Source organism: Mesorhizobium sp. RCC_202, from assembly GCF_041355295.1.
Taxonomy (GTDB): domain Bacteria; phylum Pseudomonadota; class Alphaproteobacteria; order Rhizobiales; family Rhizobiaceae; genus Mesorhizobium.
The window spans coordinates 283,675-501,926 of record NZ_JBFUPO010000003.1 but is presented as its reverse complement, the minus strand read 5'-3'; the positions used below and the strand labels follow the sequence as shown (position 1 = coordinate 501,926).

The 218,252-nt window shown below is 63.5% G+C and carries 237 protein-coding genes and 1 pseudogene (2 of these 238 only partly in view); 98 read left to right on the top strand and 140 right to left on the bottom strand.

Features of this window, described 5'->3' with window-relative positions; all coding sequences use genetic code 11:
- A protein-coding gene (locus AB6802_RS09900) for a DoxX family protein (RefSeq protein WP_371009889.1) crosses the window boundary here: on the top strand, positions 1–181 show its 3' portion. The gene continues 221 nt to the left of window position 1, outside the view; only the last 181 of its 402 coding nucleotides appear in the window; its start codon lies off the left edge, out of view; the stop codon is at positions 179–181.
- Between the two features lie 5 nt (positions 182–186).
- Here the strand turns inward: AB6802_RS09900 and AB6802_RS09895 are convergent, their stop codons facing one another.
- The 3 genes from AB6802_RS09895 to AB6802_RS09885 are packed head-to-tail and all read right to left on the bottom strand — an operon-like array spanning position 187 to position 5,020.
- A complete protein-coding gene (locus tag AB6802_RS09895; protein WP_371009888.1) occupies positions 187–1,239 on the bottom strand; it encodes a serine hydrolase domain-containing protein in 1,053 nt (350 codons plus the stop codon).
- A gap of 53 nt (positions 1,240–1,292) precedes the next feature.
- The gene (ppx, locus tag AB6802_RS09890) at positions 1,293–2,828 is read right to left on the bottom strand and encodes an exopolyphosphatase (RefSeq protein WP_371009887.1); all 1,536 of its coding nucleotides are present in this window, start codon (positions 2,826–2,828) and stop codon (positions 1,293–1,295) included.
- The gene (locus AB6802_RS09885) at positions 2,825–5,020 is read right to left on the bottom strand and encodes an RNA degradosome polyphosphate kinase (RefSeq protein ID WP_371009886.1); all 2,196 of its coding nucleotides are present in this window, start codon (positions 5,018–5,020) and stop codon (positions 2,825–2,827) included. Before AB6802_RS09885 ends, ppx begins: the two co-directional genes overlap by 4 nt.
- Before the next feature lie 264 nt (positions 5,021–5,284).
- Between AB6802_RS09885 and AB6802_RS09880 the strand changes: the two genes are divergently transcribed.
- The 4 genes from AB6802_RS09880 to AB6802_RS09865 all read left to right on the top strand — a co-directional run bounded on the left by AB6802_RS09880 (position 5,285) and on the right by AB6802_RS09865 (position 7,449).
- Positions 5,285–5,530 carry a zinc-finger domain-containing protein gene (locus AB6802_RS09880; protein ID WP_371009885.1) on the top strand — a complete coding sequence of 82 codons (246 nt, stop codon included), beginning with the start codon at positions 5,285–5,287 and terminating at the stop codon, positions 5,528–5,530.
- A 21-nt stretch (positions 5,531–5,551) separates the two neighbouring features.
- Positions 5,552–6,787 (top strand): FAD-dependent monooxygenase, encoded by a 1,236-nt coding sequence (locus tag AB6802_RS09875; protein WP_371009884.1) that lies wholly within the window; start codon positions 5,552–5,554, stop codon positions 6,785–6,787.
- A 61-nt stretch (positions 6,788–6,848) separates the two neighbouring features.
- On the top strand, positions 6,849–7,148 hold the full coding sequence (locus AB6802_RS09870; protein WP_371009883.1) for a BrnT family toxin: 300 nt from the start codon (positions 6,849–6,851) through the stop codon (positions 7,146–7,148).
- Positions 7,126–7,449: a BrnA antitoxin family protein gene (locus tag AB6802_RS09865; RefSeq protein ID WP_371009882.1), complete on the top strand. Its 324-nt coding sequence runs from the start codon at positions 7,126–7,128 to the stop codon at positions 7,447–7,449. Before AB6802_RS09870 ends, AB6802_RS09865 begins: the two co-directional genes overlap by 23 nt.
- Here AB6802_RS09865 and AB6802_RS09860 read toward each other — a convergent pair.
- The 5 genes from AB6802_RS09860 to AB6802_RS09840 form a co-directional block, all read right to left on the bottom strand.
- Positions 7,446–8,120, bottom strand: coding sequence for a TIGR02117 family protein (locus tag AB6802_RS09860; RefSeq protein ID WP_371009881.1), 675 nt, complete (start codon positions 8,118–8,120; stop codon positions 7,446–7,448). The two genes, AB6802_RS09865 and AB6802_RS09860, sit on opposite strands and share 4 nt — an antisense overlap.
- A gap of 234 nt (positions 8,121–8,354) precedes the next feature.
- Positions 8,355–9,104 (bottom strand): amino acid ABC transporter ATP-binding protein, encoded by a 750-nt coding sequence (locus AB6802_RS09855; protein WP_371009974.1) that lies wholly within the window; start codon positions 9,102–9,104, stop codon positions 8,355–8,357.
- 128 nt (positions 9,105–9,232) lie between these two features.
- Positions 9,233–10,390 carry an amino acid ABC transporter permease gene (locus AB6802_RS09850; protein WP_371009880.1) on the bottom strand — a complete coding sequence of 386 codons (1,158 nt, stop codon included), beginning with the start codon at positions 10,388–10,390 and terminating at the stop codon, positions 9,233–9,235.
- 3 nt (positions 10,391–10,393) lie between these two features.
- Positions 10,394–11,581 carry an amino acid ABC transporter permease gene (locus AB6802_RS09845; RefSeq protein ID WP_371009879.1) on the bottom strand — a complete coding sequence of 396 codons (1,188 nt, stop codon included), beginning with the start codon at positions 11,579–11,581 and terminating at the stop codon, positions 10,394–10,396.
- Positions 11,582–11,642: 61 nt separating this feature from the next.
- Entirely contained in the window at positions 11,643–12,671 is a 1,029-nt protein-coding gene (locus tag AB6802_RS09840; protein WP_371009878.1) for an amino acid ABC transporter substrate-binding protein, read from the bottom strand.
- Positions 12,672–13,150: 479 nt separating this feature from the next.
- Between AB6802_RS09840 and AB6802_RS09835 the strand changes: the two genes are divergently transcribed.
- The 4 genes from AB6802_RS09835 to AB6802_RS09820 all read left to right on the top strand — a co-directional run bounded on the left by AB6802_RS09835 (position 13,151) and on the right by AB6802_RS09820 (position 16,081).
- Positions 13,151–14,326, top strand: coding sequence for a cystathionine beta-lyase (locus AB6802_RS09835; protein ID WP_371009877.1), 1,176 nt, complete (start codon positions 13,151–13,153; stop codon positions 14,324–14,326).
- Positions 14,327–14,477: 151 nt separating this feature from the next.
- Complete coding sequence (locus AB6802_RS09830) at positions 14,478–15,167, top strand: RNA polymerase sigma factor (protein ID WP_371009876.1); 690 nt, start codon at positions 14,478–14,480, stop codon at positions 15,165–15,167.
- 90 nt (positions 15,168–15,257) lie between these two features.
- Positions 15,258–15,782: a DUF4142 domain-containing protein gene (locus AB6802_RS09825; RefSeq protein ID WP_371009875.1), complete on the top strand. Its 525-nt coding sequence runs from the start codon at positions 15,258–15,260 to the stop codon at positions 15,780–15,782.
- On the top strand, positions 15,779–16,081 hold the full coding sequence (locus tag AB6802_RS09820; RefSeq protein WP_371009874.1) for a cupredoxin family copper-binding protein: 303 nt from the start codon (positions 15,779–15,781) through the stop codon (positions 16,079–16,081). The genes AB6802_RS09825 and AB6802_RS09820 overlap by 4 nt, the downstream gene beginning before the upstream one ends.
- A 44-nt stretch (positions 16,082–16,125) precedes the next feature.
- Here the strand turns inward: AB6802_RS09820 and AB6802_RS09815 are convergent, their stop codons facing one another.
- Positions 16,126–16,740 (bottom strand): ABATE domain-containing protein, encoded by a 615-nt coding sequence (locus AB6802_RS09815; RefSeq protein WP_371009873.1) that lies wholly within the window; start codon positions 16,738–16,740, stop codon positions 16,126–16,128.
- 237 nt (positions 16,741–16,977) lie between these two features.
- Between AB6802_RS09815 and AB6802_RS09810 the strand changes: the two genes are divergently transcribed.
- From AB6802_RS09810 to AB6802_RS09800, 3 genes are all read left to right on the top strand, one after another.
- A complete protein-coding gene (locus AB6802_RS09810) occupies positions 16,978–17,820 on the top strand; it encodes an alpha/beta fold hydrolase (RefSeq protein WP_371009872.1) in 843 nt (280 codons plus the stop codon).
- A 334-nt stretch (positions 17,821–18,154) separates the two neighbouring features.
- Entirely contained in the window at positions 18,155–19,234 is a 1,080-nt protein-coding gene (locus AB6802_RS09805) for an HPP family protein (RefSeq protein WP_371009871.1), read from the top strand.
- Positions 19,235–19,446: 212 nt separating this feature from the next.
- Complete coding sequence (locus tag AB6802_RS09800) at positions 19,447–20,421, top strand: nucleoside hydrolase (RefSeq protein WP_371009870.1); 975 nt, start codon at positions 19,447–19,449, stop codon at positions 20,419–20,421.
- 60 nt (positions 20,422–20,481) lie between these two features.
- Here AB6802_RS09800 and AB6802_RS09795 read toward each other — a convergent pair whose 3' ends face one another.
- Together AB6802_RS09795 and AB6802_RS09790 are read right to left on the bottom strand one after the other, a co-directional pair.
- Complete coding sequence (locus AB6802_RS09795; RefSeq protein ID WP_371009869.1) at positions 20,482–21,828, bottom strand: tetratricopeptide repeat protein; 1,347 nt, start codon at positions 21,826–21,828, stop codon at positions 20,482–20,484.
- A gap of 11 nt (positions 21,829–21,839) precedes the next feature.
- Positions 21,840–22,031, bottom strand: a complete 192-nt coding sequence (locus tag AB6802_RS09790; RefSeq protein ID WP_371009868.1) for a hypothetical protein — start codon at positions 22,029–22,031, stop codon at positions 21,840–21,842.
- 304 nt (positions 22,032–22,335) lie between these two features.
- On the opposite strand from AB6802_RS09790, the gene greA reads away from it, so the two are divergent.
- Complete coding sequence (gene greA, locus AB6802_RS09785; RefSeq protein ID WP_371009867.1) at positions 22,336–22,818, top strand: transcription elongation factor GreA; 483 nt, start codon at positions 22,336–22,338, stop codon at positions 22,816–22,818.
- 65 nt (positions 22,819–22,883) lie between these two features.
- Here greA and AB6802_RS09780 read toward each other — a convergent pair whose 3' ends face one another.
- Together AB6802_RS09780 and AB6802_RS09775 are read right to left on the bottom strand one after the other, a co-directional pair.
- Positions 22,884–24,053: an NAD(P)/FAD-dependent oxidoreductase gene (locus tag AB6802_RS09780; protein WP_371009866.1), complete on the bottom strand. Its 1,170-nt coding sequence runs from the start codon at positions 24,051–24,053 to the stop codon at positions 22,884–22,886.
- Positions 24,053–24,757 (bottom strand): trans-aconitate 2-methyltransferase, encoded by a 705-nt coding sequence (locus AB6802_RS09775; RefSeq protein ID WP_371009865.1) that lies wholly within the window; start codon positions 24,755–24,757, stop codon positions 24,053–24,055. Before AB6802_RS09775 ends, AB6802_RS09780 begins: the two co-directional genes overlap by 1 nt.
- A 346-nt stretch (positions 24,758–25,103) precedes the next feature.
- Between AB6802_RS09775 and AB6802_RS09770 the strand changes: the two genes are divergently transcribed.
- Genes AB6802_RS09770 through AB6802_RS09750 form a run of 5 tightly spaced genes read left to right on the top strand, consistent with a single transcriptional unit; the run spans position 25,104 to position 29,794 of the window.
- Complete coding sequence (locus AB6802_RS09770) at positions 25,104–26,120, top strand: type III polyketide synthase (protein ID WP_371009864.1); 1,017 nt, start codon at positions 25,104–25,106, stop codon at positions 26,118–26,120.
- On the top strand, positions 26,120–27,328 hold the full coding sequence (locus tag AB6802_RS09765) for a sulfotransferase (RefSeq protein WP_371009863.1): 1,209 nt from the start codon (positions 26,120–26,122) through the stop codon (positions 27,326–27,328). Before AB6802_RS09770 ends, AB6802_RS09765 begins: the two co-directional genes overlap by 1 nt.
- 9 nt (positions 27,329–27,337) lie before the next feature.
- Complete coding sequence (locus AB6802_RS09760) at positions 27,338–27,952, top strand: ABC transporter substrate-binding protein (RefSeq protein ID WP_371009862.1); 615 nt, start codon at positions 27,338–27,340, stop codon at positions 27,950–27,952.
- A gap of 16 nt (positions 27,953–27,968) precedes the next feature.
- The gene (locus AB6802_RS09755; protein WP_371009861.1) at positions 27,969–28,676 is read left to right on the top strand and encodes an ABC transporter ATP-binding protein; all 708 of its coding nucleotides are present in this window, start codon (positions 27,969–27,971) and stop codon (positions 28,674–28,676) included.
- Positions 28,673–29,794 carry an ABC transporter permease gene (locus AB6802_RS09750; protein WP_371009860.1) on the top strand — a complete coding sequence of 374 codons (1,122 nt, stop codon included), beginning with the start codon at positions 28,673–28,675 and terminating at the stop codon, positions 29,792–29,794. Before AB6802_RS09755 ends, AB6802_RS09750 begins: the two co-directional genes overlap by 4 nt.
- 116 nt (positions 29,795–29,910) lie before the next feature.
- On the opposite strand, the gene AB6802_RS09745 is transcribed toward AB6802_RS09750, so the two are convergent.
- From AB6802_RS09745 to hsdR, 4 genes are read right to left on the bottom strand one after another with little or no spacing between them, the layout of a single operon-like run.
- Complete coding sequence (locus AB6802_RS09745; RefSeq protein WP_371009859.1) at positions 29,911–30,831, bottom strand: restriction endonuclease; 921 nt, start codon at positions 30,829–30,831, stop codon at positions 29,911–29,913.
- 10 nt (positions 30,832–30,841) lie between these two features.
- Positions 30,842–32,311 (bottom strand): restriction endonuclease subunit S, encoded by a 1,470-nt coding sequence (locus tag AB6802_RS09740; RefSeq protein WP_371009858.1) that lies wholly within the window; start codon positions 32,309–32,311, stop codon positions 30,842–30,844.
- Entirely contained in the window at positions 32,308–33,789 is a 1,482-nt protein-coding gene (locus AB6802_RS09735; RefSeq protein ID WP_371009857.1) for an N-6 DNA methylase, read from the bottom strand. Before AB6802_RS09735 ends, AB6802_RS09740 begins: the two co-directional genes overlap by 4 nt.
- Positions 33,790–33,802: 13 nt before the next feature.
- Positions 33,803–37,192 carry a type I restriction-modification system endonuclease gene (gene hsdR / locus AB6802_RS09730; protein ID WP_371009856.1) on the bottom strand — a complete coding sequence of 1,130 codons (3,390 nt, stop codon included), beginning with the start codon at positions 37,190–37,192 and terminating at the stop codon, positions 33,803–33,805.
- A gap of 226 nt (positions 37,193–37,418) precedes the next feature.
- Between hsdR and AB6802_RS09725 the strand changes: the two genes are divergently transcribed.
- A complete protein-coding gene (locus AB6802_RS09725) occupies positions 37,419–38,477 on the top strand; it encodes an aminopeptidase (protein ID WP_371009855.1) in 1,059 nt (352 codons plus the stop codon).
- Between the two features lie 313 nt (positions 38,478–38,790).
- Here AB6802_RS09725 and AB6802_RS09720 read toward each other — a convergent pair whose 3' ends face one another.
- The 5 genes from AB6802_RS09720 to AB6802_RS09700 all read right to left on the bottom strand — a co-directional run bounded on the left by AB6802_RS09720 (position 38,791) and on the right by AB6802_RS09700 (position 44,800).
- Complete coding sequence (locus AB6802_RS09720) at positions 38,791–39,774, bottom strand: substrate-binding domain-containing protein (protein ID WP_371009854.1); 984 nt, start codon at positions 39,772–39,774, stop codon at positions 38,791–38,793.
- Between the two features lie 72 nt (positions 39,775–39,846).
- A complete protein-coding gene (locus AB6802_RS09715) occupies positions 39,847–40,902 on the bottom strand; it encodes an ABC transporter permease (RefSeq protein WP_371009853.1) in 1,056 nt (351 codons plus the stop codon).
- Positions 40,902–42,416, bottom strand: coding sequence for a sugar ABC transporter ATP-binding protein (locus tag AB6802_RS09710; RefSeq protein ID WP_371009852.1), 1,515 nt, complete (start codon positions 42,414–42,416; stop codon positions 40,902–40,904). Before AB6802_RS09710 ends, AB6802_RS09715 begins: the two co-directional genes overlap by 1 nt.
- A complete protein-coding gene (locus tag AB6802_RS09705; protein ID WP_371009851.1) occupies positions 42,413–43,411 on the bottom strand; it encodes a LacI family DNA-binding transcriptional regulator in 999 nt (332 codons plus the stop codon). Before AB6802_RS09705 ends, AB6802_RS09710 begins: the two co-directional genes overlap by 4 nt.
- Before the next feature lie 162 nt (positions 43,412–43,573).
- Positions 43,574–44,800, bottom strand: coding sequence for an anion transporter (locus AB6802_RS09700; RefSeq protein WP_371009850.1), 1,227 nt, complete (start codon positions 44,798–44,800; stop codon positions 43,574–43,576).
- Positions 44,801–45,366: 566 nt separating this feature from the next.
- Between AB6802_RS09700 and AB6802_RS09695 the strand changes: the two genes are divergently transcribed.
- Positions 45,367–47,229 carry a CHASE3 domain-containing protein gene (locus tag AB6802_RS09695; RefSeq protein WP_371009849.1) on the top strand — a complete coding sequence of 621 codons (1,863 nt, stop codon included), beginning with the start codon at positions 45,367–45,369 and terminating at the stop codon, positions 47,227–47,229.
- A gap of 85 nt (positions 47,230–47,314) precedes the next feature.
- On the opposite strand, the gene AB6802_RS09690 is transcribed toward AB6802_RS09695, so the two are convergent.
- Positions 47,315–47,479, bottom strand: a complete 165-nt coding sequence (locus tag AB6802_RS09690) for a DUF3309 family protein (protein WP_082048942.1) — start codon at positions 47,477–47,479, stop codon at positions 47,315–47,317.
- Between the two features lie 395 nt (positions 47,480–47,874).
- Between AB6802_RS09690 and AB6802_RS09685 the strand changes: the two genes are divergently transcribed.
- The 4 genes from AB6802_RS09685 to AB6802_RS09670 all read left to right on the top strand — a co-directional run bounded on the left by AB6802_RS09685 (position 47,875) and on the right by AB6802_RS09670 (position 49,990).
- A complete protein-coding gene (locus AB6802_RS09685; protein WP_371009848.1) occupies positions 47,875–48,042 on the top strand; it encodes a Thivi_2564 family membrane protein in 168 nt (55 codons plus the stop codon).
- Positions 48,043–48,089: 47 nt separating this feature from the next.
- Positions 48,090–48,386 carry a hypothetical protein gene (locus tag AB6802_RS09680; protein ID WP_371009847.1) on the top strand — a complete coding sequence of 99 codons (297 nt, stop codon included), beginning with the start codon at positions 48,090–48,092 and terminating at the stop codon, positions 48,384–48,386.
- 69 nt (positions 48,387–48,455) lie between these two features.
- Positions 48,456–48,899, top strand: coding sequence for a GFA family protein (locus AB6802_RS09675; protein ID WP_371009846.1), 444 nt, complete (start codon positions 48,456–48,458; stop codon positions 48,897–48,899).
- 581 nt (positions 48,900–49,480) lie between these two features.
- Positions 49,481–49,990 carry a hypothetical protein gene (locus AB6802_RS09670; protein ID WP_371009845.1) on the top strand — a complete coding sequence of 170 codons (510 nt, stop codon included), beginning with the start codon at positions 49,481–49,483 and terminating at the stop codon, positions 49,988–49,990.
- A 38-nt stretch (positions 49,991–50,028) separates the two neighbouring features.
- On the opposite strand, the gene AB6802_RS09665 is transcribed toward AB6802_RS09670, so the two are convergent.
- Entirely contained in the window at positions 50,029–50,256 is a 228-nt protein-coding gene (locus AB6802_RS09665) for a hypothetical protein (protein ID WP_371009844.1), read from the bottom strand.
- 228 nt (positions 50,257–50,484) lie between these two features.
- On the opposite strand from AB6802_RS09665, the gene AB6802_RS09660 reads away from it, so the two are divergent.
- Positions 50,485–50,661 (top strand): hypothetical protein, encoded by a 177-nt coding sequence (locus AB6802_RS09660; RefSeq protein WP_371009843.1) that lies wholly within the window; start codon positions 50,485–50,487, stop codon positions 50,659–50,661.
- A 111-nt stretch (positions 50,662–50,772) separates the two neighbouring features.
- On the opposite strand, the gene msrA is transcribed toward AB6802_RS09660, so the two are convergent.
- Positions 50,773–51,294, bottom strand: coding sequence for a peptide-methionine (S)-S-oxide reductase MsrA (gene msrA / locus AB6802_RS09655; protein WP_371009842.1), 522 nt, complete (start codon positions 51,292–51,294; stop codon positions 50,773–50,775).
- Between the two features lie 194 nt (positions 51,295–51,488).
- Between msrA and AB6802_RS09650 the strand changes: the two genes are divergently transcribed.
- Positions 51,489–52,235 carry a glycosyltransferase family 25 protein gene (locus AB6802_RS09650; RefSeq protein WP_371009841.1) on the top strand — a complete coding sequence of 249 codons (747 nt, stop codon included), beginning with the start codon at positions 51,489–51,491 and terminating at the stop codon, positions 52,233–52,235.
- Positions 52,236–52,246: 11 nt separating this feature from the next.
- Here AB6802_RS09650 and AB6802_RS09645 read toward each other — a convergent pair whose 3' ends face one another.
- The 19 genes from AB6802_RS09645 to AB6802_RS09555 form a co-directional block, all read right to left on the bottom strand.
- On the bottom strand, positions 52,247–52,567 hold the full coding sequence (locus AB6802_RS09645; RefSeq protein ID WP_371009840.1) for a hypothetical protein: 321 nt from the start codon (positions 52,565–52,567) through the stop codon (positions 52,247–52,249).
- Positions 52,567–52,761, bottom strand: a complete 195-nt coding sequence (locus tag AB6802_RS09640; protein WP_371009839.1) for a hypothetical protein — start codon at positions 52,759–52,761, stop codon at positions 52,567–52,569. Before AB6802_RS09640 ends, AB6802_RS09645 begins: the two co-directional genes overlap by 1 nt.
- Complete coding sequence (locus tag AB6802_RS09635) at positions 52,746–52,985, bottom strand: ABC transporter permease (RefSeq protein WP_371009838.1); 240 nt, start codon at positions 52,983–52,985, stop codon at positions 52,746–52,748. The genes AB6802_RS09640 and AB6802_RS09635 overlap by 16 nt, the downstream gene beginning before the upstream one ends.
- Positions 52,986–53,094: 109 nt before the next feature.
- Positions 53,095–53,298 (bottom strand): hypothetical protein, encoded by a 204-nt coding sequence (locus AB6802_RS09630; protein ID WP_371009837.1) that lies wholly within the window; start codon positions 53,296–53,298, stop codon positions 53,095–53,097.
- Positions 53,295–54,065: a glycoside hydrolase family 108 protein gene (locus AB6802_RS09625; protein ID WP_371009836.1), complete on the bottom strand. Its 771-nt coding sequence runs from the start codon at positions 54,063–54,065 to the stop codon at positions 53,295–53,297. The genes AB6802_RS09630 and AB6802_RS09625 overlap by 4 nt, the downstream gene beginning before the upstream one ends.
- Positions 54,066–54,391: 326 nt before the next feature.
- Positions 54,392–55,192: a hypothetical protein gene (locus tag AB6802_RS09620; RefSeq protein ID WP_371009835.1), complete on the bottom strand. Its 801-nt coding sequence runs from the start codon at positions 55,190–55,192 to the stop codon at positions 54,392–54,394.
- Positions 55,192–55,632: a hypothetical protein gene (locus AB6802_RS09615; protein ID WP_371009834.1), complete on the bottom strand. Its 441-nt coding sequence runs from the start codon at positions 55,630–55,632 to the stop codon at positions 55,192–55,194. Before AB6802_RS09615 ends, AB6802_RS09620 begins: the two co-directional genes overlap by 1 nt.
- Positions 55,633–55,645: 13 nt before the next feature.
- The gene (locus AB6802_RS09610; protein ID WP_371009833.1) at positions 55,646–57,664 is read right to left on the bottom strand and encodes a hypothetical protein; all 2,019 of its coding nucleotides are present in this window, start codon (positions 57,662–57,664) and stop codon (positions 55,646–55,648) included.
- A gap of 167 nt (positions 57,665–57,831) precedes the next feature.
- On the bottom strand, positions 57,832–58,305 hold the full coding sequence (locus AB6802_RS09605; protein WP_371009832.1) for a hypothetical protein: 474 nt from the start codon (positions 58,303–58,305) through the stop codon (positions 57,832–57,834).
- Positions 58,306–58,351: 46 nt separating this feature from the next.
- Entirely contained in the window at positions 58,352–58,636 is a 285-nt protein-coding gene (locus AB6802_RS09600; protein WP_371009831.1) for a hypothetical protein, read from the bottom strand.
- Between the two features lie 267 nt (positions 58,637–58,903).
- Positions 58,904–59,515, bottom strand: coding sequence for a T6SS immunity protein Tdi1 domain-containing protein (locus AB6802_RS09595; protein ID WP_371009830.1), 612 nt, complete (start codon positions 59,513–59,515; stop codon positions 58,904–58,906).
- A 331-nt stretch (positions 59,516–59,846) separates the two neighbouring features.
- On the bottom strand, positions 59,847–60,143 hold the full coding sequence (locus AB6802_RS09590; protein ID WP_371009829.1) for a hypothetical protein: 297 nt from the start codon (positions 60,141–60,143) through the stop codon (positions 59,847–59,849).
- A gap of 11 nt (positions 60,144–60,154) precedes the next feature.
- Positions 60,155–62,758, bottom strand: a complete 2,604-nt coding sequence (locus tag AB6802_RS09585) for a hypothetical protein (protein ID WP_371009828.1) — start codon at positions 62,756–62,758, stop codon at positions 60,155–60,157.
- A 1-nt stretch (position 62,759) separates the two neighbouring features.
- The gene (locus AB6802_RS09580) at positions 62,760–63,281 is read right to left on the bottom strand and encodes a hypothetical protein (RefSeq protein ID WP_371009827.1); all 522 of its coding nucleotides are present in this window, start codon (positions 63,279–63,281) and stop codon (positions 62,760–62,762) included.
- A 3-nt stretch (positions 63,282–63,284) separates the two neighbouring features.
- On the bottom strand, positions 63,285–63,926 hold the full coding sequence (locus tag AB6802_RS09575; RefSeq protein ID WP_371009826.1) for a hypothetical protein: 642 nt from the start codon (positions 63,924–63,926) through the stop codon (positions 63,285–63,287).
- Positions 63,927–64,037: 111 nt separating this feature from the next.
- Positions 64,038–66,503, bottom strand: coding sequence for a hypothetical protein (locus tag AB6802_RS09570; protein ID WP_371009825.1), 2,466 nt, complete (start codon positions 66,501–66,503; stop codon positions 64,038–64,040).
- Positions 66,504–67,103 (bottom strand): hypothetical protein, encoded by a 600-nt coding sequence (locus AB6802_RS09565; RefSeq protein ID WP_371009824.1) that lies wholly within the window; start codon positions 67,101–67,103, stop codon positions 66,504–66,506.
- 176 nt (positions 67,104–67,279) lie between these two features.
- Positions 67,280–68,269: a Coat protein gene (locus AB6802_RS09560; RefSeq protein WP_371009823.1), complete on the bottom strand. Its 990-nt coding sequence runs from the start codon at positions 68,267–68,269 to the stop codon at positions 67,280–67,282.
- 117 nt (positions 68,270–68,386) lie between these two features.
- Positions 68,387–69,292 carry a hypothetical protein gene (locus AB6802_RS09555; RefSeq protein ID WP_371009822.1) on the bottom strand — a complete coding sequence of 302 codons (906 nt, stop codon included), beginning with the start codon at positions 69,290–69,292 and terminating at the stop codon, positions 68,387–68,389.
- Positions 69,293–69,404: 112 nt separating this feature from the next.
- Here AB6802_RS09555 and AB6802_RS09550 point away from each other — a divergent pair, with 112 nt between their 5' ends.
- The gene (locus tag AB6802_RS09550; protein ID WP_371009821.1) at positions 69,405–69,779 is read left to right on the top strand and encodes a hypothetical protein; all 375 of its coding nucleotides are present in this window, start codon (positions 69,405–69,407) and stop codon (positions 69,777–69,779) included.
- A 41-nt stretch (positions 69,780–69,820) separates the two neighbouring features.
- Here the strand turns inward: AB6802_RS09550 and AB6802_RS09545 are convergent, their stop codons facing one another.
- The gene (locus AB6802_RS09545) at positions 69,821–70,393 is read right to left on the bottom strand and encodes a hypothetical protein (RefSeq protein WP_371009820.1); all 573 of its coding nucleotides are present in this window, start codon (positions 70,391–70,393) and stop codon (positions 69,821–69,823) included.
- Positions 70,394–70,673: 280 nt separating this feature from the next.
- On the opposite strand from AB6802_RS09545, the gene AB6802_RS09540 reads away from it, so the two are divergent.
- Together AB6802_RS09540 and AB6802_RS09535 are read left to right on the top strand one after the other, a co-directional pair.
- The gene (locus AB6802_RS09540) at positions 70,674–70,991 is read left to right on the top strand and encodes a YMGG-like glycine zipper-containing protein (protein ID WP_371009819.1); all 318 of its coding nucleotides are present in this window, start codon (positions 70,674–70,676) and stop codon (positions 70,989–70,991) included.
- A gap of 135 nt (positions 70,992–71,126) precedes the next feature.
- The gene (locus tag AB6802_RS09535) at positions 71,127–71,438 is read left to right on the top strand and encodes a hypothetical protein (protein ID WP_371009818.1); all 312 of its coding nucleotides are present in this window, start codon (positions 71,127–71,129) and stop codon (positions 71,436–71,438) included.
- A 58-nt stretch (positions 71,439–71,496) separates the two neighbouring features.
- Here AB6802_RS09535 and AB6802_RS09530 read toward each other — a convergent pair whose 3' ends face one another.
- The gene (locus tag AB6802_RS09530; RefSeq protein ID WP_371009817.1) at positions 71,497–71,796 is read right to left on the bottom strand and encodes a hypothetical protein; all 300 of its coding nucleotides are present in this window, start codon (positions 71,794–71,796) and stop codon (positions 71,497–71,499) included.
- 11 nt (positions 71,797–71,807) lie between these two features.
- Here AB6802_RS09530 and AB6802_RS09525 point away from each other — a divergent pair, with 11 nt between their 5' ends.
- Positions 71,808–72,227: a hypothetical protein gene (locus AB6802_RS09525; RefSeq protein WP_371009816.1), complete on the top strand. Its 420-nt coding sequence runs from the start codon at positions 71,808–71,810 to the stop codon at positions 72,225–72,227.
- 21 nt (positions 72,228–72,248) lie between these two features.
- The gene (locus AB6802_RS09520) at positions 72,249–72,671 is read left to right on the top strand and encodes a hypothetical protein (protein WP_371009815.1); all 423 of its coding nucleotides are present in this window, start codon (positions 72,249–72,251) and stop codon (positions 72,669–72,671) included.
- Positions 72,672–73,629: 958 nt separating this feature from the next.
- Here AB6802_RS09520 and AB6802_RS09515 read toward each other — a convergent pair.
- The 3 genes from AB6802_RS09515 to AB6802_RS09505 all read right to left on the bottom strand — a co-directional run bounded on the left by AB6802_RS09515 (position 73,630) and on the right by AB6802_RS09505 (position 78,259).
- Entirely contained in the window at positions 73,630–75,840 is a 2,211-nt protein-coding gene (locus AB6802_RS09515; protein WP_371009814.1) for a hypothetical protein, read from the bottom strand.
- A gap of 302 nt (positions 75,841–76,142) precedes the next feature.
- Positions 76,143–76,466, bottom strand: a complete 324-nt coding sequence (locus AB6802_RS09510) for a hypothetical protein (RefSeq protein ID WP_371009813.1) — start codon at positions 76,464–76,466, stop codon at positions 76,143–76,145.
- Positions 76,463–78,259, bottom strand: a complete 1,797-nt coding sequence (locus tag AB6802_RS09505) for a portal protein (protein ID WP_371009812.1) — start codon at positions 78,257–78,259, stop codon at positions 76,463–76,465. Before AB6802_RS09505 ends, AB6802_RS09510 begins: the two co-directional genes overlap by 4 nt.
- Positions 78,260–78,391: 132 nt before the next feature.
- Here AB6802_RS09505 and AB6802_RS09500 point away from each other — a divergent pair, with 132 nt between their 5' ends.
- Complete coding sequence (locus AB6802_RS09500; protein WP_371009811.1) at positions 78,392–79,015, top strand: class I SAM-dependent methyltransferase; 624 nt, start codon at positions 78,392–78,394, stop codon at positions 79,013–79,015.
- A gap of 82 nt (positions 79,016–79,097) precedes the next feature.
- On the opposite strand, the gene AB6802_RS09495 is transcribed toward AB6802_RS09500, so the two are convergent.
- From AB6802_RS09495 to AB6802_RS09475, 5 genes are all read right to left on the bottom strand, one after another.
- A complete protein-coding gene (locus AB6802_RS09495; protein WP_371009810.1) occupies positions 79,098–79,667 on the bottom strand; it encodes a hypothetical protein in 570 nt (189 codons plus the stop codon).
- On the bottom strand, positions 79,648–80,271 hold the full coding sequence (locus tag AB6802_RS09490) for a hypothetical protein (RefSeq protein WP_371009809.1): 624 nt from the start codon (positions 80,269–80,271) through the stop codon (positions 79,648–79,650). Before AB6802_RS09490 ends, AB6802_RS09495 begins: the two co-directional genes overlap by 20 nt.
- Positions 80,272–80,274: 3 nt before the next feature.
- Complete coding sequence (locus tag AB6802_RS09485; protein ID WP_371009808.1) at positions 80,275–81,045, bottom strand: hypothetical protein; 771 nt, start codon at positions 81,043–81,045, stop codon at positions 80,275–80,277.
- Between the two features lie 459 nt (positions 81,046–81,504).
- Positions 81,505–81,630 (bottom strand): hypothetical protein, encoded by a 126-nt coding sequence (locus tag AB6802_RS09480; RefSeq protein ID WP_371009807.1) that lies wholly within the window; start codon positions 81,628–81,630, stop codon positions 81,505–81,507.
- A gap of 7 nt (positions 81,631–81,637) precedes the next feature.
- Positions 81,638–82,168 carry a hypothetical protein gene (locus AB6802_RS09475; protein ID WP_371009806.1) on the bottom strand — a complete coding sequence of 177 codons (531 nt, stop codon included), beginning with the start codon at positions 82,166–82,168 and terminating at the stop codon, positions 81,638–81,640.
- Between the two features lie 748 nt (positions 82,169–82,916).
- On the opposite strand from AB6802_RS09475, the gene AB6802_RS09470 reads away from it, so the two are divergent.
- Positions 82,917–83,405 carry a hypothetical protein gene (locus AB6802_RS09470; protein WP_371009805.1) on the top strand — a complete coding sequence of 163 codons (489 nt, stop codon included), beginning with the start codon at positions 82,917–82,919 and terminating at the stop codon, positions 83,403–83,405.
- Between the two features lie 207 nt (positions 83,406–83,612).
- On the top strand, positions 83,613–84,017 hold the full coding sequence (locus tag AB6802_RS09465) for a hypothetical protein (protein ID WP_371009804.1): 405 nt from the start codon (positions 83,613–83,615) through the stop codon (positions 84,015–84,017).
- A gap of 67 nt (positions 84,018–84,084) precedes the next feature.
- Here the strand turns inward: AB6802_RS09465 and AB6802_RS09460 are convergent, their stop codons facing one another.
- From AB6802_RS09460 to AB6802_RS09410, 11 genes are all read right to left on the bottom strand, one after another.
- Positions 84,085–84,942: a hypothetical protein gene (locus AB6802_RS09460; protein WP_371009803.1), complete on the bottom strand. Its 858-nt coding sequence runs from the start codon at positions 84,940–84,942 to the stop codon at positions 84,085–84,087.
- Positions 84,943–85,215: 273 nt separating this feature from the next.
- Positions 85,216–85,659, bottom strand: coding sequence for a hypothetical protein (locus AB6802_RS09455; protein WP_371009802.1), 444 nt, complete (start codon positions 85,657–85,659; stop codon positions 85,216–85,218).
- Positions 85,656–85,970, bottom strand: a complete 315-nt coding sequence (locus AB6802_RS09450) for a hypothetical protein (RefSeq protein WP_371009801.1) — start codon at positions 85,968–85,970, stop codon at positions 85,656–85,658. The genes AB6802_RS09455 and AB6802_RS09450 overlap by 4 nt, the downstream gene beginning before the upstream one ends.
- A 7-nt stretch (positions 85,971–85,977) precedes the next feature.
- Positions 85,978–86,262, bottom strand: coding sequence for a hypothetical protein (locus AB6802_RS09445; protein WP_371009800.1), 285 nt, complete (start codon positions 86,260–86,262; stop codon positions 85,978–85,980).
- Positions 86,259–88,256, bottom strand: a complete 1,998-nt coding sequence (locus AB6802_RS09440; protein WP_371009799.1) for an HNH endonuclease — start codon at positions 88,254–88,256, stop codon at positions 86,259–86,261. The genes AB6802_RS09445 and AB6802_RS09440 overlap by 4 nt, the downstream gene beginning before the upstream one ends.
- Complete coding sequence (locus AB6802_RS09435; protein WP_371009798.1) at positions 88,256–89,002, bottom strand: hypothetical protein; 747 nt, start codon at positions 89,000–89,002, stop codon at positions 88,256–88,258. Before AB6802_RS09435 ends, AB6802_RS09440 begins: the two co-directional genes overlap by 1 nt.
- Positions 89,003–89,346: 344 nt before the next feature.
- On the bottom strand, positions 89,347–90,102 hold the full coding sequence (locus tag AB6802_RS09430; RefSeq protein ID WP_371009797.1) for a terminase large subunit domain-containing protein: 756 nt from the start codon (positions 90,100–90,102) through the stop codon (positions 89,347–89,349).
- 563 nt (positions 90,103–90,665) lie between these two features.
- The gene (locus tag AB6802_RS09425) at positions 90,666–91,019 is read right to left on the bottom strand and encodes a hypothetical protein (protein ID WP_371009796.1); all 354 of its coding nucleotides are present in this window, start codon (positions 91,017–91,019) and stop codon (positions 90,666–90,668) included.
- Positions 91,020–91,319: 300 nt separating this feature from the next.
- Positions 91,320–91,877 (bottom strand): terminase large subunit domain-containing protein, encoded by a 558-nt coding sequence (locus AB6802_RS09420; protein WP_371009795.1) that lies wholly within the window; start codon positions 91,875–91,877, stop codon positions 91,320–91,322.
- Positions 91,878–91,983: 106 nt separating this feature from the next.
- The gene (locus AB6802_RS09415; protein WP_371009794.1) at positions 91,984–92,349 is read right to left on the bottom strand and encodes a hypothetical protein; all 366 of its coding nucleotides are present in this window, start codon (positions 92,347–92,349) and stop codon (positions 91,984–91,986) included.
- Positions 92,342–92,722: a hypothetical protein gene (locus AB6802_RS09410; RefSeq protein WP_371009793.1), complete on the bottom strand. Its 381-nt coding sequence runs from the start codon at positions 92,720–92,722 to the stop codon at positions 92,342–92,344. Before AB6802_RS09410 ends, AB6802_RS09415 begins: the two co-directional genes overlap by 8 nt.
- A 408-nt stretch (positions 92,723–93,130) precedes the next feature.
- Between AB6802_RS09410 and AB6802_RS09405 the strand changes: the two are divergent.
- Positions 93,131–94,099: pseudogene (locus AB6802_RS09405) on the top strand (IS1595 family transposase); the annotation flags it as partial.
- A gap of 1,139 nt (positions 94,100–95,238) precedes the next feature.
- Here the strand turns inward: AB6802_RS09405 and AB6802_RS09400 are convergent.
- Positions 95,239–95,445 carry a hypothetical protein gene (locus tag AB6802_RS09400; protein ID WP_371009792.1) on the bottom strand — a complete coding sequence of 69 codons (207 nt, stop codon included), beginning with the start codon at positions 95,443–95,445 and terminating at the stop codon, positions 95,239–95,241.
- Positions 95,446–95,731: 286 nt separating this feature from the next.
- On the opposite strand from AB6802_RS09400, the gene AB6802_RS09395 reads away from it, so the two are divergent.
- The 6 genes from AB6802_RS09395 (at position 95,732) to AB6802_RS09370 (ending at position 98,881) form a co-directional block, all read left to right on the top strand.
- A complete protein-coding gene (locus AB6802_RS09395; RefSeq protein WP_371009791.1) occupies positions 95,732–96,058 on the top strand; it encodes a hypothetical protein in 327 nt (108 codons plus the stop codon).
- 135 nt (positions 96,059–96,193) lie between these two features.
- The gene (locus AB6802_RS09390) at positions 96,194–96,724 is read left to right on the top strand and encodes a hypothetical protein (RefSeq protein WP_371009790.1); all 531 of its coding nucleotides are present in this window, start codon (positions 96,194–96,196) and stop codon (positions 96,722–96,724) included.
- Between the two features lie 204 nt (positions 96,725–96,928).
- The gene (locus tag AB6802_RS09385) at positions 96,929–97,198 is read left to right on the top strand and encodes a hypothetical protein (protein ID WP_371009789.1); all 270 of its coding nucleotides are present in this window, start codon (positions 96,929–96,931) and stop codon (positions 97,196–97,198) included.
- Positions 97,199–97,255: 57 nt separating this feature from the next.
- The gene (locus AB6802_RS09380) at positions 97,256–97,993 is read left to right on the top strand and encodes a hypothetical protein (RefSeq protein ID WP_371009788.1); all 738 of its coding nucleotides are present in this window, start codon (positions 97,256–97,258) and stop codon (positions 97,991–97,993) included.
- A gap of 86 nt (positions 97,994–98,079) precedes the next feature.
- Positions 98,080–98,349, top strand: coding sequence for a hypothetical protein (locus AB6802_RS09375; RefSeq protein ID WP_371009787.1), 270 nt, complete (start codon positions 98,080–98,082; stop codon positions 98,347–98,349).
- A gap of 226 nt (positions 98,350–98,575) precedes the next feature.
- Positions 98,576–98,881 carry a hypothetical protein gene (locus tag AB6802_RS09370; RefSeq protein ID WP_371009786.1) on the top strand — a complete coding sequence of 102 codons (306 nt, stop codon included), beginning with the start codon at positions 98,576–98,578 and terminating at the stop codon, positions 98,879–98,881.
- A gap of 90 nt (positions 98,882–98,971) precedes the next feature.
- Here AB6802_RS09370 and AB6802_RS09365 read toward each other — a convergent pair whose 3' ends face one another.
- Together AB6802_RS09365 and AB6802_RS09360 are read right to left on the bottom strand one after the other, a co-directional pair.
- Positions 98,972–99,391 (bottom strand): DoxX family protein, encoded by a 420-nt coding sequence (locus AB6802_RS09365; protein WP_371009785.1) that lies wholly within the window; start codon positions 99,389–99,391, stop codon positions 98,972–98,974.
- Between the two features lie 259 nt (positions 99,392–99,650).
- Positions 99,651–100,415 (bottom strand): tryptophan 2,3-dioxygenase family protein, encoded by a 765-nt coding sequence (locus AB6802_RS09360; RefSeq protein ID WP_371009784.1) that lies wholly within the window; start codon positions 100,413–100,415, stop codon positions 99,651–99,653.
- 135 nt (positions 100,416–100,550) lie between these two features.
- On the opposite strand from AB6802_RS09360, the gene AB6802_RS09355 reads away from it, so the two are divergent.
- Positions 100,551–101,021: an Lrp/AsnC family transcriptional regulator gene (locus AB6802_RS09355; RefSeq protein ID WP_371009783.1), complete on the top strand. Its 471-nt coding sequence runs from the start codon at positions 100,551–100,553 to the stop codon at positions 101,019–101,021.
- Positions 101,022–101,164: 143 nt separating this feature from the next.
- Here the strand turns inward: AB6802_RS09355 and AB6802_RS09350 are convergent, their stop codons facing one another.
- The 4 genes from AB6802_RS09350 to AB6802_RS09335 form a co-directional block, all read right to left on the bottom strand.
- Entirely contained in the window at positions 101,165–101,884 is a 720-nt protein-coding gene (locus tag AB6802_RS09350) for a hypothetical protein (protein ID WP_371009782.1), read from the bottom strand.
- Positions 101,885–102,119: 235 nt separating this feature from the next.
- Positions 102,120–103,289, bottom strand: coding sequence for a hypothetical protein (locus AB6802_RS09345; RefSeq protein WP_371009781.1), 1,170 nt, complete (start codon positions 103,287–103,289; stop codon positions 102,120–102,122).
- Positions 103,286–104,161: an HTTM domain-containing protein gene (locus AB6802_RS09340; protein WP_371009780.1), complete on the bottom strand. Its 876-nt coding sequence runs from the start codon at positions 104,159–104,161 to the stop codon at positions 103,286–103,288. The genes AB6802_RS09345 and AB6802_RS09340 overlap by 4 nt, the downstream gene beginning before the upstream one ends.
- Positions 104,145–104,585 (bottom strand): hypothetical protein, encoded by a 441-nt coding sequence (locus AB6802_RS09335; protein WP_371009779.1) that lies wholly within the window; start codon positions 104,583–104,585, stop codon positions 104,145–104,147. Before AB6802_RS09335 ends, AB6802_RS09340 begins: the two co-directional genes overlap by 17 nt.
- A gap of 196 nt (positions 104,586–104,781) precedes the next feature.
- On the opposite strand from AB6802_RS09335, the gene AB6802_RS09330 reads away from it, so the two are divergent.
- Together AB6802_RS09330 and AB6802_RS09325 are read left to right on the top strand one after the other, a co-directional pair.
- On the top strand, positions 104,782–105,129 hold the full coding sequence (locus AB6802_RS09330; RefSeq protein WP_371009778.1) for a BrnT family toxin: 348 nt from the start codon (positions 104,782–104,784) through the stop codon (positions 105,127–105,129).
- On the top strand, positions 105,030–105,299 hold the full coding sequence (locus AB6802_RS09325; RefSeq protein WP_371009777.1) for a BrnA antitoxin family protein: 270 nt from the start codon (positions 105,030–105,032) through the stop codon (positions 105,297–105,299). Before AB6802_RS09330 ends, AB6802_RS09325 begins: the two co-directional genes overlap by 100 nt.
- A 350-nt stretch (positions 105,300–105,649) precedes the next feature.
- On the opposite strand, the gene AB6802_RS09320 is transcribed toward AB6802_RS09325, so the two are convergent.
- The gene (locus AB6802_RS09320) at positions 105,650–106,705 is read right to left on the bottom strand and encodes a sensor histidine kinase (protein WP_371009776.1); all 1,056 of its coding nucleotides are present in this window, start codon (positions 106,703–106,705) and stop codon (positions 105,650–105,652) included.
- A 37-nt stretch (positions 106,706–106,742) separates the two neighbouring features.
- Positions 106,743–106,982 carry a hypothetical protein gene (locus AB6802_RS09315; protein WP_371009775.1) on the bottom strand — a complete coding sequence of 80 codons (240 nt, stop codon included), beginning with the start codon at positions 106,980–106,982 and terminating at the stop codon, positions 106,743–106,745.
- 270 nt (positions 106,983–107,252) lie between these two features.
- Between AB6802_RS09315 and AB6802_RS09310 the strand changes: the two genes are divergently transcribed.
- On the top strand, positions 107,253–107,591 hold the full coding sequence (locus AB6802_RS09310; RefSeq protein WP_371009774.1) for a hypothetical protein: 339 nt from the start codon (positions 107,253–107,255) through the stop codon (positions 107,589–107,591).
- 50 nt (positions 107,592–107,641) lie between these two features.
- Here AB6802_RS09310 and AB6802_RS09305 read toward each other — a convergent pair whose 3' ends face one another.
- The 3 genes from AB6802_RS09305 to AB6802_RS09295 all read right to left on the bottom strand — a co-directional run bounded on the left by AB6802_RS09305 (position 107,642) and on the right by AB6802_RS09295 (position 108,911).
- Positions 107,642–107,866 (bottom strand): hypothetical protein, encoded by a 225-nt coding sequence (locus tag AB6802_RS09305; protein ID WP_371009773.1) that lies wholly within the window; start codon positions 107,864–107,866, stop codon positions 107,642–107,644.
- A 163-nt stretch (positions 107,867–108,029) separates the two neighbouring features.
- The gene (locus tag AB6802_RS09300; protein ID WP_371009772.1) at positions 108,030–108,239 is read right to left on the bottom strand and encodes a cold-shock protein; all 210 of its coding nucleotides are present in this window, start codon (positions 108,237–108,239) and stop codon (positions 108,030–108,032) included.
- Between the two features lie 261 nt (positions 108,240–108,500).
- The gene (locus AB6802_RS09295) at positions 108,501–108,911 is read right to left on the bottom strand and encodes an HD domain-containing protein (RefSeq protein WP_371009771.1); all 411 of its coding nucleotides are present in this window, start codon (positions 108,909–108,911) and stop codon (positions 108,501–108,503) included.
- A 280-nt stretch (positions 108,912–109,191) separates the two neighbouring features.
- Here AB6802_RS09295 and AB6802_RS09290 point away from each other — a divergent pair, with 280 nt between their 5' ends.
- Together AB6802_RS09290 and AB6802_RS09285 are read left to right on the top strand one after the other, a co-directional pair.
- Positions 109,192–109,755: a type 1 glutamine amidotransferase domain-containing protein gene (locus AB6802_RS09290; RefSeq protein ID WP_371009770.1), complete on the top strand. Its 564-nt coding sequence runs from the start codon at positions 109,192–109,194 to the stop codon at positions 109,753–109,755.
- An 81-nt stretch (positions 109,756–109,836) separates the two neighbouring features.
- Positions 109,837–110,040 (top strand): CsbD family protein, encoded by a 204-nt coding sequence (locus tag AB6802_RS09285; RefSeq protein ID WP_371009769.1) that lies wholly within the window; start codon positions 109,837–109,839, stop codon positions 110,038–110,040.
- A gap of 122 nt (positions 110,041–110,162) precedes the next feature.
- Here the strand turns inward: AB6802_RS09285 and AB6802_RS09280 are convergent, their stop codons facing one another.
- Complete coding sequence (locus AB6802_RS09280; RefSeq protein ID WP_371009768.1) at positions 110,163–110,456, bottom strand: hypothetical protein; 294 nt, start codon at positions 110,454–110,456, stop codon at positions 110,163–110,165.
- A 348-nt stretch (positions 110,457–110,804) separates the two neighbouring features.
- On the opposite strand from AB6802_RS09280, the gene AB6802_RS09275 reads away from it, so the two are divergent.
- On the top strand, positions 110,805–111,053 hold the full coding sequence (locus AB6802_RS09275; protein ID WP_371009767.1) for a hypothetical protein: 249 nt from the start codon (positions 110,805–110,807) through the stop codon (positions 111,051–111,053).
- Here AB6802_RS09275 and AB6802_RS09270 read toward each other — a convergent pair.
- Positions 111,037–111,201 (bottom strand): hypothetical protein, encoded by a 165-nt coding sequence (locus AB6802_RS09270; RefSeq protein WP_371009766.1) that lies wholly within the window; start codon positions 111,199–111,201, stop codon positions 111,037–111,039. The genes AB6802_RS09275 and AB6802_RS09270 overlap by 17 nt on opposite strands.
- A gap of 335 nt (positions 111,202–111,536) precedes the next feature.
- Between AB6802_RS09270 and AB6802_RS09265 the strand changes: the two genes are divergently transcribed.
- The 3 genes from AB6802_RS09265 to AB6802_RS09255 all read left to right on the top strand — a co-directional run bounded on the left by AB6802_RS09265 (position 111,537) and on the right by AB6802_RS09255 (position 113,979).
- Entirely contained in the window at positions 111,537–112,847 is a 1,311-nt protein-coding gene (locus AB6802_RS09265) for an NRAMP family divalent metal transporter (protein ID WP_371009765.1), read from the top strand.
- 165 nt (positions 112,848–113,012) lie between these two features.
- Entirely contained in the window at positions 113,013–113,525 is a 513-nt protein-coding gene (locus AB6802_RS09260) for a ferritin-like domain-containing protein (RefSeq protein WP_371009764.1), read from the top strand.
- A 241-nt stretch (positions 113,526–113,766) separates the two neighbouring features.
- Entirely contained in the window at positions 113,767–113,979 is a 213-nt protein-coding gene (locus AB6802_RS09255) for a hypothetical protein (RefSeq protein ID WP_371009763.1), read from the top strand.
- A 23-nt stretch (positions 113,980–114,002) separates the two neighbouring features.
- Here AB6802_RS09255 and AB6802_RS09250 read toward each other — a convergent pair whose 3' ends face one another.
- From AB6802_RS09250 to AB6802_RS09240, 3 genes are all read right to left on the bottom strand, one after another.
- Entirely contained in the window at positions 114,003–115,016 is a 1,014-nt protein-coding gene (locus AB6802_RS09250) for a YihY/virulence factor BrkB family protein (protein ID WP_371009762.1), read from the bottom strand.
- Positions 115,017–115,245: 229 nt separating this feature from the next.
- On the bottom strand, positions 115,246–115,551 hold the full coding sequence (locus AB6802_RS09245; protein WP_371009761.1) for a hypothetical protein: 306 nt from the start codon (positions 115,549–115,551) through the stop codon (positions 115,246–115,248).
- Positions 115,552–115,560: 9 nt separating this feature from the next.
- Entirely contained in the window at positions 115,561–116,544 is a 984-nt protein-coding gene (locus tag AB6802_RS09240) for an SDR family oxidoreductase (protein WP_371009760.1), read from the bottom strand.
- Positions 116,545–116,697: 153 nt separating this feature from the next.
- Here AB6802_RS09240 and AB6802_RS09235 point away from each other — a divergent pair, with 153 nt between their 5' ends.
- The gene (locus tag AB6802_RS09235) at positions 116,698–116,874 is read left to right on the top strand and encodes a hypothetical protein (RefSeq protein WP_371009759.1); all 177 of its coding nucleotides are present in this window, start codon (positions 116,698–116,700) and stop codon (positions 116,872–116,874) included.
- A 192-nt stretch (positions 116,875–117,066) separates the two neighbouring features.
- On the top strand, positions 117,067–117,369 hold the full coding sequence (locus AB6802_RS09230) for a DUF982 domain-containing protein (RefSeq protein ID WP_371009758.1): 303 nt from the start codon (positions 117,067–117,069) through the stop codon (positions 117,367–117,369).
- A gap of 40 nt (positions 117,370–117,409) precedes the next feature.
- Here AB6802_RS09230 and AB6802_RS09225 read toward each other — a convergent pair whose 3' ends face one another.
- Positions 117,410–118,129 carry a Crp/Fnr family transcriptional regulator gene (locus AB6802_RS09225; RefSeq protein ID WP_371009757.1) on the bottom strand — a complete coding sequence of 240 codons (720 nt, stop codon included), beginning with the start codon at positions 118,127–118,129 and terminating at the stop codon, positions 117,410–117,412.
- Between the two features lie 170 nt (positions 118,130–118,299).
- On the opposite strand from AB6802_RS09225, the gene AB6802_RS09220 reads away from it, so the two are divergent.
- Positions 118,300–118,530, top strand: a complete 231-nt coding sequence (locus AB6802_RS09220; protein ID WP_371009756.1) for a hypothetical protein — start codon at positions 118,300–118,302, stop codon at positions 118,528–118,530.
- A 60-nt stretch (positions 118,531–118,590) separates the two neighbouring features.
- On the top strand, positions 118,591–119,484 hold the full coding sequence (locus AB6802_RS09215; protein ID WP_371009755.1) for an alpha/beta fold hydrolase: 894 nt from the start codon (positions 118,591–118,593) through the stop codon (positions 119,482–119,484).
- Between the two features lies 1 nt (position 119,485).
- Here AB6802_RS09215 and AB6802_RS09210 read toward each other — a convergent pair whose 3' ends face one another.
- On the bottom strand, positions 119,486–119,716 hold the full coding sequence (locus AB6802_RS09210; RefSeq protein WP_371009754.1) for a hypothetical protein: 231 nt from the start codon (positions 119,714–119,716) through the stop codon (positions 119,486–119,488).
- Positions 119,717–120,051: 335 nt separating this feature from the next.
- Here AB6802_RS09210 and AB6802_RS09205 point away from each other — a divergent pair, with 335 nt between their 5' ends.
- Together AB6802_RS09205 and AB6802_RS09200 are read left to right on the top strand one after the other, a co-directional pair.
- The gene (locus AB6802_RS09205; RefSeq protein ID WP_371009753.1) at positions 120,052–120,537 is read left to right on the top strand and encodes a hypothetical protein; all 486 of its coding nucleotides are present in this window, start codon (positions 120,052–120,054) and stop codon (positions 120,535–120,537) included.
- A 29-nt stretch (positions 120,538–120,566) separates the two neighbouring features.
- Positions 120,567–120,884, top strand: a complete 318-nt coding sequence (locus AB6802_RS09200) for a plasmid stabilization protein (protein WP_371009752.1) — start codon at positions 120,567–120,569, stop codon at positions 120,882–120,884.
- Between the two features lie 34 nt (positions 120,885–120,918).
- On the opposite strand, the gene AB6802_RS09195 is transcribed toward AB6802_RS09200, so the two are convergent.
- The 5 genes from AB6802_RS09195 to AB6802_RS09175 form a co-directional block, all read right to left on the bottom strand.
- The gene (locus AB6802_RS09195) at positions 120,919–123,015 is read right to left on the bottom strand and encodes an EAL domain-containing protein (RefSeq protein WP_371009751.1); all 2,097 of its coding nucleotides are present in this window, start codon (positions 123,013–123,015) and stop codon (positions 120,919–120,921) included.
- 274 nt (positions 123,016–123,289) lie between these two features.
- The gene (locus AB6802_RS09190) at positions 123,290–124,468 is read right to left on the bottom strand and encodes a M20 aminoacylase family protein (protein WP_371009750.1); all 1,179 of its coding nucleotides are present in this window, start codon (positions 124,466–124,468) and stop codon (positions 123,290–123,292) included.
- 30 nt (positions 124,469–124,498) lie between these two features.
- Positions 124,499–125,695: a diaminopropionate ammonia-lyase gene (locus tag AB6802_RS09185; protein ID WP_371009749.1), complete on the bottom strand. Its 1,197-nt coding sequence runs from the start codon at positions 125,693–125,695 to the stop codon at positions 124,499–124,501.
- A 200-nt stretch (positions 125,696–125,895) separates the two neighbouring features.
- A complete protein-coding gene (locus tag AB6802_RS09180; protein WP_371009748.1) occupies positions 125,896–127,131 on the bottom strand; it encodes a Zn-dependent hydrolase in 1,236 nt (411 codons plus the stop codon).
- Positions 127,128–128,330, bottom strand: coding sequence for a diaminopropionate ammonia-lyase (locus AB6802_RS09175; RefSeq protein ID WP_371009747.1), 1,203 nt, complete (start codon positions 128,328–128,330; stop codon positions 127,128–127,130). Before AB6802_RS09175 ends, AB6802_RS09180 begins: the two co-directional genes overlap by 4 nt.
- Before the next feature lie 103 nt (positions 128,331–128,433).
- On the opposite strand from AB6802_RS09175, the gene AB6802_RS09170 reads away from it, so the two are divergent.
- Together AB6802_RS09170 and AB6802_RS09165 are read left to right on the top strand one after the other, a co-directional pair.
- On the top strand, positions 128,434–128,916 hold the full coding sequence (locus AB6802_RS09170) for an Lrp/AsnC family transcriptional regulator (RefSeq protein WP_371009746.1): 483 nt from the start codon (positions 128,434–128,436) through the stop codon (positions 128,914–128,916).
- 153 nt (positions 128,917–129,069) lie between these two features.
- Positions 129,070–129,369, top strand: coding sequence for a HigA family addiction module antitoxin (locus AB6802_RS09165; RefSeq protein WP_371009745.1), 300 nt, complete (start codon positions 129,070–129,072; stop codon positions 129,367–129,369).
- Here the strand turns inward: AB6802_RS09165 and AB6802_RS09160 are convergent.
- The 5 genes from AB6802_RS09160 to AB6802_RS09140 form a co-directional block, all read right to left on the bottom strand.
- Positions 129,366–130,343 (bottom strand): branched-chain amino acid ABC transporter permease, encoded by a 978-nt coding sequence (locus AB6802_RS09160; protein ID WP_371009744.1) that lies wholly within the window; start codon positions 130,341–130,343, stop codon positions 129,366–129,368. The two genes, AB6802_RS09165 and AB6802_RS09160, sit on opposite strands and share 4 nt — an antisense overlap.
- A gap of 1 nt (position 130,344) precedes the next feature.
- Complete coding sequence (locus AB6802_RS09155) at positions 130,345–131,232, bottom strand: branched-chain amino acid ABC transporter permease (protein ID WP_371009743.1); 888 nt, start codon at positions 131,230–131,232, stop codon at positions 130,345–130,347.
- A 271-nt stretch (positions 131,233–131,503) separates the two neighbouring features.
- Positions 131,504–132,208: an ABC transporter ATP-binding protein gene (locus tag AB6802_RS09150; RefSeq protein ID WP_371009973.1), complete on the bottom strand. Its 705-nt coding sequence runs from the start codon at positions 132,206–132,208 to the stop codon at positions 131,504–131,506.
- Positions 132,209–132,219: 11 nt separating this feature from the next.
- The gene (locus tag AB6802_RS09145; protein WP_371009972.1) at positions 132,220–132,984 is read right to left on the bottom strand and encodes an ABC transporter ATP-binding protein; all 765 of its coding nucleotides are present in this window, start codon (positions 132,982–132,984) and stop codon (positions 132,220–132,222) included.
- Between the two features lie 44 nt (positions 132,985–133,028).
- Entirely contained in the window at positions 133,029–134,237 is a 1,209-nt protein-coding gene (locus tag AB6802_RS09140; protein ID WP_371009742.1) for an ABC transporter substrate-binding protein, read from the bottom strand.
- Between the two features lie 241 nt (positions 134,238–134,478).
- Between AB6802_RS09140 and AB6802_RS09135 the strand changes: the two genes are divergently transcribed.
- Positions 134,479–135,168 (top strand): GntR family transcriptional regulator, encoded by a 690-nt coding sequence (locus AB6802_RS09135; protein ID WP_371009741.1) that lies wholly within the window; start codon positions 134,479–134,481, stop codon positions 135,166–135,168.
- Positions 135,169–135,339: 171 nt separating this feature from the next.
- Here the strand turns inward: AB6802_RS09135 and AB6802_RS09130 are convergent, their stop codons facing one another.
- Positions 135,340–136,047, bottom strand: a complete 708-nt coding sequence (locus AB6802_RS09130; RefSeq protein WP_371009740.1) for an SDR family NAD(P)-dependent oxidoreductase — start codon at positions 136,045–136,047, stop codon at positions 135,340–135,342.
- Between the two features lie 369 nt (positions 136,048–136,416).
- Here AB6802_RS09130 and AB6802_RS09125 point away from each other — a divergent pair, with 369 nt between their 5' ends.
- The gene (locus AB6802_RS09125) at positions 136,417–136,752 is read left to right on the top strand and encodes a hypothetical protein (protein ID WP_371009739.1); all 336 of its coding nucleotides are present in this window, start codon (positions 136,417–136,419) and stop codon (positions 136,750–136,752) included.
- Positions 136,753–137,056: 304 nt separating this feature from the next.
- Here AB6802_RS09125 and AB6802_RS09120 read toward each other — a convergent pair whose 3' ends face one another.
- Complete coding sequence (locus AB6802_RS09120) at positions 137,057–137,653, bottom strand: YdeI family protein (RefSeq protein ID WP_371009738.1); 597 nt, start codon at positions 137,651–137,653, stop codon at positions 137,057–137,059.
- 175 nt (positions 137,654–137,828) lie between these two features.
- Between AB6802_RS09120 and AB6802_RS09115 the strand changes: the two genes are divergently transcribed.
- Positions 137,829–138,173, top strand: coding sequence for a VOC family protein (locus AB6802_RS09115; RefSeq protein WP_371009737.1), 345 nt, complete (start codon positions 137,829–137,831; stop codon positions 138,171–138,173).
- A 28-nt stretch (positions 138,174–138,201) separates the two neighbouring features.
- On the opposite strand, the gene AB6802_RS09110 is transcribed toward AB6802_RS09115, so the two are convergent.
- The 3 genes from AB6802_RS09110 to AB6802_RS09100 all read right to left on the bottom strand — a co-directional run bounded on the left by AB6802_RS09110 (position 138,202) and on the right by AB6802_RS09100 (position 140,483).
- Positions 138,202–138,924: an amino acid ABC transporter ATP-binding protein gene (locus AB6802_RS09110; RefSeq protein WP_371009736.1), complete on the bottom strand. Its 723-nt coding sequence runs from the start codon at positions 138,922–138,924 to the stop codon at positions 138,202–138,204.
- Positions 138,911–139,579: an amino acid ABC transporter permease gene (locus AB6802_RS09105; protein ID WP_371009735.1), complete on the bottom strand. Its 669-nt coding sequence runs from the start codon at positions 139,577–139,579 to the stop codon at positions 138,911–138,913. Before AB6802_RS09105 ends, AB6802_RS09110 begins: the two co-directional genes overlap by 14 nt.
- A 91-nt stretch (positions 139,580–139,670) precedes the next feature.
- A complete protein-coding gene (locus AB6802_RS09100; RefSeq protein WP_371009734.1) occupies positions 139,671–140,483 on the bottom strand; it encodes a transporter substrate-binding domain-containing protein in 813 nt (270 codons plus the stop codon).
- 322 nt (positions 140,484–140,805) lie between these two features.
- Here AB6802_RS09100 and AB6802_RS09095 point away from each other — a divergent pair, with 322 nt between their 5' ends.
- Complete coding sequence (locus AB6802_RS09095; RefSeq protein WP_371009733.1) at positions 140,806–141,534, top strand: SDR family oxidoreductase; 729 nt, start codon at positions 140,806–140,808, stop codon at positions 141,532–141,534.
- On the opposite strand, the gene AB6802_RS09090 is transcribed toward AB6802_RS09095, so the two are convergent.
- Positions 141,485–142,417, bottom strand: coding sequence for a LysR family transcriptional regulator (locus AB6802_RS09090; RefSeq protein ID WP_371009732.1), 933 nt, complete (start codon positions 142,415–142,417; stop codon positions 141,485–141,487). The two genes, AB6802_RS09095 and AB6802_RS09090, sit on opposite strands and share 50 nt — an antisense overlap.
- 6 nt (positions 142,418–142,423) lie before the next feature.
- Positions 142,424–143,326, bottom strand: coding sequence for a S1C family serine protease (locus tag AB6802_RS09085; RefSeq protein WP_371009731.1), 903 nt, complete (start codon positions 143,324–143,326; stop codon positions 142,424–142,426).
- A 218-nt stretch (positions 143,327–143,544) separates the two neighbouring features.
- Here AB6802_RS09085 and yghU point away from each other — a divergent pair, with 218 nt between their 5' ends.
- On the top strand, positions 143,545–144,414 hold the full coding sequence (gene yghU, locus AB6802_RS09080) for a glutathione-dependent disulfide-bond oxidoreductase (protein WP_371009730.1): 870 nt from the start codon (positions 143,545–143,547) through the stop codon (positions 144,412–144,414).
- Positions 144,415–144,617: 203 nt separating this feature from the next.
- Here the strand turns inward: yghU and AB6802_RS09075 are convergent, their stop codons facing one another.
- Both AB6802_RS09075 and AB6802_RS09070 read right to left on the bottom strand, forming a co-directional pair.
- Positions 144,618–145,163 (bottom strand): YbhB/YbcL family Raf kinase inhibitor-like protein, encoded by a 546-nt coding sequence (locus AB6802_RS09075; protein ID WP_371009729.1) that lies wholly within the window; start codon positions 145,161–145,163, stop codon positions 144,618–144,620.
- Positions 145,164–145,664: 501 nt separating this feature from the next.
- Positions 145,665–146,852 (bottom strand): PLP-dependent aminotransferase family protein, encoded by a 1,188-nt coding sequence (locus tag AB6802_RS09070; protein WP_371009971.1) that lies wholly within the window; start codon positions 146,850–146,852, stop codon positions 145,665–145,667.
- A gap of 281 nt (positions 146,853–147,133) precedes the next feature.
- Between AB6802_RS09070 and AB6802_RS09065 the strand changes: the two genes are divergently transcribed.
- The 4 genes from AB6802_RS09065 to AB6802_RS09050 all read left to right on the top strand — a co-directional run bounded on the left by AB6802_RS09065 (position 147,134) and on the right by AB6802_RS09050 (position 149,197).
- Positions 147,134–147,409, top strand: coding sequence for a hypothetical protein (locus tag AB6802_RS09065; protein ID WP_371009728.1), 276 nt, complete (start codon positions 147,134–147,136; stop codon positions 147,407–147,409).
- A 168-nt stretch (positions 147,410–147,577) separates the two neighbouring features.
- The gene (locus AB6802_RS09060; protein WP_371009727.1) at positions 147,578–148,318 is read left to right on the top strand and encodes a sulfotransferase family protein; all 741 of its coding nucleotides are present in this window, start codon (positions 147,578–147,580) and stop codon (positions 148,316–148,318) included.
- Positions 148,319–148,561: 243 nt separating this feature from the next.
- Positions 148,562–148,876: a GYD domain-containing protein gene (locus tag AB6802_RS09055; RefSeq protein WP_371009726.1), complete on the top strand. Its 315-nt coding sequence runs from the start codon at positions 148,562–148,564 to the stop codon at positions 148,874–148,876.
- A 24-nt stretch (positions 148,877–148,900) separates the two neighbouring features.
- Entirely contained in the window at positions 148,901–149,197 is a 297-nt protein-coding gene (locus AB6802_RS09050; RefSeq protein ID WP_371009725.1) for a DUF718 domain-containing protein, read from the top strand.
- A 50-nt stretch (positions 149,198–149,247) separates the two neighbouring features.
- On the opposite strand, the gene AB6802_RS09045 is transcribed toward AB6802_RS09050, so the two are convergent.
- The 7 genes from AB6802_RS09045 to AB6802_RS09015 all read right to left on the bottom strand — a co-directional run bounded on the left by AB6802_RS09045 (position 149,248) and on the right by AB6802_RS09015 (position 154,899).
- The gene (locus AB6802_RS09045) at positions 149,248–149,403 is read right to left on the bottom strand and encodes a DUF1127 domain-containing protein (RefSeq protein ID WP_371009724.1); all 156 of its coding nucleotides are present in this window, start codon (positions 149,401–149,403) and stop codon (positions 149,248–149,250) included.
- 278 nt (positions 149,404–149,681) lie between these two features.
- The gene (locus AB6802_RS09040) at positions 149,682–150,353 is read right to left on the bottom strand and encodes a hypothetical protein (RefSeq protein WP_371009723.1); all 672 of its coding nucleotides are present in this window, start codon (positions 150,351–150,353) and stop codon (positions 149,682–149,684) included.
- A 384-nt stretch (positions 150,354–150,737) separates the two neighbouring features.
- Positions 150,738–150,839, bottom strand: coding sequence for a putative RiPP precursor (locus tag AB6802_RS09035; RefSeq protein WP_371009722.1), 102 nt, complete (start codon positions 150,837–150,839; stop codon positions 150,738–150,740).
- A 16-nt stretch (positions 150,840–150,855) separates the two neighbouring features.
- Positions 150,856–152,103 (bottom strand): amidohydrolase family protein, encoded by a 1,248-nt coding sequence (locus AB6802_RS09030; RefSeq protein WP_371009970.1) that lies wholly within the window; start codon positions 152,101–152,103, stop codon positions 150,856–150,858.
- Between the two features lie 401 nt (positions 152,104–152,504).
- The gene (locus AB6802_RS09025; RefSeq protein WP_371009721.1) at positions 152,505–152,954 is read right to left on the bottom strand and encodes a GFA family protein; all 450 of its coding nucleotides are present in this window, start codon (positions 152,952–152,954) and stop codon (positions 152,505–152,507) included.
- 237 nt (positions 152,955–153,191) lie between these two features.
- Positions 153,192–153,743 carry an isochorismatase family protein gene (locus tag AB6802_RS09020; protein ID WP_371009720.1) on the bottom strand — a complete coding sequence of 184 codons (552 nt, stop codon included), beginning with the start codon at positions 153,741–153,743 and terminating at the stop codon, positions 153,192–153,194.
- 247 nt (positions 153,744–153,990) lie between these two features.
- Positions 153,991–154,899 (bottom strand): LysR family transcriptional regulator, encoded by a 909-nt coding sequence (locus AB6802_RS09015; protein ID WP_371009719.1) that lies wholly within the window; start codon positions 154,897–154,899, stop codon positions 153,991–153,993.
- Between the two features lie 136 nt (positions 154,900–155,035).
- Between AB6802_RS09015 and AB6802_RS09010 the strand changes: the two genes are divergently transcribed.
- Complete coding sequence (locus AB6802_RS09010; protein ID WP_371009718.1) at positions 155,036–156,232, top strand: MFS transporter; 1,197 nt, start codon at positions 155,036–155,038, stop codon at positions 156,230–156,232.
- Positions 156,233–156,441: 209 nt separating this feature from the next.
- On the opposite strand, the gene AB6802_RS09005 is transcribed toward AB6802_RS09010, so the two are convergent.
- Together AB6802_RS09005 and AB6802_RS09000 are read right to left on the bottom strand one after the other, a co-directional pair.
- Positions 156,442–158,457 (bottom strand): amidase, encoded by a 2,016-nt coding sequence (locus AB6802_RS09005; protein ID WP_371009716.1) that lies wholly within the window; start codon positions 158,455–158,457, stop codon positions 156,442–156,444.
- 338 nt (positions 158,458–158,795) lie between these two features.
- Positions 158,796–160,355, bottom strand: coding sequence for a WD40 repeat domain-containing protein (locus AB6802_RS09000; RefSeq protein WP_371009715.1), 1,560 nt, complete (start codon positions 160,353–160,355; stop codon positions 158,796–158,798).
- A 291-nt stretch (positions 160,356–160,646) separates the two neighbouring features.
- On the opposite strand from AB6802_RS09000, the gene AB6802_RS08995 reads away from it, so the two are divergent.
- The 3 genes from AB6802_RS08995 (at position 160,647) to AB6802_RS08985 (ending at position 161,400) form a co-directional block, all read left to right on the top strand.
- On the top strand, positions 160,647–160,742 hold the full coding sequence (locus AB6802_RS08995) for a putative RiPP precursor (protein WP_371009713.1): 96 nt from the start codon (positions 160,647–160,649) through the stop codon (positions 160,740–160,742).
- Between the two features lie 410 nt (positions 160,743–161,152).
- A complete protein-coding gene (locus AB6802_RS08990) occupies positions 161,153–161,245 on the top strand; it encodes a lasso RiPP family leader peptide-containing protein (protein WP_371009711.1) in 93 nt (30 codons plus the stop codon).
- A gap of 53 nt (positions 161,246–161,298) precedes the next feature.
- Positions 161,299–161,400, top strand: coding sequence for a putative RiPP precursor (locus AB6802_RS08985; protein WP_371009709.1), 102 nt, complete (start codon positions 161,299–161,301; stop codon positions 161,398–161,400).
- A 114-nt stretch (positions 161,401–161,514) separates the two neighbouring features.
- On the opposite strand, the gene AB6802_RS08980 is transcribed toward AB6802_RS08985, so the two are convergent.
- From AB6802_RS08980 to AB6802_RS08950, 7 genes are all read right to left on the bottom strand, one after another.
- Complete coding sequence (locus tag AB6802_RS08980) at positions 161,515–162,696, bottom strand: hypothetical protein (protein ID WP_371009708.1); 1,182 nt, start codon at positions 162,694–162,696, stop codon at positions 161,515–161,517.
- A 213-nt stretch (positions 162,697–162,909) separates the two neighbouring features.
- Entirely contained in the window at positions 162,910–163,686 is a 777-nt protein-coding gene (xth, locus tag AB6802_RS08975; protein WP_371009707.1) for an exodeoxyribonuclease III, read from the bottom strand.
- Positions 163,687–163,946: 260 nt separating this feature from the next.
- Entirely contained in the window at positions 163,947–164,585 is a 639-nt protein-coding gene (locus AB6802_RS08970) for an alpha/beta family hydrolase (protein WP_371009706.1), read from the bottom strand.
- 210 nt (positions 164,586–164,795) lie between these two features.
- The gene (locus tag AB6802_RS08965; protein ID WP_371009704.1) at positions 164,796–165,920 is read right to left on the bottom strand and encodes a tetratricopeptide repeat protein; all 1,125 of its coding nucleotides are present in this window, start codon (positions 165,918–165,920) and stop codon (positions 164,796–164,798) included.
- A gap of 10 nt (positions 165,921–165,930) precedes the next feature.
- Entirely contained in the window at positions 165,931–166,839 is a 909-nt protein-coding gene (locus AB6802_RS08960; protein ID WP_371009703.1) for a Ku protein, read from the bottom strand.
- A 267-nt stretch (positions 166,840–167,106) separates the two neighbouring features.
- Complete coding sequence (gene zapE, locus AB6802_RS08955) at positions 167,107–168,303, bottom strand: cell division protein ZapE (RefSeq protein WP_371009969.1); 1,197 nt, start codon at positions 168,301–168,303, stop codon at positions 167,107–167,109.
- Positions 168,304–168,401: 98 nt separating this feature from the next.
- Positions 168,402–168,947 carry a protease inhibitor Inh/omp19 family protein gene (locus tag AB6802_RS08950; protein ID WP_371009968.1) on the bottom strand — a complete coding sequence of 182 codons (546 nt, stop codon included), beginning with the start codon at positions 168,945–168,947 and terminating at the stop codon, positions 168,402–168,404.
- Between AB6802_RS08950 and AB6802_RS08945 the strand changes: the two genes are divergently transcribed.
- Positions 168,946–169,086 (top strand): hypothetical protein, encoded by a 141-nt coding sequence (locus AB6802_RS08945; RefSeq protein WP_371009978.1) that lies wholly within the window; start codon positions 168,946–168,948, stop codon positions 169,084–169,086. The two genes, AB6802_RS08950 and AB6802_RS08945, sit on opposite strands and share 2 nt — an antisense overlap.
- A 72-nt stretch (positions 169,087–169,158) precedes the next feature.
- Here AB6802_RS08945 and AB6802_RS08940 read toward each other — a convergent pair whose 3' ends face one another.
- Positions 169,159–169,596: a VOC family protein gene (locus tag AB6802_RS08940; protein WP_371009702.1), complete on the bottom strand. Its 438-nt coding sequence runs from the start codon at positions 169,594–169,596 to the stop codon at positions 169,159–169,161.
- Positions 169,597–169,754: 158 nt separating this feature from the next.
- Here AB6802_RS08940 and AB6802_RS08935 point away from each other — a divergent pair, with 158 nt between their 5' ends.
- The 10 genes from AB6802_RS08935 to AB6802_RS08890 all read left to right on the top strand — a co-directional run bounded on the left by AB6802_RS08935 (position 169,755) and on the right by AB6802_RS08890 (position 178,048).
- Positions 169,755–170,000, top strand: a complete 246-nt coding sequence (locus AB6802_RS08935; protein WP_371009701.1) for a hypothetical protein — start codon at positions 169,755–169,757, stop codon at positions 169,998–170,000.
- 74 nt (positions 170,001–170,074) lie between these two features.
- Positions 170,075–171,088 carry an MBL fold metallo-hydrolase gene (locus AB6802_RS08930; RefSeq protein WP_371009699.1) on the top strand — a complete coding sequence of 338 codons (1,014 nt, stop codon included), beginning with the start codon at positions 170,075–170,077 and terminating at the stop codon, positions 171,086–171,088.
- A gap of 75 nt (positions 171,089–171,163) precedes the next feature.
- Positions 171,164–171,733, top strand: a complete 570-nt coding sequence (locus AB6802_RS08925) for a hypothetical protein (RefSeq protein ID WP_371009698.1) — start codon at positions 171,164–171,166, stop codon at positions 171,731–171,733.
- 93 nt (positions 171,734–171,826) lie between these two features.
- On the top strand, positions 171,827–171,988 hold the full coding sequence (locus AB6802_RS08920; RefSeq protein WP_371009696.1) for a DUF1328 domain-containing protein: 162 nt from the start codon (positions 171,827–171,829) through the stop codon (positions 171,986–171,988).
- A 155-nt stretch (positions 171,989–172,143) separates the two neighbouring features.
- Positions 172,144–173,028: a diaminopimelate epimerase gene (gene dapF, locus AB6802_RS08915; protein WP_371009694.1), complete on the top strand. Its 885-nt coding sequence runs from the start codon at positions 172,144–172,146 to the stop codon at positions 173,026–173,028.
- A complete protein-coding gene (mtaB, locus tag AB6802_RS08910; RefSeq protein WP_371009692.1) occupies positions 173,028–174,353 on the top strand; it encodes a tRNA (N(6)-L-threonylcarbamoyladenosine(37)-C(2))-methylthiotransferase MtaB in 1,326 nt (441 codons plus the stop codon). Before dapF ends, mtaB begins: the two co-directional genes overlap by 1 nt.
- A gap of 13 nt (positions 174,354–174,366) precedes the next feature.
- Positions 174,367–176,061 carry a signal recognition particle-docking protein FtsY gene (ftsY, locus tag AB6802_RS08905; protein WP_371009691.1) on the top strand — a complete coding sequence of 565 codons (1,695 nt, stop codon included), beginning with the start codon at positions 174,367–174,369 and terminating at the stop codon, positions 176,059–176,061.
- 63 nt (positions 176,062–176,124) lie between these two features.
- Positions 176,125–176,784: a septation protein A gene (locus tag AB6802_RS08900; protein WP_371009690.1), complete on the top strand. Its 660-nt coding sequence runs from the start codon at positions 176,125–176,127 to the stop codon at positions 176,782–176,784.
- Between the two features lie 76 nt (positions 176,785–176,860).
- On the top strand, positions 176,861–177,481 hold the full coding sequence (locus AB6802_RS08895) for a pyridoxamine 5'-phosphate oxidase family protein (protein ID WP_371009689.1): 621 nt from the start codon (positions 176,861–176,863) through the stop codon (positions 177,479–177,481).
- Between the two features lie 36 nt (positions 177,482–177,517).
- Positions 177,518–178,048 carry an NADPH-dependent FMN reductase gene (locus tag AB6802_RS08890; RefSeq protein WP_371009688.1) on the top strand — a complete coding sequence of 177 codons (531 nt, stop codon included), beginning with the start codon at positions 177,518–177,520 and terminating at the stop codon, positions 178,046–178,048.
- Between the two features lie 232 nt (positions 178,049–178,280).
- On the opposite strand, the gene AB6802_RS08885 is transcribed toward AB6802_RS08890, so the two are convergent.
- Both AB6802_RS08885 and AB6802_RS08880 read right to left on the bottom strand, forming a co-directional pair.
- Positions 178,281–178,487: a 4-oxalocrotonate tautomerase family protein gene (locus AB6802_RS08885; protein ID WP_127280266.1), complete on the bottom strand. Its 207-nt coding sequence runs from the start codon at positions 178,485–178,487 to the stop codon at positions 178,281–178,283.
- 162 nt (positions 178,488–178,649) lie between these two features.
- Entirely contained in the window at positions 178,650–179,570 is a 921-nt protein-coding gene (locus tag AB6802_RS08880) for an SMP-30/gluconolactonase/LRE family protein (RefSeq protein WP_371009687.1), read from the bottom strand.
- A gap of 312 nt (positions 179,571–179,882) precedes the next feature.
- Here AB6802_RS08880 and AB6802_RS08875 point away from each other — a divergent pair, with 312 nt between their 5' ends.
- Positions 179,883–180,047 (top strand): hypothetical protein, encoded by a 165-nt coding sequence (locus AB6802_RS08875; protein WP_371009686.1) that lies wholly within the window; start codon positions 179,883–179,885, stop codon positions 180,045–180,047.
- A gap of 201 nt (positions 180,048–180,248) precedes the next feature.
- Here the strand turns inward: AB6802_RS08875 and ligD are convergent, their stop codons facing one another.
- The 5 genes from ligD to AB6802_RS08850 form a co-directional block, all read right to left on the bottom strand.
- Complete coding sequence (gene ligD, locus AB6802_RS08870) at positions 180,249–182,750, bottom strand: DNA ligase D (RefSeq protein WP_371009685.1); 2,502 nt, start codon at positions 182,748–182,750, stop codon at positions 180,249–180,251.
- 75 nt (positions 182,751–182,825) lie between these two features.
- A complete protein-coding gene (locus tag AB6802_RS08865) occupies positions 182,826–183,050 on the bottom strand; it encodes a hypothetical protein (protein ID WP_371009684.1) in 225 nt (74 codons plus the stop codon).
- A gap of 93 nt (positions 183,051–183,143) precedes the next feature.
- Entirely contained in the window at positions 183,144–184,370 is a 1,227-nt protein-coding gene (locus tag AB6802_RS08860; RefSeq protein ID WP_371009683.1) for a GNAT family N-acetyltransferase, read from the bottom strand.
- Positions 184,371–184,380: 10 nt separating this feature from the next.
- Positions 184,381–185,688 carry a hypothetical protein gene (locus tag AB6802_RS08855; protein WP_371009682.1) on the bottom strand — a complete coding sequence of 436 codons (1,308 nt, stop codon included), beginning with the start codon at positions 185,686–185,688 and terminating at the stop codon, positions 184,381–184,383.
- Positions 185,685–186,869: a glycosyltransferase family 4 protein gene (locus AB6802_RS08850; RefSeq protein ID WP_371009681.1), complete on the bottom strand. Its 1,185-nt coding sequence runs from the start codon at positions 186,867–186,869 to the stop codon at positions 185,685–185,687. Before AB6802_RS08850 ends, AB6802_RS08855 begins: the two co-directional genes overlap by 4 nt.
- A gap of 396 nt (positions 186,870–187,265) precedes the next feature.
- On the opposite strand from AB6802_RS08850, the gene AB6802_RS08845 reads away from it, so the two are divergent.
- Complete coding sequence (locus AB6802_RS08845) at positions 187,266–188,459, top strand: DUF1972 domain-containing protein (RefSeq protein WP_371009967.1); 1,194 nt, start codon at positions 187,266–187,268, stop codon at positions 188,457–188,459.
- Positions 188,456–189,721 (top strand): glycoside hydrolase family 5 protein, encoded by a 1,266-nt coding sequence (locus tag AB6802_RS08840; RefSeq protein ID WP_371009680.1) that lies wholly within the window; start codon positions 188,456–188,458, stop codon positions 189,719–189,721. Before AB6802_RS08845 ends, AB6802_RS08840 begins: the two co-directional genes overlap by 4 nt.
- A gap of 79 nt (positions 189,722–189,800) precedes the next feature.
- On the opposite strand, the gene AB6802_RS08835 is transcribed toward AB6802_RS08840, so the two are convergent.
- Positions 189,801–190,448: a TetR/AcrR family transcriptional regulator gene (locus AB6802_RS08835; RefSeq protein WP_371009678.1), complete on the bottom strand. Its 648-nt coding sequence runs from the start codon at positions 190,446–190,448 to the stop codon at positions 189,801–189,803.
- A 187-nt stretch (positions 190,449–190,635) separates the two neighbouring features.
- Between AB6802_RS08835 and AB6802_RS08830 the strand changes: the two genes are divergently transcribed.
- Entirely contained in the window at positions 190,636–191,835 is a 1,200-nt protein-coding gene (locus tag AB6802_RS08830; RefSeq protein ID WP_371009677.1) for a TCR/Tet family MFS transporter, read from the top strand.
- Here AB6802_RS08830 and AB6802_RS08825 read toward each other — a convergent pair.
- Complete coding sequence (locus tag AB6802_RS08825) at positions 191,759–193,204, bottom strand: VpsF family polysaccharide biosynthesis protein (RefSeq protein ID WP_371009676.1); 1,446 nt, start codon at positions 193,202–193,204, stop codon at positions 191,759–191,761. The genes AB6802_RS08830 and AB6802_RS08825 overlap by 77 nt on opposite strands.
- 1 nt (position 193,205) lies before the next feature.
- Positions 193,206–195,257: a GumC family protein gene (locus tag AB6802_RS08820; protein ID WP_371009675.1), complete on the bottom strand. Its 2,052-nt coding sequence runs from the start codon at positions 195,255–195,257 to the stop codon at positions 193,206–193,208.
- A 303-nt stretch (positions 195,258–195,560) separates the two neighbouring features.
- Between AB6802_RS08820 and AB6802_RS08815 the strand changes: the two genes are divergently transcribed.
- The 3 genes from AB6802_RS08815 to AB6802_RS08805 all read left to right on the top strand — a co-directional run bounded on the left by AB6802_RS08815 (position 195,561) and on the right by AB6802_RS08805 (position 199,281).
- Positions 195,561–197,069, top strand: a complete 1,509-nt coding sequence (locus tag AB6802_RS08815) for a formyl transferase (RefSeq protein WP_371009674.1) — start codon at positions 195,561–195,563, stop codon at positions 197,067–197,069.
- Positions 197,070–197,159: 90 nt separating this feature from the next.
- The gene (locus tag AB6802_RS08810) at positions 197,160–198,368 is read left to right on the top strand and encodes an FAD-dependent monooxygenase (protein WP_371009673.1); all 1,209 of its coding nucleotides are present in this window, start codon (positions 197,160–197,162) and stop codon (positions 198,366–198,368) included.
- A gap of 415 nt (positions 198,369–198,783) precedes the next feature.
- Entirely contained in the window at positions 198,784–199,281 is a 498-nt protein-coding gene (locus AB6802_RS08805; protein ID WP_371009672.1) for an N-acetyltransferase family protein, read from the top strand.
- Between the two features lie 97 nt (positions 199,282–199,378).
- Here the strand turns inward: AB6802_RS08805 and AB6802_RS08800 are convergent, their stop codons facing one another.
- From AB6802_RS08800 to AB6802_RS08785, 4 genes are all read right to left on the bottom strand, one after another.
- Positions 199,379–200,389, bottom strand: a complete 1,011-nt coding sequence (locus AB6802_RS08800; RefSeq protein WP_371009966.1) for a LacI family DNA-binding transcriptional regulator — start codon at positions 200,387–200,389, stop codon at positions 199,379–199,381.
- Between the two features lie 104 nt (positions 200,390–200,493).
- Complete coding sequence (locus tag AB6802_RS08795; protein ID WP_371009671.1) at positions 200,494–201,501, bottom strand: zinc-dependent alcohol dehydrogenase family protein; 1,008 nt, start codon at positions 201,499–201,501, stop codon at positions 200,494–200,496.
- Positions 201,502–201,534: 33 nt separating this feature from the next.
- Positions 201,535–202,305 carry an L-iditol 2-dehydrogenase gene (locus AB6802_RS08790; RefSeq protein WP_371009669.1) on the bottom strand — a complete coding sequence of 257 codons (771 nt, stop codon included), beginning with the start codon at positions 202,303–202,305 and terminating at the stop codon, positions 201,535–201,537.
- A 173-nt stretch (positions 202,306–202,478) separates the two neighbouring features.
- A complete protein-coding gene (locus tag AB6802_RS08785) occupies positions 202,479–203,792 on the bottom strand; it encodes a sugar ABC transporter substrate-binding protein (protein ID WP_371009668.1) in 1,314 nt (437 codons plus the stop codon).
- Between the two features lie 302 nt (positions 203,793–204,094).
- On the opposite strand from AB6802_RS08785, the gene AB6802_RS08780 reads away from it, so the two are divergent.
- The 3 genes from AB6802_RS08780 to AB6802_RS08770 all read left to right on the top strand — a co-directional run bounded on the left by AB6802_RS08780 (position 204,095) and on the right by AB6802_RS08770 (position 207,428).
- On the top strand, positions 204,095–205,087 hold the full coding sequence (locus tag AB6802_RS08780; RefSeq protein ID WP_371009667.1) for a sugar kinase: 993 nt from the start codon (positions 204,095–204,097) through the stop codon (positions 205,085–205,087).
- 2 nt (positions 205,088–205,089) lie between these two features.
- Positions 205,090–206,361: a D-tagatose-bisphosphate aldolase, class II, non-catalytic subunit gene (locus AB6802_RS08775; protein WP_371009965.1), complete on the top strand. Its 1,272-nt coding sequence runs from the start codon at positions 205,090–205,092 to the stop codon at positions 206,359–206,361.
- A gap of 65 nt (positions 206,362–206,426) precedes the next feature.
- A complete protein-coding gene (locus AB6802_RS08770; protein WP_371009666.1) occupies positions 206,427–207,428 on the top strand; it encodes an aldo/keto reductase in 1,002 nt (333 codons plus the stop codon).
- A 233-nt stretch (positions 207,429–207,661) separates the two neighbouring features.
- On the opposite strand, the gene AB6802_RS08765 is transcribed toward AB6802_RS08770, so the two are convergent.
- From AB6802_RS08765 to AB6802_RS08755, 3 genes are all read right to left on the bottom strand, one after another.
- Positions 207,662–208,291: a glutathione S-transferase family protein gene (locus AB6802_RS08765; RefSeq protein ID WP_371009665.1), complete on the bottom strand. Its 630-nt coding sequence runs from the start codon at positions 208,289–208,291 to the stop codon at positions 207,662–207,664.
- 298 nt (positions 208,292–208,589) lie between these two features.
- Entirely contained in the window at positions 208,590–209,687 is a 1,098-nt protein-coding gene (locus tag AB6802_RS08760) for a flavin-containing monooxygenase (protein ID WP_371009664.1), read from the bottom strand.
- A 121-nt stretch (positions 209,688–209,808) separates the two neighbouring features.
- Complete coding sequence (locus AB6802_RS08755) at positions 209,809–210,042, bottom strand: hypothetical protein (RefSeq protein WP_371009663.1); 234 nt, start codon at positions 210,040–210,042, stop codon at positions 209,809–209,811.
- 118 nt (positions 210,043–210,160) lie between these two features.
- Between AB6802_RS08755 and AB6802_RS08750 the strand changes: the two genes are divergently transcribed.
- Positions 210,161–210,760 (top strand): DUF922 domain-containing Zn-dependent protease, encoded by a 600-nt coding sequence (locus tag AB6802_RS08750; protein WP_371009662.1) that lies wholly within the window; start codon positions 210,161–210,163, stop codon positions 210,758–210,760.
- Here the strand turns inward: AB6802_RS08750 and AB6802_RS08745 are convergent.
- Positions 210,757–212,181, bottom strand: a complete 1,425-nt coding sequence (locus AB6802_RS08745; RefSeq protein WP_371009661.1) for a LuxR C-terminal-related transcriptional regulator — start codon at positions 212,179–212,181, stop codon at positions 210,757–210,759. The genes AB6802_RS08750 and AB6802_RS08745 overlap by 4 nt on opposite strands.
- Positions 212,182–212,335: 154 nt before the next feature.
- Here AB6802_RS08745 and AB6802_RS08740 point away from each other — a divergent pair, with 154 nt between their 5' ends.
- Positions 212,336–212,638 (top strand): hypothetical protein, encoded by a 303-nt coding sequence (locus AB6802_RS08740; RefSeq protein ID WP_371009660.1) that lies wholly within the window; start codon positions 212,336–212,338, stop codon positions 212,636–212,638.
- Positions 212,639–212,799: 161 nt separating this feature from the next.
- Here the strand turns inward: AB6802_RS08740 and AB6802_RS08735 are convergent, their stop codons facing one another.
- Positions 212,800–213,219 carry a VOC family protein gene (locus AB6802_RS08735; protein WP_371009659.1) on the bottom strand — a complete coding sequence of 140 codons (420 nt, stop codon included), beginning with the start codon at positions 213,217–213,219 and terminating at the stop codon, positions 212,800–212,802.
- A gap of 261 nt (positions 213,220–213,480) precedes the next feature.
- Between AB6802_RS08735 and AB6802_RS08730 the strand changes: the two genes are divergently transcribed.
- Genes AB6802_RS08730 through AB6802_RS08720 form a run of 3 tightly spaced genes read left to right on the top strand, consistent with a single transcriptional unit; the run spans position 213,481 to position 216,239 of the window.
- Positions 213,481–214,689, top strand: coding sequence for an MFS transporter (locus AB6802_RS08730; RefSeq protein WP_371009658.1), 1,209 nt, complete (start codon positions 213,481–213,483; stop codon positions 214,687–214,689).
- A 29-nt stretch (positions 214,690–214,718) separates the two neighbouring features.
- A complete protein-coding gene (locus AB6802_RS08725) occupies positions 214,719–215,465 on the top strand; it encodes an ankyrin repeat domain-containing protein (RefSeq protein WP_371009657.1) in 747 nt (248 codons plus the stop codon).
- Between the two features lie 60 nt (positions 215,466–215,525).
- Positions 215,526–216,239: a hypothetical protein gene (locus AB6802_RS08720; RefSeq protein WP_371009656.1), complete on the top strand. Its 714-nt coding sequence runs from the start codon at positions 215,526–215,528 to the stop codon at positions 216,237–216,239.
- Between the two features lie 51 nt (positions 216,240–216,290).
- Here AB6802_RS08720 and AB6802_RS08715 read toward each other — a convergent pair whose 3' ends face one another.
- Positions 216,291–218,252, bottom strand: partial view of a cation:proton antiporter gene (locus AB6802_RS08715; protein ID WP_371009964.1) — the 3' portion only. The gene runs 270 nt beyond the window's last position; only the last 1,962 of its 2,232 coding nucleotides appear in the window; its start codon lies off the right edge, out of view; its stop codon occupies positions 216,291–216,293.

Here is a 218,252-nt window from a genome sequence, read left to right as displayed (position 1 = left end):
TCTGGCTGCCTTCTGCATCGCCGCCGGCTTCATCGGCCACTATCATCAGGGCGACGATCCGACACTGTCCTTCCTGCACCAGCAGATGCTGATGAAGGACATTGCCATTGCCGGCGGCTTCCTGGCGCACGCCATGGCCGGCGCCGGCGCCTGGTCGCTCGACGGGCGTAACCGAACCTGAGGGCGTCAGGCGCGCAGGAAATTGGCGAGGATGATCTCGCGCCAGATACGGGTCGGCGTCACCCAGGCGTCCCAGGCATTATATTTCCCGGCATAGATGACGGCGGCGATATCGGCGTCCGGCATCAGCCAGAGCCGCTGGCCGCCGTTGCCGAAGCCGGCATGCCACGGCTTCGGTGCGCCGAAGGCCGGCGCCGGCGCGTCGCCGATGAACCACAGCCGGCCATAGCCGAGGCCGTCAGGCGTCGAGACCGCCGGCGCGAACGAAGCCTCGATCCAGTCTTGCGAGACGATCCGCTGCCCGTCCCACAGACCCTTGCGCAAAAGCAGTTGGCCGATCTTCAAAAGATCCGGCGCGGTCAACCTGAGGCCGGAAGCGGCTGATGCGACACCGTCCTTGCCGGCCGACCAGTAGAAACGCTCGATGCCGAGCGGCGCGAAAAGGACCTCGCGCGCGAAATCCGGCAGAGATTTGCCTGTGCCTCTGGCAATGATGGCGCCGACGAGCGCGACGCTGCCGCCGGAATAGATCCAGCGGCTGCCGGGCTCAGCGATGATCGGCCGGTCGAGCACGAAGCGATAGCGGTCAGCAGCAAGCTCCATCGCGATCTCGCTGTTTAGCGGATCGCTGTAGGGCCGGTTCTCGTCCCACTCCATGCCGAGCGTCATGGTCAGCGCGTGGCCGACGGTGATTTTGGCACGGGCGGGGTCGGCGGCAAGATCGGGGTATTCGGGAAACTGGGCGACAAGCGGCGCCTCAGGCGGCGGCACAAGGCCCCTGTCCAGAGCGATGCCATACAGCAGGCTGACGACGCTCTTGGTCACCGAGCGCAGATCATGCAACGTATCGGCGTCGAAGGCGACCTTCCCCAGCGGCCGGCCCCACGCCTCGTCGATGCCCTCGGCATAATGTTCGAGAATGACATCGCCGGAACGCGCCGCAAGCACGACATGCAGATCGCGCAGCAGGCCGGATTCGATGCCCGCGACGAGCTTTCGGTGGATCGCCGGATCGAAGCCCTGTGTCTTTGTTGCGGTCGATGGCGCTGCGCTGGTCATCAATTTTCGCTCCGCTTTGCCCCACCGTTACGAATCCGGCTGTTTCGCCGCGCCTACTTCACCGAAACGCTCGGCCCGCCCTCGACCGCCAGCACCAGGCGGCGGTTGGTGATGCGGGCGAGTTGCGCCAGCCGGCCGGCCGGGCGCTCGCCGTAGAGATCGGAGAGCGAGGCCGGCAGCACCAGCGCCAGCGCGCCATTGCCGCGGCTTTCCCATTTCAGCCTCGGCATGACGCCCGGCATCGCCGCCGTCAGAAGGTAGACGACGCGCATCATCGCCGCCAGCAGGCGGGCGCGCTCGAGCAGGCGCGGCGGCGCCAGCGCCTTGATCTCGGGCGCGATGCCGTCGTTGAAGATACCGTCATGGCGATAGGCGCTGGCCAAAGCCAGATAGGCGCGTCCAGGATGATCGACGCCGATGAAGGAGGCGTGCGCGATGATGTTGAGCGACTGCCTGCCGCGATATTCGGGATGCGCGCGCCAGCCGATATCGGCAAGCAGGCAGGCGGCGTGGCGGTAGCGCGCCTCGTCTTCCGTCTCGTCGATGCCGAACGCCTTGAAGGCCTTGCCGGTCCATTCGACGAGGTCATGCGCATGGTGCACCGAGCGCGAACGCAACAACGCCAGTTCCTCGGCGGCGGAGATCAGCGGGTCAGCCTTCTGTTCGGCGGCGTCGAGCAGCGAATAGAGAAAGCCCTCGCGCACGCCTTGCGCCGAGACGATGATCTTCGACGGCTGCATCGCCGTCATGATTTCCTGCAGGACGACGGCGCCGTAAGGCAAGAGTGAGCGGCGGTTTTTTGAGACGCCTTCGATGCCCCGCACCTTCTCGACCTCGCCGCGTGCGACCTGTTTCAGGAAGTTTTGTGCGCTCTCGTTGGAGATCTCGTAGTGGTGCATGACGCCGAGCGCGTAATTGTTCATCTCCATATGCAGCCTGGCGAGATTTCGCCAGGTGCCGCCGACGGCGTAGAAGACCCTGCCTTGGCCGCCTTTGAGCAGCTTGGCCCGCGCCAGTTCCTGGCGCGCGATCTTCTGCGCCTGGACCAGCGAGTTCTTGGCCATGTCCTGCAGGCGCAAGCCGCCGAGCGGCAGCGTGATGCCGTCGCCGATCGCCTCGCGGTTGATGTCGATCAGCTCCAGGCTGCCGCCGCCAAGGTCGCCGGCAATGCCGTTGGCCGGATGGAAGCCAGAGATGACACCAAGCGCCGAATAATGCGCCTCCTGGCGGCCGGAGAGCACGCGGATATCGGTCTTCAGCACGTCCTCGGCACGATGGATGAAATCCGGGCCGTTGATGGCTTCGCGCGCCGCCGCGGTTGCCAGCACATACATGTGCTCGGCGCCGGCCTGGTCCGACAGCGCGCGGAAACGACGGAATTCCTCCATCGAGCGCGTCACCGCCTCGGGGTCTAGTTTTCCCGTCGAAACGATGCCGCGGCCGAGGCCGGCCAGCATCTTTTCGTTGAACAGAAGCGTCGGCGAGCGCGCCAGCCCCTCATAGACGACAAGACGGATCGAGTTCGATCCGATGTCGATGATCGACAGCGGCCGCCGGTCCTGGAGCCGGCCCTGGGAAACAGAAATCACGCGGCGCCGTTCTTCTTGCGACGCTTGAACTGGGCGATGCGCCTGGGCGCATGCGATTTCAGCGCGTCACCCCGCCCGGAAAGGCTCGGATTGGTCATGAAATATTCCTGCGCGTTGAACGGCTCTTCGCCCTCTTCCAGCACAACGCGCCGGGAGGTGCCGTCAGCCAATACGTCGAAACTTTGCTGATTGTCCATGATATTGCCCAGCATGATCTGGCCAAGCACCTGTTCATGCACAGTTGGATTGGTGATCGGCACCAGCGTCTCGACGCGACGGTCGAGATTGCGCGGCATCATGTCGGCCGAGGAGATGTAGACGATCGCCTCGTCCGACGGCAGGCCGTGGCCGTGGCCGAAGCAGAAGATGCGGCTGTGTTCCAGAAAACGGCCGACGATCGACTTTACCCGGATGTTTTCCGACAGGCCTGGCACCTGCGGCCGCAGGCAGCAGATGCCGCGCACGACGAGATCGATCTCGACGCCGGCGCGGCTGGCATCATAGAGCGCGTCGATGGTGGTCGGGTCGACCAGCGCGTTCATCTTCATCCAGATGCGCGCCGGACGGCCTTCGCGGGCATGCACCACCTCTTCGGCGATGTGCTTCAGGATGCGGTTGCGCAGCGTGAAAGGCGATACGGCGAGACGCATCTCTTCGGCAGGTTCGGCATAGCCGGTGATGAAGTTGAACAGTTGCGCGACGTCGCGCGCGATCGTCGGGTCGGTGGTGAAGAAGGACAGGTCGGTGTAGATGCGCGCGGTGACCGGGTGGTAGTTGCCGGTGCCGAGATGCACATAGTTGCGCAGCTTGCCGTCCTCGCGGCGCACCACCAGCGACATCTTGGCGTGCGTCTTCAACTCGAGGAAGCCGAACACGACCTGGACACCGGCGCGTTCGAGGTCGCGCGCCCAGCGGATGTTGGCCTCCTCGTCGAAGCGCGCCTTGAGCTCGACCAGCGCCGTCACCGACTTGCCGGCCTCGGCAGCATCGACCAGGGCGCGCACGATCGGGCTGTCGTTGGACGTGCGGTAGAGCGTCTGCTTGATCGCCACCACTTCCTGATCGGCCGCTGCCTGGCGCAGGAACTGCACCACCACGTCGAAGGATTCGTAAGGGTGGTGGACGACGATATCCTTCTCGCGGATGGCGGCAAAACAGTCGCCGCCATGCTCGCGGATGCGTTCGGGGAAGCGCGGATTGTAGGGCGTGAATTTGAGATCGTCACGCGGGATGGCGACAATCTCGGAAATCTGGTTGAGCGCCAGCGGGCCGGTGAGCACGCTGATGCGGCTCGACGAGACACCGAGCTCGCCGGCGACGAAGTCACGCAACGGGGCCGGCATCAGTGTGTCGAATTCGATGCGGATCACCGAGCCGCGGCGGCGGCGCTTGAGCGCCGTCTCGAACAGGCGCACCAGGTCTTCGGACTCTTCCTCGACCTCGATATCGCTGTCGCGGATGATGCGGAACGTGCCGGAACCCTTGACCTCGTAGCCGGGGAAAAGCTTGCCGATATAGATGGCGACCACCTCCTCCAGCGGAATGAAGCGGATGTGGTGCTTGCGGTCGGGCAGCCGGATGAAGCGGCGCAGCGCCACCGGCAGGCGCAAAAGCGCGCTCATTTCCTCGCCGTTCTTGCGGTGACGCAGTTGCAACGCGATCGAGAAGCCGAGATTGGGGATGAATGGGAACGGATGCGCCGGGTCGATCGACAGCGGGGTGAGCACCGGGAAAACCTGTTCCTGGAAATGCTCTTCCAGCCAGGTCTTCTCGTCCTTGGTGAGCGCATCGCGGGTGATGCTCTCGATGCCTTCCTTGTTGAGCAGCACCATCAGCGCCGACAGGCTTTTCTGCTGGTCCTCCTGCAGGCGCTCGACCTCGCGCAGCAGTTGCTCGAGCTGCTGTTCGGGCGTGCGTCCGTCCGGGCTCTTCAGCGTGATGCCCTCGCGCACCTGGCCGGCGAGGCCGGCGACGCGGACCATGAAGAATTCGTCGAGATTGGCGGCCGAGATCGACAGGAAGCGCACCCGCTCGAGCAGCGGGTGGTGCTCGTTGAGCGATTCCTCCAGCACCCGGCGGTTGAATTGCAGCCAGGAAAACTCGCGGTTGACGAAACGATCGGGATTGCCGCCATCGGGGCTTGCCGCCTCGACGGTTATGAACTCGCTCTGCACAGGCTTCAGTTCGTTCATGGTTCCCGCTCTTGCCCCCGCAACCGTCCTTAGGCAGCGCCGCCTGTTGCCGTACCGGACGCTCTAGCACGTTTCTATGACGCATGATCGTCACGGAATCGGTCCGATTCCAGCCCAATGCGCTTAACCGGCTCAACTTATCCTCTGCCACGCTTTTGCGACAGTTTGATTTCATCGATCTTGCAAACGGGCCTGTTATGATCCAGATGCAGGCTGGTCAAACCACTAATCACACCCACTGGCCGAACCCGACGGGAGACGACGATGGCAGGCGGTAGCATTCCCCATTTCCAGAACGATGCGGGCCACCCGGCGATCGAGATCGGCGTCAAGGAATTCATGTGCACCGGCGCCAACCCACCCAACGACCATCCGCATGTGTTCCTCGACATGGGCGACGACAATGAAAAGGTCTGCCCTTATTGCTCGACGCTCTACCGCTATTCGGCGTCGCTGAAGGCGACGGAAACGCAGCCGGCGGGCTGCCTTTATATCGACCAGGCCGCTTGATCCGCAGATGATCGCTGGATCATGAGCGAAGAACGGTCCCGGCAAATAGTCATCGCCGGGGCCGGCATAGCCGGGCTGACGGCAGCACTTGCCTTTTCGGCGCGCAGCACCCCGGTAAAAATCTTCGAACAGACTAAACAGCTCGAAGCAGCCGGCGCCGGCATCCAGCTTTCCCCCAACGCGACGCGCATCCTGCGCGAACTCGGCGTGCTCGACCGCTTGCTGCCCAACGCCGTGCGGCCAGAAGCAGTGGTGCTGAAGCATGCCAAAAGCCTGCGCGAGCTGGCCCGCGTGCCGCTCGGCGCGGCTGGCGAAAAGCGTTGGGGCGCGCCTTATCTCGCGGCGCATCGCGGCGACCTGCAGGCAGCGCTGATGGCCGCCGTGGCGCGGCGACCCGATATCGAGTTGGTCACGGGCGCACAGGTGACGGGCATCGCGGTCGAAGCGCCGACAATCGCCTTGGCGGTCGAGATCGAGGGCAAGGTCAGGGACATTCCGGGCGATTTTTTGGTTGGCGCTGACGGCGTCTGGTCTTCGGTGCGCTCCCGACTCGCCGGCAAGACTGCCGGCTTCGCGCAGAGCCGCTTTTCCGGCGAGCTGGCCTGGCGCGCCACGATCCCCGCCGAGAGCCCGTCAGGCCAGGCCTTTGCCGCGATCGGCGCCGCCGACTGCGTCACGACGTTCCTGCATCCGGGCTTCCACATGGTCGCCTACCCGGTGAGCCGGGGCAGCGCCTTCAACCTTGCGGCCTTCACCAGGGGCGAACGCATCGCGGACGGCTGGTCCGGCCACGCCGACCCTGCCATCCTCACCAGCGCCGTGCGCGGCACGGCGCCGGCGCTGGCAAAGCTCGTGGGGCTCGCAGGCCCATGGACGGCATTTCCGATCCACACCGTCGAGCAACGGCGCTGGACGATGCCTGAGGGCGTCGCGCTGATCGGCGATGCCGCGCATGCCATGACGCCGTTCGCCGCCCAGGGCGCGGCGATGGCGATAGAGGACGCCGCGATGCTGGCCAATCTCGTCGCCGATTTCCCCGGAGATCCGCGGCAGAGCCTGACCATCTGGGATAATCTGCGGCGACCGCGCGTGGAAAAAGTGCTGAAGCGCGGTGCGCTCAACCGCATGGCCTGGCATGCCTGGGGGCCGGTGGCGATTGCGCGCAACCTGGTGCTGGCGACGCGCCCGGCGGGGAAGCTCGCGGCGGATCTGGACTGGCTCTATGGCTGGGAGGAGCCGAAGGTGGTGCGGCGGTAGGACATCGTGTCAGGCCTTGATGTAGTGACTATTTGTAGTTACACTTCTGTGGTTACCCTATATGGAAAAACTTCGATTTGAATGGGATATGGAGAAGGCCAGGTCAAATCTGCGCAAACACGGGGTGACTTTCGAGACTGCCGTTCGCGTTTTCGCCGATCCCTTCGCGTTGATGGAACAGGACAGGGTCGAGAGCGGTGAATACCGCTGGCAAACCACAGGCGTAGTTGATGGCACACTCGTATTGTTGGTTGCCCACGCCGACCGGGAAGAAGATGGGATAGAAGTGGTCCGGCTGATTTCGGCGAGACGGGCGACGAAAGCTGAAAGAAGACGTTATGAGCAAAACCGTTCGATATAAATTCGATCCGACAAATCCACCGCCGCTGACGGAAGCTCAGAAGGCTGAAATCGCAGCTCTGAAGGAGCGACCGGAGGAGGATGTCGATACCAGCGATATCCCGGAATTGACGGAAGAGTTCTGGCGAAAAGCTGTTCGAAATCGATATTTCAAACCGATCAAGCAGCAGCTGACCTTGCGTCTCGATTCTGATGTCGTTGCGTGGTTCAAAGAGCACACGCCAGACGGTCGTGGCTATCAAAGTGCGATCAATAAGGCATTGCGTGAGTATGTAACGAAGTACGACCGCAAAGTGAGCTAGATAGTGTAGTCATACAACCTCATCGACCACCACAGCGACACCGGCAGCGGGTTCCACCAGCCTGTCCGCAGTCCCGCAGCGCGCAGGCCACCCGCCGTCCACGTATTACAGCCCACCAGCGCGTTGAAATGGCCGTTGGCCTCGTAGAAGCGGTCGTAGGTCGAATAGCCCGCATCCTCGATTGCCAAAGGCCCCGCCGGGCCGCGCTGAAAACTCGCCGCGATATAGTCCAGCAGCGCTGCAAAATGCGCTTCGTCGATGTCGAAGCCGGCGACGTCGCGATGCGGCTCCTTGATTGCGCCGGTGATATCGACATGCATCACCGAGACGTCGAGCGTCAGCGCCTTGAGCACCGGCACTGCCTTCAGCTGCGACCAGGTCGGCGTCTCCAGGTAGAAGGCGCGGCCGCCCCAGCCGAAGACGATGTAGCGCGCATCCGGCGCGTCGGTGGGCAATCCGGCATCGGCGAGGAAAGCAAAGCGCCCTCGCACGCCGTCATCGATGGGGATGGCGATGTCGGTGTGGATCGCGTTCTTCAGCACCAATATGTGACGCGTCGCCTCGCCTGCTATGGCGGCTCGCCAGAGCGGGCGCGGCACCAGCGTGCCCAGCGCGGCGGCGAGCAGCACCGCGAAAACCAGGGTCGCCAGGCATCTCAGGAATTTTCGCATCGATGCGCGGCGCCGAAGCCGTCCGTAACTTCGTCGTCCTCGGGCTTGACCCGAGGATCCATGCCGTGACTTCGACCCAAAGCGCAGCGGCGCAGAATTCTGCAACCGTTGCAACGCCTTAGCGTCAGGGCATGGATTCCAGGGTCTGCGCGCGTCGCTCCGCTCCTTGCTCCGCCCTAGAATGACGAACGCGTGGTCGCTCCGAGCCCCTGAAACCGTCGCTCGGCGCCTGCCTCAGTGCAGTATCTGGCTGAGGAACAGTTTTGTGCGCTCGTGGCGCGGATGGTCGAAGAACTCGGCCGGCGTGTTCTGCTCGACGATCTGGCCTTGATCCATGAAGATCACCCGGTTGGCGACCTTGCGCGCAAAGCCCATCTCGTGGGTGACGCACAGCATCGTCATGCCTTCCTCGGCAAGACCCACCATCGTCTCCAACACTTCCTTGATCATCTCGGGATCGAGCGCCGAGGTCGGCTCGTCGAACAGCATGATGCGCGGGTTCATGCACAGCGAACGCGCTATCGCCACGCGCTGCTGCTGACCGCCCGACAGCTGCCCTGGATATTTGTTGGCCTGCTCCGGGATCTTCACGCGCTTCAGGAAATGCATGGCGACCTCTTCGGCCTGCTTCTTCGGCATCTTGCGCACCCAGATCGGCGCCAGAGTGCAGTTCTCCAGGATGGTCAGGTGCGGGAACAGATTGAAGTGCTGGAACACCATGCCGACCTCGCGGCGCACCTCGTCGATCTTCTTCAGATCATTGGTGAGCTCCTTGCCGTCGACGATGATCTTGCCCTTCTGGTGCTCCTCCAGCCGGTTGATGCAGCGGATCATGGTCGATTTGCCCGAGCCGGACGGACCGCAAATGACGATGCGCTCGCCGCGCATCACCTTGAGGTTGATGTCCTTCAGGACGTGGAACTCGCCATACCATTTGTGCATGCCGACGATGTCGATGGCGACATCCGTGGTCGAGATGTGCATCTTCTTGACATCGACCTTGATTTCTTCGGCGCTGACGGCGTTCTCGATGGCCATGGCCAATTCCCCTTATCGTTGTTTTCGATGCATGTCGTTGCCCCAAAACCGCATACACTCTTGGGCGACATGCATCAGCGTTTGTAGCCGGTGTCGAGCCGGCGTTCGGTGTACATTGAATAGCGCGACATGCCGAAGCAGAACAGCCAGAACACGAAGGCGGCAAAGATCAGGCCGGATTTCGGGGTCTGCGGCGAAGCCCAGTTGGGATCGGCGAAATTCTGCTTTACCACGCCCAGCAGGTCGAACATCGAGATGATCAGCACAAGGCTGGTGTCCTTGAACATGCCTATGAAAGTGTTGACGATGCCGGGGATGACCAGCTTCAGCGCCTGCGGCAAGACGATCAGGCCCATTTTCTGCCAATAGCCGAGGCCGAGCGAATCGGCACCCTCATATTGCCCTTTAGGGATCGCTTGCAGCCCGCCGCGGATCACCTCCGCCATGTAGGCGGCGGCAAACAGTGACACGCCGATCAGCGCGCGCAGATATTTGTCGAAGCTGACGCCCTCGGGAAGGAACAGCGGCAGCATCACGCTGGCGAAGAACAGCACGACAATCAGCGGAATGCCGCGCACCGTCTCGATAAATATGATGCTCAGCGTCTTGATGATCGGCATCTTCGAGCGCCGGCCAAGCGCCAGCACCACGCCGAGCGGCAGCGACACGGCAATGCCGACGAAGGAGAGGCTGAGCGTGACGAGGAGTCCACCCCAGCGGGGCGTCTCGACATGCGGCAGGCCGAATGCGCCACCAACGAGCAGGAAGAAGGCGACGATCGGCAGCGCCGCAAACAACAGGATAGCATTCAGCCCCTTGCGCGGCACGCGCGGGACCAGCATCGGCACCAGCAACGCCACGAACAGGATGGCGACAAGAATCGGCCGCCAACGCTCTTCGATCGGATACGTGCCGAACATGAACTGGCCGAACTTGGCATTGACGAAAGCCCAGCAGGCGCCGGTCCAGCCGTCAGGCTGGACGCCACCTTGCGCGGCGGTTGTGCACACCGTGCGATCCGGCCCCGTCCACTGCGCATTGATGAACGCCCAGTTGACAACCTGCGGGACAATCCAGGCAACGATGGCAATGCCGAGGACGGTAAGGATGATATCCCCCACCGAACCGATTAGGTTCTTGCGCACCCAGGCATAGGCGCCGCGTTCGCTGGGCGGTGCCGCCTGGGCGAGAGCCATCTCGGTGCGCACCCAAGCCATGTCGTGTTCCTGCATGGCCTATCTCTCCACCAGTGCCATTTTGGCGTTGACCACGTTCATGACCGCCGAGGTCACGAGACTCAGCACCAGATAGGCGATCATCATGATGAACACGCCCTCGACCGCTTGCCCCGTCTGGTTGAGCACCGTGCCGGCGGTGGCGGTGAGATCGGGATAGCCGATGGCGATCGCGAGCGACGAGTTCTTGGTCAGGTTCAGATACTGGCTGGTGAGCGGCGGAATGACGATGCGCATCGCCTGCGGCACCACGACCAGGCGCAGGATCGGGCCGGAACGCAGGCCGAGTGCGCCGGCCGCCTCGGTCTGGCCTTTGCTGACGCCCCTGATGCCGGCGCGCACGATCTCGGCGATGAAGGCCGCCGTGTAGAAGGAGAGCGCCAAAAGCAGCGACAGGAATTCCGGCTTGATCCAGAAGCCGCCGGTCAGATTGAAGGTCGACTGCTTCGGAAAATCGAAGGTGAGCGGCATACCGCTGAACAGGAAGGCAAGCAGCGGCAGGCCGACGATCAGGCCGACCGACGTCCAGAACACCGGGAACTGCTGGCCCGTCGCCAATTGCCGCTGGCGCGCTTTGCGGGCGACGAACCAGGCCATGGCGAGCGCGAGCAGGAAAGCAACGCCGATCAGCCAGGAGCCGTCACCCCACACGGCGCGTGGCAAATAGAAACCACGCTGGTTGAGAAAAGAACCGAAAGGCAGATGGATGCTGTCGCGCGGCGCCGGCAGTACAGCCAGCACGCCTGAATACCAGAAGAAAATGACCAGGAGCGGCGGGATGTTGCGGAAGATCTCGACATAGACAGTGCAGATCTTGCGGATCAGCCAGTTCTGCGACAGCCGACCGATGCCCACGGCGAAGCCGACGATGGTGGCAAGGACAATGCCGGCGACCGCTACGATGATCGTGTTGAGCAGGCCGACGACGAGCGCACGGAAATAGGTCGAGTCCGAAGTGTAGGCGATAGGCGTGTCGGAAATGTCGAAGCCGGCCCTGCTCCTGAGAAACTGGAAGCCTGAGGCAATGTGCAGGCGCTGGAGATTCTCGATGACGTTGTTGACGATCCACCAGATCGAGCCAAAGAGAAGGATTACGACCAGGGTCTGAAAGAACAGGCCGCGTATTCTCGGGTCGTTGATGAAGGAGCTACGACTCGGCTCCTCGCGAAGGATTTCCTGCGAAGCCATGGACCGTCCCCTGGAAAGAGAAACCGGGAGCCAGACGATCTGGCCCCCGGATCAGGTTCGATCAGCGAACCGGCGGACCATATTGCAGGCCGCCCTTGGTCCACAGCGCGTTGATGCCGCGTGCGATCTTGAGCGGGCTGCCCGAGCCGACATTGCGCTCGAACATTTCGCCGTAGTTGCCGACAGCTTTGACGATGTTGACCACCCAGTCGTTGGAGAGGCCGAGATCGGCGCCGTACTTGCCATCCGGCTCAGTACCGAGAAGGCGCTGGATGTTCGGGTCGTTCGAGGTCTTCATCTCGTCGACATTGGCCTGCGTGATGCCGGCTTCCTCGGCGTTGAGCAGCGCGAAATACGTCCAGCGCGCGATATGCGCCCACTGGTCGTCGCCCTGGCGCACGGCCGGCCCGAGCGGCTCTTTGGAGATGATCTCGGGCAGCACGACATGGTCGGCCGGCGAGGACAGCGTCAGGCGGATGCCGTAGAGGCCGGACTGGTCGGTGGTGTAGGCGTCGCAGCGGCCGGAATCATAGGCGGCGTTGACCTCTTCCAGCTTCTCGAAGACGACGGGGTTGTACTCCATCTTGTTCTTCTTGAAGTAGTCGGCGAGGTTGAGTTCGGTCGTGGTGCCGCTCTGCACGCAGACGGCGGCGCCCGAAAGCTGCAGCGCCGAATTCACGCCCGGCAGCTTCTTGGCGTTGATCATGAAGCCCTGGCCGTCATAGTAGGTGACGCCGACGAAATCGAGGCCAAGCGCGCTGTCGCGGTTGCTGGTCCAGGTGGTGTTGCGCGACAGGATGTCGATCTCGCCCGACTGCAGCGCGGTGAACCGCTCTTTGGCGCTGAGCGGCGTGAACTTGACCTTGGTGGCGTCGCCGAAGACGGCGGCCGCGACGGCGCGGCAGAAATCGGCGTCAATGCCCTTCCAGTCGCCCTTGTCGTCCGGCGCCGAGAAGCCAGCCAGACCTGTCGAGACGCCGCACTGGATGAAGCCTTTCGCCTTGACGGTGTCGAGCGTGCTGGCCGACGCGGCCGACGCCGTGAAGCCGAGCGCCGCGACGCCAAGAATGCCCAATGCAATGTGTTTCATGACCCACAGACCCTTTTCTGTTACAGGCGCTCCTGCTCCCAGGTGACGCTTGATCTTTTTTCGTGTGTGAATGCAGCTCCCACTTCAAGGCCCACTCCCGGACCCGCATCGTTTACGATGCACTGCCTCCCATTCACGCAACGCATCGAAGGCGATTATTCCCGTGAGGTCAAGGGAAATGACCGTTTCGCGACAGGTTTGAAAAGCAATTGCCGCAAATGCCTGAATTGCAGACAAGGGCACCAGGAAACCGGCAAGCGGTGCAAACAAATCGGTCAAATGCGGCAGGCCAAACCGGGGACCGATGCCAGAATTCGCTTGCCCGACAGCAAGCCGTTATTGAGCGGGCCAGCGGTTGGATTGGCCCAGCGTAAGAGCCGCTTTTGGCGGGGCCGCGGCGGTTGCGCGGCCTTTGCCGGCGCTCTATGGCTCTCCTCCTGACATCATTTGACCCCTGACATTATTTGTGGCGACGAACCATGGCAAAAGACGGCATCGAAATGGGCATCAACACGCTGCTTGCCCATTCCGGCAACAACCCGCGCGACTATTTCGGCTTCGTCAACCCGCCTGTCGTGCACGCCTCGACCGTGCTTTATCCCGACGCCGCCTCGATGGCCGGGCGCAGCCAGAAATACACCTATGGCACGCGCGGCACGCCGACCATGGATGCGCTCACGCTCGCCGTCGACACGCTCGAAGGGTCCGCCGGCACGATCGCAGTGCCTTCGGGGCTGGCGGCGGTGACGGTGCCGCTGATCGCTTTCCTCGGCGCCGGCGATCACCTGTTGATCGTCGACAGCGTCTACCATCCGACGCGCCACTTCGCCGACACGATGCTGAAGCGGCTGGGTGTCGAGGTCGAGTATTACGAGCCGCGCATCGGCGCCGGCATCGCCGCGCTGATCAGGCCGAACACCAAGGTCGTGTTCACTGAATCGCCGGGGTCGAACACCTATGAGGTGCAGGACATTCCGGCCATCGCCAAGGCCGCGCATGCGGCGGGCGCCATCGTCATGATGGACAACACCTGGGCGACGCCGCTCTATTTCAAGCCGCTCGATCATGGCGTCGACATTTCGATCCACGCGGCGACGAAATATCCGGCCGGGCATTCCGACGTGCTTCTCGGCCTGGTCTCGGCCAACGAGGCTTGCTGGAAGCAGCTTTTTGACAGCTTCTGCACCCTGGGCTGCTGTTCCGGCCCGGACGACATCTACCAGGTGCTGCGCGGCCTGCGCACCATGGGGGTGCGGCTCGAGCATCACCGCAAGAGCACGCTCGAGATCGCGCGCTGGCTGGAAGGGCAGCCGGGGGTGGCGCAAGTGCTGTACCCGGCGCTGGAAAGCCATCCCGACCATGCGCTCTGGAAGCGCGATTTTTGCGGCTCGACCGGTGTGTTCTCGATCGTCCTCGACGGCGGCGGACAGAAGGCGCAGCATGCCTTCCTCGACGCGCTGAAGATTTTTGGTCTCGGCTATTCCTGGGGCGGCTATGAGAGCCTCGCCGTGCCGGTCTTCCTCGGCGACCGCACCGTCGCCAAGGGCTCCTATGCCGGATCGCTGGTGCGCCTGCAGGTCGGGCTCGAAGATGTCGAGGACCTCAAGGCCGACATTTCGCGCGGGCTCGCCGCCGCTGCGGCGGCCGTGGGGTGACAAATCGATCGGCGGGGGGGCCGGCGGCCGGCTACAGCAGCAGACAGGCATTGGCCGAAGCTATAGCATGGCCGGATAACCAACTCGGGAACCTTTAGCCCGCAGGCGCATCCAATCGCGGATGCAATAGCTGCCGGGAGATCGGGACGAGATGAGGAAGACCGCAACGCAAGTCCTTGCGATCGAGGCCAGCGACATGGCGCTGGTGGGCCGGGCCCTTGCACGCGAGCCGGACGCCTTCCGCGCCATCATCAAGACGTACAACCAGCGGCTCTATCGCATCGCTCGCGGCGTAGTGCGCAACGATGCCGAGGCCGAGGACATCGTGCAGGAGGCCTATATGCGCGCCTTCGCCAGCCTCGACACCTTTCGCGGCGAAGCCTCCTTGTCCACGTGGCTGTCGCGCATCGTCATCAACGAGGCGCTTGGCCGGCTGCGCAAGCGAAAGCGCAATGTGCCGATGCCGGAAAACCCGGAGGCGCGGATCATCCGGTTTCCCTTGAACTCAATCGACTTCAATCCAGGCGATGATCCGGAGCGGACGATGGCGCAGCGGCAGATCCTCGAGCTTGTCGAACGGGCGACCGACAGCCTGCCCGACGCCTATCGCACCGTCTTCGTCGCCCGCGTCATCGAGGGGCTCAGCATCGAGGAAACCGCCGACCTTCTGGGCGTGCGCCCCGAGACCGTGAAGACCAGGCTGCACCGGGCGCGAACGCTGGTAAGAAAGGCGCTGGACGACGCGATCGGCCCGGTGCTGCTCGACGCCTTCCCCTTCGCCGGCCGGCGCTGCGAACGGCTGACCCAGACTGTGATGAAACGCCTGGGTTTCGAGGAGTAATTTTCCCGGGAACGTTTCGCCGCTGCCCGCATCCAATGGTCGTCAACCCCAAGAAGCCCGAGGCCATGCGCGCCGGGCGAAGGAGATGTTATGTTCATGCGACCGACCGCCGCCCTCGCCGCCCTGCTTCTCGTGAGTGCCGCACCCCTTGCACGAGCCGCCGACAAACCCACCGACCCGCAGATCGCCCACATCGCCTATACGGCCGGCACGATCGACATCGAGGCGGCAAAGCAGGCGATCAAGAAATCTAGAAACAAGGAGATCATCGCCTTCGCCAAGGACATGGAGCGCGACCATGCCGCGGTGAACAAGCAGGCGCTCGACCTGGTGAAGAAGCTGAAGGTCACGCCTGAGGACAACGACACCAGCAAGGCGCTGACCAAGGCCGCTACGGAAGAGCGCGCCAAGCTGGCGAAGCTCAAAGGCGCGGCCTTCGACAAGGCCTATATCGACAACGAGGTTGCCTATCACAAGCAGGTCGACAGCGCGCTCGAAACACTGCTCATCCCGTCGGCCAGCAATGCCGAGTTGAAAAGCCTGCTCGAAACCGGCCTCAAGATCTTCCAAGGGCATGAGCAGCATGCCGAACATGTCGCCGGCATGATGAAATGAGGCGGCTGCTTTTCTCGCTGGCACTGGCGATCGTCGCCTCGCCGGCGCTTTCGGCCACGATCGAGGTGACGATCGACAAGCTGGTCTTCTCGCCGGCAATCATTCAGGCCAAGGTCGGTGACACGATCGAATGGACGAACAAGGATGTGATCGCCCACACCGCAACGGTGAAAGGCGGCTGGGACGTGATGATCCCGGCAAAGTCGAAAGGCAAGGTCACACTGAAGGCGGCGGGAGCAGTCGACTATTTCTGCCGCTTCCATCCCAACATGAAAGGCCATGTCGAGGTGGCCCCTTGATCCGCCACCAGGCCGAGGGAGGCGCGCCCAGCGCCTCGCTCGGGCTAGGGATTATCCTTGTGACGGTGCCGGTGCGCGGCCTGCTTGGCCCGGTTGCCGCAGGCCGCCATGCTGCACCAGCGGCGCCGGTGCCCGCGTGTGCGGTCGACAAAAAGCAGCGTGCAGGCCGGGCCTTCGCAAGCCTTCACATGTGAAAAATCCTCGGTGCAGACGAAGCCGGCCAGCGCTTCGCCGACCGGCAGCAACAGCGCTTCCGGCGTGCGCCATTTGCGGCTCGCCTGAAGCGCGAACGGCGCGCCCTCGCCGGCCGCCGCGATCCGGCTGAACCTTTCGTCGCGCTCCAGCAGGCGGTTGAGCGGGTCGAGTTCCCTGAGATCCTTGATGGTCAGCGCCCGCCCCTTGCGCGCCTGCACAAAGTCCCTGAACCATTCGCGCAGATGCCGGGCCTGGTCGGCGACGTTGTCGAGCTCGCCGGGCAGCGCCTGGCTTCGCATGCTGGCCAGCACATCCGCCGGCACCAGCCGCGCCTGTCCCAACCAGTCCAGCAAGCCCTCGCCGTCGTTGATCCAATCGACGGGCGTGTCGAGCGGCGTCGCGACCGAGTTCAGGAAATCAAGGCCGGGCGCGTCGCCGATGAAAAGCGCGGGTGAGTGGTCCATTCGCAACTCCATTCCACCCCGGCAGCGGCAGGCCGTGGGCGAGCACGATCTGGTGATAACCGGTTTGAAGCCGCTTGACAAGTTATCTTCTACAGCTGTAACCGTTTCAACCATTCCAAATAGGTTACTAAACAACCCAAAGGAAACGATCAGGTCGAGGCCGGGGGAGCCGTACAGGCCAGATGCGCAATAACCTTTTTGGACCTGACAGCTCAGTTACACCAACGGAGAGAAAACATGACGTCCTACAACACCGCGAACGTCGACGGCTTCAACATCTTCTATCGAGAAGCAGGCCAGCCCGGCGCGCCAAAACTGCTGCTGCTGCATGGCTTTCCGAGCTCGAGCCACATGTTTCGCGATCTCATTCCGCTGCTTGCCGATCACTTCCACATCATTGCGCCCGACCTGCCGGGCTTCGGCCGCTCCGACATGCCGCAGGCGAACGCATTCACCTATACGTTCGACCGCATGGCCGACATCATCGACCGTTTCACCGAAGTGGTCGGCTTCGACCGCTTTGGCGTCTATGTCTTCGACTATGGCGCGCCGATCGGCTTCCGGCTGGCGGTGAAGCATCCCGAGCGCATCGCGGCGATCGTTTCGCAAAACGGCAACGCCTATGAGGAGGGTCTGGGCGAGGACTGGAAGCCGATCCAGGCCTATTGGCGCGACCCCTCGCCGGCAAACCGCGAGGCGTTGCGCCCCGCCTTCAAGCCGGAGGCGGTGGCCTGGCAGTATACGCATGGCGCGCAGGCGGAGCTGGTCTCGCCCGACGGCTATTCGCTGGACAGTTTCTACCTCAGCCGTCCCGGAGCGGAAGAGATCCAGCTCGACCTGTTCGGCAACTATAAGAGCAATGTCGCCCTCTACCCGGCCTTCCAGGCCTATTTCCGCACCCACAAGCCACCTTTTCTCGCCATCTGGGGCAAGAACGATCCGTTCTTCATCCCGCCCGGCGCCGAAGCCTTCAAGCGCGACATGCCGGATGCGGTGGTGCGCTTCCTCGACACCGGCCATTTCGCGCTCGAAACCCATGCCGCGGAGATCGCGGCCGCCATCCTCGGCTTGCACCGCTGATCGCAAACGAGGAGAACCGCCATGTCGAAATCCGATGCCGTCATCACCGGCGCCAGCCCAATGGGATGAGCGGCGCGGTCAAAGTGCTGGGGGCTCGGCTTCACCGTAGGCCCCAACTGAGCGGCTTATGGGCTGCGCTCCAGCGGACCGATTCCACAAGCCGCTAACGCCTTGGCGCGATTGGCAAAGCCGGGGACGTTGGCGGCACGCCATGGGTGCGGCGCGGCGCAATAATATTCCCCGAAGCGGCGGCGATGGGGATTGGTTTGGCTTTCCAATTGCCGCCTTTGGCGGCATTGCCGGCAGCACGAAATTCCGTTCCACAGGACCCGCCATGGCGTTGCGCCTCTTCGTTCCGATCCTTGCCGGCGCCACGCTGCGCGAGCGGCTGATCGCCTGCATCGGCGCGGTGATCGCCATCGCGCTGACCGGCGTGATCAGCGGGCTGACGATGGGTAAAGGCGAGTATGTCGCAATGCTGGTGGCGCCGGTGGGGGCGTCTGCCGTGTTGCTGTTTGCCGTGCCGTCGAGCCCGCTGGCACAGCCCTGGTCGATCATCGGCGGCAACACGATTTCGGCGCTGGTCGGCGTGACGGTGGCGCGTTTCGTGCATGATCCGGTGATCGCCTCGGGCCTCGCCGTGGCGCTGGCGATCGCCGCCATGTCGTTCACACGCTGTCTGCATCCGCCGGGGGGCGCCGCCGCGCTGACCGGCGTCATCGGCGGACCGGCCGTGGCCGCCGCCGGCTTCCTGTTCCCCTTCGTGCCGGTGGCGCTGAACTCGATCGTCCTGGTGGCGCTCGGCTTGCTCTTCCACAGACTGTCACGGCGCAGCTATCCGCATGTGCATCAGCCAACGGCCGCCGGCCACGGGACGATGGATCGGCCGCCGGCGGAACGCGTCGGCTTCCGGCCGGAGGATGTCGATGCGGCCCTCGCCGCGCTCGACGAGAGCTTCGACATCGACCGCGAGGACCTCGAGCGGCTGCTGCGCCAGGTCGAACTGCAGGCAATGGTGCGCTCGCAGCACACACTTCTGTGCAGCGATATCATGTCGCGCGACGTGATCTCGGTGCCGGAGACGGCCAGCGCCGACGACGCGCGCAAGCTTCTGCTCGATCACAACATCCGCACCTTGCCGGTCGTCGATGCCGACGGGCGGCTCACCGGCGCGGTCGGCCTGCGCGAGTTGACCAGAGCCACCGACACGGTGAAAAGCGTGATGGCAAAAGCCGGCACGGCCTCGCCCGACACGCCGGCGATGAGGCTGCTGCCGGTGCTGACCGACGGGCGCAGCCATGCCGTGGTGATCGTCGACGGCCAGAGGCATATTATCGGCCTGATCACCCAGACCGATCTTTTAGCGGCAGCCGCACGCTTGCAGCCAACGCCGCCGCTGAAAGCGGTGGCGTAGCAGCCGGCGAATAGCCGATGACGCGGCGGGCAAGGTCGAAGGCGGCTCGGCTGGGGTACCACATGGTTGACTAGGCCGAGCCGAAAAGGTCTCGCCGGTCAACAAAAGCTCCAGCGCGCGCTTGCGCCCGGCGATTGAGAATCAGAGCCTTGACGGTGCCAAGCGCCGCAGTCTGTAATCCCACCAAACCCGGCTAACGGAAGGGCGATCTCATGGAAAAGATCATCCTCGACTGCGATCCGGGGCACGACGACGCGATCGCCATCCTGCTTGCCGCCGGCAATCCCAACATCGACCTTCTCGGCATCACCACGGTTTCGGGCAACCACAATGTCGAGAACACCACGCGCAACGCGCTTTCGGTCTGCACCGCCTATGGCATCAAGGTGCCGGTGGCCAAGGGGTCGCCCGGGCCGCTGATCAGCGACCAGGTGCTGGCCGTCGAGATCCATGGCGAGACCGGGCTCGACGGCCCGGAGCTGCCGCCCGCCTCGTTCGAGCTCGACAAGCGCCATGCCGTCGATTTCATCATCGACACGGTGATGGCGCATGAGCCGAAGACGGTGACGCTGGTGCCGGTCGGCCCTTACACCAACATCGCATTGGCCGCGCGCAAGGACCCGCGCATCGTCAGCCGCGTGAAGAAGGTCGTGGCGATGGGCGGCGCCTACACGCGCGGCAACATCACGCCGGCGGCCGAGTTCAACATCTATGGCGACCCGGAGGCCGCCGACGTGGTGTTCCGCGCCGATTGGGACGTGACCATGGTGGGGCTCGACCTCACCCACCAGGCTTTGGCCACGCCGGAACTGCAGGACCGGGTCCGCGCCGTCGGCGGGCCGATCGCCAAATTCATCCTCGACATCTGGGAATTCATCGCCACCACGCATGGCGGCCTTTTGCAGATTGCCTATCCCGCCGTGCACGACGCATGCTGCGTGGCGGCGATGATCGACCCGACCGTTTTCACCACCGAGAAGGCCGACATCCGCGTCGAGATCGCCGGACGCTGGACCAAGGGCATGACCGTCTGCAATTTCGAAAAGATGGGCGGCATGCACCATTTCGGCGGCACCGCGAGCGAGCAGGTGAATTTTCGCCACAACGTGGCGATGCAGCTCGATCACGCGAAGTTCTGCGATCTAATCGTGGATGCGCTTGAGAGGTTGACGAGAGGGTTGAGGTAGGCGGCGCGGCGCCTTCTGGCCGAAGTGCGCGTGCAGTGTCCGGAACGACCACGGAGAGCTTTAATTCCCCCCGCCGGTCGCAATCAGCTCAGCAAGCCGACGCTCCATTTCACGCTTGAGATTGTAGTCGGGGCGGCCGAACGACCTGTTGCGCTCGGCGATGAAGTCGCGCTGCTGCGCGCGCAGCTTCCGCACCGCTTTCCGCTCGACCTTTGACAGCGCAGCCTTGTAGGCATCGTCCATCTGCCGGTCGATGCGCGACAGGTCGGGATCGGAACAGATCGCCTTCTCGACTGCGTTGTTTGCCGATTTGCAATTGAAGGTCGGCAAGAGCCGCTCGGAGCGCCCGGCGTCCTTGCGGTCGCGATCCTGGCGCAGATTCGCCAGTTGCCCGGCGTCCGAGCCGGCCTTCGGATCGATGCGCTGCGCCTGCTCGTAGTCGGCGATGGCGCTGTCGAGATCGCCCTTCTGCTGCCAGGTCGCGGCGCGGTTGTGATAGGCCAGGTAGAAGCCCGGATCGAGCGCAAGCGCGCGGTCGTAGTCGGCGATGGCGCGGTCCAACTCGCCCTTCAAATTGTAAGTGTTGGCGCGGTTGGTCAGGAAGTTCGCCTGCGGGCGCAGCCGGATCGCCTCGTTGTAGTCGGCGATGGCAAGGTCGTATTTTTTGTTGTCCTCATAGGAGAGGCCCCGGTTGTCGAAATATTCGGGCTTGGTGGGATCGAGCCGAATGGCATCGCTCTCGTCGGCGATGGCTTGCTCGGTGCGTCCCAACGCCTTGTAGGCCGCGCCGCGGTTGGTGAAGGCGCGGGCGCTGCTCGGATCGAGCCGGATCGCCTCATCGTAGTTCTTGATTGCCTCGTCGTAGTTTTGCTTGAAATAATAGTTGGCGCCGCGATCCTGCCACGCCTGCGCATATTTGGCATCCAGCCGGATTGCCTCGTTGTAGTCGTCTATGGCGCGATCGTACTGCTTGTTGTTGCTGAACACGTTGCCGCGATTGTCGAAGGCCTGCGGGTCGTTCGGATCGAGGCGTACCGCCTCGTCGGCGTCGGCCAGCGCCTTGTCGAGATTGCCGTTGCTGCGATAGATGGTCGAACGTTCGCGGTAGGCGCGTGCGCTCTTCGGGTCGAGCGCGATGGCGCGATTGAGATCGGCAAGCGCGAGCGGCATCTTGTCGAGATTCCAATAGGTTACGCCACGGTTGACCAGGGCCGCGACGAATTCCGGCGCCCGATCGTTCTTGCCGCCCTCGATCAGGGCGGTGCAGGCCGCGATACGTTGCTGGGCGGAATAGGCGGCGCTATCGTTCGAAGCACAGATGGCGGTATCGGCCGCCCCTTCGGCCTTCGCATGCGGCACGGCGGCAAACGTCAATGGAGCGATGGCAAGCAGCAACAAACGGCGCATGAAAACCTCCTTCAGCGAATCCGTCGCGGAGGCGCGGAAACGCCTGCCGTCAAGGATTGCATAGTCTTATGTCGCAACACCGCGACAAAAGGTTCAACCATCGCAAATGATAGGCCTGTGCCCAGGCTTGCTTCAATTTCGAAAAGATGGGCGGCATCAGCCATTTTGGCGGCACGGCCAGCGAGCAGGTCGACTTCCGTCATGTCGCTGGATCATGCGAAGTTTTGCGATTTGATCGTGGACGCGCTGGAGCGGTTGGCGAAGGCGTGAGGCGCGTGCCGGCGGCTACCTCGGACCCTTGTTGTAAAATACGCGGTGAGCCGACGAGACTCATGACCTCGCTTTCTGACCGACCGAAGACGTCCGGTTCAGGCATTGAAGGCAAGGGAGCAAACCTGCCGTCGATATTCCGCAGCTGCCGAAGCCAGCCGTCGAATTGTAGCAACTTTATTGTCGTCTATGGATTATCCGACTATCAACGATATTCGACACGGGAGTTGCGAGCAATTGAGCGTAGCATTTGCCAAGGAGGACAGCGCCGAGGCGGCATCGGAAACCATCCTGCCTGCTCGCCCTATCTCCGATCGGATCAACCTGGTCACGGAAGCAGGCCTCAAGATGCTGCAGGATGAATTGGCTCGCGCTCAGCAGGCTCTCGAGACTGCTAATGCGCTGGAAGATGTCAACGAAAGGCGACGGCAGTCGGCGGTTCCGGTTCGAGATGTGCGCTATTATACCGAGCGCGTCCGTACGGCTCAGCTTATGTCGGCGCCGACATCCAACGAAATGATCGCCTTTGGGCACACCGTTACCTTCGAGCGTGATGATGGCCGCACCCAGACCTTCCGCATCGTTGGTGAGGATGAGGCCAATCCGTCCGAAGCTTCCGTATCGTATGGTTCCCCGGTCGCCATCGCGCTGATTGGCAAAACCGTTGGCGAAATTGTCCAGTTGGGGCAGCGCGAGCTCGAGATCCTGTCCATCTCTTAAATTGGTGGATGATCGGTGTGGAACGCACGATCGAGTTGCGGGTCGCGCCCAGCGGGCACTTGACGTCAAAAACCCGGGACAGGCTGGGTCTTTCCACTCAATCGTGCGCCAAGCGTTAAAGCCGCCGGAAAACTTTTGATCACGGCGCGCATGGCCGTCGCGCCGCCAGGCCCAAGCGCTATTTTGGCAATCATGGCCGCGGCCCGCAGCCGAGCCGAGAATTGCCGACGCCACGCGCGTTCGTAGCGACGTCCGGCGGCGTCGTGGCCCTCGCGGCCTTTGCCCGATGCGACCAATTCTCTCGCAAGCAGCCAGCCGGATTGCAGCGCCATCGAAATGCCTTCCGCGATGACAGGGTGCGACTCGCCTGCGATGTTGCCGACGCGGAAGATGCCCTGTTCATAGCCCGCTCGAATACCGGGATGAATCGGTCCCGCGGCGAGCCATGGACCATCGAGTTCCGCACCGGCCAGCACGGTCCTTACGCCTCGGCACGATGCCAAGACATGGCGCCCTAGCGCATCGGCGGCCGCAACGTTTCCGAAGCGCTCGCGCAGCCCGGATAGAACATCCCTGCGGATGCAGCAGGAAATCGAAACCCGGCCGCGATCGGCCGTCACCATTCCCCCATAGCCGCCCGGGAATACCAGCAATGGCATCAGGTCGGGCGCAAGTGCTGCGCCGGTAAAATGCGCCTTGAATCCGAACAGGTCGGAGGGTTGGCTTGTTCTTTCAAGCTGGCTTGGCAGTTTCCCCGCTTCCCACGACCCGTGCGCGGCAATTATGACAGGCGCGCTCAAAACCTTTTGTTGCTGGCCCGCCTCCACGGTCACCAATTGCAAATCATCGCGCCGATCAATGGCGACGGCCTTGCAAGGCTGGAAAATTTCGACACCCGCACGCTCCGCGGCCTGCAACAGGATGGTATCCAGACGATCGCGGCCGAGCGCGCGGCCGAGACCCGTCCTGGCGATCGGCATCGGCGCCTGCGCCGAGACATCGCCTGAAAAGAACCCGACGCGACGTATTTCCGGACCGGCTTCGGCGCGCCAGATCTCGCCGACGCCCAGCTGGTCGAGCAAGGCAAGGCTGGTCCCCGACATGAATTCGCCGCAGACCTTCCGGCGCGGGAACACCGCCTTCTCCACCATCGCCACCGACCAGCCATGCTGGGCCAGCGCAATGGCGGTAGAGCTGCCGGCGGGGCCGGCACCGATGACAATTGCGTCGTGCATCATCTGGCGCCGGGCGCGCTGGCGCCGACAAAAGCTTGGGTGAACAGGCCCCGACGACCCTCGATCACAGGCGTTCCCCCTGACGCCCGCCACAATTGTGAAAGTTCTGTGCCGCGGAAACCGGCGCGGACACTTTGCGCCGCGTCGTTCAGTGTCACCGCGCAGGCGCCGATCAATGGGAGCAATCGTGTCGCGACGAGTGGCACCCTGCCCCTCAGCGGCTCCGTCGCAACGAGCACCTGGGCCATCGTCATGATCCGGGAAAACAGCTCCAGGAGGCGCGTGTCGTCGAAATGATGGAGGATGAGGTTGGCGCAGACAAGATCGAAGGGCCTGTCTCCTGTCCACTCGAATATATCGGCGGTTACGGGTTGCGCCCGCCAGCCGAATTTGGCGAAAGCGTCGCACACATCCTTTCCGATCAGGCCGATCCTGTCGACCATGACGATCTCGACATTGGGCCAGCGCCGCGCCATCAGCCGCGCCACCGTCAGCATGAACTTTCCGTCACCGGCGCCTATTTCGAGGATGCGCAGCGGCTGCGTTTGCACGTTCGCGCGCAAGAGCGATGCCATGAACCTGGCCTGGAACATCAACGCATTGATCCAAACGAGATCACGGCGCGATGCGATCGCACGAGGATCGTCGGGCGGAAGGCCGTCGAGGAGCTCTGTCTCCAGATGCCGGATGTTTATGTCGGTCATGCGATGGATCGGAAATCCGGGGCTTCAGCCGGCAATCCGGCAAATGGAATTCGGTCGCACCCTTATGGCCGCGCGCTGTTCATGGCGGAACCCGCATGTGGACTCAAACCGGGATAGCGAAGCCGAACGGCTGTCCCTTTCATACAAGATTGGAGGTTTGTATCACAGTCTGCTAATGAGAAATATCGGCGGCGCGCAATAAAACACCTTATGCCAACGTTTGCCTCAGGAAACGCTTCCCCAATTCCTAGACCTCTTGTGAGACCCGACTGGGCTCATTGTCGGAGCAATTTTGTCCCCTAACGCCTATCTGAATCGCATTGCCACGTCAGTACCGGAACACGACGTGCATCAGTTCTACCTCCGCTATGGAGCTTCACTGCTTGAAGACGATCCCCCGCGCCTCGCGCTCTTCGAGCGAATGGTCGCCCTCGCCGGCATAGAACATCGCTATTCCTGCTTTGCGCCCGCCGACGATCCGCGCGGTGGGGCAATCGACCGCGACGGCACCTCGGTCAGGGGCTCGTTCGCCAGCACCGCGATCCGTATGGAGATGTACGAGGCGGCTGCGCCGGAGCTTGCGCAAAAGGCCGTCGAGAAGCTGCTGGCCGACGACGACCGCTCGTTGATCACGCATTTGATCGTGACAAGCTGCACCGGCTTTTCGGCGCCTGGCATCGACCTCGACCTGGTGCAGCGATGCGGCCTGCCAACGTCGGTCGAGCGCACCATCGTCGGCTTCATGGGATGCTATGCCGCAATCAACGCCTTGAAGCTGTCACGCCATATCGTGCGCTCCGACCCGAAAGCCCGCGTGCTGATCGTCAATATCGAATTGTGCACGCTGCATTTCAGGGAAGCCACCGAGCTTGAGAAGCTGATCTCGTTCAGCCTGTGGGGCGACGGGTGCTCGGCCGCGCTGGTCACGGCCAAGCCGTACGGCATCCTGCTCGAAAGCTTCCACGCCATCGTGGCGGTGGAGCGCAAGGAGTTGATGAGCTGGCACATCCGCGACGACGGCTTTGACATGGTGCTGTCCGGCCAGGTTCCCGGCGCGGTGCGCGAGACACTGCGCAACGACCACCCGGCCATCCTCGGCGGCAGGCCTGCCAGGGAGATCGATTTGTGGGCGGTGCATCCCGGCGGCCGCTCCGTACTCGATGCGGTCGAGCGGGCGCTCAAACTCGAGCCGACCGCGCTCGCCGCATCGCGCGAAGTTCTGCGGCGATACGGCAACATGTCGTCGGCAACCGTCATGTTCGTGATGGCCGAAATGCTCAAGGAGCCGTCGGGCCTGCTCGGCTGCGGCATGGCGTTCGGGCCGGGATTGACCACCGAGACCATGATGTTCCGGACTGCCTGATGAAGGTCCTGCGCGAAAACATCTCGCTCGCAGCCCGTTGGCTGGTGCCGTATTTGCCGTATCCGCACTTCATGTGCGTGGCGCCTCTTGACGCCGTGCTGCGGGTCCTGCGGCGCGCGCAAGGCCAGATTCCTCCCGCCTATTGGCCGCGCCTGGTTCTTCTGCTCCTGCTTTCGGCGATCAACACGGTCGTCTCCCTGCCGGAGCGCGTAGTCGTTGGGGCATGGCTTTGGCTGCGCCCTCCCCGGATTGAACCGGATAACGCCCCTGTGTTCGTTCTCGGCTACTTCCGATCCGGGACGACGTTCTTGCAGAACCTGCTGGCGGCCGATCCCTGCCTGAGATCGCCGAGCTGGCCGCAGGTCCTGGCGCCGCAGACATTTGTCCTCGGCTGGGTTGTCCTGCGCTACCTTTTCGTACCCTTGCTGCCGTTGACGCGTCTCAACGCAGTGGTGCCGGTGGGCGCCGGGCTCCCGGCGGAGGACGACTTCGCGTTGAACAATATGGGTGGGATGTCCGTCCTCGCGGGACGCGCCCTGCTTCCCCGCAGGCAGGCCTTCTTCAATCGATATCACGATCTCGACGCGCTTTCAGCGGACGAGTTCAGCCGCTGGCGCTCACATCAATTGGCTTTCGTCCGGAAGCTTACGCTCGTTGCCGGCGGGCGGCGGCTTGTGCTCAAGTCGCCGAGCCATACGGCGCGCGTCCGCTACCTCCGCGAATTGTTTCCGGGCGCCAAGTTCGTCCACATCTCCCGTTCGCCGGAAGCCGTGTTCCGGTCCAACATCCTTTTGGCGCGCGAATTGCAACGTGCGTTCGCCCTGCAGCCGCCGCTGCCCGAGGACGAGCAGGAGGAGATCATCACCCGCGAATATCTCGCGACGGAGATGCACTATCTGGCCGATAGAGACCGCATTCCGGCTGCCGACCTCGCGGAAGTGCGGCTGCAGGATCTCACCGCCGATCCGGTGGGCGAGATGAAGCGTATCTACCGCGAACTGGGCCTGCCATTTCCCCCCGGCTGCGAGGAGCGGATGCAGCAGGTCGCCGCGGCGTTCGTCAAACAGGCGCGTAACCGCCATCCCGGCCTGACGGAAAGGCAGAAAGCGCGGGTAAAGCGCCTCGAACCGCTGGCTGTCGCTTTTGGGCATGCGCCTGCGCAGCCTTCCGAGAGGCCCGATGTTGACAGCCAACAGCGCATTGGATGACATAGGATCATGACAGCAGCCCTATGGTCGCGCGCAAGCTGGGCAGCGTTGGCCCGGCTGTTGTTCGTCTCCGTGCTACTCGCGATCTGCGCTCCATCGCTTTCGGCAGTTGCCGATGAGCAGAGTGACGCGGTCAAGTTGGTTGAGACTGTGCGCCAGGCGGCGATTGCGCTTGGCCACGGTGGCTCCGCCGAGGGACAGCTCCGCTCGATCTCCGCGGCGTTCGATGGCAGGGGAATCGCCCAAGCCGTGCTCGGGACGTATTGGCGCCGCGCGAGTGCGGACGACCGCGCCTCGGTGGTCGACGCGCTTCTTTATGCCATAGCGCACAGGCTGGCCGACAGGCTGGAGAGGACGCAGGACAAGACTTTCACCGTGCTCGGAACAAAGGCCCTGGCCAACGGCGACATCCTGGTGCGCAGCGAATTCCGCCGGCCGCTGCACGGCCCGACGTCCGTGGACTGGCGTGTGCGCCACTGCCGCGGACAATTGTGCATAGGCGACGTCTTTGTCGACGGCGGCTCCGTGACCGTGCAGCAGCGGGACCGCGTTGCCCAGCTGCTCGCCGGCAATGGCGGCTCGATCCCGGCACTTGTCGCCGATCTCAGGAAAGGCCGGGTATGACTTTTCGCTCGTGCTCATGTCCCTGCTCGTCGAATTGAACAATGTCGGCCGCGACTTCGACGGCGGCCGCATTGTCGCCGTCGACGACGTGTCGCTTGCGATCGAGGATGACGAGACCGTCGCCATTGTCGGCCGCAGCGGGAGCGGCAAGTCCACGATCCTGAACCTTATCTGCGGGCTCGACCGGCCGACGCGCGGCGACGTTCGGTTCGAAGGACGGGCCGTTAACGGCAGGGCCGCATGGGCGGCCGTGCGGGCCAGCAGGATCGGCATCGTCTTCCAGAACTTCTTCCTGCTCCAGTCCTTGTCGGCGCGCGAGAACATCGAGGTGGCGTTGTTGGGAAACCTCGGCGGAGCAAGCCAGCGTCGCGTTCGCGCGCTCGAACTTCTGGCGCATTTCGGCCTTGCCGAGCGCGCTACGCTCCGGCCGGCCGAGCTTTCGGGCGGCGAACGCCAGCGGCTTGCCATTGCCCGCGCGCTCGCCAACCGTCCGAAGCTTCTCGTTGCGGACGAGCCGACAGGAAGCCTCGACGTGCAGACGAGCCAATCGGTGATGAGCATCATCGGCAATTTGCACCGCGAGTTCGGCACCGCGGTGATCGTCGTGACGCATGACGAGGACGTGGCCGCATTGTGCGGGCGGCGCGTCGAGATTACCGACGGCCGCATCCGTTCGGACAGCCGAACGACGCCTGCGCCTGCGCCGCGATCCGCTAACCCATGACAGAGCTGACCCTTCCCTTGCGCGGTCTTATTGCACGCCCGCTTCGCACCCTGCTTACGATTCTCGGCATCGCACTGGCGGTCGCGGGGTTTGTCGCACTTACCGGCCTGACCGCTGGCGTCCAGCACTCGTTCGCATCGGGCATAGACGAGAACGGCGCCGACCTGGTGGTGAGCCAGCGCGGCGCGTTCAACCTGGTGAGCAGCACCGTGCCCAGGTCGCTGGCCTCCGGGCTTTCCGCGGTGCCAAATGTCGAGGCTGTGTCCGGCGTTCTCCTCAACATCACCACGGCTGACGACGCTGCGAATATCGTCATGGCCGGCTGGCCCGCCGCCAGCTTCCTGTGGAAAGACATGCGCCTCTTGTCGGGACGGATCCCTGCACCGGGGGACAAGTGGCCGGTGATCCTTGGCGAGTCGATGGCTACCGCATTGGACAAGCGCGTCGGCGATACTGTCGAGCTCCAGTTCCAGCCCTATCGGATTGTCGGCATCGCGTCGTTCTCGTCCGTGCTGAACCAGAACAGCGCGATCGTTCCGCTCGAAGGGCTGCAGCAACTCCTGTCGCGCGAGGACGTGTTTACCTTGTACGAGGTGAGGCTGAAGCGGCCGCTCGACAAGAACGACATCGCTGTTGCACGAAGCCGGCTCATCGCAGCCGCACCGGGGTTCGAGGTCGGCGACACCGAGCAGTTTGCCAGCAGCATCCGCATCTTCGATCTGCTTCAGGCGATTGCCCGGACAATTTCACTGGTTGTCATGGCGATGGCCTCTGTCTCCGTTGCCAACACGCTTCTGATGGCCGTGAACGAACGGACGTTCGAGATTGGCGTTCTCGCGGCGCTCGGCTGGTCTCCGAGACGGATTCTCCGGCTCATTCTCATCGAAGGCGTCATCATGAGCGCGGTGGGCGGGGTCATCGGGATCATTCTCGGCGCCCTGGCAATGGAAATGGCGGCGAAGACAAAGTTCGCGGCGGGTCTGATCGTGCCTTATTTGTCCGGCTGGTCGATCGCGCAGGCGCTGATCTTCGTCTTCATCGCCGGCCCCCTCGGCGCGCTCTATCCAGCCTGGCGCGCCACGCGCCTTCTCCCAGCTGAGGCGCTGCGCAGGATTTGACGGTGGGGCGGGTTTCCAAGCGTATGCGGGCGTAGGTTTTGGAGATTATGGTGGCCGGCGATATCTGCTTTCAGGAAACAGACGCTTCCCTGCCGCCCGCGCACTACCGAATCTGTTCAGTCGTCGACGAAAAAGTCTTCGTCGACGCGTTTCACTTCAACCGAGCGACTGATCCGCACACCCACTTCGTGCTCGATCATCAACTCGGCAAGTCGGTTTCCATCTATAAGGACGATGCGCTGTGGCAGATGCCGGACAAAATCTGCGGCGGGTGAGCTGAAACTCGATGTCGTCACAAAGACGCCCTTGGAAGCTCCAAGGCCGACAAGGCTGCCGACAAAACCCTGTATCTCTGGCCGGCCGACGCCGACATGAGGCGCGTAGCGCTTGGCTTGCACATAGATGCGGTCGAGTCCCAGGCGATCCTCATCGATCACGCCGTCAATGCCGCCGTCGCCGCTGCGCCCCAATCTTTGCGCGGCATCCTCGTGACTGCCGCCATACCCCATGGCGACAAGCAGATCGACGATGGCGCGTTCAAAGAAGGCCGGGCTTAACGCCAGGATGCGCTGCAAGAGCTCCGCTTTCAGCGCAGCGTGGAGCACGGCATGTGCGGCGTCGATCTGCTCCTCCGGAGTGGACGTCGCTTCCGCTGCGGCGCCAGTGGCAGGCGTCTCGGCTGACGAACCCTCGCTGCTCGCATTGTAAAACCGGACGAAATCCGGGTAGCGCTTGAGCGTCTCCACATCGATGGACGTCGGATTGGTATGGAGCAGTGCCCTGCCAGTCTCGCTCGCCACGAAGCGCCCGCGCGCCGGGCTGTCGATCAGGCCGGCTTTGCTCATATAGAATTTGGCCCAGTGGATGCGGTTGTGCAGCACGCGCTGGCGGCCGCTTGGCAGGAGTTCGTCGCGTTCTGTGTCGGTAAGGCCGAGTTGGTTGGCTACGGCGTCGGCGGCCTCAGGGACGCGCCGCTCGCCAGCGGCGGCGAGGCGCAGTACCGGCAGCATCAGAGCCTGATAGTCGGGGATGCTCATTGTTAAACCGTCACGATGCGTCCGTCGACGAAGCCCGTCGGCCACGCTTCGGCTTTGGCGCAGCAGCGCGTTGCGCGCGAATGCGCTCCAGAAGCGGGCTTGCCGGCTCGTCGTTGGGGTCTTGCGGCACGAGCTCGCCTCGGAATGCCTTGGCGAAGATTGCGGATTCGAGGCGGTCGAGTAAGGCCCGGACGTGCGTGGCTTCGGCTTCGAGACGATCGGTGGCGGAGAGAGCCAATTCTATTTTGCGAACGATTTCCTTTTGCTCGACAATTGGCGGCAGTGCGATGTGAAAAGCTCGCACTTCAGGGAAGTAGATCGTCGTATGCGTCGAGCCCATACCGAAATTCTTTATCTCCTCTCCCTCGGCCATGAGGGCGTACATAAGGTACTCGGGCAGTAGAGCCTCCGAGCAGGTCCATGTCGCGAAGTCCTGACTCGTGGTCATGGACCGGTCCATGATTGTGACATAACCCACTGAAGCAGTCCGGGAGAGGCAAACCGTACCAGCGGGTAGCAGGCGGGCCGACGAATTTGCCAAACCAGCCTCCGAGATCGTTTGCTGCGTCTCAGAAATGCGATGCCCGTGATGCGCTCCGGCATCCCTGATTCCAATCCATGGGACACCGCCATCCCAGTAGTCAGAGCGAGAGCGGCTCGGTGTGTGGCCTGTCTCCTGTCTTGCCAGCCGCAATAACGGCAACCAGCGCCAACCGGGTGGCAAGGAGGTTCCGGGATCGTTAACGGCCAGCCCTGCGACGCCCGAGATAACCTTTTCTGTTGCTTCACGTCCGCCGCGACTTTGAGGAGGCGCAGGCACCCTCACGAGGAGTTCATTGACCGTTTCGCCAGATAGCGACAGCTCACTTGTCAATGATCCGCTCATTCCTGCGCGCAAAATGGCAAGGCGCTGCCGATCAGCCAACGCGGGCACACGATCCAGTTCCGTCTTGGCCCTAGCGATGTGGGCGACTAGTGCATCCAGCTTCGCGACGATGCGGCGCTGCTCCTCGGCAGGAGGAAGCGGCACCTCGACGCTGCCGATGTCATCAAGCCCTAGCCCAGATCGCGTGATCCCTCGATCCCTCAAACCAAGTTGGGACTGCCCGTTTTCACAAGACAGGTATCTCGCGATATATGGCGCCAGGGATGGGTCATTCAATCGAACAAGAGCAATATGCTGATTTACATAAGCTTTGACGTCCTCGGAGAACAATGCGATTCGACCTAGATCGGCCGTTATCGTGACCAGGATATCTTGGCTCGAAAGTTTGGTCCTTTCTCCTTCTGATCCATACGGAGGTTTAACATGCTGAATATCTTTCAAGTCGAGTTCTAGGCCACCCCTCTTGATATTCTGAATGCGGATAAACGCATCACCTGTATCTGAATAGTATTTGGCCCAACCGCGCGAGCCGCTTGTGATGAAGTCGGCCATCTGGCCGACGGTAGCTTGAGCCCAGCCTTTAGGCAGCGTCATTCTGCGGCCTCGGCCACTGCCGCGCCTGCCGTGTTGCCTTCCAACACGGTCAATAGCGCTGCGATTTCCTCCAGCGCCGTCTTTAGGTGCCCCTCGATCGCCGCAGCGATGTCTTCCGGCGTCTGCAGCCCGTCCTCGGCATCCGCGCTGGTGTCCTTCAGCCAGGTAATGTCGAGGTTGTCCCCGCGCTTGGCGATCTCGGCGCGGTTGAAATGGCGGAAGCGGCCATTCTCGCCCTGGTCGGTTCGCGGCGCTCCGCCATTCGGGTCGTCACCGTAGGCGCGCATGAAATCATCGAGTTCGGCCACCTTGAAGGTGTTGGTCTTGCCGTAGGCAGGCGCGCCGGAGCGTGCGTCGTAGATCCATACGTCCTTCGTCGCGTCCTCCATCGGCGCTTCCTCGTCCGCGCGCGTGAAAAACAGCACGTTGGTTTTCACGCCCTGCGCATAGAAAATGCCGGTCGGCAGGCGCAGGATGGTGTGCAGGTTGCACCAGTTCATCAGGCGCTGGCGCAGCAGTTTGCCGCGCCCGTCGTCGAACAGAACATTGTCCGGCACGACCACCGCCGCCCTCCCGCCAAGCTTCAACGCGCGGATGCAATGCTCGACGAAGGGAAGCTGGTAGGACGAGACGCGGTCGGTGATGGTGAGGTCGTCGCGCGTCGGCGGCCCGCCTGCCGGACCAAAGGGCGGATTGGTGAGGATCAGGTCGGCGTTCTTGAATTGCGGCCGCTGGCCGGCGGGCGAGAGCGTGTCTGCAAGGTCGAGATTGTCCGGGTCGATCGCGTGCAGATGGAGGTTCATCAGCAGCAAACGGAACGTGTCCGGCACGTTCTCGATTCCCCTCAGAGCCTGCTGCAACTGGAACGCCTGCTGCTTGGGGCCCAGGACGAAATAGTCGTCGGTCGTATCTTTCATGAATGTGTTGGCGGCAATCAAGAAACCACCCGTGCCGGCTGCAGGGTCCTGGATAACCTCGCCAGGCTGCGGCTTCATGAGCCGCACCATGACCTCAATCAGAGCCCGTGGCGTGAAGTATTGCCCGGCCCCGCGCTTGGTCTCCTCCGCCATTTTCTGCAGCAGTCCTTCATAGGCATCGCCGAAGGCGTCGCGCTCGTGACTGAACCAGTGCAGGCCATCGATGGCGTCGATCAGCTTGCGCAGGTTGGCCGGCTCGCGAACGATGGTCGCGGCGTTCTGGAAGATAGCGACGACCGAGCGATCCTTCACCTTCTCGCCGTCGCCAAGATCGATCAGCGCCTGCCTGTAGCGCTGCAGCACTTCCGTTTCGCTGGCGCTCTTCAACGCACCCCAGCGGTATTGCTCGGGAATGCGGCTCTCGTCCTTCTGCTCCGACGCCATCTTCAGGAACAGCAGATAGGTCAGCTCGGTGACGTATTGCTGGTAGGTGACGCCGTCCTTGCGCAACAGCGCGCAGAGGCGCCACAGCTTGTTCACCAGATCTTGTGACGGGTTCATGGGCTGTCTTTCGCTATGCGGCGGTGTCGCCGCCCCAGATGGCAGTGTTCAGATCCTTGAGCACACCTTCCAGCCCGGATTCGAACTCGCGGTCAACCACTTCGAAGCCGCCGGCCTGTGCGAAGAGCGGATCGGAGAGGATTTCCGGATCGCCCACCGGCTGGGCTTTCAGCGCGCGGCCGATGCGCACCAGCCATTGCCGCTGTCTCGCGGTCCAGGCGCGGCTGGCCAAGATATGCTGCAGGCCGTTTTCCACGCGCGTCTCATAGGGAACCAGCGGGTCGCCGATCGCCGCCTGGCGTACGAAGCCGATAACATGCGCCGCAATGTCGGCATTGCGCACCGAACCATAGGCCCGACGCAGATTCGCCTCCGAGAAACCGTTGGCGTCGAGCAGCGTGGCGAGTTCCTTCAGCTCCTTGCGGGTCAAATCGCGCGGCCGCTGGGTGGCGGCGATCATTGCGGGGACGGCGTTCATGTTCGAGCGCACAAATGTCTCGAAGCTCTCGATATAATCGCTCGGACTCGCGTTGCGGCCATATTGGTCCTCAACCGAGATTAGTTCGTCCTCGTGAGGCGAAATGTAGATGCCTTCGCCTCGCCGTTTGCCGGTGCCGGCAAGGTCCAGCAATGTTGCGAGCGACGGATGCTGGCGGAACAGTTCGAGCGTCGTGCCCGGCGATGCCGTTTTCAGCTTGTCCGGCAACGCGTCGAGCGGTCCCAGCGCCGTCTCCAGCCCTTCGCGCAGTGCTTCATCAAGATGCTTCAGGCGTTGGCGCAGCTTCACAACAATCTGATCGCGCACGAACGCGCGGTCCTCGTCGGTCGTCGCACGCTGCAGATCGCCGGCCAGGGTGGCAAAGCTCAACGACGGATCGACCACGACAGGCCGCATGTCGGTGACTTCCTGCAAATTGGCGTAGATGTCGACAGCGTCGAAGATGCGGAAATATTCCTTGCCGATCTCGTCGCAACGCCGCGTCGCGCGGCCGATCATCTGATCATAGAGGATGCGGCTGTTGACGCGTCGCACGAAGACCAGGTTGACGATCGCCGGCACGTCGATGCCGGTGGTCAAAAGGTCGACCGTGACGACATATTTCGGGCGCGGGTCGTTCTTGAATGCTTTGATGCGGTCGAGCGGCTTGTCCACCGAACCGGTGATCTTCTCGACCAGGTCATGCGCCTGCGGCCCATATTCGGCGACCAGCGCGGCACGCAATTCATCGACAAGAATGTCCGCATGATCATCGCGCGCCGCGAACAGTAGCGTTTTGCCGGGCTGATCCGGCGGGCATTCGGCCGCCACGGCTTCCGCGACGGCGCGGTTGAAGGCCCGCGTGTAGACCTTCTTGTTGAATTCGGCGACCTCGAAGTCGACCTGATCCTCCAGATTGAACAGGTCGATCTGCCCGGTTCTCGGGTCGACGATGTTGACCTCTTCGCCTCTGTCGAAGCTGATGCCCGTCTGGCTGAGTGCTGTCGTGATGCGGCGCGGCGGCCGGTGGTCGATCAAGTAGCCGTCGATGACCGCCTGCCGATAGCCGTAGCGGAACACAGGCGCGCCAAAGATTTCGCGCGTATGCAGCGCCGGTGTCGCCGTCAGCGCGATCTTGGTGGCGTCGAAGTAATCGAGAACCCGCCTGTAGGCCGACAGATAGTCGTCGCGGTTGCGGAAGGAGAGATCCTCTTCGCGCAACTCGGCATCGAGCGTATAGCCGCGATGCGCTTCATCGACGATGATAAGGTCATATGTGCCCGGCGTCGGGCGCTCGGCGTTCGGATCATCGAAGATGCGGCGGATCATCGCCTGCACGGTCGCGACCTGCACGCGGTCCGTCGCCTCGGGAAACTTGCGGGCCATGTCCGCGATCGGGAACACCTGGTCGAATTTGAGAAAGCCGCTGGTGTCGGTCGTGCTCATGGCGTCGAGCGTTTGGCGTCCAAGCGCGTTGCGATCAACCAGGAACAGAATGCGCCGGAAGCGCTTGCTGCGCAGCACCTCATACATCAGCGCGATGGCAAGGCGCGTCTTGCCAGTGCCGGTCGCCATGGCGAGCAGAATGTTATCCTGGCCGTTTGCAACGGCTGCCTCGACCGCGAGGATCGCTTCTTGCTGATACGGCCGCAGCCCGGTGACGCCGATTTCGCGATCCGCGAGTTCGGCAACGCGCCCGATTTCCTGCTCCAACCGTTCCACAAGATCGCGCGGCGAAAACCATTCCGACAGCGGACGCGGCGGCGCCTGCAGACGGGCGTCCCAGAACCAGGTGCCGGACTTGGTCGCAAGTTGCTTTACATAGGGACGGCCATTCGTCGCCAGCACAAACGGCACTCGGAACCCGTCCAGGCCATCGATCCAAGGGGCATTTGGTAGTGTCTCTTCCGGCCGAAGCCGGATGTCGCGTGCATAACGCTTCGCTTGCCCTATTCTGCCCGGTACGTCGCGAACCTGCCGCTTCGCCTCGATAACCCCAACACAGCGGCCGTTGATGAACAGCGCGTAATCGACAGGTCCGCTCTCGGTCGGCCATTCGGCAATTGCGATTGCCTCGGTTTGCCCTGGTCGCGTGCCGTTCGCGTAGCGCAGCGTTTCGGTGTCGACCCGCCAGCCGGCAGCGCGTAACTCCTCATCGATCAGGACACGTGTGGTAGCCTCATCGATCTCAATGTGCTCGGCACTCTTGGCAGCTTGCTGTGCCAGAAGATCGAGCTGAAGCGCGGGAGTCGCGTTGGCGACAGACTGGAGTTCGGCCAGCGAGCGTTCGGCAGCGTGAAGGGCAGCTTCCGTATCGGCGGCATATTTTTCCCAGAAGGCCCGCTCTCCGGCCTGCGAAGTGACCCGGCCTTCAAGATCGAGGCGCGCGGATTCGGCGTCCTGCGCGGCAAGCTTTGCCTTAGCCTCCGCGTCGGCGCTGGCGGTCACAGCGTCGCGCAGCGTGTCGATCTCTTTCCGAAGGGCTGCTGTCACGTCGGCGCGCGGAACAGGAGGCACGAATGGTCCAGGCTTGAAAGAAGGCGCCTTGCCGTAAGTCTGATGAAACCAGACACCAATGGCGCGGGCGAGCTTTAATCCTGTCAGCGCGTCGCTCGCCGAACCCTTGTCTTCATGCGCAGCGAGATTGCCGGCGCTTTTAAGATGATAGAAAAACTGGGCCATCTCTCGCTGGAGAATGGAGCGGGAGCGCAAGGTCCGCAGTATGTCGTCAAACGACATGTGTGGACCGTTATAAAGGGCCTGTCGGGCTGCTACCTGCTTCGCCGTGATTTCAGCGAACTGTCGCAGTTTTACGAGGGCTGTGGGCGGGTCGTCGGCATAGTACCGCTCCGCCAGCCGGCCGAGCTTTGCCAACTGCGGACTATGTGGTTCAAGAAACTCGAAATTTCCGGCGACTTCCCCCATGGCGCGCTACACTATAGCTATTCTCGTGATGCTCAAGAGGTTGAACGTCTTCGATAACATCATCGATCTATAGGGGCTTCGCGTGTTGCAATAGCCGCATTGCCAATCTTGCTAAAGCCCGAGCTGCTGCCCCCTCCAGCTCTTGACGAAAATTCGCGCGCCTGTTTGAGACACGGGAGCAAACGGGCATTTGCTCCACGGGAGACGATCAAGCGGTGGCCAAGCTGTGAAGCGCGTTTTTCGATGGCTCGCCGCCTTCCTCCTGGCGTCCACCCTCACCGGCTGCACCGGCGTTTCCTATTACGCGCAGTCTGTCGCCGGCCATGTCGAGATCATGGCCGCACGGAAGAATGTTGCGGGCCTCATCCAAAATCCTTCAACGCCGGCACCGTTGCGCGCCAAGCTGACGAAGGCCAGCGCCATACGTCGCTTTGCCACGGACGAACTGGCGGAGCCCGATAACTCGAGCTACCGCTCTTATGTCGACATCGGCCGGGACAATGTGACCTATGCGGTTTTTGCCGCGCCGCAATTTTCGCTCGCGCCGGTGACGTGGTGCTTTCCGGTGTTCGGCTGCGTTCCTTACAAGGGCTACTTTTCCGCGAAATCGGCGGTGGAAAGTGCGGCCGACCTGAAGCGAAAGGGGCTCGACGTCTACATCTCGGGCGTCACCGCCTATTCGACGCTGGGCTGGTTCAGCGACCCGCTGCTCTCGACCATGCTGCGCCAGGACGATTCCTATATCGCCAGCCTCATCTTTCATGAGCTGGCGCATCAGAAAATCTATGTGAACAACGATTCGGCGTTCAACGAGGCTTTCGCGGTCTCGGTCGAAACCACCGGCACAAGGAAATGGCTGCGCGCCACGGGCAACAGCGCCGGGCTGCGGCGCTACGAAACGAACCGCCGGCGCAGCGCCGATTTCCTGCGGCTGATTGCTGAGACGCGGGTCGAGTTGGCGCAGGTCTACGGCAGCCCCCGTGCCCCGAAGCAGATGGCGGCGGCCAAGGCAGCCGCGATCGACAGGCTGCGGGTGCGCTACCGGCAGATGCGCGACACGCACTGGGGCGGATACCGGGGCTATGACGCCTGGTTCGCCGCGCCCATCAACAACGCAAAGCTTGCCGCGACGTCGGTCTATGGCGAACAAGTTCCGGCGTTTCTTCGGCTGTTCGATTTGTGCGGCGACGACTATCCGAGATTCTACGCCGCCGTACGGCGGATCGGGAATTTGCCGCAGACTTCGCGCGTGGAGGCGCTGAAGACCGTGGCGGCGTGTCATTGAGGTTGATGAGCGAGGTGGGCGGGTTGGGCGATAGGTCCAGGCCGTGGCGGTCCTGCCCCTGTGAGGCAGGATAATCGCATCTGGCAGCGCTGTCCCTCACCCAGCCTCCGCTTCGCTCGGCTGACCTCTCCCCAAGGGGCGAGGAGATTGCCAGCGCTGCCGCCGATCTCTTCTCCCCCTCGGGGAGAAGGTGGCCGCGAAGCGGCCGGATGAGGGGGCCGGCGCCGCCATCTGCGATTGGCCTCGGCCCATAAGCAAAAAAGGCCCCCTTTCGGGGGCCTTTTCGTAACATCTCCAATTGTAGAGCCCTGCCCTACTTCCCCGCCAGCGCCTTGGCGTTCTCGGCCGTGATCGCGGTGGTGTCCACCGTCACCGTCGCGTCCACCGAGGTCGCGCAGTCGAGCAGGATCTTCTTCGACATGTCGATCGCTTCCTTGGCGCCGGTCGGGTAGGTGAAGGTCGCCGCCCAGTCGCCCTTGGCCACCGCCTCGATGCCGCCGGCAGGTCCGGGCAGGCCGTCGGTGCCGATGATCTTGACGTCCTTGCCGGCGCCTTTGGCGGCAAGCAGCGCGCCGGCCGCCATCATGTCGTTGGAAGCGTAGAGCACCTTGATGTCGGGGTGCGCCTGCAGCATGGCGGCAAAGGCGGTCTGGGCTTTATCCGGAACCCAGTCGGCGGCCTGCTCGGCGACGATCTGGATCTTTGCATTGCCTTTCACGCCTTCCTTGAAGCCGTTCAGGCGCTCCACAGCCGGCGTCGAGCTCGGCAGGCCTTCCAGCACCGCCGCCTCGCCGCCATCGGGCAAGAGCTTCGTGGCCGTGAACTTGCCGGCTTCCTCGGCGATCTTGAAATTGTCGCCGCCGATGAAGGCGGTGTAGTCCTTGCCGGGGTCGCCGACGGTCTTGCGGTCGAGCTCGATCACCGGGATGCCGGCATCCATGGCGCGCTTCACGGCCGGCGTCAGCGGTGCGGCCTCGAAGGGCGAGATCAACAAGATGTCGACCTTCTGGGTGATGAAATTGTCGACCTGCGAGGTCTGCGTGTTGACGTTGCCGGCGCCGTCGGCGATCTGCAGCGTGAAGCCCGGCACTTCCTTGGCCGCCGCCGTCAGCTCGTCATTGACGTGCTGGCGATAGGGCTCGGCGTTGTTGGCCTGCGAAAAGCCGATGACGAACTGGCCGTCCTTCGAGCAGGCCTTTACCAGCGGGTCGGCGGCATAGGCGCTGCCCGCGATGCAAAGGCCCGCCCCTGCCAGAAGCGCGGCCTTCAGCACGCGCGATCCTGTTGTCGTTCTCATATCCATTCTCCTCCTCGTCCGGCGGGGATGCCGGACCTTTGGTTACAGTCTCTTCCCGGTGCCGCCGGCCTCCTATCGTCCCAAACCCTCGCGGCGGCGTACGAGGGATTGAAGCACTGCCGCCAAGACGATGATCGCGGCGGTCGCGAGCAGCTGCGTGGCGGGCGTGATGTTGTTGAGCTGAAGGATGTTGGCCAAGGCGCCGAGCATGATGGTGCCGGCCACCGTGCCGACCATCGAGCCGGCGCCGCCGAACAGGCTGGTGCCGCCGATGACGACTGCGGCAATCGCCGTCAGCTCATAGCCCATGCCGTCATTGGCGCTGCCGAAATTGAACTGGCCGGCGTGCACGATGCCGGCGAGCGCCGAGGCAAAGCCGGTGATGGCATAGACCGCTATTTTCACCATCGAGACGGGCACGCCTGAAATGCGCGCGGCGCGCTCGTTGCCGCCGACGGCATAGACGTAGCGGCCGAAGCGCGTGGTGTTGAGCACCAGGGTGGCGATGGCCGCGAAGATGATGAAGACGATGGTCGCCACCGGCACGGTGTTGTCGAACAGCCGCTCGCCCAGCACCGCGAACACCGGCGGCGCCAGGCCTGGCCCGTCGCCATAGGAGATGTTGATGTACTGGTTGCCGGAGACGATCAGCGCCAGGCCCCGAGCGGCCTGCAGGCCGGCGAGCGTCACGATGAAGGGCTCCAGCCGGAAGCGCGTCGAGATCGTGCCCTGGACAATGCCGAAGACGATGCCCATGACGAGCACGGCCAGAATCGTCGGGATCAGGCCGAAGCCGCCGGAAATCATCATCGATGCGGTGACGACACTGGAGAGGCCGAGCACCGCGCCGACCGACAGGTCGATGCCGGCGGTGATGATGACGAAGGTCATGCCGATGGCGATGATGCCGGTCTCGGACACGGCGCGCACGATGTTGGCGATGTTGTCGGGGTTGAGGAACAGGATCTCGCCGTGGCGCCTGGGCGAGAAGATGATGCCGCCGATCGCCACCAGCACCAGGCCGATCAGGCTCTGGAAGCGCACGACCAGCGACAGCGGGTCGACGCGACGCTTAGGCGCCGACGGCATCGCCGGATTGGCCGCCACCTCAATCTTCTGATCCGACATCAGGCCTCCTTGCCATTGGCCGCGGCAAGCACCGTGTGCTCGTCGACGCCGCCCAAAAATTCCGCCACATTGCGCCCCTGGCGCAGCACCACGATGCGGTCGCAAAGCCCGATCAGCTCCGGCATCTCGCTGGAAGCGACCAGTATGCCCAGCCCCTGGGCGGCGAGCGCCCGCAGCCTTGCGTAAATCTCGCCCTTGGCGCCGACATCGACGCCGCGCGTCGGCTCGTCGAGCAGCAGCAAACGCGGGTTGCCGAGGATCTCCTTGGCCAGCACCACCTTCTGCTGGTTGCCGCCCGACAGCGAGCCGACCGAAATCTCCGGGTTCTTCGGGCGGATGTCGAACTGGCCGAAGGATTGTTTGATCGCTTCGGCCTGGCGGCGCGGCGACATCAGGCCAGCCGGCGAGATGCGGCGGATCACCGACATCACCAGGTTGAGGCCGACCGCCATCCTGAGCATCAGGCCGCTGCCGCGCCGGTCGTCGGTGACGAAGGCGATGCCGGCCTTGCGCGCCGCGTGGATGGAGTGGAGCTTCACCGGCTTGCCGTCGACCGCCACCTCGCCCTGCCAGCGGCCGGCTAGGCCGGTGCCGTAGAGCGCGGACAAAAGCTCGGTGCGCCCTGCCCCCATGATGCCGGCAAGGCCAACGATTTCGCCTTGCCTGACCTCGAGCGAAACATCGTCCGGCGGCTGCCAGCCGGCGCTCTGGTTGGCCAGCTTGAAGCTGGCATGCTTGAGGCTGAGCAGCGTCTTGCCGGCGCTTTTTGCCCGCGCGGGATAAAGCTCGTCCAGCGGACGCCCGACCAGCAGCCGCACCAGCTCGGCCTGCGGCGCATGCGGCTCGGTGACGCCGGCGACGCGGCCGTCGCGCATCACCGTCACGCGGTCGGCGATCTCGGGCACTTCCTCCAGCCGGTGCGAGATGTAGACGATGCCGACGCCGGTGGCGGCGAGCTTGCGCATGATGTCGAACAGGCGCTCGACCTCGCCGACAGTGAGTGCTGCCGTCGGCTCGTCCATGATCAGCACGCGCGAGGCATAGGACAGCGCCTTGACGATCGCCACCACCTGGCGCTGGCCGATGGAGAGATCAGCGACAAGGCGCGCGGGGTCGATGGCAAGCTCGATCGCCTCAAGCCGCTTCTTCGCCTCGCGGCGCATCGCCGGCACGTCGAGCATGCCGCCGCGCATCAGCTCGCGGCCGAGGAAGAGGTTCGCCGCGACGTCGAGCGACGGCACGAGGTCGAGTTCCTGGAAAATGGTGGCGATGCCGGCTGCCTGGGCTTCGCGCGGATTGTTGAAGGTGACCTTATTGCCGTCGATGCGGATCTCGCCCTCATCCGGCGTGTGGACGCCCGAAAGGAGGTTCATCAGCGTCGACTTGCCGGCGCCGTTCTCGCCGAGCAGCGCGTGGATCTCCCCGGCCTTCAAGTCGAAGTCGACGCCGCGCAGCGCCTGGGCCCCGCCGAAGCTTTTGACCGCGCCGGTCATGGACAACAGCGGCGCGCTCATCTTGGCCTCGCGCAGGACTGGCGGGCCTGCAATGTCGCCTGCAGCCGCACGGCGCGCGGCGGGGCGTCGCTGGAAGCGATGCGGGCGCTGAGCAGCGCGGCGGCTTGCCTGCCGATGTCGGTGCAGGGCTGCTCGACCAGCGTCAGGCGCGGCTCGAAACAATCGGCCCATTCGAAATCGTCGAAGCCGACCAGCGACAGATCGCGGGGGATCGAAAGGCCCCTCTCGCGGACGGCGCGAACTGCTCCGATGGTGGTCATGTTGTTGCCGGTGACCAAAGCGGTGGGCGGCGTAGGCAGCGACAGGATCGCATGCGTCGATGCCGTGGCGCTCGCCGTGTCGACATTTTCAGGCGAGACATAGTGCTCGTCGCACTCAAGTCCATTGGCGGCGAGCGAAGCCTGGAACGCCTCGATGCGCTCGCGCGTGGTGGCCAGCCCCGGCTGTCCGGCAATGTAGCCGATGCGTCTATGGCCGAACGAGGCGACATGGTCGATCAGCGCCCGCATCGCGGTGTCGTTCTCGACGCCGATCTGGTCGAAGCGGTCGTCGGCGAAGCGGTCGATCAGAACGCAAGGCAGTTTCTTGTCGGCAAGATAGTCGATGGCACGCTGCGGCGAGCCGGACGGCGCCAGGATGACGCCGTCGACGCGCCGCTGATGGAAGGCGCGCACCACTTGCAGCTCGCGGTCGGGGTCCTCCTGCGTGTCGGAGAGAAAGACCATCAGGCCGAGCCGCGCGCACTCGGCCTCGACCGCGCAGATGATGTCGGTGAAATAGGGATTGGAAATCGCCGAGATGGCGAGGCCGACGCTGTTGGTCGAGGCCACTTTGAGCGAGCGCGCCAATTCGTTGGGCTGGTAGCCCATGGCTGCGATGGCGTCATTGATCAGCTGCGCCTTCTCCGGCGAGACGAAGCGCGTGCGGTTGACGACATGCGATACGGTCGAAATCGAGACGCCGGCGCGGCGCGCGACCTCAGCCATGGTCGGCATGGCGATACAAGCGCAGTGCTGGCAAGCGCTCCTCCCTAAGATTGCGTTTCCCATCCGCTCTGTGGCGGATTTTCACGAAACCATAGAGTCATCGAAACGTTTGCGCAATCGCTTCGATGACTAGGCGCAGAAGATTTTACCGAGGGTGAGAAAACTTGGAAATCAGGCGGTGAAAGCGAGCCAGGCGGTGCCGGCGGCAAGCGTCAGCAAGGTGAGCGGCACGCCGATCTTGAAGAAGGCGGAGAAGGAAAGTTCCTTGCCGGCAGCCTTGGCCTGCTCGGCGACGATAAGGTTGGCGACGGAACCCAGCAGCGTGAAATTGCCGGCCAGCGTCGAGCTCATCGCCACCACCAGCCAGGCACGCTCGGGGTTTTCGAGCCCTGGGATAAAGGGCGTGAGAGCCAGCACCGCCGGCACGTTGCTCATGATGTTGGACAGCACCGCGGTGAAGCCGGACAGACGCCAGACATCGTCGAGGCCGATGGTCTTTGCCGAGGCGATCATGTCCGGGGTGAGCAGCGTGCGTTCGGCGCCTGCGACCACGACGAACAGCCCGGCGAACATGAACAAGAGCGGCCCGTCGATCTCGCGGTAGATGCGCTGCGGCTTGATCGCGCGGGTGACGAGCAGAAGCGCTCCGGCAATCAACGCCGCCTTAGCGACCGGCACGCCGGCGAAGAAGGCGATTGCCAGCGCGATGCAGACAACGATGGCCTTGAGCACCTGCCCGGGCAACATGCGGCCGCGATAGACTTCCGGGCTGAGCTCGGCGTTGCGTGAGAATTCGGCGCGGTAGACAATGCGGATGATAACCACGACGGCGGCAAGGCCGAACAGCGCCACCGGCGCCAGGGCCAGCGCGAAGGCCGGATAGGAAATGCCCGACAGCGCGCCGATCACCATGTTCTGCGGGTTGCCGGTGATGGTGGCGACGCTGCCGCAGTTGGAAGCCGTGCAGGTGGCGATAAGATATGGCACCGGATTGCGGTTGATGACGCGGGTGACGTGGACGACGATCGGCGCCATCACCAGGCAGATCGCGTCATTGACCAGAAAGGCCGAGAGCACGCCGGTAAGCAGCGTCACCATCACCAGAAGCATGAACGGCGCATGCGCGTGCTCGATGGCGTAGCCGCCAAGCGCGCGGAATGCGCCCGAGACTTTCAGATGCGCGACCACGATCATCATGCCGAGCAAGAGCGTGATGGTGTCGAAATTGATCGCCTTGTAGGCATCCTCGATGCCGATCGCGCCGATCGCGATCATGGCGGCGCCCCCCAGCAGCGCGATACCGGCGCGGTCAAGCCTGAGGCCGGGGATGCGGCCGACCGCAACGCCGGCATAGGTCAGCACGAGGATGAGAAGCGCGCCCGCGCCTGTCCATGTCATTTAGGAGAAATCCCCGCTGGCTGCCGTGCCCGGCCAAGACTGCCGATGCTTCGCCGCATCACATTTAACGAGGGCGGCGAAAAGGGGAAGCGCCCGGCGGCCGAAACTTTTTTCGCGCCGCTTTCGTCACTTCAATATTCCAAAACCCTAATGTAAAGAATGCTGAAACATATCTGACCGATAATCCCAGGCGTTGGGGACGAAACGGATGAACACGGTCGTTGAGGCGGAGCGTCGTATCCCGCAAAGAGAGACGCATCCACAGGAATGCCCCCGCTGTCGCGGGGCAAAGCAGATTTTCGTGTGCGCGCGCTGGCTGAGTTCGAACGGCCATTGCTGCCCGGAAGGCACGCACCGGCTCAGTTGTCCGGGGCAAAGCATCGCGTGCCTGGATTGCGGCGGACAAGAAACCGGCTAGCGATCGAGGACCGTCGCGGTCCAAGAGCGGCCCCGCCGTCGGCGCCTGGCGCTCGTGCCGCACCGGCGCTGGACCTGACTATTGCCTTGCGCGTTGCCGGCGCTTACCACTTGCCGAACTTCACGATCTCCTCAGGCCCGGCAAGACAATGATCGCACGACTGCGACGCGCCCTGCGCTGGCAAGCGCTACCCCTGCTTGCCGGCTTTGCCATCGTCGCCGCGATCATCGGCGCGCGCGCCATTCTTGCCGAAGCCCAGATCACCGACCGCGACGCCAGCCGCGAGGCGATCGAGGCGCAGCAATTGCTTTCGGGTCTGCTTTCGCTCGTCCAGGATGCCGAAACCGGCCAGCGCGGCTATCTGCTGACCGGTGAGAAGAGCTACCTCCAGCCCTACCAGCACGCGCTTGAAGGGATGCCGGTCTTGCTTGCGCGCGTCGACGAGATGTTGCCGGCAGGCAGCGACCGGGCGCAGCAGGTGGTGGGCATCAAGGATGCGCTGGCCCGCAAGCAGGCCGAACTGGCCGAAACGATCCGGCTTTACGACAGCGGCAACATGGCGAAGGCGCTGGATGTCGTGCGCAGCGGCCGCGGCAAGCTGGACATGGATCAGATCCGCGCCAATATCGACGCGATCCGGCGCATCGACGGCGCCAGCCTCAACGCCCGCGCCTTGCGCATGGAAGAGATCGAGGGCTGGCTGCGCGTCGGCTCATTCGCGGCGCTGCTCGGCATCTTCCTGCTCGGCATCTACACAATCCGCCAGTCCAGCCGCCGCTTCAGCGCGGTGGTCGCCGCCCAAAATGAGCTGAGCGCCAAGAATGCGGCGCTGGTCAACGAGATCGAGACGCGCGAAAAGGCTGAAGCACAACTTCGCCAGGTGCAGAAGATGGAAGCCGTCGGCCAACTCACCGGCGGCATCGCCCATGATTTCAACAACATGCTGGCCGTCATCACCAGCGCCATGAACCTGGCGCAGCGCAAGCTTTCGCGTGGTGAGTACGACGTGCAGAGTTTTGTCGAAGCAGCCGCCGACGCCGCGGCCCGCGCCGCCAACCTGACGGCAAGGCTGCTTGCCTTTTCCAGGCAGCAGCCGCTGGCGCCGCAAATCGTCGACGCCAACCGCCTGGTCACCGGCATGTCGGACCTGCTGCGCCGCACGCTCGGCCAGGCGATCGAAATCGAGACGGTACTGGCCGGCGGACTGTGGAAAACGCACGCCGATCCGAGCCAGGTCGAAAACGCGGTCATCAACCTGGCGGTCAACGCGCGCGATGCCATGGACGAGAAAGGCAAGCTGACCATCGAGACGGCTAATTGCTATCTCGACGAGGCCTATGCGGCGGACCATCCGGAGGTGAAGGCCGGACAATATGTCATGATCGCGGTGACCGACACCGGCACCGGCATGCCGCCGGACGTGATCGCAAGAGCCTTCGAGCCGTTCTTCACGACCAAGCCGCTGACCAAGGGGACCGGGCTGGGACTGAGCCAGGTGTTCGGCTTCGTCAAGCAATCCGGCGGGCACGTCAAAATCTATTCGGAGCCGGCCGAAGGCACGACGATCAAGATCTACCTTCCCCGTTTCACCGGTTCGGAAGAAGCGGTGCCGGCAAAGGCAAGCGCCCGAAGCGATGTGCCGGCGACCGAAACCATCCTGCTTGTCGAGGACGATGCCCGCGTGCGGGCGTCGACGTCCGCGATATTGCTCGAACTCGGCTACACCGTCATCGAGGCGGCCGGCAGCGAGGAGGCGCTGGGCAAGCTGGCGGAGAACGCGGCGATCGCGCTGATGCTGACCGACATCGTCATGCCGGGCTTGAATGGCCGCCAGTTGGCGGAGGAAGCGAAAAAGCGCGGGCTTTCGGCGAAGGTGGTGTTCATGACCGGATTCACCCGCAACGCGGTCGTGCACAACGGCGTGCTCGACCACGATGTGCATTTCATCGCCAAACCCTTCACGCTGGAGCAACTGGCGACGAAACTGCGGGATGTACTTGCTGTGGCTTGAGAGATATCGGCGCCGGTCCTGGGACGGATCACGCCGCTCCGGGACGGCTCAAGCCGCCCCAGAGACGCCCTACACCGCTCTTAAACTAGATCCGTCCGAGCACGACCAGGATGATGACGATCACCAGGACGAGCCCGAGACCGCCGCCGCCATAGTAGCCCGTACCGTAGAACGGTCCGCCGCCAAGGCCGCTGAAGCCGCCAAGCAAGGCAAGAATAAGAATGATGATGAGAATTGTGCCGAGGCCCATGGTTTCTTCCTCTTTCTGACTGCGCGATCCCGCGCCTAGTTTTGCCCGATGTCCCGCCTTGTTCTTGAGGAGATGAACTCACGAGCGGCTTGCGAGTTCCGCCACTAGGAGTTGATGCTTAGTCGGCGTTCGTGAAGTGGAATGAAACGATCGGCGGCCCGCGATTGGATACAGGTCTCGCGGGAGCCAAAAACATCAGCGCAACAGCGACGGCAATCGACGCGCCGATCGTGGTCGTGTGGAATATGTCTTTCCTCCCTGAATATTCGAAGGTGCTAAACAACGCGCCCGCCTGCCTTCCGTTCCACAGCCCCTCGCCGGAACCATTTGGCGAGCCTCACGTTTGAAACAGCCCGCTTCGGGCAAGCTTGAGGACAAGAGGGAGACTGCAGGCTATGGGCGCGTCAATTCTTATCGGTATCCTGATCACTTTCCTGGTGATCATCCTCGTGCTCTATCTGGTCCAGCGCCTGCCGCTCGATGCCCGTGCGAAGCAGATCGCCCAGATCATCGTCATCATCATCGGCATCATTTCGCTGCTCAAATACCTTGCGGTGTTCTAGGCGTGATCCATATTCGATACCGGGACCAATTTGGAAGCCGGTGTGGCATGAAGAACAACCTGTCGATCCTGCTTGTTACCGGCATAGCCCTGTGCAGCGCGAGCGTTGCCTATGCGCGACCGGATACGCGCGCCATGACGTGCTCGCAAACGCGCGCGCTGATCCAGAGTAACCATGCCGTCGTGCTAACCACTGGTGCGAACACCTATGACCGCTTCGTGCGGCAGTTCGGCGTCGAGTGCGACTGGCCTGAAATACCGATCTCCATCAGCGTTCCGACGCGGGATGGCGGATGCTGGGTCTATCGTTGCGGGGAGCCGGCCTCCAACCTTTTCCCCAATTGAGTGGCGTTTCTTGCGCGGCGGTGCAAGAAACGCTGCAACCTTCCACGGCAGGCAGCAGGAGGAACGGTCATGTCCAACGACACCATACGCAGCGGCAGTTGCCTGTGCGGTGGCGTGCAGTTCCAGGTGAGCGGTGAGCCGCTACGGGTCGGCCTTTGCCATTGCAAGGACTGCCGCAAGACAAGCGGATCGGTCTTCCATGCCTATGCCGTGTGGCCACGACAGGCTTTCGAAACCACCGGCATCACCGGCACCTATGGCGCCAGAAGTTTTTGCCCGACCTGCGGCGGTCGCGTTCCGTTCGTCGGCGAGGACGAGGTTGAGGTGACGATCGGCAGCCTGGACGTGGCTCCGACGGAGGGGCTGGTGCCGGGCTACGAGCTCTGGATCGGCAGACGCGAGCCCTGGTTGCAAGCCGTGCCCGAGGCACGCCAATTCGAGCATGACCGGGTGTCTGATGATTCGGTTGTCGCCGGTTTTGAAATAGATGAGCGGCAGCGAAAGTCGGCCTAAATCCGCGACCTGTGTAAGACTTAGGTCTGAGCATGAATGATCTTCGGTCGAGAAACACCATCAGCGGGCTCGGAAATCGGCGGCCATTGTCGCGCCGTGCTGCACTTTTTCTCGCTATTTCGCATTTTCAACCAGCGGTCGGTTTGCCGTCTTGCGAAGCGCCATTAGCATCCATGGCAGATACTTGAAGGCCACCTCCGGCGCGGTCTCAGTCAACACCGCGCACTGGTTTTATTTGTTTTACAAATATAAGAATGTTAGCAGACGCCCCCTGTAGCCAGGAATAATGCAAGCTTCGGGGTCTTTCATCCTTTGGTAGATTTACTTATCGAGTGAACTACCAAGCTGCGGTTGCAATACCGCAGTGAAAATTCTTTCGGTTCAAGAAATTTTTCAAATACGGCTATTTCTGGATATATCAAATACGACATCCGAATATCCGGCGTGCGGTATGACTTTGGACCTTGTACAAAAGACCATCTTTGTTTCTTTCAATTTTCGCTACATAGTGTTTTCGAATCTTGAAACCGGACGGGGCGGTTTCCATGACGTCGGCGCCTTTACGTAGCTGCAACATACACATGCGGTATCCACCTATTGACGGGTTCTGGACCTGGGACATCAAGCGTGACCGGGTCTATGGCGATGCCAATCTTTCCGCCTATTTCGGGCTGACGCTCGACGAATTCTCGCATGGGGCGCCGCTTGAGCGCTGCATGCAAAGCATCGAGCGAGACGACCGCCCACGGGTTCGGCTGGCCATCCGCAAGGCGGTAGAGCGAAGGGCGGGCTTCAGGGAAGTCTACAAGGTTCGTTCCGAAAAGATGGGCCTGCGCAAGATTCTGGCTGTCGGCCAGTGCTATGTCGACGATTGCGGCGAGGCCGCGCTCTACCCTGGCTGGTTCGTCGACCTGACGCAGGATACCGCATGCGAGGCGCAGGCCTTGCGCGAGGTCCATAACCACGTCGAACAGGCCAAGGATATTGCGCAGTCGATCGGGCACGACATGTTGTCCTATCTGCTCGACAACGTCGAGGAAGAGGTCGAGCAACGGCTTGGGGTGAGATCGGGGAGGCGCAAATCGTCCTGAAGCAGCCCTTGCCACTGTCGCGTCCAGCCCCTTGCGGATCAGCTTTTGGGCGGCAGCTTGTCGCGCCGGCCGACTTCCGCCGTGACCATGCGCGCAAATTGCGATTGGGGCGACCGGCGCTCTATAAGCTTCGCCCTTTCCAGGGCTCCATCGCCGTAAAATTCGATCAGCACGCTGGCGGCCTTGGCGGCATCGGCTCGCAGCCTGCCGAAATCGGCCTCGCCGCTTTCGCTCGAAGGTTCGCTCCTGGCAATCACGTCAAGCATGGCTTGCAACTTGTCAGGAGTGCTGCCCTCGTCTTCGTGCATGGTCCCTACCCGATTGGGCACGTAAAATATCGACAATTTTGCGCGATGTCCAACAGGTTCGTTGATCGAGCGTTAGTGCAACCGAGTACAGCTTCACCGTGAGCGAGGCCACAACCTTCATACAAGCATAGTGGCCCAAACTTACCGCGCATACATTTGGGGGCACCCATGGACCAGCCTAGCAAAATGGAAAACCTGCAGTTCGCGCAGGGGATATTGCGGGAGCTTCGCCAGAAAGCGGAAGCTGACGGCGAGAAGCTTCTGACTTATCTGATCGATATGGCATATCTCGAAGCCAGCGATCGCATCCGGGCTCACTGGATCGGCAGCCACGACCACGAAGGTCGCCGAGCCAAGGGCTGACCGCCCGGGCTACTCGCCCGGAACGCAAAAAAAGCCCGCCATGCCTTGCGGCACGGCGGGCGGGAATTCCCAGGCGATGGCGGCTATGTCAAAGACAGCCTGCCCGCTGATTTATGACGCTGCGGCCTGTTGACGGACCGGAAGCTTCCAGCCCGGTCGGGCGAAGTGGCAGGTATAGCCGTTCGGATAGCGCTCCAGATAGTCCTGGTGCTCGGGCTCGGCCTCCCAGAAGGGGCCAACCGGAGCGAGTTCGGTGACGACCTTGCCGGGCCACAATCCAGACGCATCGACGTCGGCGATCGTGTCTATCGCGACCTGCTTCTGCTCATCGTTGGCATAGAAGATCGCCGAGCGATAGCTCAGGCCGACATCGTTACCCTGGCGGTTCTTCGTCGTCGGATCGTGGATCTGGAAGAAAAATTCGAGCAGCGCGCGGAAACTGGTCTTGGTCGGATCGAACATGATCTCGATCGCCTCGGCATGGGTGCCGTGGTTGCGGTAGGTGGCGTTGGGTACGTCGCCGCCGCTGTAGCCGACCCGGGTCGAGATCACGCCGGGAAGACGGCGGATCAGATCCTGCATGCCCCAGAAGCAGCCGCCGGCAAGGACCGCGCGTTCGGTGGAAGAAGCCATGTCATACCTCCTTTGGATTGCTCCATAGATAGGAATTGTGGCCTGCTTCTTCCAGCGGCTCAAGCGTCTGGCAGAGACAAGATGGCGTTGGCTTGCCTCACGCCCGCCGGCGCCGCAGCCGGCGAAAAGCGCCTGGGCTTGCTTCCCGGCGACGCTGTGCTATCCGCTCTCCCCATCGAACACGGGTGATCTTGGTGAAATACCTGGTAATTAACCTCGACCGATCGGCCGATAGGCTGGCGCATATGACGTCGCAATTTGCCCGTATCGGCGTTGCCTTTGAGCGCGTTTCGGGGCTGGACGCGGCCACCGCCGGCGTGGCGGCAACGCCTTCGCTCAGCGCCGCGGAAGTCTGCTGCTATCTCAGCCACCGCCGGTGCTGGCAGATCATCGCCGACGGCAATGACCGATACGGCGTCGTCTTTGAAGACGACGTCGTCTTCAGCGCCGATGCGGGGCTGCTGCTCTCCGACGATCAATGGGTGCCGCGCGACGCCGACGTCGTCAAACTGGAGAGCTTCTTCATCAAAGTCCGGTTGGCGCGCAAGCATGTTGCCGTCGGCAATGGCTATTCCGTCGCGCGCCTTGTGGGTGAGCATGTCGGCGCTGCCGGCTATCTTGTGTCCAGGGTGGCCGCGCAAAAGCTCATCCGGCGCACCGGGCCTGCGCGGCACGTTGTCGACCATGTGCTGTTCAGCCCGACCCTGCTCACCTGCTCGCTCAACACCACCTATCAGCTGACACCCGCGCTGTGCGCACAGAGCCAGTTCATCGTCGGCGGCGAGGTGCTTCCGACACTGATCCAGGTCGATCCGCCGCATCGGCGCAAACGAGTGATCGACAAGATCCGCAGCGAAGCCTCGCGCGGTCTGGCGCATGTTCGCAACCGCAGCTTTTGGGGAACGGAAGAGCTCCCTGCCGTCGCGTTCAAGGCCCCGTAAGGCAGCGCGACTTATTCTTCCCGCGCCGCCTTGAAGCGTCGCACCAAAACCTCGAAGACGATATCCGAAATCCACATCGCCGAAACGCCGATCAGAAAAGCGGCGGCAAGCGTGGTGGTGTCGTCCGGCGTGGGCATCGGCAGGCCGCTCGCCTCGAGCCAGGCGACCGTGGGCAGCGTCAGATAAGCGGCGGCCAAAGCGCCGCAGATCGGCGAGGCCACCATCTCGCGCAGTTTGTAGCGATGGCGCGACAGCGCCCTCAGCACGCCGCCGGCGAGGCCGGCCGCCACAACCTGGCCCTTGATGCCGAGCAGATCGAAGATGTCGTGCATCAGCGCCTCCAGCCGCAGAGTTTTTCGCCTTTGCGATTGTGAGCGAGTAGCGCGCTTGCCTCTTCGTCCGACAGCGCATCGACCGCCTTGGCGGAGAGACGCAACGGCGAGGAGACAGCGCAGAATCCGCCCTTGGCCGTCGTGCAGCCGGCAAGCGCGGCGACGAGGGCGACGGCGATCAATCCCTTGCCCATGACTTCAGCTCCTTTTTGATCGCTTGTGCCGACAGCGCGCCGATGTCGTCGTCGACCTGATCGGCAAGCGTGCGGGCGGCAGCCTCTGCCTGCGCTTGCTTGTCGCGCTCGGCCCTGGCGCCGGCGAGCCGCTGCTGAAAACCCCAGCCGAGCGCGCCGACGATGCCCGCGCCGATCGCAAGAATGGTCGGATTGCTGAGAAACCAGGCGACAAGCGCGCTCATAGCAACGCTCCGATGAAGAGGCCCGCGACAAAGCAGGCCGCGCCGACGATGGCATAGGGCTTGGCGGCTTCCAAATAGGCGACAAGCACCGATTTGAGATTTTCCATGGTCAATGCTCCCAGCCGAACTTGCGAGCGAGGTAGTGCCACCACTCGGTGCCGGCAGCGATGGCGAGGCCAATGCCAGCTTCGATGGCGGCCTGAATGTCCGGGTCTGTTGAAAATGCGGAGGCGTCGTCGGCGCCGAACAGGCCCCGAGCGACAAGCGCGGCAGCGACATAGCGCAGCGCGATTCTGATGATGACAGCGGTCATTGGCAAAACACTCCAAGCACGTTGCAGGGAAGATGCGCGGCCCAGGCGGCGGCCGCGCCGAGCGCCAGTGCGATCAGGGCAAGGACACCGGCCGTCTTGCCCGGCGTTGGGGATTCGCTCGAAGGCGGAGACTTGGCCGCAGGCGTGGCAGGGTCGCCGGCAGGCGCTCCGGCTGTTGTCGCGCCGGCGCTGGCCGCAGGCGCCGGCGTGCCGCCGGTGGATGCCGGTGCCTGCGAAGTGGCCTCCGCAGCCGGCGCCATCGACATCAGCAGCGCCTGCTGGCGCACCGAAGCCACGCGCACGCTCCAGCCCCGGCCAAAGCTCGGCCAGGTCGACAGCCGTTGGAGGAAGGCAAGCCGGGCATCGCAGAGCGCGTCGACAACGACGCCGGCCGGCTTTGCGCGGGCCGCGGCAAGCGTCGCCGGGCCGATGCGGCCATCCTGGGCAACACCAAGCACCGCCTGAAGATATTTCGCCGCCCTGCCCGGCCCGCTGTTCACCGCGAAGTCGAAGACGGCATAGTCGATGCCGTCCGGCAGTTCGGCGCCGGCCACCGCGTCCCAGTAGAAACGGCGATAAACGGTGGCGATCTGGGCGTCGCTGATCTTGCGAAGGTCGGCTTTGGTCGCATCGGCCTTCACATAGCGGCGGAAGTTGGCGAGCGTGACACCTTCCATGGTGGCGCCACCAGGATCAGCTGGATTGTCCGACCACCGGCCTTCGGATTTCAGGACGAGCGCAAGCGCCCGCGCGAAGTTGCGGTCCATGGGGGATTCCTTTCCAACCTTGAGGGCTGGTTCTTAAGTTCTGATTTTCGAGGCTGTTGGTCTGCACCCGGGCTTGACGCCCCTGAAGCGACACCCCACTATTTGCGCTGGGGGTCGAATACTGATGTCGAAATTTCTAGAGAGGATCAGGCTAGGCGTTCGGGCCACGACGCCCGGCTTTTGGTTCGTGACCCTGCCGCTATTCATTGCCCCCTGGAGTGCTTATTTCTGGTGGCGCGGATTCGATTTAGTCGGACCGGCGCTGGGCATTGTCACGACCGCTGTGTTATTCATCCTGTTTTACAGCGAAGACGAGCCCTGAACGGTCAAACGCCATAGCGACGACGCGTAGCGGCATAGATTGCTGCCAATGATGCGTCAGATATGACTGCACCCTCGAACGCGGCCAGCATTCCAAGTTTTGTCCCATTTGGAAACGGGGTCGTTGCTGCCCCCTGAGCGCCGATCTGCGCCGTAGAATTCGCATTCGATGCTGATGGACCCGAATAGTTGGGATTAAATGTTTCCGATGTGCCGTTGCAACGCCAGATGCCGGCTGATGCGCCACCATTCTCATTTATGGAAAGAGCGACGAACTGCCATATCCCGATGCTGTAGCTGAGCGTGCTGTTGAACTGAGTTTGCGACGAACCTGGGACCATGTTGAGCTTTCCGCTGACATTGCCTCTAAAGCGTATGCCGACGTTTGCTCCGCTGTTTCCCAATGTGCCGAAAATCAGATTGCTATCGTTGAGGGACGCAAACTGAAGCCAGGCGCACATTGCGAATTGGGCACCATCCTTGTGCAGGTTGTTGACCCATGTCGGGTTGGCCTGCCCAAGTGTGAAGTAGTCAGCTCCGTCAAAATTCCAGAACTCGTTGGCGCTCAGCCTGCCTGCGTTGCCGTTGAAGGTTGGGTCAGACGCCTCCGCCGAGTTGGTTGCGCCGAGGATAAAATGGTAGTTGTTACCACTTGTATCGTTCCACGATTGACCGCTGGCATAACTTGCGGCGTCACCGGCATCGAGGATTAGCTTTGCGTTAGCCAGCAGCCCCAAATTGGTGATGACAGTCTTTAGCGGATAATTTAGAGGAGCCGTAGCTGTTAGCGCAATACCGGGCAGCATCAGACGCCGAGCCCAAGTACGGATTTCAGTTCGCTGACGGATAGGTCGAAGCTCGCGAGCATCGAGCCTACCTTGTCTTCAGCGGTAGGAGGCTCCGGCGGCGGCGGAATGTTCTCCAATTCGAAGGTCTGCTGGATGACGTCGTCGGTCTCGACGTAAGACGGTGCACCGACTGTCTGGTTGCCTTCAGGCACTTCAAACGGCACCGCGATTTTGCCGCCGGCAGCTTCCACTTCTTCAAGGGTCCAGATGCCTTGATCGTAGAAGCCGCGCAGGCTGTCACCATTCATCTGAATTTCGACTGGATAAGGGTCGCAAGGAGTTTCGACCTGTCGGCCGTCGCCGTAAACAGCGGTGTAGCTACTGACCATCTGGGTGACGATCGAGGAGCCGTGCCACTCCTGCCAAACATCATTGATCCTGCGAACAAGAATAGACATCGAGTTCTCCTTTCTAGGTCCTCAAAATGCTGGTGATAACCAGGCGGCTCGTCGTGTCGACGAAGCCCACCAGGAAGACGATTTCCGTCGTCTGGACGGTAAGCGGGAAGCTCTCGACACCAGCCGCCGGCACGAGGTTCGCGCTCAGGCTCACAGTGCGCGCCGAGGTGACGGCAGTGATTTTCAGTACGAAACCAAACTGCGGTATCGCGTTGCTCGGATTGCCGATCGTAACGTTTGTGCCGGCGGCCAACGATGCGTTGTTGCCCAGCGACATATCCCATGAGACTGAAGCACCCGACGTGAGTGTCTGATAAGCCACCGTCGACTTCAGCGCCGCCGCAGTGAGCAACTTGCTGGCAGTACCGAGCTGGAATTCGCTATTCGAGGCGATAGCCGCCGAGGCGAGCGCCGCATAGGGAATCGCGCCCGATAGCCCCTCGTGGAAAATCCGATAGGCATTCGCGCCCATCGACCAGCCACCCCATTTTAGGGCGTTGTCTGTGTCCAGGCCGAGATTGCCGGCGTAATTTCCGCTGCGCTGAAGGGTGATGAATGCCGCGGCGCCCGCATTGTTCGGGGCATTGACCATGAGGCCATAGGTGCCTAGCGCAGGCCCGCCGCTGACCCCTATAGCTTGAGCGCCAGTCAGCGTGATCTGCTGGGACGTTGCGAAAGTGTTTGACGATGCCTTCAAGGCCACGTTGCTCACAGCAACGCCGCTGTCCTGCAGGACTTTGCCGCCCGTTCCATTGAAGCTCGGGAGATTCCCCGAAGTGGCCGACGCCGGCCCAGTCGCAACCGATCCGGCTGCAAGGCCGCTGTCTTTGCCAGTCTTGCCGGTTGTGCCTGCGAAGCTGACAAGGTTGTCCGTCACCGATGAAGCCGGCCCCGAAAAGTCACCCGTGCCCGCACCGTCGGCGCCCTTGTCTCCAGTTCGCGCGAATTCCAACCAGCAGGCTTCGGCGTTTGCCAGCGCTCCGGCACCGCCGACATAGGTCAGCGTCAGCTTGCGGTAGCCAGTTCCATCAACCACGGAGCCGGTGACATTGAACACGTGCTTGGTCGCCGCCGTCGTTTTCGACCGGATCGTCAGCTTGCCTTTGATCGTATTCGTGCTGTCATCGAACGTGTCCAGGTTTCCGGTCTGGCCTGTGCCATCGCTGTCCTGGTTGTCGATGTAAGCGATCGTTGCGGAGCCGATCGTCGCATTGTTCAAACGGAAGATGCCATTTCCAGGATCTGCATCGGCCGTGGTGGTCGAATAGACGTAGGGCATTGCCTGGGCCGCGTTGGCCGCAGCCGTGGCGCTTGCCGCGGCAGCGGTCGCCGAATTGCCGGCATTGGTCGCAGCGGCTGACGCCGTCGACGCAGAGCCAGATGCAGCGGTTGCGCTATTGCCCGCGTTTGTTGCCGACGTTGCCGCCGCGGTAGCGCTGTTCCCGGCAGTGGTTGCCGAGGTCGAAGCGCTCGTTGCCGAACTAGCCGCCGCCGTCGCGCTGTTGCCAGCATTCGTTTCGGAGGTCGCGGCATTGCTTTTCGAGGTATTGGCCGCAGTCGCCGAGTTCGCGGCGTTCGTTGCCGAAGTGCTCGCCGCCGTCGCAGAACCTGCCGCAGCCGTGGCGCTGGCCGCAGCATTGGTGGCGGCGGTCTGAGCATCGCCCAGCGTGTTCTCGGAAAGGTAAAGCGTGATCGAGATCGGTGAGGTATCGATAACCGGCTCGTCGGTCTGGAAGCAGAAGACCTTCGACCCCATCAACGCGCCAGACTGCACATGCACCGTCGTGCCCTTCTGCAGCGTGCGCGCGGTGCGGGCGTCGGCGGCGCGGGACCATTGGCCTTCGCTTGCGGTGTAGATGCCGTTTTGCGTCTGGTCGGCCTGGTTCTTGACCAGCACGCGGTCGCCGACTTCGGCGGCTACGGCATCGATGGTCTGCAAGCCGTAAAGGGTAATGTTTGCCGTGGTCGCCAGGCGCACGGGTTCGCGCTCGCCGGTCAACAGGCGAACGGCGGCAGTTGCAGGTCGGGCCATAAGGCTTGCTCCATGAAAAAAGCCCCGCGAAAGCGAGGCTTGAAAAGGATTTTTAGAGGGAGTGCGCGGATTGAGACCGGGCGGTCCCGGCCCTTCTCGGGGCGCTTGCGCAGATAGTCATGTGGCCGCCTAACTTGGCCGAGCGCCACTGCCACCGCACGGTTCAACTATGTTTTAAGCTCCGGAAGAATTCTCTCGTCGAGAAATTTGAGGCGGCTCGCCAGCATTTCGGCGTTTGCGGGGGTTGCATCGACATTGACCGGTATCAGTTTGGCCACCGACTTCCCCTCGCGCGCCGCCTCGACCCAATCTTCAAGGGCGCCGATGTAACCATCAAGAGCCTCGAAGGGTGTCCTGGCGTCGTCAGCCGGGATATAGGTTGGTGGCAAGTCGCCGACGATCACCCAAGTCCATTGGTTCACCTCCGGTCGTCCCGGCTCTATCTCAAACAGGAAAATGTAGATTATTCCATCGGCGCCATATCCAAAATATTCGCCTTTGATGGATACGACCCAGTTGTAGAATTGGAGATATTGACGAGCCTCAGTTCGTGCGGAATCGAGGTCGGCGTCTCCGGTGCTGACATCAACGGGTGGCAAGCGGATGACGCTGGCCAGGTCTAGCTTTGCAGGGTTGTCCATTGGATAAGACCGACGCGCCTGGGGTTTCCTATTGGTCTATGCGCTATCAGCTTGCAGGCTGGCTTTGTCGGCGACGCCCGCGAACGAAGTCGACAATCAGCCAGACCAACTGAGCGACGACATAGACTGGGCTGTGAGACCAGTCTGGCGCCCCGGTGTGTGAGTAGCCGTAGGCCGCGGCGACAACGGCGAGCGCCGCGCAAATGACATGCACCAGCAACAGGCGCGCCACGCCCCCGTTCCGGCGCTTTGTGATCCATAGCAACAAGCGGCTTAGCAAAAATGTCGGAACCAACGCCCCGAGCAGCATCGCGGCAGAACCTGCACCCATATAATTCCCCCTTGTCTACGCGTGAATACGTTCGAGATTCTGAAGCGGCTATCACCGAATGCCACCAAAGGCGAAAATGACCGCCTCCAGGCCCTTCGCTCCACGTTTTGCAACCTAAGATTTCATACATGCATTAAAAGTTGCATTCAAGCTCACCCCCGTTAAAAAGAATGCCGCCTGGATCTGCGTCCCATCACTCGCTCCGACCCGCGGCCCGTTGCACAGGATCGTGCTGAGATATTTGGGTCGTTTTCAGCTCTCTCGATGTCACCCGCCTTTGACGTTTATCCGCGTCCCTTGAGGCAACCCCCTCGTCTTCGCAATGAGCTGAGCCGTGATGTGCCAATAGACTTCCAGGTCCGTCAGTTCCAGATTTTCGCTATCATCTTTCCCGCCAAGAAAGAGCGGGACGTTGTAGCCGATGCATTGGTCATAGGCAGGTTCGGCGCCGCCATTCCCGCGCCATGTCGCGTAGAAATTCGAGGCCAACGCGGCGTCCTGATACTCGTCCAATTCGACTTCATGAAAAGTCCGGACATTGGCTGGTATCTGAAGCGCCTCGCCGGTCCCTGGCTCGAACATCACGACACCAGGCTCTCCACCCTCGGTTCGTTTGGTGTCGATGGCGAATGTACTGCCCAGCCAATCGTACCCAAAACAGGTGACCCGCCCGGCAAATGCAGGGAAGCCCAAGACTATTCTGCTGCTCCAGGCAGCCAAATCCTGAGCGCGGACGATACGGTAAAGCCCGTGGTTGAATGAGACGCCACTGAAGCTGGAAAACAGTTCGTTCAGGCTAGGTACGCCGGTGTCTATCCTGGCGAGTTCAGGCTTACCGCCTGCATCTGGAGAAAAGCTTCGCTGAAATTTTGGAAACATTACCGATCTCCGATCGTTACTTTGCCGATTCTCGTCCCAGAGGGCAGATGCTTTGTTTGGTGATATATCTGGGGACCTAGGCTTCGGTTGACACTTGAATCCAACGGGGCCATGTTATGCTGAAATCGTGAACCGGATACGGCTTTCGCGGGTGACGCTTCGGCAATTAGGTGCACTGTCACCGTAATCGTCGTGGTTCGCTAGACCGTTCGCTTTGAGCCATACGAATGGCGGAAGCCTCAGATCTGGCTGCAACTCCTTGAACATATCAGAAATAGTGCTTTGCAGTGTTGTTCATGACCTAGTCGGCTCCACCCTCTCAAAAGTACTTTTATGGCTCGCCAGCTCTCTTGGCTCGCTTCCATGGTGAAGATTTTGTCTCACGCCAAGCGTGCCAACCATAAGGTAAATCAGCCAACTCCATGACAGTCTCATCCTTATCGACTATTTTTCTTAAGGCCATAATCATTATGTCGTCATCATCAAATTCCTCTGAATCGTGCGCGTGAAATTGCCATGCTCCATCGTCATTGTCATGCACAACGCGAGCAATCCACCCGTTGCCGCGTATAGCCTTCCTGTTTACAAAAACAGCTACGTTTTCCGGATCTTCGAATTTCCAAATCATAATTTCTAGCTCTATTTGTTAGATTTCTTTCTATTTCTCGTGCCCGCCACAATCCTTGCATTACTATAGCTATTTGTTCCAGGAGTTTTTGACCTATCGGCAGGCGATACCGGATCAATATGGTCAAATTGAGCTTCATTTTTCGGTGGCGTTACGCCTTTTTTACTCTTCTTACCCGGAACCAATTCTAACCCATCTTCGTCATCTCTTAAAACTCCGTCGTTCCTTCTCATGTTCTCTTCAGCCATCTTCACCTTCTGTACTCTGGTGAAATCCTTGCCCGGCCCCACAGTTGGCGGATCCTTTAGGTGCGAATAAGGCCTCGCTATGACTTCATCGGTCGAGGCGCCTAACGGCATTTCTTCCGCTTTGGCGACCAATTTTGATGGGTCTACATCATCCGAAATGACCTTTGGCTTTGCAACGGTCGAACTAGCTGAAAATCTCGCCGCTATCCGGCTGCCAATCGCACCGAGTCCCTCGGCAAGAACATTGCCGCCAGCGCCCCCAAGCACGCCGCTGAGTACGCCCTCGGGAATGCTTTCATCGGTGTTGTAGGCGTACACCCCGCCGTAGGCGCCACCAGTCGCGGCACCCACGGCTGTGCGTGTGCCGAAGCCAGCCAAGCCGCCGCCTTCCGCCGCAGCGCCGGCTCCAGCTCGACCCAGTAAACCAAACAGCCCTTTCGCTGCGCCATAACCGGTCAAACCGGCGCCAAGAGCCTCGGCTACCCAACCGGCGTAGCCAGCCCTGTCCTGCGCATCCTCTGTCTCAGCCTGCTCGCGGGCCAGACGTTGCTCATAGCTCTCGCCCGGTTCCGAAGGTGCTAGCTTCGCGACAAGCGTGTCCGCGCCTCCGGCGGTCGCACCCTTGGCTATGGTTCGGCCGATGTCGCTAAATGCCACGCCAGGCTGCTGCAGCCACGACAAGGTGCTGTATTGAGCTTGGGCGGGATGCTCCCCGACCCAATCGAGACCCTTCTTGAGGACCGCGACCTGCGCTTCCAGCAACTCCGGCGTGATGCTCGGATCCTTAGCGGCCCTGGCTCGCCACCGGGCTTCCGCCAGCAGTGCGATTTGCTTCGAAATCGCCCTGCGGGCGCCCGGGTCGCGAACCGCCAGGACAAGAGAGCTCAACTCGGCAAGGCGCCCGTTGAACGGCTTGCTCGGGTCGATGTATTCCGCAGCCTGCCGGTCAGCGAAATCCCAAGGCAGCGGCAATTTTTTATTGAGACCCAACTGCTGCTGGGCAGCTCTTGCCCACGCAATGGCGGCCTGGAATTGCTCTGGCGTTTTGACCTTGCTCCAATCCGGAGCGTCGCCCCGAAACAGCTGACTGACATAGGCGACGGGATCGGCGTCGCGGGCGGCCATGATCAGTTGGGCGGCGCCGGTATTGATCTCGTGCTGTTCGTGCTCTTCCAGCGATCCGTCGGGTCCCGGTTCGGCATCGCGAAGCTCGGCATGGATCGCCTGGTTCGACGCCGCATGCATGTCGGAATAGGCCTTGGCGACACCGGTGGTGATCCGGAAATGCTTGAAACGGTTCGAGCCCTCCTCCGCGCCATAGACGTTGAAGAAGTCCTGCGCGGTCGGCTCTTCCTCTTCAGGATATTTGCCGGTGGCAGCGATGACCGCCGGCGCGTTCTGCTCGGCAAGCATGACTTTCGCATGCGCACCGATCATCTGAGCGGCGGTGGCGTTGTTCGCCTGCGCCTTCAGCGCGGCGATATCGCCGGGCTTCAGGTAGGTGACGACATCGGGAAGGATAGCCGTTTGGCTATCCGACGGCGGCAGTTCGCCAAACGCCTGCGCCACCATTTCGTCCGGGGTTTTTTTTGCGGCTGCTTCCCTCTGCGCCGCACCAAGCTGCGCGCGCACCGTCTCGCCCATGCCGTCGCCGGCCACCGCGCCACCGCTCAGCATCTCGGCGGCGCGGCGCGGGTCTTGCGCGATCAGCGCCTGCATGCGCGCCTTCGCCGTGCCGGCGCGCCAGGCGGCTTCGGCCTGAAGCCTGATGCCGGGGTCGAGGTCCATCTTGGCGAGGAGATCGAGGCCGGTCTGGCGGGAAGCATCGAAGGCGGCTTGGTCGTTCGGGTCGCTTTGCGCGATGTTGTTGAGCTCGGCGGTCTGAACCTCGGACACCTGGTCCTGCTCATATTGCTTGCGGCGCTGAAGTTGCTGTCCCGCCATGCGCCGTCCGCCGACAGCGCGCAGCGCTTCCTTGCGCGCGGCAAGGCCGGGGCGAAGGTCGTCCGGCACCTGATTCAGGAAATTGCCGAACAGCGTGTCGAACCAGCCGGTCCTCACCACCTGGCCGGTGCGCGGATCGACCTGGCCGTACATGGCGTCGTGCAGGCCGGCGCCGTCGGCGGGCGCGTTGGCCACGGCATCGGCTTCAGCCTTGGCGATCTCGCCATTCAGCCTTCGCGCGGCGATCTCGGTGTCGAAAGCCTGCTGCTGCGCCTTGCGCTGCTCGTAGCGCTCGGCGGCCGCCTGCCAGCGATCGCCGAACTGCGCCACCGCCTCGCCGACGGGCGAAGAGTCCGGATACTGCACCGGATTGCCGGTATCGAGCCGCCGCTCGCCGGTCAGAATGGGAATGACATGGACCATTTCAGTATAGGCCCGTGTAGCCGCCGATAATGGCCCCGCTGGCGCGCGGCGAGAGCGACGAGCCGCCGAACGTCACGGATCTGGCCGGATCGTAGAGGCCCGACAGCCCGTCGATGAGGCCGCTACCGGCCTTGAAGATCGAGGCCGTCATCGCCTGCTTGCCCTGGAAGCGCGAGATCGCAGCCTGCGCGTTCAAATTGTTTTGGCGCAGTTGCGAGCCGTACTGCATCGCGTCGAGGTCCGTCTGGCCCTGCCGGGCATTCGCCGCCAGCACTTCCGTCGGCGAGCCGGCAATGCCGACTCCGGATGCGCCGGCCTGGGCGCGCGCCTGGGCCTGGAGCAGATCCTGCTTGCGGCGCTCCTGGTTCTGGTCGAAGGCGGCGGCTTGAGCGTCCGCCTGCGCCTGTTGCTCGTAGGCCTTGGCCTGGTAGTTGGCCAATTGCTGCTGCTGGGCGCCTTGCATCAGGGCGCCGCCGACCGACACGGCCGTGCCTGCCAATCCGATAAGGGCTATTGTGCACATGGTTCAGCCTCGCTTGGGATTCTTGACCGCGCCGACGACGGGCGCGCGCAGTGAGGGGCGCGGGTCGAGCGCGCCGCCGGTGCCGAGCAGCGACAGAAGCTGCCGGTCGGCCGCCAAGCCGGCACGGCTGAGGCGCGCGGGGGCAGCCGCGCGTGACCCGGCCATGGCGGCGCGGCGGATGGCGGCAAGGCTCACCTTCAGGCGTGACAGGCCGGCGCCGTCGAACAGGCCGTTGGCGGTGGCGATGGCGCGCGACAGCGCGTCGGCCTCGAACAGTTCCTCGCGCAATTGCTCGACCAGCCGGCGCGCGGCGCGCCAGCGCGCGCCGAGCAAAGCGGCCTTGCCTTCGATCTCGTCGGCAAGCGCCTCGATATCGGCGCGCGCTTCGGCCTGAGCCGCAATCGCCTGACGGCTGCTGGCGGCGGCGATGACCTTTTCGAGCTGCGCGATCGTGTCGTCGCAATTGTCGAGCGAGGCGCGGGCGGCGGCGAGATCGCCGTCGCCGAAAATCGCGCGGTCTTCTGCGTGGCTGAGGCCTTCGCGGCTGGCGACGGCCTCGGCAAGGTCGGTGTCGAGCAAGGCGATGACGGCGGCAAAATCCGCAGCCGTCCGCGCCCTGCCGAGAGCTTCGGCATGGGAGGTCATGAGTGGGTTCCTTGGGTGGTGGAGCGGAGGAGAACCAATCTCCCCCAACAAGCAGGAGATCAGCAGCTTCTGCTTCTGCTCCTGCTTCTGCTTCTGCTTCTGCGTCGGCGCCTACGGCTCCGCGTCGAACACCGGCGTGAACGCCCTGATCGTGCACGGCGTCGGGTTGACGTGGCGCATCCGCACCTTGCCCTGCCCGGCCCAGCTGTCGTCGATCGGCACCTCGACATCGCCGGTGTAGAGTTTTGCCTTGCCGTCGGGCGCCACGATCGAGGGCATGCGCACGGCTTCCCAGCGGCCGCGCAGACAGGACTGCACTTCGAGGCCAGTCGTGTCGGTCTCGAGCAGCGACAGGATGAGTTTCGCCACCTTCTTGCGGCGCCCGATGAGCGAGCCGTCCTGGCCGCCGACATCGAGTTCCAGCGTGTCGGCCTCACTCTGGAACGGCAGCCCGACCTGCCATTTCGCGGCGGTGGCGCCGGCGGGCAAGGTGATTTGCCCCGACCCGACCGTCAGACCCTTGTAGACCTTGCTGTCGGCAAGGACATCCACGGTCTGGCCGTTGAGATGGGTCAGCCCTGACACGGTGCCGACGGCGGCGCCGGAATAAGCCAGGCCGCAGTCGACGGCGAAAGCATCGCCGAGGTCGCCATATTCGAATGGCGCCTGCATCATCTCGATATAGCGTCTGGTCACCCCACCAATGGTGCGCTTGACGATCAGCCAGACGGCATCGACGCCGGTCTGGCCCGGGGTAACGCATGCGCTTTCGACGATGGCAAAATCCGAACCGCCGAACGAGCCGGCGATACGGTGGCGGTGCAGGCCGCGAACCTCTTGAGACGGCTGGTGCGTATAGCCACCGAGTTCCCCGTTCTCCAGGGGAAACCAAAGGATCGGATCCGGGTCGGTCTGGTAGGCGAGTTCGACGACGCCTTTTTTCGGGATGTGCTCGGAGATCTGCCCGATGTCATCCGACTGGTAGCGTCCGGTCTGCACCTGGGTGAGCTCGGCAATGGCCTTGCGCGAGCGGGTCACGTAGAGGAACGACTGGCCGGCGTCGACCGGCCGGATGCTGGCACAGCCCAGGGTGCGCGAGCGCCTGTTCTTGAAGGATGACGGCGTCAGCGCCTCGTCGATGCCTGAGCCGGACAGAGCGCGCACGCCGCCGCTGGTGCCGATGAGCAAGGCCCCGTCGGAATCCGCGATCCAGACGATGTCGTTGGCCTGGCCGCCACCGGCCTGGACGAATTCCAGCGCATCATCGTCCTTTTCGCCCAAGGTGAAATTGTCGAAGTCGCCGGTCTTCGACGCATAGACCGAGAATTTGCGGCTGAAGGCCAGGCGCTCTTCAAAGAGGGAGCCGCTTTCCAGATACTTGCCGGGAACCAGCGTGCCAAGCCTCCAGCGAGTGACTGGTGAGGCGTCGGGCAGCGCGTGCCCATACATCCTGACCTTGACGACTGCCGCGCTGGTGCGGCTGGTGATCTTGCACCAGCGCCACACATTATCGGAGCCGAGCAGGCGGATGAGCCGGCCGACATCGCTCGTCTGAAAACCGGCGCCGTCGTTGATGCCGGTGATCGATGAAGCCGTGAGGTCGAACGGCGCCATTGCGTCGCCGCTTTCGGCCATGGCCAATTCAGCAATGCTGCTTCCGCTGGCATCCGGCCCGCCGCCGCCCGAAAACTCATACTTGTAGTACTCATAGGACGTTTGGTTCTGGAAGTCGTAGAACCTGGCTTCTGAGCCTGACCAACCGCGCTCGCCGCTGCGACTGTCGAGCGACACGTAATCGGTACCGTTGTTGGAGCCTTTCAGCGTCCACTGGGTCGGGGTATCGCCATACTGCGCTGCGTTGGCCGAAGCGGCTATCCAGTAGTGATTGACGACCTTCCCTTGCCCGGATGGAAATTGGTACTGAAGCCATCCCGCGCTGTCGGCCGACATCTTGACGCTTTCGCCGATGCTTCGATTAAACACCTGCCAAGCAACGGCGACGCTGGTGTCGGTCGTGACTGTGCCGCTTGGCGCGGTCAGTCCCGTCATCTTCGGCGTCGCATGTCCGGTGCTCGCCGGGGTCAGCGTTGTCGAGGTGTCGTTGATGTCGTCGAACGGGCCATCCTGAATTTCGAAGTCGTCAAGCGTCCACGTTGTGTTTGCGGTGCGGGTGAGCGTCTTTGACGGGTAGTTGCGGTGCGTGATCCACATCTGATCCGCGGACTGCACATATTGCAGATCGAACAGGTCCGCCTCCAGATAAGGCGATGCGATCTCGACCGTGCCGACACGCGCGCCGTAAGCGTAGACGCGGATGTAGAGGTCACCGAATTCCAGGCAATAGGCCTGGTCCGAAGAGAAGACGAAGGGGATTGCCCGCGTCTTCTTCGACGACGTCTTCACCTCGCCGACGAAATAGGTGCCGCCGCGGGCGCGGATGCCGCCATGCGGAAGGGTGATGAAGTTCTCGCATTTGGCGAGGGCTGCCCGATAGAGATCGAGCGAGGCGCGCGAGTGCAGCCTGGGCGAGATCTCGCCACGGGTGAAGACATCCTGGACCGGATAGAGCGCAGTCATCTAGCGAAAGCTCCTCAAATCACCGCGCGCTGTCGCCCAGGCGCTGGTGTAGAGCCGACCGCCGCGCTGGATAGCGTTGGCGGAAAAGGCGGTGTCGAGGGCGCGGTCGTAGGCGGCGCGCGCAATGTCGATCATGCCGGACTTGTGGGTCAGCGGATGCGCGATCTTGATGGCCAAGGCCGCCACCAGCACTTCGGTGAACAGCGCGTCCCAGTCGTTCGGATCGGTGAGGTTGGCGAGGTAGCGGATGGTCAGCGGACCGGGTTGGTCTGAGTAGATCAGCCCCGCCTCCTGGCGCCAGGAAATGGGCACGCCATCCGGCTCGCCATTTCGCGTCAACGGTAGCGGTCGGATGCAGTCGGCCGGCAATTCGTAGACATAGTTCAGCGTACAATCGCCACCGCCCGTCGCCGAACCTGGGACGGATGCCGACAGGATGGCGAACACCCAGGCATGCCTGGCCAGTTCGCCTTCGCGGGTGAGATCGAAATGCAGGTTCAAGAGCCGCGCCGCCTTGACGTCCTGATCGAGACTGTCGATCGGCGCCTCATCGAGAACGGCGAGCGCCATGTTGGCGATGTCGAGCGGGGTGATGGCCATGGGTCAGTGATCCGTGGGTGGGAGGTGAGTTGCGTCTTTCTCCCCGTTCACGGGAGAAATGCCCGGCAGGGCAATGAGGGGCAGCGCCGGCAGCGGCAACTTGAAGCGCCGGCGCTGCCCCGCCTGCCGGTGTCCTCTCCCTGTATAGAGACGGGGAGAGGAGCGCTTCGTCGGCCTTACGCTTCCGTCGTCTTCAGCGCGATGAAGCTCATGTTCTTCACGCTTGACGCCGTGCGGTCCCAGTTGACCGCCAGCGCCAGCTCGGCGTCGGTGGCGAATTCGCCGACGGTCGAAGCGTCGAGGAAGCGAGTGCCGGGGACATGCGCGACGAAGTGCCGGCGGCCGACCATTTCGGTGACGCCGCCGCCATGGCCCTGGCGTGGCTTGCGGTCGAACTCGAGCGGCCCGCCTTCGGAGCTGACCGGCAGTTCGTTCCACAGGATCGCCTTGTCCTTGAACATGAAGGCCGTGTAGACGCCGCCCGCCACCGGGATGTCGTCGTCGACCACGCAGCGCAGCCCCATGTAATAGGGGATGAGCGGCCCGCCCTGTTCGGAGGACGGCACGTAGTCGATGAGGTCGGCGAGTTTCAGCGCCTTCATCTGCTTGGAATGCATCCAGATGGTGCGGAACTTGTCGGCGCGGTCGCCCATCAGATAGGCCGCCTCGATGATGTCGGTGTCGACGATCGAGGCGCCGGTGGTGCGCACCAGGTCGCCGGCGTCATTGGCGACATTGTCGGCGAGCACGCCCTTGAGGATGCCGAGCAAGGTCAGCTTATTGGCGCGCTGCCAGTATTCCGTCTGGCGGCGCACGATAAGCTTCTGCGGGTCGTCGCCGGCAAGGATCGCGGTGAGGTCCGGAACGCCCCAGGCCTGGGCGCGCACGTTGCGGGCCGCGACCTCGCGGCGCGAGCCGATCTTCTTCATCTCGATCGAGTCGGCCGGATCGTCATTGACCGGCTCGGACGGATCGTTGCCGAGATCCTTCCATCCGGGCATGTCGACCGAGCGGCCGCCCATCGAAAGTTTCGAGGAGATCGAGGGGTCGGCAAACAGGATGCCGGCCTGGTAGATTTCGAGGGACTGGACGTGCTCCTCGAACGAGTACTGGGCATAGACGGACGGAACGATCGCGTCCGCGATGCGGGTATAGGCGTCTGCCATTCTTTTGTTCCTTTAGGGTTGAGGCGGCGAGGACGCAATTCCGGGAAATGTGTGAAACGGTGAGGCGCGGCAACTTCGCCGTCGCTTTCCGTGCGGAAATTGCGCCAAGCCAAAGAGTCAGAGCGGGTTGTTGGGCATCCAGAGATCGGGGTTTTCGCCCGCATCCCTGGCCAGCCGCCGGGCACGTTGAGGGTCGCTTTTGACAAGAGCCGAGATGGCCGAAATGTTGCGCTCGCCGGCGGCGTTGCGCCGGAAGGGATTTTGGCCCTGCAGCACTCCGTCGGCGTCGATCGTGTCTTCGCGGAACATCGCCTCGCCGATGGCATGGAAGGCCCGGGCGACCTGCGGATCGGTCAGCGCGCCGTCGGGCAGAAGGATGCCCCTCTGTTTGTAGGCGTTGACCAATCCCAGCTTCTTCATCGCCCGGTTGGCGACCTCGAGCTTCTGGCGAAAGCCATCGCTGTTGGTCGGCCCCCAGTCGCGCACCAGTTCGTCATGCGTGACTTCCACCGAGCGCGACAGCGCCGCCTGCTGCTGGGCTGCCTGCTCGGCCATGTAGCCGACGAAGCGGTCGTGATAGGCCTGCGCGGTTTTCGGGCTGGCGCCCGCTTCGACCGCCCAGGCCTTGGAGGCATTGGCGAGCTCGTCCGAATAGGCGAAGTTTTCCGGCAGGTTTTGCGGCCGCCGGTATTCGACTTTTTCGGCCGAGGTCAAAGGACGCATGGCCTCAGGCAATCTGGAATGGAACCTGTCCCATTCCTCCTTCGGCGCGTCCTTTGACGGAACGCGCAGGCTTTCGCCCTGCTGCCGTTCCAGTTCCGCATAGGATGTGAAAACCCGATCGAGGTTTTCGGCCCTGGTCCAGCCCTTGGCTTCAGCGAGCTTGCGGTTGCCTTCGGAAAGACCGTCAAACCAACTTCTACCGGCCGCCGGGGCGGACCCGTTGTCCCCGGAAGCCGGAGGCGGCGCCAGGTTGCCCGCCGGCCGCGAAGCCACGGACCCGGCCTCTGCCAGATCTGTCATGTGATTTGTCCTTTGTTTGAGAGAACTTTCTTGCAGGCGCGTCGAAGCCGGGCGAAAAGCGGCCATGCCCGGTAAAAATGACGCGCCCAGTTTTGCGTTGGACGCCTCGAACATGTTCGAGCCGCTCCTGCAGGCCGAACCGTCCTTTCGCGCGCAATGGGAGCGATTCCGGCAGGAATGGAGCGGTGAGGAGAGCCCGCCGCTTTACCTGGCGCTGTCCCAATTGGCCGAACACCTGATCGCAAGGCTAAGCGCCGGCGACACCGGTCGCTTCGACGGCGTTTTCGATGTCGTGGAACGCTGGATCGTCGAGGGCGACAACCATGTGCGGGAAGCCGCGGTCGTCGGGTTGCTCGAGGATCTGCAGAATTCCAACCTGCATCGAGCGACGCGCCCTGAGGATTTTCTGCCGTGGCTTCGGCCACAGTCGGCAATCTGGTGGGCGAAAGTGGATACCTTCTGGGCCGAGGGACGCCCCTTGGCGTGAGCGGGGCTCAGCGCCTTGTTGTGGGGAGATAGAGGGCTTGCCTACGCGTTGTCGCCCCAGTTCTCCCACAGCAGTGTGATCGTGCCGGTGACCGCGAGCGTGCCGTCGGCGTCGATATCCGTGCCGGTGGTGAAGGCCAGGTTGAGATAGAGGTCGACCGGCGTCGTTGTCCCATCGAGCGTCGAGGCGGCGGCGATGTCGGCCGTGGAGGCCGAGGAGAGTGCCGCGCCAACGCCGTCCAGCGTGCGGCCGGTCGAGGCCAGCACATTGACCATCGTGCCGGCGAGCGTGGCGCTGGACGCCGCGGCCGAACCCAGCGACCAGGTGAGCGCCGCATTGTCGTTGATGGTCGACGCTCGGGTGGTGAGCACGGCGAATTGCAGCCTGGCCGTGCCGCCCTTGATGCGTACCTTGCCGTCGGCAAAGTCGAAAATCTTCTGGGAGGCGTAAGCGAGCGCGTCGGTGACCGGCACCTGCATGCCGGCGAAGGTGAAGACGGTGCGGTAAGCGCCGCCCTGCCCGCTGCTCACGGCCTTGAGGCCAAGCTTGGGCGGCGAAAGGCCAGCCTCGCGGGCGGCGGCGCGCGCCAGGGTCCGGGGAAGTCCTCGGGTCATGTCATTTCTCCATTCTTGGGGGGAATTTTCGTCGGCCAACGCCCACTTACGACGACGCCAGCCGGCCAAAGCTATGAAATTGAGTCCGCAAGCAGCGCTAACCCGTTGTTCGCGCGCGTCCTTTCCGGTTTGGAAACCATGGTCTTCAACGACCGCGAAACCGTGATTCACTTCGTGAGCCGGCGCGCCGCCGTTTAGCCGCAATGCAACAGCACTTGGGCGAAATCGCCCCTGTTTTCAGTCTCTTGTCAGTTCCCGGGGCTTCAGAGGAGTTCTCGTGATGATCATCAAGAAGGCCATTCTGGCGGTGCTTATGACCGCAGCGCTTGCCGGCTGCGAGACGCAGACCGAAGGCCAGCAACGGGCCACCACCGGCGCGCTGGTCGGCGGCGCCGGCGGCGCGTTGCTCGGCCAGGCGATCGGCGGCAACACCAAGAGCACGGTCATCGGCGCAGCCAGCGGCGCGCTGCTCGGCGCCGTCGTCGGCTCAGCCACCACGCCGCAGCGCCGCGAAGACCAGCAATGCCGATATCAGGACCGCTACGGCCGCATCTACATCGCGCCCTGCGACGACCGCTACTACAACGGCAATTATTGATCGCGCCGGCTTTGCCTTCTCCCCGTTCCACGGGGAGAAGGTGCCCGAAGGGGCAGCGCCAGCTTCAGCGATGCTGGCGCCATGGGCAGGAATTAGGCATTGTCGCCGCGATCTACGGGGGGACCAATGCGCATAATGACGATATTGCTGCTGGTGCTGGTCGCGGCCATGCCGGCAAGCGCCAATGAGACAACGCACCTTGAAAATCGCATAGGCGATTGCCTGCGGCTTCCGGCGGCGGCGATCGACAACCGCGTCAAAGTTGTTTTCGAGGTGACATTGGACGAGAGCGGCAAGGTCAAGTCGGTCGCCGTTACATCCTACGAACCTCACTCAACGGCCGCTGCGCAAGCGGCCCAGCAACTCACCGGATCGGTACGCAAGTGCTGGCCGCCAGGTGTGAAGACCAGCCCGATGCGTCTTGTCGTGGATTTGCGCGGACTCTAGCCACGGATCGCCGCTGGAACCGGAAGGAAATTGGTGCACTGTCACCGTAATGCCGTCGTCAGCCGGCCTGTTCGATCTGCTCGATACGGATGTCAGAGCTTTCAACGCATTGCGCAAAGCCGAGAGCATCGGTCGCCAGTTGGGAGCGAGACATTTCTGGATCGGGTTGCAGGACAGACCGGCAAAGCCGTGAAACCCCGCAAACGAGGCCGCCGGCGACAAGAAATTGGTGCACTGTCACCGTAATACTGTCACCGTAATACTTCGCCAGACCTGCCAACAGGGATGAAATTCGGTTGGACATGTCGATAGAACCAGCTACAACCATTGTAAGTATTTTTTTCCAAATCACAACCATAGGAGGCATCGTTGCGCTCGCTCATTCTCGCCGCGATGGTGATGCTTGCGCTGCCGTGCGGCGCAGGGCGGACGGACGACCTGGATCAGCCGGAAGCTCTGTTCAAAAGCTGCCCGAAGGGCGTGCTTTTTAAGGCGGACGAGTCAGGTGTTGTCGTGACCGTGATCAGACAAGGCTCCGGCAAGGCATGCTTCTCGGACGATTGCAGCCAACTGGATCCGGCAACGGCGGCAGAGGTGGTGACAAAGGAAGGCGAGCATGGATTCATCGCCGGGCCTATGCTCTCCTACATGTTCGCGGTGGATCCGAAAGTCGTCAAGGACTTCCAATGGCGCCCCGCCGAAACCGCATCCACAACATTCTACACTGTTCGCACGGATGACGGCAGCGACGTGGACTTCACCCTTCAAGACATTGGGTGTGCCCGCTAGATGCAACCGCAGGAGATACAATTGCGATCATTTGTTATTGCCGCATTGGCTTTGCTTGCACTGCCATGCGGCACGGCCCGGTCAGATGACCTGGATCAGCCAGAAACTTTGTCGAAGAGCTGCCCAAAGGGCGTACTCTTCAAATCGCTTGAGTCGGGGGCGCTGACCACCGTAATCCGACAAGGTTTCGGCAAAGCCTTCTTCACGAAGGAGAAGGATCAGCTGCAACCAGCCACCGCAGCTGAGTTGAAAGGCGAAAATGAGGGCGAGCAAGCGTTCATCTATGGCCCTAGGCGGTCATATATGTTTCTAACCGATGCAGATGCCGTCAAGAATTTCACCTGGCGCCCCGCCGAAACAGATCCCAACGCGTTCTACACGGTTCGGACCGATGATGGCGACGAAACTCGATTTACACTCGTCGACCTTGGATGCGCGCCTTAGACTTGGATACCACTATCGACCTTGATGCCGCGACGCTGTCGGGTATCGCGCCCAGGCGATGACGCCGATATTGGTCGATCATTGCTCCGAGGGGTAGTAATCCTCCGGTAGATATATATTGAACGGTGCGGGGCGATACGGCTGAAGTGATTTTTCCGTTCCATGATGGTGTCTCCCCAATATAGGTCCATCAAATTTAGAAATATAGTCTTGATTGTTCTTTGTCGATTCTTCGGGATTGGCGTGTTGCAAGTGGCTTCCTACGACTGAAGGAGCACCGGCCATGCGCTCAGCTAGGTGTCTATCTACAAGCGCGGAAGCCCTGGCAAAGCGAGCATCATCGACCGGCACTTGATCAACGTTATCTCGATTGTGCTCCCACGACGTTGGACCGTTGACATCGGGAATTACGGTGACAGTGCACTTTTAGCTTTCAACCAGGCTATAAGCAAGGCCATGGAACCCGGCAAACGGAAATTGGTGCACTGTCACCGTAATTCCCGTAGTTCCGTAATTCCAGCAAGGTACCAATCAAGAGAAATAATGCACCGTAGTGCACCGTAATGGCGCTTCTCGCCTACTTCGGGCCGCAACCTGTCCCCAGGCACGTCATTCCATATTCCTTCATCAGTCGGCGGGTGACTAAGTCTCTGATGCGCTCCTTCTGTGCTTCATTCAGACCCTCAGTCGGACATTCGTCGATTGCATATCCGGCCGCGACGTCCGGGTTACCTTGATTGCGAGCCTTCTTCAGGACACAAGAGAATGCGCTCCACTCTTTCGCGGAAAGGGTGATTGCGGCAGACGGCGTTACATCGAGCCCCACGAGTAAAAAGGCGATCAAGACCAAACGCACCTTCGTGAACCTCTCGACCTGAGCCAATCCGACGTCATCATATTTAAGTCGCCTGCAAGCCGAGCACAACGACGCTCAGCCTTGTTACGAGGCTCTCGATGACTAGTTCGCCGATGGGTAATAATCCTTGGGCAGATTGATGCCGAACTCTCCAGGCCGGTACCGCTGATTTTCATCGGTCGTGCCGTGCCAGTGCTGTCCAAGCCTCGGGCCATCTAGCTTATTGATCCAGACGAGGTTCGCCGCATCCGAAACCTTCGGATTGGCATAGTTCAGATTGTCGCCAACCTTAGACGGCGTACCACTTGCCCGTTGTAACAGATACTCGTCGACCATTTTTGACGCCTTCGTAAAGCGAGGATCATTGGCCGACAGTTGGTCGACATTATTTCGGCCAAGAGGAATAGTGTTTTTGCTGTTAACGTCCGAGAATTGCGCCCAGGAATTGACGACTTCTGAAATATCGTGTCCCCAATGCTCTGACGCCAACCGATTTAGAACCGTGTCGATGATACCCTTGGCCTCGTCGTCCCCGTCCTTGACGAACCATTCGGTCATCAGCGTCTTCTTCAAACGAAGAATGTCCGCCGACGACAAATAAATAGATTTCGCGAATTTTGCGGGTCGCTCGGAATCGGCATTATCAGAGCGATCTGTGTTCGATTGCATGCTATGCGCGGTTGGCGCCTCGGACAGGGTCGCCTCGATATCGTCCAACTGCTTGGCCAGCGCCTTGCGCCACTTCGGGTCGACAATTGCCTCCAGCGCTTGCTGCCGCGCTTTCTCGGGATCAGGTGAATCGCCCCAGGCCTTGAGCAAGCCCTCGGCGTCGGACTGCGGCAGCGGTTGAGGCTTCGCGATTCCCAACTGACGCTGAGCCGCAAATGACTGGGTAAGGGCGGCCTGCAAATTCTCCGGCGTCGACAAATCCTTGAGGGCAGCATCGAGGCTCGGGGCGACTTTGCGGGCATAGCCCGCCGGATCGACCTGCCTTTGCTGGATGACCAACGCGGCGGCGTCCGCATTGAGCTCAAAGCGCTTCTCATCTCGTTCAAAGCGTGCCTGGTCCTGCTTGTACATTTCCGGATCTTGCTTCGGCGAGAACCGGTTCGGGACGGGTTTTGCAGCGAAGATCGACGCGTCTACCTCGCTGGTGGGCGTAACACGCATATTGGCAACATATGGGCTGACATCCGCCCTCCAATTGAAGTTCCTGGATCGGTTTCCACCCTCTTCCGCACCGAAGACTTGGGCGAACTCGGCATCGTCATGTCTTGAGCCGGAATAGGGCTCCATATTGTCTATGGCGGCCTTTGCCTTCTGCGCGTCGGTGTTGAGGCCGGCATGCATGGATATGAAGCTTGCAGCATCCGCGCTGCGGGCCTGGCGAACGAGATCGCCATACGAACCGGGCGACAGTTCGGCCAGCAGAACGTCGATCGGGACACGATCCAGAGATGCCTGTCCTACCCGTTCGCTTGGGTCCACCTTGCGGAGGCGATCCTCTTTCTCGTCAGACACAACTGAGCTGTCGGGTTGCCTGACAGAGCCGGTGGTGATGCCATCGATGCCCTGCTCAGGCGGGTTGATTCCGTTGCTGGGAGCATCTTTCAACCCAAGTAGATTGAGAGCAGTTCGCGGATTCCTGGCGATCAACGCCTCAACCCGTGTCTTTGCCGCGCTGTCGCGCCACGCCGCTTCGGCCTGCGCCTTGGCTTGCGGGTCCAGGCCCATCTTGGCGAGGAGATCGAGGCCGGCCTGCCGGGAGGCATCGAAGGCGGCGGTGTCGTTCGGGTCGCTTTGCGCGATGTTGTCGAGCTCGGCGGCCTGAACCTCGGACACCTGGTCCTGCTCGTATTGCTTGCGGCGCTGAAGTTGCTGTCCCGCCATGCGCCGGCCGCCGACCGCGCGCAGCGCTTCCTTGCGCGCGGCAAGGCCGGGGCGAAGGTCGTCCGGCACCTGATTCAGGAAATTGCCGAACAGCGTGTCGAACCAGCCGGTCTTCACCACCTGGCCGGTGCGCGGGTCGACCTGGCCGTACATGGCGTCGTGCAGGCCGGCGCCGTCGGCGGGCGCATTGGCCGCCGCGTCGGCTTCAGCTTTGGCGATCTCGCCATTCAGCCTGCGCGCGGCGATCTCGGTGTCGAAGGCCTGCTGCTGCGCCTTGCGCTGCTCGTAGCGCTCGGCGGCGGCCTGCCAGCGGTCGCCGAACTGCTCGACAGCCTCGCCGACCGGTGAAGAGTCCGGATATTGCACCGTATTGCCGGTATCGAGCCGGCGCTCGCCGGTCAGAATGGGGATGACATGGACCATTGGCGGTTTCCTGGCAGGCGGCTTTGAGAGGCGCGGGCGGTGGCGCAGGTGGGGACGGCTGGAGCGTTGCTCGTTAGGGCGCGGCGCCCGTGACAGCTGATCTCCCCCCTCGTGGGGGAGATGTCCGGCAGGACAGAGGGGGGCGCCGTAGAGCGCCTACGACGACCGAGACTGAAACGGACTTCAGCTAAAAATCCTGGCGAAGCGTCTGGAGAAAACACTACAAGGCCGGCGGGACAGCGCCCCCCTCTGCCCTACCGGGCATCTCCCCCACGAGGGGGGAGATTGGCAGTTTCGGCGCCTCACCTCTCCTCCGCTCGCGCCGCCTTCTCCAGCGCCGCGAGGTCGCCTTCTTCCAGCGTCAGGAACCCCATGATGTGCTGCACCACTTCGGCGCGCGCGTTGGAGAGCGCGCTGTGCAGCTCGAAACCTTCGGGCGTCCTGGTGCGCGCCAGCCAGTCGCCATAGGACGGGCGGCGGTAATAGCCTGTCGTGGCGGTGAGGTCGGCCAGCACCAGTTCGCCATCCTCGCCGGAGAAGACGCGGCGATAGGCTTTCGTCAGCGCCTCGCGCGCGGCCAAGGGGCCGCCGGCGTCGGAGGGACGGGCAAACCGTTTGCGGGTCATGCGCCGCCGCCTGCAGCAGGTGCAGCGCCCTGCCCGCCCGCGCCTGGCGCGCCGGTCGCGCCGCCGCCAGCCGCGCCACCTTGAGTGCCCTGCAACATCCCCTGCAGGCTGTCGAGCAGGCCGCTGTCGCGCGCCTGCACCGCGGCCGGCACGGCATCCTTGGCCACCTTGCCGGCGGCGGCGATCGCCGCCATGCCGGCCTGGGCTTGTTGCGCTTGCGCCCTGGCGCCACGCATACCCTCCACCTCGTCCTTGCGGCGGAAAATGCGCTGCGGGCTGCGGCCGGCGCTTTGGACGACGCGGATCGCCTCGTCGCCGTCGATATTGTCCATGATGCCGGGGTCGAACTGCGCCATCTGCATGGCGGTGGTCACCACCTGGATGGTGTCGCGGGCTTCGGCCGAGCGGCGCAGCACGTCGAGCGGACCGGTGAAGGTCGGCCGCACCGTCTTGCCCGGCAGGCTCTTCGGCGGCGCGAAGCGGCTGTCCTGGTCGTAGAGGCCCTTGTCCTCCAGGATCGACAGCTCGCGGTCGAGATTGGCGGCAAAGCCGGCCTGGATGATCGAGCCGGAGGGTCCGAGCAGCGCGCCTTTCTCCTCCTGGCGGATCAGCGCCTCGGTGGCGGTCATCTGCGGGTTCTGCACCAGGGTCTGGAACAGATTGACGAACATCATGTCGCGGATTTCCTCCGCCCGGCTCGCCGCATAGTCGAAGGCATAGCTCGGGTTCTGCCCGGTGGCGATCGGCTGGATCAGCGGCCGGCCATTGTCGTCGATGAGCCCCGGATAATTCTCGCCCGGATTGAGCACCGGCACATAATCGAGCCTGGCTTTCGAGGCCGTCGGCGGATCGGTGATCTGCTGCAGAGCGCGGAGCCCAGAGCGGCGCACGGCGTTTTCCTCGCGCACCGTGGTCAGCGCCTCGATCGCCGGCGAGATGCCATAGGCGTCTCCCTCATAGCGGCGCCAGTTGAAGGTCGAGACCGGAAAGGTGCGGAAACCGCTCTCGCGCACGATCTCTTCTTCGTCCTCGACGACGTGATAGGAGGCGAAGGCGGCGTCGAGATATTGATAGGAGCCGCCCTGGCGGTACATGCGGCGCTCGTCGCGCGGCTGGACGCACTGGATGAGCGAGATTTTCTCCTCGCATTTGGCCGGATCATCGACCAGCGCCTTGATGCGCGCCGGAAGCTTTTCGTAGCCCAGAAGCTGCGCCGCCTGGCGCGCCGTGCGCTCGTAGCGGCGGTGGAAAATGTCGACCTGGCCCCAGCGGTTGCGCGACAGATAGCCTTCGACCACGGGGATCGAGGCATAGCGGATCAGCGTGCCGCCGAAGCCTTCTTCGGCATAGAGATAGGCCGGGCCGTAGCGCACGACGTTCCTCAGGCAGGCCTGCGTGGCCGGCACGAAGTTGGAGTTGGCCGAATAGCGCAGAGCGAACAGGAAATCACGAAGCGCTTCGGCCCATTCCTTCTCCTCGTCGGTCTCCTCGTCATCCATCTCGGCCGTGGTCAGGCCGTGCCATTTCTCCGACTGCGGGATGATCAGGCTTTCGAGCCCGGCGGCCAGCCGGTTGGCGGCCGAGTTGATGGTGTTGGCGTAGACGCGCGAGCCGCGCCGCTCCTGCCGCTCGGCCTGGCTGTCGCCGCGGCTCGTGCGGCGACCCGACCAGATGTCGGGCGCATCCGGATCGCAGAACTCCGCCACCGCCTCCCAGACGGGCTCATAGGTGGCGCGTTCGGTCTCGAGTTCGGCCTGGCGCGACAGGATATCGCGGGCACGGGAATCGGTCATGGGGATCTCGCTTGTTTGGCGGGGGCGTCGAAGCCGCCAATCTCCCCCCAAGGGGAGATCGGCAGTTCTGTCATCTTTTGCGCACTTCTTGGTGCTACACACGCCATCGCGGCGGGCAGGAGGAGGTCGAGAATGACAAGCCTTGCCGGCGCCCTGAAAAATCGTGGCAAACATGCCATGAAGCGGCTGCTTCGTTACGACAGCCGCAACTGGCTGCGCATCCGCCAGATCGAGGCCTTCACGGTCTTTCTCGAAGCGGCCAATCGAAAGTCGCGCGACGTGATCGAGATCTCGCCGGGGTGGAACCGCTATTGGCGGGCGATGTGTCCCGACTACCGCTCGGTCGACTTCCCCGATTTCGATATCTGCAAGGATCGCACCGGGGAACAATATTCGATCGTCATTGCCGACCAGGTGCTGGAGCACGTGCAGCGCCCGCACGCCGCCGTCGCCAACATCCACGCCATGACCAGGCCGGGCGGCTGGGCGATGGTGGCGACGCCGTTCCTGTTCAGGGTGCATGCGCGCCCGCACGACTACAATCGCTGGACGCCCGCCGGCCTGAAGCAGCTGATGGTCGATGGCGGCTTCGCCGAGGACGACGTGCAAGCCTTCGGCTGGGGCAACAAGGCCTGCGCCAGGGCCCATATCGGCGGACCGGTACGGGCTTATGGCGTGTGGCGGGATTTGAGCAACGACGAGGAGTACCCGCTGATGGTGTGGGCGTTTGCGAAGAAGGGCGCGCCACAAAGCTGAATGAGGAGCGACCTTTAACCCCTAGTTGTCAGCCTCAACGCCGGACGGCTTAGGTCAATTCGATTCCACATCAGGCGACCGATCAAATCATTCCCAACTGCTCAAATGCAAACTCGGTCATCTCAATGGTCTCAAGATCCTGGCGGAATGCCTCGTCGCAAGCGCAAATGTGCCTGTAAGGCCCCGCCAGACATGTCGCCAGCAGTGCTCTCGCGGCAGCTCGTTCCGCTTTGCGCTGCCTCTCCGTGGAATCACCCGATTTTGGGTGAAGCTCGATTTGAAAATGGGCGTCCTCACCATTCTCAAACCGCCACCGGATCTGAATTTCGTAATAGTTGAGGCTAATGTCAGTTACAGCCCCGTAACGCATGTCGTAGAAGCCAAGGTAGTGAATGGCTTCGGCAACAGGTGCGGGAGGACGCTGATTCTTCTCTTCCAATCGTTTATTGCCGGCAACAGCCGCCCTACACCCATATTTATGCGCACCATCGACAGTCTCCAGGAGATACCTTGAGGCCACCGAAAGCGCATGAACGTTCTTGTCTACGGAATCCAACCGCAACAAAGCTTCGATATCAAAGACATCGTTAGGCCAAGATTTCGGAAAGAGTATGGATCGGCAGAGTAGGTCGTTAGGGAACATCTGCGGCACTGATGTCGCTCTTCGCCGAAGGCAACCCGCCGAGTTGCATAATCCAATTCTTTAAGTCATCGGGGCTCTTGAATGACAGCTCTTGTTCGCAACGAACTTTGGACTTTTTGTTCATTTCGAGCAAATCGAGATCCTCGTCCGCAATCGTCAACAGTCTCTTGAGAACGGTGGAGTCCCAGGTCAGCACTAATGAATCGCCCTCATGAGGGAACATCTTCGGCGCATCAAGTTCGAAATTGTTCCACAGAACCGCCACGATTGCTTCCGAATTAGCAGCCGTCTTGGCATCGATGTAGAAGTCATCGTGCTCCGGGAGCCTAGCCATTCGCCTAATTGTCTCAAGCAGCTTGGCGAAGCGGATTGAGCGATCGCCATTCGGGCGCTCCGGCATCGTGAAAGCATTGCTCTCAAGCCAATGGTATCTAAAATCAGTCGGCGTGCACTTCGTATCAGTAGTGTCCGATATTTCTTCTGCGGTCGTGAAAGACGGCCAAAACGCGCGCGTCGACGGAGTGACTGCACTATCGGAACGCTCTTGTGTGGAACGAGTGCCGCCGGAAAACGAGCCGACCTGGGATGGCATAAAAAAATTACGATGGCGCATAACTCAACCCCTTAGGCCGGATATAGAACCAGTGGCCGCAACCCGCAGGATCTCCTGCGCAATGCCACTAAATATGGGCTCGATGCGAGCCGGTTCAATGAGCTTCCCATCCGGGACAGTGTTAAAGTCGTAGTGTCTTCTGGCTACGTACCGCACAGAATTCTGCGACGTCTGAGCTCCTTGCGGACCCATTTGTAGCAACATAGCTTGAACTGCCCCCACCGATATTTGCATGATGCGATTAATCGGCACTTCGTCAATACGCTTTCGAGCGTTAATTTGAAACATCAGATCGGATACATTTTCAATCTTCGGGTCAAAGCCGGCTGACTTATAAAATTCAGCGGCTCCTTCCGAGTTCCCTTCAACCGGCTTCAGAAGTGTCAGAATAATAGAAAGACGAATAACTCCCGATTCGACAAACGCTGCACCGGAAGCAGCTTGAACTAAGTCACCAAGAGTTTTCTTGTAGTCGAACAAAATGCCGAGCGGTTCGCTCTCAGCCTCACCACTTGTAACAATCAAATCTAAGCGCCCAGGCAAAACCTGCGCTTGGAGGTTAAGGGCATCTTTGGACGCTGCCGCAACGCTGAGAAAAGGATTAGCCGGACCCGGCACCCGATTACGCTGTGTTTGATCTGGCTCTATGCCCCAGACGGACTTAAAAACCGCAGCAGCATCAATGTCGGCAACACTGGGCAAGAACCACGCCATTTGGACCACTTGTCCACGCCAATCAGGCATAAAACCCGTTCCCCCCAAGGCTTTTTTCATTTTCAATGCCTCACCCTGCGCTGAAATGCAACCTATGTGATGTCCAAATAGATGGGTCCAATGAGACCGTAAGATGTCGGCGGGCGACGAGCAACCAGGTCGGTTGCGACGATCGGCACCGTTGTGTAGTAAAATCAACCACTTGCAGTTAAAAGCGGGTTAAGTCAGTCAGGACGGCTTTTTCGCCAAGCCCAATATGAAATGAATGAGCCTGTCCAGATGCCTCGTCTTGCGGCCAATGCCTCGCCCTGCGCTTTCGCATAGAATGCGGCACTCTATCGTGGCCAGTCGAGCGTATGGGCAACCATCCATTCCCAGTGTCGATCCCGGCTGCCGGGCATCTCCCCCCGAGGGGGGAGATTGGCTAATCACCGCCTTTTCACCAGCCTCGCGTGCCGGCGCCAGTACCACCAGTCGAGCACGCGGCGGCGAAAGCTTCGTTTCATCGCGGTCATGGCGTCACACTCCCAAGAGCACGCGGCGCTGGCCGGTGAGGTCGCTTGGCGCAAGGTCGGTCTTGACCGTGGCGGTCGTGCCCTGGCGCTGCTCGAGCTCGGCGCGCAGCGCTGCCTCGCGGTCCTGCACGTCCTTGTCATTGATCGTCGGCGCCGGCGGCAGCGGTTTCAGTTCGGGGGGTTTTTGAAAGAGACACATGGTTCCAGCTTTCTCTTGTCCAGTCATAAAGGAAGAAGTCTTCGCCGTTGCGGCCATAGGCCGGCAGTCGGCAGCGTTGCGTGGCGCCGAGCCTGTCCAGCCAGCGCAAGGCAAGACCGTTGCCGGCCAGCGCCCGCGCCTCGACCCGCCAGGCACCCCTGGCCGCGACCTCAGGCCCGAGCACTTCATGGAAGAAGCGGCTGATCCCGGGCACGCAGCGCTTCATGCGGCGCGTGCCCCAGCTCCAGGCGATCCACAGCCCGCTCCGCTGCTCGGCGGCGCCGAAGCCGGCCTCCGGATTGCCGTCGAGCTCGGCGACATAGGCAAAGCCCTGAAGTGCTGTCAGCGCCAGAAGCGCCGGCGACCAATGGTCGAGCTGGCAGTCGATCTCGGCCCGGTCGTCGGAGCGCAGATTAGCGGCGATGTAGGAAAGGTCCCGCAGCGTGGCGGGGACGATGCGGATGGGCATGGAAGGGCCTGCGTCATCAATCCGAGCGTCAGATGCCTATCCGTCCGTCATCACCTCGGGAGAATGACAATTCCGGCAAATCACTGGCGCGGACGATTTCAGTTAGGTATCTGGAGAGTTGAGGACTTCGGCAATATGCAATTCGTAGAGGTAAGCCGATACCAAGAGGCACCCTCAGACGGATTGGCTTTGCATTGCTCGCTGTTGCAACCAGCGCAGCCGCACCGGGAGATAACGCTCTGGCGCAGGATAACGAAGCCGTATTCAACGGCCAGACGCGCCCCGACAAGGTACCAAGTGATTGGATTGGTTCGCCTACTCGATCCGCTCCCGGTTTCCGATGGGATGATCCCAATGGTAACAATTCCGTCCGGTTTTTCCGCGGCGCTCCCAACGACCCTGATCCTAGCAAACGCGAAGCTTTTGTCGTTGTGGTGCGAGACGGTGTAGCGCTGAACCGCAATGGCGACCCGCTACCGGGCATCGTCCCAGAAGAATAGAGACGCGGTGTAAGTAAACTATCTTTCGTTCATCGGCGTGAAAACGAGGGCGACTTCAGCGAATGGGACTGCGTCGTGGGAATTGGTGCGCTGTCCCCGTAATTTCTGGAGTCCCATGCAGCGACCTTCGAGCACCACCAGCTACGCAGAAATTGAACCTATCGCCGACACACGCTATGGGTGTGCAGGCATAATGCTCTGCGATAACGATGTCGATTACCGCAGAGAATGGAATGAGGTGACACGCCATGAGAGCAGCCGTCTTCGCACTTGGTCTTTTGGCGCTATCGGAACCACCGGCCGTCGCCGAGGAACTGGTCAAATGGATCGTTTCCACGACTGGCGGGAGCCAGATCGAGATTCCTTCGTTCTTTACCGATGGCAGGGTTGAGCACATGAATGTAACCGCGGACGGAACTCGGTTTCAACCAGAGAATTACCCTGACGTTCAATTTGAACAATACAAACCGAATAGCACGGCAAAACCATACGACGAAATTGAAGCAATGTTCATCGATGACGATGACGATTATCATATATATTACAAACTCAACAAACGTGAACTCGGCGTAATTTCTGGAACGCGCGTGAATAGCAACATAATTTTTTACGGCATGTGCCAGAAAAACGATGACCAGAATTTCATCTGTTTCGACTTGACCTGGAACATGAAAGACCAAGCCATTTTCGGACCAATTTCCAAGCGAATTGCCCGGTCGTTCCGAAAAAATAGGTAACGGCAAGAGGGATAGCAGCTTCGGACCTTCGCACTTCAATGGGCTCTACAACTGAGTCCGATTACAGAAATTTACCTCTCTATAACGTAGTAATGCGAGCCATTCTCAAGACCTCACCAATGGGCGGCAATGCACGCCTTTCGATTGAGTCTTCCGAGACGCTGATCTTGTTTTCTACCATGCTCAAACCCGATATTGGAGATTACCATGAATTTACTTAGTATTATAAACGCTACTATGGCCGCACATCTAATCACGCCGCCAATATCAGGTGACTACATTGCAAATATTTACTTCAAATCGAACTTCGGCCAGGCGTACAACGCAACAGCGAATTGCGACCGCCGGAAAGAATGCAATGTAAAATTTGGCGATCATTTCGTTATCGGAATTCTTCCGCTCGGTGGCTCCTACGATTTATCGCTGGAATATCTTGGCGATGATCCAAATTTGGTGCAGTGCTGCCATTTTTTTAATGGCCGCTCTCATATTACAATTGCTGGAACTGGCGAAACTCAAAAGCTTGTGGTGAAGAACGTAACACCGCAAGATCTTGCTTATCACCCTTCAGAGCCAATAGGCGAGCTATCGATAAAATTTCGCCGCCGTTAAATATTCTATATTTTTCCTGTAGCCAACATCGCACTCGTCAATATCAATTGATTTATCAACTCGTGTCTCAATTTTGATTCTTTATTTTCGAGAATATCTTTTCCATCCCGAAACTTCGATGATCGCCTGACACCTGCATTGCAACCGCCTGCTTAACGACGTCCCGGGCGATCGAATTTGGGAACGGTTGCGCCTGTTCAGCGGTTGACGGATTGCCGCCCTGTCGACCGGCCGCCGATCCAGCGCCCAGAACCTCCAGCGCACGCTTCGGATCGCGCGCGATCAGCGCCTCGAGGCGCGCCGTCGCCGCGCGGTTGCGCCAGGCGGCTTCGGCGTTTTGCCGGCGCTCGGGGTCGAGGTTCATCTTGCCGATGAGATAGAGGCCGGCGTGGCGGGAGGCGTCGAAGGCGGCGGTGTCGTCGGGGTCACCCTTGGCGATGCTGTCGAGCTCTTCGGCCTGCGCCGCCGACAGCTGGTCCTGCTCATACTGGGCGCGACGCTCAAGCTGCTGCATCGCCATGCGCGTGGAGCCGGCCGCGCGCAGTGCAGGCTTGCGGCCGGCGAGACCGGCGTGCAGTTCGGGCGGCGCTTGTTTCAGGAAATCGTCGAACAGCGCATCGAACCGGCCCTTCACGACAACGCGCCCACTATGCGGATCGACTTCGCCAAACATGGCGTGGTGCGGGCCCTCGCCGTCGGCCGGCGCGTTGGCCACGCTATCGGCCTCGGCGCTGGCGATCTCGCCATCCAGCCGGCGCGCCGCGATCTCGGTGTCGAAAGCCTGCTGCTGCGCCACGCGCCGTTCGTAGTGATCGGCCACCGCCTGCCAGTAGGGATCGAGCGGCCCGGCCGGCGCGGCATCGGCCGCGGCATTGCCGGGATCGGATTGGCGCTCGCCAACCGAGAAAGGAATGACGTGGACCATCGGCTGCTCCGGCACGGCTAGACTTTGGTGGATCGCGATCAAGGCGCAGCCGGTCGTAGGCGCGTCGTCGACGGCGTTCGCTCGTTTTCTGGATTGAGCATTTTGGAGAGGCCAGGATTGCCGGCATTGCCGAAGGCCAGAATCGGCGCTGGAGGGGCCGGGATTACCGGAATTTCAGCAATTGCGGCAATTACGGTGACAGTGCACTATTTCCGTTCGGTCGACCTGAAACACTGTCACCACGTTCCAAAGCCTGGTCCATTTGCTGCTAGACTAGCCATCGTATGGCTCAATCACCGCGAACGGAATGCCCAAGGATTCGAGCAGGTCAAGAACGCGCTTCGATATGACAAGGCGATAATCTGCAGCGATCCCGAAATCGTCGCGGCCAGCCTTGCCATTTGCCTTCAGCCAGACGAAAGGCGGCAGTTCCAGCCCAGGTTGATCCTCTTGACAGTCCTCCGAGATAGTCACCTCGGCGTCGGCGAACGTCGCACCTGAAAAGCCCATTTTCTGGAGCGCGCGCTGGGTTTCTTCAGTGACAAGGAAACAGGGGAATGTCGTGACGATCACATCACCGAACCAGCCCTCTACCTCGTAGTGAAGTCTGGTCACGATCGGTCGATGGACGCTCGGGTCAAGAACCGTGTGTTCGCCAAGCCCACCAGCGACGTTCGGCCATATATAAAAATATTGCATCAAAGAAAGAGCGCTCAATTCGCGAAGTTGTTGTCCACGAACATTTCAGCAAACTGCTGGGGCGTGAGCGTTACCTTGTTGTCATGGGCGATTTTGAGGTTCTTTTTCCACATATCGCGGATTGCCTCCGGCATCGTGTCGGGCATGTGAAGCGCCTGGGCAATTGCGTCTTCCCACCGTCCGTCGCCGCCATAGATGGCCTGCAGTTTCGGCGCCATGGCGTTCAGGGACGCTTCGGACTCTCGAGAGAGTTCTCCAATCGCGTCGAGCACATAGAACTCGAGCAGTCTGAGCAGCGGCTTGCCTTCATAGCGCGTATCGGTCGACATTTTCCCCTCACGCATCATAGGTGGCGTATTCGATGAGCCGTTGGCATATGGCCGACAGGCTGGGCTCTGCCTCCTGAGACTCAACCCACGCCTCGGTGAATTCGATCGCAATGAATATTTCGATGAAATATGTCAGACCGGCTTTGGCCGCCGCCTTCGGTGGTTTCGTACTGTCGTCGGGCGCGGTCGCAACCATTGCATCGGAATCTTCCGTCCAAGGCTCGGCGACGTAGATCGTGTCGTCCTCGTCGAAATCCGAAAGCCGTCCCACGATATCCAGTAGCTTCGTCATTTTCCCCATAAGGAAAATCCTCCTCGGCGATTCGGGTGCAGTGCTTTCTGGAAGATAGTCCCAGGATCATGTTGATATCTAGGGACCAGTTGCATAACGCCTGGCTCCGGTGCGTGGTGCCACGTGTAGCCAGGAGGCGCCCTGCGAGGAACAAGTCCTCGCTTTGTCCGCTGAAGGTTAATCCCCGCTTCTTGCAGAATCTTCGCGAAATCCGGCTCTCTTTCCATCAGAACCAGCAGGGCTTCGTTGGCCGCCTGGAAATGGCGCGGGCGCGATAAGCTAGGATATAATCCAGAATCGAGCTTTGTTTCGAATACCACACTATAGAACTGGCCGGTCGGCGTCTTTGCTTCGCCGCTTGCTGCGTCCGGCTGAAGCTTAGATAGATCGTCTACTCCCTCGTAACGGTCAGCTCCTTCAGGAAGAACTTCACCCGCCGACTTGGCAAGCTTACCGCCATCATCTCGGATGAGAGTCTCGGCCCCCTCACCTAGTTCGTCCGACCACTTCAAAACCCGCGGCACTTCATCGACCAAGGGGCTGACGATTTTGCCGGCCTGCTTTAGGCCTATGGCAGCCAGTCGATCAGCGGGAATTGCCCCCAAAGCATTGAGGGCCGCGTCGCCATAGTTGCCGTAAAGTGCGGAGGTGATAGCTTTGTCCCCCGCAAACAGAACGCCTGCGGGCGTGATGTCGGCTACGGAAAATCCCTCCTCACCACCGCCTTCAGAACCAACGAACGACCGCGCAATATTGCGCCACACGCTGTCGCGCTCGCTATCGCCGACCAAAAAGCTGCCGATCTTATCCCGGAGCGTCGGTGTGTAATTTTCGACCTGGTTATTGTTTACCAAACCGAGCTCAACAGCTTTGCGCACGTCGAACAGCATCATGGGGTCGACTATGGCCTCCCGACGCGTCCGGTCTGCTACGCTGTTCTCTGTCCCAACTGGGCTTGTCTGAAAAAGGTGGCTTGGTGTCCCGTCTAGGCCTGCCGGCTGCGTTGCGGTTTTGGCTCTGTCGACGACGTCACCTGCCGCGGGATCACGCGAGGCTTGAGTTTTCTCGGCCATCGGGCCGAAGATCGCCGCCCCCGACGCCGATCCTCCAAGCAATCCAGCCTCGGCAAATTGCTGCTTGACGGACGCCTTAACGATCGGATCCGCCGTTCCGGCAAGCAGGCCGTTCATCCCTGCCCACATGGCTTGCAGCGGTAGTGCGCCAAGGTCTTTCAACACCGATCGCGGCACGGGCTGGACGGTCTCGACGCCGAGATAGTGCTGAGCGGCGATAGTGAGGGCGAGCGCATTCTGGACCGTGGCAGGGTCGCGCCAGCCCTCGGCGGCCGCGGCGCGCCAGGCGTCGTTCGCCTGCGGAAACGCCTTGACGGCCTCACCGGCCGGGTCGTTCCGCCTGGCCTCCTGCACCTGCCGTGCCGCGGCGGCGGTTATCCGGTAGCGTGACTGGCCCTCCGGCAAACGGCCCGAGCTAACCGCCGCGTCAAGGAGTTGGTTATTTATCTCCTGGTTCGGCATGGCCCGCATTTCAAAAGCCTGCTTGCCCGTCTTCACCTGCTGGTCGAGTTTCGCGAATTGCCGGCCGCCTTCCTCGACGCCGAAGACGGATGCGAAGTCTTCCGGCCCATGCATCACGCCGGAATAGCTGCCGGTTTCCGCAAAGGCCTTCGGCGCGTTCTGAAAAGCGAGAGAGATGTCGGAGTGGGCGCCGATCAATTGGGATAGATTCGTCGCACGCGCCTGCCGCAAGAGCGCATCCATGGTCTCGGGTGAGAGATCGGCAAGCAGGGCGACGACGGGCTGGTCCGCGACGGGCTGGACTTCCGCAGGCGCGGTTTTGTCCAGCGCCTGCCGGATCTTGTCATAGAGCGGCGCGAGCGCGTCGGACTGATCCTTGGCGCCGGGTAAATCGCCGGCGACATCGATTTGGTTGTCGATGTCGTCTGGGAGCATGGCATTCCGGGGATCGCGTTCCATTATTCTTGTCCTCCGTTCCCGGACGGCCGCAGGGCGCTTGCCGCCACTTTGCCCCGCTGACCGATCGCCGCGCCCAGCAACTCCAGCGCGCGCTTCGGATCCCGCACGATCAGCGCTTCCACGCGCGTTCTTGCCGTGCTTTCGCGCCAAGCGGCTTCGGCCTTTTGCCGGCGCTCAGGGTCGAGGTTCATCTTGCCGATGAGATCGAGGCCGGCCTGGCGGGAGGCATGGAAGGTGGCGTAGTCGTCGGGGTCGCTCTTTGCGATGCTGTCGAGCTCTTCGGCCTGCGCCGCCGACAGCTGGTCGTGCTCATACCGGGCACGACGCTCAAGCTGCTGCATCGCCATGCGCGTGGAGCCCGCCGCGCGCAGCGTCTCCTTGCGGCTGGCAAGGCCGGCGCGCAGTTCGGGCGGTGCCTGTTTGACGAAACCGTCGAACAGCGTGTCGAACCAGCCTTTTTCGAGGACACGGCCGGTGTGGCGGTCGACCTCGCCATACATGGCGTGGTGCAAGCCTTCGCCATCGGCCGGCGCGTTGGCCACTGTGTCGGCCTCGGCGCCGGCGATCTCGCCATCCAGCTTGCGCGACGCGATCTCGGTGTCGAACGCCTGCTGCTGCGCCATGCGCTGTTCGTGGCGCTCGGCAACCGCCTGCCAGTATGGATCGAGCCGCGGGGCGGCCGCCCGTGTTTCATTGCCGGCGTCTGTCGGGCGCGGATCGATGAAGAGAGGAATGATATGGACCATCGGCTGCTCCGGCACGGCTGGCGCTGACATTGGGGGACGACACGGCGCGGCCGGTCGCAGGCACGGCAGCGGCGGCGCGGCTTTGTCGGATTGGGGTTTTGAAGGGACTTGGCGCGGCGTTCGCGGCGTTGATTGGAAGCGCGAAACGGGCTCGGCGCCCACCTCTTCGTCATCCTAGGGCGAAGCGAGTAGCGGAGCGACGAGCGCAGACCCTAGGATCCATTCCGTGACGCTAAGCCTTTGCAACGGTTGCAGAATTCTGCACCGCTGCACTCGACGTCGAAGGTCACGGCATGGATACTCGGGTCAAGCCCGAGTATGACGAAGTGAGAGGGCGGCTCTCGTTACCGAAACGCCCCCAGCGGATCGCTCTGCCCCGCCGGCCGTTTCGCCGCCTTGAACTCCGCCGGGTCGACCACGGCCTCGCGCAGCATCATCACGCCGTAGCGGGTCGCGGCCATCAGGTCGTCGCGCAGCTTGACCACCTGGCCGTTCTTGCGATGGAACAACCGGAATTCCTCAAACCACTGGCCGAGCGTCGAAAACACCTTGAAGCGGCCGGACTGCATGCGGTCGAGCATGTCCATCAGGCCGGCCTCGACCGAGACCGAGCCGTCGGGAAAGCGGGCGTGGCCCGACAGCATGTTCAGCCCGTGGGCGGCATATTGCCTGGCCAGCGCCACGCCGGCGCCTTCCAGCGTTTCGCGGCGGCCGTCGCGCGGCCAGGCGAAGGGCAGCCACTCGCCCCACGCTTTCAGCGCCAGCGCCTGCATCGCCGGCGTCTGCTGGGCGGCGCGATGCGCCTTTGAGACGTAGACGATATCGGCTTCGGTATCCCAAACGAGCTCGACCGCGGCGGACGGATGGTCCCAGCCGAAGTCGAGCGCGCCGATCCTCGGCCACCAGCGTGGCAATTTGAACGGCTCGCAGGCGATCATCTCTTCCGGCACCGGAAAGATGCGGCCGGAGCCCAGCACCGGAATACCCCGCGCACGGGCTTCGCGCTCATGCTCGGGATAAGCGGCGATGATCTCTGCCCGGCGCTCTGGCGAATAGTGCCCAGCATCGTCGATGGTCATGAAGGTGACGTGTCGAGACATATTAATTGTCCCTAATAATCTTCCGCGACAAGCCCAGCCGATTGATAATACTGTTCATCGATGCGAAGCTGCTGGTGAATCGGGGGAGATACATGATCCGCATAGCAATTATTGTGGCTATTGCCGCCTCTGCATCAGCATGCCAATCGAACGTACCGTACGACACAAGCAAAAAGACATGTCGGATGTTTACAAACCCTGTCACAGGCTTCAAACGCGAAGTTTGCATCCCGGACACACCAAATAAAGTATGCAAGGTCTGGTCTCGTCAGAATTCGGTCGGCGACGAAAGGATCTGGTGCCAACCGCTGACCCGCAAGGCAACCGATCCCAAGGCTCGCGCCAGGCAGCTCGCAGGCAGCCATTACCCCTGATTCAGGATGGCCCATCTGCGCTCGCAGCGGGTCGATGCGTCGCCGGCCCCGCGCGCCAAAAGCTCGCGCCAGGCTAGTGCCAGGCAGCCTGCGGGCAGCAAACACCCTTGATCCGGCTTCACCCGCGTCTGTGATGAGAGGTGTTCCGGCGAAGTGAGACGCTGGCGTTCTGGAGAGGGCAAGTGGCGATCAGCCTTTATACCCTTCGTTGACGCATTCGCTCTTCCAGGCCCATTCGAAGTCGGCCTGCGACATGGACGAGCCGAGGCCCGGTTCGACATTGGGGCCGGCGCCGTCGATATAAACGATGAAGCGGGCTTGCTTGGTGAAGATGCCGCGTTTGCTGACAATGACGCCGCAGGTCTGGCCGCTTGAATTGTCGCCGGTGAACTCGACATGCGTGAAGGTGGCGGCGGGATCGCTGATCAGGTCCAGCATCTTGGCCTTCGCCGCCGCGATCGCGTCGGCGCGCCGGTCGCCGCCGGAGCCGCTGCAAGCCGAGAGGAGCGCGCAGAGAAGAAATACGATTGAGGCCTGGCGCAAGATCGATCTCCGAGCACGTTGCGCAATAAACTACTCGCCTCCCGGTTGCGACCAAAGCGACATCGCAAATCATGGTTTCGGCGCGGTTCCCAGGGGCGCCTTCGCCGAAACTGCCAATCTCCTCCCACGTGGGAGAGATGTCCGGCAGGACAGAGAGGGGCGCTGCCCCGCCGGCGTATCAATGGTCAAACCGATCCGAATGGTTGGGGACGCAGCCGGCAGGTTAAGCAGAGGTTGGCGCTCTACGGCGCCCCCCTCTGCCCTGCCGGGCATCTCCCCCACAAGGGGGGAGATTGGCTGTCATTCCCCCTTGCCCATCCTCTCCATCTCCTCCGCGTTCAAAAACCGCAGCACCACATCGCTCATCCCGAGCAGCGGCGTGAACGTCACGATGGTGATGCCGCCGGTGGCGTTGGTGCGGGTCAGGCCTTCGGAATAGATGTCGAGCGGCGGCTCTTCGTCGAACCACACACCGTGCAGCGTCTCGCCCTGCCATTTCTCGCGGCCCTTCTCGTAGCTCTTGAAGGACAGCACGCTTTCGCCGACCTGCACGTCGCCGCCGCCGCCCCAGCGCACGATGACGCTGTCCAGCGCAGCCGGCGCGCCACGGCCCATCACCGTGTCGGCGATGGCGTCGGCCGGGATCATGCCGGTGCCCCAGGCGGCCTGTTGCTGCGGCGGCCCGATCAGCACGCGCTGCGGGTTGTCGCGCGTGCCTTCACCGGTGACGCCGGCGGCCCACAGCCGAACCGGCGTGTCGAACACCTTGCCCACCCACCAGTCCGGATAGCGGCCGGTGAGATGCATGGCCCATTCGGCGCCGCCAGCCCTGGTCTTGCCGAGCTGGTTGCCGGCCATGAACAGGCGCTCGCGGTTCGTCGCCCCCGCTGCGTGAAATTCGGCCTGCCGGATATAAGGCCGGTAACTGGCCAACAGATTATTGCGAGTTCTCCTCGCCACCTCTTCAATCAGGGCCAGATAGGTCCTGATCGGCATCGAGGAACGGCCGGACGCTCGCTTCGAGGCCGCGGATGCGGCTGCGGATCTCCTCATCGCTCAACCCGTCGAGACTGTTTTCACTGGCCACACCTTGCGAAAACTCCTTGGGCAGCATGGTCAGCACGACCTTCAGATACTGTTCGGGCTTCTCCGCCCGCACCGCCGCGATGACGCCGGCGCCATGGGCGCGAAAATCGGCGCGTAGCGCTGCGGCGAAATCGTCGCCCAGCGTTTTCCTCGCGCGCTTCGGACCGGCCTGGGCGGCTGCCGGTCTGCGCCGCGCCGGCTTGGCGCTGGGGCGCTTGCGAGGCGCCGGCCGGGCCTCAGCCATGAGCGCCCGCATCGGGCGTCGGCGCGATGGCTGCCGCCCTTGCCCTGGAGCGGTTGCGAGCCGGCTTCTTGCGCGGCTTGGCGCGTTTTGATTTCTTGGCGACCTCGCCCGGCGAGGCGGTTGGCCGACCGGCCGTTGCGGCCACCTTTGCGGTTCCCGACGCGATCATCGGTCGATCGAGGCCCTGGCGCGGAAAACCAAAACCGGCGATCGCTTCGAGCGGGCCGCCACGCACCATGCCGATACGCACGCCGGGCGGAACTTCCTCGACGCGCCCGGCGCGGTGCAGTGGGCCAGACGATTCGAACTCGCCGATCGCGCTGACGATTTCAGCGCCGTCGTCAGTGGTAATGAGGGTGGCGTAGCGGGGCATAGGGATGCTCGTGTTGCTGGGTAAAAAACGAGAATGCCGAGATCCTTCGCGCCCCCTCTGTCCTGCCGGACGTCTCCCCCACAGGTGGGGAGATTGGCAGCTTCGGCTTCGGCGTCGGCGCCCTTCTGGCAACGTCGGCCATTGGCGAAAGCGGCGGTGACATCTCCCCCCTCGTGGGGGAGATGTCCGGCAGGACAGAGGGGGGCGCTGTCCCGCCGCCGCTGGCAATTGTTTGCAATCAGAAAAATAAAACCCGCCTGGCGGCGGGTCGTTGGCGCAAATCAGCACCATGGATAAAATCATAGCAGAGCTGCCCTCACCCTGCAATACCACAATAGGTACATTTTCCTAATTATATACTTGACATAGCAGTCGCCTTGGCCGATAAAAGGTCAAGAGGGACAAGCCATGACGAACCTTACCGATCCGATCTTCAACGACAACGATGCGGCCCGCGAACATCTTGAAAGCATCCGCTGGGCTGACGGCGTCTATTGCCCTCATTGCGGCAACAACGACCAGGCTGCGATCCATCTGCTTGCCGGCAAGTCCACTCGTCCCGGCCTGTTCCAGTGCAACGCCTGCCGCGAGCATTTCACCGTCACCGTTGGCACCGCCATGGAACGGTCGAAAATCCCGCTCTGCAAATGGGTGCTGGGCTTCCACCTCTATGCCTCGTCCAAGAAAGGCATGTCCGCGCACCAGCTCCACCGTATGCTTGGCGTCACCTATAAGACCGCTTGGTTTATGGCTCACCGCATTCGTGAGGCCATGAAGGAAGACGTTAAGTCGTCTGGTCCGCTTGGCGGCGAAGGCAAGACCGTGGAAGCGGACGAAACCTACATCGGCAAGCGCGAGACACCGCGCGTATCGGCACAGCGCAAGGGCCGTCCCTTCACCAAGAAGGGCAAGGGCGGCGGCGCTCAGAAGCGCATTGTCGTCGGTCTGGTCGAGCGCGGCGGCAAAGCCCGCATGTTTCATTTGAACGATGCTACGGCCTCTACCGTCCGCGACGTGCTGGTCCGCAACGTGTCCCGCGATACGACGCTCTATACCGACTCGTCGCGCCTCTACACCGTGACCGGCGAGGAATATGCCTCACACAAGACGACCAATCATTCGGCGGGCGAATACGTTCGCTACGAAGGCGACGAGATGATCCATTCGAACACGATTGAGAACGTGTTTTCGGTCTTCAAGCGAGGCATGGTCGGCGTGTACCAGCACTGCGGCGAAGCGCATTTGCACCGCTACCTTGCCGAGTTTGATTTTCGTTACAATCGGCGTGCTGGACTTGGTGTTTCGGACCGCGAGCGCGCCGACGATCTTATTCGAGGCACGACTGGCAAGCGGCTGACTTATCAACAAACTGACAAAGCCGGTCACGCCCAAGCAGAAAGCCATAGCGTTCCGGCGCTGGCGGGCAAAGAAAAAGGGAGTGCTGTGAGAGCACTCCCTCTTTGGAGGGGCGTAAGGGATTCGAACTCTTTACCTTCGGGTGCGATCCCGATGCTCTATCCAGATGAGCTAACGCAAAATCGAATTGGGGACGATGCCCGGCAATTGCAAGGGCTAAGAGCGTTTCTCGCGGGACGATTGACTCTTCGTGTCCTTTGGCTTCCCCTTCTTTTCGTGCTTGGACGGAGGGGTTTTCAATGCACGCGCCAGTGCGGCATCGCGGCGACTCGCGATTTCCTTTTCATCTGCCAGATGATTCGAATTTCGGTCTGCCATGACGACGCTCTATCCAGCGGTTGGTCGTTGCATCTATTGCCGAAGCACGAGTTACACAGAAGGCTCCGCAGAGGCACTTCACAAGGAGCACATTATCCCCGAGGCGCTAAACGGAAATTTAGTACTACCCGAAGCGAGTTGCCAGCGGTGCGAGCGCATCACCGGACACGTCGAAACTATCACGTGCGGCCACCATCTTATAGGCCCGCGCTGGGTCATGGGCTTAAGAAGCAAGACCGCAACCCACAAACGAAAACGAACCATACCGATTTACGCAATTGAATCTGACGGAAGCGAGCGTCGTATCGAAGTCGATGTGGATGACTTCCCTGCCGTCTTGATTCTTATCAGGTTTCTAGAGCCGCCCTTGCTGCGATTTGCTACCGGCTTGCCTCAAGAAACTGCAGATGATGTTAAGCCTTGGTTTTATTGGTTCCGATCCGATCCTGGCGCACTTCAAGAAAAGTACGGTATCGGAGAATTCGCGACCAATCGCGTAAATCTGCGATACTTTTGCCGGATGCTCGCTAAAATCGCGCATGCTTTCACTGTCGCCGAGCTTGGCTTGGACGGATTCGACCCGCTTCTCCCAAATATAATTCTGGATAAGAATATGAAATCCAGAATGTCATTTCCGTATGTTGGCTGTCTACCCGACTTCGAACCACAAGCCTCGGCCTTACATTCAATCTCTAACGGTTCGACGACCATAAACGGAAAGAAGGTCCTTATTTCGCGAATTAGATTATTTGCGCAGCTTGGAGCGCCAACTTATATTGTTGTCACCGGCACTCCAAAAGGATCGAACGAACCGCCGCCACCAGACATTTCTGGCGGATTAAGTGCTCGATTAGACTGGTATAGAATCCACGCTCCTTTGCAGAAAGCCGGTCCCACTCCGGGCCTCCTGTTGGGTCAAGATGCTCCATCTTCCAGTAGAGTGCCTTAGCTAGCTCTTCGATGGCGGTTTCTTCTAGTTCGATGGTCATAGGAACTTTTCCTAAGTTCCCTAACGGTCGCTAACCTCCTTTCCTTGGTGTGTCTCCCTCGTCGCCGGCCTGTCGAGAGAATCAGTAACACACGAAAGTAGCTATGTCAGGTATATAATTAGGTACATTTTCCTACCTTTCTTGCGCCCGCAGCCAAACCACCGTTCCGGCCGTCGAACAATCGTTCCCAAAAAAACGATGGGAATTTTCTCGGAACCATCATTTGCGCGCGTGGTTCTACCCTTAGTCGCAGCGCGACAATTCGATGTAACCAGAGGAGAAGATCATGCTTACGAAGATCCTTGCAGCTTCGGCCCTGACAATCGGTCTCGCCACGGCGGCGATGGCCCAGACTGCCGGCAACACCAACGGAACCGACGGCTCCGCCGGCAGTGGCCAGACCATCACCATCGACCCGCGGACACCGGCTACCTCGCCTGACCAGGCTGCGCCGGACACCAGCACGACGACCGGCAGCACGACCGGTGGCGACATGAATTCCAACGCCGACAAGAATTGCCCGAACGGCCCGCAGAGCGCTCAGGGCGATGCCAACACTACCAATGCCGGCAACGTCGGGCCGACGGTCAACGACAAGAATTGTGGCAAGTAATCGCCTCAATCGTTTCGTCGCACAAGGGTCGCGGGGTCTCCCCGTGGCCCTTCTGCGTTAATCGATGCCTCGCTTTGCATCCCTGGCGGAACCATGCGGCTGCATGGCCGTTGCAACAAGCAAAAGGAGAAACCCATGGCAGACAATGACAGCACCACCGCGACGGCAAACGGCACCGCAAAACCGGCGACCGGTGCGGCCCGCACCCGCAGTGCGGCGCCGCGTGCCAGCACGCGCTCTTCCAAAGCGTCCGAGGACGCGATGAAGAAGCAGATCGCTGAACTCAAGCGCGAGGTGAACCGGCTCAACCGGGCGCTTTCCGAGCAGGCCGAGGAAGCCGTGGAGGCCGCGCAAGGCTGGTACCAGGGGGCGGCCGGTCGCGCTTCGGATTTGTACAATGGCGCAGCCGATCGTGCCTCCGATCTGTACAGCGGCGCGTCCGATCGCGCCTCCAACCTCTATAGCGGCGCCACCGAGCGGGCGACCCGCACGGCCAGGCAGTTGCGTGGCCAGGCGCAGAGCGTTTCGGAAACGGTGCAGCAGAATCCCGGCACCTTCTCGACGGCGATGCTGATCGGCGGCCTGTTTGGCGTGCTGGTCGGCATGGCGATCGGCAGAAGCAGTTCCGATCCGGAGCCCGAATGGTTCCGGCGCTGGCAGCGCTAGGGCCGGCAACAAAGCTGGCGAGCGCGGTCCGCCCGAGGGCGACCGCGCGGGTGGAAAGGTCGGGCCCTCGCGCCCGGCCTTTTTCTTGCTTTGGCGGATTTTTTGGTGAGGCGGCGCCGGCCGCCGCCTGCACACCCGGGCGTCGGTCTGGTCATTAGCCAGCGCTTATGGAATCATTCCGTGAAAGGAATCGCGGAGAGCGGCATGGACAGACCTGCCATGGCGTCCGTCTTTCGGATGCGGCATGCGCCTGCAAGCATTTCGGGCGTTCGCAGCCTCGGCCGCGGCCAGGCCGATCCGGTGTTTCATTCAAGGCCGCTCGGCGAAGCGATCCGCTTCATCGTTCAGGCCGACGGCCAATACGATCTGAGCGCGGTGCTGATCTCCTACGGCGACCGCCAGACGCCGGCGCTCGGCAGCTACGAGATCAAGCAGCTCTGGACCGAATACGGCCAGCGCTGGATGGAGGTGTAGGCGGGCGGCCGCGTGCCGGCGCTGTGCCGATTCAGTGCGCCCATGTATAAGCCGGCCATGCAGCCCGAACTCCAGGACGTCATCGACAACTGCTATGCGGCCTTCGCGTTCTACGCACCGCCGCGCGTGCTCGATGCTTCGCCGGCGCGCGACGCGGCCGCGATCCTTGCGACGCTGACCTCCGCCGCGTTGCGGGCGCTGAGCGGCGAGCAGCTCGGCCCTTATGGCGGCTGGGCGATGACGACGGTGGGCGACGTCGCCGACTACAAGCATTTCCTGCCGCGGATCCTCGAATTGGCTGTCAACGCCGAGCCAAGGCACGGCCTCGATCCGCCCATCATCGCCGGCAAGCTGAACTATGGCGGATGGCAGGGCTGGCCGCCTGAGGAGCGGTCGCCGGTCGGCGCGCTGTTCGCCACTGCCTGGAAGCACGGCCTCGAGCAGCATCCCGACGAACTCGATCCGGGCGGCTGGCTCAGCGGCATCGCGATCATCGGCGGTGATCTCGACGCGGCGCTGGCGGCCTGGCTCGCCTCGCCCTCGCCCAATGCGACGCTGCAACTGGCGGAGTTCTTTCGCGGTGACGCCGAGCGGCTTTTCAGTGACAGGGCCAACCGCAATTTCTGGGAGGGAGCGAGAGACGCCACGATCGACCGTATGCGGCGCTGGCTGATCAGCGAGCCGGTGGTGGACCGGCTGCTGTTTGCCGCCGGCACAGTCGCGCCGCAGGATGAATGGCGGATCGACCATGCGCTTCTGGTGCTCGACGCGCTGACGCCGGCAAGTTTAGAATAGGGCACAGCTCCAACCTCGATAATGTCACCGAGATAGGATTCGCCGGCATGGGAAGCCAAAGAGACCGCGAGAAACGATCGCCGCCGTTGGACAAGGAATTGTCCTACGAGCTCGACCGCCGCGATGGCTATGGCGAGAACAACAAAGCCAAGCGCAAAGCCATCCCTCTGTTCAAGGCACGATCCAATCGCCAAGGCCGACACGGCGCAAAGATTGCGATCTCGGCAATGACAGGCAACGTCGGCGATGCAGATGAAGCGAAACTGCAAGTCGCCGACTTCAAAGCTTCAAAACCTGCGAAGACGAAGGTGCAGGACATTTCCCTTCGCGACCACCTGAAACGGAAGCGCGGGTAGCGGCAGGTCGGAACCGCATCTGGCATTTCATACGCAATCACGTATTTTCTCGGTTTATACGCCTTCGCGTATAAAAGTTGGATATAGGCGGACCCTTATGCAGGTGGCCGCTGCCCTTGCCCGTCGCGCACAGTTGCTTGCCGAGGCAAGGCCATAAACGATCCGGCCGCACCCGGATCGGAAACAGAGCTCGCGCGTTTCACCCCAACCAAATGGGAGAAAAATCATGAACGTCGCCAATCTTCAGCTCGAGGGCCTGCTGATGGCTGTCGCCGCGATCAACCATGTGCTGGTCAGGAAAGGCGTGCTCACCGTCGAGGAGATCGACATCGCGCTGCGCAAGGCCGAGGCCAGCGAAACCGGCGAGGAGCGTTCGGGAGGCATGTCGGCGTCGAGCCGCGACGCCGTCAATTTCCCGATCCGGCTGCTGGAGCTCGCCAACCAGTGCCAGCCCGAAGCCGACATTCCATCCTTCTCGAAGCTTGCACGCATGGTTGGGCAGATGAAGGAGCCGTATAACGATCAGCTGTGAGATCCGCGCAACGCCGATCCCAAGGCCGGCGCTGCCCCTCATCCGCCCTTCGGGCACCTTCTCCCCGTGAACGGGGAGAAGGGATAAGCTTCACGCCCGGCCTGGCCAGCCCTGCTTGAGGGAGAGCACGCTGCCCGGGCCATGCACAGCAGCGTAGAGCAGGCCGGCCGCGAACGGAAAATGCGACATGAAGGCGCCGAACTCGGCCTGGTTCGCGGCCCAGTGCGACGGACCGTGGAAGGCAAAGCCGAGGAAGACGACATAGACCGCGCCGATCAGCGCCAGCGGCGTCATGAGGGCGCCGGTCAGGAAGGCGATGACCAGCAGCGTTTCGAGGATCGCCGCGCACCAGGCGAGGAATAGCGGGAACGGGAAGCCGGCGGCGGCGATGTAGCCGGCGGTGGCGCCCATATCCATGAACTTGAAGGCCACGCCCATCGCGAACATGGCGGCGAAGATCAGGCGGGCGATGAGAATGGCGGCGGTCTGCCAGGTCGATTGCGTTTCCATGATGTCCCTCCAGGGTGTTGGTTGATGCCCCAAGGACGGGTGGAGGGTGGCGGTTCCGACAGGGGGCGGGAAAATTTGTTGGCGGGCGCGGCGCGCTTCCCTTCTCCCCTTGTGGGAGAAGGTGGATCGGCGCGCCAGCGCCGAGACGGATGAGGGGTGTTCCAGCGGAGTGAGACGTTGGTGTTCCCTGGAACACCCCTCATCCGACCTCGCTTCGCGAGGCCACCTTCTCCCACAAGGGGAGAAGGAAAGCCCGCCCCTACCCCGCCTTCACCTGCGGATGGCTGATCGACTCGCGCACGGTGCCGTAGGCGGCGCCCCAGCGGTCGGTCATGTCGCAGCGTATGTCCCAGAGCTCAGGAAAGAAGCGGTGGCGGGCGCCGCCTTCCAGCATCTCGACCGGACGGCCTTTTAGCGACTTCGAGCCAAGTCCGATCGAGCGGTGAATGAGATAGAGGTGGTTGGCGCGGAATTTCTGGAACAGCTCGTCGAACTCGATCAGCGCCTCGGCCACGACATAGGCGTCGCCATGGTCGTAATGGGCATCGTAGATATCCTCGACCGTCAGCCCGCGGCCGTCGAGATAGGCTGATTTGAAGGCCCGCCACAGATCCGGCGGCATGCGCAGGATGAGCTTGAAGCCCGGCGATTCCTGGCCGCTGCCATTGCCGAGCTGCAGGCGGATCTGCTGGTATTCCTTGGGCGACATGGTTTCGAGCAGATCGAGCTGCGCCGTCATCATGCGCATCAGCCTGTGCACGCGGCCCATCAAGGTCACGATGCGGTGCGTGTCCTGCCTGTCGAGATAATCGAGGACATCGACCAGCGTGTAGGCGATGAGCTTCATCCACAATTCCTCGACCTGGTGGACGATCTGGAACTGCAATTCGTCGGCATTGGCCATCTCGGCCAGCGGCTTCTGGCAGGTGAGCAGCTGATCGCATTTCAGGTAGACGCCGTAGTCGCGCATCTCCGGCGCCTCGATGCGGGCGTGGTAGTCCTGCCTGCTCATATGCGTGTCCACGGCTGTTCTCCTCGTGCCCTGCCGATATTGCCCAAGGATAGCGTTTTGTGCTTGAACATTGTTCCTTTCTGTTATCCAGATAACGTAAATCGAAGGACGATCAGCGCCGAATACGCCTTTTCAGGAGAACGACCCATGCTTGATGCCATCGACCGTCGGATCGTCGCCGCGCTTGAGCGCGACGCGCGAATCTCCTTCGGCGAATTGGCCGAGACGGTCGGTTTGAGCAAGACGCCGTGCTGGAAACGGGTCAAGGCGCTGGAGGAAGCCGGCGTCATCCGTGGATATTCCACCCGCATCGATCCGGCCAGGATCGGCTTCGGCATCGAGGCCTTTATCCAGGTGTCGATCGACTTCGAGGTCTCGGACGCGTTCGAAGCGGCGGTGCAGAAACACCCGCTGATCCGCCGCTGCTATGCCACCACCGGTGAAGCGGACTATCTGCTGCAGATCGTCACCGTCGACATGATGGCGCTCGACCGAATGCTGCGCGAGGAGCTCAGCCGCCTGCCCGGCGTGCGCCGCACGGTGACCTCGATGGCGATGCGCGAGATCAAGGGCGATATCTCGTTCGCCGAGGCTGCGGGGCATGTGGCGCGCGGATAGGTGCGCACGCCAGACTGTTTGAGCCGTGGGACGCAGCCGCACCAGCGTGGCGGCCAGCCCAGACTTTTTCTGGGATGGTTGAAGAACCAGCGTCGAACCGGTCTATACGGGGCGACGGGGGTACGAAGGTGGCAAACTTCATCTCAATCAGGATCGGTGCGGAGTCTGTCCGGCGGCTGTCGGCGACGCCTGGGAAGATTTTCGCGGCGGCGCTGCTCGCATCGACCATGCTGCTGCCGTCGGCCATATCGACTCGCGCCGCATCGGGCCTGCCGGAGCCGCGAGACGGACTTCACCAGCCGGACGCGAAAGCCATGTTGCAGGACGCCAAGCGCGCGCTTCTGGCGGCCAATGGAATTGGCGGCAACGGTGGAAATGGCGGGAATGGCGGCAACGGTGGCGCCAGTGGTAACGGCGGCAATGGCGGGAATGGCGGCAATGGCGGCGCCAGCGGAAACGGCGGCGCGAGCGGCAACGGCGGCGCGAGCGGAAACGGCGGCGCGAGCGGCAATGGTGGCGCGAGCGGAAACGGTGGCGCCAGCGGCAATGGCGGCGCGAGCGGAAACGGCGGCGCGAGCGGAAACGGCGGCGCCGGTGGCAATGGCGGCGCGGGCGGGAATGGCGGCGCTGGTGGAAATGGCGGCGCCGGCGGAAATGGCGGCGCCGGCGGCAACGGTGGAGCCGGTGGGAATGGTGGCACAGGCGGCAACGGTGGTACCGGCGGCAACGGGGGCACAGGAGGAAACGGTGGTACCGGTGGCAATGGTGGTACCGGTGGCAATGGTGGTACCGGCGGCAACGGTGGTACCAGCGGCAATGGTGGTACCGGCGGAAACGGCAGCTCGGGCGGAAACGGCAGCCATGGCGGCGGCTCTCACAGCAGCGGCTTCGGCCATTCGGACGGCGGCCCCCGCTCCTGCGGAGCCTCCCCGAGAGCGTCTTGCTGACGCGGCCTGAGCGCGTCTCGCGCTCAGGCGGATCAAGGATCGCGCCAAAGCAATTCCAGGAACCGGCCCGGCGACTTAGCCGTAGCTCGCCCGAACTGCGTTGGGTCAAAATGACAGTCGGCTCGCCGTTTGCGTGGAAGGGTGAACCGCCCTATGGACCGGTGCGGTAGGCGAAATCGTCGATCGCCGCCTGCCAGTAATGCTGTGTGCGGATTTCGAGCCGCGTGATGCGCCTATAGTCGGCGGCGAAATAGACCATCCCGTTCGCCGACAGCACCAGCTGATCCTCATAGGCAGGCTCATCGCCGCGCCAGGCCTTGAGCATAAGCGTCTCGCCCTCCGCGTCGTCCCAGCCGGCGCCGAAATAAGCGCCCGTGAAATCGAACGGCTTGTCGCTGAACACCTGGGCGGGATGGCCGGAGCTGTTATAGGCGATGAACTCGCCCGACATGGTGGTGTTAATGTAGCCAGGCCCGGCGTAGAAGCTCTGATGCGTGGCAACGAGATTGTACCAGCCCAGCCCGCCATAGCCGGCCGGAATCTCGAACACGCCAGGCGCCGTCATCAGATCGTCGAAACCGACGACATGCGCGTTCGGCAGCGGCGCCTCGGCGGGTCGGCCCTTGCCGGAAGACGACGAGAGCACTACCGGCGCCTGGCCGACGACCACCACGTGCCGCCGCTCATTCACCCCGGCGGCCGAAAAATCGACCAGCCATTGGCCGGGCGTGGCGGGTGCGCTGAAGCGCCCGTCCGGGCCGACCTTCGCGGCGGCGGTAACGCCGTCCGGTCCCGTTAGCGAAACGCGCACCCCGGCGGCGACCGCGCCGCTGATCGTCAGATCCGCCGCGATCCCGACCGGGTGCGTGGTGCTGAGCGCGATCATGTCGCCCGGCGATCCGGGTGAAACGACATAGTCGCTTTCCTGCACGGCGTTGCCGGTGGTGACGGAAAAGCCCGGCGGCGGCACGACCCGGAACGCGTAATGTCCGGGGTCGACAACTTCGAGATCGCGCTGGATGGCCGACATGCGGAAATTGGCGAAGCCATCGGCGTTGGTCAGCCGCATGATGGTGCTGCCGTTCGGCTTGTCGAGTTCGACGGCAGCGCGCGACATCGGCCGGTCGCCCATATCGTAGACGCCGTTCCTGTTGAGATCGCGAAACACAAGCAGCGACGTGTTCATCTGGCCGCCGCTGAAGGCCCCCCAGGCGCGCGCGGGATAATAGTCCTGCGCAGTGCCGGCGTTGGCTGCGCCGCAGACCATGGCTAAACCGATGGCCGCCGCTGCGACGCCCGAAAACAGCAAACCACGCTTCACGATATTCCCTCTCTCAATCCGATCCCCTGGAGCCTTGCAATAACCTTGTCGACGGCATCGGCATCGAAATAGGCGAGGTAGAGCAACGCCATGGTGGCGCTGAACGTATAGACCGGCAGCGTCACATAGATGATGGCGTGAAAGGCAAGACCGGGCAGGACCAGATAGCGTCTCGAGCGGCGAAACGGCAGGCCGAAGGCAAGGCCATATTCAAGCGCGACCACGGCCAGCGACACGATCGTGGCGGGCCAGGCAAGGCCGGTTGGATAGTCCGAACCGGCGTAGAACCACAGCACCATCGCCTCGAGCCGCGCGCCGCTCAGGAATGCGACGTTCGACTTGTCGAAGGCGGCGAAGAAATAGAGCACCGAAAGCTGCACCGCGATCAGCCGCAGCCCCCACAGATTGCCGCGCTCCGGCGGCGGCGCAACGCCCGCGCGCTCGGCGCGCATCACGGCCAGATAGCGGTCCAGCGAATAGGAGCGGCCGCAAGGCGTGAGCGCGATCAGCAGCACTGCTACGGCCAGCAGATAGATATGATGGTGGGTCCAGGGCTCGCGCCCGAGCTGGAAACCGAAATGATAGTACATCGCCAGCCCGACCGAGCCCGTCCATAAAGCGGCGGCGCGGCTGTGATAGCCGACGAAGAGCAGCGCTGTGGCGACGAAGAAGTTGGCCGCCAGAAACAGGCCGATCGGCGACGGGTCCCGATAGAGCAGCAACTCGCCCGCCCAGCGCGACCAGAACAGCATCGCCAGACCGATGCGGATCAACGCGGACGAACGCGACGAGCCCTCCGTATCGACCGCCCAGCCGACGAAGCGTGCCACCCAGTTGGGCCAGTCAGCGACGCGATCAGTCTGCACAGGCATTTTCGGCATCGGTATGGATGATCTGCCAGCCATTGCGCGCGGCCTGCCGCGCGCGGACCCGGATGTCGGCGCCCGGCCCGGCGGCCGTGCACAGCCGCTTGATGACGGAAGCCAGGTCCTCGCGGTTTTGGATCCACTTCAGCTTGCCGTCGCGGGCAGCGCCGAGCATCTCGAACCGGTCGAGCGCGACAAGCGCGCCGTCGGGCTGGCGGATCTCGAAGGAAGCGTCGATCACGCCGACCCCGATCGCGCTGAACATGGTCCACGAGCGCAGCCAGTCCGTCCGCAGCCCGAAGACCTGTTCCGCGGCCGGGCCGGCGATCATGAACGCGGCGATGGCGATGAAGGCGACAAGCCGCAAGCGCCCCGCGGACACGCGCACGGCAGGCCTCGCAATTACCCTGATCGAGACGATATCGGCCACCCGCCTACCCCCGCCCTGACCTTATAAACCGGCTCGACGCCTCTGCTTCGACCATCCCAGAAAAAGTCAGGGTCCGGCGTCGGGCTTGTGCGCCGCTCCGTGACCTACCAGGCAGGTGACACCAGTTTGCATCCATATGAAAACGTTGCCGCTCGCACAATTTTGGTATATACGATAATTAGCAAAGCTGGCGCGGATGATGCGTTTCGAATGGGATGCTGCAAAGGCTAGAGCCAACAAAGCGAAGCACGGCGTCGATTTCGAGCTCGCACCGGAATTTGATTTCGCAAATGCCGTCATAGCCATCGACGACAGGGAAATCTATGGCGAGGAACGCTTGGTCGCCAAAGGAGATCGCCGACTATGTCGAAAGCCTCTAATCGCTCCACGATCCTGCGCCGCAAGGCAACTCCATCGGCGCGCACCCGCGAAGAAGCGCGCGCTGTGGCCCGCGCCGCCCTTGCGCGTCTGTCCGACGGAGAAGATGCAGCAATCACCTCTGCCGCTCTTGCCGATCCCGATGCCCAGCCGCTCGAACTCCTGAAACTACGTCGCAAGCCCGGCCGGCCGCCTGGCGAATTCAAGAAAATTGCTGTCTCGCTGAAGCTCGATCCTGACGTGGTCAGTGCCTATCGCGCAAAGGGCCCGGGCTGGCAGACCCGAATGAATGACGACCTGCGCAAGGCAGCCAAGCTGAAGCGCTCGGCCGGCTGACACGCGCCTCCCACCAAGGCTTGGCGCTCTATGATGGGGGCCGCACTGCCATTGCCGCTCCTGCCCGCCAGCATTTAGTTTGAAGGAAGCCTTTCGCCACTCTGCGCCAGGTCTTCGCGCGCAGCCTCCTGCTCTTTCTCGGCGTCGGCCTTGCGCTTCGGGCACTCCTCGAAATCATGGTCGCGACCGCCGCAATAGGAGCAGCATTTCGCGGGGGTGTCGGGGCGAAGCATCGAGGTCATGCCCAAGAATGCACGAAAAGCTTTCCGGTTGCAGCAAATCGTGAAGGTGCCCCGGCAGAAAGGGCGGTTCCGTGCCGGGCGTGCGTGTATTGGCGGCAAAGCCAGCCCTCAAACGCTGAAATCGCTCCCCGCCGGCTCGGCGCCGAGCTGCGGCACGATGATCGCCTCGAGCGGCGCGATAAGCTCCCATTTCAAAACGCCTTGCCCGCGTTCGAGGCTGGAGACACCGCTCAGCGCTTGCGGTGCCACCCGTTGCAACACGACAGTGCCGAAGCCCTTGTGCTCAGGCTTCGCCCTGCCGGCGTCGCCTGCGGCCTTGGAGGTCTCCTGCCAGACAAGGTGAAAGCGGCGTTCGGCCTGCGGTCCGCTCTCGACCTTCCAGGTGATCTCGATGCGGCCGCCCTCGCCCGCCAACGCGCCATATTTGGACGAGTTGGTGCCGAGTTCGTGAAAGGCCATGCCGAGGTTCTGCACCGCGTTCGACTGCAGCGTCACCAGCGGGCCGGACAACGAGATCCGGTCCTCATGACTGAAGGGTTTCAGATGTTCCTGGATGAGGTCGAACAGGCTGGCGCCGGCCCATTCCGAAGTGACCAGAAGGTCGTGCGAGCGCGACAGCGCCATGATGCGCGAGCGGATCAGCTCCTCGAATTCGCCGGGGTTGGCAGAGCGTTTGCTGGTTTCCCTGACCATCGACAGGATCACCGCGAACTGGTTCTTCACGCGGTGGTTGACCTCGCGCATCAAGAGCCGGATGCGGCGTTCGCTTTCCTTGGCGCCTGAGATGTCGCGGGCGATCTTGGACGCGCCGACGATCTCGCCATCGGCGCTTCTAATCGGCGACACCGTGAGCGACACGGCAATCAGCGAGCCGTCCTTGCGCCTGCGCGTGGTCTCGAAACTCCCTACGCGCTCACCGCTGCGAACCCTGGCGATGATGTCGATTTCCTCACCCTGCAAATGATCGGGGATGAGCATCAGTATGGATCGGCCGATCGCCTCCTCGGCGCTGTAGCCAAACATGCGCTCGGCAGCGTGGTTCCAGCTGGTGATGACGCTGTTCAGATCCTTGCTGATGATGGCGTCGAAAGACGAATCGACGATAGCGGCCAGTCTCGCACCGACGCTCGCATCCTGCCGACTCGTGCCCCCGGAATTGGTCATGCCCAGTAGCTAGCGCCTCGCCACGCAAAGACAACGGCTAATCACCGCTCGAAGAGCTCTCACCGTCCGCGGTCGACGACAGCACCCCGAAATCTCGCGATCTCGATCCGGTCTCGGCGGTCAGGAACCCGTCGGACGCCAGGCCGCGTCGCAAAAGCTCCCGCACGGCGGCCGACCGGCTCGGCATGCGCTTGTCAAAACGCCAGTTTTCCAGTGCCGCAAGCTCCTCATCGGTCAGCATGATCTGCAACCGCTGCGGCCGTTCCAGCTCAGACACTTTCGCCTCCCTAGAGACAATCCATGCCACGAATGAGTAATTGTCTCATTCCACTCATAGATAGGTTTTGGCTCATAATCGGTCAATATAGCCCGATACGCCAAGACAGGCCTGTGCCAACATTGCTCAACATGCTTCAACCGCACATTGTTGTATTTTGCTAACTAATTGATTTATTTTGGATTTTTAACATTTGTGTATTGCCATTCGCGCGCTTCGGGAGCACCAATTCATGCGAGGGACAAACCGTCCAGGAAAGGAAGGTTTTCCATGCATCCAAGATATTCCAACAAATTGCGCAACGACGCCCACTGCCATGTCCAGGTCGCGATGCGGGTCAATGGCATCGTGAATCTGATCCGCGTCGCGGAGCAGATAAGGGTCCGAAATCTCGATGAAAACATCGCCCGCGAGGACGTGGAGGAGCTGGTCCTGCAAGTGGCCCAACTTTACGGCGCGGCGGTGGAGTTCGACGAGCAGGCCATGACCTCGCTCGACCTGCCGGAGTTGGACGGCCGAGACAATCGCAACGATCTGGACAAGATGCTCCGTGGGCTCACGCCGCGCGGTGATGTGGCCGGCGATCTGCTTCAGCTGAACAAGGAATAGCCCGACGCTGCGGCCGGGCTTCGCTCAAGCTCTGAGCCGATAGGGCCGACTCAGGCCTTCTTCTTCGAACGCTTCGCGGCTGGCTTCTTCGGCGCGACCACAGGTGCGTCGGCTTCCTGCGCCAGCCTTGCGGCGCGCAACCGCTCCGTCTTGGCGATGCGCGCGTTGGCTTCCAGATCCACAATCTGTCGCGCAACGCGGGTGGTCGCGTCGGTCTTGGCTTCCGTTCGGGACGGGACCGGCTTGAACAGCCCGGTATCCGGGATGGACTTCATTTCGTTTCTCCTTGCCTGACGCAATTCCTGACGGAAACCGCGTCACACTTTTCCTGGAGTTGCTCTCTCAATCAAAAAAGGCCGGGGCAAGCCCGACCTTCTCCAATGCGCCTCTGCGGCCAATGCCAGTACATCCGTGGTCAACGACCCTAGGGCGCTGTGATTAGGCTGCCTGCAGGTTCTCGGCGGCGCTCTTGCCGCTGCGGGAATCCTTCACCACGTCAAAGGTCACCTTCTGGCCTTCGACGAGGGAGCGCATTCCAGCGCGTTCGACGGCCGAGATGTGGACGAAAACGTCCGGCTGGCCATTGCCCTGCTCGATAAAACCAAAGCCTTTGGTGGCGTTGAAGAACTTTACGGTTCCAGTAGTCATTGCGATCTCCTTTTCAAATCGACGCAAATTATCCGAGCCCAGCAAAGTGCCAAGCGTCGGTTTCTTCGAAATTGAGAGGGAAGATCGTCAGTGGCGCCAAGGCGCATAAACAACGTTCGTTCAGCAAGATCGACGTCCATGATATAGCAATTAATTTTTCCTGAGGCAAGGGATTCCGGCGTAATACTTCCCGCGCTCAGGATTTCTCCTTCCGGCATCCGGTCGCGCGCCTGGAAGCGGCACCGTCCAGGTGAAGCCTCCCTAGGCCTGGGCGGTCAATCCAAGAAGGTGGAGGCCAGTCTCGTATTTTGCCGGAGAAAGCCCGGCCTGGTGCGCTTGCCAGAGATTGTCCTTGAGGTCGGCCAGTTTGACCGGCCGCGCCAAGGAATTCGATCCGGCCCGGCAGATAAAGCCCTGCTCGCTCTCGTCGAGCCTTCTCGTTAGTGCGTCGACCGCAGACACGATGCCGACGCTAAATCCCGCCGCTTCGAGCCGGGCCAGCGTCCAGCCCTCGCCTTTCTCGACCACGTCATGCAGGTAGGCGACGGTCTTCTCATCCAGCGTTTCGACAGCCTCGGCAACGCGTCGCAGATGCTCGATATAGGGTCTGCCCGTTTTGTCCTTCTGGCCGCGATGGGCCTGCTCGGCGATCTTGGCTGCTTCGTGAAGCATGGTCTTTAAGGTCTCGTCAAAGTGAAGCCCGCCCCGGCGTGGGGACGGCCGAGGCGGGTTGCTCGGGTTGGTGGACCCGGGTGCGATGGCGCGCCCGTTCGCGGGGGCGGAGGCTGCGCGCCGTCGTGCATCCAAAAAACATTGGCGAGCGACTATTGTTCCCGCCAAAGCCGGGACTTTTCCTGAACGCCGGTTGGCGCCGGTGATCGCGCCGCCGACGGAACACTGCGCTCCGCGGGCCGTTGGGTCTTCATCATCACCCCAACGATGGAGACAAATCATGCAGGACATTTCCGGTAAGCGCGTGGCTATTCTGGCCACCAACGGTTTCGAGCAATCCGAGTTGGAGGTGCCGCTCAAGAAACTGCGCGACGCCGGCGCCACGGTCGATGTGGTGTCGCTCGAGCACGGCGAGATCAAAGGCTGGGATCATAAGGATTGGGGCCGTGCGGTCCCGGTCGACAGGACCCTCGACGAGGCGCGCGCCGACGACTACGACGCCATCGTGCTGCCCGGCGGCGTCATCAATCCCGACCTGTTGCGGGTCGAGAAAAAAGCGCTCGATTTCACCAAGGCGTTCTGGTCGGCGAAGAAAGCGGTCGGCGCCATCTGCCACGCACCCTGGCTGCTGGTCGAAACCGGCATCGTCAAAGGCCGCCGTGTCACATCCTACAAATCGATCAAGACCGATGTGATCAATGCCGGCGGCCTGTGGCAGGACAGTCCGGTGATGACCGACCAGGGCCTGGTGACGAGCCGCAATCCCGGCGACCTCGACGCTTTCTGCGACAAGCTTGCCGAGGAGATCAAAGAGGGCCGGCACGAGAAGCGGGCCGCCGCCTGAGGAAAAGCCAGAACGCGTTCTTTGGGAACCTGGGAGTCGCCCGCTCGTTGGCCCCTTATGTTCAACAGGAGACAAACCGCCATGGATTGGAACCGCGTCGAAGGCAATTGGAAGCAGGTCAAGGGCAAGGTCAAGGAACAGTGGGGCAAGCTTACCGACGACGACCTTGATCGCATCGCGGGAAAACGCGACCAGCTCGAAGGCAAGATCCAGGAGCGCTATGGCATCGAGAAGGACCGCGTTCGCCGCGACGTCGACGACTGGTACAGCCTGCAGGGCTGGTAGGCGTTTATCGCCTGCCGACGTCCTGAAACGAGGCGTCCTGAAGCAAAGAACGCGCTGCCGCGGCAGCGCCTCAAAACGGCGGGCTGTGGCCCGCCGTTTTCAGCAAGGTGCGAAGACGACGATCAGTTGGCGCCGCCCAGCTCCTTGGTCATCTTGCAGAAATTGTCGTGCGCCTTGGCGATGGTTTCGTCGCCGCAATCCTTCTTCATCGAGGCGCGGTCCTCCTCGGTCAGGGCCAGCCAGGCCTTCTTGAACTCGTCGCCCGACCGCATCGTCTTCATGCCGGAGTCGGTGTAGAACGGCGCCATCTTGTCGGGATTGTCCAATGCTGACGATCCGGTCGATCCGGCGGCAAGCGCCGCGCCCGACATCATCGAAAACGCCAACGCACTGATGCAAATCATCTTGCTGTTCATTGTCATGCTCCCTACCTGAATTTGTGATGAACTACCTGCCGATAGCGTGCAGGGTAGAAAAAAGTTCCACCCAATTGCCAATAAAGTCGAAGATATTCTATTAGCCGGGAAGTTTTCCGCGCGGCGCAATCGGTCTGGTCTTCCCTGCCCGGCATTTTATCGCCCTTGCGGCCAGGTACAGCCTTTTGGATGCTATCCTTCCGAGACTGGCTGGGGCGCAGCGGCGATCGCTTTCCTCGCGGCGGTCGCCCTGCGCATAAGCAGTGGCGGCGCGATGCGGACTGAAGCGTGACTTGCTGCCCGCCCGGCCCGCGCTAGCTGCTGGCTCTCAACCGATGGGAGCACGATATGAGCAGAACCTTTGTCAGCAGCGAACCGAACTCCGATCGTTATCCCTATGAGGTCGGCGCCTTCGAGCAAAAGCAAGGGCTTTCGCGGCGCGCGGCGGAAGTCATCCTGCATTCGAATGGCCCCTCGCGCCACCAGTGCGATGCGGCCGCGAGGGCCTATGTCGACTACATGGCATTGCGGCAGGCGAAGCAGGCTTCGCCACCGGCTGCCGTCAAACCGGCTCACCAGGCTAAACGTCTTTCTTGAGCAGGCGCGCCTCCCGCAGAATGGAAGCGCGGTCGAGGCCAACCAGGGCAACGATCTGGCGTATATCCTCTTCCGAGACACCCGCTTCCCGAGCAAGCTCACGCACGAGCTTCTCGGGCAATCGAGCCGGCTTTCTGTCATCGGTCATGGGTGACACTTTCGAGGTTCAGAAAGCTAAAGCCCGCAGCCGCGCTGATGTTCCCAAAGACGAAGGCGCGGTTACCCGCGTCCACCCTCGCCTGCTCACTCAAACGCAGCGCGGATGACCTGGCTGCCGGAAACGGCTTCAGGCTAAACAAATGTGGATGAGACCCGCGTGCCGTAATGCCAAGGTGGTCATTCACCTTGGAACTGATGTCACACCCGCCAGTTATCTCCGTTAGCTATCGCTTATATACAACGTCGCCGTCCTCAACCGCGACTGGGGTCGGTCGGCGCTCCCGGCTCGACTGCGGTCCCTCATCCTCAATCGAAAGGCAGGCCATGACCGAAGTCGGTGCGCAAATTCAGACGGAACAAAGCAACCCTTCGGCCAAGGGGCCTTTCCAAAAATTCCTTCGCACGATCGGGCCCGGCTTCATCACCGGCGCGTCCGACGACGATCCCTCCGGCATCGGAACCTACAGCCAGGCCGGCGCGCAGCTCGGTTTCAACATCGGCTGGGTCATGCTGTTCACCTTTCCGCTGATGGCGGCGATCCAGGAGATTGCCGGCCGCATCGGGCGCACCACGGGCAAGGGCATTTCCGGCAACCTATGCCGCCACTATCCCGTCTCGCTGGTCTATTGCGTGGTGACGCTGCTGTTCGTCGCAAACGTCATCAACATCGGCGCCGATCTCAGCGCCATGGCCGATGCGTTGAAAATGCTGCTCGGCGGGCCGAGTTCGCTATATGTGATCGCTTTCGCAACCATCTGTGTTTCGGCGATCGTCTTTCTCGACTACAGCCGTTACGTGACGGTCCTCAAATGGGCCACCTTGAGCCTCTTTGCCTATGTCATCGCCATGTTCGCGATCAAGATGCCGTGGGCCGAAGCCGCCAAGGGTGTCTTCATCCCGCATATCGAATGGAGTGGCGCTTTCTTCACCACGCTGCTCGCGATCCTCGGCACGACGATCTCGCCTTATCTGTTCTTCTGGCAAGCCTCGCAGGAAGTCGAAGAAGAGGAACTCAAGCCGAAAGCCAAGCCACTGCGATGGGCTCCATGGCAGGCGCCCAAGGCATTCCAGCGGATACGCGCCGACACACTGGTCGGAATGGCTTTTTCGAACTTGATCGCCGTCGCGATTATTTTCACCACGGCCGCGACGCTTCACAAGACAGGGGTGACGAATATCGGCTCATCCACGGATGCCGCCAAGGCGCTGGAGCCGGCGGCGGGAAAATTTGCCTTCATCGTCTTCTCGGCCGGCATCATCGGCACCGGCCTGTTGGCGGTGCCGGTTCTGGCGGGCTCGGCGGCCTTCGCGGTCGGGGAAGCGCTACGCTGGCCGGTCGGCCTGCAGCGCAAGCCGAAGGAAGCGATAGCGTTTTACGCCACGCTTGCCATTGCCACCGCGCTCGGCACCGGGATCATGTTCACCCCCATCGACCCGATAAAGGCGCTTTATTGGAGCGCCGTCATCAACGGCATGTGCGCCGTTCCCGTCATGATCGTCATGATGTTGATGGCAGCCCGCACCGACATCATGGGGGAATTCCCCGTTCAAGGCTGGCTGCGCGCGCTTGGCTGGCTGTCGACATTGGCGATGGCGGCTTCAGCCGTCGGCCTCATCGCGCAATGGGTCGTCTAGGAGGACCGGGGATAGGAGGATCGGGCTGCCGGCGTCGATCGCTTCCAATTCACAATGGTCAATAACTATTGATTGGTTTCGGCGTCGCGCCGCAAAAATTCAATTTGGAACATGTTCGCACCGGGCGGGTTGGTGCTGATCCAACCTCACCAGGAGATGAAAAACATGGCGACGACGAAAGCGGCCTCGAACAAGGGCCTGAATGAACTTTTCCACGACACGCTGAAGGATATCTATTTTGCCGAGAAGAAGATTCTCGCCACCCTGCCCAAGATGGCCAAGGCGGCGCAGGACGGCGGCCTGAAGGCGGCATTCGAGAAGCATCGCGGCCAGACGGAAGAGCATGTCGCGCGGCTCGAGAAAGTGTTTGCGGTGATCGACAAGAAGCCGGTCGGCAAGACCTGCGCGGCGATCATGGGCATCACCGAAGAGGGCGCCGAGATCATGGAAGAATACAAGGGCTCGCCGGCGCTCGATGCCGGGTTGCTGGCCGCCGCTCAGGCGGTCGAGCATTATGAAATCTCGCGCTACGGCACGCTCAGGACCTGGGCCGCCGAGCTCGGGCTGAATGAAGCGGTCAATCTTCTGGACAAGACGCTGGGCGAGGAGAAAGAGACCGACGTGGCCCTCACCCAGCTTGCCGAATCCGCCGTCAATCTGGCAGCCGAAGCGGCGTAGGGCCGAGGGTTGCACGCCTCGGCGCCGCAGACGGCGCCATTGCTTGGGGCGGGATCTCGGTCCCGCCCTTCTGCCGTCCGCGATGTCTCGACCGCCTACGCCATTCCGGTGAGCGATTCGGACGATGCGACCAGCCGCATGGGCCCTCGGCATGAATGTCGCCAACGCCAAGGGTCGCCCGGCCGGCAAGGCGGAACTTAGGTCAAGTCCGACAGTTCCATTGGGCGAAAGGACGTGCCGGATGACCAGACCATCGCTACACCTGCTCAAAGGCATAGGCTATCTGATCTCGACAATCAGCGTGACGCTGCTGGCCATCGTCAGCTGGTCCAGCGCATCCAAAAGCCCGTTGCTGATTGCCTGCCTGCTTGGTGGCGCCGCGACCTCCATCGTCGGCATGTTCTGCCGCTGGCTTACCTATGAGATCGAGAAGCGTCAGGAGGAGAAGCGCTAGGCTCTTCTTCCCGGCATGCGATGTCATTTTTTTGGCGCATTGGACGCGGCCCGGGCATCGGCGGCCACGACCTTCGCCAGGTCCTTTCGGCTGCCGCGCCGCACCGAATAGGCGCGCGTGATCTCGGCGCCGAACAGAAAAATCTGCACCGAATAATAGACCCAGACCAGCACCACCATCAGCGCGCCGGCCGCACCATAGGAGGTGGCGATGGCGCTGGTGCCGATGTACCAGCCGATCAGCGACTTGCCGATGGTGAAGAGCAGCGCCGTGACGACCGAGCCGATGCCGACATCGCGCCATTTCAGGGAGCGGTCCGGCAGGATCTTGTAGATCGCGGCGAAGAGCAACGCGATCAGCACGAAGGAGACGGTCGTGTTGATAAGGCTGATGATGAGCGTTCCAAACGGCAGGCGCTGGTCGATGAGCGTCCCGAGCGCCGCGATCGCAGTGCTGGCCGCCAGCGAAACCAGGAGCAGGAAGCCAAGGGCGGCGACCAGGCCAAGGCTGACGGCGCGCGCCCGCACCATCCTGGTCAACGACACGCCGTTGGGCTTCACCTTCCAGATCTCGTTCAGCGACTGCTGCATCTCGCCGAAGACGCCCGAGGCCGTGACGAAGAGCGTGACCAGCCCGATGAGCGTGGCCAAGGTGCCCGACCAGCGATGCGCGGCGCTCTCGATGGTCGCCTTCAGAAGGTCGGCGCTTTGCGTGCCCATCACGCCGGAAATCTCGGCCGAGAGCGCCAGTTGAGCGGCATCGTTGCCAATGACGAAGCCGGCGATGGCCACCACGATCAACAGGATGGGCGCCAGCGAGGTCGTGGCATAGAAGGCCATCGCGGCGCCGTGGCTCAGCGCATTGTCGTTGACGTAGCCGGTGACGCTTTCACGAAAAAGGATCCAACCTTCCGCAACCCAGCTTGCCGTTATCGCGGGACGCCGCAGCGGTGCGGCAACAGCAGACGGTGCCTTGAGGCGCCGACCGGCCTTGCGCGACCTGGTCGCCGCTGTTCTGGATTTTGCCCTCTTTGCCATGTCCTGCCCCGCCCGATGCGATACGGGCCGGGTGGGACAAGAGCTCGACTGCCTTTTCGTTGGCCAGGGCGAGAAGCCGGAGAAAATCCACCCTGTTCTCTTTGCCACCAGGTCCGGCCGACGCGGCCCGCCGGAGCATAATTCGGGGCAAGCGCGATGGTTCCGCATCCTGGCCGGTTGTCCAGACTGCGTCAGGCCTGACCCGAAGATGAGGCCGTCTGGACAGCGCCTATTTCGAAGTCTGCGGCGGCACCTGGCCGGGCTTGATCACCGGCATCTGGCTGCCGTCGGCCGGCGGCTGAGTGGCGTTGTCGTCACCGGTCGGCGGCGGCTTCAGCACGCCGCCGCAAGGCTGCAGGCTGCCGGAAAGATTATCGGACTGCTGGCCATCCTGCTTCTGCGCGCCATTGCCGCCATTGTTGCTGTCGGGCTGTGCCTGGCAGTCCTGCGGAACCTGCGGCTGGTCGGCCGTCTGGGCTGCGGCCGGCAGCGCCGAGAGCAGAAACATGGCCGCCGTGAAAAGAGCTTTCCTCATGGGATCCTCCTAATAGCCGCCGATGATCGGCAGGATCTCGCCGGTGATGTAGCTGGAGCATTGCGGCGAGGCCAAAAACACATAGGCCGGCGCGATCTCCTCAGGCTGGGCCGGCCGCTTCATCGGCGTCTTGGCGCCGAACTGCGAGACATCCTCGGCCTTCTTCTCGGACGGATTGAGCGGCGTCCAGACAGGGCCCGGCGCGACCGCGTTGACGCGGATGCCCTTGCCGATCAGGTTGCCGGAGAGCGCACGGGTGAAGGCGTGGATGCCGCCCTTGGTCATCGAATAGTCGACCAGCTCCTTCGAGCCCTCGATGCCGGTGACCGAGCCGGTGTTGACGATCGCCGAGCCCGGCTTCATGTGCGGCACGGCCTCCTGCGCCATATGGAAATAGCCGTAGAGATTGGTCTTCAGCGTGGTGTCGAAATGCGCCTCGGTGAGATCGGCGAATTCGGTTGAATGCACCTGGAAGGCGGCGTTGTTGACCAGGACGTCGAGACCGCCGAAGGCCTTCACCGTCTGCTCGACCGCCTTGCGGCAGAAAGCACGCTTGGCGACATCGCCGCGCAGCGTGACGCAGCGCCTGCCCTCGGCTTCGACGGCTTCCTTGGTTGCTTCGGCATCGCGGTCCTCGCTCAGATAGACGATGGCGACGTCGGCGCCTTCACGCGCAAACAGCACGGCCACCGCGCGGCCGATGCCGGAATCGCCGCCGGTGATCAGCGCGACTTTGCCGGCGAGCTTGCCCGATCCCTGCCAGAACGGCGCATCGTAAAGCGGCGGCGGCTCGACCGCCCATTCCGCGCCGGGCTTGGGGTGGTGCTGCTTCGGGAACGGCGGCGCCGGATAATCGCGCGCGCCGGCCTGCATGGCGCCCGGCGATTTCGGCGCCGGCTTGCGGCGATCCCTGGCATCGACCTTGCGCTGCACGCTGCGCTGCCGGCGCGCTGCCTTTGACGTATCGGCTTTCGCTCGAATGCTGGTTGTCATCGTCATCTCCTTTTGGAGACAACGCATGCCGGCGCAAAAGGTTGGCCTTCGGCCCCTATTCCCGGTTCAAGCCTGCTACATCAAAGTTAAATGCGCTCAAAGCGCCGGGATGTTAGACCTCATGCATTGGGGGGACTCTCGAGGAGGAGTCCCATGGAAATTCGCAATCTGATCGGCACGCTCTCGGCCGCCTTGCAGCGCCGGCATGCCGCCGCACCGCTGCCCGCAGTAAGGCCGATCCGAGCCTCGCTGGCCGACATGCCATTGCGGCCGCGACCGCGCCCGCCATATCGGCCGGCGCCACCGATCCGGCCGGCGAGCAATATGTAGCGCTGGCCAGCCAGCCGCATGCAACTGAATGGCGACATCGTCGTTTACCGCCACTCCAATCTTTAGGGTGCACCATGAAATCATTCCGCATGAACAGCCCGCTTCTCGTTCTCGCAACCGCCATGGTGACAGTCGCGCCCTTTGTCGGCCTCGCTTGGCGCACGCAACAATGGCTTGGATGGTGAGAGAGGCATGAGCCGGTTTTTGCCCCTCACCATTCGCTTCGTCAGCGGCGGCACGATGGTGGTCGCCACCATCGCCGACGCGAAGAAGGCGCTTGCCGGCACCTGGAAGAACAAGGAAGCGCCGGCTTATCGCGAAGCGGCGCGCCTGGTGGACGACGCGATGGCGGGGCTTTGCCGGCCGGCGATCGCCTTTGCCGCCTTCAAGAAGGTCGCAGCGCAGCAGGGCCTGCTGAAACCGGCGAGCCCGAGCGCGGCGCTCACCATGCTCGACCGGCTGTGGCGTAATGGCGAAGGCTCGCCGGGCAGCTAGCCACCAGACGGAAGGCCGGCGACGCGCTGGTCGAACCGCTTCAGCGCGGCTCCCGGTTCATGCTGAGATAGGTCGGGTCGAACTCGGCAATCTGAACCAGGCGCTGCCAGTCGAGAATGGTGATCCTGTGGCTCGCCCAGCTGATCACGTCCATGCGGCGCAAAGTGCCGATCACCCGGTTCATATGGACGACCGACAGGCCAAGCACATCGGCAAGCTCGGCCTGCGACAGCGGCAGATGGAAGCTCATGTCGCTTGTCTTCTTCACCACCTGCAGCCTCACGAACAGCTCGCAGATCAGATGCGCCAGATGCGAGGTCTTGGACCGGCGGCCCATGGCTACGATCCATTCGCGATGGATGGCGCCGTCGACCAGCGTATCCAGCCACAGCAGCCTGGTCAGATGCGGCGCCTGCTCGGTGATGGCCTTCAGCTTGCCGTGGTCCGCCACCACGACGTGACAGGGTGAGAGCGCGACGATGCCGTGATCCATCGTCTTCAGCAGGAAGGCGTGCAGGTCGACGAAATCGCCGGCGACCTGCAGCGAGGTGAACTGACGCCCGCCATCCTCCAGCACCTTGTAGCGGGCAGCGAGCCCATCGATGATCAGCGTGCTGAAGCCCGGCCTGGAGAACTCCGCCACGATGTCCTCGCCGGTGCCGAAGTATTTTTCAACCGACATGGCGCCGGCCAACAGTGCCTTCTCGGCCTCGGAGAGAGCATCGTGCTGGCCAAGGTTGAGATAGAGTGGTTCGAGCATCCGGTTCTTCCTGTCGCCGCGTCCGCCATGCCTAACGTTGTCAGCTTGGGACTGGTTGCAGGCAAAACACTTTTGATCTGAACGCCCGGTCGGCGAATTTCTTTTCTTGATCAGCTGCTTGGAACGATAGGCCGCGACAGGAATTGAATTCGAAATCGCCAGGGGTACCGATGCAGCGCTTCTATTTCGACTTGTACAACACCGAACACAGCCAGCACGACAGCGAAGGGCAGTTGTTCGCCGACCGCGAGCGCGCCGGCATGGAGGCGTTACGCATCCTGCACGACGTTGCCCGCGACGAGATGCCTGTCGGCAAAAACCTGACGATCACCGTGAAGGTGCGCGACGAGAAGCGGGAGATCTTCGAGGCATCGCTGACCCTGGATTCGGCCTGGAGTTGAATCGCGCAAGGCGGCCGCCACGATCAAGCAACCATCGCTGGCGCCAGCCGTTTCGTCTCGATGTTCGAGGATTTCGAGAGCGCCGAAGTCGACACCGGCGAGGCGCGGATTTTCATCCGGCGCGGCGGCAGCGGATCCGGCCTGCTCTTGCTGCACGGCTTTCCGCAGACGCATCTGATGTGGCGCGACGTGGCGCCGAGGCTGGTGAAGGATTTCACCGTCATCTGCGCCGATCTGCGCGGCTACGGGCAAAGCTCCTGCCCGCCTTCGGCTGCCGATCATGCGCCCTACGCCAAGCGCGCCATGGCCGGCGATCTGGTGCGGCTGATGGACAGGCTCGGCTTTCAGCGCTTCCACCTCGCCGGCCATGACCGCGGCGGACGCGTCGCCTACCGGCTGGCGCTCGACCATCCGGATCGTGTCGACAGACTTGCCGTGCTCGACATCGTTCCAACCGCCGATGTCTGGGATCGTGCCGATGCCAGGCTGGCGCTCGGCTACTGGCCGTGGTCGCTGCTGGCCCAGCCCGAGCCGCTGCCGGAGGCGATCCTGGCAGCCGCCGCCGGGGCGATCGTCGACAATGCGCTCAGCGGCTGGGGCTCGTCGCCGCGCGCTTTCCCGGCCGAGGTCCGGCAGGCCTACGTCCAGGCGCTGCGCGACCCGGCCCATATCCATGCGATCTGCGAGGAATATCGCGCCGCCGCCTCGCTCGACCGTGAGCACGACCGTACCGACCGCGAAGCCGGCCGCCGCATCGCCTGCCCGCTGCTTTCGCTATGGAGCGATCACGGCGCGCTGGCCGAATGGTATGCGGATGACGGCGGGCCGCTCGGCCTGTGGCGGAACTGGGCCGACGATGTAAGCGGCAAGGCAATGCCCGGGGGGCATTTCTTTCCCGAGGAATTGCCGGCCGAGACGGCCAAGATCCTCGGCGACTTCCTTGCCGGCCACTAATCTAGGGGTAGAGCGAGGCCAGGTACAACGCCGGTGCGCCGATGAAGCAAAGCGCCATGACCACCAGCACGATGTGGCCAAGACGTTCCGCGCGCCTGGCAATCTCGGCAACCTCCTCATCGCTGTTGAGGAGATCGAGGAACGACAAATCGGCGCGGCTGTCTGGTTGATTGTCGTTGGCGGGAAGGCTCGCGGCATCGTGCCGGGCAGGCTTTGTTGAGATAGAGGTCAAAACGTCTCGCTTCCGAAGTCAATCGCGGGGGGGCTGATTGGGTGCCCGCCGAGAATGGCACTGGGGGAATCGGCGGGCACCCTGAAACAGCCGACGATAGAGGGGGCTTTCTCGCCGGCCGCTTAACAAGTCGCGGATCTGGTTTTGGTTGCAGCCCTCGGCCCTATGCTCCCCGAGTTCGGACTTTAGTCCGACTGGTTCCCTTACCGGATGTTGGGTGGAGCCCAGACTCCTCCATCCGATGGAACCTCTTGCTTGCCCTCCAGTTGCCTTAGAAGCGTCCGGCATGAGGCTTGGTCGCACCGGCTTGGCAAGATGATCCGACGGAGGCACCGATGTCGCTGCACACACTTCACCCCGAACGCGTCGACGAGGCGCGCTTACATGCCTATTCCACCTTCGCTCCGCTCTTGATGAATGCGCTGGCCGAGAAGCTGGCGCGCTGCCAGGGGATCAAGGAACTGGACAAGCTCGAACGGTCTCTGATCGATCTGGTCGAGCAGACGGATGTCGCCGCGCCACATGCGGAAGCGATGAAGGAATTCGCCATCGAGCTTGTGGTGTCGACTTTGCGCAATGTCCGCGCGCATCCCGACGCCAAGCACGATCTCGAAGAAATCGAAGGCCGCCGCGCCGAGGGCCGTTCGGAGAATCCGGACACGCTGGAAGAGCAGTTGCAGTCCGGCCTGGAAGACAGTTTTCCGGCGAGCGACCCGCCGGCCGTCGTCTCCACCGCCATCAGCGGCGGCGCCAAGGACATCGTCGGCACGGACGAAGTGCTGCGCCGCAAGAAGGCGGCGGGGCTGCGCAAGCAGGGCTGATCGGCCCGTTATGACCAGGGAGAAGAAAAATGCCACGTGGTGACAAATCGAAATACACCGACAAGCAGGAGCGCAAGGCCGACCACATCGCCGAAGGCTACGAGAAGCGCGGCGTTTCCGACAAGGAAGCCGAGCGGCGCGCCTGGGCAACCGTCAACAAGGACGATGGCGGCGGCAAGAAGGAAGGCGGATCGGGGCGCGGCGAGCACACCGGACATCCGGCCGCGCATAAGGGCGGCAGGACAGGTGGCAAGGCGTCCGCCGATCGCCCGGCGGCGGAACGCTCCGCTTCGGCAAAGAAAGCGGCGGCAACGCGCAAGCGCAATGAGGGCCATGCGCATCATTGATGGCCGAGCCCTCCGTTGGGGAGACCGGGCTGTATCAGCCGACCCGCTTCTCCCCGACGGCGCCCATCGCCCGCGCCACGATCGCTTCCAGCGGCTCGGGCCGGTGCAGGAGATAGCCTTGGCCATAGGCGACGCCCATGCCTTGCAGGATCTCCAGCGCGCTCTTTTCCTCGACCTTCTCGGCCACCACATCCGCGCCCATCGACCGGGCGATACCGGCGATCGCGGAGACGATCTCGCGGTCGAAACGGCTTTCGGCGATATGCTCGATGAAGGAGCCATCGATCTTGATGGCGTCGATGGGGAAGCGCCTGAGATATTCGAACGAGCTCATGCCGGCGCCGAAATCATCGAGGCTGACCCGGCAGTGGCGCTCGCGCGCCTTGCGCACGAAGTCGGCCGCGGCGGCGAAATTGGTCACGGCGGCGGTCTCGGTGATCTCGAAGCCGATTGCCGACGCCGGCGCGCCGCTGTCGGCAATGGCCTGGTCGGCGAAATCCCATAGCTGCGGGTCCGACAATGTCTGTGCCGACAGGTTGAAGCCGAGCGAGATGGCGCCTGCGCGCATCGCCTCGCCATGGCGGGTGAGCGCCGTGCGGATGATCCAGCGATCGAGCCTCGCGGCAAGGCCGAAGCGTTCGGCCACCGGCATGAAGTCGCCCGGCGGGATCATCTTGCCGTTGCGCGCCTCAAGCCTTGCCAACACCTCGACATGGCGGCTGTCTTCCCAGGGCAGGCCGAGGCGATGGATCTCCTGGCCGTAGAGTTTCAGCCGGCCGTCCTCCATGGCATCGACCAGGTCGGCGGCGAGCCGCGCGGCGTTGAGGCCGCCGGCACCAGATGCCGTCTCCGGCGAGAACACCGCGAAACGGTCGCGGCCGCCGGCCTTGGCGGCGTAGCAGGCGTCGTCGGCGCAGGCGAGCGCGTCGGCCACCGCCATGGTGCGGTCACGCACGAAGGCGATGCCGATGCTGGCGGCCAGCCGGCGCGAGGTGACCGCGGAGCCGAGATCGGCATCGCGCACCGCGGCAAGCACGGCGCGGGCGAGGCGCTCGGCGCAGGCGTCGTCGCAGGTCGGCACCAGAAGCGCGAATTCGTCGCCACCAAGCCGCGCGGCATGCGCGGACGCCGGCAGGCTGGCGAGGATGCCGGCCGCGACGCTTTTCAGCGCCAGGTCGCCGGCGGCATGGCCGGCATAGTCGTTGAGCGCCTTGAAGTAGTCGAGGTCGACATAGAAGACGGCGAGCGGCAGCCGCTCCGCCATGGCGATGTTTTCGGCAAGGAGCCGGTCGAAGGCGGCGCGATTGAGCAGCCCGGTCAGCGCGTCATGGTTGGCGGCGTAGGCCAGCTCCTCGGCCCGCATCTTCTCCTCGGTGATGTCGCGCACGGTGCCAAGGAACTGTCCGGCCGAGCCGACGCCGGCGATGAAGCGAACCAGCGACTCGATGTGACGGAACTCGCCGTCGCGGCGGATGATGCGATACTGCACGGCAATGACGCTGTCGCTGCCCAGCGACATCCGGTGGGCGCGCTCGGTGGCTTCCTTTTCGTCCGGGTGCAGAAAAGTGTGCCAGAGATCGGCGGACACCTCGTCGCTTTCGGCAACATGGCCGAAAATCTCGCGGGTGCGGGCGTCCCAATAGCTCTTGTTGGTGCCGACGTCGTAGTGCCAGATGCCGGTGCCGCTGGCGGCGAGCGCCAGGCGGAAGCGCACATTGACCTCGTCGAGCGCGGCTTCGGCTTCCTTCTGCCTGGTGATGTCGGTCTGGACGCCCATCAGCCTGAGCGGCCGGCCTTCGGCGTCGCGCTCGACGACGCCGCCGCGGTCGAGCACCCAGATCCAGTGGCCGTCCTTGTGGCGCAGCCTCAGCTCGGTTTCGATGGACGGGGTCAGCCCGGCAATATGCCGGTCGCCGCTGTCAATCGCGCCCTGGCGGTCGTCGGGATGGGCGAGGTTGAGCCAGAGGTCGGGCGTATAGGCGAGTTCGCCCTCGGCATAGCCCAGCATCTTCGACCAGGTCGGCGAGTAGTAACAGTCGCCGGTCGATAGATTCCAGTCCCAGAGGCCCAGATGAGCGCGGTCAAGCGCCAGTGCCCAGAACTCCGCCTTGCGTGTCTTGTCGTCCGCCATGCCCTGTTTGTCTTCCACCCCCCGTCGCGCAATTCTGCCCGAAACGAGACAAGAAAGAGTTACCGGGGTACAGCTGATCTCCCCCCTCGTGGGGGAGATGGCCGGCAGGCCAGAGGGGGCGCGATGGATCGCGGCGTTGGTTGAAACTTGTGATCAGCCATTAATCGAGGGCAGCCATCAACCGAGGGCGTTTGACTGCGAAGACCTGAAAGGCCGGCGGGACAGCGCCCCCCTCTGCCCTGCCGGGCATATCGCCCACAAGGGGGGAGATTGGCTAAACGCTCACCGCCAGCCTCCTCCGCACCACCGCCGCATGAAACCGCGCGCCGTGCAGCAGGCCTGCGTCGTTGAAGTCATAGGCCGGATTGTGCAGCGGCGCGGTGTCGCCGTTGCCGAGGAAGACGAAGCAGCCGGGGACATGGTCGAGGAAGCGGGCGAAATCCTCCGACGCCGTCATCGGCTCAGCCGCGACGCGAACAGCGTCGTCGGCCGCGATGCCAACGGCATCGTCGGCCAGCACAGTCCGGGCTGCCGCGAAGGCCTCCTCGACAAGCGCCGCGTCGTTGATCAACGGCACGAATTCGCGCGTGTAAGTGATCTCGGCATCGACATTATAGGCTTGCGCCGTGCCCTCGGCGATGCGGCGCATCTCCGCTTCGATCGCGGCGCTCACCTCTGACCGGAAACTGCGGCAATCGCCGAGGATGCGGGTCATGCCGGGCAGCGCGTTGCGGGTACCGTCGGTGATGAGCTCGGTGACCGAGACGACACCGATGTCGGCGGGGCTGAGCCGCCGCGAGACTATCGTCTGCAGGTTGACCACCAGCGCGCAGGCGGCGACCAGCGTCTCGCGGCCGGCATGCGGCCGTGCCGCGTGGCCGCCAAGGCCTTTCAGCACGATCTCGAAATTGTCCTCGGCCGACATCACCGGGCCGCTCCGGGTCTCGAAATGGCCGACAGGCAGGCCCGGCATGTTGTGCAGGCCAAAAATCTCCTCGAAGGGGAAGCGCTCGAGCAGGCCGTCGTCGAGCATGGCGAGCGCGCCCTTGCCCCATTCCTCGGCCGGCTGGAAGATGAAACGCACCGTGCCGTCAAACCCGCCTTCGTCGGCCAGCAGCCTGGCGGCGCCGAGCAGCATCGCGGTATGGCCATCATGGCCGCAGGCATGCATGGTGCCGGGCGTCCGCGAGCGATGGGGTGCATTCCCCTGCTCTGCGATGCGCAGCGCGTCCATGTCGGCGCGCAGCGCGATCGCGCGGTTGCCGCTGCCCCGGGTCAGCGTGCCGACGACGCCGGTGCCGCCGATACCCTCGGCGACCTCCAGGCCGAACGCGCGGAGTTTTTCCGCCACGAACGCCGAGGTGCGCTTCTCCTCGAAGCCGAATTCCGGGTGGGCGTGGAGATCATGCCGCCATGCGGTCATCTCGCGGTGCAAAGCATCGAGATCGGTCATTGCGACTCCCATTTCGGGCGGCTTGCGTCGTCAGGCAGGCTGCAGCGCAATATCCTGCGGCGCCATGCCAACCAGCTCGGCGTAGCGGTCGGGGTCGGTCGCGCCTTCGGAGTTGATGATGAGCACGCGGGACGCGGCGTCGAGACCGAGGGCCGCCCGCATGGCCACGTCGCCCGCGGCGCGGATCAGTCCGGCCAGCCCTGCCCCGCCGCTCTCGCCGGCAACGATGGCCGCATCATTGCCCTTGGGCCGCGCCAGCCGGTTCATCACCGCGACCGCGTCTTCTTCCTCGACCGTCATGAAGGCATCGCCGACGCGCGAAAGCACGCGCCAGGCGATCAAGGACGGCTCGGCGCATTCGAGCATCGTCATGACGGTCGGGCCCTGATGCGAGATTGTCGCCGGACGTCCGGCCTCGGCCGAGGCATAGATACAAGCCGAGCGCGTCGGCTCGACAACAACGGTTTTGGGCCGCTTCAGGCCAAGCAGGATCGCCATATGGCCTGCAATCGCCGCCGCGAGGCCGCCGACGCCGGCCTGCAGGAAGACATGGGTGGGCGGCTCGGCCAGATGCCGCAATGCCTCGCGCACGATTACCGTATAGCCCTGCATGACGAGGCCCGGGATGCGCTCATAGCCTGGCCAGGACGTGTTGGAGACGATCTTCCAGCCGCGCTCGGCGCCGACCCGGGCGACTTCGCGTACCGCATGATCGTAGCCGCCCTCGACCTGCACGATCTCGGCGCCGAGGCGGGCGATGGCCTCGACACGCTCGCGGCTCACGCCGGCATGGACAAAGATCACCGATCGCGCCCCGACCAGGCCGGCGCCCTGCGCCACCGACCGGCCATGGTTGCCATCGGTGGCGCAGACGAAGATCATTTCCGAGGCGATCCGGCGCACCCTTGCGTCGCCGATCTCGGCGACATCGACATCGCGGCCGAGGCGTTTTCCCGCCTCCTCCAGCACCAGCCGGATGACGGCATAGGCGCCGCCCAACGCCTTGAAGCTGCCAAGGCCAAGGCGCTGGCCCTCATCCTTGACATGAAGGGCGGCGATACCGAGCTCGCCGGCCAGCGCCGGCAAGGCGTGCAAAGGTGTTTCGACATGATTGTCGCGCGCCTTGAGATAATGCCCGGCGCGCTCGGCGCCCGCCATGCCGAGGGCTTCGGCGTCGGCCGCGACCAACGGCTGGTTGTGTTCGGGACGTTGGTTGAGCAGCATCATGGCATTCTTTTTCGAGGCACTGAATTGCATTGATGAACGTGAGAACTATTTTGCTAGTGATCGAAGTTTGTTTCTTCCCGATGTCGCCAGATCCCGGCTGCGATAGAACGCGACGTGGTCGACTGAACTATTTTTGGGTGTAATTGTCTGCCTCAAAGTCAGTCATCCACGCTTTTTCGTTTTGCGGCCCGCTTTTGTGGTCAGTCAACCGCCAGTCCGGCGGTGACACCGAGCAGTATGTTGGCGCCCGCGATGAGCTCGCCGGCAGCGGTGAACTCGGCCGGATTGTGGCTGATGCCGCCACGGCTCGGCACGAAGATCATCGCCGACGGCGCGATGCGCGCAATCATCTGCGCGTCATGCCCGGCGCCCGACGTCATGCGCCGGCAGGAAAGACCTGCGGCCTTGGCGCCGGCCTCGATCAGCGCGACGACGCGCGCGTCGAACGTCACCGGCTCGAAACGCGCCAGGCTTTCGGCCTGGACGGTGACGCCGGCGCTTGCGGCAAGTTCGTCGAGGAAGGCGGCAAGGGCTGCTTCCTCCGCCTTGAGGCTCGCTTCATTGGGATCGCGCAGGTCGATGGTGAAAATTGCCCGCGCCGGGATGACGTTGATGGCGTTCGGCTCGAAAGCGATGGTGCCGACGGTGGCGACCGTGCGTGCGCGCGAGGCACTGGCGCGGTCGGCGATGAAGGAGATCACCCGCGCGGCGGCGACGCCGGCATCGCGACGCATCGCCATTGGCGTCGTGCCGGCGTGATTGGCCTCGCCGTCGATCGTGATGCGCTGCCAGGAAATGCCTTGCAGGTTCTCGACCGCGCCGATGGCGATGCCTTCGCGCTCCAGCACCGGCCCCTGTTCGACATGCAGCTCGACATAGACATGCGGCTTGAGGAAGCCGGGCTGATGCTGACCGGCGTAGCCGATGCGCTCCAGTTCCTTGCCCAGCACCGTGCCGTCGGTGCCGACAGCGGCCAGAGCGTCCTCGATGCCGACGCCGCCGGCATAGACCAGCGAACCCATCATGTCGGGGGAATAGCGCACGCCTTCCTCGTTGGTGAAGGCGGCGACGACAAGCGGACGCGCCGGCGCGAAGCCGGCCTCCTTCAGGCTCTCGATCGCTTCCAGTCCGGCAAGCACGCCATAGCAGCCATCATAGATGCCGGCGTCGATCACCGTGTCGATGTGCGAGCCGAGCATGACCGGCGCCAGATCGGTATTGGCATTGTCCCGCCAGATGCCGAAAATGTTGCCGATGCGGTCGACGGCGACCTCGAGCCCGGCCTCTTTCAGCCAGCTGACCAGGCGGTCGCGGCCGAGGCGATCCATATCCGAGGCGGCGACGCGCACGAGCCGGCCCTGCGCATCGCGGCCAAGGCTGCCGAGCTCCTCGATGCGCCTGATGAGGCGATCGGCATTGATCGTCAGATTGCTCACGCCGGCTGCATGGCTCGCGCTACACCTTCCGGCGCCATCCCCACCAGTTCGGCGTAACGGCCGGGGTCGGTCGCGCCTTCGGAGTTGATGATGAGCGCGCGGGATTGGCCGTCGAGACCGAGCGCGGCGCGCATGCCGATGTCACCGGCGGCCCGGATCAGCCCGGCAAGCCCCGCCCCGCCGCTCTCGCCGGCAACGATCGCCGGATCGCCGCCCTTGGGCCGCGCCAGCCGGTTCATCACCGCGACCGCATCGTCCTCCTCCACCGTCATGAAGGCGTCGCCGACGCGCGAAAGCACCCGCCAGGCGACCAGCGACGGCTCATGGCATTCCAGCATCGCCATGACGGTCGGTTGGTCATGCGGGATTTTTACCGGACGCCCCGCCTCGGCCGTGGCGTAGACGCAGGCCGCCCGCGCCGGCTCGACCACGACGATCTTCGGCCGCCGCTCGCCAAGCAGGATCGCCAGATGGCCGGCAATCGCCGCGGCGAAGCCGCCGACGCCGGCCTGCAGGAAGACATGGGTGGGTGGCTCCGGCAGATGCCGCAACGCCTCGCGCACGATCACCGTATAGCCCTGCATGACCAGGCCCGGAATGCGCTCATAGCCCGGCCAGGAGGTGTCGGAGACGACCGTCCAGCCGCGCTCGGCGGCGATGCGGGCGGCCTCGCGCACCGAATGATCGTAGCCGCCGTCGACCCTGACCATCTCGGCGCCATAGCGGGCGATCGCCGCGACACGCTCGGGGCTGACGCCGGCATGGACGAAGACCACCGAGCGAGCGCCGACCAGGCCGGCCCCCTGCGCGACCGAGCGGCCATGGTTGCCGTCGGTGGCGCAACAGAAGGTCATCCGCGCGGCGATCGCCCGCACCTTCGCATCGCCGATCTCGCCCGCATCGAGCTTGCGGCCGAGTTGCTTGCCGGCCTCTTCGAGCACCAGCCGGATGACGGCATAGGCGCCGCCCAGCGCCTTGAAGCTGCCAAGGCCGAGACGCCTGCCCTCGTCCTTGACGTGCAATGCCGCGATGCCGAGTTCGGCCGCCAGCGCCGGCAAGACATGCAGCGGCGTCTCGGAGTGGCTGTCGCGCGCCCTCAAGAAACGCTCTGCCTCCTCGGCGCCGGCAATGCCGAGCGCGGCAGCGTCGGCCGCCGCCAGTAATTGCCTGTATTCGGGACGTCGATTGAGCAGGATCATGGTTTCCCCCGTTTCATGCCCCGGAAATCTATTGCAGAGCGCCTGAGAAATGCGCTCTGTTTCGGCGAGCCGATTGCAAGTTTGTTTCGTCTGGATGTCGCCGATGCCCGTTCCGCCAAATCTCGACGCCTTCGACCGCGCCATCCTCGCCATCCTGCAGAAGGACAACACCACCCCACAGCGGGTGATCGGCGAGAAGGTGAACCTGTCGGCCCCGGCGGTGCAGCGGCGCATCCGGCGGATGGAGGAAACCGGCGTCATCCGCGCCAATGTCGCGCTGGTCGATCCGGCCAAGGTCGGCCACCCGATCACCATCTTCGTCGAGGTCGAGGTCGAGAGCGAACGCGCCGAGCTGATCGACGCCGCCAAGCGCGGCTTTGCCGAAGTGCCCGAGGTGCAGCAATGCTACTACGTCACCGGCGAGGCCGATTTCATCCTCGTCGTCACCGTGGCTTCAATGGCCGACTACGAGGCGCTGACCCGGCGGCTGTTCTTCGAAAACAACAACGTCAAAAGGTTTCGGACGTTCGTGGCGATGGATCGGGTGAAGATGGGACTTGAGGTGCCGGTGGGTGGGTCAGCGTAGCGTTTTGGAAGGCGTGCCGCGTATCATACCGCGATACTTTTTGTTGACGCAAGCAACGTATCATGACACGATACGAATCCTGGAAACCGGATGATCCGGTCGTTCAAGGACAAGACAACCAAGCCAGGGCGCCCTTCCCGATGGGGTGAAGAAATGATCAAACTCGATGTTCCTATTCATCCAGGCGAGATTCTGAGGACGGAATTTCTTGAGCCCCTCGATCTGAAGCCCTACACGCTGGCCAAGAAGCTTCATGTGCCGCGCACCCGCATCGAGCGCCTTGCCAACGAGACCACGCCGGTCACGCCGGACACGGCTTTGCGGCTTGCGAAGTTTTTTGGCACCACACCGCAGTTCTGGATGAACATGCAGGCCAGTTACGATCTGGCTGTCGAGGGCGCGTCGCTACAGGAAGAGCTTAAGGAGATCGAACGATACGAAGCGGCTGCCTAATTGCCGCCGCTTGGCGCCCGTCTCAGCCACCGCGCATAAACCTCCCCGACAATGCCGCGCCTGAAGATCAGCACGCACACCATGAAGATGAGCCCGGTGGCGATGGTCACCGGGAAGCCGGAGGTGGCTAGCGTGTTCTCCAGGCCGACGACGAGGCCGGCGCCGACCACGGGGCCGGCCATGGTGCCGATGCCGCCGAGCAGCGTCATCAGGATCACTTCGCCCGACATCTGCCAGGTGACGTCGGTGAGCGTGGCGAATTGGAAGACGATGGCCTTGGTGGCGCCAGCCAAACCCGCAAGGGCCGCCGACATGACGAAGGCGGCGAGCTTGTAGCGGCCGACCGAATAGCCCAGCGAAATGGCGCGGTTCTCGTTCTCGCTGATCGAGCGCAGGATCATGCCGAAGGGCGAGTTGACGATGCGCCAGATGGCAAAGACGCCGATCAGGAAGATGGCAAGCACGAAGAAATACATGTTCATGGTGACGTTAAGATCGATGACGCCGAAGAGCGTTCCACGCGGCACGCCCTGAATGCCGTCCTCGCCCTCGGTGAAAGGCGCCTGGACACAGAAGAAATAAAACATCTGCGCCAGCGCCAGCGTGATCATCGAGAAATAGATGCCTTGCCTGCGGATGGCGAGGAAGCCCATGATGAGCCCGAGGCCAGCCGCGCCGACGGTGCCGAGCAGAATGCCGGCCTCGGGCGGCCAACCCCAGGCTTTTACCGCGTAGGCGCAGAAATAAGCCGCGCCGCCGAAGAAGGCGGCATGGCCGAAGGACAGCAGCCCGGTGTAGCCGAGCAGCAGGTTGAAGGCGCAGGCGAAGAGCGCGAAGCACAGCATCTTCATGATGAAGATCGGGTAGATGAGGAAGGGCGCGGCAATCAGCGCCACGATGGCCAGCGCCACCAGGATGCGCTCCAGCCTGAGCGAAGCCGCGGCGCGTTCTTCGTGAAGGGTCGCCTCGCTCATCTCAGGCGTCCCTTCCGAACAGGCCGGCCGGTCGCAACAGCAGCACGATCGCCATGATGACGAAGACGACGAGGTTCGACGCCTCCGGGTAAAAGACCTTGGTCAGGCCTTCGGCGAGGCCGAGCATATAGCCGGTGACGATAGCGCCGAGGATCGAGCCCATGCCGCCGACCACGACGACGGCGAAGACGACGATGATCAGGTCCGAGCCCATCAGCGGACTGACCTGGTAGACGGGCGCCGCGAGGATGCCGGCCAGCCCGGCAAGGGCGGCGCCGAGACCATAGGTGAGCGTCAAGAGCAGCGGCACGTTGACGCCGAAGGCCTGCACCAGCTCGGGATTCTCGGTCGCGGCGCGCAGATAGGAGCCGAGCCTGGTCTTTTCGATCAAAAGCCATGTGCCGATGCAGACGACGAGCGAGGCGACCACCACCCAGCCGCGATAATTGGGCAGGAACATGAAGCCGAGATTGGTGCCGCCGGCGAGCTGCGCCGGCACGGCATAGGGATTGCCGGAGACGCCGAAGAAGTAGCGAAACACGCCTTCGATGACCAGGGCCAGACCGAAGGTGAAAAGCAGGCCGTAGAGCGGGTCGAGGCGGTAGAGCCTGGACAGCGCCACGCGCTCCACCACCATGCCGAACAGGCCGACGGCCAGGGGCACGATGATCAGCGCCGGCCAGTAGCCGATGCCGAGATGGACGAGCAGCAGATAGCCAATGAAGGCGCCAAGCATATAGAGCGCGCCATGGGCGAAATTGATAATGCGCAACAGGCCGAAGATGACGGCCAGCCCCAGGCTGAGCATGGCATAGAAGGAGCCGTTGATCAGGCCAACCAGCAATTGGCCGAGAAGCGCTTGGATCGGAATGCCGAAGATCATGGTCATGGGGCCAGCACCGAGATGTCCGTTGAATGCGGTGCGGCCGATTGTTGACGCAGGCGCCGCCCCTCATTGCCCTGCTGGGCATTTCTCCCCGTGAACGGGGAGAAAGAGGCTGAGCGCGGCGCCGGCTCTCCTCCTGCGACGTTGGCGGTTGGCGAAAGCGGCGGCCAAAGCGTCCCTTCTCCCCGTTTACGGGGAGAAGATGGCGGCAGCCAGATGAGGGGCGGCGCCAGCGCCTGCCAGGTAGCGGTCATCCAATGGACATTTGTCCCGCTCATACCCCCAGCACCTCGTGCAATTTGTCGGTGTGCGCGGAAAGCTGGCCGACCGGAAAGCCTTGCACCACCTTGCCGTGATCCATCAGGTAGAAGCGGTCGGCGATGCGGGCGGCGAAGCGGAAATTCTGCTCGACCAGGAGGATGGTCATGCCGCGCTTTTTCAACGTTGCCAGCAACTCGCCGATACGCTGAACGATGACCGGCGCCAACCCCTCTGTCGGCTCGTCGAGCAAAAGCATCTCGACGCCGGTGCGCAGGATTCGCGCGATCGCCAGCATCTGCTGCTCGCCGCCCGACAGTTTCGTGCCCTGGCTGTTGCGGCGCTCCTTGAGGTTGGGGAAGAGCTCGAAGATCTCCTCCACGCTCATGCCGCCCTTGGCGACCACCGGCGGCAGGATCAGGTTCTCGTCGACGGTCAGCGTGGCGAAGATGCCGCGTTCCTCCGGCACGAAGCCGATGCCCTGATGGGCGACGCGGTGCAGCGGCAGGCGCATCAGATCCTTGCCTTTGAAAGTGACGCTGCCGGTCCGCTTGCGGATCAGCCCCATGATGGCGCGCAGGGTCGTCGTCTTGCCGACGCCGTTGCGGCCAAGCAGCGTGACGGTCTCGCCGCGAAATATGTCGAGGTTGACGCCGTGCAGCGCATGGCCTTCGCCATACCAGGCATTGAGGTCGCGCACGGCAAGCAGCGGCTCGCTCATGCCCGCCCCACTCATGCCCGTTCCCCTTCATGCTCGGTCCCCATGTAAGCGACGCGCACGCGCTCGTCCCGGCTCACGGTTTTGTAGTCGCCGGCGGCCAGCACCTGGCCGCGCTGCACCACGGTGATCCAGTCGCAGAGATCGGCGACGACGGTAAGATTGTGCTCGACCATCAGCACGGCGCGGTCTTTTGCCAGTGAGCGGATGATGCCGGAGATCATGCCGACATCCTCATGCCCCATGCCGGCCATCGGCTCGTCGAGCAGAAGCACTTTCGGATCGAGCGCCAGCGTGGTGGCGATCTCGAGCACGCGCTTGCGGCCGTAGGACAGATCGCCGGCGAGCCGGTGCGCGGCGTCTTCGAGGCCGACGATGGCAAGCAACTCGCGCGCTCGCGGCGTCAGTTGGTCGAGCGCCGAGACCGGGCGCCAGAACTGGTGGCCCAGTCCGCTTGGGCGCTGCAGCGCGACGCGCACATTGTCGAGGACAGAAAGATGCGGAAAGATCGCCGAGATCTGGAACGAGCGCACGAGGCCCATGCGCGCGACCTTCGCCGGCGGCGCGCGGGTGATATCGGTGCCGAGCAATTCGATGCGGCCGGCGGTCGGCTGCAGGAACTTGGTCAGAAGGTTGAAGATGGTGGTCTTGCCGGCGCCGTTCGGGCCTATCAGCGCATGGATTTTCGCATGGTGGACGTCGAGGTCGACATCCTTCACGGCGACGAAGCCGGCGAAGTCGCGCCTCAGGCCGCGGGCGGACAGCACCACCCGCGGCATCTCTTCGCTGCCGTCCCGGCGGACGGCGGTGGCGGTTTCGACCGTCACTTGGTGACGAGCGGGCAGCCGCTTTCCTCGGCTTTCAGGAATGCCTTGTCGCCCGGAATGGTCGCCAGGTAATTGTAGTAGTCCCAGTCCTTCTTCGACTCTTCCGGCTTCTTGACCTGGTAGAGATACATGTCGTGCACCATCGAGCCGTCGGCCTGGACCTTGCCATTGGCGCTGAAGACGTCGTTGACCGGCATTTCATGCAGCTGTTTGGCCACCGCCTCGGTCGCGTCGGTGCCGGCCTTGTCGACTGCTTTCAGGTATTGCAGCACCGCTGAATAGGTGCCGGCCTGGATCATGTTGGGCATGCGGTTGGTGCGCTTGAAGAAACGCTCGGCGAATTTGCGGCTCTCGTCGTCGCGGTCCCAATAATAGCCTTCGGTCAGCACGACGCCTTGCGCCGCCTGCAGCCCGAGACCGTGCACTTCGGCCAGCGTAAACAGAAGTGCGGCCAGCCGCTGGCCGCCGGCGACGATGCCGAACTCGGCTGCCTGCTTGATGGCGTTGGAGGTGTCGAGGCCGGCATTGGCGAGACCAACGACCTTGGCGCCGGAGGACTGCGCCTGCAAAAGGAAGGAGGAATAGTCGGTCGAGCCCAGCGGATAGCGCACTTCGCCCAGCACCTTGCCGCCGCTCGCCTCGACAAGCTTGGCGGTCTGCTCTTTCAGCGAATAGCCGAAGGCATAGTCGACGGTGATGAAATACCAGCTGTCGCCGCCCTGCTGCACCAGCGCGCCGCCGGTGCCGACCGCCTGGGAATGCGTGTCATAGGCCCAGTGGAAGCCATAGGGCGAGCACTGCTTGCCGGTGAGGTCGGAGGAAGCCGCGCCGGTGACGATGTCGATCTTCTTCTTGTCCTTGGAAATGCCCTGGACGGCGAGCGCGACGGACGAGGTGGTGAGCTCCATGATCGCGTCGACCTGCTCGGTGTCGTACCATTGGCGCGCGATGTTGGAGGCGATGTCGGCCTTGTTTTGATGATCGGCGTTGACGATCTCGATCGGTGCGCCCTGCACCTTGCCGCCGAAGTCCTCGACCGCCATCTTGGCGGCCTCGACCGACCATTTGCCGCCGAAATCGGCATAGACGCCGGACTGGTCGTTGAGGATGCCGATCTTGACCTTGCCGTCGGAGATTTCGCCGGCCGCCGCCGGCAGAGCGCTTGCCGCGAGCAGAGCGGCCGAAACGATATAGGATGCTTTCACTGGTGGTTCCTCCCTTGTGGCCAGCCGCGCCAATGCGCCGGCCTCGCGATGGTTCAACAGTTGTGTCCGTGTGCCTGAAAAATGCGGGTCCGTGCACTCCGCTTCTTGTTCCTCCTCGGCGCGCTCACGCCCTGCCCTCGCATGCGCACGGTTGAAGCCTAGCATCCAGTCCCGCGAACGCAGAATGCTATTTTCGTAGCATGCCGTAATGTTAGAGTGACCGACGTAACCGAGGACGCCGATGCTCACCACGACCGATTATGGCGGCAAGGAAGCCGATGTCGTGCGGGCGCTGGAGGAAGACATCATCTTCGGCCGCCTGGCGCCGGGCACGCGGCTGGTGGAGGATGTGCTTCTGGCCCGCTTCCCGGTGTCGCGCCACTCGATCCGCCAGGCGCTCTACCAGCTCGAAAAACTCGGCGTCGTCACCCGCGAGCGCAACAAGGGCGCCATGGTGCGACGGCTTTCACCCGAAGAGGTCGGACAGATCTACGAGGTGCGCGAGCTTTTGCAGCGGCAGGCGGCGCTGATGATCCCGCTGCCGGCAAGCGAGGCGCTGATCGCGGAGTTGACCGAGATCCACCGGCTCTACAGCGCCCATGTCGATGCGCGTTATTTGCGCGGCATCCACGAGGCCAATGACCGCTTCCACCTGACCATGTTCTCGGCTTGCGGCAACGACTATCTGGTGTCGTCGATCGAGCAATATATGCGGCTCAGCCTGCCGGTGCGCGCCAATTCGCTGGCCGATCCCGAGCAGCTCGACGTGTCGCGCCGACACCACGAAATGATGATCGAGGCGCTGAAGCGCCGCGACAATTGGGTGCTGGCGCAGCTCTGCGTCGACCATCTGCAGCCAAGCAAGAAGTTCTATCTCGATGAGATTGGGAAGAATGGGGAAATCGGGAAGAATGGCGGCGACGCGGCTTGAGGCGGGCGCAGTCCCGCACCGCCGAGTGCGCGCTAAAACATAAATCGAAACAATATGTTACGTCATTTTTCCACTATCGCGCCGCCTTCTCGGCGCGATAGTGGAAAAATGAATTAGAACAGACACTTATGGCGGATTGGCTACATCCTCAGTGCCGAGCAATCCAACCATTCACCAGGGTAGCGTCTTGCCGTCGCGGAAGAAGCCGCCGGTCGGGCCGTCATCCGGCAGGGTTGCCGCCCAGACGATGCCGGCCGCTCCTTGCGCGACGGGGCGACCGCCAGGGCCGCCCATGTCTGTCGCGACCCAGCCGGGGCAGATCGAATTGACCAGCACACCGGCGCCGCGCAGCTCGCCGGCCAGGATGCGGGTCAGCGCGTTGAGCGTCGCCTTGCTGGTCGAATAGGCCGGCGCGCCGGCGCCCATCGAGGCGAGCGAGCCGCCCTCGGACGAGACATTGACCAGCCGGCCATGACCGGAGGCGCTGAGCAGCGGCGCGAAGGCCGCGGCGACACGCCAGGCGCCGAAGACATTGGTCTCGAACGCCTCGCGGATCACCGTCCAGTCGGGCCTCAGCGCCCGCGAGCCCGGGTCGTAGTGGATGGCCGCGTTGTTGACCAGGACGTCGAGCCGGCCAAACCGGCGCTCGACCTCGGCGGCCGCGCGCGCCGCCGCATCGGGCGCGGCGACGTCGAGTTCAATGGCTTCGACCTTGCCGCCGAGCTGCTTTGCCGCCGTCTCGCCCTTGGCGAGATCGCGCACGCCGAGGAGCACGGTGAAGCCGAGCGCGGCGAGCTGGCGACCCGTCTCCAGGCCGATGCCGCGATTGCCGCCGGTGACAAGCGCCACCTTGCCGGAATTGTTCTTGTCGGTGGTCATTGCGCGTGTTCCTTCGGTTCCTCATGTCGATAGCAAGATGGCATCGATCGCAGCGATTGATTAGGGCGCGAGGCTCGCACGCGTTGTGCGACCAGGCTCATGAATGATCCCGATCTTGAACCAGCCGGATGCGCAGGGCTGTCGCCAGGACCGAAGCGTAAATCGCGCCTCCACGCGCTGCCGCCCTGTCGGCCGGCAATGCGGTCACCTTCCCAATTCGTGTGGCGCCGAGCCGCCAGACACAATTCAGAAACAAGATTCAACACTCGGGAAAAACTCGCGAAAAGAGCGCCTGTCATAAGCGATGCCGGAGCAGCCGAATTTGCGGCGCGCGACAGAGACATCGATCTTAAACAAGGAATGCCGATTATGAAAAAGACCCTTCTTTCCGCACTCGGCCTTGCCGTCGCGCTCGCTTTCGCGGTGCCGGCGCTCGGCACCACCGAAGCCAACGCTGCCGCGACGACCGCCGCGACCACGACCACCACCACGACGGCTGCTCCGGCCGCGACCACCGAGACGGCGAAGCCGGCCGCCAAGGTCGAGCACAAGAAGCATCACGCCAAGAAGCATCACCGTCATCACGCCAAGAAGCATCATCACGGCAAGAAGCACGCGAAGCATCATGCCAAGAAGCATCACGTGAAGAAGCATCACGTGCGCAAGCATCACGTGAAGAAGCATGCCGCGAAGAAGGCCGCCTAAGACGCTGCCTCTGCGCGGTTCCGTGCTTTCCTGGAACTGCGAACACTCTTCATGACCGGATGATCCCGGGCCGCCTCCAAAGGGGTTCAGGATCATCGCTTCCCGAAAACGCCGCCCTGCCTTCCGGGCGGCGTTTTTGTTTTCGGTCTTAGAGCAATTCCAGGAAAAGTGTGTGCGGTTTTCCGTCCGGAATTGCGTAAAAACAAATAGTTAGAGCACTTCACCGGTGAAATGCTCTGGTGAGGCATGCTCCTCTCCGAAAACCGGCAACCACTGGCGCGGTCCTTCGGTTCGGAATCATGCCCTACTTCTTCTGCGGATAGATCGTTTCGCCGCGCGCCAGCATGGCGACAAGGTCGGCGATCTTCTTCTTTCGCCCCGCCTCGGTCTTCATGTTGTGGGTGCGGAAGGCGAGCGAGAAGCGATTCTGGGCGTTCAGCGTCGGCAACATCGCCCTCGCCTTCGGCTCGGCATCGATCGCCGCCTGCAGGTCCGGCGGAATGGTCATCTCCCTGGAGCCGCCATAGGCGCGGTCCCAGCGACCGTCGGCCTTGGCTGCCTCGACCTGACGCAAGCCATGCTCGGTCATCCGGCCCTCCTCGACCAGGCGGGCGACATTATCGATGTTGATCTTGCTCCAGATGCTCTTCCTGCCGCGCGGCGTGTAGCGCTGCAGGAAGCTTTTGTCGTCGAGCGACTTGCGCACCGCATCGATCCAGCCGAAGCACAGCACCACGTCGATCGCCTCTTTCGGCGTGATCGAGGCCAGGCCCGAACCGACCTTGTGGACCTTGATCCAGACCTCGCTTTCACCAGCGTGATTGTCGCCAAGCCAGGCATGGAAGCTTTGGGCGTCGGGAAACTCCCGCACCTTGTCCGGGTCGACCTTGATCGGCGCCATTTTTACCTCGCTTAGTTTGCCAGCAGTCTGGATGATTCCTGCCCGCTTGTAGCCGTCACCGGTGCCAGTTCCTGTCAGCAGGCGGCCGCAGGCTATCTCGAAGTCCTCCCCGGCCGGAACGCGCCGGGCGGTCGCCGCGTTCCCGGTGCAGAGCAACCGATCCGAGGAGGCCCCAATGGGTATCGAGACGATCTTCGCCCATGTCAGCTGTTCCAATCTCGAAGCCAGCACGCAATGGTATGAGAAACTGTTCGGCAAGGCGCCCGCCCGCCGGCCGATGGCCGGGCTGGTCGAATGGCAGTTCACCGACAGCGCCGAAGTGCAGCTCTTCGAGGACAAGGACAAGGCCGGCACGAGCACGCTGACCATCGGTGTCCTGCCGCTGGAGCCCGAGCGCAAACGCCTGGCCGATGCCGGCCTTGAGCCCGGCCCCGTCGAGGACGCGAAGGATTTCTACATCATGCGCATGCGGGACCCCGACAACAACCTCGTCGTCCTCGCCAGCGCGCGGCGCAACTGAGCTACCCGTCACGGCGTGAGGTCGAAGCCTACAGGATTTTCGCGAGAAAGCTCTTCGTGCGATCCCTTTGCGGATCCGAGAAGAGCGCCCTGGGCGCACCTTCCTCCACGATCATGCCGTCATCCATGAAGATCACCCGATGGCCGACCTCGCGGGCAAAACCCATCTCATGGGTGACGACCACCATCGTCATGCCCTCGATGGCCAGCGTCTTCATGACCTGGAGCACCTCGCCCACCATTTCGGGATCGAGCGCCGAGGTCGGCTCGTCGAAGAGCATGACATCCGGCCCCATCGCCAGCGAGCGGGCGATGGCGACGCGTTGCTGCTGGCCGCCGGAAAGCTCATCGGGATAATTCGCTTCCTTGCCGACCAGGCCGACCTTGGCCAGCAATTCGCGCGCCACCCGGTTGGCCTCCTCGGTCGACACCTTCTTGACCTTGCGCGGTCCGATCGTGACGTTCTCCAGAATGGTGAGGTGCTTGAACAGGTTGAACTGCTGAAAGACCATGCCGACATGCTGGCGCAGCTTGTGAATGTTCGTCTTCGGATCGGTGAGCGTCATGCCGGCGATTTCGATCTCGCCGCTGGTGGCCGCCTCCAGCCCGTTCAGGCAACGCAGAAACGTGCTCTTGCCGCTGCCGGAAGGACCGATGACGACGACGACCTCCTTCTCCTCCACATGCGTGGATATCCCCTTCAGGATCTCGTTGTGGCCGAAGGACTTGTGCAGCTCCTTAACGTTTATCAACTTGCAGCCTCCTCTCCAGGTAGGACGAGAACTTCGACAGCGAGAAGATGAGGATGAAATAGAGGGCGGCGATCAGCCCCCAGATGGCGAAGGACGCAAAGGTCTGCGCGATCACGATCTGGCCCTTGTAGACGAGTTCGACGATACCGACCGGCGCCAGCAGCGAGGTGTCCTTGATGGTCTGGGCCGCCTGGTTGACCAGCGGCGGGATCATGCGCTTGAAGGCCTGCGGCAGGACGATGTAGCGCATCGTCTGGAAGCCGTTCATGGCGATCGATTGCGCCGCTTCCTTCTGCCCCCGGTCGACGCCGAGAATGCCGGCGCGGACGATCTCGGTAACGTAGGCGCCTTCATTCAGGCTGAGCGTGAAGGCGGCGGCGAGGATGGGATATGTCAACTGTCCGAACCATCGGTTGACGGGCAGGATCGCGGGCAGGCCAAGCACGATGAAGAAGAGCTGCACCAGGAGCGGCGTCGATCGGAAAATCTCCACATAGGCGGTGGCGATCCAGCGCAGCAGCGCGACTTTCGACAGGCGCATCAGCGCGGCGATCAGGCCGATGACCACCATCAGGATGATGGCAACGATCGAATACTGGATGGTCAGCCGCAGGCCGTCGAGGAGGACGGGTAGGTTTTGGCGGATTGGGTCCATGAACCGTGCCTTGGGTTAGCCTTCCCGGCCGTCTTCGCAAGACTGCCGGGAAGGCTGATGGGTCAACTGCTCAAAATGATCGGAACCGGCCTCAGCCCGAGATCGCGACGGCGTCCGGCTTCTGCACGTCATTGACCACGCCGCTGGTGTCGCCGCCGAAATATTTCTCGAACAGTTTCTGGTATTCGCCGTTCTGCTTGATCTTGGCGAGGCCGTCATTGATCTGCTTGACCAGTTCCGGCTTCTGCTTGCTGATGGCTATGCCGTAATATTCGCCGGTCAGCAGCGGCCCGACGGTCTGGACGTCGTCATGGGCAGCCTTGAAGCTGAGGTTGACAGGGTTGTCGAAGATAACGGCATCGGCGCCGCCAGTCTCGAGCGCCTGATAAGCGGCATCGATGCTCTGGAACTGCTTGATATAGTCCTGCTCGAAGCCATGGCCGGTCAGATAGTCGACGGAGGACGTTGCCTTCTTGGTGGCAACGACATGGCCCTTGAGGTCGTCGAAGCTCTTGATTTCAGAGTCTTTCTTCACCAGCACCGAAAGGCCGGACTTGTAGTAGGCGTCGCTGAACTCGACGTTCTCCATGCGGCTCTTCTTGATGGTTATTCCGGCGACAGCGGCGTCGATCGAGCCGGCCTGCAAACTGGGGATGATGCCGTCGAAGGGCAGTGTCTTCAGGGTGAGCGTCATGTTCTCGGCCTTGGCGATCGCGCCGATCATGTCGATGTCGAAGCCGGTGACCTGGCCATTCGTCTCGGTCTCGAAAGGTGGGAAGGTCGTATCGGCCCCAACCACGATGCTCGTGCCGCTTTGCGCTGATGCAATGGACGTTTCGCCGAGCGAAAAAGCGAGGACGGAAGCCAGCGACGTTGCCAGCACGATGAGGGATTTTTTGTTCACGAGACATCTCCTTACGACGGCCATTCGTCGCCCTGAACGAGCCGACGATGAGGGCGCAATGCACGAACCCAAAACCCCGTATCGAGCATCTGGATCGGCCATCGCCCAAGTCAAGGCTGCCGCAGCCGCGGTTTGTCGGGAGGGAATCGAAGCCCGCGGATTTGACGGGTAGCCAGGTCTCTCGACCGGTTGTGCCAGGTCCGGAAGCACAAGCTGGCAATCTTTCGGCTCCGCAATCGGAGCCGTCGATAGCGCTATCGGTTTCTTCCGTTTCCGCTGACCGCTGCAAACCGCCACATCAGCGTCCATGCACAGGAAAGGCATGGACATGGACAAGGCAAAAATACTCATCGTCGGCGGCAGTTCGGGCATGGGGCTGGCGCTCGCCAGGCGCTGCCTGGATGAAGGTGCCGGCGTCATCATCGCCGGGCGCAATGCGGCAAAGCTGAATGCCGCCCGCGACGGGCTCGGCAACCCGGCCGCGCTTGAAACCGCGGTGGTCGATATCAGCCGCGAGGACGAGGTGGCGGGACTGTTTGCCGGCATCGGGCCACTCGACCATATCGTCAGCACGGCGGCCGACATCGAAGGCGTTTATCGCCTGCTACCCGAGATCGAGCTATCGGCCGCGCAACGCGTCGTGGAAAGCAAGTTCCATGGGCCGCTGCTGCTCGCCAAGCATGGCGCACCGAAGCTGCCGGCCACCGGTTCTCTGACCTTCGTCTCCGGCATTGCCGCTTATCGGCCGGTGGCGCGCGGCGCGGTGGTTGCGGCCGTCAATGCAGCGCTTGAAGGCCTGGTGCGGGCTTTGGCCGTCGAACTCGCACCGATCCGCGTCAATGCAGTATCACCGGGCTGGGTCGATACGCCGATCTGGGAATTCGTCGCCGGCGACAAGAAGGCCGACACGCTTGCCGCCATGGCCAAGCGCCTGCCCGTGGGGCGTGTCGGGCGGCCGGACGACATCGCCGACGCGCTCCGCTTCCTGATCGGCAACGGCTTTACGACGGGGGAGACGCTGCATGTCGAGGGCGGTCACCGGCTGGTGTGACCGGCGCGAAATCCTCGCCCATTTCGGCAAGCAGCGCCTTCAGCGCCGGCGGCTGCACGCGCCGGCGCCGCCAGATCATGACGAGGTCCGCCGCGCGAACCGGGCCTGGCCATGTCATTTCGCTGACCTCGCCGCGCTCGAGCGCGGCGGCGACAGCAAGACGCGGCACCAGCGCCAGCCCGCAGCCTTGAGCCACCAGGCCGGCGATGGCATCGATGCTGCCGGCTTCGACGGCGAGGCTTGGCTTGCCGAGGCCGGCGTCGGAGAAAGCGCGGTCGATCATATGGCGGTAGACGCAGCCGGTCTCGGTCGCCACGAACTGCCGCTCGGCCAGCGTCGCCAGATCGACTTCGGCGCGGTTCTCGCCCGGCGGCGCAATCAGCGTCAGCGGTTCGGCCGCGACGCTGCGTTTGGCGAAACGCTCGTCGAGCGCGGCGCGATCGAAGCAGAAGGCGACGTCGATCTCGCCCTCGCTGAGACGGCGCAGCAACTCGCCGGTGCCGGCGATCCTGAGCTTGATATCGATATCGGGATGGCCAGCGCGAAATCCGGCCAGCCAGCCGGCGAGCCGTGCGGCTGCGATCGTCTCCAGCGCGCCGATCGACAAGCTTCCGGTCGTCCGCCCTGACGCGGCATCGACCGCGCCGCGCGTTTCATCGGCGAGCGCCAGCAGTTCCTCGGCATAAGGTTTCAGCGCCGCGCCCGCTGGGGTCAGTTTCAAACCCTGCCGCGAGCGGGTGAACAGGGGCGCGTCAAGCTCGGCCTCCAGCGCCTGGATCTGATCGCTGACGCTCGACTGGGCGAGATTGACCTCGGCCGCAGCGCGCGTGACGTTGCCGCTGCGGGCCACGGCGAGGAATGTCTTCAGCAGCCGAGGATGCATCCGGCGCTACTGCAGCTGCGGCTTCTTCAGGAAGGAATTGCGGTCGGCCGATTTTACCCTGAGCCAGGTCTCGCGGCCGTCGCGCACCACGCGCAGCGGGATTTCCGAGCCGGCCGGGTTCTGCCAGAGCTTTCTGTAGAAGTCGGCGAGACCGTCGACCTCGCCGTCGCGCACATCGGAGATGATGTCGCCCTGGCGCAGGCCCGCCTTGGCCGCCGGGCCGCCTTTGGCGACGCTCATCACCACCACCATGCCGTTCGATTCGGCCGAGAAGGCGCCAAGCCACGGACGCGGCGGCCTGGCGGTCTGGCCGCGCTTGATCAGATCGTCGAGGATCGGCGTCAGAAGGTTGATCGGCACCACCATGTTGATATCGGCGACTTCGCCGGCGCGGCTCATCTGCAGGCGCAGCGAGCCGACGCCGAGCAGCCTGCCGTCGGCGTCGAACAGCCCGGCGCCGCCCCAGGACGGGTGCGCCGGCGCGATGAAGATCGCCTCGTCGATGAGATATTCCCAATAGCCGGCGAATTCCTGTTTGGTGACGATATGGGCGTCGACCTGCTGGCCGATGCCGTCGGCAAGCGTCACCGCGTCGCCGGTATCGGCTTGCGCCGCATCGGCGAACTCGACCGCCGGCAGGCCGAGTGGCGACAGCGCCTGCACCAGGCCGAAACCGGTCTCCTGGTCATAGGCCAGCGCATGGGCGGGAATGACGCGGCCGTTCTGGTCGGTCAGCCATACTTCCTCGGCCTCGGTGATGAGATAGCCGATGGTCAGCACCAGCCCATTGTCGCGGATCACCACGCCGCTGCCTTCGCGGCGCGTGCCCAGCGCATTGGCGGTGAAGGCGTCGTCCGGAACCGTGGCGCGCACGGCGACGACGGAACGTGAAATTTTTTCGATGGTCATCGATCCAACCTGTAATGCGGGTCTTTCCCTATAGGTATGGCCAAAGGGGCGCGGTGCAAGGGCGATCTTCCCCTTCGCTTTTGGGAGCTGCAAGGCTGGCATAAGCACTAGTTCAACAAAAATTGAACTTTTTTCTTTGACGCGCGCGGAACCGTACCTAATTTTATCGCGATTCATCCCGTCGCCGACTTCACCGCTTCAAAAAGGGCCTTCGAAACATGAACCAGTATACCCCGCCGAAAGTCTGGACCTGGAACAAGGCGAATGGCGGCGAGTTCGCCTCGATCAACCGGCCGATCGCCGGCCCCACGCATGAAAAGGAACTGCCCGTCGGCAAGCATCCGCTGCAGCTCTATTCGCTGGGGACGCCAAATGGGGTGAAGGTAACGATCATGCTGGAGGAGCTTTTGGCGCTCGGCCACAAGGGCGCAGAATACGACGCCTGGCTGATCAAGATCGGAGACGGCGACCAGTTCGGCTCAGGCTTCGTCGAGGTCAATCCCAATTCGAAGATCCCGGCGCTGATGGACCATAGCGGCAAGAAGCCGATCAGGGTGTTCGAATCCGGTTCGATCCTTTTGTACCTGGCCGAAAAGTTCGGCGAATTCCTGCCCACCGAACAGCCGACGCGGGCCGAGACCTTGTCGTGGCTGTTCTGGCAAATGGGCTCGGCGCCTTATCTTGGCGGCGGCTTCGGCCATTTCTATGCCTATGCGCCGGAAAAGTTCGAATACGCCATCGACCGCTTCTCGATGGAAGTGAAGCGGCAGCTCGATGTGCTCGACCGCAGGCTGGCCGAAACCGAATATCTCGGCGGCGCCGGCTATTCGATCGCCGACATGGCGGTCTGGCCCTGGTATGGCGGGCTGGCGCTTGGCCGGCAATACAATGATTCCGCCTCCTTCCTCTCGGTGCATGAGTATGAACATGTGCAGCGCTGGGCCAAGGCGATCGACGCCCGCCCGACGGTGCAGCGTGGCCGCATGGTCAACCGCATGTCGGGCGATCCGGCCTTCCAGCTGCGCGAACGGCACGACGCCAGCGACTTCGAGACCAGGACGCAGGATAAGTTGGAAGCGGCGGAGTAGGCTAATCTCCCCTCTCGCGGGGGAGATGGCCGGCAGGCCAGAGGGGGGCGCGAAGGATCGCGGCCTCCAGTATTTTGCTCAGCCAGGCACCGTCAACGACAGAATTTACTGATCATAGTTGGAAAGGCCGGCGGGACAGCGCCCCCTCTGCCCTGCCGGGCATCTCCCCCACAAGGGAGGAGGTCAGCTGTATCCTCGCCGCGCTACCTGCCGAACGTATACGTCACGGTCGCCTCGCCGAGCGCGGAGCTTTTGGCCGCGGTCGAGACCATTTCCGGCAACGGGCCTTCCGGCGCGCGCAGCTTCTTTTCGCCGAGAGCATAGAGCGTGAAGACATAGTGATGCGTGCCGCTGCCGGGCGGCGGGCACGGGCCGAAATAGCCTGCGCGGCCGGTGCCGCCTTTGCCCAGCACCGATCCCTTCGGCATCTTCCTGCCACCCTGGGCGCCGGCGCCTTCGGCGAGGCCCTTGGCGCTTACCGGGATGTTCCAGGCCAGCCAATGCCAGAAGCCCTTGCCGCCCGCGCCATCGGGATCGAACATGGTGAGCGCGTAGCTCTTGGTGCCGGCCGGCGGGTCCTTCCAGGCAAGCGCTACGGAAATGCTTTGGCCGCCGCATCCGGGATTGTCGCCCAGATATTTGGCGTCCCATTTGCCGTCGGAAACCGACGGGCTGGAGATTTCGAAGGCGGCCGCCTGACCGGCGAAAGCGATCAGGGCAAGCATGGTGAAGCCGAGGCGCAAGGTCATGGCAATCTTCCCTTTTGGCCAAGTTGCCGGAGAATTTAGCGCAAAAGCGGCCCGAAAAAGGCCACTTGCTCCAGGTATGAAAAAAGCCCCGCCGGTGGAGGCCGTCGGGGCTCTTTCATTCGGACCGCAGAGGTGGGACCCCACGGCCGGGTCGATCCAGGGGGTGTTGGATCAAGCGCGACCGTAGAGAAGATTCGGCGGTGCGGATAATCACGGCTGCGCACTACCAATCACGCCTGCGCGAGGGTCAGGTGATAGCCGGCGAAAGGAGGGGGGTGGCGATTGGCGAAGGCCGAGGCGACAGCTGATCTCCCCCCTTGTGGGGGAGATGCCTGGCAAGGCAGAGGGGGGCGCGACGGAACGCGACCTTTGTGATTTGCGTAGCTCGCCACGGAGCGATGGCGTGGCAAAAAGTCGGAGACGTTGGCGGGACAGCGCCCCCCTCTGTCCTGCCGGACATCTCCCCCACGAGGGGGGAGATTGGCGCTTCAGCGCCGCGCCCTACCCCCGCATCAGCTTCGCCAGCCGCGGCACGCCTTCGCCCACCGCGCGGTCGTCGGCAAGCGTGAACGACATGCGCATTGTGTTGCGGCCGGTGCCGTCGGCGAAGAAGGCGTTGCCGGGCACGAAGGCAACGCGCGCCTCTTTCACCGAGCGCGCCAGGAGTTCGGTGGCGTCGGTGCCTTCCGGCAGCGTCAGCCAGACGAACATGCCGCCGTCGGGCTTGCTCCAGGAAATGCCGTCCGGCATGTTTTGGTCGAGCGCGGCAAGCAGCGCGTCGCGGCGCTTGCGATAGGCGCCGATCAGCTTGTCGACTTGGCCGTCGAAGATGCTTTCGGCGACGCGGTGCATGACCATCTGGTTGATCGACGGGCTGTGCAGGTCGGAAGCCTGCTTCATCAGCACCAGCTTTTCCACGACATTGTGCGGCGCGCACACCCAGCCGACGCGCATGCCCGGCGACAGGATTTTGGAGAACGAGCCGCAATAGAGCGTGCGGGCGTTGTCGATGCCGCCGGAACGCGCGCAGTCGAGCGCCAGGATCGGCGGCTCGCCCTCGCCGTCATAGCGCAGCGCGCGATAGGCGGCGTCCTCGATGACGGCGATGTCGAGTTCCCCGGCAAGGTCGAGCACCGTCTCGCGCTGCTGGCGATCCAGCGTGTTGCCGGTCGGGTTGGCGAAATCCGGCACCAGATAGGCGAATTTCACCTGGCCGCCCCCTTTCGAAAAAGTGCTGGGTGCGCCGGCAGCCGCGCGATAGGCCTCGGGCGTCATGTTGCCGCCGGCCGTGTTCAGCCGGTCGTAACGCGGCTCATAGGCGTTGAAGGCCTGCAGCGCGCCGAGGTAGGTCGGCCAGGTGACCAGGGCCGTGTCGCCCGGCGACAGGAACAGCTTGCCGAGATAGTCGAGCGCCTGCTGCGAGCCCGACGTGATGAAGATGTTGCCTTCGTCGCATTGAACGCCGAGCTTGCCCATATAGGCGGCCAGCCATTTGCGCAGCGGCAGGTAGCCTTCGCTGACCTGGTATTGCAGCGCCGCACCCGCCTCCTTGCCGCCGAGCACGGCCTGGTAGGCGTCGTCGATCGCCTGCGCCGGAAACAGCGACGGGTCGGGAATGCCGCCGGCAAAGGAGATGATGTCGGGCTGGTCGAGAAGCTTCAACAGCTCGCGGATTTCGGAGGCCTTCATGCGCGACGAGCGCGAGGCCAGAAGGTTCAACAGGGTCAAAGTGCACCTCCCTTGGGGCGTGTTCTAATTAGGTCAACCTGACTGACCTATTATCAGGGTTCGCAGCCGAATTGAATAGCCCAGCCGCACATCGGGCACGGGCCAATCCGCGCCGCTGCGGGCCTTATAGTCACCGAAACGTTACCGGTGGCAAATACCAGCCGTCTCTAATTCAGCACATGTCGGTGGTAGTGATGAAAGCGGCTCCGTCCGGGGCTAGCAACGATGGGAGGTTAGAGACCATGAAAACCAAGACTGTATTTCTTAGCCTGGTGGCAGCGTCGGTCATTGCCGGCTCGGCATTCGCCGGCATCCTCGACGAGCCGAAGATGATGGCGCCCTTCTTCACCGACAAGACCATGAAGACGATGAAGTCCGATGCCGACATGAAGAAGGCCTGGGCCAAGATGTCGAAGAAGCACCAGACGACGATGATGAAGGAATGCCAGGACGCGGCCATGAGCAAGCCGCATGCCGAGTTCTGCGCGAAGCTGAACGCGCTGGCCGGCCACGCCTGATCGAGCTCCGACGGCAGGGTGGCGGGCCTGGAGAGGACCGCCATCCTCCCGGTCAAAGTCATATTAGCGAATACGCATAGAAATCCATTGCGCAAAAGCGCGAGCGGATGCAACCTCATTCCGGCAGACCGGCAAAAACGAGAACATCGGTCCAAACGGGAGGGGGGCATGACGCTCCAGGTCATCGGGGCCGGATTCGGCCGCACCGGCACGTGGTCGACCTTCGCCGCGCTGAACAGGCTGGGCTTTGCCAGCTACCACATGCAGGAAGTCATCCTCAACAAGGCCAACAAGGGCCATCTCGATTTCTGGCGCAAGGTGGCCAACAGCCCGCCGGGCAGCCAGCACGACTGGAGCCGTGTCTTTGCCAATTACAGGGCAACGGTCGACAATCCAGGCTGCTGCGTCTGGCGCGAGCTGATGGCCGCCTATCCCGACGCCAAGGTGCTTTTGACCCTGCATCCGCGCGGCGCCGAAGCCTGGTACGAAAGCACCATCGACACGATCTACTTCACCGAGACCGTCTGGCAGTTCAAGGTGCTGGAATGGCTCACACCGTTCGGCCGCAAGTTCGGCGACATGTCGCGCAAGCTGATCTGGGGCCGCACATTGGCGGGCGTCATGGGCGACCGCGACAAGGCGGTGGCGCGCTACAATGCCTATATCGAAGAGGTGAAGGCGGCGGTGCCGCCGGAAAAGCTGCTTGTCTTCAAGGTCAGCGACGGCTGGGCGCCGCTTTGCGGTTTCCTCGACGTCGCGCTGCCCAACGAGCCCTTCCCCAACCTCAACGACCGCGCCTCGATCAAGAAGATCATCAACGAGATGATCATGGGATCCTACCTGATGCTTGCCGGCGTCGCGGCCCTGATCGCACTGGCGGCCGGAGGCTTGTGGTGGTGGCTGGGGTAACGACAGCCAACCGAGACGGTCGATAGACCGGCAAGGCCGCGAGGTTCGGGCACCGAGCGGGATTGTCGTTATATTAGAATAGGCGCATATTAGTGAAAACCGAAGCAATGCTCCGGCTGAACCGCCTGTTGGCCACGATTGCCCAGGCGGTCCACAGACCAGTCAAATGCCAGAGAAGACAGACACGTCCGCGGTGCCCAGATCGTTGGGTAGCCAAGACAGTGATACCTGGAGGAGGATCCCATGAAGGTTACCATACTGGCGACTTACGAACCCCACGCCGCCAAAGGACTGATGCAAGGATCGGACCGGGAAGCCGCGATCAAGGCGCTTTTTGAAAGTGTCGGCGGCAAGATGAGCAGTCTGATGTTCACACGCGGCATCTATGACGTCATCGTCAATGGCGAGGTGCCGAACCAGATTGCCGGGATGGGCATGGCGCTGGCGGTGCGGGCCAGCGGTTCGGTCAGCGATCTCGTCGTCCTCGAAGAGCTCGACATGAAGGCGGTGGTCGCGGCCGCCAACAAGGCCGCCGGCGCCTACAAGCCCGCGGGCTGAATCTCGAACGGAAAGGAGCAAGCCATGACCGCTTACAACGTAGTGCGTTTTCGCACCAAGCCCGGCAAGGAGAAGGCCTTCGTCGAGGCGCATCAGAAGGTCAAACTGAACGCCAAGGGCTTTCGCAAGGGCTCCCTGATCAAGACCGGCGATGGCACATTCTGCATGGTCGGCGAATGGAACAGCATGGATAGCCTCGTGGCAGCGCGCCCGGCGATGATCGGCATCCTCGACACGTTCCGCGACATGCTCGAAGATCTCGGCGGCGATCTCGGCGTCACAGACCCGGTGTCGGGGACGGTCGTCGCGGAGATAGGCTGAGGCAACAGGCGCCGCGGCTTGGTCGCCGATGGCTCCGAGCCGCACTGTTCCTAAAACGGCAAGCGTATCTCGTCGGGCTCCTGCGCGTCCGGCCAGCCGATGTCCTTCTGGATCTCCTGCGGCAATTCATTCAGCTCGCGCGTCGTGCGGCGGCGCTTGCTGGCCTTGGCGAAGGCGGCGCGGATTCGGCTCAGGGTCTTGAACATCGGGAACCTCCATAAGCAAGGCGCAGGAACGGTGCCCGCCCATGCGCCGCTTCTGCGAGGCGTCTGTATCCGCTGGATTGCGCGCGAACGGTGAAGGGTTTCACAAAGCCGCGTTGGCCTGAAACATAGGCGTGCAAACTAATTCAGGGCAGCTACAGATCGCTTTGTCGCCGAGTCGTGCTCCTGGCCATTCCCACCGCCTGGCCCGTCCTTCGAACATGCACAAATCTCCCACCAGGATCGGCAGGGGCGGCGCCGCGCTATGGCATTTGCGGCTGTTACTGTTGCGCAGGTGCGACTTGCAGTGACTGGACATCAAATTTACGAGGGGCACCAAGCGCCCACAACAGATCGCCGCCGTTGGACGGTATTGTCTTTACGTTTAGATCGATGTTGGTTTGCGTATCATTGGTCTTAACAGGTTGCCCGGATACAAAGACCTGAGAGGTGTTTGAAGGGAGCGTAAATGTCGTTGGCGCAGACAAATCTTTTATATCGCCAAGATTGACTACGGACGACTTATCTCCTGTTTTGACCTCAACCGTGACTGGAATGGAAGTATCCCGAGGCAAGCCCCCATCTACGCGAGGCGATATCACAATGGTTCGATAGTCGTTCGCGGCGTTGCCGGTATCCTGCTGCGCATAAGCCGAAATATCGAGAAGCGAGGCACTTTTCCCGGGCGTGTTGGTAGCGCCGGAAATCAAACTTGCGATTATGGCAGGTGCCGCGATGCCAGCGAAGATGGACTGCCGGGTATCATAGCTGGTGTTAGTAAGAGCTATCCCACCACCAACGATTGCCCAAAGTGCAATGCCAAGCAATAGGCCAAGTGCTGGCAGCGGTGTTGTCGGAGCAGCAACGTAAGTGCTTGCCAATTTGGCAACGGTCGGCAGCGCTCCGCCAAATGCGCCCCACAAAAACGCGATGATTTTAGTGCCAGCGTCCATTTCTTCATCCTCCCAAGAGAATATTCTCATTTTTTCTGGCAATCTGCAAAATTAAAAGGAGCGGGATAGCGATATCGTCGCACTTTGTTTTTGTTCAACAATGCACAAATTTAGACGTTTATCTTTTCTGACTGCACTCAAATTGTATTCTTGGCCACTTCCCCGCCCTTGCGGAACACCGTGCGCGGCTTCAGCACAGCTACCACGGCTTCCGGTAAATGCGTGGGCTTGACCGCGACGAAATCGGCCTTGACGCCGATTGAAATGCCGCAGCCTTCGAGACCCGTCGCCCTGGCGTCGGCGTCGCCATAGTGTCACCAGGAATCGCGGATGTTGTCGGAATCGGCAAAGACGGCGACAGCCGCTCAGCGCAGGCCAAATAGCCTAGTTTTCCGGCGCCTGGCCGTCCGACACCGCCTGCTGCGCGGTCTGCGCGGAAAGCCTGCCTCTGCGCGCCAGCGTCGGCTTTGCGTATTGTTTTTTCATGGTTTCGATCCCCAGCCTATTCCGCAAGGTGCGGCAGAAGCCTCCAAGCCGTCAAGCGTGGGCGGGCCGCGGTGATCTTCCCGTCCCTGGCCACTTCCTTGCCCCTTCGGAACACCGTGCGCGGCTTCGGCACCGCAACCACGGCTTCCGGCACATGCTCGGCCTTGAGCGCCACGAAATCGGCCTTGGCGCCGACTGAAATGCCGTAGCTTTCGAGACCCAGCGCCCTGGCGCCGGCGTGGCTCACCACGTCGTAGGCGGCCTCCAGCTCCCAGTCCTCGTAGAAGCCGGAGCGGTAGCCGATCATGTTGGCGCGGTTCAGCATGTCGCCATCGCCATAGGGCCACCAGGAATCGCGGATGTTGTCGGAGCCGGCAAAGACCGTGACGCCGGCCTGGCGCAACGCCGCTACCGGCGGGAAGGCGTGGTTGCCGGGCGCGTTGGTCATGATGGCGACGCCGCAAGCGGCCAGCATCTCGCCGGCCTTGGCCAATGCCTCGGCGGAAATGTCGCCCAGCGCATAAGCATGGCTGACACTCACCTTGCCGCCCATGCCGAGCGCCTTCGTCCGGGCCGCGATCGCCTCGATCTGGAACAGGCCGAGCGTGCCTGCGTCATGCAGGTGGATATCGACACCGACGCCGCGCTTTTCGGCGAGGCCGAAGACGACATCGAGATGGCCGTCGACGTCGCGGTCGAAGCTCGCCGGATCGAGACCGCCAATGAGGTCGCAGCCCAGCTTGAGCGCTTCGTCCAGAAGATCCGCCGTGCCGGGCGAGGACAGGATGCCGCTCTGCGGGAAGGCGACGAGCTGGATGTCGATCATATGGCGATATTTTTCGCGGACAGCGAGGATGCATTCCACATGCTTCAGGCCGACCTCGGCGTCGACCATGACGTGGCTGCGCATGGCGAGGCTGCCATTGCCGATGCAAAGCTCGAGCTGGTTTTTCGCGCGTTCCTCCATCGGCGCGGCCAGAGCGAGGTTGCGCATCTGGAAGGCGACACGCTCGCGCACGTCAAAACCGTCGGTGCAGGGAATGTGCGGGCGCCAGGCATCGCCATAGAAGGACGTATCGAGATGGATATGGCCCTCGACGAAAGCCGGCAGCACCAGCTGGCCGGCGAGGTCGATGGCAGCCGGCGGCGGTGTGGCGGAATTGGCAGCCGGCGTGATCGCACTGAAGCGGCCGTCGGTGACGGTGAGGTCGGCGAGCCTGCCGTCGGTGAGTCTGGCGTTGAGAAAATGAGTCTGGTTCAAGATGCAATCCGTTGAAAAGGAAGCGTTAGTCGTCGCCGGTCGGCTGCGCGCGGTCAATGCGGATTGCAGGCGAAAGTGTTTCACCCTTTCCTTTTCCCCTTGAAGGCGCACCCCAATTCATATTCCGTTTTCACGGAAGTTTCCGCGCGCAAAAAATATGCGATGGTTATGTTAGCGGTATGAGGCCGCTGTGGTCGGCGCGGACGCCCAAGCACATCCCCAACAATGCGCCCCCAACGCCCGCGTCGACCATATAAGCCAAACGGCGGTGCCAGAACGCCTCGCCGTTTCATAGAAACACCGAAACGCCCTGTCGTTTTGTTTTGACGCAAATTCCGGACGGAAGACCGCTACGCACTTTTCCTGGAATTGCTCCAGGGCCGCAGTTTTTTCCGACGCTCGGCTCACGCCTTGGCGTATTCTGCAACCAACCCCCCATATTCCTCGAATGCTGGCAGCGCCGCATAGCTGTGCACGGCAGGCGTCGTCGCCCAGGGCAGTTTCTCACTGGTCCAGGTCTCGATGAAGGGCGTGAACCAGGCATGATCGTCGAGCATGGTCGGGCGCGGATTGACGAACCAGTCGAGCCCTTCCGGCCGGGTGAACATCCAGGTCATGCAGTGGCCGCAGAAATAATGCTTCGAGGCGCCGTGCAAGCCGCCCACCACCGGCTCGCCCTTTGTCACCTCAAACCCTTGCGAGGGGATCGCCGCGCTCAGCGAATAGGCGCTGGACGACATCGACTGGCAGCCGCTGCAATGGCAGGCCATGGTGATCAGCGGTTTGGCCGAGATCCTCAGGCGCACCCGGCCACAGCGGCAACCGCCTTCGGCGGGAAGAGTAAGGGTGGGCAAGGTTGGCCTCCTTGGGTTGGTCAGTGCATTTCACATCGAATGTTGGCGGGACAGCGCCCCCCTCTGTCCTGCCGGACATCTCCCCCACTTGGGGGGAGATCAGCCTTCACGCAGCCTTTCGCCAATCTCCGACGTCGTAAGAAAGAAGCGCCGTCGCCGAAACAGCCAATCTCCCCCCTTGTGGGGGAGATGTCCGGCAGGACAGAGGGGGCGCGAAGGAACGCGGCCTATCGGCATTTACCCGCCAACCAGCTCCGCCGTCGTCATCAGCCGCACGCCCTGCCCGGCGAATGTCTCATTGTGCCTGGCGATGATCTCCGGCGCTTTCTCCTTGTCGCTGTCCAGCGTCGAATGCGCATCCGAAACCACGGTGACGCCGAGCCCCTCGGCAAAGGCGCCCTTGACGGTGGCGGCGACGCAGAAATCGGTCTGGGCGCCGATGAGCACGACATCGCCCGCGCCCTGCCCCGCCACCCATTGCGCGAGCGCGGCATCGGAAAAAGCATTGCCGACCGTCTTGCCGAAGGTCGGCTCATTGGCGGCCTGGCCGAGTTCAGGCCAGACCGGCCAGCCGGGAGCGCCCGGCGCCAGCGGATCGCCCGCCGGTCCGTCATGGCGGATGAAGGCCACCTTGCGGCCGCTTTGCCGGGCCCAGTCGATCAGCCGGCGGGCGCGTTCGGCGATGGTCCCCGCATCATGGATCGGCGGCTCAAGGCGACCGTCGAACATGCCGGTCTGCAGGTCGATGACGATGAGCGGCGCGGTGGCGGAGGGAGCGGTGTTTGGCATGGGTGTAAGCTTAGCGCGAGGGGGAGATGGGTCAAGCGATGAAGAGCATGATCTCCCCCCTTGTGGGGGAGATGCCCGGCAAGGCAGAGGGGGGCGCGAAGGAACGAGGCTTTTGCGCATCTGGCTCTTGCGAAACGCGTCACTGCCAGTTGGCAAGTTGACTGATCGTGGCGGGACAGCGCCCCTCTCTGGCCTGCCGGCCATCTTCCCCGCGAGGGGGGAGATCAGCAGTTCCGGCGTCGCCCCCTCACGACATCAGCGGCATCGGTCCCTTCAGCGCTTCGGCCAGCGCGTCGCGGAAGACCGCGATCGGCCGGGCGAGCCTGCCCGCGGGCGGGCGGTGCAGGAGCCAGCAGCGGACCTGCGGTTTGAAGCCGGGGCAGTCGACCACTTCGACCTGGTCACGCCACTGGCTGCCCGAAAGCGCGCCGGGTGTGACGATGCCGATGCCGTGGCCGCGCGCCACCAGCGACATGCGCAGATCCGCGCCCTGCGCCTCGACGCCGACCTGGAAAGGCAGCCGCGCCACCTCGAAACGATGGCGGATGAAGGCGCGAAAGCCGCAGCCGGTTTCGTTGAGCACCCAAGGGTAGCGCGACAGCGCGTCGATCTCGACCGGCTTCGGCACGCCGAGATCGGGCGACGCAACCAGCAGCACCGACTGCGGGCCGAGATCGTCGCCGGCAAGCTCGGGTGGCGGCGAAACCCCTTCAGGCAGGCAGACGGCGACAGCGTCGATCTCGCTGTGCTGCACCTGCTCGACCAGGCGCGGCGACAGGCTGGACGTGATCTTCAGCGTCAATCGCGGGAAGGTTTCGCGCAAGGCATCGAGCGGCTCGGAGAGCGCGCTGGTCGACAGGTAGGGCATGATGCCGAGGCGGAATTCGCCCTGCACGGCGCCGGCCGGCGAGACACCCGCTTTCAGGTCTTCCAGCGAGCGCAGCACACGGCGGCCATGCTCATAGGCTTCCCGCCCCGCGACAGTCGGCTTCAGCGGCTTCGACTGGCGGTCGAGCAAGGGCGTGGCCAACCGTTCCTCCAGGTTCTGGATGCGGCGCGTCACGCCGGGCTGGGTCAGGTTCAGCCTGGCCGAGGCGCCGACGATCGAACCGGTCTCGACGACGGCGACGAAGGCTTCAAGATCGTGAATGTTCATGCGCATCTCGCATAATCATTATCAGGTCATTTGAATTGTAGCATTATGCCAAGTCGGAATAAAGTCCCCGTGAGATATGCGGACAACGAGGATTTCCATGGACGGGACAGACACCCCTTGCATAGCAGCGACCGCATTGGCCGAACCTCCTGCCACAAGGCCCCAAACCATCACCCGGGCGCAGACGCTGCTGTTTGCCGGGTCGGTCGGCATCATCATCACCAACATCTTCGCGCCGCAGACGCTGGTCGGGCTGATCGGCCCTTCGCTTGGCGCGGCCGCGTCGGAGGTCGGCCTGGTCGCGATGGCGGCGCTGCTCGGCTATGCCGCCGGGCTCTTCTTCCTGGTGCCGCTTGCCGACCTCGTCGAAAACCGCGTGCTGGTGCTGCGCATGCTCGTCGTGGCCGTGCTCGCCGCCGCGGTTGCTTCGGTCGCGCCGTCCGCCGCCTCGCTGCTGCTGGTGCTGTTCGTGCTCGGCGCCGCCTCCTCCTGCATCCAGGTGCTGGTGCCGGTCGCGGCCTCGATGGCGCCGCCCGGACAGGACGGACGCGTCATCGGCGACGTGATGAGCGGGCTGATGATCGGCATCCTTTTGTCGCGTCCGCTGGCCAGCCTTGTCGCCGACGCCTTTGGCTGGCGCGCCTTCTACGCCATCATCGCCGTGACCCTGGCGCTGCTCGCCATCCTGCTCGGCTTCGCCATGCCCAGGCGCCAGCCATTGGCGCATTCGCGTTATACGGCGCTCCTCGCTTCGCTGCTGGAATTGCTGCGCCAGGAGCCGGTGCTGCGCCGGCGCGCTTTCACGGCAAGCCTGGTGATGGCGGGCTTCAGCGTGTTCTGGACGGCGGTGGCGCTGCGGCTCGCGGCGCCACCCTTCGATCTCGGCCAGAAAGGCATTGCGCTGTTTGCGCTGGTCGGCGCAGGCGGCGCGGCGGTGACGCCGCTGTTCGGCCGCGCCGGCGACCGTGGCTGGACGCGGCCGGCGACGATTGCCTGCCATCTCGTGCTCATCGCGGCGCTCGGGCTCGCCGCCATCGCGGGCGCCGCGCAAGCCGGCGGCGCATGGCTGCCGCTGGTGCTGATGGGCGTCGCCGCCGTGCTCCTCGACATCGGCGTCGTCGGCGACCAGACGCTCGGCCGCCGCGCCGTCAACCTCCTGCAGCCCACGGCGCGCGGCCGCATCAACGGGCTGTTCGTCGGCATCTTCTTCATCGGCGGCGCGGTTGGGTCGGTTCTTGCCGGAGTGACCTGGGCCTGGGGCGGCTGGAACGCGGTGTGCGCGGCGGGCGCGGTGTTTGGGGTTGTGGCACTGGTGGTGGATTGGGTGGAGTAGCGGCGCTCAAGCTGCCCATCTCCCCCCTCGTGGGGGAGATGCCCGGCAGGGCAGAGGGGGGCGCGAAGGAACGGGGCTTTGCGCATTTATCTCTTGCGAGATGCGTCACTGCCAGTTGGCAAGTTGACCTGAGCGCCGGCGGGACAGCGCCCCCCTCTGGCCTGCCGGCCATCTCCCCCACGAGGGGGGAGATCAGCAGCTTCAACGCGTCAGCCAATCCCGCCCGTCACCGTGTAAGCCCCGGCCGCCCGGCCATCCGACAGACGCACGATCGCGGTCACGATCGAGCCGTAGGAACCGCGCCAGACGCTGTGGAAGCCCTGATGCGTGGAAGCCGGTACTACCACCTTGCCGGTGTGGCGGTTGCCGCTCGCCTGCAAGACCACCGGTTCGCCGCTGACATGGACCTGGACGACTGACGGGCCGCTCCCCTCGATCCGCAGCACAATCACGATCTCGTCGGTGTCGCCCGCGCGGGTCGTCTCGGCACTCAGCGTGAGGCCAAGCGGCGCATCGCCGGCATGGCTCGGGGTGGCCCTGCCCTCACCCGAAAACATATCATCCACCAGCGCCGGCGTGCGCGGTGGCGCAGTGCGGCGTTGCGTGGCGCGCTCGTAGTCGCCAGCCAAGGCCAGCAGCGCCGCGTCGTCGTAGGCCTTGCCGGCGAAGGTGAGGCCGACCGGCATGCCGATATCGGCCATGGTGCCCATCGGCACCGTCACCGTCGGGATGCCGAGATGGCGCCACACCAGATTGCCGTTGGCGACCCAGGTGCCGTTGGGCCAGGCGAGCCGGGCTGACGTCTCGTTGACGTCGGCATCGGCCGGGCCGACATCGGCGACGGCCGGCAGCACCACAGCGTCGAGGCGATTGTCCGCTAGCCAATCCTCGAAGTCGACGCGGCGCGTTGCCTCGAGGCCCTTCAGCCCGTCCTCGATGGCGGGAATGTCGCCGAGCGGCGCGACACCCTGCCTGGCGCGCTCGACATAGTGCGCCAGGTCGAAATCGGCGTCACCGTAGCGGTCGGGCAGCGTGCCCGGCGGTTGCGGAAAGATTTTCGGGCCGTCGACCGAAGCGAGGTCGGGCAGCGCCGGATCGGCGTTGGCGCGCAGGAAATCGTCCCAGGACCAGATGGACAGATCCCAGAGCTCTCGGTCAGCGAACGCATGCGGCACCAGCCCGCGATCGACCATCGTCAGCGCGCCCGGGCGGTCGCGCTCGTAATTGGAGACGACGGGGAGATCGACCTCGATCACCTCGGCGCCGAGCGCTTCGAGATCGCGCGCCGCCTGGCGCCACAGGTCGAACACCGTGGCGCGGGTTTCGATCGGCTGATCGGCGCCGTCATCCTTGCCGACATACATTTTCGGCACACCGAGCCGTTTCCCCTTGAGCGCACCTTGAAGCGTGAGCCCAGTGTAACTTGCCGGCCTCAGCGCCGAGGCCTTCGGGATCTCCACCCAGGGCTGCATGCGCCAGAAATCGCCGCGCGTCTCGGCATCGTCGGCCACGATCACGTCGAGCAACTCCAGCATGTCGGGCACGCTGCGCGTGTGCGGCACCACCACATCCATGGTCGGCACCAACGGCCAGTTGCCGCGCACGGAAATGACACCGCGCGAGGGCGTGTAGGCCACCAGCGCATTGTTGGAGGCCGGCGCGCGGCCGGACGACCAGGTTTCCTCGCCGAGCCCGAATGCGGCGAAGCTCGCGGCGGTCGCCGTGCCCGAGCCGTTGGACGAGCCCGATGCGAAGGCGGCGGTCAGGTAATCGGCATTGTAAGGGCTCTCGGCGCGGCCATAGACGCCGCGCTGCATGCCGCCATTGGCCATCGGCGGCATGTTGGTCAGCCCGATCAGCACCGCGCCGGCGGCGCGCAGCCGGGCGATGGTGAAGGCGTCCTCGGTGGCGATGAGATGCTCGAAGGCCGGCGAACCGGCGGCAACCGTCAGGCCCTTGGCCTTGTAGCTGTCCTTGGCGGTGTAGGGGATGCCGTCGAGCGGACCGAGGCTTTTGCCGGCGCGGCGACGAAGGTCGGAGGCTTCCGCCTCCTCGAACATCTTGGGATTGAGGATGGGCACGGCGTTGAGCGCGATGCCGTGGCGGTCGTAGTGCGCGATGCGCCGCAGGTAAGCGCCGGTCAGTTCGACGCTGGTGACGGCGCCGCTTTCCAGCGCACGGCGCAGATCGGCGATCGAGGCTTCGACAAGATGGAGTGGGGGCATGATTGGCTCGGTTGGTGTTACGTCACATCCCTCTGCCCTGCCGGGCATCTCGCCTGCAAGGGGGGTGAGGCGGTACTCCGCCGCGTCACCCTTACAACATCGGAAATTGGCGAGAGTGTCTGAGCGCATAATCTCCCTCGTGGGGGAGATGGGCGGCAGGCTAGAGGGGGCGCGACAGAACGCGGCCTCAGCATTTCACACACGAAAGTCCTACTGGTGGTAACAAACCGAATTGAGACGCCGGCGGGACAGCGCCCCTCTCTGCCCTGCCGGGCATCTCCCCCACGAGGGGGGAGATTGGATGTCACGCAGGTTTTCGCCAATCTCCAACGCAGCCCTTACTCCGGCGCGCCCGCGAACAGCACCACGCCCTCCCCGCCCGTCGCCGGCCAGTCGCGGATGGTGCGGTCGATGCCGCCGGTGATGAGCGTGCCGTCGGCGGCAAACGCGACCGAATAGATCGGGCCGGTGCCGGGATCGAATTCGGCGATCTGGTCGCCCGTGTCCATGTTCCAGATCCGCGCCGTGCCGTCGAGCGAGACGGAGCCGAGGCGCTTGCCGTCGGCCGACAGCGCCAGCGCATAGACGGTGCCGGAATGGCCGTCGAAGCGGCGCACTTCCTTGAAGCTGTCGAGGTCCCAGAGTTTTATCGTGTAATCGCCACTGCCGGTCACCGCGTGGCGGCCATCGGCCAGGAAGACCGCGCCATAGGCGCCGCGATCATGGCCGTGCCAGCTGCGCAGTTGCTTGCCTGCGACGATGTCCCAGAGCTTCAATTCGCCGTCGATGCTGCCCGAGATGGCGCGCGTGCCGTCGGGCGAGACCGCGACCGAGCTCACCGACCAGTCATGGCCGGGCAGCACATGCAACACCTGGCCTTTCTCCAGATCCCAGACGACGACCGAGCCGGTGTCGTGGCCGCTGACGGCGCGCTTGCCGTCGGGGCTGATCGCCAGGTCGCGCACGCCGCCGTTCGCCCCTGAGGAAAAGATATGCAGCACCGCGCCATCGGCGAGCTGGCGCAGCACGATCTCGCCGTCGTCGCCGGCGGTCAGCGCCGTCTTGCCGCCGGGCATGAACAGCCCCACACGGGCCATGTCCTTGTGCTCGCCAAGGTTGCGGATCAGCCGTTTGCCGTCGATGTCCCAAAGCTTGATCATGCGATCGGTGCTGGCGCTCATGATCTCGTGACCGTCGGCCGAGACGGCCAGCCAGACGACGGCGTCGCGGTGACCGTCGGCCTGGGTCGGCTGTGCCGGCGGCGCCGGTGGCGGCGGCGCCAGCGTCTGCGGCGGCGTGGCGGGGGCCAGCGCTGTCTGCTGCGTCGACTGGGCAGGCTGTGCCGGCGCCGGCGGCGGAACGGGCTCGGCCGGCACGGCGGCCGTCGGTGCCGGTTGCAGGGGCTGCACGGGTGGCACTGGCGCAGGCTCGGCCGGTGGCGCAGGTTTGGCAGCCTGCAAGGGCGCCGGCGCAGCAGGCTTGGCGATCGGCTCGGGCGCAGGCTTCAACTCAACGGGCGCCGGCGGCGCGCTGGCGACCGCTTTTGCCGGCTCTGGCTGCGATGCCCGCCACGGGCCGACCTGATCGGCGACGATGGCGATCGAGGCCAAGAGCGGCAGGGCGAATGCGATTCGCCGCAATTTTGGGCGGCCAGCCGGCGCGATCTCGGCGTCGCGGCCGAACAGCGGTGTCGAAGGATCATGCCACGGCGTCGCCGGCAGCAGGCCGGCGAGGAAGAGCAGCCCCGACAGAATCGACAGCACGCCGGCCGCGCCGAATATTTCCGGCCGAGCCGTCGGCGCGGGCCTGTCGCCCAGCGCAAGATAGAGCTTGGCCAGGCAGGCGATGCCGACGATCAGCATCGCCAGCGCCAGCAGTCTGTCGGTCGATCTTTTCATCGCTCTTCCCCCGCGCCTTGCACGCTCGCGCAAACATTCTAGCCGAGCTTGCCGCAGGGGTTAAATGCAAGACATCACACAATTTAAGTGGTCTTGCGCCAAGGTCTTCCGCCTCGAATGCGAGCTTGCCTGCACGGTGCGGCAATCCTGATGCCGGCGCCAGCCAAGCCGCACGATAAAACTTCAACAAAGAACCCTATCCCGGGGAACAGCAGACCTATTCAGCCGGCTTGGTTGACAGCAACGATCAATATGAGATTATCCCGTGGGGATTTTAAGGAGAGCAAGGGCATGAAGAAGATTTACGAGAAGCCGGTTTTTGTCCGCAAAGGCAAGCTTTCCATGGTCGTGGCAGGCGGTTCGGTGATCGCCAACGGCGCCGCCTGACAAGCAATCGCTGCGGTAGGGCGAGCGGTTAAACGCTCGTTGCGGCGTCAGCCAATCGGCAATTTTACCCATTTCCAGTATGAATTTTCACGGAGGACCAAGCATGAAGAAAACCTACGAAAAGCCGGTTTTTGTCCGCAAGGGCAAGCTTTCCGAGGTCGTGGCGGTCGCTTCGCCGATCCCAGGCTGACCGGACAAAACTTCCACCTGATGGTGACTGATTTTCAGCCGGCCCGGTGTTTTGCCGTGGCCGGTTGAATGCTTTGAGTTGCCAATTCGGCGGCGGCTGATTCAATGCCAACCGTGACGGCATCCCCGTTGAGGATGTGGTTCTTGCGGGGTATGGCGCGCGTTGATACCATTCGCCCACATGATCCGGCTTTGACGCTGGAAATTCGGGGATAGCGGTGATGAAGAAAAACTACCAAAAGCCGACGCTGACCAAGAAGGGCAAGCTCTCGGCGATCACCGCCAACGGCAATGGCTCCAACCTCCAGATCTGATCTGGTCTTACCTGCGCGTTCTCTGGCAAGCGCATATGAAGAAGAGGCGGGCGATGAAGAAGTCCTACGAGAAGCCAACCCTGGTCAAGAAAGACAGGCTTTCGGCGGTCACGGCTACCGTCAACGGCGCGTCCGCAGGCAACAACGCTCCTTGATCGCTACGCGGTAGGACGGTTCAGCGACACGCCGCTGCATCGCTTGTTTTCACGCAATCGCGGACGGACGGTTACCGCGAGTTGTCGCGTCGTTAGCGCTTTGCTGGAACTGCTTCAGAGCGCCAGCACCAGATCGTCGAGGACGGCCTGCCAGTGATGCTTCGTGGAGATGCGCACGCGCGTCACCGCCTTCAGCATCGGCGCATAGTGCACCGGCGCCAGCGCCGACAGGACGATCTCATCCTTGGCCAGCGGCTCGTCGCCCAGCCAGCTTTCGATCAAAGCCACCTCGCCTTCCGATCTCAGCCAGGCCGCGCTCAGCATCACCGAATGAAAGCCGAAGGGCGCTGCGCGGCGGAACTCCGCCGGATGACCGCTGCTTGTATAGGCGATGTAGGCGCCCGAGACGTTGCCGTTCGCATAGCCTTCGCTGTTTGCGGTGTGGTCGCGCGACATGGCGTTGAGGTTTTGCCAGTCGAGCCCGGCATGGCCGGACGGCACCTTGGCGAGGCCGCGCGTGGTTATGTCGTCGAAGCCGATGGTCGTGAGCGCTGCTTCCGGCGCCAGCGCGCCAGGCCTGATGCGACCGAGATCGACCGGATAGGCTGGGAGCTTGAGCCGCCGGTCGAGCCCGCCGCCGGCAATGACGATTTCGTCGGCAGCGGCCGCGAGCGGCAGGCGAAAGGCAGCGTCGGGGGGCAAGATGCGGCTGTCGAGCAATTGGCCTGCGTGCATCGTCGACAGCGTGGCCCCGACCTCCGTCCTGCCGCTCACCGTCCGCCCGGGCGCCAGGCCAACCGGACTCGGCAGGCCTTCGCCGGCGAGACCGGTCAGGGATGCGGACGCTTCCGCCAGGTGTATCGACTGGTTGTCATTGCCGCCGCTGGCGCGCCATCCCGGCGGCACCGAGACCGAGAAACGATAGGCGCCGGGCGCGCGGATCGCGGCGCTGCGCCGTTCGACCGACATCGGGAAATTGGCGAAGCCGGCGGCATTGCTGCGCGCCGCGGCGAGGAAGGCGCCGCGCTCGTCATAGAGCCGCACCACGATGCCGGCGATCGGCCGATCGGCCGGGCCGTAGGCTCCATCGCCATCGACATCCATGAAGACGAAGGACGAGAAGTTGAGCTTTCCGGAGATCGGGCTCCAGTTGGTGCGGGGCGGGTAATCCCCAGCGGGATTCGGATTGCCGCGCGCCTTGCGGCGTTTGCGGCGCCGGATGAGCGCAAGGGCGATGAGGGCAGCAGCGCCGGCGAGGACGAGGATCGCGATGAGGAGGACGAGGGCGTCAGCCATGGTGGGGCGGCGAAGGCCGGAGATACTCGCTCGACACCATTAAGCCGCCCCCTCTGACTTTCTCCGCAGACTAGCGTCAGACTTCCTCGCTGCAAGTCATGTCTCTGCAAGAAAGCCCAAATTGAGATGCTGGCGGGACAGCGCCCCCCTCTGTCCTGCCGGACAGAGGGGGGCGCGAAGGATCGCCGACGTTCGTGAATTTGGGCGTTGAAATCAGGTCGCCAGCTCCACCCAGACCGGCGCGTGGTCGCTGGGGTTTTCCCCTCCCCGAACCTCGCGGTCTATCCCGGCCGCCTTCAGCTTGCGCGCCAGCTTCTTCGACAACAGGACGTGGTCGAGCCTGAGGCCGGCGTCGCGCGGCCAGCGGTTGCGGCGATAATCCCAGAAGGTGTAAAGCCGCTCCTCCTTCGGAAAGACTTTGCGTAGCGCGTCCGTCCAACCCTGCTCGATCAATGCGGCGAAGGCGGCGCGGCTCTCAGGCTGCACCAGCGCGTTGTCGTCATAAGAGCGGGTCTGGTAGATGTCGCGCGGCTCGGGCACGATGTTGAAGTCGCCGGCCAGCGCCACCGGCAGGCCGGTGTCGAGAAGCTCGGCCGCGTGCGCGGCGAAGCGCTCGTGCCAGGCGAGCTTGTAGTCGAATTTCGGCCCCGGTTGCGGGTTGCCGTTGGGCGCGTAGAGACAGGCGATGATGACGCCATCGACGGCAGCCTCGATGTAGCGCGCCTGGCGGTCGGCGTCGTCGCCGGGCAGCGCATCGCGCGTCAGCACCGGCTCGGCGCCCTTTGCCAGGATGGCGACCCCGTTCCAGGTCGGCTCGCCCTTCCACACCGCGCCATAACCAGCCTTGGCGAGCGCGGTCAGCGGGAACTGCGTGTCGCGCGATTTCAGCTCCTGCAGGCAGACGACGTCTGGCCTGGCGGCGGCGAGCCAGGCGAGCAGGTTTTCCAGCCGGCTGTTGATGTTGTTTATGTTGAAGGTGGCGAGTTTCATCGGTTCATCAGAACAAGAAGCTGAGACCTCTCGCAAGGGGCGGACGGCAGGCCCTGGCCACCATTTTCAGCGTCGGCGCTGCCCCTCATCCGCCTGCCGGCACCTTCTCCCCGTAAACGGGGAGAAGAGGATCCGGCAGCAACCTCACCGCTTTTCCTGGAACGCTGGCCATTGGCGAAGGCGGCGACGACAGCCCCTTAGCCCCGTTTACGGGGAGAAGATGGCGGCAGCCAGATGAGGGGCGGCGCCGACCTCGCAGGCTAAGGCTGCGCCATCCGCGCCTTTATCGTCTCCGCCACGATTTTCAGATGATCCGCTGTCGAAAAGCCCGAGATCGCCTTGCGCGGCTTCAAATCGTGATCGCCGTCCTCAAGCCAGACCACCTCGATAGCGGGAGAAAGCCCGTAGGTCGCGACCTCTTCCTTCGTGCCGAATTCGTCGCGCGTGCCTTGAAAAATCAGCGTCGGCGTCTTGAGGTCGATGAGGTGCTTCGTGCGCAATTGCTCGGGCTTGGCCGGCGGATGGAACGGATAGCCGAGGCAGACGAGGCCAATAATCTCGCCCTTGGCGAACATCTCGTCGGCGACCATCGAGGCGACGCGCCCGCCCATCGACTTGCCGCCGATGACGAGCTTGCCGGTCACGCCTTTGGCGCGCAGATCGGCGATCGCTTTGACATATTCCGGGCTCACCGTCTCGGCACGCGGCGGCGGCTTGCGCTGGCCGTAGCGGCGCGCGGCCATGTAGTGGAATTCGAAACGCGCGACCTGGAAGCCGGCAGCGGCGAGCGCCTTGGCGGTGGCGGTCATCGATGGCGAATCCATCGACGCGCCGGCGCCGTGGGCAAGCAGGATGGTGACGGGGGCGGTGTCGTCGCCGTCGAAGAGGAAGCTAGTCATGGGTGCTCTAACCTCCCCTTCTCCCCTTGTGGCAGAAGGTGGCCGAGCGAAGCTCGAACGGATGAGGGGTGCTCCAGCTTGGCGGACACGCCCATTGATGTACCGGCACGCGACAAGATCACCAGCGCCTCATTCCTTCACTCACCCCTCATCCGTCTCGGCGCTGCGCGCCGATCCACCTTCTCCCACAAGGGGAGAAGGAAAAGGCGCTCACCCCGCCGTGCGCGCCATGTGCAGATCGACGAACTGTATCCCCTTTTGCGCCAGCCGCGCCCATTCGGACTCCGCATCCAGTTCCAAATAGCGCGCCCACAGGCGGCGGGCTTCGTTGAGGTTTCCGGCGTCGAATTCCAGCCGGGCCAGGTTGAACACCGGGTCGGCATAGGCTTTGTCGAGCGCGATCGCCTTTTGCAGGTGCCTGCGTGCCGAGGCCGCCTTGCCCTCGTCGCTCATCAGGCCGGCGAGGTTGAACCAGGCTTCGACGAAGCCCGGATCGAGTTTTATGGCGCGCGCATAGTCGTGTGCGGCTTCCGCCACGCGGCCGGATCCGCGGAGGCAGTTGGCGCGGTTGAAGGCGGCGATGGCGTCCTTCGGGTCGATCGCCAGGCAGCGCTGGTAAACGGCGGCGGCTTCCTCGTGACGCCCCTCCTCTTCCGCGCTTTCGGCTTCCGCGAAAAGCTCCTCCAGCGTGTCGTCTTCCGGTGAACCGAGATCGAACAGCAACTGGCCGTCGAGTTCACTTGTCCCATCGTCGAGATAGATGACGTCCGGGCGGCCGTGCTGGGAGCCGAGATTGAGCGACTTGGCGGTGAGCGAAGCGACCGGGCCTGAGCGGTGCACGGAGCGCGCGATGGCGCCCCAGGAGGCGCCACTGGCGATCAGCCCGGCATATTTCCTGGCCAGGATCAGGTCGCGGAACGAATAGGGCTCGCCGTCATGCTCGAAGGCGTCGAACAGCGACAACAGGTCGAGATCGGCGCCGGCGAGCCGCGACTGGTCGATCAGCGATTGCCGGGACAGCGAGGACGCGTCGGGCGCCTTCATCAGGCCGAGCAGGCGCAGGAAACCGTTCTCGCTGCTGAGCGTTCGGCCCGCTTCACGCTCGGCCTTTGCGCGGCGCTCGATCTCGGCGTCGCCGGTTTTCGAAAGCGCCGACTTGGCAAGCAGCGCGCGGCCGAACACGACATGCGAGGTGCGCCGCGTGACGCCGCGCCTGAGCTCGGCATGGCGGCGCTCGACCTCGCGCGCGGCGAGCCGCAGCGGAAAGGCGGCCAGCGCGCCGACGACGCCATAAACGGCGCCGGGGACGATGACTGGCCCGGTACTTCCCGTCACTTGCTACCTGTCACTTCTTGCTCTTGCCGACCGCCTTGAGCAGGTTCGCCTTCAGCGGATTCTCCGGCGCGCCGCCGGCAGCCGCCTTCTTGGCTGGCTTGGCGGGCGCTTCCTCGGCCTTGCTCTTCGACTTCGCCGGGGGCTTGGCCTGCTGCGACAGGCTCGCCTTCAGCGCATCCATCAGGTTGATGACATTGCCGCGCTCCGGTGCCGCCGCGATGATCGGCTTGTGGCCCTTGAGCTTCTCGCGGATCATCGCCATCAACGCCACTTCGTAGCGATCCTCGTAATTCTTCGGATCGAAGTGGGTTTCCTTCTGCTTGATCAGCGCCTCGGCCAGCTGCAGCATTTCGGCATCCGGCTTGCCGGCCGGGATGTTGCCGAAATATTCAGCCGTGCCGCGCACTTCGTTGGGATTCCTCAAGGTGCAGACGAACATGCCGTTCTCGCGCGCGCCGATCGTCACGATGCGCTCGCGGCTGGACAGCACCAGACGCGCGATGGCGACCTTGCCGGATTTGCGCATCGCCTCGCGCAACACCGCGAAGGTCTCCTCGGCCATCGCGCCGTCGGGCGCCATGTAATAGGGCGCGTCCTGGTAGATGACGTCGACCTCGCTCTCGTCGACGAAGGCCTCGATGTTCATCGTGTGGTTGGATTCAATGCGCACCGCGTCGAGGTCGCTATCATCGATGATGATGTACTGCTTGTCCTCGTACTCATAGCCCTTGACCAGGTCCGCGCGCTCGACCAGGCCGAGCTCTGGGTCGACCGGCTTCATATTGATGCGGTTGTGGGTCTTCTTGTGCAGCTGGTTGAACGAAATACGCTCGCTCGCGCTGGTGGCCGGATAAAGCCGGACCGGACAGCTGACGAGGCTGAGCTTGAGATAACCCTTCCAACTTGCCCTGGGCGCCATGATGAACTCCTACGCGGCCACGCACTTGCATCTTTGTTGGAGCATGATCTTACCCGAAAACCGGTTCCCACTTTTCGGGATCATGCTCTTTGCAGCGCTTCATCCGCAAGGACGATCGGCGCCGTGGAAATCCTACACAGACCCCTCACGATAAAGGCAAATCCCTAGCGAAATGTTTTTAGCGGTCGCCGCGAGGTTGGGGGCAGAATAATTCAAATTGTAGCAAGCGTCGATGGAGACGAGATGACGGCCGGCTCCAGGGCAAGCTCACGCCTGCCGCATCTTCTCGACCGTCCCCTCGCCCTTTTGCCGTTCAGCCCAGTCGTCCAGCCAGTCGCGGCTTTGCATTTCGACCAGGCGCGAAGCGGTGCGCTCAAACTCAAAAACCTCGTTGCCGCGCTTGGCGGTGTAGAGTCCTTCAGGCGGTGCCGCCGCGCTCACCACCAGGCGCATGTGGTGGTCGTAGAGCGTGTCGATCAGCAGGATGAAGCGTTTGGCTTCGTTGCGCTTGCCTTCGCCCAGCACCGGCACATGGTCGATGAAGACGGTGGAGAAACGGCCGGCGATCGCCAGATAGTCGCGCGCGCCGAGCGGCTTTTCGCAGAGATCGGCGAAGGTGAACCGCGCGGCGTCACCGGCGGCGCGTGGCACGACGAGATGGCGGCCTTTCAGCGTCAGCGTCACCTCACTTGCCGGTCTGCCATGCGTCATCGCCTTCCAGGCCTCGTCCAGCGCGTGATCGGCCGCGGCGTCGTCCGGCGTGACATAGACCGGCTGGCGGTTGAGCTTGTCCTGGCGGTAGTCCTTTTGCGCATCGAGCGTCATCACCTGCGCATTGCGCTCGAGCAGTGAGATGAAGGGCAGGAAGAGCTGGCGGTTCAGCCCGTCGCGATAGAGGTTTTCGGGCGCGACGTTGGACGTGGCGACCAGCACGACGCCTGCGGCAAACAGCGCCGAGAACAGCCGCGACAGGATCATCGCGTCGGCGATGTCGGTGACGGAAAACTCGTCGAAGCACAGCACCCAGGCTTCCTCGGCCAAGGCGCGGGCCACCGGCGGGATCGGATCGTCTTCCTTGGCGGTGCCGTCCTTGCGCGCCTGCCGGTGCTTCTGGATACGGTCCTGCACATCGGCCATGAAGTCGTTGAAATGGACGCGGCGCTTGCGCCTGACCGGCAACAGCTCGAAGAAGAAGTCCATCAGCATGGTCTTGCCGCGACCGACGCCGCCATGGATGTAGAGGCCCTTGACCGGCTCGCGCGACGGCCGCTTGGCCGCGAACAGCCAGCCCAGCGCGCTCGATTTTTGCGCCAGCCTCTTGGAGGCGATCTCCTCGGTCAGCCGGTCGAGCGCGGCAACGATGCGTTCCTGCGCCGGATCGCGCTCGACGGCGGCGCTTTGAACCAGATGGTCGTAACGCTGCCTGACGGTCGCATGGGTCTGGAGGCCGTCACGCAGATGCATAGGTCCGGTCATTTGCTTTTGAGCGGAACGCTCGAGGAGGGCCAGGGCGGGTCGATATTCAGGTCAGGCCGACCCACCCGAATATCGGCATACCCTGCTTACCTTGTAAGCGAGATCGGCTGGCCGTTGGAAGTCTGGCCGTCGAACTTTTCGCCGCCCGAGGAATAGAGCTTGGCCAGCGTGCCGCCATTCTCATCGTAGAGGGTCAGCTGCTTGCCGGCGACGTTCCACGACTTGATGCCGTCCATCGGCGCCGGGCAGTGCAGCGGACCGGCGCGGTAGCCGGCGCCGAACTTGGTCTGCGGCGTCGCCACCTTGCAGCTCTGTCCGGCGACATTGACGCTCCACACGCCGGCGACGCTGGCCGCGGTGAGATCGGTGGCGCCGGCGGGCGCCGTGCCATCGGCCGGCAGCGAGGCCACCTGCGTGTTCTTCGGCGCGGTCGGGAATTGCGACGGATCGGTGGTGCCGGGCGATGCCGGCGGCGGCAGCTGATTCTGCGTCACCGTGCCGGCCGGAGCGGGGTTAAGCGGCGCCGGCTGCTGGTCGTCCATCGACGAAAAGCGCGAGGTCGTGCAACCGCTGGCAACAAGCGCGGCCAGCGATACGGCCAACAGGGTGCTCCGCGAAAAGGGGCGGGTCATGGAAAAATTCATTCAAACCTCCGTCGGATCCGGCCGGGGGGAGCCCATCCGCGTAATCTTCGCCCTCACCAAGACGGCGAAGGTGGCAGAATTTCAACCTGATATGGTTAAAATAGGGTTTTCGAAGCCGCTGTTGTAAATTTGTCGCAGCAATCGGGTCGCACCGGAGCGGCGGCGCAAAAACGCCGCCTAAAGGCTTGAAATACCAATATTAAATCCGGGTGCTCGGCACGAAAACATAGCCATCCGGGCCGACAATGTAGCATTCGCGCAGGCCGTGCGGCTTGTCGATCGCGCCTGCAAGCACGACGTGGCCGGCGCTTGCCGCCTTTTTCTCGATTTGATCCGGGTCGGCGCCGTAGAGTCTGAGCTCGATTCCGGCGCCGCGCGCCTCGGCGCCGTTGACGATGCCGGTCAGCGGGTTGTCGAGATAGGAATGGTCGGCATGCAGCATGAATATCGAGCCCAGCAGCTCGATGGCGGCGAAATCCTCGTCGGCATAGATAATGTGAGCGCCAAGCACGTCGCGGCAAAAAGCCTCCATCGCCGCCATGTCGGTGACGAGAAGGTTGACGCCGACCCCAAGCGGCAGCGAGCGGCCGAAATCCTCGGCCTTCATCCAGGGTGTCTTGGTTCGCTTCATCGCCATAATGGAATGCTCCCCTCGCCGATTTCTAGGCCGAAACCGGGCTTCGCCCTTGGCATTCGCCAGCAAATTGCTTGCGCCAGGCGGATAGGCCTTGCGCTTTGATTAGAATATAGGAATATTATCCTTGGATGGGGCGATTTCAGAAAATGGAGATCGCAATGGTTAGGCGCAACAGGCCCAAACACTTATCGGGCCCGGATTTGGAGCGGTTTCTGCAAGCGGCGGAAGGGATGCATCGCAGTATCGTCAGTCCACTGATATCGCCGCAATGCGACCACTATCGCTCGATGCAGGCATTGCATGAGAGGCTGCTGCGTACGGTGCGGGAGGTTACGGGGAAAGAAGTGGAGTTCATCCGCTGGCACGCGACGGGGACGGTGAAGCCGGCCACCGATCCAGCCTGAGACAGATCGGGCTGGCGTTGGCCCGACCGCATCCGCATATATCGCCGGAGCGACAGAAGCTGCCGGGAGAAAAAATGGCCGCAGGACCAAAAGGCGCCAACCGCTATTACGGCGGCCCGGCGAGCGACCATTTCGACGGCAGCCTTTTCTTCAACCCCGGCGGCAAGCCGCCGGGGCGTTTCATCGATCTCCTGCGATGGCAGTTCAGCGGCAACAGGGCGAAATGGCCGGCCGCCTGGCCGAGCCCCTACCCGCCGGCGAAGCCGGACGGCCGCGTCGAAGGCGACGCGCTGCGGCTCACCATGGTCGGCCATGCCTCGCTGCTCATCCAGACCGCCGGGCTGAACATCCTGACCGATCCGGTGTGGTCTGAGCGTACCTCGCCCTTCAGCTTTGCCGGGCCGAAGCGGGTCAATGCACCGGGGATCGCCTTTGGGGACTTGCCGCCGATCGATATCGTGCTGGTCAGCCACAACCACTACGACCATCTCGATCTCGCGACGCTGAAGCGGCTGAAAGAGAGCCACGATCCGCTGATGATCACGCCGCTCGGCAACGACGCCATCATCGGTCGCGCGGCGCCGGGCATGCGGCTGTCGGTGCATGATTGGGGTGATCGGGTCGACGTTGGCAGCGGCGCCGCCATCCATATCGAGCCGGCGCATCATTGGTCGGCGCGCGGCGGACGCGACCGCCGCATGGCGCTGTGGGCGGGCTTCGTCATCGAAACAGCTGACAGCAAGGTCTATTTCGCCGGCGACACCGGCTTCCACGATGGCATCAACTACCGGCTGATGGCCGACAAGCATGGCGGCTTCCGCCTCGCCATCCTGCCGATCGGCGCCTATGAGCCGCGCTGGTTCATGGCGCCGCAGCATCAGAACCCTGAAGAAGCCGTGCAAGGCATGACGCTGTGTAACGCGGCGCATGCCGCCGGCTGCCATTGGGGCACGTTCCATCTCACCGACGAGCCGATCGACGAGCCCGCTATGAAGCTGGCCGAGGCGCTCGCCGCCGAAGGCCTCCCCGAGACGTGTTTTCGCGCCATGCGGCCTGGCGAAGTGTGGGACGTGCCGAACACGCTTTAGCAACGATCCAAGCGGGTTTACCCGGCCGGCTTTTTCGAAGACGATGCCGATGTGTCGTCTTCTGGAGGAAAGCTTATGAAGTCCCTTGCCGCGAGCCTGGCTGCGCTGATCATCTCGATCTCGACTGCCGCTTACGCAGGCGAAATCGCCGACAAGGCCGCCGAAGCCGAGAAGGCGCTGCAGTCAAATGACGGCGTGGGCGCGCTGACGAAATTCCGCGACGCCGAGGAGGCGTTGTGGAAGGCAATGCCGCTCGAAGTGATGAACGTGAAGCACATTACCGCCGCCAGCGGCTTCGGCATCTACAATGAGCGCCCGAACCATATCTACAAGCCCGGCGAGGAGATCGTGCTCTACATGGAGCCGGCCGGCTATGGCTACGGTTCCGACGGGCTCGGCAACAACCAGATCGCGCTTTATGTCGACCTCACCGTGCTGAGCGACGCCGGCGAAAAGCTCGGCACTTTCGAGAAACTCGGCCGCATCCAGCTCGCATCGCGCTCGCACAACCGCGAGATGTTCTTCAAGCTCAACGTGTCGCTGGATGGAGTTCCGCCCGGCAAATACCGCGCCGACTTCCTCATGCACGATGAGAACTCGCAAAAGACGGCGCCGTTCACGACCGACTTCGAGATCGCGCAATAGAGTCGGCAGGGAATCGACCTCGCGACGGAACCAGCGCGCAACGAGCGCGTTTCCTAAGCCACTGCAAACAAAGTGGATTTGCGAGGTTTTTCCATGATCAAATGGATCGTCATCCTGTTGATTGTCGCTGCCGCGGCGAGCCTTCTCGGCATGCCGGCGCTGGCGGGCGCGGCCGCCACCGGCGCGCGCGTCCTGATCGGCATCGTGCTCATCATCTTCCTGCTGATCGTGCTCGGGGTCTTTGCGGTAACTTAGGCGCGACCACTCGGTCGTCGCTGGGCGCGACCACTTGGTCGTCGCCTGGGCGCGATCACTTTGGTCGTGGCAGGCGCCGTCGCCCCCTTAGCCAGACTGGTAATTCCTGCTCGTTTCCGCCATATAGCGCCAAACGGAATGGAATGACCGGTTAGATGGCAGGCAGCGTCCCCTTCGCCAAGATGAACGGCATCGGCAACGAGATCATCGTTGCCGATATGCGCGGCCGCGCCGACAAGGTCACGGCCCCCGCTGCGATCGCGCTCAATGCCGACGCGGCGACGAAGTTCGACCAGATCATGGCGATCCACGAGTCGCGGACGCCCGGTACCGCCTATTATATCGACATCCTGAATTCGGATGGCTCCGGCGCGCAGGCCTGCGGCAACGGCATGCGCTGCGTCGTGCAGGCGCTGGCTTCCGAGACCGGGCAGAAGGACTTCACCTTCGAGACCCGCGCCGGCATTCTCAACGCGCATGAACATGCCGATGGCCTGATCTCGGTCGACATGGGCACGCCCCGCTTCGGCTGGCAGGACATCCCGCTGGCGGAAGAGTTTCGCGATACCCGTATGATCGAACTGCAGATCGGCCCGATCGACGCGCCGGTGCTGCATTCGCCCTCCGCTCTGTCGATGGGCAATCCGCATGCGATCTTCTGGGTCGACGATGACGTCTGGTCCTATGAGCTCGACCGCTTCGGCCCGCTGCTCGAGAACCACCCGATCTTTCCCGAGCGCGCCAACATCACCATCGCCCAGGTCACCTCGCCTTCAACGATGATCATCCGCACCTGGGAGCGCGGCGCCGGCCTGACCAAGGCCTGCGGCTCGGCGGCTTGCGCGGCGGTGGTTGCCGCGGCGCGGACCAAGCGCACCGGCCGCAACGTCTCGCTGATGACGCCCGGCGGCGGCGAGCTCAAGGTCGAATGGCGCGACGACGATCACGTCATCCTGACCGGTGCGGCCGAATGGGAATTTTCCGGCAGCTTCGACCCCTCGACCGGCGCCTGGGCCCGCGACACCGAAAGCGCTGCCTGATGTCGGCCCTTGAAAAAGGCGCGGCCCAAGCCTCCACCGGCAAGGGCATCGACGTCGTCACCTTCGGCTGCCGCCTCAACACCTATGAATCGGAAGTGATGCGCCGCGAGGCCGAGAGCGCCGGGCTCGGCGCGCTGCAAGGCGGCGCCGTCATCTTCAACACCTGCGCCGTCACGGCCGAAGCGGTGCGCCAGGCCAAGCAGGCAATCCGCAAGGCGCGCCGCGAGAACCCTGAGGCGCGCATCATCGTCACCGGCTGCGCGGCGCAGACCGAGCCGCAGAATTTCGTCGCCATGGACGAGGTCGACCTCGTGCTCGGCAATGAGGAGAAGCTCAAGGCCAATTCCTATCGCGCGCTGCCCGATTTCGGCGTCAACGACACCGAGAAGGCGCGCGTCAACGACATCTTTTCGGTGCGCGAGACGGCGGGCCATATGGTCGACGCGATCGAAGGCCGGGCGCGCGCCTTTGTGCAGGTGCAAAATGGCTGCGACCATCGCTGCACCTTCTGCATCATCCCCTATGGACGCGGCAATTCGCGCTCGGTGCCGATGGGCGCCGTGGTCGAGCAGGTCAAGCGGCTGGCCGGCAATGGCTATGCCGAGATCGTGCTTTCCGGCGTCGACATGACAAGCTTTGGCGCCGACCTGCCGGGCGCGCCGAAACTGGGCAAACTGGTGAAGACCATTCTCAAACAAGTGCCCGACGTAAAGCGGCTCAGACTGTCCTCGATCGATTCCATCGAGGCCGACGACGATCTGCTCGACTCGATTGCCACCGAGCCCCGGCTGATGCCGCATCTGCATTTGTCGCTGCAGTCGGGTGACGACATGATCCTGAAGCGCATGAAGCGCCGGCACAGCAGAGACCAGTCGATCCGCTTCTGCGAGGATGTGCGCAAGCTGCGCCCTGGCATCGTCTTCGGCGCCGACATCATCGCCGGCTTCCCGACCGAGACCGATGCGATGTTCGAGAACTCCGAGAAGATCGTCGAGGAATGCGGGCTGACGCATCTCCACGTCTTCCCGTTCAGCCCGCGCGAAGGCACACCCGCCGCGCGCATGCCGCAGGTTCGCCGCGAGGTGGTCAAGCAGCGCGCCGCCAGGCTGCGCGCCGCCGGTGAAGCCGCCTATCGCCGTCACCTGACCTCGCTTGCCGGAACCCGGCAATCGATCCTGATCGAGCGTGACGGGCTTGGCCGCACCGAAGGGTTTACGGTGGCCGCGCTGGCCGCGGGACAACCGGGCGAGATCGTCGACGCCGTGATCACCGGCCATGACGGCGCCCGGCTGATGGCGGCGCCTTTCGCCGCGCAAGCCGCCTGAGACAGCAGAGAGCATGGCTGGTTTTTTCAAGAAGATATTTTCGTTCGGCAAGAAAGAGGTCGTCGAGGAGCGCGTCGACGAGACCGCGCCGCTGCCGCCGATCAAATGGGATGCGCTGGAGGCGCTGAAGCCGGACGCTGCCGAGGCGGCCACGGGCGTTCCGGCGCGCGACGAGCAGCAGGCTGTGGCAGAGGCCGCGCGGGCGCTCGAACCTGCCGTCGAGATCGCCCCTGCCCCAGAGGAGCCGAAGCCGACCATTCCGCCAGCGCCGGAGCCGATCGTTCCCGCCGAGCCGGAACCGTTGCCAGCGCCCGCGCCTGAAGAAGAGCCGCAACCCGCGCCCGTGACGCCGGAACCGCCGGCGCCCGAGGAAGTGCCGGAGCCAGAACCCGAGCCTGAACCGCAACCTGCTCCGGAGCCGGAGCCCGCGCCGCAGGAGGTGCCTGCACCCGCGCCGTCCCAGCCGGAAATCGAGCCTTCGCGGCCTGAGCCGCAGCCTGAGCCGGCGCCTGTCGAAGTGCCGGCGTCGCCGAGCGAGGTTCCCGCCGAGACGCCGGCGCCGATCGAGGTTCCGCCTGTCGCGCCCCCTTCTGTTGAGCCAACCTCAGAGGTCGGCGCTGCCCCTCATCCGCCTGCCGGCACCTTCTCCCCGTATAGTGACGGGGAGAAGGTAGAAGTTCCCGCGCCCGCGCCTCCTTCACCTGAGCCGCCCTCCTCTGCCGGCAAAGTGACGGTGGCCAAAAAAGTCGAGCAGAAGGCTGAGCCGGTCAAAACGCCGGAAGCAGTGGTTCGGCGCTCCTGGTTCCAGCGCATGCGCGACGGGCTTGCGCGCTCCTCGCGCGAGCTCAGCGGCAACATCGCCGGCGTCTTCACCAAGCGCAAGCTGGACGAAGAGACGCTGCAGGACCTGGAAGACGTGCTGATCCGCGCCGATCTCGGCGTCGAGACGGCGCTGCGCGTCACGGATTCGCTGGCTTCCAGCCGCTATGGCAAGGATGTCTCGGATGCCGAGGTTCGCGCCGTGATGGCGGCGGAGGTGGAGAAGGTGCTGACCCCGGTGGCAAAACCGCTGGAGCTCGACCTCAGCCACAAGCCGCACGTCATCCTGGTGGTCGGCGTCAACGGCACCGGCAAGACCACCACCATCGGCAAATTGGCGGCCAAGCTCACCGATGGCGGGCTCAAGGTGATGCTGGCGGCCGGCGACACGTTCCGCGCCGCCGCGATCGAACAGCTCAAGATCTGGGGCGAGCGCACCAAATCGCCCGTTATCGCCTCCAAGATCGGCGCCGATGCCGCCGGTCTTGCCTATGACGCGTTCGAACGGGCAAAAGAAGCCGGCTCCGACGTGCTGATCATCGACACCGCCGGGCGCCTGCAGAACAAGACCGAGCTGATGGCGGAGCTGGAAAAGATCGTGCGTGTGCTGGGCAAGCTCGACCCGGAAGCGCCGCACACCGTGCTGCAGACGGTCGACGCCACCACTGGGCAGAATGCGCTGAACCAGGTCGAGATCTTCCGCAATGTGGCCGGCGTCAACGGGCTGGTGATGACCAAGCTGGACGGCACGGCGCGCGGCGGTATTCTGGTGGCGATCGCGGCCAAGCACAAACTGCCGGTCTATTTCATCGGCGTCGGCGAGCAGGTCGACGACCTCGAACCGTTTTCGGCGAGCGAATTCGCCAGGGCAATCGCCGGCGTGGCCTGAAACAAGGCATGATCTCTTGAAACGGCCTGCATTTTGGCCAGATCATGCGCAAGAAGGACTTTTATGAACATCCTCGAACGCGACCCGTCAGACCCACGCCGCAAGCCGATCAATCCCGGTGTGAAGTTCCTGCTCGAGCTCGGACCCGGCCTGGTGTTCTTCTTCGCCACCATCCGCGGCGAGTGGCTGGCCGAGAAGTTCCCGGTGCTCACCCATCTCGGCGAGCCGATCCTGATCGCCACCGCCTTCTTCATGGTCGCGACCGCGCTTTCGCTCAGCGTCTCCTGGCTGCTGATGCGCAGCCTGCCGCTGATGCCGCTGGTCTCGGCTGTCGTCGTGTTCGGCTTCGGCGCGCTGGCGCTTTATCTGCAGGACAAGACCTTCGCCTTCATGAAGCCGACCATCATCAATTCGCTGTTTGGCGTCACGCTGCTCGGCGGGCTCGCCTTCGGCCGGTCGCTGCTCGGCTACGTCTTCGATTCCGCCTTCCAGCTCGATGCCGAGGGCTGGCGCAAGCTGAGCTTCCGCTGGGGGCTGTTCTTCCTGTTCCTGGCCGTGCTCAACGAAGTCATGTGGCGCAACTTCTCGGAAGCGACCTGGCTATATTTCAAGGTCTGGGGCACGATCCCGATCACGCTGCTGTTCACCTTCAGTCAGATGCCGCTGATCATGCGCCACTCGCTCGAGGACAAGACGGCCAAGGAAGAACAGGCCGGCAAATAGAGCATGATGCCGAAAGGCGTAAGGCGGTTTTCGGACGACATCATGCTCTATCTGTATGGGGCAGTCAGGGGGACGCATGGAATTCCTCGCCACGCATGACGAGCTGAGGACGATCTACAAGACGCCCCGGCCGACCGACGGCTCGATCCGCAAGGAACTCAACTTCCTCGACGGCCATTGCCGGTCCTTCATCGGCAAAAGCCCGTTCGTGCTGATCGGCTCCTCCGATGGCGTCGGCAACGCCGACGTGACCCCGAAAGGCGACCGCCCGGGCTTCGCTTGTATCCTCGACAACAATACCATCGCCATTCCCGACCGCCCCGGCAACAACCGGCTGGACACGCTGGAAAACATCCTGCGCAACCCGTCGGTCGGGCTGCTGTTCCTCATTCCGGGCATGAACGAGACGCTGCGCGTCAACGGCGACGCGCGCATCACGGTCGACCCGGTGTTACGCGAACGCCTGGCTGTCGACGGCAAGGAGCCGCTCAGCGTCATCGTGGTGGCGGTCAAGGCCGCCTATATGCACTGCGCCAAGGCCTTCATGCGCTCAGACCTGTGGAAGCCGGAAACCTGGTACGACCGAGCAACGCTGCCGACGCTCGGCCAGATCATCCGCGACCAGCTGGCGCTGGCCGAAAGCGCCGGCGAGATCGACCGCGAACTGGACGAGGATTACCAGAAGACCTTGTGGTAGCTTTTCCGGACGACTCAAATTCGTTCGGCCCTTCCCTTGCTACACATCCTCGCCATCTCCGGCAGCCTGCGCGCCGCCTCGACCAATTCGGCGCTGCTCGCGGCTTTGGCCGCCGGCGCGCCCGAGATCTGCCGCGTCACCGTCTATGGCGGCCTCGGCCGGCTGCCGATCTTCAACCCGGATGACGAGGGCGAGCGCACGCCGGCGGAAGCCCAGTTCCTGATCGAGGCCGTCACCCAGGCCGATGGCGTCATCGTCTCCTGCCCGGAATATGCGCATGGCGTTCCCGGCGGCATGAAGAACGCGCTCGACTGGCTGGTGTCGCGCGATGCCGCCGTCGGCAAGCCGGCCATGCTGGTGCACGCCTCGGCGCGGTCGCTCTATGCGCGCGCCGCACTTGCCGAGATCATGCGCACCATGTCGTTCGCGCTCTACGAGGAAACGGTGGAGATCGCGCTGCTGGGTAAGAAGGCTGCGGAGATGGAGGTGATCCTGGACGAGGATGCGAACCGGCAGGCGATGCGCGATGCGGTGGAAGGTTTCGCGGGGTTTATTCGCTCACGCTAGCGCTGACCTGCTCAGCTTGCGATCCTTCGCGCCCCCCTCTGCCCTGCCGGGCATCTCCCCCACGAGGGGGGAGATTGGCAGTTCGGGCGCCGGCGCGCTTCCTGCAACGTCGGCGATTGGCGAAAGCGATTGGCGACATCTGATCTCCCCCCTTGTGGGGGAGATGTCCGGCAGGACAGAGGGGGGCGCTGTCCCGCCGACCTCTCACAGCATTCGCACGGAGGCGTACGCCCTACCCCTTCCGCAGCGTCTCGACATCGGTCTTGCCGACATACCAGTCGCGGGCGTTGACTTCCTCGAACACCACCCAGACGTCGTCATTGCCCAGCCCGGTGGCGTCCATGATGGCGGCGGTGACCTTCCTGGCGATGTCAGCCTTCTTGCCGGCCGGATCGGCGGCGATCACTTCCTTGACGATGCGGATGTTGACGAATGGCATGATGCCCTCCCCTTGAGTTCTGCCGGTTGGCGTCGGTCGACGGCCTGGCTATTCGCTCCGGCGAAGCGGATGCAGGCGGTGGCGGGACCGGCAGCGCCGCTGGCGCTACGGGAATGCGCAGGAAGACCAACAAAGCCCGCCGAAAAAGCGCCCGCAGCAGCGTCAATAGGTCTTGGCTCCGTTCACTGCCAGCCACACCGAATAGAGCGAAGTGGTGCCGGCGATGTAGAGGCGGTTGAGCTTCGGGCCGCCGAAGACGCAATTGGCGGTCACCTCCGGCACCTTGACCTTGCCGATCAGCGTGCCGTCCGGATCGTAGCAATGGATGCCGTCGAAGGCGCTGGTCCAGATGCGCCCATCGGAATCGAGCCTGAAACCGTCGAACAGGCCGGCGGTGCAGTCGGCAAAAACCTTGCCGCCGGAAACCTTCTTGCCGTGCTTGCCGACGTTGAAGACGCGCATATGCGCCGGGTTCTTCTCGCCATGCGTGCGGCCGGTGTCGACGACATAGAGCAGGCTTTCGTCGAGCGAGAAGGCGAGCCCGTTCGGCCGCACCATGTCGGTGATGACGGCCTCGACATCGCCGGTCTCCGGATCGACGCGATAGACATAGCAGGCACCGATCTCGCTTTCGGATTTGTCGCCTTCATAGTCGCTGTCGATGCCGTAGCTCGGGTCGGTGAACCAGATCGAGCCGTCGGAACGCACGACGACATCGTTGGGCGAGTTGAACCGCTTGCCCTTCCAGTTTGCGGCAATCGTGGTGATGGACCCGTCATGCTCGGTGCGGCTGACGCGGCGGTTGCCGTGCTCGCAGGATACCAGCCTGCCCTGCCGGTCGACGGTGTTGCCGTTGGAATTGCCCGACGGCTGGCGAAAGACGCTGACGCTGCCGTCGGTCTCGTCGAAGCGCAGCATGCGGTTGTTGGGGATGTCGGACCACACGACATAGCGGCCGGCGGCGAACCAGGCCGGGCCTTCCGCCCAGCGGCATCCGGTGAACAGCTTTTCCACGTGAGCGCTGCCGTTGAACAGGCGCGCGAAACGCGGATCGAGAACTTCGTAATAGTCTGCGGCCGCCATGCATTTCCTCCCGGCATCGGTGACGGGGGATCAAGCCAGCCCGCAATCGATCTGGCAAGACGCCACACCGCAATTTGTATGACAAGACGGATGAGAACCACATGAAGCCGCGCTAATGTCCATGTTGCGTCAGGTGCATGGCGTGTTAGCCCTGCATTAACCCGCTATGCACTGGATGCAATGGTGCATTGCAACATCTTTCTTTTGCAACGCACCATTCCTATGTCATGTTCGTAATCGCCAGGGAGGAACAACCGGCCGCGCCAATGCGGCACAGCCGAACAAGTAGTTCGGCATGAAAGGAACCCTGTCATGTTCGACACCCTCGTCTCCCGCGCCCGCGCCAGCATGGCCAAGCGCCGCCACTACAATCGCCTCGTCGCCGAAATCGAGAACCTGTCGAGCCGCGATCTCGCCGATCTGCGCGCCGACCGTTCGGAAATGCTCTACCAGGTCCACAAGCAGATCTACGGCTGAGCATAGCCGGCCTAACGGCCGCCCTTTCCTGCCAGTAAGGCCGCGCCGCGATAGCGGTCGGCCTACTTTATGCTTCAGGCATCCTTTATGTTTGAGGCATCCCATTGAAGGTGGCGCTCGGCCTCCACGCGGTTCGTCATCCTAGGGCGGAGCAAGGAGCGGAGCGCCGCGCGCAGACCCTAGGATGACGAACGCGAGGGGCTACCTCCTCTCAAACGCCGGCAAATCCCTGGCAAAGTCATCGATCTCCGCCCATGGATCGCCTGAGGTCTCCAACAGGCCCGGCAGCGAGGCATAGTTCAGATCCTCCGGCGCATCGATCGCCTCCAGATCCGTCCAGCTGACCGGCGTCGAAGCCGGCAGATTGGTGCGGGCGCGTAGCGAATAGGGCGCGGCGGAGGTATGGCCGCGCGCGTTGCGGTGGAAGTCGATGAAGATGCGCTTCTTGCGGTTCTCCTTGCCCATCGTCGTGGTGAAGGTGTCTGGCGCACTTGCCGCCAGCAATGTCGAGATCGCGCTCGACGCCTGATGCAGTTTCTTCCAGTTCTGCTTTCTGGTCACCGGCACGGTGATGTGAATGCCCTTGCCGCCGGACGTCTTGGCGAAAGGCACCAGCCCGAGGCTCTCCAGCCCGTCCTTGATGTGGACCGCCGCCTCCACCACCTCGCGCCACGCAATCCCCTCGCCCGGGTCGAGGTCGAAGACGATCTGGTCCGGCCTGTCGAGTTTTGACCGATGCGTGCCCCAGGTGTGGAATTCGACCACGCCGAACTGCGCCAACGCCAGATAGCCCTTGGCGTCCTCGACCGAGAGATAGGTTTTCGCCTCTTCTTCCGAATTGATGCTTTCGAACACGGCGACCGAAGACGGCATGCCGATGAAGGCGTGACGCTGGAAGAAACAGTCCTGCGGCTTGCCCGTCGGGCAGCGCACCAGCGACACCGGGCGGCCGATAATGTGCGGCAGCATGAAATCGCCGACCAGCGCGTAGTAGACGGCAATGTCGAGCTTGGTCGGTCCGGTCTTGCCGAACAGGCGGCGCTCCGGATTGGTGACCCAGATGGTGGCGAGGTCGGATTCGGCGATCAGCCGCTTGCGCTTGACTTGCACCGGCGTCGTCAACCCGCCGACATCGCGCAGGCCGCGGAACACGCCGTGGCGCAGCGAATTGTCGGCGGTGCGGTTGGCATAGCGGATACGGGCCGACAGCAGGGGCTTCACCCAATGCATCTCGCGCATGATCTCGCGTGGCACGCCTTCGGGCGGCGTGGCGCCGGCGGTCAGCCGCTCCAGCCGTGCCAAAAGGTCCGCCGCCATCCGGGCATCGAAACCGGTGCCGACCTTGCCGCGATAGTGGAGTTCACCATCGACGAACTCGGCCATGCCGAGCGCCGCCAGCCCCTCCGCCTGCTCCGACACCGTATAGCCGGCGATGACGAAATCGTCGGTCTTCGGCGCCTTGGCCTTGGTCCAGCTCTTGGTGCGGCCGCTGATGTAGATGGCATCGGCGCGCTTGGAGACCACCCCCTCCAGGCCAAGATCAGGAGCCTGGTCGAAAAGGCCCTGCCCGTCGCCCTCGACATGATCGCTATACTGGATGGCGGAATTGGTGGCCTGGCCGGCGAGCAGCTCGGCCAGCAGCGCCTTGCGCTTCCGTAGTGGCGCCTTGCGCAGGTCCCAACCGTCGAGGTGCAGGAGATCGAAGGCGTAGAAATGCAGTTTTGAGCCGGCGCCGGCCGACAGCGCATCCTGCAGCAGCGCAAAGCGGGAGATGCCTTTGTCGTCGAGCACCATGATCTCGCCGTCGATGATCGCCGCGCTGACCGGCAGCCGCGAAAAGGCTTGCGGCAGATCGCCGTAGCGCTTCGTCCAGTCGATGCCGCCGCGGGTGACAAGCCGCACTTCGCCGCCCGCGACATGCGCCATGGTTCGGTAGCCGTCGAATTTGATCTCGTGCAGCCATGTTTCGCCGGTGTTTTCTGCCGGGTCGTCGCTCCCCGGTGGCTTCTGCACCTGCGTTGCAAGCTGCGGCTCGATGCGGGCGGGCGGCTCGGCCTTCACCGCGCCGGGCAGCGCGCCGGGCTTCAATGAGCCCGGCTTGGGCGGCAGGCGCTCGCGCTTCCTGGGCGGCGCCACCAGTTCCTCGATCAGGCGGCCCGACTTCACGCTTTCCGGCCGCTCGACGAGGATGTCCAGCCTGGCGTCGGCGGCGAGGTCGCGCTCCTTGAACAGGAGCCAGTTCTTCTTGTGCTCGTCCTCGCCCGGCTTCGGCTTCAGGCGGGTCAGCATCCAGCCGCCATTCAGCTTCGCGCCGGCCAGGCGGAACTTGAAGGCTCCGGTGCGCAAGCTCTTTTCGACATCCTCCATCGGCGCCCAGGTGCCGGTGTCCCAGACAATCATCGGCCCGCCGCCATATTCGCCCTCGGGAATGACACCCTCGAAGTCGATATATTCGATCGGGTGGTCCTCGGTCTCGACGGCGAGGCGCTTGTCGGCCGGGTTGAGTGAAGGCCCGCGCGGCACCGCCCAGCTTTTCAGGACGCCGCCGACTTCGAGGCGCAAATCATAGTGGTCGGCGGTGGCGTGGTGCTTGTGAACGACAAAGCGGTTGCCGGCATCGCTGGCCGCACCGCCCGCGGGTTCCGGAGTGCGGGTGAACTCGCGCTTGGCGCGGTAGGGGGTGAGCTTGGCGGGAGATGGCATCAGCTTCCCGAGTCCGCAGCCGCCAAAGACAAAGGCCGAGTTCCCGCCAGCCTTGCCGTCTTCATCCGTGAAAACTCAATCGTCGGCGGCCGGCGTCAATTCCAGTTCGGCGGGCGTCAGCCCTTGCCTGAGCTGGCTCAGCCGGAACTCGTCGACCCAGTAGGCTTCGCCGTCGACCAGAACGCGGGCGCTATAGCTGCCGCCGGAAAAGCGTTGCGCGGCGACATAGACCTGATGGCGGTCGAGCGCCTTCTTCACCGCGGCGCGGCGGGAATTTTCTCTGGCGGTGGGACTGGCCATGGCTTTACTCGAACACGCTGCGGCAGGACTGGCGGCTGCCTTAAGGATGGCGGAGAGCGGGATGCGAGTCAATTTTCAGCTTTGCGCCGCCGCTCAGCGGCCCGCCCGCAGCCGACGCCAGCGCTGCATGGCTTCCTGCGCGACCTTGTGCAGGCGCGGGTTGGCGCGCACCAACGACTCGCCCTTGCCGCGGTACTTGATGGCCTTGCTGGCGGCAAGGCCCCTCAGCGTAACGCCGTAGCAAAGTTCGGACAGAACCGACTTCACCGCGCCCATATGTTCCTTGTAGCTCTGGTTGCCGACCGACAGGTCGAAATAGTCGAAGCCGGCGCCCCGCCCCCATCTGATCAGCTCGCCCATGATGCAAAGCCCTGGCGAAACGTTAGGCACCGCGCCCTGGTCGATCGCGATCAAAAGCGCATGCAAGGTGCCCAGATGGACCGCCAGGTACTGGACCGCGACCATGACGTCACCGGCGCGCAGACCGAAGATCCGCACCGAGCCATCCGTCAGGCCGCGATGCGCGGCGCTGCGATAGAAATCGACGACCGCCGGCTGCGCCAGGAGATCGAACCGGCCGAGCTCGCGAAAGCGGCTGAGCCGCATCTCGACCAACTGGCCGAAGGTGGACTCCACCAGGGCCGGCGTATCGGCCTCCACCAGCGCCAGGCCGCCATTGCGATCGAGCCGGCGCAGGTCTTTGTTGAGCGCCTTGACGAAGGACGGGCGGCAGATGCGCCTGACGACGGTTTCGGCGTCGCCGTCCATGGTGATGCCGTAGTGGCAGTGGATGGAGTCGCGCGCCGGCGCGAGCAGCGCCAGCGGATTGGCGACGCCGCCGATTTCCTTCGGGATACCGATGATGTGGATGCGGTCGGCCAGCGGCAGCACTGAAAGCACCGCCGCCCAGGCCGCCTCCGCGGCTTGGCTGGTCCAGGGGCTGGCATCGACGAGCAGCGGCGCCGCATAGTCGCACACGCCGCAGCTCAGCCATTCGACCACCCAATGATGGAAAGCGCGGCGGCGCATCAGCGGCAGGAGCATTGCCGGCTCGCCGGTCGCGGCATCCCGCACTTCGACGATGAGGATCTCGGCCTTTTCGGGCAGCAGCCCAGCCACGATGCCTTCGGCCCAGGCGAAGTGCTGGTGGCCGGTGCACACGCCGGTTGTCTCGAGACGCAGCCAGAGCGGTTTGACCGACTCAAGGGTGGTGTAGAGCCGCGCGACATAAGCGCCGCTGACGGTGCGGGCCGAAGGCGTTTCGGCCTGGTCGTCGACCAGGCCGGCCACGGCGTGCATCGGCATCGTCTCGCTTGCCAAGATCTCTCTCCTACCGCCTGAAGGCCGCGAGCGCGGCCGCGCGACGCCATGATCCGAACCAGCTGTCGCGCCGCTCGTTGGGATGTTCGAAATTCCACATGCGGTGGCGCGCAAAATACCAGCAGAGCACAAACACGAAGGTCTCGGAGGCAGCCGAGCCGGCCAACGCCCAAGTCGGCGGCGCGATGGCGAGGATTATCGCGATCAGCGCCAGCCCGACGACCGCGCCGCCCATGGTGATGATCGCGACGATACGGAAGTCGCCGATAATCTCGAGCACGACGCGCGGCATGACGTAGAGCATGATCGGCACGTAATTGGCGATGGCCAGAAGCCCAATGAAGCTGATCGAGGCGCCCTGCAGGGCCTGGGATTTTATCATCGGCAGGATGAACAGGATGGCGCAACCATAGGCCACGCTGCCGATACCCATGACGAGCGTCCAGATCCTGGCCTGCGTCCAGACCTGGGCTGTCTCGTTTCTGTACAGCAGTTTGGCGAGCTCGGGTTGCGCCATGTTGACGAAAGCCAGGCTGATGATACGCAGCGGCGCAAACAGCAGCATCACTGCCGCCAGCGGCGCATAGGCGGCCGGGCCGGCAATGCCGGCGACCAGCAGCGCCAGGCACTGCCCCTGGATGTTGCTGGTGGTGGCGCTGAACGCCGACCAGCAGAGCTGCGACCAGAGCTTGGCATAGCGCCGCCAGGTGGGTGCCCTGAAGGAGATACGCGTCGTGCGGGGCGACAGGCGGACCAGCACGGCGATGCCGATCACATTGGCCGCGGCAAGGGCGTAGAAGCTGCCTTCCAGATCGTCGCCGAGGAACCAGATCGCCAGCGCGGCAAGCGCGATGCCGGCAAACGTGAAAGCGGCGTCGCTGATCGATACGACAACCTGCATGCGGCGCGCGAAGTACGCCGTGCGCATGTGGCTGCGCAACGACCATGCGCCGACGAAGCAGCCGGCGGCAACCCCGCTCGGGTCACCGAGCAGATGCATCAAAAGGCCAGTTCCGAGGGCCATAAAAATCGCCACCACCAGCGCCGCCGATCCGAAAGTCACGTCATGCGCGTCGACGCCGGCGGCGGTCGTGCTCTTTCCCATCCATATCGAGGCCGGAACGGCGGTGAGCGAGCGGATGTAAGACAGGCCGACGCCGCCCATCACCATGGCGATGGCGAAGAGGCCGTAGCCTTGCGCCGACAACAGATGCAGGAGCGCGATGTTGAGGGCGAAGTGAAAGCCACTCTGCATCGCCTCGCCGCCGATCATCAGGATCAGGCGCCGTACCAGATGGCTTGGTAAGACGAGTTTCACGAGCGGGTCTCAGCCTCGCGGACGACAGGCGCCCGGCCCTGCCGCGCGGGCGCGGCTTTCAGCTTGTCGGCGACGATCGAAACGATCGCCCCGGCCGCGATAGCCTCGCTGAAGATCGCCTCGAAACGCGCCCGTCCGGCGGCAGGGAAGCCGCGCCAGTCCCGCGGCCGCAGGATGATCTTTTCCAGCCGCGCGGCAAGGGCTTCGGCATCGCCCGGCGGCACGTGCCAGCCGGTCTCGCCGTCGGCCACGACTTCGACCAGCCCGCCGATCGCCGACACTAGCGGCGGCCGGCCCCAGGCCATCGCCTCGATGGCGACGCGGCCGAGCGATTCCGGACGCCGCGAGGGGACCGCAACGATATCGGCCCAGCGGTAATGTTCGGAGGGATCGGATATGAACGGCAGCACTTCGACATGGCCAGTCAGCCCCATGCGCTCGACCAGTTCCGCCAAAGCGCGCTCGCGCTCGACGCTCTCGAACGCGCCGCCGACCAGGCGGACCTCGATACGATCGCGCAATGCGGGCGGCAGCGCCGCCACCGCTTCGAGCAGCACCTCCTGCCCCTTGATGCGGTTGACGCGGCCGAGCAGAAGCACTTTGAGCGGCCGGTTGCCGTCGTAGGTCATCGGCAGGGCGGCCCCCGGGCCGGCAACGCCGTTATAGACGACATGCGTGCGCCGTCCGCTTGCGTCGAGGACCGGCGGATCGCCGAAGGTGGCGCGCGTGGCGCGCGAGTTGAAGATGAGGTCGGCGCGGCTGAAGCGCATCAGGCCGGCAAGAACCTTGCGCAGGATGCCTTCCGGAATCTCGTGGATATGCAGCAGCGCCTTGCGCGGCAACAGACGCGCGGCCATCGCATAGTCTGCGACGATCGAAGTGTTGACATAGGTTATGTCGGCGCCGTGCATACGCCGCCAGGCCCGCCACAGCGCTACCGGCAGCCGCGCCATCTCGACCGTGGCAAGCCGTATCGCCGCCTGGCGTCGCAAGATCCAGAGCGGCTCGAAGACGATGCGGCTGGCATGCGGCTCGAGGATCGAGACGATCGGACCCTGGCGCGGCAGGACGACCTCGATGTCGGCGGCCGGGAAGGCGGCGCGCAGCGCAGCCACGCTCTCCGCAAAACTGCGGTCCGAACCATAGAGTTCGTAGCCCTGATGAACACAGGCAATCCGCATCGTCAAATTTCCACCTGCATCCTCGTATCCGGCCGGGCCACGCCCCAATGCATCGCCAGCTGGCCCCTTAAAGCGCGGAAAGAACTTCATGCCAGATCCGCACGCCGCTCCGCCGAACGGTGGCCGTAACGAACCCGGAGCAAGGATCGTGCCGGGTCTGATCTGTCCGGCCGTGGACAAAAGGCCCCGACCGTGCTCCGTTTCGAAACAGATAAGTCCTGAAAGGTTGACCGATAATGAAACAACCTGGGCGTTCTGAACAAATATTTTACAACTCGGTGTAATCTTCATCTGTGAACCGGACGTTGGCACGAAAGTTGCTGTGGCTCTGTTAAGAAAATATCAACCATGAACGAGCCGCCGAAAGCCATCGTCTTGAGACCTGAAAGACCCGCCATGCCGGTCGAAAAGCCTTCGATCCCGATCGATAAACCATCGATCCTGATCCTGGGAACGCGCGGCATCCCCGCTTCCCATGGCGGCTTCGAGACCTTCGCAGAGCGGCTGGCACTGTTCCTGGCCGGGCGCGGCTGGAACGTCGGCGTCTACTGCCAGAAGGAGGTCGAGCGCGTCGGCCGGCGGGTGACCACCGACACCTGGCGCGGCATCGAGCGCATCGTCGTCGAGGTCGCCTCCAAGGGCCCGCGCGCGACACTGGAATTCGACTGGCAATGCGTGCTCGACGCCGCCAGGCGCCCGGGCGTGTGCCTGGTGCTCGGCTATAATGGCGCGCTGTTCCTGATCTGGCTCAGGCTGATGCGGCGCAAGATCTTCACCAACATGGACGGCATCGAATGGCGCCGGCCGAAATGGGGGCCGGCGGCGCGCAGCTGGTTCTGGCTCAACGAATGGATCGGCGCCTGGCTGTCGCACCGGCTTGTCGCCGACCATCCGGCGATCGCCGATCATCTGGCGACCAGGCGGCCGCGCAGCGCCATCGCCACGATTGCTTATGGCGGCGACCCGGTGACCTCGGCGCCGGAAGAACCCATCCGCGCGCTCGGGCTGGAGCCCGGCAAATACCTGGTCTCGATCGCGCGTGTCGAGCCCGACAACAACATCCTGCCGATCGTCGAGGCTTTCCGCCGGCGCGAGCGCGGCGACATGAAGCTGGTGGTGCTGGGCACGCTTTCCGACGACATCCCCTACCACCGCGCGGTGCGCGAGGCGGCGGGTTCGGTGGTGGTGCTGCCGGGCGCGATCTACGACCAGGAGACGGTCAAGGCGCTGCGCTATCATGCGCGCGCCTATATGCACGGCCACACCGTCGGCGGCACCAATCCTTCGCTGGTCGAGGCGCTGGCCGCCGGCAACATGGTGATCGCGCATGACAATCCCTATAACCGCTGGACCGCCGGCGAGGCCGCGGTCTTCTTCCGCGATGCCGACAGCCTGAGCGACCGCATCGACGAAGTGCTCACCGACGACGCGCTGGTCAAGCGCTGCGGCAAGGCGGCGCGCGAACGCGCCCGCGCGGCCTTCCGCTGGGACGACATCCTGCTTGCCTATGAGAAGGAAGCGCTGAACCTGCTCGGCGCCAAAGGCCCGGCGCTGGCCGCGATCGATCGCGTCAAGCCCGGCGCCGCATGACCGGCTGGTCGCGCCGCCGCATCCTGAAGGCGGCGCTTGCCACGGCGACGGCGCCGCTGCTGCCACCGCTCTCCATCCCAGCCCGTGCCGCGACCGGCGCCTGGCCATTTAGACGCGGCGTCAACGCATGGCCGTGGTTTGCGCTGACGCGCGAATTTCCCGCGCCGCGCACCGATTACGACTGGCCGGCTTTCCAGTCGCAGCGGCCGGTGCCGACGCCGGCCGACCTAGCCCGGCTGCGGGCGAGTGGCCTCGATTTCATCCGCCTGCCGGTCGATCCCGGTCCGTTTCTCGCCTTTGAAGGCGATCATCATGCCGCGCTGATGACAACGCTGATCGACGCGGTGAACGCTGCCCTTGCCGCCGATCTCGGCGTCATCGTCAATGTGCAGGCCAACGGCGCCACGCATTACTGGAATCCCGACCGCATGGTTTCCAGCCGCCAAGCGCCGGAATTCGCGCGCTACCAGGCTTTCGTCGGCGAGCTCGCCGGCAGGTTGGAAGGCATCGCGCAGGACAAGATCGCGCTGGAACCGATCAACGAACCGCCGCAGGACTGCACCTCCGACACCTGGCCGGCGGTGCAGGCGGCGCTGCTCACCGCCGCGCGCGCCACGGCGCAAAACCTGCCGCTGGTCACGACCGGCGGCTGCGGCTCGATGGTGCGCGGCCTGACCGCGCTCGATCCGGCGCCGCTGGCAGCCTTCGAGCCAATCCTGTTCACCTTCCACTTCTACGAGCCCTACCTGTTCAGCCACCAGGGCGCGCCGTGGATGCGCGAGCCGGTCTACCGATCGCTGAACAACGTGCCGTGGCCGGCCTCGGCCGGCACGCTGGAAGCGACGCTGGCTTCCGTCCGGGCGCGGATGGCGCAGGACACGGAGATTTCCGAAGCCGACAAGCAGGCCGCCTATGCCGAGACCGGGCGCGTGCTGAAAGTCTATTTCGACGCCCAGCCCGACCGCCGTTTCGTCGATGGCTATCTCAAACAGGTGAGCGACTGGGCGGACAGTCACGGCATAGCCCGCGAGCGCATCGTCATGGGCGAGTTCGGCGCGCTGCGCACCGATGCCCGCTATGTCGCCGCGCCCACTGCCGACCGGGCCCGCTATATATCCGATGTGCGGCAGAGCGCCGAAGCGGCGGGCTTTCCCTGGGCATTCTGGGACCTGTTCGACGGCATGGGCATGATGGACGACACGACCCGCGCGCTCGACCCGGCGATGGTCGAGGCGCTGGGGCTGACGATGCCGGCCGAGTGAGCGCCACGCTTGATGCGTCGATTCGGACGATGCGCTTAAGCCTTTGTTTTCATGCGTGCCGTTCTCCCGATGTGCACGCCTAGACATAAGGCGTGCCCGCCATCGCCGCGTTCAGACCGACGGCGCCCTTGTCGACCAGCGCCAGGAAGACCTCTTCCGCCTTGCCGCTGTCGCGCGTCTCCCGAAATGTCCGGTGCGCCTCGATATAGGCGACCGCCCAGGTCGCGAGCAGCAGGCCGGCGGCGAGACGCGCATCGGGATCGCCGGCGTCACGGCCGACGCTTTCGGCCAGCGCCTGCGCCACCAGCTCGGCCAGCTCGTCGCGGATCGCCCTCGCCCTTGCCTTCAACGTCTCGCTGCCGGCGATCGTCGGCACCATGCGCTCGCTGCGGGACGAGAACTCGACCACCGGACTCTTTTCCGCAACCAGCCGATGCGCAAGCTGGTGGAACGCTTCGAGCGGCGCGACGCCGGCCTGGCGCTGGCGCACCGCCTCGCGCAACATTTCGCGGCCTTCCGCGTCGCGGTCGAAGAACATGTCCTCCTTGCGCGGGAAATGGTTGAACACCGTCATGCGGCCGACATCGGCGGCCTCGGCGATCTCGTCCACCGTCACATGATCGAAGCCGCGCTCCATGAACAGGCGCGTGGCGGCATCGGAGATCGCCTGACTGGTGGCGAGGCGTTTTCGCGAACGGCGGTCGGATGGGGCTGGTTTGGCGGGCATAGGCTCGTCCTAGCATGATTTGTGTACTGAGTACATATTTGTATTGACAGAGCAATGCCGCCACGCCATATGTGTACTCAGTACATATTTAATCTCAGTATATGGCCCTGAAACCACCCTGCCGGCATCGAGGCGAAGACCTCGTTGCGGTCCCGGGGTGAGCTGGCCGTTGCTCCCGGAGCTCCCCATGAACAGACCCCTCATCGTCATCTTCGCCGCCATATGCCTTGACGCCATCGGCATTGGCCTTGTCTTCCCCATCCTGCCGCGCCTCCTCGAAGAGGTGACGCACAGCCAGGACATCGCGCTCAACATCGGCATCATGACCGCGCTCTACGCGGCCATGCAGTTCCTCTTCGCGCCGGTGCTCGGCGCGCTCAGCGACAATCTCGGCCGCCGCCCCGTCCTGCTGATTTCGCTGGCGGGCGCCGCCATCAATTATGTCATCATGGCCTTCGCGCCGAGCCTCCTGTTGCTGCTTCTCGGCCGCGCCATCGCGGGTCTGACCAGCGCCAACATCTCGGTGGCGACGGCCTACATCACCGACATCACGCCACAGGACAAACGCGCCGCCCGCTTCGGCCTGTTCAACGCCATGTTCGGCACCGGCTTCATCGTCGGGCCGGTGCTCGGCGGATTGCTCGGCGACCATTGGATCCGGCTGCCCTTCATCGCCGCCGCCATGCTCAACGCCGCAAACTTCCTGCTCGCCGTCTTCATCCTGCCGGAGTCGCGCACACCGTCCAGGCAGAAGATCGATCTCGCCGCGCTCAACCCACTGCGGCCGCTGCGCTGGGTGTTCTCGATGAAGGGGCTGGCGCCCATCGTGCTGGTCTATTTCATCCTCTCCGGCGCCGGCGAAGCCTATGGCACCTGCTGGGCGCTCTGGGGCTTCGACACATTCGGCTGGAACGGCCTGTGGATCGGCCTCTCGCTCGGCATGTTCGGACTGTGCCAGACGTTGGTGCAGGCCTTCCTGCCCGGCCCCGCCGCCCGGTTGCTCGGCGAGCGCAAGGCCTTCATCGTCGGCATGGCCTGCGCCTGCGTCGCGCTCACAGTCATGGCGTTCGCCAACCAGGGCTGGATGGTGTTCGCCATCATGCCGGTCTTTGCGCTCTCCGGCATCGGCACGCCGGCCTTCCAGGCCCTTGCCACCCGCCAGGTCGACGCGGCCCGGCAGGGCCAGTTGCAAGGCGTGCTGGCCTCCGCCGTGAGCCTCGCCTCGGTCATTGCCCCGCTCGCCTTCTCGACCGTCTACTTCGCCACCCAGAGAGAGTGGCCCGGCGCCATCTGGCTCTCGGTGATCGTCATCAATGCGGTTGCCGTGCCGCTGGTGTTTGTCGGGACGCGGGCGAGCCGGCAAGCGGAGGCGCCTGCGGGTGCGTAGTACGCCTCGCCGCGTTTCCGTGAGACCTCGCCGGCCGATACAGCGCCAGCGCGATCACGACGAATTTGGTCATCAGCGCCGTCTTTGAAGCCAGGCTTTCGGAGGTGTTGATCAGGATCAGCCAGCCCAGCATCGGCAGCCAGATGCCGGGATGGCAGCGGCGCGCCACCTCGTGCATGAACAGCGCGAAGCCGAAGAAGATCAAAAGCGTGAAGAACGCGCCCTGGTAGAGGGTCATGCGGATGATCGGGTTCTCGACGCCTTGTTCGAGGCCGCTGATCCGGCGCAGGCTCTCCAGCAGGTCAATGTCGGGGCCGACGATGATGTCGCGCAGCTCGAGCTGGTTGAACAGGTCGAACATCTGGATGCGCGAATTGGCGCTGCCGTTGTCGGAGACGAAACGTGTGAGCAGCGCGTCGAAGAAGCCGTAGTAGCCGGCGAGCGCGACCGCCAGAGGCAAGAGCGCGCACAGCATGACCACCAGCGCTGCGGCCAAAAGGTTGACGCGCCCGGTCCTGAGCTGCGCGATGCCGCGGATGAACATATAGGCGCCGCCGAGCAGGATGGTCACCACCATGGCCGAGCGGCCGCCGAAAGCGACGAGCGCTGCGCATTGCAGGCCGACGAGTCCGAGCCTGAGCGGCGTCTTCAACGACCGCGAACCGGACAGCAGCGCCAGCACATAGATCGCGGTGACCGTGGCGTTGGAGAGCGGATGCCCCTGCAGCGCCGTCGATCGCGGGTCGTTGACGAACACCACGCCGTCGAAGCGGTAGGGAAAGACCAGATGTTTCGTCGCGAATTCGAACAGCGCCAACAGCGCGTTCACCGTCATGACGGTATGGACGACAACTTGCAGCCGGGCAAAGGTCTTCTCGTCGTCTTCGCCCAGCATCAGCACCAGCAGCGCCGGGGTCACGAAGGTGTCGATCATGCCGGCCATGCCGGGACGTTGCCTGAGGACGACGACGACAAGAAGCACCGCCGCGATCACCGCCATCAGCGCGCTGGCCGGCCGTCGGTCGGCGACATGCACGACATAGCCGACCGGATTGCCGAAGACGCAGGAGCGCCAGACGAACACCAGCACCAGCAGATAGGTGGACGGGTGGATCTTGCTCAGCGGGCTGCCCTGCAGGCCATCGTAATTATAGCCGGCCAGCCACAGCATGCCGCCCGACATGCCAAACAAAAGCAGCACCACGCCGGTGAGGCCGAGGCGGGTCAGCGTATCGACCGGAACGGTGCGCGGGCCAGCCGTACGATAGGAGGAGCTACCTTGGGGTGTCTGGAGCGGGACTGGCCGAGCCTGGATCTGGGCAGGCTCGATCGAGCCGGACTGGGATGAGATCGACAGCAGCGAAGCCATCTCAGGCCGCCTCGTCGACCAGCACGGCGCCAGTCGGCAGCCGCCCCATGACCGAGATCGCCTGCGACGTGGTGGCGACGTCGCGCATCGGCGTGGTGTTCAGCCGGGCAACGAGCAGGATCTCGTCGGCCATGGCGACCAGCGGCGAAACGTTGAGGTCGTCGGTGAGCGCGCCGCCATCGATGACGACGAGCTCGAAACTGTTGCTGGCTTCGGCCAGCATGCGATGGACGAAGTAGAGCGCCTGCGCTTCCTGGAACACCGCCGTCGGCCGGCCCCTGCCGACCAGCGCCACCGTGCTGCCGGGCGCATAGCGGCTGATCGCTTCCAACGGATAGTCGCCGCGCATGACGTCGAGTATGCCGGGCTGCGGGTCCTTCTGGTCCTTGCCCGCATTGGTGTCGATGAACAGAACGCGGCGGCCCCTCGCCGCCGCCGCATTGGCGAGCTGCCACGACACCCTGGCGCGCTGCGCCTTGTCCTCTTGCGGCGACGTCACCAGGATCGAGGGCACCAGCGGCCAATCCGGCGGCCGCCTGGTCGAGGCGGCGATGCGCTGCAGCGCCAGCCCGGCGACGGCGTCGGTCCTCTGCGTCGGCGCATTGTGGCCAAAGGGCCAGGGCCGCTTGCGCACGGACTTGCCCGGCAGCACGCCCAGCACCGGCGCGTCGATGGCCGACTGCATCTGGTTGGAGGACAGCACGGTTGGTGCCAGATATTCCGCAATCAGCGCCAGGCCGGTACCCAGCGCCAGGCCGCCGAAGATGGCGCCGAACAGCAACAGCCATTTCGGCGGCCAGCTCTTCTTCAGCGCCGGCATGGCCTCCGAGATGATGCGCGCATTGGTGCTGTCGACATTGGTCTGCTCACGCGTCTCCTGGGCGCGCTGCAAATAATTGGCATACACGGTGCGCACGGCGTCGAGATCGCGCTGCAATTCGCGCAGCCGCACCGAGGCCTGATCGGTGTCGAGCGATTTCGACTTCATTGCCGCGACCTGGCCCTCCAGCGCCTTCTGGTTGGCCAGGGCTCGCCCGTAGTCGGTCTCGGCGGCGGTGACGATGCGGCCGAGCTCGCGCTGGATCAGCACATGCAGATCGCGCAGCTGCTGCTGAGCGGCGATCATCGAGGGGTGACGCGGCCCGAGCCCGGTGCCGAGCTGCGATATCTGATCGACCAGCGAGGCTTCCTGGGCCCTGAGGCTGGAAATGGTCGAGGAGCGCATGGCTTCCGAGGTCGCGTCCGGCGCGCCGCCCTGCCGGCGCAGCTGGTCGACCTGAGCCTTGAGCTGCTGGGTGCGCGCCTGCGCGGCGGTCAGCTCGGCATTGAGCCCGGTCAGCTCCTGGTCGCTGACCAGATTGCCCTGGGCCATCACCATGTTGTGCTGCGAGCGATAGGCCTCGACGGCGTTCTCGGCCTGCTCGACGCGCCGCTGCTGCTCGTCGAGCCGCGCGGTGATTGCCTTGGACGCGTTGGCCGCCTTGTCCCTGCGCGCGTCCGCCTGGTCGGCGAGGTAGGCTTTGGCGATGGCGTTGGCCAGGTCCGACGCCTTCTGGGCGCTTTTGGCGGTGATGATGATGTTGAGCACCAGCACCTTGTCGTCGCGCTTTACCGCGAGGCGGCGGCGCAACGAATCCAGGGTGGTCGCCATTTTGTCGCTATCGCTGTCACCGAAGATCTTGGCCATCCAGCGGCCGAGCGAGCCTTGTCCGTTGAAGTCTGGATCCTCGGTGAGGTTGGTCGCCTTGATCGCGCGCAGCAGCACGCCATTCGACTGCGCGACGCTTACCTGGCTCTCGACCTGGGTGATGCCGCCATCGGGCGAGATGCGGCTTGGATTGACGTCGTTGGTGACGACCTGGAGATCTTCCGGGTCGACGATGATCTGGGCCGTCGATGAGTAGAGCGCCGGCGTCAGCAAGGCATAGGCGAGCGTGACCAGCGTCAGCAGCGCGACGGTGGCGAAGATCAGGAAGCGGCGGCGCAACAGGATGCGGCCGAGATCGCCAAGCTCGACCATGGCCGGCTGCGGTGCTGGTGCATAGACAGGCATCGGCGCCGACCCGTCTGGAGCGTACTGCTGAGGCACCATGAGCAGGGATGATTGCAAAGGTCGCTCCGACAACGCTCCATCTGCCGGCAAAGTCGAAATCGCGGCGTCGATCTAGCTATTCCCGGCAACGATTAAAACATTGTTAATTATGTTAATTATTCATGTGGATCCTGGCATGAAGCTTGCATTTCAGAGGTGCAACCTGGTTGCAACCGGAAGCGGAGAAACGAGGCGCATGCGGCGGGAATTTGATTTGGCGGGCTGGCCCGCCGGCACCGGACAGGAACAGCCGGGGCCATCGCCATGCGGCTAGCCCTGCGTCTCAACGGGGATCGCGTGCGCGCTTTCCATGTCGCTCTGGCCGAGCGGCTCGCGCTGCTTCCCGGCATGGAACTCACCATCGACGCCCGCCCGGCGGCGGGCGCTGTGCCGTGCGAGGCCGAGGCCCTGTTCCAGCTTGAAACGCTGATCCACCGCCTGCCCGCCAATGGCACGGCCCGGCGTGTGCCGCTTTCGGCACTGGCGGTCTATGCCAGACCGTCGGGGGCGGTCGATCTTACCGTCGACCTGTGCGGCGACGTCGAGATGGAGGGGCGCCGCGTCTGGCGGCTCAGCTATGACGGCGCCTGCGGCGAGGCGGCGCTGCTGGCGCTGATCCTTGCCGGCCGGACGCCCACTGCCCGCCTCGAGCAGAACGGCGCTGTCGTCGCCGAGGCGCGGCTCGGCACCGAGTATCACGGCATCGCCCTTGCGTCCTTGCAGGACATGCTGGCGCGCTCCGCCAGCCTGATCGTGGCGGCCGTCGGCGGCGCGGCGCGCTCGACCCTGCCGGTCTTGCCCGAACCGTCTTCCGAGGCGCTGCCGCCGCCGATGCCGTCGGCGGCAAAACTCGGCGTGCGGGCCGCCAAGGCGACGGCGCGCCGCATCGTCCAGCAGATCTATCATCTGTGCTACAACGCCCCGCACTGGCGGGTCGGCTGGCGCGAGACGCAAGGGCATGATCTCTACGAGTTGCGCGCGCATCCGCCATCGGGCTGGCGCGACCTGCCCGACGACGGCAGCCGCTTTTACGCCGACCCCTTCCCTGTTCTCCATAACGGCCAGGTGACGCTGTTCGTCGAGGATTACATCCACCGCACCGGCAAGGCGATCCTTTCGGCGGTGGCGTTCGGCCCCAACGGACCGGTCGGCCAACCGAAGCCGGTGCTGGAACTGCCCTATCACCTCTCCTACCCCTTCGTCTTCGAGCGCGACGGCGAGATGTGGATGGTGCCGGAAAGCGGGGCCAACCGCAGCGTCGACCTCTACCGCGCCACCGCCTATCCGGGCGGCTGGGTGAAGGAAGCGACGTTATTGTCCGACATCGTCGCCAGCGACACCACATTGATCGAGCATGGCGGCCGCTGGTGGATGTTCGCCACCGTGCGCGATGGCGGCGGCGCCTTCTCCGACCAGCTGCATCTGTGGTCGGCGCCCGACTTCCGCGGACCATGGACGCCGCATGCGAAGAACCCCGTGCTCATCGACATCGCTTCGGCGCGGCCGGCCGGCCGCATGATCAGCCGTGGCGGCCAGCTTCTGCGCCCTGTGCAGGACTGCCGGCGCAGCTATGGCGCGGCGCTTGGCATCGCGCGCGTCACCCGGCTGGACGATGACGGCTTCGAGCAAGTCGTGGAGACGATCCTGACCTCGGGTGCGGGCTGGGCCGGCCGCAAGCTGCATACGCTCAACGAGGCGGGCGGGCTGGAATTCATCGACGGTTCGGCGATGGCGCCGCGCTGGAAACAAGCTAAGTCCCGGGAATTAACCTAACTTTTCATTGCTACCAGGCTCGCGCCTGGGTTGCTTGAGATTGTTTCGGCTACCGGAGATATTTGCCCCAATGGGCTGTGGAGTAGGGAAATGAGCAGCGTGAAAGGCCATGAAACCCCTGCCGTTCCGGCAGACTTGGCCGAAGTCGACGTGGCGATCGTCGGCGCCGGATTGGCGGGCACAAGCCTGGCCGCGGTGCTGGGCAAGGCCGGCTACAAAGTCGCGCTGATCGACCCGCATCTGGTCCATCATGAAGAGTTCCGGGCCGAGAAGATCGGCATGTCGCAGATGCAGGTGTTCGAGAAGATCGGGCTTGGCCCCGCCATCAGGCCGCTGGTCACGCCGATGACCGACATCCATGTCTACCGCCTCGGCCAGTTCTTCCAGCGCGAGCAGAAATGGGAGTTCGCCTTTTCCTACGGCGCGCTGGTCAACGGCATGCGCCAGGCGCTGCCGGCCAACGTGCCGCTCACCGTGGGCAAGGTCGCCGAGGTCTCGACCGGACCGGACAAACAACGCCTGGTGCTGACCGATGGCAATGTCATCGAGGCCCGCCTTCTGGTGGTGGCCACAGGCTACAGCGAGGCCATCCGGCGCGCCATCGGCATCGAGCGCGTCGAGGAGTCCAAGGCGCATTCGCTGTCGATCGGCTTCGACCTCGCGATCAAGCCGCATGAATGCGCCTTCAGCGCCGTCACCTGCTATGCGAAACGCCCGTCCGACCGCATCGCCTATCTCAGCGTGTTCCCGATCGGCGACCGCATGCGCGGCAACATGTTCGGCTACCATACAGTGGCCGAGGATTGGACGCGCAGGTTCCGCGAAAACCCGCAACAGATGTTGTGCGACCTGATGCCGGAGATCGCCGTCATGTGCGGCAATTTCGCCGTCGCCAGCCCGGTCGAGGTCAGGCAGGTCAGCCTGACGACGACCAAGGGCCACCGCCGCGCCGGCGTCGTCACCATCGGCGACGCGTTCTGGACGACATGCCCGACGCCCGGCATCGGCATCAACCGCGTTGTCAACGATGTCGACCGGCTTGCCTCGACCTACATCCCGCAATGGCTCGAGACGCCCGGCATGGACGCCGACAAGATCTGCGCCTTCTACGACGATCCGGTGAAGGTCGCGACCGACGAAGCCGGCATGCGCTCCAGCATCTACGCCAAGCAGATCACCATCGAGACGGGGGTCGAATGGCGGCTGCGCCGGCTCCGCAACAACACCGCGCGCCAGCTGATGATCCTCGGCCGCAAGTTCCGCCACGCCGGACAACCGGGCATGCCGCGCATGGCGTAGGCAAAGGCAATTCCAGGAGAAGTGTACGGTTCTCCGTTCGGAATTGCGCAAAGACTATTGGGGGTAGAGCGGTTCGGCGTTTTCTCGGACACGATGAACCGTTCTAGGGATTTTTATCCCGCCGTCCTGTTTTCAGGGCAACCACACATCCAGCCGATCCCCCTCGCCGGGGCACCCGAGGTTCTCCACCGCGGAACCAACTCGTGTGCCCATTGTGCGGGGAAGGTGCCCGGGCGGAGTCCTCCACCCAGGAAAGGCGAACCCGTGCCCTGCCGCGGGTCTCCGCCTCGCTCCGCCCGGCGCCTCTCTCTTTCTGGAAGAGCGCCGTCGGCTGGCATCCCCTGGCGTGGCCCAACCTGAAGAGATTGGCTGCCGTCGTCGCGTCGCTATATCTTCTTGAGCGAAGGAGATTGGCATGACCCATATCCGGGCAATGACGCGGAACGACGTTGACGATGTGTCGCGGCTGCTCGGCGCCTCGTGGCGACGCACCTATTCGCCGATCATGGGCGCCTCGACCGCTGCCCGGCTCTCCGACGACAGGCACACTCCGGAAGCGCTCGCGACCGAACTCGAGGACGAGGACAACATGTCCTTCGTCGCAGAGCGCGGTGATGGCTCCATTGCCGGCTACGCCATGGCGGTGATGGACAAGCAGGGCGACGTCATGCTGGAACGCCTGCATATCGAGCCGCAGGAATTCGGCAGCGGGCTGGCCGCCGACCTCCTGCATGCCGTGCTGGCCGCGCATGCCGGCCTTCCGAGCATCGCGCTGGAGGTGATCGAGGGCAACGACCGTGCCGTCGCCTTCTACCGCAAGCACGGCTTCGAGGTCGTCGAGCGCCGCCAAGCCGCGCATGGCGTCGGCGGCCACGCCTCGCTGATCATGCGGCGATTGCTGGCGAGGGCTTAGAATTCGGCGCTGGTGGGGCACGCCCCCCTCTGTCCTGCCGGACATCTCCCCCACAAGGGGGGAGATTGGCAGCTTTGCCGAAGGCGGATAAATGGCCTCACGCCGAGCGGCGCAGCATCAGCTCGGCGTTGAGCAGGATGCGCTCGCCGCCGCGCTTGGCGGCTGAAGGCTGGTCGTCGAGCCGCTTCAGCAACAGCTCGATCGCCAGGCGGCCGATCTCGTTGTAGTTCTGCGCCACGGTGGTGATCGGCGGGCAGGCGTAGCGCGACAGAGGGTGGTCGTCATGGCCGGCGACGCGCAGGTCGCAATCGGCGCCGTGGCCGACTTTCAGGCCAAGCTCATAGGCGGCGCTGATGACGCCGAAGGCGATGCGGTCGTTGGCGCACAGCACCGTGCCGGTCGGGAAGCCGCCGGCCTTCAAGATACGCAGCGCCTCGTCATAGCCGAATTTTTCGAAATCCCAGGAGCGCGCATCTTCGACCGGCACGATCACCGGCGTCATCTTGAACTGCTGCATGGCCTCGACATAGGCTTCTTGCCTGGCGCCGGCGTTGTTGTTGACCAGCGGCATGGCGAAGTAGCAGGGCGGCTCGCCGGAGCGGCAGAGATAATCGACGATCAGCCGGAAACTCTGGCGGTTGTCGGTGCCGACGAAGGACGAGGTCTCGTCGAGCGGCGAGTCGACATAGATCAGCGGGATCGACGCGCCGAGCTCGGCCAGGATGCGGTGGTGCGAGCGCACGCCGAGCGGGGCGATGATGGCGCCGGCGATGTTCATGGACCGAAAGGTCTGGATCGCCTGATCCTCCATCTCGGCGCGGCCGTCGGAGGAGAGCACGAAAGCGAGGAAGCCCGCCTCGTTGGCGATCGTCTCGATGCGCCGCGTCAGCGCCATGTAGAACGGATCGGTCGAGTTCGGCACGATGACGCCGAGGATGTTGGAGCGCCGCCGGTTCAGATTGACGGCGAACATGCTTGGCCGGAAATCGGATTTCTTCAGCGCCGCCTCGATGGCGCTGCGGGTGTTCTTGCGCACCGAATTCGGATCGTTGAAGTATTTTGAGACCGTGGTGCGCGACAGGCCGACAAAGTCGGAAAAATCCTCCATTGTCCTGATCGTCTTTGCCATCCGTCTGCCCCTTCGGTACCGCCCTCGCGACTGAATACTTGAGTCACTGCTCAGCGCAAAGGCGGGCGATCACGCGCTCCCGGTCAAGCCTCGGCCGAGAATTGCACCTTCATCGTCGCCGGATCGCCGCTGTGCCTGGAAAAGAAGGGCAGCATCTCGGCAAGCGGCAGCTGGTGGCTGACCAGCCGGGACATCGTGCCGTCGTCGTGGCTCAGTATCTCGAGCGCTTGCGGGATGTTGCGGTTCAGCGAATACGAGCCGGCGAGCCTTATCTGGCGGCGGAAGATCTCGAACGGGGCGACCGCGATGCGCGCGTCCGGCGCGCAGACGCCGAAGATCAGCGCCGTGCCGCCATCGGCGGTGAAGCCGACCATGCCTTCGACCACTTTGGCGACGCCGGTGGCGTCGGCGACGAAGTCGAAGCTTTTCGCTCGCGCCGCAAGCTGCTCAGAGCCGGAGACGAAGGGGGTCAATCCGAGCGCCTCGGCGAAGGCCAGGCGCGGCTCGCTGATGTCGGCGACGCCGACCTCCGCCACGCCCTTGGCCTTGAGCGACAGCGCCATCAACAGACCGATCGGCCCGGCGCCGAAAACCAGCGCGGACGCCGGCCGGCTCGCCTCGACGCCGGCCGCGCCAAGTCCGTTCAAGACGCAGGCGAGCGGCTCGGCGAGTGCTGCGGTGGCGAAATCGAGATCGCCGATCGCATGCAGATGGCCGACCTTGACCAGGCTGTATTCGGCAAAGCCGCCATTTTCCGTGACGCCATAGGCTTTGAGCGTGGCGCAGAGATTGGTGAGGCCCTTGCGGCAGGCGGCGCAATGGCCGCAAGGAATGTTGGGATCGACCGCGACCCGGTCGCCAGGCTGCACCGATGTCACGCCCTCGGCCACCGCTTCAACGGTGCCGGCATATTCATGGCCCGGAATCAGCGGAAACGCCCCTTCCCCGTAGCGGCCATGCAGCACCTCGATGTCGGTGTGGCAAAGGCCGGCCGAGCGGACCCGCACCAGCGCATGGCCGGATCTGACCTTCGGCGTCTCGAGCTCCGCCATGCCGGCAACGCCTGCGGCGGCAAATCGGACGGCTTTCATTTTTCTCTCCTCGATCGTCGCCCCAATGCCGGCTCAGCTCATCCAGTTGCCGCCGTCGACATTGTAGGTCTGGGCCAGGATGTAATCGCTGTCGGACGAAGCGAGGAACACGGCGAGCCCGGCAATATCCTGCGGATTGGCGAAGCGGCCGATCGGCACCGCCTTGGCCACCTGTGCCTTCTTCTCGCCGGGCTTCAGGCCTTCCCATTTGGCGAAATGCGCGTCGACGACATCCCAATGCTCGCCGTCGACGACGCCGGGCGCGATCGCGTTGACGTTGATGCCGTGCTTGACGAGCGCAAGGGCTGCCGATTGCGTGGCCGAGATGATCGCCGCCTTGGAGGCGCAGTAGAGCGTCACCAGCGCCTCGCCGCGGCGGCCCGCCTGGCTTGCCATGTTGATGATCTTGCCGCCACGGCCACGCGCGATCATCAGGTTGGAGACGGCCTTCATCATGAACAGCGGCGCCTTGAGGTTGATGGCGAAGACGCGCTCGTAGCTCTCGGGCGTGATGTCGGTGATCGGCGCCATATCGAAGATAGCGGCGTTGTTGACCAGAATGTCGATGCCGCCGAATTCGTGATCGACCTCAGCGGCGATGCTCTCGATGGCGGCAAGGTCGGTGACGTCGAGTTTTTTGGCGCTGGCCGCCGGGCCGATCCCGGCCGCGGCCTTGGTCGCGCGCTCGATGTCGATGTCGGCGATCACCACGCGCGCGCCCTCGCGCACAAAGGCCTGGGCGAAGCCAAGGCCGATGCCGCGCGCGCCGCCGGTAATCAGGGCAGTTTTGTTGTCGAGCTTCATAGCAGTTTCCAGTCCTGTCCGCGTTTCGTTGCAGCCGCCCGCCGGCTCGAGAAGGCACGGATCCGGCTAGACAGCGGATTCGCGCATTCTCCGGCCCGCCGCAAGGGAGTGCTGCGGCGGGCCGGATACCGGAGAGCGGCGCACGTTACGCTCTCCGGCCTGCCTGAGCTCAGCTATTTGATGTAGCCCGCCTCCTCCATCGTCTTCTCGACGGAGGTCTGGGCGCCGTTCAGCGCGTCGTCCACCGACTGCTCGCCGGTGACCGCGGCGGCGACCGCCTGGCCGACCTGCGTGCCGATGCCCTGGAATTCGGGAATGGCGACGAACTGGATGCCGGTATAGGGCACCGGGTCCTTGGTCTGCTTGGTCGGATCGGCGGATTCGATCGCGGCAAGCACGGTCGCGGCGAAGGGCGCCGCCTTCTGGTAGTCCGGGCTGGCATAGGTGGATTTGCGCGTTCCCGGCGGTGCGGCGACCCAGCCTTCGGTCTCGCCGACGCGCTGGACATAGGCCTTCGAGGTCGCCCATTTGACGAAGGATTTCGCCGTATCCGCCTTCTTGGTCGAGGCGGGAATCGCGAGGCTCCAGGCCCAGCCCCAGGCCGAGCCGTTCGGCGTGACGGCGACCGGCGCCTTGGCAAAGGCAACCTTGTCGGCGACCTTGCTCTGCTTCGGGTCATAGACGCGGCCGGCGGCCGAGGTGGCGTCGATCCACATGGCGCAATGTCCGGAGGCAAACAGCGTCTGGTTCTCGTTGAAGCCGTTGGAGCTGATGCCCGGAGGTCCGTCCTTCTTCATGGTGTCGACATACCAACCGATCGCCTTCTTCCAGGCGTCGGAGTTGATCTGCGGCTTCCAGTTCATGTCGAACCATTGGCCGCCGAACGTGTTCACCAGCGTGCCGACAAAGGCCATGTTCTCGCCCCAGCCCGGCTTGCCGCGCAGGCACAGCCCATACTGCTCCTTCGATTTGTCGGTGAGCTTGTCGGCGAATTCGGTGATCTGGTCGTAGGTCGGCTGTTCCGGCATCTTCAGGCCGGCGGCGTCGAACAAATCCTTGCGGTAGAGCGTGAACGAGCTCTCGGCGTAGAACGGCACGGCGTAGAGGTTGCCGTCGACGGTGAGACCGCTGCGCACCGGCGCGATGAGGTCGTCGTAATCATAGTCGGCGCCGAGGTCGTTGAGCGGCGTAAGCCAGCCGGCCTTGCCCCAAATCGGCGTTTCGTAACCACCGATGGTCATGACGTCGAACTGGCCGCCCTTGGTGGCGATGTCGGTGGTGACGCGCTCGCGCAGCACGTTTTCCTCCAGCACCACCCAATTGACCTTGTTGCCGGTCGCCTTTTCCCACTCCGACGACAGTTTCTGCATGATGATCATGTCGCCATTGTTGACGGTGGCGACAGTGATCTCCTCCGATAAAGCCGCGCCTGCCGTCAGCGCCGAAGCGGCGGTCGCCGCAGCCAGAATTCCAAAAAGCTTACGCATAGGCATTCCGTCTCCTCCTTTACGAATGCGCATGTGAAAGTGAACATGCGTATATATTCTATCGCGCTACAAGGCGGCCTCGTCAAGCCGCCTCTTCCCATGATTTCACGCTGCCCGGCGGTTGACTGCGTAAATTCCATCGGGTGAAAGATTTCACATGTGGAAGATTAAGTGAACGCGCGTGTAGTTTCTGTTGACTTCGGGTACGCCGCGATTTACCTCGACTGGAACCTGGCGCTATCGTGCGGCCCGCTAGCCGCGGCGATGCGCGGCCAGGCCTGGGAGAGAAGGACAGTGCAGGAATGAGCCGCGCAAGCGAGATCGCGTCCGAAAGCACGGGGCCGACAATCGTCGCCGGCGAGATCCTGGTCGAGATCATGGCGACGGAAGCCGGCCATGGCTTCCTCGAGCCGCTGAAGCTGATGGGGCCATTTCCAAGTGGCGCACCGGCCATCTTCATCGACCAGGTGGCAAAACTCGGCGGCGGCGCCGGCATTATCGCCTGCGTCGGCCGCGACGATTTCGGCGCCATCAACCTGGAACGGCTGAAGCGCGACGGCGTCGATGTCTCGGCCGTCTCCGTCAGCGCGCGCTATCCCACCGGCAGCGCCTTCGTACGCTATCGGCCCGATGGCGGTCGCGACTTCGTCTACAACATCGCCGAATCCGCCGCCGGCCGCATCACGCTTACCGATGAAGCACGGCGGCTGGCCGACGGCGCCGGCCATCTGCATGTCATGGGTTCGGCGCTGGCGATCGCCGGCCTCAAGGAGATCGTCGCCTATGCCTTGAAAGCAATCCGCGCGCGCGGCGGCTCGACATCGTTCGACCCCAATGTGCGCAAGGAACTGATCGACTTAGGCGGCGGGCTGTTTTCCGCGCTTGTCGACGACGCCGACCTGCTGCTGCCCTCCGGCGACGAATTGCTCGCGGCCGCGGGTGTCGCGGACGAGGCCCAGGCGGTAGCGGCGCTGATGGCGCGCGGCGTCGGCGAGATCGTGCTGAAGCGCGGGGCGGCTGGCTCGACCCGCTTCGGCGCCGACGGCAGCCGTACCGACTGCCCGGGCTTCCTGGTCGAGGAAGTGGACCCGACCGGCGCCGGCGACTGTTTCGGCGCGACTTACCTCACCTGCCGGCGCAAGGGCATGCAACCTGAAAAGGCGCTGCTCTACGCCAACGCCGCCGGCGCGCTCAACGTGACGCGGCGCGGGCCGATGGAAGGCCTTGCCGGCTTCGAGGCGCTCGACCGTTTCATTGCCGGTGCGGATCGGGCCGGCGCGGATCGGGCCAAATGACGATGAACCCGCTCCAGGGCCTCGCCGCCGCACGCGCGAAAGGCAAACCCTACGGCATCACCTCGGTGTGTTCGGCGCATCCGCTGGTCATCCAGGCGGCGGTCCGGCGCGCCGTCGCCGATGATGACGTGGTGCTGCTGATCGAGGCGACCTGCAACCAGGTCAACCAGTTCGGCGGCTATACCGGCATGACGCCGGATCTTTTCGTCGCCTTCGTCAAGGAGATCGCCGGCCGCGAGGGGCTCCCCGCCGAGCGCATCATCTTCGGCGGCGATCATCTGGGACCGAACCCGTGGAAAGCCGAGCCTGCCGGCGAGGCGATGGCCAAGGCCGAAGCAATGGTCACGGCCTATGTCTGGGCCGGCTTCAGCAAGATCCATCTCGACGCCTCGATGGGCTGCGCCGGCGAGCCGGCGGCGCTCGACGACGAGACGATCGCCGCGCGGGCCGCACGGCTCGCCAAGGCGGCAGAAAAGGCCGCGCGGGCGCGGGGCGGTACCCTGCCGCTCTATATCATCGGCACCGAGGTGCCGGTGCCCGGCGGCGCCGACCATGCCATCAGCGATCTGAAACCCACCGAGGCAAAAGCGGCGCGCCGCACCATCGATGTCCATCGCGAGATTTTTGCCCGCGAGGGATTGGACGAAGCCTTTGGCCGCGTGATTGCCGTGGTGGTGCAGCCGGGCGTCGAGTTCGGCAGCGAGAATGTCGTGCCTTACAAGCCGCAAGCATCGGCGCCGCTGACCACCCTGCTCGATCAGGAAGCCTCGCTGGTTTACGAGGCGCATTCGACCGACTATCAGGGCCGCGCGGCGCTGACGGCGCTGGTCGCCAACGGTTTTCCGATCCTCAAGGTCGGCCCTGGGCTGACCTTCGCCTTGCGCGAGGCGCTATACGGACTTGACCTCGTGGCATCCGAGATGGTCGCCAATTATGGCGAGCGCCCGCTTGCCAGGGCGATGGAGAAGGTGATGCTGTCGGCGCCCGGCCACTGGCGCAGCCACTATCACGGCGACGACAGGCGCCTCTATCTGCAGCGGCACTACAGCTACAGCGACCGCATCCGCTACTATTGGACCAACCCGGCGGCCAGTGTCGCCGTCGCGCGGCTGCGCGATGCGCTGGGCGGCGTCGCCATCCCCGAGACGCTGATGCGGCAGTTCCTGCCGACACTGCCCGCCGCGCTGGGTGCAGCCGGCGATCCGGAAGCGGTGCTCATCGCAGCGGTCGACCTGGTGCTCGCCGATTATGACGCGGCCTGCCGCCCGGCTTGACGCTGGACGCATCCCCTCACGGCCGTATAATTTAGCCGGATTGCAAATTCGGCCGGAGAGAACACATGAGCCTGGGCAAACAGAAACTTGGGTCTCAGGGGCTCGATGTCTCGGCCATAGGCCTCGGCTGCATGGGCATGAGCCAGTCCTACGGCCCGGCCGACGAGGCCGAATCCATCGCCACGCTGCATCGGGCGATCGAGGTCGGCTGCACTTTCCTCGATACGGCCGAAGTCTACGGCCCGTTCGTCAATGAGGAACTGCTCGGACGCGCGCTGCAAGGCCGGCGCGATCAGGTGACCATAGCCACCAAATTCGGCTTCCGCATCGTCGACGGCAAGCAGTCCGGCACCGATAGCCGGCCGGAGCATATCCGCGAGGTGGTGGAGGCTTCGCTGAAGCGGCTCGCCACCGACCATATCGACCTCCTCTACCAGCACCGGGTCGACCCCGCCGTGCCGATGGAGGACGTCGCCGGCGCGGTCGGCAAGTTGGTGGCTGAGGGCAAGGTGCGCTTCTTCGGCCTGTCGGAGGCCGGCATCGCCAACATCCGCCGCGCACACGCCGTGCATCCGGTCTCGGCGCTGCAGAGCGAATACTCGCTGTGGGAGCGCAACCTCGAGCCCGAGATCATTCCGGCGCTGAAGGAGCTCGGCATCGGCCTGGTGCCGTTCGCCCCGCTCGGCCGCGGCTTCCTCGCCGGCGACGTCAAGCGCGCGGAAGAGTATCCCGACACCGACTTCCGCCACCGCGATCCGCGCTACCAGGGCGAGAATTTCGACGCCAATGTCGCGGCCGCAAGCGCGGTGCGCGACATTGCCGACGCCAGGGGCGCAAAACCCGGCCAGATCGCGATCGCCTGGCTGCTCGCCAGGGGTCCGGAATTCGGCATCGACATCGTACCGATCCCCGGCACCAAGCGGCGAGCTTACCTGGAAGAAAATGTCGCTGCGGCGGACATCAAGCTGGATGCCACCGAGATGCTGGGGCTCGACATGGCGCTGGCGCCCGACAAGGTGTCGGGGCCGCGGTATACCGAGCGGGCGATGTCGATGGTGGATCGGTAGGGCGGAACGTCGGGACTATTGAACGTCGGCGCGAGGCCCCCCTCTCTGCCCTGCCGGGCATCTCCCCCTCAAGGGGGGAGATCAGATGTCACGCAGGCTTTCGCCAATTTCCACCGTCTGAAGGTGATGGCCAGCATCGAAGCTGCCAATCTCCCCCCTCGAGGGGGAGATGTCCGGCAGGACAGAGGGGGGCGCGAAGGATCGCTGCGTAGCAATCTTGGCCACAACCACCCTCACCCACCCGAATGCGGATCGATGCTGTACGGATACACCGGATAGTCCGGCCCGATCGCTTCGCCCACCCGCTCCATCCACCCACTCACCGCCGGATAATCGGCAAGCATAAAGCCGCAATCCTCGGCGCGGTGGCTGTAGGCATAGACCGCGATGTCGGCGACCGTCAGCGCATCGCCGACCAGGAACGCGGTATCCGCTAAACTGCGCTCCAGCGCCGCCAGCGTGCGCAGGCCCGCCTCGCGCTTGCCGGCAACCATCGCCTGGTTGCGCTCCAGCCGCCCGGTCAGGGTCCAGTAGCGCAGCGAACCGATGACCGGCTCGACATGGTACTGCTCGAAGAACAGCCACTGCATCACTTTCGCGCGCCGGAAGCGGTCGGACGGCAGGTAGGGCGAGCCTTCGGCGAGATAGGTCAGGATGGCGTTGGACTCGGCAATCGCTTCGCCATTTTCCAGTCCGAGCACCGGCACAGCGCCGGCGGGGTTGAGCTTCAGGAACGCGTCGGTGTGGCTCTCGCCCTCGAAGATGGAGATGATGCGGGTTTCGTAGGCGGTGCCGAGCAGGCCAAGGAGCACGCGGATTTTCCAGGCATTTTGCGAGGGGAGATAGTCGTAGAGCGTGAGCATGGTGCGGTTCCAGTTGGTGGGAATGGCTTGGCATGCGTTGATTGAGGGCGCCACCCGATTCAGGATGGTTGCAGCCCGACACAGAAAGGTCTGCGCGAGGCCCCCCTCTCTGCCCTGCCGGGCATCTCCCCCTCAAGGGGGGAGATCAGATGTCACGAAGGCTTTCGCCAATCGCCAGCGTTGCAGGAATGGCGCCGTCGACGGAGCTGCCAATCTCCCCCCTTGAGGGGGAGATGTCCGGCAGGACAGAGAGGGGGGTGACGGAACTCGACCTACGCCACTTGCACTCCTTGAAACCTCACCGCCCCGCAATATCCTTCGCCACCGCCTTTGCCTCGATACCGATCTCGCGCAGCAACCCCGTGACCGGATTATAGAACCCGACGAGATACACCCCTAACGCACTCGCCCGCGCATTCACGCCGCTTTTCTCCGGCCGCAGTTCCGCCGGCAGCAGCGCGTCATAGCCAGGACGGTAGCCGGTGGCGAAGATCACGGCGTCGAATTTTTGCGCGCGCCCGTCGGCGAAAATCGCGCCGTCCTCGCTGAAGCGGGCAATGTCGGGCGCGACGGTAATCTTGCCGGCCTTGATCGCGGCCACCGTGCCGACATCGATCACCGGAATGCGGCCGGCATCGATCTGCGCCAGGATGCCCTGCCTTGGTCGCACGATGCCGTATTTCTCAAGCCTGCCCAGGGCGAGGTTCAGGATTTTCGGGAACATCCAGTCGTTCAGCGCCTGCGGCATCGGCCGGCTGGCGATGCCGACCATCTGGATCGGGATGCCGAACAGCTGGCGCGGCACGATGTGGACGCCCTTGCGCACCGAGATCACCGGCTTCGCGCCGCTTTCGGCAAGGTCGAGCGCGATCTCCGCACCGGTGTTGCCCATGCCGATGACCAGCACGTTTTTGCCGACATAGGGCGCGGCCTCGGTGTAGGCGGCGCTGTGCAGCACCTTGCCTTTGAACGCCTCGATGCCGGGGAAGGAAGGCCGGATCGGCTCGGCGTTGTTGCCGGTGGCGATGACGACCTTGCGGGCGTTGAACGGCCCGGCATCGGTCTCCAACAGCAGGCGCTCGCCTTCGCGGCGGATGGATTTGACCGTGACGCCGAAGCGCGGCTTCAGTCCGAAACGCTCGGCATAGGCGTCCAGATAGGCCACCACCTTCTCGCGCGGAACGTAGCGAGGGTGGCTTTTCGGGAACGGCACGAAAGGCAGTGACGAGAAGGATTTCACCGTGTGCAGATGCAGCCGCCGGTAATGCCGCCGCCAGGCCGGGGCGACCTCGCTGGCCTTTTCCAGGATGACGAAATCGACGCCAGCCTGTTTCAGGCAGGCGCCGACCGCAAGACCGGCCGGCCCGGCGCCGATGATGACGACATTGGTGTCCAAATGCTTTCCTCCCGCCAAAGCGGCAAAAGCTATGACGGGGGGTGCCGGAGGAGCAAGTGGGGAGAAGCACCTAGACGGAGCGGCGCCGGCGCCTTTTTTGGGTGAGAAAGCGTCGCTGCCCCTACTCCATCGCGCCCGGCGTCCCGGGCTCGTCCTCCGGCGGTTCGAGGATCTCGATCAGTTTCGCCACACGGGCGCCGGGCATGGCGTGGCCTTCATTGACCAGCGCCTCGTCGGCGCCGATCCAGGCGAAGGCCTCGCGCAACTCCGCGAGGCTGGCGCCGGTGAGCGCGATGTCGGCGATCACGGACTCGTCGACCGGTCCAAGCACGGAAATGATGTCGTCGCGGGTCATCTTGTCCTCCCCCATGGGTCGGGATGATTGCCCAGGGAAACGGCCGACGGGCGGAGCGGGTTCCGGAAAGCGGTGGGCCGGCTTCTTCTGACCGGGGCCCGATGCTATGGCTCGCCGCATGAAGCTTGCCCTCCTCCTCGCAGCCCTGTTCCTGGCCACGCCGGCACGCGCCGACTGGAAGCCGATCGAGAAGATCGACACCTATGCCGTCTCGGGTGAGAGCGCTGAGCAGCTCTATCTCTCGATCGGCGCGAAGGGACCGGTGATCGGCAAGGACAGCACCGGGGCCGAACGGCGGGTCATCGCGCACACCAATTTCAAATTGACCTGGCAGCGCGATTACCAGCCGCAAGGCGACGGCTGCGTGCTGAAATCGGCGCGGCCGAAGCTGATCATCACCTACACGCTGCCGAAGCCAGCCGCAAAACTGCCGGCCGCCACGCAAGCGCGCTGGGACGCGTTTTCAGCCGGGTTGATCGCGCATGAGAAGGTGCACGGCGCCGGCATCGTCGAGATGGTGGACAAGATCGTCGCCTTCAGCACCGGCCTCACCGTCCAGAACGATCCCGGCTGCACGAAGATCCGCGCGCAGCTGACGCGATATCTCGACCAGCTCTCCAAGGCGCAACGCCAGGGCAGCCGCGACTTCGACAAGGTCGAATTCGGCCAGAACGGCAACATGCTGAAGCTGATCGCGGCGTTTCTGGGCGGGGGTTAGCTGAGCGTCACCAGTTTCGCCGCGTCGCGGATCGCCTGAGCAGCGTCCGGATTGGTGACGGGATAGCCCGCTATGAAACCCTCGACCGAGAAGCCGGGGAATTCGGCGCGCAGCCGGGCGGCAATTTTGGCGGCCTCGGCGCCCTCGCCCACCGTCGCATGGGCGAGCATCAGGAAAATCAGCACGTGGGGAGAATCGGGCGTGCTTCGTCTGAGCGCGGCAATGGCCTCCCGGTGCCGGCCGGCGGCAAACAGGATCCGGCCCTGCATGCCGAAATACCAAGGCGGGGCGAGCGGGTTGAGACGCATGGCGCGCTCGATCAGCGGCATCGCCTCGGCCGGATCGCCGGCGACCAGCGCCCTGCTGCCGGCAAGCAACACCAGTGTGTCGGCATGGTTGGAGCCGCATTCGAAGGCGCGGCGGTAAGCGCGCTCAGCCGCCTCGAAATCGCCGAGGCAACCCATGACGTCGCCGTAACAGGTTTGCGCGCTGCTATCGATCGGATCCAGCCGCAATGCGTTCTCCACCGACGAGCGCCATTTGCCGATCGAGGCCTTCTGGTCGTCGCCGAAGCCGTTGCAGGCCTCGATCGAATAGGCATAGGCGAGTGCGGTCCAGGCCCTGACCAGGCCAGGGTCAAGCTCCAGCGCGCGCGAAAACAGCCTGATCGCTTCCCTGTTGCCGCTGCGGCTGAAGGTGTCGTGCTGCTCGACACCCAGCAAATAGTAGTCATAGGCGCGCAGGCTGGCCGGCGGCTTGCGACCGATCGCATTGCGGCCGACCGTGGCGATCGCTCCGTAACAGCCGGCCAGCACATTGATAACGCTTTCGGTCAGGTCGTCCTGCAGCGCGAACACGTCTTCCGCCGGCCGGTCGAAACGCTCGTTCCACAGGCTGACGCCGGTCCGCGCGTCGGCAAGCTCAATCGTCAGGCGCACTCTGCTGTCGTCGGCGCGCAACTGGCCCGACACGATGTAAGTCACACCCAGCGCCTTGCCGTCGGCGGTGAAGTCGGCGGGCTTGCTGTTCAGCGACTTCATCGTGTGGAAGGCAATCACCGGCGTGTCGGCGTAGCGTGCCAGATCGACGGTGATATCCGAGGATAGCCCGTCGGCGAGACGGCGCCAGCGCTCATCGGCGCTGAGGCACTCGATCGGGAACAAAGCGAGCACCGGCGAGGCGTCGGACAAGGCCGAAGCCGAATCCTCCGAGCCGGCGGCGCCGTTGATGTGCCTGGCAAGCGCGACCTTGTTGCGCACGCCGAGCTTCTCATAGATCGCGGCGAGATGGGTGCGCACCGTGGAGGGGGCAATGAAAAGCGCCTCGCCGATCTCGCGATAGGTCAAGCCTGCCGCAAATCTTTCCGCCACCGCGCGCTCGCGCTCCGACAATGCCTGCGAAGTCGTCACGATAGAATTCATGACCCGTCCCTGCCAGCGGTCTTGAGTGCTTTCAACCGCGGCGGACGCAAAATACTACAAATGCAGGATCCAAAACACCGCATGTGGCCGATTCCCGCGCGGGACGGACCGGTGCAAGCTTCCAATCGGTAGCGATCAACCGAAGGAGATTTCCATGCGCCGTTTCTCCATAGCGATGGCCTGTGCAATTCTGAGCTTGCCCGCCGCTGGACGGGCCGCGTTCGCCGACGAATGCCGGCAGCTGTCGGAGGCGAATGTCAAGATTGCGAGCATGCGCCAATATGCCGACATCCTCACCAGCGCCGCCCGCAAGGGCTGGACCTACGCGCCGGCGGTTATCGACAGCGGCTCGAAGCGGCATTTCGAGGAGATGAAGCTACAACTGACCGCCGCCGGCTTCGAGATTGTGCCTGTCGGTGTCCAGCAGCGATGCTCCCACGACGTAGCAAGCAAATAGGGGATGCGGCGCCCTCCTCTCGCCCTGTGTGGGAGAGACGTCACGCCGTGCCGCGCCTGAAGCGCGTCGCGCTGAAACGGATTCAGACGACGCGCTTTTAAGTCTTTGTTTTGACGCATGTCGTCGTCCCGGAACCGCTGCACGCCTCTGGGCGACATGCATTAGAAACTGATCTCCACCGCCGCGGCGCTACGCCCGGCCTCGCCATGGAACACCGCCTCGATGTTGTTGCCGTCGGGGTCGAGCAGGAAGCAGGCATAGTAGCCGGGGTGGTAGTGGCGCTCGCCCGGCGCGCCATTGTCCTTACCCCCGGCGGCGAGGCCCGCCTGGTAGAAAGCATCGACCATGGCGCGGTCCTTGGCCTGGAAGGCGAGATGGTGGCGGCCGGTGAGCACGCCGAGCGCGGCGCGGCTGTCGGCGCTGGAGATGAACAATTCGTCGGCCCAGAAATAATCCTGCGCCTCGCCGCCGATCGGAATGCCCAGCACCTCGAAGATGGCGCCGTAAAAGCGCCGGCTGGCCTGCAGGTCGCGCACCACAAGCTGGACGTGATCGATGAGCCGGCCGCGGTAGAGTTGCATGGGATGCTCCTGATCGAGCGGATCAATTTAGAGGGGGGATGTGCCGGGTCAATGTGGGGTGCAATTGTTTGCTGACAGGCTGGAAGGTGGGGGGCAGCGCCTTTGCGGGCGCCAGCCAGATATTTCCCCGCAAAAATCCGGATAAAAAATGCAACCGGATTGTAGGATCGACTCCCGCACCGCCGTCCTGCGGACGTTAGCGGCATGGTGAACCTGGAAAAACCGTGCCGCGTCAAACTGGATGCCTTCGGGAGAAGAACCATGAACCGTTCCTATCGCTGGGTGATCGTCGCGGCGGGCGCGCTGATGACCTGTGTGGCGCTCGGCGCCATGTTTTCGCTGGCGATCTTTCTGGAGCCGATGTCGCTCGATACCAACTGGTCGCGCACCGGAATCTCCAGCGCCATGACCTTGAACTTTCTGGTGATGGGCCTCGGCGGTTTCGCCTGGGGCGCCATCTACGACCGGGTCGGCGCGCGGCCCGTGGTGCTTGCCGGCGCCGTGCTGCTCGGGCTGTCGCTGGTGGTGGCGAGCCGCGCCTCATCGCTCCTCGTCTTCCAGCTCAGCTATGGCGTCATCGTCGGACTGGCGGCCAGCGCTTTCTTCGCGCCGATGATCGCGCTGACCACCGCCTGGTTCGACACCAACCGCAGCCTCGCCGTATCGCTGGTCTCGGCCGGCATGGGGGTGGCGCCGATGACGATCTCGCCCTTCGCGCGCTGGCTGATCTCGGCCTATGAGTGGCGCACCGCCATGTTCGACATCGGCATCATGGCCTGGGTGCTTCTGCTGCCAGCCGTCTTCCTGGTGCGCCAGCCGCCGGCGGCGGCCGCGGCCAGCGACGGCGCTCCGGCGCCCGCCACCGACGATCCCGGCATGAGTGTGGCCCAAGCGCTGCGCTCGCCGCAATTCATCGTGCTGGGCCTCACCTTTTTCGCCTGCTGCGCGGCCCATTCCGGCCCGATCTTCCACATGGTGAGCTATGCCATGTCGTGCGGCGTGGCGCCGATGGCGGCGGTGTCGATCTACAGCGTCGAGGGTCTGGCCGGTCTCGGCGGACGCATCCTCTACGGCATCGCCGGCGATCGCCTCGGCGTCAAGCCGGTGCTGGTCACCGGTCTCGCCATCCAGGCGCTGGTGATCGCGGCTTACCTCGCGGTCGGCAATCTCGAGCAGTTCTACCTTCTGGCCGTCATCTTCGGCGCCACCTATGGCGGCGTCATGCCGCTCTACGCGGTGCTGGCGCGCGAATATTTCGGCCTGCGCATCATCGGCACCATACTTGGCGCCGCCACCATGCTTTCCAGCCTCGGCATGTCGTTCGGCCCGCTCGCGGGCGGCATGATCTACGACGCCTATGCCAGCTATCACTGGCTGTTCATCGGCTCGGCGCTGATCGGCCTCGGTGCTGCCGGCATAGCGATCGCGTTTCCGCCGCAGCCTAGCCGGCAGCGGCTGCGGGCGGCGTAGAAACAGCTGATCTCCCCCACAAGGGGGAGATGGGCAGCTCCATCGAATCGAAAATCCGTTGCCGGAGGCCGGCGAGTGTGAAACGCTCTGCCACATGGCCGGCGGCGCGCCGGCGCGATCCTTGGTCCGGGAGCATCGCAGTGACGGCAAGCTTGGGCGCCGAAGACCCCATGGGTTGGTCCGACCTGCAGATCGCGGCGGAGAAAGGCGACGCCGAGGCTGTGCGGGCGGCGCTCGCGGCTGGGGCGGACATCAACCAGGCCGACGAAGACGGCTGGTCGGCGCTGCATCTCGCCGCCCACAATGCACGCATCGCGGCGCTCGAAACCCTGATCGCGGACCCTGCGATCGACGTCAATTCCAGGAACAAATGGAAGAGCACGCCCCTGAGCCTGGCCGCCGCCAAGGGCCATTACGACTGCATCCAGGCACTAGTGCGGCACCCCCAGATCGATATCAACGCCCGCGCCGACTATTATGGCCGTACGGCGCTGATCGAAGCGGCAAGGACCGGGCGCCTCGATGCCGTCAGGCTGCTGGTCGAGCATGGCGCCGACGTCAATGCGGCCGACAAGACGGGGCGAAACAGCGCCCTCATTGAGGCGATCAAGGGGCGGCACTTCGCGGTGGCGGGGTATCTGCTTGAAACCAGGAAAGTAAACTTCCTCAACAAGGACATGCGGCTCAACGCCCTGATCTGGGCCGGCAGCACCCGCAATGGCGAGCTGATCGAGAAACTGGACGCCGCCATCCACGGCTTTTTCGAGGGCAAGTGAGGCGCGACGTGTTCGCTCATGTCGCAGTTCTAATCCACGCTGGCTAAACGACTGAACGCAATGGCCTTGATTGAACAGGACGCGATGAGCGAGGCGGAAAAGACCGCTAGAGACGAAGCCGCCGCCGACGCGAAGGCCTGTCTCGATTCCGCCGTTTCGACGCTGACCCTTCCGGTGCCGCTGTTGATGGGCATCGGCTTCGCCGCCTATTCGCTGGCGACAAAACCCACCCCTTCGGAGGAAGCAAAAGTCTCGCTTGCCGGGGTCGACGTGCCGCTGGCGATCGCCGTGGTGTTCGTCATGTCGCTGAACGGGTTGTTCTTGCTGCATATTGCCCGGATGGTCTCGCTGCTGCATGCGGCATGGCTGCAAAACTCGACCAGAGCGGCCGTGGCCAAGGTGCTGCTGCATCAGCCTGACATGTTGAACCCGTTCGCCGGCGCGGCGTCATTCCGCAACGGCTTTCCAGGCCCGATCCCATGGCTGCTCGGCCTTGTGCCAAAACTCGCGGCCGGCGCCCTCATCGGGCTTTGCGTCATGTTCCTGGTCTCGGTCGGCGACCATTGGCCGGCCGCGGGCGGCACATGGTTCACGATCGCTGTGTTGTTCGCCGTGGCCGTGCACGCGCTGGGCGTGGCGGGGATGATCTTCACGTTGCCCTGGCTGGTCGTCGACCTCAGCGGCTGGAAATCTCTGGTCCCGCTAACACTCGGCCTGGCGCTCGGCATGTTGGCGGCATGGCGGTTCGATATCGCGATCGGCACGCCGATCTAGCCGGCATTCGAAGCTGCCGATCTCGCCCGCAAGTCAGATCGGCCAGCCGCCCTACCCAGCACCCGTTCCCGTGCGCACCGCCTCGCGGTCGCTTTCGTCGCGGCGCAGGCGCTCGTCGGAGATCAGCACCACCGGGCACGGGCTGCGCTGCAGGACGGCCGTCGTCGTCTCGCCGAAGATGAGCTCCTCGCCCTGGCGCCTGGCCACGCCCATGACGATCAATGCCGCGTTCCTGCCGGCCTGGCGGGCGATGGCATCCGCGGCGGCGGCCCTCGAGCGGATCGCGGTTTCGATCTCGACGCCGTAGCGATCGGCAAGCGCCACGATGTCCTTCAGCACCGCCTCCCGGCGACGATGCGAGACGGTGTCGCGCGGCTCGTCGCGGCCGGCGCGCGCGACATAAAGCATCTTGACCGGTGCGCCGGTGACGGCGGCGATGGCCAGAGCCAGTTCGGCGCCGCGGCGGGCAACCGCCGTGCCATTGACCGGCACCAGGATCTTGCCCGACTGCGGACCGAGCCGGGGAACCTGCCGGCCGGCCGATGCCGGCTTCAGCACCAGGCAGAGCGGTCCGTCGAAGGCGCCGGCGACCTCGTTCAACCGGTGCGAGAACCCCCCTTTGGCGGTGACCGCGCGGCCGAGGCCGACCAGCAGCATGCCATAGCCCTTGCGTGCTTCCTTGGCGACGCCTTCGGCCGACAGCACGTCATGCTGACGCCGGGTGACAGGCGCCTCGCGGGCGGGCGTCTCGTCGGATTTCCTGGCCGCCTCGCGGCTGTCCTCGGCGCCCTTCTCGATCTCGTCCAGATGCAGGCCCTCGGTCGGTTCGGCGTCGATCTCGCCGCTCGAATGCAGCACCGTCGTCGGCTTGCCGGCGCCGATGACGCCGGCAAGGTAGGCGGCGAAGCGACCGACGACGCCCTCGTCGACCACCACCAGCAGCCGCTCGAGATTGGCGACGAAACCGCGCTGGTCGATGTCCTCGCGCTCCAGGCGCTTCTTCTCCTGCTCGGCCATCGGCAGACGGCGCAACGCCCAGCGCAGCGTCGGCGGCATTGCCAGGGTGGTGATGACGGCCATGGTGACGATCATGGTGAAGAGGTTGTGCGACAGCACGCCCATCGACAGGCCGATGGAGGCGACGATGACTTCGGTGGAACCACGCGCATTCATGCCGCAGCCGACCGCGATGCCTTCGGCGCGGCTCATGCCGGCGACCTCGGCGCCAATGAAGGCGCCGCCGAACTTGCCGACGCTGGCGATGACCACCAGCGCCACGGTGAGCAGCGCCAGCTGCGGATCGGTCAGAACGGTGAGGTCGGCCGACAGGCCGGCGACGCCGAAAAACACCGGCATGAAGAGCGCGGTGATAATCCCACGCAATTGCCCTTCGATGTGGCGCGACAGGATCGGCGATTCACCGACCAGTATACCGGCGACGAAGGCGCCGAGCACCGTGTGGACGCGGATCAGGTCGGTGATCAGGGCCATGGCGCCCATGATGGCGAGGATGACGGTGATGACTGCATATTCGGAACGGAAAGTGTCGTTGGTCCAGCGGATGGCGTCGAAGACGATGCGGCGTCCAAGCGTGAAGGAAAACGCCATGAAGGCGGCGACGCCAAGAATGGTGAAGGCCAGGCTGCCGATCTCGACCTTGCCCTTGGTGGCGATGCCGATGGTGATGGCGATGATGACCCAGCCGATCGTGTCCTCGATGATGGCCGAGGAGACGATGACCTGGCCGAGGTCGCGACGCATGAAATTCATGTCGCGCACCACCATGGCGACGATCTTGACCGAGGAAATGGACAGCGCCGTGCCGAGGAACAGCCCGGCGACGATGCGTTCGCTGCCGGCCGCAAGCAGCGTGTCCGGCATGAACAACGCGGCAATGAAGCCGAGCACGAAAGGCACCGCCACGCCGGCGGCGGAGATCGAGAAACAGGCACGGCCGACGCGGCGCACGAGCCTGAGGTCCGTTTCCATGCCGGTGAGCAGCAGGAGCATCAG

Bases quoted from the DNA above. Each gene is read 5' to 3' on its own strand.
- AB6802_RS08770 (WP_371009666.1), top strand. From the start codon at position 206,427: ATGAGCCTGGGCAAACAGAAACTTGGGTCTCAGGGGCTCGATGTCTCG.
- AB6802_RS09855 (WP_371009974.1), bottom strand. From the start codon at position 9,104: ATGCACATCTCGACCACGGATGTCGCCATCGACATCGTCGGCATGCAC.
- AB6802_RS09135 (WP_371009741.1), top strand. From the start codon at position 134,479: ATGCTCACCACGACCGATTATGGCGGCAAGGAAGCCGATGTCGTGCGG.
- AB6802_RS09595 (WP_371009830.1), bottom strand. From the start codon at position 59,515: ATGTTTCCAAAATTTCAGCGAAGCTTTTCTCCAGATGCAGGCGGTAAG.
- AB6802_RS09145 (WP_371009972.1), bottom strand. From the start codon at position 132,984: ATGCCGCGGGTGGTGCTGTCCGCCCGCGGCCTGAGGCGCGACTTCGCC.
- AB6802_RS08995 (WP_371009713.1), top strand. From the start codon at position 160,647: ATGAAGAAGATTTACGAGAAGCCGGTTTTTGTCCGCAAAGGCAAGCTT.
- AB6802_RS09245 (WP_371009761.1), bottom strand. From the start codon at position 115,551: ATGAGGAAAGCTCTTTTCACGGCGGCCATGTTTCTGCTCTCGGCGCTG.
- AB6802_RS09575 (WP_371009826.1), bottom strand. From the start codon at position 63,926: ATGACCTCCCATGCCGAAGCTCTCGGCAGGGCGCGGACGGCTGCGGAT.
- AB6802_RS09870 (WP_371009883.1), top strand. From the start codon at position 6,849: ATGGAAAAACTTCGATTTGAATGGGATATGGAGAAGGCCAGGTCAAAT.
- AB6802_RS08850 (WP_371009681.1), bottom strand. From the start codon at position 186,869: ATGCGGATTGCCTGTGTTCATCAGGGCTACGAACTCTATGGTTCGGAC.
- AB6802_RS09755 (WP_371009861.1), top strand. From the start codon at position 27,969: ATGTCCCTGCTCGTCGAATTGAACAATGTCGGCCGCGACTTCGACGGC.
- AB6802_RS09815 (WP_371009873.1), bottom strand. From the start codon at position 16,740: ATGGACCACTCACCCGCGCTTTTCATCGGCGACGCGCCCGGCCTTGAT.
- AB6802_RS08740 (WP_371009660.1), top strand. From the start codon at position 212,336: ATGCGCCGTTTCTCCATAGCGATGGCCTGTGCAATTCTGAGCTTGCCC.
- AB6802_RS09470 (WP_371009805.1), top strand. From the start codon at position 82,917: ATGAGAGCAGCCGTCTTCGCACTTGGTCTTTTGGCGCTATCGGAACCA.
- AB6802_RS09750 (WP_371009860.1), top strand. From the start codon at position 28,673: ATGACAGAGCTGACCCTTCCCTTGCGCGGTCTTATTGCACGCCCGCTT.
- ftsY (WP_371009691.1), top strand. From the start codon at position 174,367: ATGGCTGGTTTTTTCAAGAAGATATTTTCGTTCGGCAAGAAAGAGGTC.
- AB6802_RS09390 (WP_371009790.1), top strand. From the start codon at position 96,194: ATGGCAGACAATGACAGCACCACCGCGACGGCAAACGGCACCGCAAAA.
- dapF (WP_371009694.1), top strand. From the start codon at position 172,144: ATGGCAGGCAGCGTCCCCTTCGCCAAGATGAACGGCATCGGCAACGAG.
- AB6802_RS09895 (WP_371009888.1), bottom strand. From the start codon at position 1,239: ATGACCAGCGCAGCGCCATCGACCGCAACAAAGACACAGGGCTTCGAT.
- AB6802_RS09185 (WP_371009749.1), bottom strand. From the start codon at position 125,695: ATGATGCTGCTCAACCAACGTCCCGAACACAACCAGCCGTTGGTCGCG.
- AB6802_RS09780 (WP_371009866.1), bottom strand. From the start codon at position 24,053: ATGCACGACGCAATTGTCATCGGTGCCGGCCCCGCCGGCAGCTCTACC.
- AB6802_RS09540 (WP_371009819.1), top strand. From the start codon at position 70,674: ATGATCATCAAGAAGGCCATTCTGGCGGTGCTTATGACCGCAGCGCTT.
- AB6802_RS09070 (WP_371009971.1), bottom strand. From the start codon at position 146,852: ATGAAGGCCTCCGAAATCCGCGAGCTGTTGAAGCTTCTCGACCAGCCC.
- AB6802_RS09120 (WP_371009738.1), bottom strand. From the start codon at position 137,653: ATGGCGCCGATCAAGGTCGACCCGGACAAGGTGCGGGAGTTTCCCGAC.
- AB6802_RS09355 (WP_371009783.1), top strand. From the start codon at position 100,551: ATGCTTGATGCCATCGACCGTCGGATCGTCGCCGCGCTTGAGCGCGAC.
- AB6802_RS09050 (WP_371009725.1), top strand. From the start codon at position 148,901: ATGACCGCTTACAACGTAGTGCGTTTTCGCACCAAGCCCGGCAAGGAG.
- AB6802_RS09600 (WP_371009831.1), bottom strand. From the start codon at position 58,636: ATGGGTGCAGGTTCTGCCGCGATGCTGCTCGGGGCGTTGGTTCCGACA.
- zapE (WP_371009969.1), bottom strand. From the start codon at position 168,303: ATGCATCTGCGTGACGGCCTCCAGACCCATGCGACCGTCAGGCAGCGT.
- AB6802_RS09415 (WP_371009794.1), bottom strand. From the start codon at position 92,349: ATGGCTGAGGCCCGGCCGGCGCCTCGCAAGCGCCCCAGCGCCAAGCCG.
- AB6802_RS09515 (WP_371009814.1), bottom strand. From the start codon at position 75,840: ATGGTCCATGTCATCCCCATTCTGACCGGCGAGCGCCGGCTCGATACC.
- AB6802_RS08720 (WP_371009656.1), top strand. From the start codon at position 215,526: ATGGCCTTGATTGAACAGGACGCGATGAGCGAGGCGGAAAAGACCGCT.
- mtaB (WP_371009692.1), top strand. From the start codon at position 173,028: ATGTCGGCCCTTGAAAAAGGCGCGGCCCAAGCCTCCACCGGCAAGGGC.
- AB6802_RS09040 (WP_371009723.1), bottom strand. From the start codon at position 150,353: ATGGACGCTGGCACTAAAATCATCGCGTTTTTGTGGGGCGCATTTGGC.
- AB6802_RS09820 (WP_371009874.1), top strand. From the start codon at position 15,779: ATGAGGCGGCTGCTTTTCTCGCTGGCACTGGCGATCGTCGCCTCGCCG.
- AB6802_RS08960 (WP_371009703.1), bottom strand. From the start codon at position 166,839: ATGGCGCCCAGGGCAAGTTGGAAGGGTTATCTCAAGCTCAGCCTCGTC.
- AB6802_RS09500 (WP_371009811.1), top strand. From the start codon at position 78,392: ATGACAAGCCTTGCCGGCGCCCTGAAAAATCGTGGCAAACATGCCATG.
- AB6802_RS09265 (WP_371009765.1), top strand. From the start codon at position 111,537: ATGACCGAAGTCGGTGCGCAAATTCAGACGGAACAAAGCAACCCTTCG.
- AB6802_RS08775 (WP_371009965.1), top strand. From the start codon at position 205,090: ATGAACCCGCTCCAGGGCCTCGCCGCCGCACGCGCGAAAGGCAAACCC.
- AB6802_RS09175 (WP_371009747.1), bottom strand. From the start codon at position 128,330: ATGATCCTGCTCAATCGACGTCCCGAATACAGGCAATTACTGGCGGCG.
- AB6802_RS08815 (WP_371009674.1), top strand. From the start codon at position 195,561: ATGCGGCTAGCCCTGCGTCTCAACGGGGATCGCGTGCGCGCTTTCCAT.
- AB6802_RS09700 (WP_371009850.1), bottom strand. From the start codon at position 44,800: ATGACATGGACAGGCGCGGGCGCGCTTCTCATCCTCGTGCTGACCTAT.
- AB6802_RS09570 (WP_371009825.1), bottom strand. From the start codon at position 66,503: ATGACTGCGCTCTATCCGGTCCAGGATGTCTTCACCCGTGGCGAGATC.
- AB6802_RS09745 (WP_371009859.1), bottom strand. From the start codon at position 30,831: ATGAGCATCCCCGACTATCAGGCTCTGATGCTGCCGGTACTGCGCCTC.
- AB6802_RS09465 (WP_371009804.1), top strand. From the start codon at position 83,613: ATGAATTTACTTAGTATTATAAACGCTACTATGGCCGCACATCTAATC.
- AB6802_RS09560 (WP_371009823.1), bottom strand. From the start codon at position 68,269: ATGGCAGACGCCTATACCCGCATCGCGGACGCGATCGTTCCGTCCGTC.
- AB6802_RS09790 (WP_371009868.1), bottom strand. From the start codon at position 22,031: ATGACGGAAGTCGACCTGCTCGCTGGCCGTGCCGCCAAAATGGCTGAT.
- AB6802_RS09155 (WP_371009743.1), bottom strand. From the start codon at position 131,232: ATGACCATGATCTTCGGCATTCCGATCCAAGCGCTTCTCGGCCAATTG.
- AB6802_RS09800 (WP_371009870.1), top strand. From the start codon at position 19,447: ATGGAAAAGATCATCCTCGACTGCGATCCGGGGCACGACGACGCGATC.
- AB6802_RS08980 (WP_371009708.1), bottom strand. From the start codon at position 162,696: ATGGCTGACGCCCTCGTCCTCCTCATCGCGATCCTCGTCCTCGCCGGC.
- AB6802_RS09865 (WP_371009882.1), top strand. From the start codon at position 7,126: ATGAGCAAAACCGTTCGATATAAATTCGATCCGACAAATCCACCGCCG.
- AB6802_RS08880 (WP_371009687.1), bottom strand. From the start codon at position 179,570: ATGGCGGCCGCAGACTATTACGAAGTTCTCGATCCGCGTTTCGCGCGC.
- AB6802_RS09225 (WP_371009757.1), bottom strand. From the start codon at position 118,129: ATGCTCGAACCACTCTATCTCAACCTTGGCCAGCACGATGCTCTCTCC.
- AB6802_RS09710 (WP_371009852.1), bottom strand. From the start codon at position 42,416: ATGAGCGCGCCGCTGTTGTCCATGACCGGCGCGGTCAAAAGCTTCGGC.
- AB6802_RS09300 (WP_371009772.1), bottom strand. From the start codon at position 108,239: ATGACTACTGGAACCGTAAAGTTCTTCAACGCCACCAAAGGCTTTGGT.
- AB6802_RS09150 (WP_371009973.1), bottom strand. From the start codon at position 132,208: ATGAGCGAGCCGCTGCTTGCCGTGCGCGACCTCAATGCCTGGTATGGC.
- AB6802_RS09880 (WP_371009885.1), top strand. From the start codon at position 5,285: ATGGCAGGCGGTAGCATTCCCCATTTCCAGAACGATGCGGGCCACCCG.
- AB6802_RS08725 (WP_371009657.1), top strand. From the start codon at position 214,719: ATGGGCAGCTCCATCGAATCGAAAATCCGTTGCCGGAGGCCGGCGAGT.
- AB6802_RS09090 (WP_371009732.1), bottom strand. From the start codon at position 142,417: ATGCATCCTCGGCTGCTGAAGACATTCCTCGCCGTGGCCCGCAGCGGC.
- AB6802_RS09885 (WP_371009886.1), bottom strand. From the start codon at position 5,020: ATGAACGAACTGAAGCCTGTGCAGAGCGAGTTCATAACCGTCGAGGCG.
- AB6802_RS09760 (WP_371009862.1), top strand. From the start codon at position 27,338: ATGACAGCAGCCCTATGGTCGCGCGCAAGCTGGGCAGCGTTGGCCCGG.
- hsdR (WP_371009856.1), bottom strand. From the start codon at position 37,192: ATGGGGGAAGTCGCCGGAAATTTCGAGTTTCTTGAACCACATAGTCCG.
- AB6802_RS09395 (WP_371009791.1), top strand. From the start codon at position 95,732: ATGCTTACGAAGATCCTTGCAGCTTCGGCCCTGACAATCGGTCTCGCC.
- AB6802_RS09715 (WP_371009853.1), bottom strand. From the start codon at position 40,902: ATGTCGGATCAGAAGATTGAGGTGGCGGCCAATCCGGCGATGCCGTCG.
- AB6802_RS09385 (WP_371009789.1), top strand. From the start codon at position 96,929: ATGGACAGACCTGCCATGGCGTCCGTCTTTCGGATGCGGCATGCGCCT.
- AB6802_RS09435 (WP_371009798.1), bottom strand. From the start codon at position 89,002: ATGGTCCATATCATTCCTCTCTTCATCGATCCGCGCCCGACAGACGCC.
- AB6802_RS08875 (WP_371009686.1), top strand. From the start codon at position 179,883: ATGTTCGACACCCTCGTCTCCCGCGCCCGCGCCAGCATGGCCAAGCGC.
- AB6802_RS09075 (WP_371009729.1), bottom strand. From the start codon at position 145,163: ATGACCTTGCGCCTCGGCTTCACCATGCTTGCCCTGATCGCTTTCGCC.
- AB6802_RS09370 (WP_371009786.1), top strand. From the start codon at position 98,576: ATGAACGTCGCCAATCTTCAGCTCGAGGGCCTGCTGATGGCTGTCGCC.
- AB6802_RS08730 (WP_371009658.1), top strand. From the start codon at position 213,481: ATGAACCGTTCCTATCGCTGGGTGATCGTCGCGGCGGGCGCGCTGATG.
- AB6802_RS09720 (WP_371009854.1), bottom strand. From the start codon at position 39,774: ATGAGAACGACAACAGGATCGCGCGTGCTGAAGGCCGCGCTTCTGGCA.
- AB6802_RS09640 (WP_371009839.1), bottom strand. From the start codon at position 52,761: ATGGGCAAGGGATTGATCGCCGTCGCCCTCGTCGCCGCGCTTGCCGGC.
- AB6802_RS09170 (WP_371009746.1), top strand. From the start codon at position 128,434: ATGCCCGTTCCGCCAAATCTCGACGCCTTCGACCGCGCCATCCTCGCC.
- AB6802_RS09295 (WP_371009771.1), bottom strand. From the start codon at position 108,911: ATGCTTCACGAAGCAGCCAAGATCGCCGAGCAGGCCCATCGCGGCCAG.
- AB6802_RS08930 (WP_371009699.1), top strand. From the start codon at position 170,075: ATGGCCGCAGGACCAAAAGGCGCCAACCGCTATTACGGCGGCCCGGCG.
- AB6802_RS09200 (WP_371009752.1), top strand. From the start codon at position 120,567: ATGCCACGTGGTGACAAATCGAAATACACCGACAAGCAGGAGCGCAAG.
- AB6802_RS09545 (WP_371009820.1), bottom strand. From the start codon at position 70,393: ATGACCCGAGGACTTCCCCGGACCCTGGCGCGCGCCGCCGCCCGCGAG.
- AB6802_RS08755 (WP_371009663.1), bottom strand. From the start codon at position 210,042: ATGACCCGCGACGACATCATTTCCGTGCTTGGACCGGTCGACGAGTCC.
- AB6802_RS08945 (WP_371009978.1), top strand. From the start codon at position 168,946: ATGGAAAAATTCATTCAAACCTCCGTCGGATCCGGCCGGGGGGAGCCC.
- AB6802_RS09290 (WP_371009770.1), top strand. From the start codon at position 109,192: ATGCAGGACATTTCCGGTAAGCGCGTGGCTATTCTGGCCACCAACGGT.
- AB6802_RS08895 (WP_371009689.1), top strand. From the start codon at position 176,861: ATGGAATTCCTCGCCACGCATGACGAGCTGAGGACGATCTACAAGACG.
- AB6802_RS09420 (WP_371009795.1), bottom strand. From the start codon at position 91,877: ATGGCCGGCAACCAGCTCGGCAAGACCAGGGCTGGCGGCGCCGAATGG.
- AB6802_RS08920 (WP_371009696.1), top strand. From the start codon at position 171,827: ATGATCAAATGGATCGTCATCCTGTTGATTGTCGCTGCCGCGGCGAGC.
- AB6802_RS08745 (WP_371009661.1), bottom strand. From the start codon at position 212,181: ATGAATTCTATCGTGACGACTTCGCAGGCATTGTCGGAGCGCGAGCGC.
- AB6802_RS09610 (WP_371009833.1), bottom strand. From the start codon at position 57,664: ATGGCCCGACCTGCAACTGCCGCCGTTCGCCTGTTGACCGGCGAGCGC.
- AB6802_RS08940 (WP_371009702.1), bottom strand. From the start codon at position 169,596: ATGGCGATGAAGCGAACCAAGACACCCTGGATGAAGGCCGAGGATTTC.
- AB6802_RS08825 (WP_371009676.1), bottom strand. From the start codon at position 193,204: ATGGCTTCGCTGCTGTCGATCTCATCCCAGTCCGGCTCGATCGAGCCT.
- AB6802_RS09665 (WP_371009844.1), bottom strand. From the start codon at position 50,256: ATGCTTGACGTGATTGCCAGGAGCGAACCTTCGAGCGAAAGCGGCGAG.
- AB6802_RS08750 (WP_371009662.1), top strand. From the start codon at position 210,161: ATGAAGCTTGCCCTCCTCCTCGCAGCCCTGTTCCTGGCCACGCCGGCA.
- AB6802_RS09445 (WP_371009800.1), bottom strand. From the start codon at position 86,262: ATGACGAAGCTACTGGATATCGTGGGACGGCTTTCGGATTTCGACGAG.
- AB6802_RS09535 (WP_371009818.1), top strand. From the start codon at position 71,127: ATGACGATATTGCTGCTGGTGCTGGTCGCGGCCATGCCGGCAAGCGCC.
- AB6802_RS09020 (WP_371009720.1), bottom strand. From the start codon at position 153,743: ATGCCAAACACCGCTCCCTCCGCCACCGCGCCGCTCATCGTCATCGAC.
- AB6802_RS09330 (WP_371009778.1), top strand. From the start codon at position 104,782: ATGATGCGTTTCGAATGGGATGCTGCAAAGGCTAGAGCCAACAAAGCG.
- AB6802_RS09310 (WP_371009774.1), top strand. From the start codon at position 107,253: ATGCATCCAAGATATTCCAACAAATTGCGCAACGACGCCCACTGCCAT.
- AB6802_RS08840 (WP_371009680.1), top strand. From the start codon at position 188,456: ATGACCGGCTGGTCGCGCCGCCGCATCCTGAAGGCGGCGCTTGCCACG.
- AB6802_RS08835 (WP_371009678.1), bottom strand. From the start codon at position 190,448: ATGCCCGCCAAACCAGCCCCATCCGACCGCCGTTCGCGAAAACGCCTC.
- AB6802_RS09685 (WP_371009848.1), top strand. From the start codon at position 47,875: ATGGGCGCGTCAATTCTTATCGGTATCCTGATCACTTTCCTGGTGATC.
- AB6802_RS09550 (WP_371009821.1), top strand. From the start codon at position 69,405: ATGTTCGAGCCGCTCCTGCAGGCCGAACCGTCCTTTCGCGCGCAATGG.
- AB6802_RS09680 (WP_371009847.1), top strand. From the start codon at position 48,090: ATGAAGAACAACCTGTCGATCCTGCTTGTTACCGGCATAGCCCTGTGC.
- AB6802_RS09840 (WP_371009878.1), bottom strand. From the start codon at position 12,671: ATGAAACACATTGCATTGGGCATTCTTGGCGTCGCGGCGCTCGGCTTC.
- AB6802_RS09565 (WP_371009824.1), bottom strand. From the start codon at position 67,103: ATGGCCATCACCCCGCTCGACATCGCCAACATGGCGCTCGCCGTTCTC.
- AB6802_RS09015 (WP_371009719.1), bottom strand. From the start codon at position 154,899: ATGAACATTCACGATCTTGAAGCCTTCGTCGCCGTCGTCGAGACCGGT.
- AB6802_RS09580 (WP_371009827.1), bottom strand. From the start codon at position 63,281: ATGTGCACAATAGCCCTTATCGGATTGGCAGGCACGGCCGTGTCGGTC.
- AB6802_RS09165 (WP_371009745.1), top strand. From the start codon at position 129,070: ATGATCAAACTCGATGTTCCTATTCATCCAGGCGAGATTCTGAGGACG.
- AB6802_RS09205 (WP_371009753.1), top strand. From the start codon at position 120,052: ATGTCGCTGCACACACTTCACCCCGAACGCGTCGACGAGGCGCGCTTA.
- AB6802_RS08970 (WP_371009706.1), bottom strand. From the start codon at position 164,585: ATGACTAGCTTCCTCTTCGACGGCGACGACACCGCCCCCGTCACCATC.
- AB6802_RS09380 (WP_371009788.1), top strand. From the start codon at position 97,256: ATGCAGCCCGAACTCCAGGACGTCATCGACAACTGCTATGCGGCCTTC.
- AB6802_RS09440 (WP_371009799.1), bottom strand. From the start codon at position 88,256: ATGGAACGCGATCCCCGGAATGCCATGCTCCCAGACGACATCGACAAC.
- AB6802_RS09605 (WP_371009832.1), bottom strand. From the start codon at position 58,305: ATGGACAACCCTGCAAAGCTAGACCTGGCCAGCGTCATCCGCTTGCCA.
- AB6802_RS08800 (WP_371009966.1), bottom strand. From the start codon at position 200,389: ATGGAGGATTTTTCCGACTTTGTCGGCCTGTCGCGCACCACGGTCTCA.
- AB6802_RS09060 (WP_371009727.1), top strand. From the start codon at position 147,578: ATGACGCTCCAGGTCATCGGGGCCGGATTCGGCCGCACCGGCACGTGG.
- AB6802_RS09485 (WP_371009808.1), bottom strand. From the start codon at position 81,045: ATGAAAAAAGCCTTGGGGGGAACGGGTTTTATGCCTGATTGGCGTGGA.
- AB6802_RS09430 (WP_371009797.1), bottom strand. From the start codon at position 90,102: ATGTCTCGACACGTCACCTTCATGACCATCGACGATGCTGGGCACTAT.
- AB6802_RS09305 (WP_371009773.1), bottom strand. From the start codon at position 107,866: ATGAAGTCCATCCCGGATACCGGGCTGTTCAAGCCGGTCCCGTCCCGA.
- AB6802_RS09410 (WP_371009793.1), bottom strand. From the start codon at position 92,722: ATGCCCCGCTACGCCACCCTCATTACCACTGACGACGGCGCTGAAATC.
- AB6802_RS09270 (WP_371009766.1), bottom strand. From the start codon at position 111,201: ATGACCGATGACAGAAAGCCGGCTCGATTGCCCGAGAAGCTCGTGCGT.
- AB6802_RS08885 (WP_127280266.1), bottom strand. From the start codon at position 178,487: ATGCCATTCGTCAACATCCGCATCGTCAAGGAAGTGATCGCCGCCGAT.
- AB6802_RS09340 (WP_371009780.1), bottom strand. From the start codon at position 104,161: ATGCCTGTGCAGACTGATCGCGTCGCTGACTGGCCCAACTGGGTGGCA.
- AB6802_RS08785 (WP_371009668.1), bottom strand. From the start codon at position 203,792: ATGCGTAAGCTTTTTGGAATTCTGGCTGCGGCGACCGCCGCTTCGGCG.
- AB6802_RS09585 (WP_371009828.1), bottom strand. From the start codon at position 62,758: ATGGTCCATGTCATTCCCATTCTGACCGGCGAGCGGCGGCTCGATACC.
- AB6802_RS08925 (WP_371009698.1), top strand. From the start codon at position 171,164: ATGAAGTCCCTTGCCGCGAGCCTGGCTGCGCTGATCATCTCGATCTCG.
- AB6802_RS09450 (WP_371009801.1), bottom strand. From the start codon at position 85,970: ATGTCGACCGATACGCGCTATGAAGGCAAGCCGCTGCTCAGACTGCTC.
- AB6802_RS09400 (WP_371009792.1), bottom strand. From the start codon at position 95,445: ATGACCATCGAACTAGAAGAAACCGCCATCGAAGAGCTAGCTAAGGCA.
- AB6802_RS08985 (WP_371009709.1), top strand. From the start codon at position 161,299: ATGAAGAAGTCCTACGAGAAGCCAACCCTGGTCAAGAAAGACAGGCTT.
- AB6802_RS09860 (WP_371009881.1), bottom strand. From the start codon at position 8,120: ATGCGAAAATTCCTGAGATGCCTGGCGACCCTGGTTTTCGCGGTGCTG.
- AB6802_RS09835 (WP_371009877.1), top strand. From the start codon at position 13,151: ATGGCAAAAGACGGCATCGAAATGGGCATCAACACGCTGCTTGCCCAT.
- AB6802_RS09230 (WP_371009758.1), top strand. From the start codon at position 117,067: ATGAGCCGGTTTTTGCCCCTCACCATTCGCTTCGTCAGCGGCGGCACG.
- AB6802_RS09240 (WP_371009760.1), bottom strand. From the start codon at position 116,544: ATGACAACCAGCATTCGAGCGAAAGCCGATACGTCAAAGGCAGCGCGC.
- AB6802_RS09275 (WP_371009767.1), top strand. From the start codon at position 110,805: ATGAGCAGAACCTTTGTCAGCAGCGAACCGAACTCCGATCGTTATCCC.
- AB6802_RS09620 (WP_371009835.1), bottom strand. From the start codon at position 55,192: ATGCTGCCCGGTATTGCGCTAACAGCTACGGCTCCTCTAAATTATCCG.
- AB6802_RS09045 (WP_371009724.1), bottom strand. From the start codon at position 149,403: ATGTTCAAGACCCTGAGCCGAATCCGCGCCGCCTTCGCCAAGGCCAGC.
- AB6802_RS09220 (WP_371009756.1), top strand. From the start codon at position 118,300: ATGCAGCGCTTCTATTTCGACTTGTACAACACCGAACACAGCCAGCAC.
- AB6802_RS09280 (WP_371009768.1), bottom strand. From the start codon at position 110,456: ATGAACAGCAAGATGATTTGCATCAGTGCGTTGGCGTTTTCGATGATG.
- AB6802_RS09670 (WP_371009845.1), top strand. From the start codon at position 49,481: ATGCGGTATCCACCTATTGACGGGTTCTGGACCTGGGACATCAAGCGT.
- AB6802_RS09195 (WP_371009751.1), bottom strand. From the start codon at position 123,015: ATGGCGGACGACAAGACACGCAAGGCGGAGTTCTGGGCACTGGCGCTT.
- AB6802_RS09065 (WP_371009728.1), top strand. From the start codon at position 147,134: ATGAAAACCAAGACTGTATTTCTTAGCCTGGTGGCAGCGTCGGTCATT.
- AB6802_RS08820 (WP_371009675.1), bottom strand. From the start codon at position 195,257: ATGCCTGTCTATGCACCAGCACCGCAGCCGGCCATGGTCGAGCTTGGC.
- AB6802_RS09615 (WP_371009834.1), bottom strand. From the start codon at position 55,632: ATGTCTATTCTTGTTCGCAGGATCAATGATGTTTGGCAGGAGTGGCAC.
- AB6802_RS09190 (WP_371009750.1), bottom strand. From the start codon at position 124,468: ATGACCGATCTCGATGCTTTGCACCGCGAGATGACCGCATGGCGGCAT.
- AB6802_RS09510 (WP_371009813.1), bottom strand. From the start codon at position 76,466: ATGACCCGCAAACGGTTTGCCCGTCCCTCCGACGCCGGCGGCCCCTTG.
- AB6802_RS09095 (WP_371009733.1), top strand. From the start codon at position 140,806: ATGGACATGGACAAGGCAAAAATACTCATCGTCGGCGGCAGTTCGGGC.
- AB6802_RS09695 (WP_371009849.1), top strand. From the start codon at position 45,367: ATGATCGCACGACTGCGACGCGCCCTGCGCTGGCAAGCGCTACCCCTG.
- AB6802_RS09035 (WP_371009722.1), bottom strand. From the start codon at position 150,839: ATGAAAAAACAATACGCAAAGCCGACGCTGGCGCGCAGAGGCAGGCTT.
- AB6802_RS09125 (WP_371009739.1), top strand. From the start codon at position 136,417: ATGAAAAAGACCCTTCTTTCCGCACTCGGCCTTGCCGTCGCGCTCGCT.
- AB6802_RS09830 (WP_371009876.1), top strand. From the start codon at position 14,478: ATGAGGAAGACCGCAACGCAAGTCCTTGCGATCGAGGCCAGCGACATG.
- AB6802_RS09215 (WP_371009755.1), top strand. From the start codon at position 118,591: ATGTTCGAGGATTTCGAGAGCGCCGAAGTCGACACCGGCGAGGCGCGG.
- AB6802_RS08935 (WP_371009701.1), top strand. From the start codon at position 169,755: ATGGTTAGGCGCAACAGGCCCAAACACTTATCGGGCCCGGATTTGGAG.
- AB6802_RS09285 (WP_371009769.1), top strand. From the start codon at position 109,837: ATGGATTGGAACCGCGTCGAAGGCAATTGGAAGCAGGTCAAGGGCAAG.
- AB6802_RS09005 (WP_371009716.1), bottom strand. From the start codon at position 158,457: ATGCCCCCACTCCATCTTGTCGAAGCCTCGATCGCCGATCTGCGCCGT.
- AB6802_RS08805 (WP_371009672.1), top strand. From the start codon at position 198,784: ATGACCCATATCCGGGCAATGACGCGGAACGACGTTGACGATGTGTCG.
- AB6802_RS09795 (WP_371009869.1), bottom strand. From the start codon at position 21,828: ATGCGCCGTTTGTTGCTGCTTGCCATCGCTCCATTGACGTTTGCCGCC.
- AB6802_RS08780 (WP_371009667.1), top strand. From the start codon at position 204,095: ATGAGCCGCGCAAGCGAGATCGCGTCCGAAAGCACGGGGCCGACAATC.
- AB6802_RS08845 (WP_371009967.1), top strand. From the start codon at position 187,266: ATGCCGGTCGAAAAGCCTTCGATCCCGATCGATAAACCATCGATCCTG.
- AB6802_RS08795 (WP_371009671.1), bottom strand. From the start codon at position 201,501: ATGAAAGCCGTCCGATTTGCCGCCGCAGGCGTTGCCGGCATGGCGGAG.
- AB6802_RS09055 (WP_371009726.1), top strand. From the start codon at position 148,562: ATGAAGGTTACCATACTGGCGACTTACGAACCCCACGCCGCCAAAGGA.
- AB6802_RS08810 (WP_371009673.1), top strand. From the start codon at position 197,160: ATGAGCAGCGTGAAAGGCCATGAAACCCCTGCCGTTCCGGCAGACTTG.
- AB6802_RS09350 (WP_371009782.1), bottom strand. From the start codon at position 101,884: ATGGCTGCCGTTTCCGCCCGAGCTGCCGTTTCCGCCGGTACCACCATT.
- ligD (WP_371009685.1), bottom strand. From the start codon at position 182,750: ATGCCATCTCCCGCCAAGCTCACCCCCTACCGCGCCAAGCGCGAGTTC.
- AB6802_RS09160 (WP_371009744.1), bottom strand. From the start codon at position 130,343: ATGAGCGAGGCGACCCTTCACGAAGAACGCGCCGCGGCTTCGCTCAGG.
- AB6802_RS09250 (WP_371009762.1), bottom strand. From the start codon at position 115,016: ATGGCAAAGAGGGCAAAATCCAGAACAGCGGCGACCAGGTCGCGCAAG.
- AB6802_RS08990 (WP_371009711.1), top strand. From the start codon at position 161,153: ATGAAGAAAAACTACCAAAAGCCGACGCTGACCAAGAAGGGCAAGCTC.
- AB6802_RS09635 (WP_371009838.1), bottom strand. From the start codon at position 52,985: ATGAGCGCGCTTGTCGCCTGGTTTCTCAGCAATCCGACCATTCTTGCG.
- AB6802_RS09740 (WP_371009858.1), bottom strand. From the start codon at position 32,311: ATGACGCTGCCTAAAGGCTGGGCTCAAGCTACCGTCGGCCAGATGGCC.
- AB6802_RS09630 (WP_371009837.1), bottom strand. From the start codon at position 53,298: ATGACCGCTGTCATCATCAGAATCGCGCTGCGCTATGTCGCTGCCGCG.
- AB6802_RS09460 (WP_371009803.1), bottom strand. From the start codon at position 84,942: ATGGTCCACGTCATTCCTTTCTCGGTTGGCGAGCGCCAATCCGATCCC.
- AB6802_RS09850 (WP_371009880.1), bottom strand. From the start codon at position 10,390: ATGCAGGAACACGACATGGCTTGGGTGCGCACCGAGATGGCTCTCGCC.
- AB6802_RS09805 (WP_371009871.1), top strand. From the start codon at position 18,155: ATGGCGTTGCGCCTCTTCGTTCCGATCCTTGCCGGCGCCACGCTGCGC.
- AB6802_RS08765 (WP_371009665.1), bottom strand. From the start codon at position 208,291: ATGCTCACGCTCTACGACTATCTCCCCTCGCAAAATGCCTGGAAAATC.
- AB6802_RS09365 (WP_371009785.1), bottom strand. From the start codon at position 99,391: ATGGAAACGCAATCGACCTGGCAGACCGCCGCCATTCTCATCGCCCGC.
- AB6802_RS09475 (WP_371009806.1), bottom strand. From the start codon at position 82,168: ATGCCCATCCGCATCGTCCCCGCCACGCTGCGGGACCTTTCCTACATC.
- AB6802_RS09490 (WP_371009809.1), bottom strand. From the start codon at position 80,271: ATGCGCCATCGTAATTTTTTTATGCCATCCCAGGTCGGCTCGTTTTCC.
- AB6802_RS08735 (WP_371009659.1), bottom strand. From the start codon at position 213,219: ATGCAACTCTACCGCGGCCGGCTCATCGATCACGTCCAGCTTGTGGTG.
- AB6802_RS09645 (WP_371009840.1), bottom strand. From the start codon at position 52,567: ATGCACGACATCTTCGATCTGCTCGGCATCAAGGGCCAGGTTGTGGCG.
- AB6802_RS08950 (WP_371009968.1), bottom strand. From the start codon at position 168,947: ATGACCCGCCCCTTTTCGCGGAGCACCCTGTTGGCCGTATCGCTGGCC.
- AB6802_RS09875 (WP_371009884.1), top strand. From the start codon at position 5,552: ATGAGCGAAGAACGGTCCCGGCAAATAGTCATCGCCGGGGCCGGCATA.
- AB6802_RS09660 (WP_371009843.1), top strand. From the start codon at position 50,485: ATGGAAAACCTGCAGTTCGCGCAGGGGATATTGCGGGAGCTTCGCCAG.
- AB6802_RS09115 (WP_371009737.1), top strand. From the start codon at position 137,829: ATGGGTATCGAGACGATCTTCGCCCATGTCAGCTGTTCCAATCTCGAA.
- AB6802_RS08900 (WP_371009690.1), top strand. From the start codon at position 176,125: ATGAACATCCTCGAACGCGACCCGTCAGACCCACGCCGCAAGCCGATC.
- AB6802_RS09735 (WP_371009857.1), bottom strand. From the start codon at position 33,789: ATGAACCCGTCACAAGATCTGGTGAACAAGCTGTGGCGCCTCTGCGCG.
- AB6802_RS09590 (WP_371009829.1), bottom strand. From the start codon at position 60,143: ATGATTTGGAAATTCGAAGATCCGGAAAACGTAGCTGTTTTTGTAAAC.
- AB6802_RS09625 (WP_371009836.1), bottom strand. From the start codon at position 54,065: ATGGACCGCAACTTCGCGCGGGCGCTTGCGCTCGTCCTGAAATCCGAA.
- AB6802_RS09775 (WP_371009865.1), bottom strand. From the start codon at position 24,757: ATGACCGACATAAACATCCGGCATCTGGAGACAGAGCTCCTCGACGGC.
- AB6802_RS09825 (WP_371009875.1), top strand. From the start codon at position 15,258: ATGTTCATGCGACCGACCGCCGCCCTCGCCGCCCTGCTTCTCGTGAGT.
- AB6802_RS09705 (WP_371009851.1), bottom strand. From the start codon at position 43,411: ATGCCGACCATGGCTGAGGTCGCGCGCCGCGCCGGCGTCTCGATTTCG.
- yghU (WP_371009730.1), top strand. From the start codon at position 143,545: ATGAACCAGTATACCCCGCCGAAAGTCTGGACCTGGAACAAGGCGAAT.
- AB6802_RS09765 (WP_371009863.1), top strand. From the start codon at position 26,120: ATGAAGGTCCTGCGCGAAAACATCTCGCTCGCAGCCCGTTGGCTGGTG.
- AB6802_RS09555 (WP_371009822.1), bottom strand. From the start codon at position 69,292: ATGACAGATCTGGCAGAGGCCGGGTCCGTGGCTTCGCGGCCGGCGGGC.
- AB6802_RS09505 (WP_371009812.1), bottom strand. From the start codon at position 78,259: ATGACCGATTCCCGTGCCCGCGATATCCTGTCGCGCCAGGCCGAACTC.
- AB6802_RS09235 (WP_371009759.1), top strand. From the start codon at position 116,698: ATGGAAATTCGCAATCTGATCGGCACGCTCTCGGCCGCCTTGCAGCGC.
- AB6802_RS09675 (WP_371009846.1), top strand. From the start codon at position 48,456: ATGTCCAACGACACCATACGCAGCGGCAGTTGCCTGTGCGGTGGCGTG.
- AB6802_RS09130 (WP_371009740.1), bottom strand. From the start codon at position 136,047: ATGACCACCGACAAGAACAATTCCGGCAAGGTGGCGCTTGTCACCGGC.
- AB6802_RS08865 (WP_371009684.1), bottom strand. From the start codon at position 183,050: ATGGCCAGTCCCACCGCCAGAGAAAATTCCCGCCGCGCCGCGGTGAAG.
- AB6802_RS09810 (WP_371009872.1), top strand. From the start codon at position 16,978: ATGACGTCCTACAACACCGCGAACGTCGACGGCTTCAACATCTTCTAT.
- AB6802_RS09320 (WP_371009776.1), bottom strand. From the start codon at position 106,705: ATGACCAATTCCGGGGGCACGAGTCGGCAGGATGCGAGCGTCGGTGCG.
- xth (WP_371009707.1), bottom strand. From the start codon at position 163,686: ATGAAACTCGCCACCTTCAACATAAACAACATCAACAGCCGGCTGGAA.
- msrA (WP_371009842.1), bottom strand. From the start codon at position 51,294: ATGGCTTCTTCCACCGAACGCGCGGTCCTTGCCGGCGGCTGCTTCTGG.
- AB6802_RS09260 (WP_371009764.1), top strand. From the start codon at position 113,013: ATGGCGACGACGAAAGCGGCCTCGAACAAGGGCCTGAATGAACTTTTC.
- AB6802_RS09255 (WP_371009763.1), top strand. From the start codon at position 113,767: ATGACCAGACCATCGCTACACCTGCTCAAAGGCATAGGCTATCTGATC.
- AB6802_RS09105 (WP_371009735.1), bottom strand. From the start codon at position 139,579: ATGGACCCAATCCGCCAAAACCTACCCGTCCTCCTCGACGGCCTGCGG.
- AB6802_RS09690 (WP_082048942.1), bottom strand. From the start codon at position 47,479: ATGGGCCTCGGCACAATTCTCATCATCATTCTTATTCTTGCCTTGCTT.
- AB6802_RS09000 (WP_371009715.1), bottom strand. From the start codon at position 160,355: ATGAAAAGATCGACCGACAGACTGCTGGCGCTGGCGATGCTGATCGTC.
- AB6802_RS09530 (WP_371009817.1), bottom strand. From the start codon at position 71,796: ATGGTTGTGATTTGGAAAAAAATACTTACAATGGTTGTAGCTGGTTCT.
- AB6802_RS08790 (WP_371009669.1), bottom strand. From the start codon at position 202,305: ATGAAGCTCGACAACAAAACTGCCCTGATTACCGGCGGCGCGCGCGGC.
- AB6802_RS09085 (WP_371009731.1), bottom strand. From the start codon at position 143,326: ATGACCATCGAAAAAATTTCACGTTCCGTCGTCGCCGTGCGCGCCACG.
- AB6802_RS09845 (WP_371009879.1), bottom strand. From the start codon at position 11,581: ATGGCTTCGCAGGAAATCCTTCGCGAGGAGCCGAGTCGTAGCTCCTTC.
- AB6802_RS08830 (WP_371009677.1), top strand. From the start codon at position 190,636: ATGAACAGACCCCTCATCGTCATCTTCGCCGCCATATGCCTTGACGCC.